Here is a 220000-nt window from a genome sequence, read left to right on the forward strand (position 1 = left end):
CGTGCGCCGTTCGGCCCTCTTAGTCGCAGCCGATCTAGCTTGAGGATGCGCTTGAGATGCGCGAACAGCATCTCAATCTTCTTGCGGAGCCGGCGTGAAGTGCGGCCTTCCCATGAGCTTGCGATCTCGCGTGCCATGTCGCGAGCGCCCTCGTAGATCGAGCGCGGCACTTTTCGAGCCGGGGTGTTGGGGCAACACCTGCTTCTTAGAGAGCATGCTTGACAATCGCGCTTGCTCGCACGGTAGAGGACCGTCGTGTCGTTGTTCACCAGCGTCCCTGTAGTGGTGAGGGGTTTGCCAGCGGGACAGCGATAGACGTCCCTGGTATGGTCGTAGGTGAAGGCCTCACGCGAGAAGGTCCCGTCGGTGCGGGCCGACTTGTCGAAAACGGTCACGTGCGGCTCGATCCCGTGCTCGTAGACCAGCCACCCGAGCATCTCAGCGGAGCCATAGGCTCTGTCGCCGAGAAGCCGGCTTGGATAAAGATCGAACCTTTCGATTGAACGCTCAATCATGCGCTTGGCGGCCAATACTTCTGCCTGGCGGATCGCCGTGGTCGCTTCGACATCGACGATGATCGCATTCTCGACGTCGACCAGATAGTTCGTCGAGTAGGCGAAGAAGGCTTGGCCGCCGTGCGCTCCCGTCCAGCGCGCCGCCGGGTCGGAGGGCGATATAAACTTGGGCGTGACCTCCGTCGCGGCACCGAACGCGGCATCATCAAGAACGGCAAGATACTCGTCGATCGCTCGACCCGCAGCCTCCGGCGGAAGCCTCTTATCGCCTTCGATTCCCTTCTGCCGATTGGCATCCGCCTTGATCAGGCTCGCGTCGACTGCGAACCCTTCGCCGCCGATCAGGCGCTCCCGGATGCAGCGGCGCAAGACGGTCTCGAACACGCGACGGAAGAGATCGCTCTCACGGAAGCGGCCGTGCCTGTTCTTCGAGAACGTCGAGTGATCGGGGACGCCTCCATCTAGACCCAGCCGGCAAAACCAGCGGTATGCCAGATTGAGATGGACTTCATCGCAGAGGCGCCGTTCCGATCGGATGCCGAAGCAATAGCCGATCAAGAGCATCCTGATCATCAGCTCCGGATCGATCGAGGGCCGCCCGATGTTGCTGTAGAACGGCGCCAGCTCCCGCCGTAAGTCCTCAAGGTCGACGAACCTATCGATCGACCGCACGAGGTGGTCGGCTGGGATGTGCCTTTCCAGCGAGAACTCATAGAACAACGCAGCCTGTTCGACTTGCCGATGCCCCATCATGACCTTCAGTCCTGCCCACTAGACAGACTGAATCACCGATATCTCTGCGTCGCAACTGCTGACTTTTTCAACAGAATCGGCCAGTTGCGGACATCGCAGATTCTGTCTGGTATGAAGGAGAGCGCCGAGTTAAAGGCCGTTAAGAGGTAGTCGTGACCCCGTACATTCGAGCTGAGATTACGCGTTGGGTGAGCGACGATTTTCCGGGATTTGTGGAATGCCGATTCACCGACAGGTTCGGCACCGAATGGGTGATGGTCGACAAAGCGCCAATTTTTACAAATCTATCGCTACGGTCCGATAGCCAATTTCCGCAGCCGGCCCTCATTGCGTGTGAGGTTTTAGCGAAGCGCCAAGATGACGCTGGGCGCGAAATTATTGAAATCACCATCAAGACCCCGTGGGGCTTAGAGACCACGGATGGAACGACAAGCTTCCAACTATACGCTGACCAGCTATAGTTTGATGCTACTAGCACTTAGTTGGGCTTGTCTGCTCAGGGTCTTGGTCGTGTAAAAACGGCCTTGCGGACGTCCGTCCTGACCACGAGGACGCGGGCGTTTCTCAGGCTGTGATTGCCGCGATCAACGGCTTGACCCCGACGATGTTCATGACCCGTGTGAGGTTGTAGGCCAGAACCGATAGGGCCATCTCGGCGGCTACTTTTGGGAGCGATTTAGTGAGGAAGTGCGTCGCTCCCATACGGGCCTTCATCGTGCCGAACGGATGTTCGACCGTCTCGCGCCGCTGGCGCATCGCTTCCGGGTTTGCGTCAAGGCGCTGCTGCACTGCCTCAAGCAGATGCTCGTGCTCCCACCGTGTAATCCGCCGCTCCGGCCCCGGCGTGCACTGGGATTTGAGCGAACAGGTTTGACAGGCTGTGGTCCAGTAGCGCCGCAACACCTTGCCGTCTTCTTCGTTTGTATAGCGATACGGTAATCGCTCTCCAGCTGGGCAGCGATAGGCATCCTGTTCTGGCAAATAGACAAAGTCCTGCTTACCGAAGCGTCCCTCCGACTTAGCATTTGACGTCTGCGGCTTGGGCAGCGTCACCGTGATTCCGGCCTCGTGGCACGCGAGGATCTCTGGGCTATTGAAGTAGCCGCGATCGGCTACAGCGTCGAGCGTCTCGCTCTTGAGAACGGCCTTTGCCTGTTTGGCCATGTTAGCAAGTTGGGCGCGATCTGAACCGCTGTTCGTGACCTCGTGCGTCACAATCAGATGGTGCTCGGTGTCCACGGCGACCTGTACATTGTAGCCGACAACGCCGGAGCCGCGGCCGCTCGTTGCCATCGAGCGGCTGTCGGGATCGGTCAGAGAGATTTGCTGATCGGACGACGCAAGCATCTGCTTCTCATACGCGGCAAGCTTGCCCATTTCCTCCTTCAGCTTCGTGAGCTTCTCGGCAAGTCTCGTCACCTTCGCAGCCAGCGCCTCTGTCGGCTCCTGGCGGTCGGCCGTGTCAAGTTGGCTCAGATAACGCGCGACGCTCTCCTCCAGCTGAGCTCGCCGCCGTTGGACCTTTGCCCGTGTGAAGTTCTTGTCTCGGTTGTTCACGGCTTTGAACTTGCTGCCATCGATGGCGACGCTCGCCGTCGCCAGAAGGCCCATCCCACGGCAGAGTTCGACAAAGCGCGCACAGACCATGCGAAGCGCCAGGCCGTTGTCTTTACGGAAGTCGGCGATGGTCTTGTGATCAGGCGCGAGCCGACCCAGCAGCCACATCACCTCGAGATTGCGGCCGGCCTCCCGTTCGAGCCGCCGGCTCGACTGCACCCGGTTCAGATAGCCGTAGATGTAAAGCTTCAGGAGAACCGAGGGGTGGTACGACGGCCGACCGGTGGCTGCCGGCTCCACCCCTTCAAAACCCATCTCAGACAAATCGAGCGCTTCGACAAATGCGTCGATCACGCGAACGGGGTTGCTCTCGTCAATGAAATCATCGAGGCATTCAGGCAACAGCGTCCATTGCCCACGATCCGCCTCTTCAACGAAGCGCCTCATCGATTCCCCCAAAAGAATCACTGGAGAATCATAACAGCCGCGCAGCGTTTTCACACAGCCAGGGTCACGAGCTGCCTTCCCGAACGAGCTAGCGTCACGGCCGGTGTACCTCGGATAGTTGCCGACTTGATGCAGCGCCGCAAGTCGGCAGGCTCAAGGCCATTCACGGCCCGGTCGCGCGGCCCTGTCACGTCCGCAATTCGCCCTTCTCGGACCTTCCGGCCGCCGCCAAAGACGTCGGCGTGCTGGGCTTGAGCGGATATGCTTCTCGAGACTCGTGCGGGCCCGGAGCCAGGCGCGCACGACCGACAAGTAGACCTCTGATGCGATGCGCCCAAAATCTGATTTTGCTCACCGCCTCAAGCACATCACCCTTGTCCAGTCCTCCCCACGGAAAATATTCTACTTTCGTTTTTCAGAAAAACATGATTGACTATGCGCATCCCGTCCCGCCATGAGGGGCGCTTCGCGATCGTCACGAGACGTGGGTGCGGGATGCGGTGGGTGCATTGGATCGCAGCGCGAGCAATCGTGCGGACGAACGAGCCCGATGCGCCGGCGAAATCGTAGGGTCCTGGCCTCCCGGTGCTGAGGCCAAGCGGACGGTGACGATGATCCGTTCGTGACGGGGGCAAGACAGCCGGTCCCCGGGGAGAGGACGTATAAGCCGCCCAACCATCGCGCGGGGAATGCCGGGATGTCTCGGCTGAACCTGTGGTACCTGCCGCCTGCATTTTTTTCGCAGGCGGGCCATGGGGGCGGCCAGCTCCCGGCATTCCCTGCGCCCTCTTCGTCGATGAGGGCGAAACGACCCGCACAACTCGGACGCACGGAGCGCCGCGAGGCCGAATGACTGCGTTCCAAGAAGCACTCATCGCAGATGTCGGCGCCCGCAGCGTCGAGGCGGCGGAGAGACGATGGACGTCCCGCATGACAGCGCGCACAAACGCTGGGACTGTCGATCATTGGCCCGGTGGATTTCGGCGCCGAGTTGCCTCAGGCGTTCAGCCTGTCGATGTGGACCTTGCCGGCCTTCATCACCAGCGGAATGTGATCGCCCTGGCCGAGCAGGCACGAGACGTCGCGCAGCGGATTGCCCTCGACCACGAGCAGGTCGGCGAAGGCGCCTGGCAATATCCGACCGAGCTTGCCCTGCATGCCCAGCACCTCGGCGCCGATCACGGTCGCGCTGGCGATGACCTCGCGGGGACCAAGGATCTCGGCGCGGATCCGGAATTCATCGCTCTGCAGGCGCTGGGACGGTCCCAGGAGATCGCTGCCGAAGCCCATCTTGACGCCGGCGTCGCGGTAGATGCCGAGCGAACGCAGGCCGGCATCGCGGACGTCGGCGATCTTGGCGACGCTCTCCGGCGGCAGGCCATACTGCGCGCCCTCATTGGCGAGTGCCTCATAGGTGACGAGCGTCGGGACGACATAGACGCCCTTCTCGGCCATCAGGCGCGCGGTCGGAAGGTCGACCAGGTTGCCATGCTCGATGGTGCGCACGCCGCAATGGACGGCGCGGGCGATCGCCTCTGCCGTGTAGGCATGCGCCAGGACGTAGGTCTGCCGCGCGCGGGCCTCGGCGACGATGGCGCGGATCTCGTCCTCCGAGTAGCCGAACGCGCCGACGGGATCGGTCGGCGAGGCCACGCCGCCGGACGCCATGATCTTGATCTGGTCGGCGCCCATCTGGAGCTCCTCGCGCACCGCCTTGCGCACGGCATCGACGCCGTCGGCCACGCGGGCCAGCGCGCCGACGCGCACGCAGCACGGACAAGGGGCGTTGTCGGAAAGGAAATCCGTCCGCGCCCGCATGTCGCCATGGCCGCCGGTCTGGCTGAGCGCACGGCCGGAGACGAACAGCCGCGGGCCCTCGGTGAGGCCGGTGTCGACGGCCTGCTTCAGCGGATAGCCGGCGCCGCCGGCGTCACGCACCGTCGTAAAGCCCCGCCGCAGCATGCCCTTGAGCAGCAGCGCCGAGCGCAGGGTCACCAGCACATTCGGCATCTGCACTTGCTGGGCAAGATTGAGCTCGACCGCGATCGCATGGACGTGCAGGTCGATCAGCCCCGGCCTCAGCGTCTTGCCTTGGAGATCGATGGTCTGGTCGACGCTGGTCTGCAACGGCTTGTCAGACACCTCCTTGATCAGATGGTCCTCGACCAGCACGTGATGGCCTTCGCGCAGCTCCGGCTGCAGCGGGTCGAGCAGAGCGGCATTCTTGAACAGGATGGTCGACATCAAGGTGTCCTCGATCTGTACGAAGCGTGCGTCAGCGGGCGGAGCGGGCCGACGATGACGGTGTTCTCCCCTATCCTGTCCAGCGGCCTCGAGCCAGCCCGGGACGGAATACCTGTCTTCTCAGCCGATCGACATCAGGCTGGCATTGCCGCCGGCGGCTGCGGTGTTGGTGGAGAGACTGACTTCGGTGACCAGCCGGTCGAGATCGTAGCAGCCGTCGCTGGCGCGCGGCGTGACGAGCGGGACGATCGGTCCGGGGCGCGTGGCGAGGTCGCGGCCGAGCGCGATCAATTCATCCGCCTCGCCGTCGGAAAGCACGGCCTGCAGATCGCGGAGAGCCCGCCAGCTGTCGACGATCCGCAGGCGGCCGCGCAGCCGGCTGGCGAGCGGTCCCAACACGGCACAAGCAGGGCTGGCGCGTTCGACGAACGCGTCGTTTCCGGTCATCAGAATGACGCCTATCTGGACCAGCAACGCCTGCTCGCTTCTCGCCAGTGCAGCGACGACGCCGCGCGCGGTGATGCGATAGATGTTCTGTTCGCCGACGGGTCCTGGCAACTCGATCTCGAGCCCGGCCCGCACCTGGGGCCCATGCGCCTCGCACGCCAGCGCCGCCTCGGCGTGTCCGCTGGCGCGCAACCCGTCGAGATAAGAGCGCAAGACCGCGTCAGACTGCGACGCCATGAGCCGCTGGCGCGGCGGCATCGCGAACAGCCGGCGCAGATACAGCGGACCGCCGGCCTTCGGCCCGGTCCCCGACAGGCCGGAGCCGCCGAATGGCTGCACGCCGACGACCGCGCCGATCACGTTGCGGTTGACGTAGATGTTGCCGGCGGCGCTGCGGCCCGACGCCCGCGCAATTGTCTCCGTGATCCGCGAGTGGATGCCGAAGGTCAGGCCATAGCCGGTGAGGTTGATCGCGTCGATGAGGTCAGCGAGCTGCTCGCGACGGTAGCGCAGGACGTGGAGGACGGGGCCGAACACCTCGCGCTCGACATCGAAGATGCTGGCGATCTCGATGATGGTCGGCGCAACGAAAGTCCCGTGCGCCGCCTGCGGCGGCAGCGGCAGCTCGTCCACCGCATGACCGCGGGCGCGCATCGACGCGACATGAGCGGAGATGGTGTCGCGTGCCTCGTCGGAAATCACCGGCCCGACGTCGACGGACAGCAGGCTCGGATCGCCGAGCTCGAGCTCGGCCATCGCGCCGCGCAGCATCGACAGGATGCGATCGGCGACATCGTCCTGCAGGCAGAGGATGCGCAGCGCCGAGCAGCGCTGGCCGGCGGAGTCGAAGGCGGAGGTGATGACATCGGCGACGACCTGCTCGGCGAGCGCGGAGGAATCCACGACCAGCGCGTTCTGGCCGCCGGTCTCCGCGATCAGCGGCACGGGCTGTCCATGGACGGTGAGGCGCTCGGCAAGCTGTTTCTGGATCAGCCGCGCGACGTCGGTCGATCCCGTGAACATCACGGCCTGGACGCGGGCGTCAGCAACCAGCGCCGCGCCGACGCGGCCGTCGCCCGGCAGCAATTGCAGGACATCCGCTGGAACGCCGGCCTCATGGATGATGCGAACCGCTTGGGCGGCGATCAGCGGCGTCTCCTCGGCAGGTTTCGCCAGCACCGGATTGCCGGCCGCGAGCGCCGCCGCGACCTGGCCGGTGAAGATCGCGAGCGGAAAATTCCACGGGCTGATGCACACCACGGGGCCGAGCGGGTCGGGACTATCGCCCTCGGAGAGACGTTCGATCTCGCCCGCATAATAGCGCAGGAAATCGACGGCTTCGCGCACCTCGCCGACGGCGTTCGCAAAGGTCTTGCCGGCCTCGCGGACGATCAAGCCGATGAGGACGAGGCGACGCGCCTCCATCGTCTCGGCCGCGGCGCGCAGGCATGCGGCGCGCGCGCGGGGGCTGGTCGCGGCCCAGGCCGGCGCGGCGTTCGCCGCACGCGACAGGGCCGCCTCGATCTCGGCAGGCGCGGCATCCCTGACCGCGCCGACGACGTCACGGCGGTCGGCGGGATTGCGAATGCGGCGCGCGCCTTCGCTGGTGGTCGCTCCCGGCGCCGCAGCCGTCCAATCGAGGCTCGCGCTCGTGACCAGGCCTTCGCCGAGACGCGCCAGCGCGCGCTGATCGGAGAGATCGAAGCCGGCCGAGTTCGCGCGGTCCGGGCCGAACAGCTCGGGCGGGCGCCTGATCTTGTCGTGCGGCGCGCCCGGGCGTTCCGACGCGCGAACGATGGCGACCGGGTCCGCGATCAGATCGTCGACGGAGACGGCGGGATCGGCGATGCGGTTGACGAAGGAGGTGTTGGCGCCGTTTTCCAACAGCCGCCGCACCAGATAGGCCAGCAGCGTCTCATGCGAACCGACCGGCGCGTAGATGCGGCACGGGCGGCCGAGCCGTGCGGGTCCGACAACTTCCTCGTAGAGCGGCTCGCCCATGCCGTGCAGGCACTGGAATTCATACTGGCCGCGCTCGTAGCTGGAGCCCGCCATCTCCACGATCGATGCCAGCGTCCCCGCATTATGCGTCGCGAACTGCGGGAACACGGCGTCGGGCGCGCCCAGCAGTTTGCGGGCGCAGGCGAGGTACGACACGTCGGTATGGCTCTTGCGCGTGAAGACCGGGAAGTCCTCCAAGCCATCGACCTGCGCGCGCTTGATCTCGCTGTCCCAATAGGCGCCCTTGACGAGGCGCACCATCAGCCGGCGCTGCGAGCGCCGCGCGAGGTCGATGAGCCAATCGACGACGAAGGCGCAGCGCTTCTGATAGGCCTGGATGACGAAGCCGATGCCGTTCCAGCCGGCGAGGTCCGGATCGCGGCAGAGCGCCTCGAGCAGATCGAGCGACAAATCGAGACGGTCGGCTTCCTCGGCGTCGATGTTGAGGCCGATGTCGTATCGCCGCGCGAGCAGAACCAGCTGCTTCAGTCGCGGCAGCAGCTCGCCCATGACGCGGCCGCGCTTGATGCTGACATAGCGCGGATGCAGCGCCGAGAGCTTGATCGAGATGCCCGGCCCTTCGTAGATGCCGGCACCGGCCGCATGCCGCCCGATCGCATGGATCGCCGCCTCGTAGGCGGCGAAGTAGCGCGCGGCGTCTTCCGCCGTCGTCGCCGCCTCCCCGAGCATGTCATAGGAGTAGCGGAAGCCCTGCGCTTCCCATGGACGGCCGTTCGACAGCGCCGCGTCGATGGTCTGACCGGCCACGAACTGCTCGCCCATCAGGCGCATGGCGAGCGTCACGCCCCTGCGGATGATCGGCTCGCCGCCGCGGGCGATGAGGCGCGTCAGCGCCGACACCAGGCTGTCCTCGCTGGCCGCGGCCGTCAGCGTGCCGGTGACGATGAGGCCCCAGGTCGCGGCGTTCACCAGCAGCGACGGGCTGTGCCCGATATGGGCGCGCCAATCGCCGGTCGCGATCTTGTCGCGGATCAGCGCATCGCGCGTCGCGGTGTCCGGAATCCGCAGCAGCGCCTCGGCCAGGCACATCAGGGCCACGCCCTCCTGGCTCGACAGCGAATATTCGTGGATCAGTCCCTCGACGCCGCCGGATTGCGCCTTGCCGCGCAGACGCAGGACGAGATCCCGCGCCAGACCGGCCGCTCGTGCCGACGATGCCTCCGGGAGCGCGGCGAGATCGAGCAGCGGCGCGATGCACTCCGGCTCGGCGCGGCGATAGGCCGAGGTGATCGCGGCGCGCAGCCCGCTCTGGCGCTGGACCTGGGTCGCGAACGCGGCGAACGGTCGTGGCGGCGACTGCGACATGACCCGTCTCCTCTGAAGCGATCCCCGTCACTCGCCATGGCTGCGCGGCGTTGGCGCACGTCGCGAGCGACGGATAGCGCTACCGCCCGATCAACTGATCGGCGTAGTAGCCGATGGTCTTGCGGTAGATCACCGCCCTGTTCCACTCGCGCATCGCCTCGAAATTGGCCGAGCCCTCGTCATAGGGCGCGCCCATCTTGAAGCCGTTGCTGTGCAGCAGGTTGGCGGTCGAGGCCAGCACGTCGGCGGTGGAGTGGCGCAGGTCGACGCGGCCGTCGCCGTCGAAGTCGACGCCGTATTTGATGTAGGACGACGGCAGGAACTGGGTCTGGCCGATCTCGCCGGCGAAGGCGCCGACGAGGTCGCGCAAGGTGAGATCGCCGCGCTGCACGATCTTCAGCGCCGCCAGCAGCTCGCCCTGGAACAGCTCGGTGCGGCGGCAGTCATGCGCCAAGGTCGCAAGCGTGCGGATCACCGGCAGCTTGCCCATGTCGCCCTTGCCGAAATCGGTCTCGAGTCCCCAGATCGCGACCAGGATCTGGCGCGGCACGCCATATTGCTGCTCGATGCGCGACAGCAGCGCGGCGTGCCGCTGCAGCATCGCGCGCCCGCCATTGATGCGGCCGGCGCCGACGCGGGTCGAGACGTACTGCTCGAAGCTCTTGTTGAAGGTGTAGCGCTGGCGGCGGTCGAAGGCGAGCACGGCCGGATCGAGCGTCACGCCCGACAGCGCCTGGCTGATCGTGCCGCCCGAGACGCCGGCGCTCTGCGCCTCCGCCGAGACGCCCGCGATGAAGGTATTGAAGTCGCCGCCGCAGCGCGCGGCCAAAGCGGGAGAGGCAAAGGAGAGGATCGCGACGGCAACAAGGAATCGGACAACGGACATGAGGAGAAAGGTCCCTGCATGAGAGCATGATGACGGCAGTCCGGCGGCGGACGCCGTCACAATGCCTGATTTGGCGGTACCAGGCCAGCCGGGGGGCGATAGCCACCGAACCGCATCCTATCGTCATCTTTTTTTGAACGGTCGGCGCTCTCGTCGCCACTCATGCAGGGCGTGCCTCGTCCGACGTCGCGTCGTTTCGCGCGCCGATCCAAGCGCGCGTTCTGAAAACCACGAGCGTTGGCGCCACTTTTCGGGAGAGGTCCCCATGACGATGATGTTCCGGCTCGGCACACTGGCACAGCTCACCTTGGTCGCGGCCCTGGTGTGTCGCGGCCTGGCGCCCGCGGCCGCTCAGCCGGGCGATGTGGCGGGCGCAAAGGATTACCCCGGGATCGGCCGCTTCGCCGGCAGCGTGATCACCGGCTATGTCACCAAGGATTTCGATGCGATGCGGCTGCAGGCGGCGCCGTTCAAGGCGGACAAGGCGACCGACGAGCGACGCCTGGAGGGGCGCGTCGTCAGAATCGCCTATCGCACCGCGCCGGGTCCCTCGATCCTCGAAGTGTCGCGCAATTTCGAAAACCAGCTCGCCAAGGCCGGCTTCGAGAAGCTCCTCGCCTGCGACACCGATGCCTGCGGCGGCATTCCCTTCACCGAGGCGATCGACCTGCTGCCGGTTCCACAGATGTGGGCCGATGGCTTCGACTACCGCTATTTTGCCGGCCGCAAGGAGGCCGGCGGCCGCGAGACCTTTGCCAGCGTGCTGGTCAGCCAGAACAACCAGCAGATCTACGCCCAGCTCACCATCGCCGAGCTCGGCGCGATGGAGAACAAGATGGTCAGCGCCGCCGAGATGGCGAAGGGCCTCGGCGACAAGGGCCACATCGCGCTCTACGGCATCTATTTCGACACCGACAAGGCGACGATGAAGCCGGAGAGCCGGCCGACACTGGAGCAGATCGCGCAGTTGCTCGCCGGCCAGCCGCAGCTCAGCGTCTTCATCGTCGGCCATACCGACAACCAGGGCAGCGACGACTACAATCTCGATCTGTCGCGGCGGCGCGCCGAGGCGGTCGCCGCGGAGCTGGCGCGGAGCTACCGCATTGCGCCGGCGCGGCTGCGCACCGCGGGCGTCGGCCTGCTCGCGCCGGTCGGCAGCAATGCCACCGATGCAGGTCGCGCCCTCAACCGCCGCGTCGAACTGGTGGCGCCCTGAGACGGTGCGCGCCGGCGCGGCCGCTTGATCCTCGTCAATACCGCGCCATCGTCGCTTTCTAAGCTGCGCGGCAAAAGGAGATGACGCCATGATCGGGATTACGCTGTCCACCGACCAGATCCGCTCGGCGCCGCCGGAGGTGCGACGCTGGATCGAGCATCAGGTGCTGTCGGGTCTGGGGCTCGGCCCGGAGACGCCGCCTGCGCCCGCGCTCCCGGTCCAGGGCGCGCATCTCGTTGCCTGCACGGCCGAGGATGCCGCCAAGGTGCTGGCGCAGATCCAGAGCGCGCTGCCGGCCGTCAATGTGTTCTTCGAGTTCGGTCGGCCGGGCATCGCGATGGGCCAGCCGCCGATCATGATGTTCCGCCTGATCGACATCCTGCATCACACGCGGCTGCAGAACATCGGCCAGGTGATGGCCTCGCTGGAGATGATCAACAAGGCGCTGGTCGAGGTGAGGCACGATCCCTCGGTGCGCTTCTGCGGCTTCGACAATGAAGGCCACTGCCTGATCGCGCCGGAGACGCAACGCGCGATCGCCAGCGTCTGGCAGAGCGTGATCGCCAGGCAGCACGGCGTCGCCGAGGGCGAGGCGGCGTGAGGCCGCGGCTCCGGTTTCAATGAGGCGTCATCCGGAGCGCGCGGGGGCCCGGAATGACGGAGCGAGATGTGCCGCGGGCGCCTTGTGCGCGCGAGGTCCGCGGACGAGAGAGGGCCGCCGGGACACTCCCGCCTCCTGTCCCAAATCGACGCGCCCGGCGCGGCGCAGCCATGCCCGCCCCGAGCGGCTCCGGCCTTGAGCCGGTCGCGGACGGTGCTACGATATCGTTGTCGTTCACGATCCCTCGGGAGATCGCCGATGCAACCCAGCCAGCAGCCGCGCAGACTGCTCCAGATGCCTCTGTTCCGCCTGCTCGCGATCAACCTCGCGCTCGGCCTCGGCATGGCCGTGGTGCTGGTCGGCGGATTGCTGCTGCTCGATCCCTGGGGCCTGCGTCACCTGATCTTCGCCGACCACTCGCCCGTCGTCGCCATCGGCCTCTTGCTTGGCTCGTTCTTCGTCACCTTCGGCTCGACCGCGATGGGCACCGCGATCATGGCGCTCGGCCGCGGTGATGATGACGACGGCCCGCACGGCGGCACGCGGGTGCACGCCCAGGTCAAGGTGCGGCGGCATTAGAGTCGAGCTGTTACCACGCGCTCGGTGCGCTCCCCTCCCCCTTGCGGGGAGGGGTCGGGGGTGGGGGTCTCCGGGCGCTGAACTCAGTGAGGCGCGCTCGACAATACGAGTCCGGAGGCGCTCAACTCGATTGGCGTCATCCGTGAAGATGCTCGGCGAGATCAGTGCGTCTCAGCTCAAGCGGGACTCGTGGACCCCCACCCCCGACCCCTCCCCGCAAGGGGGAGGGGAGTCGACCGCGCCAGCGGCCGAAGCCTTGGCTCAAGCGGCAGCTCTCGCTCACCAATGCCCCTTCCGCTTGTTCCAGGCGAACAGCACATCGGCAAACCGGTCATAGCCGAACCGCGTCAGCGGCCGCACCAGGCGGTTGCCGAACAGCGTCGCCAGCCAGCCCTCGCCCGGCGTCAGCGCCCACAGCAGGAGCGCCACGTCGGCGCCGGTGATCAGCTCGCCGTCCTCGTCGGTCGCGTGCAGGCGGCGGCGGACCGCGTCGACATCGGCGCCGAATGCGGCCAGCGCGTCGGGCTGCTCGTTGATGTCCTTGAACGCGACCCGCCCCGACTTGACCAGCGCCAGGAGCTTGTTGCGCTGCCAGTCGATGCCGGCGTCACAGACCGGGCAGCGTGTGTTGTACCAGATGGTGAGTTGGGGCATCGACATGGGCTGCATTCGCGGCGGGGTGAGACGTCCACGATGAACGCACTTTCATCCGGCAAAATCGAGGTGTTTCGGGACCCCGCCGACCGGTCCGTGATCGCTCTGGCCACCCTGCCGATTCGGCGAAAACCATATGACAAAAAAGTCAAATTCGGGCAGCGGATAAGCATTTTCTGGCATTGACCGGACCGGTCCCGCCGCCGTAAAGCGCCATCCATGGCGAAAAAACCCGGCTCCAATCCCAAAGGCGAATTCGCCTTCTTCAACGTGACCTACGAGGACGGCTCGCAGCGCTCCAACCGGCGCGTCCCGGCCGAGCTGCTCGGCGGCCTCGACGGCGACGAGCCCGCGCGCGGCTTCATCATGGAGCAGGACCGCGAGATCGCCGAAAAGTCCGGCCGCCCGCCGCTTCAGATCAAGTCGCTCGAGCGGGTTGGGGCGAAGAAGAAGTAGGCCGGCCGAGCCGCCCTAGGATGGGCAAAGCGACCGCCGCCAGGCAGCCGCGTGTCCACGATCAACTGCGTACCACGAACGACGTCATCATGGGTTACGCGTCATGGCCGGGCTTGTCCCGGCCATCCACGTCGTTGACGTCGCAATGACGTGGATGCGCGGGCCTTCGCCGCGACGAAGCGGCTTCGGCCGCGCAGGCGGGACAAGCCCGCGCATGACGCGGAGATATCTCGACTCACATCAGACCGTCACGCCGCCTCTCGCTCCGGCTCGACGGCGGCCGACCTCACCGCTCTGCCCTGCTCCATCGCCCTCGGCCGATTGATCAGGCTGACCAGCGTGTAGCTGATGATCAGCAGCAGAAACCACGAGCCGAGCTTGGCCGGCGACACCATGGTCCAGCCATGCGCCTGCTGCGGATAGAGCCAGATCCGGGTGAAGGTGCCGACGTTCTCCGACAGCCAGATGAACAGCGACACCAAGACGAGCCCGAGCAGCAGCGGCATCGACCGGTGCACGCGCCAGACCTTGAAGTGGACCGTGGCCGGGGCGAACAGCAGCGCGGCCCAGCCGAACAGCACGAGCCTGACATCGAGCCCATAGTGGTCGGTGAAGAAGTTGAGGTAGATGGCCGCGCTCAAGCCGATCAGCCCGCGCCGTGACGGATGGCCGGTGAAGCGGAAATCGAACAGCCGCCACACCCGGCACAGATAGCTGCCGATGCAGGAATACATGAAGCCCGAGAACAGCGGCACGCCGCCGAGCCGGATGAGGCTCGGCTCGGGATAGATCCAGGAGCCGGTCGCGGTCTTGAACAGCTCCATCGCCGTGCCGACGAGGTGATAGATCAGGATGATCTTCGCCTCCTCGAACGTCTCCAGACGGGCGGCGAGCAATGCGGCCTGGACGGCGAGCATGCAGAGGAAGAGGAAATCGTAGCGCGCGAGCGGCGCGTTCGCCGGATAGAACCGCCACGTCAGCAGCATCAGCACCACCGCGATGCCGCCAAACAAGCAGGCCCAGCCCTGCTTCACGCCGAAGCGGAGGAATTCGTAGAGGCCCCCAGTCCAGGGCTTCTGCGCCGCTGCCTGCGCCAGCCGCCCCTCGCCGGCGATGAAGGGCCGCAACGGCGCCCAGACCGCGGCGGCGCTGTCGTGCGCTGCGGCCGATGAAAACTCGTGGTCATGCATGGGAATAGGCGTCCGGTGAGACGCCAATTCCTAGCAGTCGACCGCCCAAAGCCGTCTGCGCAAAGTTCGGCCTCTTGCGGCAAGGACACGGACATTTGCGGACAAGACCTCCTGTCGGCCCAACCGTGACACCTCGACGCCGCCCTTCGTCATTGCGAGCGAAGCGAAGCAATCCAGAGACGTGCGCGCAGCCCTGGATTGCACTACGCGGGCGCCGCGTCCAGCGACCGTTGGATGCATGCTTACTCCGCTTGAGATTGCAGAAAGAGCATCAGCTCCTCGTTGCCACTTTCGACGCTCTCGTCACCGCGGAAACGGCAAAATTCAAGATGATCGTCTTCGAAGACGTCGATCTCGACCCTTTCTCCGACCAGTGTCACGGACAGCCGGATCGTATCGGGGCGAGTTCGTTCGATGAAGAAGTGAAGCCCGAGTTTCTCAAGCAGGCGCATTGTCGCGAAGAGAGTCGAGGACATGGGAAGCTCTTCTTTCGTCCGATGGAGGCCATGAGCAGAACAAACAAAAAGACGGGCCTTTCGGCCCGCCGTTGATGTCTCGATGGATTGCCGGGTCAAGCCGGGCAATGACGACAAAGATCGAACGTCAATCAGTTGTCCAAGAAGCTCCGCAGCTTCCGCGACCGGCTCGGATGCTTCAGCTTGCGCAGCGCCTTCGCCTCGATCTGGCGGATACGCTCTCTGGTCACCGAGAACTGCTGGCCGACTTCTTCCAGCGTGTGGTCGGTGTTCATGCCGATGCCGAAGCGCATGCGCAGCACACGCTCTTCGCGCGGGGTGAGCGAGGCGAGCACGCGGGTCGTCGTCTCGCGCAGGTTGGACTGGATGGCGGCGTCGATCGGCAGGATCGCGTTCTTGTCCTCGATGAAATCGCCGAGATGAGAGTCCTCCTCGTCACCCACGGGGGTTTCGAGCGAGAGCGGCTCCTTCGCGATCTTGAGGACCTTGCGCACCTTCTCCAGCGGCATGCCGAGCTTCTCGGCGAGCTCCTCGGGGGTCGGCTCGCGGCCGATCTCGTTCAGCATCTGGCGCGAGGTGCGGACGATCTTGTTGATCGTCTCGATCATGTGCACGGGGATGCGGATGGTGCGGGCCTGATCGGCGATCGAGCGGGTGATCGCCTGCCGGATCCACCAGGTGGCGTAGGTCGAGAACTTGTAGCCGCGGCGGTACTCGAACTTGTCGACCGCCTTCATCAGGCCGATATTGCCTTCCTGGATCAGGTCGAGGAACTGCAGGCCGCGGTTGGTGTACTTCTTGGCGATCGAGATCACGAGACGGAGGTTGGCTTCCACCATCTCCTTCTTGGCCTGACGGGCCTCGCGCTCGCCCTTCTGCACCGAGTGCACGATCTTGCGGAACTCGCCGATCTCGAGACCGGTGAGCGCGGCCATGGCCTGCACCTCCTGGCGCAGGTCCTTGATGCGGTCCTTCTCGTAATGGACGAAGTTCTTCCAGCCCTTGGCGGAGAGCTTGGAGACGCGGTTGAGCCAGCGCGGGTCGAGCTCCGAACCCTGGTAGTTGCGCAGGAAGTCCTCGCGCGCGACGCCGTGGGAGTCGGCCAGGCGCATCAGCCGGCTCTCGAACGAGACCAGCTTCTTGTTGATGTCGTAGAGCTGCTCGACCAGGGAGTCGATGCGGGCCTGGTTGAGGCGCAGCGACTTCACCTCGACGATGATCTCGTCCTTGAGCTTCTTGTACTTGCGCTCCTGCGAGGGCGACAGCGACTCGCTCTGCAGCTGGTTGGCGATGTCCTGCTCCTGCAGGCGTCGCAGCTTCTTGTACTCGGACGCGATCTTGTCGAAGGTCTCGACCACCTTCGGCTTCAGCTCGGCCTCGATGGCGGCGAGCGACATCTGGTTCTCGAACTCGTCGTCGTCCATGTCGGCTTCGGCCGCCGCCTCGCCGGGATCCTTCTCCTCGGCGGGCGCGCCGTTCGGCGCGGCGCGGAACGGCGTCGGCTGCTGCGGGGCGGCCGGCGGCGCGACCGCGGCCTGGACCTCGCCGCCCTCGGCCGCAGCGCCCTCGCCATTCGCCGGCGCGGCGATCTGCGGATTCATGCCGCCCTTGGCCTCAGGGCCGGCATAGGTGGCTTCGAGATCGATAATGTCGCGAAGGAAGATCTTGCCTTCGTTGAGCTCGTCGCGCCAGATGATGATGGCCTGAAACGTCAGCGGGCTTTCGCAGAGGCCCGCGATCATCGCCTCGCGGCCGGCCTCGATGCGCTTGGCGATGGCGATTTCACCCTCGCGCGACAGCAGCTCGACGGTGCCCATCTCGCGCAGATACATGCGCACGGGATCGTCGGTGCGCTCGCCGGGCTCCGACTTCTTGACCTCGGTGACGGCCTTCTGGGTGATCTCGACAAGCTCGTTGTCGGTCTCGTCCTCGCCGTCGTCCTTCTCGTCGGACTCGTCGGCCTCCTCGGCCTCGGTCACGTTGATGCCCATGTCGGAGAGCATCGACATGATGTCTTCGATCTGTTCCGGCGAGGTAGTGTCGGAAGGCAGGACCTCGTTGAGCTGATCAAAGGTCACGAAGCCGCGCTTCTTGGCCTGCTTGATCATCTTCTTGACGGCGGCGTCCGACAGGTCGAGCAACGGCGACGGCGCATCGGCGGCGTCCTTCTCGGGAGCGTCCGCGGCCTTGTCGTCCTTTTCCTTGTCCTTCACCTGCAGCGTCTTTGCCTTCGTGGCCATTCATTGCTCCCGAAACGCGCCCGCTCCGCCCGTGGCATCGTAGCCCTTGGCATCGCGGCGCCCGCCTGCTCTACTCAAACTGTTCTCGACGCGGAAAGGGCGGCGCACATTTAACGTCGCCACCCCCTGAAGCCCGTCGCTCGTTTCGTCCTACGCTGGTGTCGTCCCGTTTTCGGACCGGCGCGCGTTTCTTGCAAAAGCGATACCGGTTTTGCAATCGAATCCGGCGCCCGACATGCAGGCGCGGTGTCCGACAGCGAAACCAACCCATCTGCCGCAGAAAATGCCCCGGACCTCTTAAACTTCGATTAACCCTGTTTTTGCAGCCAAACCATGGATTTGGCGAGTCTTTTCGCGCGGACCTGATACCGCGCGGGCGGACCGGGCCGAAATGTGCTCAACTGGCGACAGGGCGCCGGGCGTCCCGTCTACACGTTGCGGTTGGTGCGTCCGGACAGTTCCCCGAAGCCTTCGATCAGCGCTTCGGTGCCGTCCATCTCGGCCATCCTGGCCTTCACGTCCCTCAACCAGCCCATGTTCGGCTCGCTCGGCTCCTCGCCCAGCGCCAGCTCGGCATCCTTCAATTCCCTAAGTAAGGAGTGCCATTGCCGATGCAAGGCAACCAGCTGATGCCAGGTCGCAAGAACGTCATCGCGCGCCGCGCCCGACTTGGTCGCCCACACTGCCGCCGTCGTGATCGCGCGCTCAACCCGTTGAAGAAGCTCGGAAAAGCCTGCCTTCTCCAGATCGACCCGCATCTTCTCGGCCTGCTCGTCCGGATCCGGCGAATGGTGGTGGTCGTGGGCGAAGGCGGCGATGATGGCGGCGCGGAGCTTGTGCGCCTCGGGATGGGCCAGCTCCAGCGCGGCGACCTCCTCCAGGTGGTCGTGCAGGAGCCAGGGGTGGTTGATCAGGCACTGCAGGATCAGGGCCTCCCGGCGCGAGATCGCCGAGCGCTGGCCGCGCATGATCGGGCTCATGGCGAGCTGGGGGCTCGCCGCCTGGTAGGGGCCGCGGGCCATGGCCTGGCCTGTGGATGGCGGTCCGCCGCGGCGGCCGCCTCCTGTGGATAACCGACCAGGCTGTCCGGAACCGGGACTGCGGGGAGCAAAACGCCGTCCTGATTCGGCACCGAAGCCGCGGCCAAACCCTCGGCCGCCGTCCGGGGCGAACGCCCGGTACAGCCGGTCGCCGAGATCCTGCTTGTAGTAGCGCCGTACCACCTCGTCGGTGATGCCGCCGGTGAGCTGGCCGATCCGCGCCTCCAGCGCGGCACGGCGCTCCGGGGTGTTGAAGCTGCCGCCCTCGATCTCGCGCGACCAGATCACCTCGGCGAGGGGTTTTGCGATTTTGAGCACCTCCTCGACCGCGCCGCGACCGCCGGAGCGGACGAGATCGTCGGGATCCTGTCCCTCGGGCAAGAGCGCGAAGCGCAGGCTCTTGCCAGGCTTGAGATGCGGCAAAGCAAGGTCTGCGGCACGATAGGCCGCCTTCTGGCCGGCGCGGTCGCCATCGAAGCAGAGGATCGGCTCGTCGACCATCTTCCAAATCAGCGAAAGCTGGCTCTCGGTCAGCGCGGTGCCGAGCGGCGCCACGGCGCCGGCAAAGCCGGCCGCGACCAGCGCAATGACGTCGACATAGCCCTCGACCACGATCATCGGCGCGCCGTTATGGGCGGCCTGACGGGCGCTGGCGAGATTGTAGAGGTTGTCGCCCTTGTGGAAGAGCGGCGTCTCCGGCGAGTTCAGGTATTTCGCCGGCACGTCCTTCTGCAGCGCGCGACCGCCGAAGGCGATGACGCGTCCGCGGAGATCGGTGATCGGGAACATCACGCGGTCGCGGAAGCGGTCATACGGCACGGGAATGTCGTCGCCGCCGACCAGCAATCCCGCCTCGACCATGTCGGCCACCGGCACGCCCTGGGCGCCGAGATATTCCTTCAAGCCGAACCGATCCGGCGGCGCGTAGCCAAGCCGGAATTGGAGCTGCGTCTGCGGCAGGATCGCGCGATCGGCAAGATAGCCGCGGGCGCGCGCGCCATGACGGGACGCCAGCGTGTCAGAAAAGAACTTCGCCGCCAGCTCCATCACGTCGTACAGCGTCTTGCGCTGCCGCTCCTGGCGCGCCGCGTCGGGCGTGACCGCGGGCAGCGCCAGGCCGGCGATTCCCGCGAGCCTCTCCACAGCCTCGGGGAAGCTGCAGCCCTCTGTCTCCATCACGAAGTCGAAGATGTTGCCGTGCTTGCCGGACGAGAAGTCGTGATAAAAACCCTTCTGGTCGTTGACGTAGAAGGACGGCGTCTTCTCCTGCTGGAACGGCGACAGCCCCTTCCACTCCCGCCCGGCCTTCTTGAGCTTCACGCGCTTGCCGACGACGTCCGAGACCGGAAGCCGGGCGCGCAGCTCATCGAGAAATTCCGGCGTGAAGCGGGCCATGAGCGGGGCGGTGGTCCTGTGGTGGTCAGCCTAGGCATATAGGGAGCGATTCACAAAATGTGAACTTCCGGACCCTTGTCCGGGCTATTCACAGGCACGGCCCTCTCCTCTCGTCATTCCGGGGCGCCCGCAGGGCGAGCCCGGAATCCATAACCACGACCAGTCGTGAGGCGGGACGGCCGCGCCACTGTCCTCGCACCGTTTGTGGTTATGGATTCCGGGCCCATCGCTGCGCGATGTCCCGGAATGACGGCGCGGAGAGACTTAGGGCGCCAAAAACCGTCCCGAGGCGATGCGGGCGACCTCGTCCACGGGCCAGTTGTACACGTAGGTCCAGGCCTCGCGGGCCGCGCCGTCGGCCAGCGTGACCGTGAGGCACCGGCGCAGATATTCGGTCGGCTGCGCAAAACCCTCGCCGCAGGCCTCGTACATGTCGAACTCGCGCAGCATCGGCTCGGGCTGGCGCAGCCGGAACAGCTCGCCATGGACCAGATCGGCCGCGTCATCGGACAGCACCAGGCCGGGATAATGCTGGATGCGGTACAACCGGCCGCGGCAGCTTGCCTCGGCGACGAAATCGGCATTGGCCGACAACAGCCGCGCCATCGGATGGTCGAAGCCGCGCATCAGCGTGCCGTAGACGAACAGCAGATCGGTGGTCATGGCCCGTCTATAGCGGCGATCGCGGCTGATGCGAAGCGGCCGGCCGCGCCCTTCTCCGCTCAGGCGGTCGCGATCTCATCGCTGACGACGTGGAATTTGGTCAGGGTCATCAGGCCGAACGAGGTCGACAGCGCGACGTCGGCGGCGTCCCGTCCGGTCGCCATCAGGATGCGACCGATGCGCGGCACGTTGTGGCGGGCATCGAACGTGTACCACCGGCCCGAGAGATAGACCTCGAACCAGCCCGAGAAATCCATCGGGACCGGGTCCGGCGGCACGCCGATGTCGCCGAGATAACCGGTGCAATAGCGTGCCGGAATGCCCATGCAGCGGCAGAAGGTCAGCGCGAGGTGAGCGAAGTCGCGGCAGACGCCGGCGCGCTGCTGATAGACGTCGTGCGCCGACTTCATGGCGTGGGCGTGCTCATAGCCGAACGTGACGTGGCCGTGCACGAAGTCGCAGATCGCCCGCACGCGCGCCCATCCCGCCGGCGCGCTGCCGAACAACGACCACGCGACCTCGGCCAGCTTGTCGGTCTCGCAATAGCGGCTCGGCATCAGATACAGCAGAAGCTCATCGGGCAGCTGCTCGATCGACAGTTGCTGGGCGCCGGGATCGATCGCGTCCGGCCGCCCGCTGTCGCGGACGATGGCGCTGCCGTGGAAGGTGACCCCGCCGGCCGGCGCCACCAGCCGTCCACAGAGATTGCCGAAGCTGTCGTTGTAGAATTTGATCGGCACCTTGGGCTCGGTCGTAATCGTCTCGGTGCCGACGATGTCGGGAAAGCGCGACGGATGGATCGACAGCATGATCACCATCGGCGTTGCCGCCGGAGCCGCATAGGCGATCTCAAATCCAACCTTGATCAGCATGAAGGCTCCTTCGCCCCGTTCGGGCGGCACGATGCGCCAGCCTCATCCAGCCCGGACCGTAGGCCCATTGCGAACTTCTGTCTTGTGAATGATCGCCAGAATCAGCATCGTTTGGGCGACCATCATGATGTCCGCCGGCCCAATCCTCATCTGTCTGCCCAATCCGAGATCGGTCTGCCGCTTCATGAAGCAACGAGAGGCAGCATGACCGTGTCCGGCACGAGCAACACTCATCGACTCCTTCAGCCAGACGAAGTTCCACCCGTGCTCGAGCGCAACGCCGATGGGGCGTCGGCCTTGTTCTTCACGTGCGATCACTATGGCCGCCTGCTGCCGCGCGCACTCGGCGATCTCGGCCTGCCCGAAGGCGAACTGGAGCGGCACATCGCCTGGGACATCGGCATCGCCGGCGTGGCGGAGGCCGTATCGCGCGCGCTCGATGCGCATCTGATCGCGCAGCGCTATTCGCGGCTGGTGATCGACTGCAACCGCTCGCCGAAGGCGCCGAACGCGATTCCGATGATCAGCGAGCGCACCACGATCCCCGGCAATGAGGGCCTGACGCATGAGGACGCCGAGCTCCGGCGCCGCGCGATCTTCGATCCCTATCACGACCGCATCACCGAAGTGCTCGATGCGCGCAAGGCCGCGGGGCGGCCGACCATCCTCGTCTCGCTGCACAGCTTCACGCCGATCTATGCGGGCATCGCGCGGCCCTGGCACATTGGCACGCTGTATCAGCACGACCGTGTGCTGCCGCCGCTGCTGTTGAGGGCGCTGCGGGCCGAGCCCGATCTCGTGGTGGGCGACAATCAGCCCTATGCGGTCGGCGACGGCACCGACTACACCATCCCCGTGCATGGCGAGGCGCGCGGGCTGATCAATTCCGGCATCGAGATTCGTCAGAACGAAATCGCCGAGCCCGAGGGCCAGCAGCGCTGGGCCGAGCGGCTGATCCGCATTCTCGGCGAGATCGAGGTCGAGCTGCGCAGCAAGGGTCTCGCTTAGCCCGCTACTCCGTCATGTCGGAGGCGTCGTGATGGGCGAGCAGGCCCGCGAGCCGCCACAGCGCCGTGCGCAGATCGTCATGGCTCGGCAGGCCGAGCGCGAGCCGCACCGCATTCGGTGAATGGCCATGCGCCACCGCAAACGCGCTCGCCGGCGTGATCGCGATGCCGGCGCGCGCGGCCGCGGCGGTCAAGGCTTCGGCGCGCCAGCCCTCCGGCAGATGCAGCCAGACATGGTAGGAGCGCGGATCGGCCTCGATGTGATGGCCGGCGAGGCACTCGGCGACGATCGCCTGCCGCACCAGCGCATCGGCCCGCTTGCGCCTGGTGATCTCGGCCGCCGTGCCGTCGGCGAGCAGCCCCATGCCGGCGGCCAGCGCCAGCGACGTCACCGACCAGGCCCCGGTGCGCACCGTGGCGGCGAATTTTTCGCGCATGCTTCCCGGCACGTAGAGAAAACCGACCGCAATCCCCGGCGCGAGCCGCTTGGCAAGGCTGTCGACCACGACGACACGCTCCTCGGCCTGCGTCGCCAGCGAGACCTGATCGCTGAGGAAGCCGTAGACGAGGTCCTCGATGATCATCAGTTCGTGCTTGCGCACCAGACGCACGATCTCCTCGCGCCTCGCCTCGCTCATCGTCAGGCCGAGCGGATTCTGCATCACCGGCTGGATGTAGATCGCGTTGAGCGCGCTCGCGCGGTGCGCCTTGGTCAGGGCATCCGGGCGGACGCCCTCGCCGTCCATCGCGAGCGGCACCAGGGTCACGCCCAGCCGCGCCGCGATGCCCTTGATCATCGGATAGGTGACGGCCTCGACGCCGAGCCGGCCACCGACCGGCACCAGCGCCGAGATCGCCGCAGCCAGCGACTGCCGACCACTGCCGGCGAAGACGAAGTTCTCCGCGCGCGGGCGCCAGCGCTCGCTGGCGAAGAAGGCCGCGGCGGTGCGCCCGGCCTCGGCCAGCCGCCGCTGCGTGATCGGCGCCAGCACCGGCGCCAGCTTCTCCGGCCGCTGCCATGCGGCAAGCGACTTCGCGATCAGGGCCGCCTGATCCGGCAGGGTCGGGAAATTGAACTCGAGATCGATGCGGCCATCGAACGGCTCCAGCCGCAGCGAGGGTGGTACCGGTACCGCCTCTCCCGCGACGAAGGTGCCGCGCCCGACCTCGCCCACGACCAGACCCCTGCGCAATAATTCGGCATAGACGCGCGCTGCCGTGGATGCGGCAATTCCCCGTTCATAAGCGAACTGACGCTGCGGCGGCAGCCGGTCGCCGGCCTTCAGCCTGCCGTTGGCGATGTCCTCGGCAATGTCGTCCACCAGGGCCGTATACGAAGCATTCATGCTATATTGCACCGAGAGCAATGTTTCGATTGCACCGAGATATGTACTGCGCGATTGCTCTTCGAACAACGCAATTGAAGAGCGATAGGTGACTCATGGCATATTCCCTGGCGCAGCGTTGGGCAACTCCGCAAGTTGCCCACGGAAAGAGCAATTTGCTCCAGGTCCCGCAACTCTGGCTGCGGCGCCTGTTCTGGCGGTCCGAACTGGCGATGCTCGATCGCGAGCAGATGCGCGACTGCGGCCTTGATCCCGTGGTCGTGCAGGAAGAGGCCAACAAGCCGTTCTGGCGCGACTGACGCCGACATCGAGGAGGGCACCGCAATGCTCGCGCTTCCGTTCCATCAAGTCGACGTGTTCTCCAAGGTCGCCTTCAAAGGCAACCCGCTCGCCGTGATCGCCGAGGCCGACGGCCTCGACGATGCCGCGATGCAGGCGATCGCCAACTGGACCAATCTGTCCGAGACGACCTTCCTGTCACGCGCTCAGAATCCGGGCGCTGATTATCGCGTGCGCATCTTCACCCCGCAGCGCGAACTGCCTTTTGCGGGCCATCCGACGCTCGGCTCATGCCACGTATGGCTCGCGCTCGGCGGCCGGCCGAAGGGCGAGCATGTGGTGCAGGAATGCGGCGCGGGCCTCGTGCGCATCAAGCGTGACGGAGACCGCCTCGCCTTCGCCGCCCCGCCCCTCCGCCGCTCCGGCACCGTCGATGCCGAGCTGACGAGCAAGATCGCGGCAGCGCTCGGCATCCCAACGAGCACGATGCGCGCCGTGCAGTGGATCGACAACGGCCCGGGCTGGATCGGCGTACTGATCGACTCGCGCCGCGCGCTGCTCGACATCCGCTACAATCCGGCGGCGCTGCCGCAACAGCCGATCGGCGTTGTTGCGCCATGGGATCGGGCGCAAGATGGCACAGATGCCGACTACGAGGTCCGCGGCTTCATGTGGGGCGGCGGCGAGGACCCGGTGACGGGCAGCCTCAATGCAAGTCTGGCGCAATGGCTGATCGGAGCCGGAATTGCTCCGAAGCAATATGTCGCCTCCCAGGGCACCGTGCTCGGCCGCGCCGGCCGCGTCCATGTCGCGCAGGACGGCGACACGATCTGGATCGGCGGCGACGTCGCGCCGGTGGTGAAGGGGACGATCAGCCTGTAGCGCGCGTCAGCAGACGGCGATGCGGCCGCGGGGCCGAACGCGTGCTCACCGTGCCCGGGTCAGCGCCAGCCACACGCCGCCGCCGATCATGAAGCCGCCGGAGATGCGCGACACCAGCCGCGTCCGCCTGGCCGAGAACAGCTTTCGCGCACGGCCCGCGAGCAGCGCATAGATCGCGTCGGTGAGACCCGCGATCACCATGAAGGTGACGCCGAGCAAACCGACCTGCGGCACGTGGTCCCGGCTCATGTCCATGAACTGCGGCAGGAACGCGCCGAAGAACACCATCACCTTCGGGTTTGAGAGCAGCACCAGCAGCCCCTGCAGGAAAAAGCCGCCGCGCGGCGGCGGTGGCGGCGCCTCGCCCGCGGAGATCCCCTCGATCGGCGAGCGGATGAGCTGAATGCCGAGCCACACCAGATAGGCCGCACCGATCAGCCGCACCCATTCGAACCAATAGCCCATCGTGGCCATCAGCGACGTCAGGCCGACGGCGACGATGCCGATCGCGATCGCCAGCCCGGTCTGCACGCCGGCGATATTGATGAGCGCGGCGCGGGTCCCGTGGCGCAGACCGTTGGCGATCAGCAGCGTCACGACGGGACCCGGCAGCAGCGCCAGCCCGATACAGGCGGCGACGAAGGCGAGATAGACTTGCAGGGACATGAGGCGCCTCGATGCGAATGAGGCGCTCACTAATGCACGACATGTCTGCAGAGGAAAGCCCGCTTGTCCTCGCGCGATCCACAACGCAGCGTTCTTGACACGCAACCATTTGGTTGCCTATTCTTTCTCACATGGATGATGTCTTCAAGGCGCTTGCGGACGGCTCACGACGCGCCCTGCTCGACAGGCTCCACGCGCGGAACGGGCAAACCCTGACCGAACTCTGCGACGGCCTCGCGATGACGCGACAGGCCGTGACCAAGCACCTTGCCATTCTGGAAGCGGCCAATCTGGTCGCGACGATCCGGCATGGCCGCGAGAAGCTGCACTATCTCAATCCGGTGCCGATCCATCACATCGGGGAGCGCTGGATCAGGAAATTCGAGCGCGGCAAGCTCGCCGCGCTCAGCGAGTTGAAGCGGCAATTGGAGGAGCGCGATGAGTAAGCCCGAATTCGTCTACGTCACGTATATCGCGACGACGCCCGAGAAATTGTGGGAAGCGCTGACATCAAACGAATTCGCGAAGCGCTACTGGTTCGGCACCGAACTGCATTCCGACTGGCGCGTCGGCTCGCCGTTCACGCTGGTGACCGACGGGATGACGACGGATGTCGGCCAGATTCTGGAGTTCGATCCGCCACGCCGGCTCTCCTACACCTTCCAGCACGTCCTGAAAGACGAGTTTCGCAACGAGCAGCCGACCAAGGTCGTGTTCGCGATCGAACAGCACGGCAACTCCGTCAAGCTGACCCTGACGCATGAAGGCTTCGAAGGGGCAGGGAGATTGCTCGATGCGGTTTCCAACGGCTGGCCCGCGATCATGTCCGGCCTAAAAAGTCTGCTTGAGACCGGAATGGCGCTGGCGATCCCGATGTCAGCGCTCGGCAAGGGAGTCTGAGCGATGGATCTTGCAAAGTTCAAGCCCGCCACCGTCTACACGATCTACATCGCCGCCAGCCCTGAGAAGGTGTGGCAGGCGCTGACCTCCGCCGAGTTCAGCCGGCAATATTTCTTCGGCTTTGCCGTTGAAGCCGAACTGAGGGCGGGCGGCGCCTTCATCGTGCGCGCGCCGGACGGCTCCGAACACATCAGCGGCCAGGTGATCGTCTGCGAGCCGCCGCACCGGCTGATCGTCACGTGGGACGTCAACTGGCCCGGCCTCGTCGAGGCACTGGGCCGCACGCTCGTGACCTATGAGATCGAACCGGCCGGCGACGCCATCCGTCTCACGATGACTGAAGCGCACGAGCGGCCGCTCTCCGACGACATCCTGTCCGGCGGACGCCAGGGCTGGCCGGCCATCCTGTCGAGCCTCAAGAGCGTGCTCGAGACGGGCAAGCCGCTCGCGGTGAAGATGACGCCGCCGACGCGCATGCTGGCGGCCCTGAAGGCAATGGGGATTGCAGTGCCTTAAACGACAAGGCCTGCTACGACACCGCGGCGATCTGTGGGATGCTGGCGAGGACGGCGCCGACCTGGACCGCATTGCTCAGCATGCCACCCCAATGCAGCCAGCGCAGCCGACGCACGGCCGTCGCATCGCCGGAATCCCTGTCGCGGATGCGCGCGTCCATCTGCCGCAGAAACCAGCGGCGCGAGACCAGCGCGAACGCCGCGATCAGGCCAATGCCCAGCCCCAGAACGGGGCGGCCGTCGGCCAGCACGGCGAGCGCGCCGATGCCGCCAGCGATCGAAAGCGCCACGAAGTAGGAGTCGAACATGCCGCGCAGGAGCCGGGTGACCGGCACGATGTCGAGCCGCACCAGCAGGAACGCCGGCGCGGCCAGCAGCAGATAGAACATCGGCAGCAATAGGACGATCGCGGCAAACAAGGCGACGTTATCCGGCATCATCCTTCTCCGACATTGGGACCGGCCGACCATTGGCGAGCCGCGGTTCGAACCAAACCTGTGCAATCGTCGCGGCAGTCCTGGCCTTACGCCGGAGCTACGATCCGGCGGTACAGATGCCAGGTCGCATGGCCCAGCACCGGCACAGTGACCAGCAGCCCAAGAAAGTACGGCAATGCCGAAATGATCAGCAGCACGGTGATGACGGCGGCCCAGCCGATCATCGGGCCGGGACTCGTCACGACCGCGCGCACGCTGGTGATCATCGCCGTCACGAAATCGACGTCGCGCTCCAGCAGCAGCGGAAACGACACGACCGTGAGCGAGAACAGCACCAGCGATAGAGCGGCGCCGTCGAGATTGCCGATCGCGAGGAAGAGCAGACCCTCGTTGGTCGTCAGCACCACGGTCATGAACTCCTTGATGCTGGAGAACGAGGCATTGAGCCCGAGCAGCAGCGCGATCAGGAGGCGCACCTGGTACATCCAGATGATGAAGAAAAATAGTGTCACGAACGCCATCCAGCCGATCTCGCCGCGCGAAGTGATCGTGCGCCAGATCCCGCCATAGGAAATCGGCTGGCCGAGTTCGCGGCGGCGGCTGACCTCGTAGAGACCGATCGCGACGAACGGGCCGATCAGCGCAAACCCCGCGGCCAGCGGATAGGCCAAGTAGACCATCCCGAAGGCGGTGACGCACAGCACGATGCTGATGCCGCCGAGTACATAGATCAGCCCGAAAGCAAGGCCGAACATGGGCTGAGCCTGAAAATCGCGGAGGCCTTGCGTCAAGGCTTCGGCAATATCGGCCGTGGTGATGCGGCGCACCACGGGATCGGATCGTCCCGAGACGGATGCGGTCATCGGCGGTCCCTCCTGAATGTTGTTGTTGCCGTGATGCTAACAGCGGGAGGGCGGGGATTTCAATTTCAACTTGTGGGCAGAGGGGCGGAGCGATCACATATGACGATGCAGTTTTGCACTCGTCTGTCGCCATCCGTCGTGCCGTGCGGGACTGCCAGCGAGGCGAGGGAGCCAGGCGCACCATTGGGCACCCACGAACGGGAGCCCCCCTACCCCCGCGCCCGCAACTCCCGCCTCAGCACCTTGCCGGTCGCCGTCATCGGCAGGGTGTCGGTGAATTCAACGTGGCGCGGGTATTCGTGCGCGGCAAGCTTCACTTTGACGAAGTCCTGGATCTCTCGCGACAGCGTGTCATTTGCAACGAAGCCAGGGCGCAGCACGATCCACGCCTTGATGGCCTCCGTGCGCACCGGGTCGGGAATGCCGACGACGGCCGCCAGCGCGACTGCCGGATGCTTGAGCAGCGTGTCCTCGATCTCCGCCGGGCCGATGCGATAGCCGGCCGACGTGATGACATCGTCCTCGCGGCTCGCATACCAGAAATAGCCGTCGTCATCCTGGGTGCCGAGATCGCCTGTCAGCAGCACGTCGCCCGCGAACTTCTTCTGCGTCGCCTCCGGATTGCGCCAATATTCGATCATGGTGCAGGGATTGGGCTGGCGCACGCCGATGATGCCCCTCTCTCCGCGCGGCAGCTCCTCGCCCTTGTCGTTGACGATCAGCACCTCGAAGCCCGGCGTCGCCTTGCCCATCGAGCCCGGCCGGATCGGAAACAGCCTCGCATTGTTGCCGACGACGAGATTGCATTCGGTCTGGCCGTAGATCTCGTGCGCATCGATGCCGAAGGTCGCGCGCACCCAGTCGAGCAGCTCGGCGCCGAGCGACTCGCCGCCGGTGAGGATGCTGCGCAGCTTGACGCCCTCGTGCTTGACATTGGCCTGGCGCATCAACTTCAGCGCGGTCGGGGGCAGGAACACGTTGCGGACGGCGTAGTCCGCCATCAGTTGCATTGCGGCCTGCGGCTCGAATTTCCTGGCGCGATAACCGATCATCGGGATCGCGTGATACCATGCAGGAAACAGCGCATCGAACAGGCCGCCGATCCATGCCCAATCCGCCGGCGTCCACATGACGTCGCCGGGCTTCGGCAGGAAGCCGTGCACCATCTCGACATTGGGCAGGTGGCCGAGCAGTACGCGATGGGCGTGCAGCGCGCCCTTGGGATTTCCGGTCGTACCCGAGGTATAGATGATGATGGCAGGGTCGTCGCTCGACGTGGCGACGGTCGGGAATTGATCGGAGGCGCGCTCCAGCGTCGGCCAGAAGGCTTGGGCGCCGAGGCCGTCGCCGTCAGTGACATAGATCGTCTTGAGCTCCGGCAGATGGTCGCGAATGCGCGCAAGCTTCGCAAGGCCCGTGGCGTCGGTGACGACGACCTTGGCGCCGGAGTTCTGCAGCCGGAATTGCAGCGCGTCCTCGCCGAACAGCGTGAACAGCGGCACCGAGACGAGACCGGCGCGGAACGCCGCCAGATGGACGATCGGCAGCTCCAGCGACTGCGACAGGAACACCGCGACGCGGTCGCCCTGCGCGAGACCATCGGCCTTCAATACGTTGGCGAAGCGGCAGGAGTAATCGCGCAGCTCATCGAATGAGACGCGCCGTGCGGCGCCGTCCTCTTCGACGACGATCAGCGCCAGGCGCCCCGAGCCGTCGGCGTGGCGATCGCAGGTCGCGACCGCGATGTTGAACTGCGCCGGGATGTCCCAGCGGAAGTCGCGAGTGAGCTGGTCGTAGTCGGACGTTTCCTTGAGCATCGTTCTCTCCGTCATGGCCAGGCGAAGACCCGCCTGCGGGGCCGAAGCCCCTTCGGCGCGGCGAAGGCCCGGCCATCCACGTCTTTCTTCTTGATGACAGTCTTAAAGACGTGGATGCCCGGGACAAGCCCGGGCATGACGATGTGGGGATGGCTCGGCGCTTCGTGTCGCGCGGCCTAGCCCGACAGCGCCGCCTTCACCAGCGCGCTCGCCTTGGCGAAATCCATCTGGCCGGTATACTTGGCCTTCAGCACGGCGATCACCTTGCCCATGTCCTTCATGCCGGCAGCGCCGGTCTCGGCGACTGCAGCGGAGATGGCGGTCTTCACCTCGTCGTCGCTCATCTGCTTCGGCAGATAGGCCGAGATGACCGCGATCTCCTCGCGCTCACCCGCGGCGAGCTCGGCGCGGCCGCCCTTTTCATACAGCTCGACCGACTCCTGACGCTGCTTGATCATCTTCTGCAGCACCGCGAGCACGTCGGCGTCGATCAAGGGCGGCTTGCCTTCGCCGCGCGCGGCGATGTCGGCGTTCTTCAAGGTCGAGTTCACCATGCGAAGGGTGGACAGCTTGCGCTCGTCCTTGGCCTTCATCGCCTCCTTGACCGCATTGTTGATGTCGTCGCGCAGCATGCTCTCGCCCTCTCAAAATCCATTGGCGCTGGTCTAGGCGGTTCGCCCACCCGAAACAACACGGTTCCGCATCCGTTCCAGTCGGTTGCCTCGAAACTCCGGCCGAATTGACCGAAATCGCATGTGAATCGGCCGCTTCCCGCTTTGACGCCGCGCGCCTGGGGCACTATGTAGGGGCCTCATGACACACATCGATACTGACGCCGCCTGGCCGGACCATAAACCGACCGCGCTCCTCGTGCTTGCCGACGGCACGGTGCTGGAAGGCTACGGCCTCGGCGCCGAAGGCCACGCCGTGGGCGAGGTCTGCTTCAACACCGCCATGACCGGCTATGAGGAGATCCTGACCGATCCGTCCTATGCCGGCCAGCTCATCACCTTCACCTTCCCGCATATCGGCAATGTCGGCACCAACGACGAGGATATCGAGACGGTGAACATGGCGGCGACGCCGGGCGCGCGCGGGGTGATCCTGCGCACCGCGATCACCGATCCGTCGAACTACCGCGCCACCCGCCATCTCGACCAGTGGCTGCGTGCGCGCGGGATCATCGGGCTGTCCGGCATCGACACCCGGGCGCTGACCGCGCTGATCCGCTCCAAGGGCATGCCGAACGCCGTGATCGCGCATGCCAAGGACGGCAATTTCGACCTCGACGCCCTGAAGAAGGAAGCGCGGGAATGGCCCGGCCTGGAGGGCATGGACCTCGTGCCGATGGTGACCTCCGCCCAGCGCTTCACCTGGGACGAGACCCCCTGGGTGTGGAACGAGGGCTTCGGCCAACAGGTCAATCCGGAGTTCAACGTCGTCGCGATCGACTACGGCATCAAGCGCAACATCCTGCGTCTGCTCGCCGGCGTCGGCTGCAAGGTGACGGTGGTGCCGGCGACGACGCCGGCCGAGGACATCCTGGCGATGAAGCCCGACGGCGTGTTCCTGTCGAACGGACCCGGCGATCCCGCGGCGACCGGCAAATATGCCGTGCCGGTCATTCAGCAGGTGATTTCGTCGGGCACGCCGACCTTCGGCATCTGCCTCGGCCATCAGATGCTCGGGCTTGCGGTCGGCGCCAAGACCAAGAAGATGCACCAGGGCCATCACGGCGCCAATCATCCGGTCAAGGACGAGACCACCGGCAAGGTCGAGATCACCTCGATGAACCATGGCTTCGCGGTCGACCAGGATACGTTGCCATCGGGCGCGACGCAGACCCACATCTCGCTGTTCGACGGCTCCAATTGCGGCATCCAGCTCGAGGGCAAGCCGGTGTTCTCGGTGCAGTACCACCCGGAAGCTTCGCCCGGCCCGCGCGACTCGCATTACCTCTTTCAGCGCTTCGCCGAGCTGATGCGCGAGAAGAAGCGTAGCGCGGCCTGAGGTCGGCAGCTGGACACGATTCGAAATGCCCGGGCTGGTCCCGGGCATTTTTCTGTCCGCAATCTTGTGATCGCCGGCATCTGTTTTACCCTCGATCTTTTCGCACCGCGTTCATATGATGAACATCATACATTGGATGATCGACGATATGAGCGAGACGGATTCGCGCGCTGAATTCGGCGAGGTGCCCCTGGCGGAACTGGCCTCGATGCCCGGGCTCGATTTCGTGCGCGGCATCTTCGCCGGGACCTTGCCGCAGCCGCCGATCATGCAGACCGTCGCGCCGTTCGACTGCAGTCGCCGAGCCCGGCCAGGTCGTCATGCACAGCGTGCCGGCCTTGCGGCGCTACAATCCGATCGGCGCGGTGCATGGCGGCTACACCGCGATCCTGCTGGATTCCGCGATGGGGCTCGCCGTCCACACGATGTGCCCGCAGGGCAGCGGTTACACCACGCTGGAATTCAAGGTCTCCTTCATCAAGGCAATGACCGAGACCACCGGCATCGTGAGAACGGAGGGCAGGAGGCTGTCGTTCGGACGCCGCGCCGCGCCGCGAGGCACGCATCGCCGATTCGCAAGGGCGCCTGCTGGCGCACGCCACCACGACTTGCCTGGTGTTCGAGCTGCCCAAGGCTGAGCCTGGAACGGCGGCCGCGCAGGCCGGTTGATAGGGTGAGGCCCCATCCTTTGTTCCGAGGTCGCCATGCCTGCCGCCCCCTCGCCCCGCGTCAAGTCGATCGAACCGCTCAGCATCGTGTTCGCGGATGACGGCCTGGTGCCCAATAATCCGATGCCGTTCCTGGTCTACAAGGCCGTCATCGATCTGGGTGGCGCCGATCCGGCGGCCGACATCGAGCGCGTGTTCGCCGCCAATGGCTGGGGCGACATGTGGCGCAACGGCGTCTACGACTATCTGCACTATCACGCGACCGTGCATGAGGCGCTGGGTGTCGCCGGCGGAACGGCGCGGGTCCGCTTCGGCGGCGATCAGGGCCGGGAGCTGGAGCTCAGGCCGGGCGACGTCGCCATCCTGCCGGCCGGCACTGGACATCAATGCATCGCTGCCAGCAGCGATTTCTGCATCGTCGGCGCCTATCCGCCCGGACCGAAGATGCAGATCACGCGGCCGACGCCGGAGAACCACGCCCGCGCATCGAAAACCATTCCGGAGGTGCCGCTGCCCGCGACCGATCCTGTGCTCGGCGCGGGCGGCCCGCTCACGCGCCTGTGGCACCAGGCGCGCTGATCAGGCGCAATACAGCCGATACAGCGTCTGCAGGATCTCGCGGACCTCCCGGCTCGCCAGCCGATAGTAGATGGTCTGGCCATCGCGCCGGGTGGCGACGAGATCGAGCCCGCGCATCTTCGCGAGATGCTGAGACAGCGCCGCCTGTCGCAACCCGACCTGTTCGGCGAGATCGCCGACCGCGCGCTCGCCGTCGATGAGGTTGCAGAGCACCATGAGGCGCTTCGAATTCGCCATGGCAGCGAGCAGGCCCGCCGCCTCCTCCGCCTTGTCGTCGAGCGCCGCCACCATGGCCTCACGGGTTTTGCGCCTGGCCTGTGTTGTCATGATTGTTACTTCTTCATTTTCGTATATATGCAATAATGCACATGATAGCCGATTGCAACATGCCCCCGACGAGGAATCAAGGACGATATGATCACGGAGTATACAGCGGTCACGGCGCTCGCAGGCGGCGCCCTCATCGGCGCTGCAGCCGTCATGCTGATGGGCCTGACCGGCCGTATTGCCGGCGTCAGCGGCATCGCCGCGCGGCTGTTGCCACCCTGGGACGGTGCGCTCGCTGGCCGGCTCGCCTTCATAGGAGGGCTGGTCGCCGCCGCCCTTGCAGTCCGCATCGTCAGCGGGAGCCTGCCGCCGCTGAAGCTGGAGGTCGGTCCGATCGATATGGTTGCAGCCGGGCTGCTGGTCGGCTTCGGGGCGGTCTGGGGCAACGGCTGCACCTCGGGTCATGGCGTCTGCGGCATCGCCAGCCTCTCGCCGCGCTCGATCGTCGCCACGCTGGTGTTCATGGCCACCGCGGTCGCGACCACCTTCCTCGTTCGCCACGTGCTGTGAGGCACCATGATCATTTTCGTCCAGTTCACCGTCGGCCTCATCTTCGGACTCGGGCTGCTGCTCTCGGGCATGTCCAATCCAGAGAAGGTGCTCAACTTCCTCGATTTCGCGGCGATCCGCTTCGGCGGCTGGGATCCGAGCCTGATCCTCGTGATGGCTGGAGCGGTGGGGGTCACCTTCGCCGGCTTCCGACTGGTTTTCCGGCGCCGGCGTCCCGTCCTCGGTGACCAATTCCACCTGCCATCCTTTCAGACGCTGGATTGGCGGATCGCAACCGGCCCTGCGATCTTCGGCATCGGCTGGGGCCTCGCCGGCATCTGCCCGGGCCCGGCCTTCGTGGCGCTCGGCTACGGCTCGCCTGCCATCGTCCTGTTCGTCACGGCCATGATGATCGGAATGGCCGCAGCCCGCATGCTCGCGAGCCGCCGGCCCTCGCTCGCCGCAGTCGCTTCAGAATGAGGGAGGCTTGAATGTCCGGCATTCCTCATCCGGTCGACCTGTCAGTGAAACCCGAGGTCACACCGTTCTTCGATCGCGCCACCAACACCGTCAGCTATGTGGTCAAGGACCCAGGCTCGCGGGCCTGCGCGGTGATCGATTCGGTCATGGACATCGACTATGCATCGGGGCGCATCGCACCGCATTCGGCCGACGAGATCATTCGCCTGATCGAGGATCGCGGCTGGCAACTGGACTGGCTGATCGAGACCCATGTCCATGCCGACCATCTGTCGGCGGCGCCCTACATCCAGTCAAGGCTGGGCGGCAGGATCGGCATCGGCGCCAACATCAGGATGGTGCAGGAGACGTTCGGCAAGATCTTCAACGAAGGCACCGAGTTTCAGCGCGACGGCAGCCAGTTCGACCGCCTGTTCCATGATGGCGACACCTACCGGATCGGCGCAATCACCGCCTTCGCCATGCATACGCCGGGGCACACGCCGGCCTGCATGACTCATGTGATCGGAGACGCCGCCTTCGTCGGCGACACGCTATTCATGCCGGACGGCGGCTCGGCACGCGCCGACTTTCCTGGCGGCGATGCCCGCACGCTGTATCGCTCGATCCGCCGGGTGCTGGAGTTGCCTGACGCGACGCGGCTGTTCATGTGCCACGACTACGGTCCAAACGGCCGCGACATCCGCTGGGAAACGACGGTGGCCGAGCAGCGCGCGCACAACATCCACGTCCGCGACGGCATCACCGAGGATCAGTTCGTCGCCGCCCGCGAGGCGCGCGACCGCACCTTGGACATGCCCAAGCTGATCATCCCCTCCCTGCAGGTGAACATGAAGGCGGGACGGCTGCCGACGCCCGATCAGGATGGCCGGCGCTTCCTGAAAGTCCCGCTCAACGCACTCTAGGACACCCCTCGCCCCACCGACCACGCGGCAGACGTCGCGGCTCGGCTTTCCCATTTGGCAACGGCCGGGCGCCGGCGCGGCACGCCACTCCGGAGCATCGCAGGATGACCTTGTCCGCTGCCCAGCTTGCGCTCGGCTCGCTGTCGGGCTCTTTCGTCGGATTCACGCTCGGCCTGATCGGCGGGGGCGGATCGGTGCTGGCCGTGCCGCTCATGGTGTATCTGGTAGGCGTCGGCAATCCCCACGTCGCGATCGGCACGAGCGCGGTCGCCGTAGCGATCAACGCGGCGGCCAATCTCGCCAATCATGCCCGCTCCGGGAACGTCAAATGGCCTTGCGCGCTGGTGTTTGCTGCAACGGGCGTGGTCGGCGCCTTCGCTGGCTCGACGCTCGGCAAGATGGTCGACGGTCAGAAGCTGCTGCTGCTGTTCGCCCTGGTCATGATCGTGATCGGCCTCTTGATGCTGCGCAGGCGCGGCACGAACAGCCAGCTGGACGTCAAGCTTTCGCGCGACAATCTGTTGCCGCTCTTGGCATTCGGTTTCGGCACGGGAACACTGTCCGGCTTCTTCGGCATCGGCGGCGGCTTCCTGATCGTTCCGGCTCTGATGTTTGCGACGGGCATGCCGATCCTCTACGCGATCGGCTCCTCGCTCGTGTCCGTCACGGCGTTCGGACTGACGACCGCAGCAAACTACGCGCTGTCGGGACTGGTCGACTGGGCGCTGGCGGCGACCTTTCTCGTCGCCGGCATCGCCGGTGGCCTGGTCGGTGCGAAGCTGGCGGCTCGCCTGTCCGGTACGCGCGGCACCCTGAACAAGGTGTTTGCCACGGTGGTATTCGTGGTGGCGGCTTACATGATCTATCGGAGCTGGTCGGCACTCGGCCACTCCGCATAGCCTGGCATGGTATGAGCCGGAGGCCGGCATCGAGGCCGGACCGGCGCGCCACGTCCTCGCAGCGCGCCCGGACCTCAACTCGACGCTGGCCCGCCTACGCCGCGTTGCTGCCTTCCTGGCGGCTGGCTTCGAACAAGAACCAAGTGCGGCGCTCGGTCTCGTCGATGAAGGTCTCCAGCAGTCCCGCGGTGGCGGGATCGTCATTGTCGTCGCACAGCCCGTGCGCTTTCCGCATCGCAGCCGCGACGTGCTTGTTGTCCTCCATCAACTCCCGCAACATCTCGCGCGGCGGCACATACTCCTCGTTGTTGTCCTTGATGGTCTGCAGCTTGCTGATCTGGCTGATCGATTTCAGCGTGGTGCCACCGAGCTTGCGCACGCGCTCGGCGAGCTGGTCCGTGGTGGCAAAGATCGCGTCCGACTGCTCGTCGAGCATTTCGTGGTAGTCATGGAAATGCCGTCCGCTGACGTGCCAGTGGAAGTTCTTGGTCTTCAGATAGAGCGCAAAGGCGTCCGCAAGCAGCGTGTTCAATGCCGTCGAGATCTTGTTCACGGCATCCGGGGACAGATCGGTCGGGGTATCGAGCTCGGGGGCGGTCTTGTCGGTCTTTGCTTTACTCACGGCTTGGCCTTCCTGTTAGAAGCAGCGATGGACACGGATGATCGGACCCGTTAACGCTCGCTGACCCCTCCAGTTCCGATCAAGGAACTGTGTTTGCCGGAACCCGCCATGGACGACTGGATCGATTATTACGATTCCACGCACACGATCTATGCGAGCAAGCTGCATCGCGACCTGCACTTCGAGGGGATCGCGCGCGACATCGTCGGCTATATTCCCTCGCCCGACGCAGTCGTTCTCGACTATTCCTGCGGAGAGGCCCTGTCGGCCGCCAAGGTCGCCGACGCCTGCATGACGCTCATCCTGGCCGAGCCGGCGCCGGGCGTGCGCGGCCGGCTGATCGCGCGCTTCGCCCCCAACACCAAGATCCGCGTGCGGTCGCTGGACGAGCTGCGCAACATGCAGGAAGGTTCGATCGACCTCGTGGTCATGAACTCCGTGGCCCAGTACATGAGCGAGGCGGAATTCGATGCAGCCCTGGCCGTGATCAGGCGGCTGCTGAAGCCGTCGGGAAAGTTCGTCCTCGGCGACGTCCTGCGTCCGGACGTCGGCATGGGCCGTGACGTGCTCGCGCTGCTGATGTTCGCGGCGCGGGACGGCTTCCTCAGGGATGCCCTGGTCGGGCTGGTCGCCACTGCCCTGTCCGATTACCGGCAGTTGCGGACCAAGGTCGGCCTGCAGCGCTACAGCGAGGCCGAGATCCTGGCACGGCTGAAGAAGGCCGGCCTCTCTGCCGTCCGGGCGCCGAAGAATATCGGCCACAATCCCTGGCGCATGACCTTCGTGGCGCAGCCGGCAATGGGAACCGTGTGACCGGCCGAGCCGACCAACCCCACGCCGTGGCCCAACATCGAGCAACCGGATTAGGGTTAACTGAAACACGGGCTGGCTCACGCGGCCGTGAGAGGTAAGATCACCCCCGGCCCGGTGGCGGAAGCTACGACGCGAAGAGCGGTGCAACGCTCTTGAACCTGGTTCAAGTCCAGGCCGGGCCTCCAGCCGTCGCTGCTGCGCAGCTTCGGCTCGGCGAGCCAGCGACGGCGCCGCGCCCCTCAGACCCTCTTCGGCCAAATTGGCCGTTGATTTCGGCCCAAAACCCTTTTCGCTCAGAGGAAACTGGTCTAAAGACCGCTCGCGCGCGAGCAATGGTCGCGCCTTGGCCTTCGGGGACGCGCGGCACGCGCGCCCTTTTTTTGTGCCCAATTCCTGCCCGTTTCTTGCCCGTGAGCTTGAATGCCGAAACGAACCGACATCTCGACCATCCTGATCATTGGCGCCGGTCCGATCGTGATCGGCCAGGCCTGCGAATTCGACTATTCCGGTACGCAGGCGGTGAAGGCGCTGAAGGAGGAGGGCTATCGCGTCGTCCTCGTCAATTCCAATCCGGCCACGATCATGACCGATCCGGAATTGGCCGATGCGACCTATATCGAGCCAATCACGCCGGAGATCGTCGCCAAGATCATCGAGAAGGAACGCCACGTCATCCCCGGCGGCTTCGCACTGCTGCCGACCATGGGCGGGCAGACCGCGCTGAACTGCGCGCTGTCGCTGCGCCGGCAGGGGACACTGGAGAAGTTCGACGTCGAAATGATCGGCGCGACGGCTGACGCGATCGACAAGGCCGAGGACCGCCAGCTGTTCCGCAATGCGATGGAGAAGATCGGGCTGCAGACCCCGAAGTCGCGGCTCGCCAATGCGTCGGCGCTGAAGAAGCAGTATCGCGACAAATACTTGGCGGAGCGCGAGACGCTGTCGGGCGCCGCGCGCGACGAGCTCGACCGGCAATGGACGCTCGGCGAGAACGAGCGCCGCAAGCGCTATCAGGAGCATGCGCTGGGACAGGCGCTGATGGCGCTGTCCGAGATCGGCCTGCCCGCGATCATCCGTCCCTCCTTCACCATGGGCGGCACCGGTGGCGGCATCGCCTACAACAAGGAAGAGTATCTCGACATCATCGAGCGCGGTCTCGATGCCTCCCCCACCAACGAAGTGCTGATCGAGGAATCGGTGCTCGGATGGAAGGAGTACGAGATGGAGGTCGTCCGCGACAAACACGACAACTGCATCATCGTCTGCTCGATCGAGAACCTCGATCCGATGGGCGTGCACACCGGCGACTCGATCACGGTGGCGCCGGCGTTGACGCTGACCGACAAGGAATATCAGATCATGCGCGACGCCTCGCTGGCGGTGCTGCGCGAGATCGGCGTCGAGACCGGCGGCTCCAACGTGCAGTTCGGCGTCAACCCGGCCGACGGCCGCATGGTCGTGATCGAGATGAATCCGCGCGTGTCGCGCTCCTCGGCCTTGGCCTCCAAGGCGACCGGCTTCCCGATCGCCAAGGTCGCGGCCAAGCTCGCGGTCGGCTACACGCTGGACGAGATCGCCAACGACATCACCGGCGGCGCGACCCCGGCCTCGTTCGAGCCGACGATCGACTACGTCGTCACCAAGATCCCCCGCTTTGCCTTCGAGAAATTCCCGGGCGCCTCGACCACCTTGACGACCTCGATGAAGTCGGTCGGCGAAGTCATGGCGATCGGTCGCACCTTCCAGGAAAGCCTGCAAAAGGCGCTGCGCGGCCTGGAGACGGGCCTCACCGGCCTCGACGAGATCGACATCGAGGGGCTCGGCCGCGGCGATGACAAGAATGCGATCCGCGCCGCCCTGGGCACGCCGACCCCGAACCGCCTGCTCCAGGTGGCGCAGGCGATGCGCCTCGGCTGGTCGGACGAGGACATCTTCAACTCCTGCAAGATCGATCCGTGGTTCCTGGCGCAGATGCGCGGCATCGTCGAGATGGAGGACAAGGTTCGCCGTCATGGCCTGCCGCCGAATGCCAGCGGCATGCGCACGCTGAAGGCGATGGGCTTCTCCGACGCGCGGCTCGCGGTGCTCGCCAACACCACCGAAGCCGAGGTCGCCGCCAAGCGGCAGGCGCTCGGCGTCCGTCCGGCGTTCAAGCGAATCGACACCTGCGCAGCGGAGTTCGCTTCGCCGACCGCCTACATGTATTCGAGCTATGAGACGCCGTTTGCCGGCGCTCTCGGCGACGAGAGCGCGCCGTCGGACAAGAAGAAAGTAATCATTCTCGGCGGCGGTCCGAACCGGATCGGCCAGGGCATCGAGTTCGACTATTGCTGCTGCCATGCCTGTTTCGCGCTGGCCGATGCCGGCTACGAGACCATCATGGTCAACTGCAATCCGGAGACGGTCTCGACTGACTATGACACCGCCGACCGGCTGTATTTCGAGCCGCTGACGGCCGAGGACGTGCTCGAGATCATCGCCACCGAGCGAAAGAACGGCGCCGTGCATGGCGTCATCGTGCAGTTCGGCGGCCAGACGCCGCTGAAGCTCGCGCGCGCGCTCGAAGCCGCCGAGGTACCGATCCTCGGCACCTCGCCGGAAGCCATCGACCTGGCCGAGGACCGCGACCGCTTCAAGCGCATCCTCGACAAGCTGCATCTGAAGCAGCCGAAGAACGGCATCGCCTATTCGGTCGAGCAGGCGCGCCTGGTGGCGGCCGATCTCGGCCTGCCGCTGGTGGTGCGCCCATCCTATGTGCTCGGCGGCCGCGCGATGCAGATCATCCGCGAGGACAACCAGCTCAGCGACTACCTGCTCGGCACCCTGCCGGAGCTGGTGCCGGCCGACGTCAAGGCGCGCTATCCCAACGACAAGACCGGCCAGATCAACACGGTGCTGGGCAAGAACCCGCTGCTGTTCGACCGCTACCTGTCGGACGCCACCGAGATCGATGTGGACTGCCTTTCCGACGGCAAGGACACCTTCATCGTCGGCATCATGGAGCACATCGAGGAGGCTGGCATCCATTCCGGCGATTCCGCCTGCTCGCTGCCGCCGCATTCGCTCGACGAGGCGACCATCGCCGAGCTGGAGCGGCAGACCCGCGAGCTGGCGCTCGGGCTCGACGTCGTCGGCCTGATGAACGTGCAATATGCGATCAAGGACGGCACGATCTACGTGCTCGAGGTCAATCCGCGCGCCTCGCGCACGGTGCCCTTCGTCGCCAAGGTGGTCGGCACGCCGGTCGCCAAGATTGCGGCCCGGATCATGGCGGGCGAGAAGCTCGCCGATTTCGGGTTGACCAAGCGCGCGCTCAAGCATGTCGGGGTGAAGGAATCAGTCTTCCCGTTCGCCCGCTTCCCCGGCGTCGACACCGTGCTCGGCCCGGAGATGCGCTCCACCGGCGAGGTGATGGGCATCGACCGCTCGTTCGCCGTGGCGTTCGCCAAGAGCCAGCTCGGGGGCGGCACACGCGTGCCGCGCAAAGGAACGGTGTTCGTGTCGGTGCGTGAAAGCGACAAGGCGCGCATCACCGAGGTGGTGCGGATGCTGCACGAACTCGGCTTCAAGGTGGTAGCGACTTCCGGGACCCAGCGCTTCCTGACCGACCAGGGCGTGCCGACCGAGAAGATCAACAAGGTGCTGGAAGGCCGGCCGCACATCGTGGACGCCATCACCAACGGCGACATCCAGCTGGTCTTCAACACCACCGAAGGCCCGCAGGCGCTGGCCGACAGCCGCTCGCTGCGGCGCGCTGCCCTCTTGCATAAAGTGCCGTATTACACCACTCTTTCGGGTGCCGTGGCGGCCGCGCAAGGCATCCGTGCCTATCTCGGGGGAGACCTTGAGGTCCGCACCCTGCAGAGTTACTTTTCCGAAAACTAATCGCAGCGTGCGGGCGAACGCCCGCTAAGCGGTTGGCAACAATCGGCAATAGAAGCTTTCAGGAACTCGCCGCCCCGTTCGATGTTGTACCGGCCTTTGACGGGACGGTCTTGCCGGGCCTTGAGGCTTTGCTTTGAGCCGCAAAGGCCTATTCTGAAGATGCTGATCGTGCGCGCCCCCGCCCGCACGACTGAAGGACGAGAAGAGATGGTGGAAAAGGTTCCCATGACTTCGATGGGCTACGCCGCGTTGGAGAACGAGCTCAAGCAGCGCCAATCGGTGGACCGTCCGCGCATCATCGAACATATCGCGGAAGCGCGTTCGCATGGCGACCTGTCCGAGAACGCGGAATATCACGCCGCCAAGGAAGAGCAGTCTCACAACGAGGGCCGCATCGCCGAGCTCGAGGACAAGCTCGCGCGCGCCGACATCATCGATGTAACCAAGCTCTCCGGCGACACGATCAAGTTCGGCGCGACGGTGACCCTGATCGACGAGGACACCGAGAAGAAGACGGTCTGGCAGATCGTCGGCGAGGTCGAGGCGGACGCCAAGAAGGGCAAGATCTCGATCACCTCGCCGCTGGCGCGCGCGCTGATCGGCAAGAAGATGGGCACCACCGTCGAGGTCATGGCGCCCGGCGGCGCCAAGTCCTACGAGATCGCCAAGGTCGAGTGGCGCTGAGGACCCGAGGCACCGGAGCGGTGCCTGTGACCGTTCGGACGAAACCAGGGCTGCGCGAAGGCGCGGCCCTTCGTCGTTTGGCCGGCCGCACTGCGGCACAATGGCGTTCGGCAGCACACGGTCAATTCATCTGGCTGCAGGCCACACGCCGGTGACGGGCTTTCGGGAATGAGCTAGTGCAGAACCGACGAGCCGTGCCGGGAGGATGGGTCCGGTCCGTCGCATCATGATGGCTTTGATTGGGGGATGATCGACATGGAGCAGATGTTCTCGAAATGGCAACCGGCTGTACTCAGCCTGTTTCGCTTCGTCACGGGCCTGTTGCTGTTTCAATACGGCGTGGCGAAGATCTTCAAGTTTCCAGTGATCCCGTATTTCGCAAACATTCCGCCGCTCATCTATACGGCCGGCCTGATCGAGCTCGTGCTGGGCGGATTGCTGATGGTGGGTCTGCTCACGCGGCCCGTCGCGTTCATTCTGTCGGGTCAGATGGCCTTCGCCTATTTCCTCGGTCACATGTTCAAGACAGGTGAACCGGTGTGGCTGCCGCTCCTGAACAACGGCACCGCGGCAATCGCATTCTGCTTCTCATGCCTTTATCTGGCGACGGCCGGCGGGGGTCCGATCAGCCTCGACGCGATGCTGCGTAAGAAGGCGTAGGCTTTCACTCACGGTCATTCCGGGGCGCCTCGAACGAGGCGAACCCGGAATGGCGGTGGGCCTAGCTGCGTCCCTTGACCTCGAGCGGCACCGCCGCCTCGTATTTCGAGTTGTGCAGCACCAGGGACGTTCGCACGTTGCGCACGTGAGGTGCCGCTGTCAGGTGGGTCACGAACTCCTGAAACGTTGCCATGTCCGGCGCCACGCATTTCAGGATGAAGTCCACCTCGCCGGACAGCATCCAACATTCCCGCACCAGCGGCTCGGACCGCACGAACTCTTCGAACGCCTTCAGGTCGGCGTCCGCCTGGCTCGACAGGTGGACCGAGGCGAACACGGTCACGTCGAAGCCGAGCTTGCGCGGGTCGAGCAGGCCCCGGTAGCCGGTGATGTAGCCTTCCTCCTCCAGGGTCCGCACGCGGCGCAAGCAAGGCGGCGGCGAGATGCCGACCCGCTTGGCGAGCTCGACATTGGTGATCCTGCCGTCGGCCTGAATTTCGCTCAGGATTTTGAGATCGATCTCATCAAGATTCTTGGACACGGGGATTGTGGGCTCTGGCGGAACAGGAGGAGGCGCAGGGGCGCCGGGCGACGATGGGCAACTCTCTTAGCGCAAGCCGGTCAATCCACGCAATTTTATTGCTTTAGATTTCCCCTGTTGACCGGCTCGTGAAGGGAAAATTCGCCGAGATGCGTTGCAATTCTTGCATAGCTTGCCAGATGGCTTAGACTTGGATTTGACATTTTCGATGGGGCTTCGGAGCGTTTCTTCCGCGCATTCCGCTCGCTGCGTCGGTAATCCTCCCTTTTCCAGCGAGTCTTCGGCCACATGCAAGCTCCGATCCATGCCAAAGTCGTCATCATCGGTTCCGGCCCTGCTGGCTATACGGCGGCGATCTACGCGGCACGAGCTATGCTGGAGCCGGTGCTGATTCAGGGCATCCAGCCAGGCGGCCAGCTCACCATCACCACCGACGTGGAGAACTATCCGGGATTTGCCGACGTCATCCAGGGTCCCTGGCTGATGGAGCAGATGGAAAAGCAGGCGACGCATGTCGGCGCCCAGATCAAGACGGACCTCGTGACCAAGCTGGAGCTGGGACAGCGTCCGTTCCGCCTGACCTGCGACTCCGGTGACGTCTACCTCGCCGAGACCATCATTCTGGCGACCGGCGCCCAGGCGCGCTGGCTCGGGCTGCCGTCGGAGGAGACGTTCAAGGGCTTCGGGGTCTCGGCCTGTGCGACCTGTGACGGCTTCTTCTATCGCGGAAAGGAGGTCGTCGTCGTCGGCGGCGGCAACACCGCGGTCGAGGAAGCGTTGTTCCTGACCAATTTCGCATCGACCGTCACCGTCGTACACCGGCGCGACCATTTCCGCGCCGAGCGCATCCTGCAGGAGCGGCTGTTCAAGCATCCCAAGATCAAGGTCGTCTGGGACAGCGCCCTCGATGAGATCTGCGGCGCCGGCTCGCCATCCAAGGTCACGCATGTCCGGCTCAAGAACGTCAAGACCGGCGCGCTCACCGAGCTGCCCGCCGATGGCGTGTTCGTTGCAATCGGCCACGCGCCGGCAACCGAGCTGGTCGCGGGGCAACTGAAACTGAAGCCTTCCGGTTACGTCGAGGTGGTGCCGGGCTCGACCGCGACCTCCGTTCCCGGCGTGTTTGCAGCCGGCGACGTCGCCGATGAAACCTATCGGCAGGCGATCACCGCAGCCGGCATGGGCTGCATGGCCGCCCTCGAGGCCGAACGCTTCCTCGCCCACGCCGCGAGCGAACGCGCCGCGGCGGAATGAACTGACGATGCCACGATCACGGGATGGATTTACGGATATGGATTGGGACAAGCTGAAGGTGTTTCACGCAGCGGCGGAAGCAGGCAGCTTCACGCATGCCGGGGAGCAGCTCGGGCTGTCGCAATCGGCGGTGTCGCGCCAGGTCAGCGCGCTCGAGCAGGAGCTCGCAGTCTCGCTGTTCCACCGCCATGCCCGCGGGCTGATCCTGACGGAGCAAGGCGACCTCCTGTTCCGAACCGCGCATGACGTCTTCATGCAGCTGCAGGCGGCGCGCGCCAAGCTGACCGACAGCCGCGAGCGCCCGAGCGGCGACCTGAAGATCACGACCACGCCGGGCGTCGGCATCAACTGGTTGATCCCGCGACTCGGAGAATTCACCGCGCTCTATCCGGAGATCCGGATCTCGCTGATCGTCACCGACGAGGAGCTTGATCTGTCGATGCGCGAGGCGGACGTGGCGATCCGCACCCGCAAGCCGACTCAGCCCGATCTGATCCAGCGCAAGCTGTTCGCGATCAGCTTCCACGCCTATTGTTCACCGGAATATGTCAAGCGCTTCGGCACGCCGCGCACGCTCGACGAGCTCGATGATCATCGCATCATCATGCTGGCCGACGGCCAAGTCGCGCCGCATCTCCAGAACCGCAGCTGGCTGGTCGATGCCGGCCGCAACGGCTCCGGTCCGCGCGAGGCCTATTTCAGGGTCAACAACATTCTCGGCCTGGTCCGCGCCTGCCAGCAAGGACTCGGCATCGCCGCGCTGCCGGACTACCTCGTCGAGGAAAACAGCCGTCTCGTGCAATTGTTCGGAGAGTCGGATTCGATCCAGCTCGACACCTACTTCGTCTATCCCGAGGAATTGAAAACGGTCGCTCGCGTTCAAGTGTTCCGTGACTTCGTCGTGAGCAAAGCGCAGCGCTGGCCGGCGTAAGATTGTGCATGTCTGACATGCGGCTTGCATGGTTGCTGCGACGCCATGCGAGAGCCCATACTGAGGATGTGCTGAGCGTTGGCGTTGCGCATTGTCCCCCTCCTCCAGTGGCGCGAGCGTTCAGAAATCCCTCTTGGAAGGTGATTGTGTCGGCCGCTTTGGCCAATACCTCCAGCCGGGCTCATTTGGGCCCGGCTATTTTTTTGCCGAATGTTTCCGTGTCGTGCCCGATGCGGCGTTGACAGCATCGCCCGCACCGCGCATCTAGATCTTATGTCCACGTCTTCGCACGCCAAGTTGTCGTCGAAAAAAGCTCCCCTCCCGGGGACATGTGGACGCGCGCGCTAGAACCTCTCGAATTCACCGCCGCATCACCAGCCCCGCCGCGAGGACGGGGCTTTTTTTGCGTGTCCCGTCTCCGGCTCCTGCCAACCCAAGGAGATGGACCATGACCGACGTTACGACCCGATTGCAGGGCCTCTGGCTGCCCCTGATCACGCCGTTCCGCGATGGCGCGCTCGACGAACCATCCTTACGCAGTCTGGTTCGGCACTACGCCGCCAAGCGGATCGATGGACTGGTGCTCGGTGCCACGTCAGGCGAAGGACTGGCGCTGTCATGGGACGAGCGCGCCCGTCTGATCAGCGTGGTCCGGGACGAGCTCGACACCACCGGCCGGTCGCTGCCGATCTGTCTTGGTGTCGGCGGCGTGGCGACGGCCGAGGTGATCGAAGCGCTCGACCGAACCGCGTCATGGCCGATCGACTTCTATCTGATCTCGAGTCCGCCTTACGTGCGTCCGTCGCAGCGCGGCCTGCTGGCGCATTTCACCGCGTTGGCTGACCGCACCGCCCATCCGATCGTGCTCTACAACATTCCCTATCGGTCGGCGGTCGGCCTCGACAACGAGACGTTGCTGCAGCTCGCCGAGCATCCCGCCATCGCTGGGCTCAAGGATTGCTGCGCCAACCGCACGCAGACGCGCGACCTGATCACGCGCCGGCGCGCTGGCTTTCATATCCTGACGGGCGAAGACGCCCAGAGCTTCGATGCGCTGCAGGCCGGTGCCGACGGCGCCATCCTGCTCTCGGCGCATCTGGAGACCGAGACGTTTGCCGCAATCCTGCAGCACGTAAAGGCCGGCCGTCACGACGCGGCAGCAGCGTGCTGGGCGCAGGTCGAGCATCTCACGCGGCTGCTGTTCACCGAGCCGAGCCCGGCCCCGGCCAAGTACTGGCTGGCGCGGACCGGCGTCATTGCGAGCCCCGAAGTGCGGCTGCCGATGGTGGAGGTTGGCGACGACCTCGCCGCACGGCTGGATCAGCAGATCGAGCGGCGCCAGCCGACGACCACGCAGAACCGCGTTGCCTGAGCACGCCCCAACCTATTCGCCGGCTCTGCCTTGCCGTCCCGATCGGGACGGCCAGGCAGAGCCGCGCCACCGCTGCGGAGCCGGAGCAGAATCTCCGTGGTTAATCCGAGCTAACAAACGCGATCAAAAGCGGCGCAGTCCGCAACCTCGTGTTTAAAGATGTTCCGCTATGGATGTTGAAAACATCAAAGAGCGCGAGGGCGTCGTGGCTTTGCAGGATCATCCATACCCTGAGCACCAGGGGTTCAGCGTCGAAGACATTCTCTGGGCGGTCGGGATCTGGTCCGTCATCCTGACCCTGACGCCGGCAATCGCCTTCTATTTCCTGATGGTTGCCTGACCTCGCCGCGCCCTCTCGCGCGGCGCGAGGTCGGCACTCACGCCAGATCGTGTGACCCGACGCAAAAAACGCGCGGAAGACCGCGCGTCGATGCCTCATCTGATGCCGCGATCAGGCCGCCTGCTTGTGCATGGCGCCGTTGGCCGACACAGTCCCGCGAATCGCCCGCACCGAACGCTCGATCGCAGCCCAGAGGCGTGCGATCTCGGCCGCAGCCCGGCCCTCCGCATAATATTCCCGCACGCCTTCACCCTGGCCCAGCGCCATCAGCAGATCGGCGCGGTTGGTGATCTGGCCGCCCCACACCGGGGCCTTGAACTTCGCCAGCGCCTCGCGGGCGATGGTGACGATCGGGCTTTCGGCATCGTCGCGGCGCGCCGGCGCGCCATTGAGAACGACCGCGTAGGGCTTGCGCGCGGCGCGGCAGGTCTGGATCGTCTCCTGTACCGCGTTGACGTCGAACACGCCGGGGCGGGCCGGGATGATCACCATGGTCGCGTTCTTGATCGCATCCTCGACGACGGCCGAGATGGTCGGCGGCGTATCGATCAGCACCCATTCGACGCCGTCGCGGCGGGCGGCGGACACGATCGCGCTCACCGAGTTCACGGCCGTCTTGATCGGCGGCTCGTTGGTGCCGCGCAGCTTGTGCCAAAGCGTCAGCGACCCCTGCGGGTCGGCATCGATGAGCAGACAAGACTTGCTCGACTTGATCTGCGCAGCGAGATGGGCGGCCAGGGTGCTCTTGCCTGAACCGCCCTTACGCGATGCGAAAACAATAACGTTCATACCTTGGCCTCCAGATTGACCCCGGCAGCGAAAATGAATCAGCGGACTGATTCGCGGAAGATAAATTTAGCGATCGATAAGACGTAACTCCTGATTGCCGAAACGCATTGGTTTTTGAGTCACACCAAAGCAGGCAAAACAGCAGATCAGGCCGCGATGTTCGACAACATCCGGTCATGCCCCATCGCATTTACATGTTGAGGCTGCGCGTCGAGAACCGCCGCCATTCCCGGTGCCGCCAAATGCGGCCATCGGCATCGCTCACGTCGCGTCCGGTCGCGTCGACTTCTTCGATTTGCCGGCGCGCGCAGTGATCGGCTTCCTGGTGACAAGACGAATGCTCATCGGCCGCTCCGCGCGGCCCGATGACGCTGTCTGGCGCTCTGGCGGCCCGAATTGGGCGCGGCATGGCGGCGACAGCTCGGCCTTGCGGCGGACCATGCAGGCGGTGACACGATCGACATCGGGAATGTCGGAACTACAAAGCCGGAACGCATCGCCTGTGCACGCCTGCTCCTGCTCGGCGGTATAGGCCCGTGCGGTTACGGGGACTAACAGCGCGGCTATAGCGATCAGTACGGCAGAGATGCATGGATCGAGATCAATCCCTCTCATCGCCCCCTCCCCCTCGTTGCCGCCAACTGTGATTGAAGGAGACCGGATTCGCAAGCAACGGCGCCACGCCGTGCTACCGATCCGGCGCAGCAAAACCGCAAGCGAGCGCACGATCCGGCGATATATCCGTCGAAATACGGAGACCGGGCTCGGGCTTCCGCGACCAAAGCTCTGCGCCCACGCCCCGGCCCTGCGCGAGAGGTCGCGACGGGGCTACAAATCACGGCGCAGGATCAATGGGGCGCGGAGCACGGATGGAGGTGAGCTTGCGAACGGCACAGCGATGGGCGTGGCCATGGTACAGTTGGGTGGGCTCGAACCACCGACCTCCTGTTCCACAGACAGGCGCTCTAACCAACTGAGCTACAACTGCATCCGCATGGGACGGCCCACGAGGGGCGTCCGAACGGGCCGGAAACTAGGTGCAACGGGCGAATTTGGCAAGGCCGAGAACGGATAAAGTCCCCTGCCGTGACGGCGTTTTTTGACGCCGCTTCGGCCCGAACGAGCCCCCGTGCAAACGGCGAGCCCCAGAAAGCAAACCCGGCCGCGAACGCGCCCGGGTCATGGATCTCCCGCCGTCCATGTCGGCACACGGCCGTACCGCGCACCCGGCGAGACTTGAGGCTGGCCCTCAGGCCGCCGTCTTGAACAGCTTGGTGGCGCTTTCCTTGATCGGCTCAACCGTCTCGGCCGCAACCTTCTGGCCGAGCTCGCCGAGCTCCTTGGCCTGGGCCGTGAAGGTCTCGAACTGCTTGCGCGCGAAGCCCGTCCAAAGCTCCATCGCCTCCGACGGCGACTTCACGCCGAACAGCTCCTGGGCGAAGTCGAGCGAAGCCGTGGTATTGGCCTTCGTGAATTCCATGACCTTGGACGAGTAGGCGCCGGCGCCCTTGCTGGCGTTGGCGAAGAAGGCCTCGATGGCCGAATTGTGGGTTTCCGCTGCGTCCTTGAACTTGGCGTAGTTCTCGCGGGCCTGGGACACGCCTTTTTCGGCGAACGCGCGCATCTGCTCGGGAACCTCGAACGGGATGATGGACGCGGAGAAAGGATCGGTGGCATTGGTCATGGCATGCATCCTTCGAAACATTGAGACTGGACCGTCCCGGCAATCGGGACGTCACTTCGGATCACGCAGAGGAACCGCCCCTGGGAGGTAACAACCTCGCGTAGAGCTATATCGTGGCGCTTTTGTGCAACGCAACGGAAATTCCACCATCAGGAACTGTTTGCCGCACCCGCTTCCAGATTTTTCGGGAGCGGAGAACGTTCCGTCAGGCCTTAGGCTTTGTGGCGTCGATCGCAACCTTGCCGATGGCCTGCCCCATTTCGCTTGCCTGCTCGGCGAGCGACCGCATCTGGCCCTGAACAAATTCGCCGTGCAGCCGCAGCACCTCGGGCAGGTCCTTGGCGTGCACCAGCGATTGGGCGTAGTCGAGCGACGACTGGACGTTCTTTTCAGCGTAGGACAAGACCTTGGCGCCGATGTCCTTGGCCCCGGCCCGCACCGTCGTGCTGCGGTGTTCGAGCGAGCCGGCCGTCGCCTCCGCTCCAGCCAAGAACTTCTCGAACGTCTGACGTGCCTGGTTGAAGCCTGCCTCCGCCATCGCCCGCATGTCTTTCGGAATCTCGAATCGTCGCCCGTCGTCGGTCATGGTTCCCTCCTTCTGACGTCACGATTGGCTGGCGCCCTTAGCGCCTCGTCCTCGCGGTGACCGTCCCGTTGCCCGCGCAGCTCTCGACCTGCCCAGGTATCATCGTGGTCCCCAACAGGAGGGTTCGCCGCGATTCCGCGCGCTGCGGCTCACGAGGAACACATTAAGGTTATCCAAGCTTTAGCAGGACAGGAGCGCGGCCCCGCCGTGGACCTCGGCCCTCAAAACGCGCGATAGTAACGAATTCTTAACGCGACCAGTTCCGACCGCCGATCCGTCGGCCGATCAACATCACAAGAGCCGTTTGCCGTCGTCGCCCATGACCTACGCCGATCTCGAATTGCAGGCCCTCAGCGACCCCCGGCTGGCCGTCCACGCCGCCGGCAGTCTGCCGGCCTGGCTATGGTCGGCCGATGGCAGCCGTGTGCTGTGGGCCAATGCGGCCGGTGCGCGCGCCCTCGGCGCGGCGAGCGCAGCGGCGCTGATTGCTAAGACGCTCGGCCCTGCCGACGCGCATCGTCGCCAGGTCGCTCAATTGGGACGGCGGCTGCCCGAGACCGGCGCCTTGCGGCTCGAACGCCTCCGTGGCTTCGGCGCGCCGCTCGGCACGCTCGCGACCTGCGGCTGCGCCCGGATCGATCTGCCGGATGGCACGCGCGCGGTGCTGATCACCGGCACCGACGGGGGTGGACGTAGCTTCCCCCTGGCGGATCGCCTGAAGCGGCTCGTGGAGACGAGTGAGCATGCGCTGATCGCATTCACCCAGGACGGTCAGTTCGCCGGCAGCAGTTCAGCCGGACGGCGCCTGTTTGGCATGCGCGACCTGAGCGAGCCGGATTTCGTCGGGATACGCAGGGCGGCGCTGGCCGATGGCATGGCCGAGGTGACGTTCGGCACGGAGCGCGCAGCGCTCTACCGCATCGGCAGCGGCAACCAGGTCGGGCTGGTGGCCGTCCCGATGCCGGCCCCTGCCGAGGAGATCGAGGCGCCGGGCACGGCGCCAATACCTGAGCCAACCGCGGATGCCGCCCCGGCATCACCAGCCCCCGTGGATGTTGCCGCTGGGCCCGCGGTCGTGACTTCGCCTCCTCTTCCGATGGATGCAATGACTGAACGCCAAACCGACGACGAATCCCCCGCGCTGTCGAACGAAGCGCCGGCCGAGTTCCTGCTGATCGACGATCCGGCCGAGGCCGACCTGTTCAAGGCGTCGGCGCCGCAAACGGAAGATCACGCGCATCCTGCCGATTCCGGCGCGGCGGACCCTTCAGTCGGCCGCCGCCATCCGCTCCGATTTTCCTGGCAGATGGATGCCGAGGGACGGTTCTCGATCGGCTCCGATGAATTCACCCGCCTGATCGGGCGGCACAGCGCCGCCAAGCTCGGCCATCCCTGGCATGAGCTCGCTGCATCGCTAGGCCTCGATCCCGAAGGGCGAATCAGTGCCGCGATCGAAACGAAAGAGACCTGGAGCGGGATCGTCGTCAGCTGGCCCGCGGAGGGCGAGCGGCTTGCGGTCGAATTGTCGGGACTGCCTGTCCTGACGGAGGACAGAACCCATGCCGGCTATCGCGGCTTCGGCGTCTGTCGCGACCTCGACGCCCTGGACCGGCTGGCCGCACTGCGTCGCCCCGCATCGACCGATGCAGCCGCGACTGATGCTCCGGACGCCGACGAAACCGAACCTGCCCAATCCGACCATGTGCAGGCCGCAGATGTGCAGCCGCAGCAGGACAACGTCACTGCGTCATCGCGTGAGGCTTCCATTGCGCCGGACGTACACCACATCGACGGCATCGGGCTCGAAACGACCGGGAACGTGGTCCCGTTCCGCGCTCCGGGCGAGTCCAAGCATCCGGTGCTCACGCCGGTGGAGAACAGTGCGTTCCATGAACTCGCGCGTCAGCTGTCGGCTCGGCTCGAAGGCGAGATCCGCAACTCAGCCGCGGGCGTCGCGAGTGCGGCGCTCGAGCCGGGATCGCGCGTGAGCGATCCGTCGGTCCCGCCGCAGCAGCAGGCTCCGTCGGCGACGGAAACGGCGACCGATCATGGCGCGGAGCTGCAGACCGAATGGCTCAGCCCCGAGGAGCCGCCGGCCCAGGGCGACAGTCAGCGTGACCGCATCCTGCTCGACCTGCTGCCGACGGGCATGCTGATCTACCGGCTCGATCGGCTGCTCTATGGCAATCCGGCCTTCTTCAGGCAGATGGGCTACGCCGATCTTGCGGCCCTGGAGCAGGCAGGCGGGCTCGATGCGCTCTATGTCGAGCCGGGCGTGTCGTCCGCGTCGAACAAGTCGGAGGCCGGCACCCCCGTCACGATCTCGGCCGCCGACGGCTCCTCCAGCGAGGAGGTGAAGGCGGAAGCCCGCCTGTTCACGATCACCTGGGACGGCGATACCGCCCATGCCCTGATCTTCGCTCCGGCGCCCGGCACCGCAGCCGCGGTTCCGACGGCGGCCGACGCCGCACCGATGTCGGCGCCGGCCTCGGCTGCACCGGCCCCCCTGGTCGTGGCCCCGCCTCCGGCCGCCGGCCACGCCGAAGCCGAAGATCTTGCGGCGATCCTCGACGTCACAGCCGAGGGCATCCTGATGTTCGACGCCGGCGGCAACATCCACGCCTGCAACCGCAGCGCCGAGGCGCTGTTCGGCTACGATGGCGCGGCGCTGGTGCGCCGTAACCTGATCGAGCTGTTCGCGCCGGAAAGCGCCCGCCTCGTGCTCGATGACCTCGACAGCGTGCAGCAGGACGGCGCGTCGAGCGGGCTCGATCAGGGCCGCGAGGTGCTCGGGAAGGTCGCTCAGGGCGGCGTCATTCCGTTGTCGATGGCAATTGGCCGGACCCGGCCCAACGGTCCGAATTTCTTTGCCGTGTTCCGCGACCTGTCGCAACTCCATCGCGGCGATAGCGAGTTGCTGCAGGCTCGTCGCGTGGCCGATCGGGCCGCCAACGCCAAGGCCGACATGCTGGCCCGGATCAGCCACGAGGTGCGCGCGCCGCTGAACGCGATCATCGGCTTTGCCGAGGTCATGATCGGCGAACGTTTCGGCACGATCGGCAACACGCGCTACGCCGAATACATGAAGGACATCCGCGCCTCGGGCGAGCGCGTCGTCTCCCTGATCGACGATCTCTTGGAGCTGTCGCGCATCGAGACCGGCAAGCTCGAGCTCACCTTCACCAGCCAGAACCTCAACGAGCTGGTGGAGAGCTGTGTCGCAGTGATGCAGCCGCAGGCTAACCGCGCCCGCATCATCATCCGCACCTCGCTGTCGCAACTGCTGCCGCCGGTCATCGCCGACACAAGGGCGCTGCGCCAGATCGCGATGAACCTGATCTCGGCCTCGATCTCGCTGGCAAATCCCGGCGGCCAGGTCATCGTCTCGACCGCGCTGACCGATTTCGGCGAGGTCGCGCTGCGCGTGCGCGACACCGGTCATGGCCTGAACGATCAGGAGGTGGCCGCCGCGCTCGAACCGTTCCGTGCGCCCTCGGCTTCCGAGCAAGGCCCCGATGGCGCCGGTCTCAGCCTGTCGCTCACCAAGGCGCTGGTCGAAGCCAACCGGGCGCAGTTTCATATCAAGGCGGCGCCGAAATCCGGCACGTTGATCGAGGTGGTGTTTCCCCGCGCCGTGGCGCGCAATCAGAGCACTGGTTGAGCCGATCCCGCCCGCCGCACGGCCAGTGACCGACGCTTGAGACCGAGCAGAAGCGGACCGAACACCAGGACGAAGCCGGCGAATGCGACGATCCAGGCCAACGCCGCGACGTGCAGCAGCACCTCGCCGTGCGCCGGCGCCACTGCGGCGCAGATCCGCGTCACCGCTGCGATGATGATCGCCAGATAGATCGCCTGGGTCGCGGGCGCGGCCGTCAGCGCCTGGCCGGTGTGGCCGAGCGTGGCCCGCGTCATCACGGAAAGCGTCGTGATGCCGGCGGCTCCGACCATCCAGGCATGCAGCCCGGCGCTTGGCAGAATCCATCCGAGGCTGGCGGCCGCCGTGAGCAGGAAGCCGAGCGGGACGAACATGTAACCGACATGCAGGATGACCAGCAGCCGTTCGCGCAAGGTGCGATCGCCGGCCCAGCGCGCGAGCCTCACCACATGCAACATGCCGGCCGCAGCCAGCGCGAGCGCGGTCGGCGCGCTCTCAGGAACCAGGATCCAGCCGAGCAGGCTCAGCGCGCTGAGCAGCACGACCGCGATGTCGAAGCGGCCGAACGGCGCCGGCAGCCGGCCGGGATTGTGCTTGACCAGCCAGTTGCGCGTGAAGCTCGGCGTGATGCGGCCGCCGATCAGCGCGAGCAGCAGCACGATCACGGCAACGCCGACGCGGATCGCGTAATCGGCCGAGCCACGCAGATGGGCCTCGACGTGGAAGGCGATGTTGCCGGCGCACAGCACCGTGACGATCGCGACCACCGGCAGATTGCGCCAATTGCGCCCGGCGACGATCTCGCGCGCCGCGGCCAGGACGACGAGCACGAGGAAGCTCGCATCGATCAGCAGCGCGGCCCACCAGGGACCCAGCGCCGACACCGTGACGGCCAGTCGTCCGGCCGTCCATACGAGCACCAGGGTGAGCAGCGGCAGGCCCCGGATCGGCAGCCGTCCGGTCCAGTTCGGAATCGCCGTGAACAGGAAGCCGGTGACGATGGCCGGCAGGTAGCCGTAGAGCATCTCGTGCACGTGCCAGTCTCGGGGGGCAAAGCCCGAGCTCAGCTTCAGCTCACCGTAAAAGGCCGGGAGCCAGATCAGGATCGCCAGCGCAGCCTGGAGCGCGCCGAGCAGGAAGAACGGCCTGAACCCGTTGGCGAGGACGGTCCAGCCCTGATAGTTGCGTGGAATGGCCATGTGCATGCTCGCTCGATGAAGGACGGGAACCGCACCGATCTCGGCGCTGTGCTTAACATGTAGTTGCGCGTCGCCCACTATGGCTTGCGCCAGCACAAACTTCCGACGGATCGCAAAAACGTGCTATTGAGCGCCGCAAAATTGAGCCGAATCCGGCCCCGGAGAACATCATGGCTTCCATCGACCGTTCGCTGGTCGCGCATCTGCCGCTGTTTGCAGGGCTGTCCGCTGAGGATCTCACGGACGTGCTGCGGGAGGCCCGCTCCCTTCGCGTCCCCCGCAACGGCGCGGTGTTCGAGCAGGGCGCCGATGCGACCTCGTTCTTCCTGCTGCTCCACGGTCATGTCCGCGCCAGCAAGACGACGCCCACCGGCGACCAGATCGTGGTGCGCTATGTCGTGCCAGGGGACACGTTCGGCGTCGCCCCCGCCATCGGACTCCAACATTATCCGGCGACAGCGACCGCCGTCGATGACAGCATCGTGCTGGCCTGGCCGTCCGCCTCATGGCCGCGGCTGGTCGCGAAGTTCCCATCGCTGGCGGCGAACACGCTGCAGACGGTCGGCCAGCGGCTGCAGGAAAGCCATGCGCGCGTGATCGAAATGTCGACGCAGCAGGTGGAGCAGCGCATCGCGCATGCGCTGCTTCGGCTCGCCAACCAGGCCGGCCGCAAGCTCGATCATGGCGTGCAGATCGATTTCCCGATCAGCCGGCAGGACATTGCGCAGATGACCGGGACGACGCTGCACACGGTGAGCCGCATCCTCTCCGGCTGGGAGCAGCTCGGCCTGGTCGAAAGCGGCCGTCAGAAGATCGTCCTGCGCGAGCCGCACAAGATAGTGCTGCTGGCGCAGCAGGGCGCCGGCGACGCGGCCGCATCCCGCACCTGATCACGTGCAGGCACACAGGGCCGCGAGGAACGCGTCGGGATCGACGCCATGCTCGTGGCAGGCATCCGCGACGTTGTGAAAACAGGCGATCGGGCAACCGACGCAACGCATCTGGAAAGCAAGAAAGACGCCGATCGTCTCCGGCCTTCGCCGCATGACATCGTCGACCAGTTCATCGAAGGAGATTGGCATGCGCGCCTCCATTCCAGCGCGAACGGTAGCGGGCATGCCCTTTGCGGTCTTTGTCGCGGCACAAGCACCGCGGCACCTCGACAGTCAGACCGCCCGGCTGTGCAGCTGCTTCGACGCGTCGAGATGCGCATCGAACGCCGCAGCGACGCTGCGCACCAGGAACCGGGAATGCTCGGTCACCGCGAGCGTACCGCCGTTGAGCTCCACCACACCGTCGGAGATCAGCGATTGCAGCCGCGGCGCCGATCTCAGCATGTCGTCGGCGTCCGTGCCATGGCGGGTGCAGATGACGTCGAGATCCACGCCGTAGTCGCACATGATGCGCTCGATGATGTCCGCCCGCAGGCGGTCGTCATCGGTCAGTCCATAGCCTTTCACGGTCGCGAGGCTGCCGGACGCGATCTTCTGCTCATAGGCCCGGACCTGCGGCGCGTTCTGGACATAGCCTTGCGGCAGCTGTCCGATCGCCGAGGCGCCGAAGCCGAGCAGCAGATCATTGGTATCGGTCGTGTAGCCCTGGAAATTACGATGCAGCCGGCCTTCGCGGAACGCGATGGTCATCGGGTCCGTGGGCAAGGCGAAATGATCGAGCCCGATCTGGACGTAGCCTGCGTCCTTCAGCGCGTCAGCGATCGCGCACGCCTGATCGTAGCGTTCCAGACTGTCCGGCAACGCCGAGTCCTGAATCTTGCGCTGGTGCGTCTTGAACGATGGCACATGAGCGTAGCCGAACACGGAGAGCCGGTCGGGGCGCAGGTCGATGGCGCGCCGGACGGTGTCGAGACAGGACTCGACGCTCTGATGCGGCAGTCCGTAGATCAGGTCGAAGTTGATGCCGGCAACGCCGGCCTGACGCAACCCGTTCGTGGCCGCCGCAGTCTGCTCGAAGCTCTGCACGCGGTTGATGGCCTGCTGCACCCGCGGATCGAAACTCTGCACGCCCAGGCTGGCGCGATTGACCCCGCTCACCCCCAGCGCCGCGATCATCTCCGCCGTCAGCGTGCGCGGATCAATCTCGATGGCGATCTCCGCCGATGGCAACACGAAAAAGGAATGGCGCAGCGATCCGACGAGATCGACGAAGGACTCCGGCGCCATGATGGTCGGCGTGCCGCCGCCGAAATGAATGTGCCCGACCTGCAGCCGCCGGCCGATCTGGCGCGCCACCATGTCGACCTCGCAACGTAGTGCCGATTCGTAGACCGCAATCGGCTCGTCGCGTTTGGCGACCATGGTGTTGCAGCCGCAATACCAGCACATCGAGCGACAGAAGGGCACGTGCAGGTACAACGATGCCGTCGCGCTTGCTGGTATCGCGCGCAGCCATTCTGCGTAGGTGGACGGGCCGACCGCGGTGGAGAAATGAGGCGCCGTGGGATAGCTGGTGTAGCGCGGGAGGCGCTCCTGTCCGTAGCATGCTGCAAGATCTGGTCTCATGTCCTGCCTGTCACCTGAGCGTGTCGACCTGGGGTTCGGAGGTTCTTGACACAAGGCAAGGGGGACGACCTTGAGCTTTCTCAAGGCGCGGCCGGCAGATGCCCTGTTGAAGCAGTAGAACGCCGGTGATCACCGCGGACTTTGCGCTTCCTCAAAGTGGCCGGCTCATTTCGCGTCATCATTGATTCACCGACGATTCGAGGAAACCGCAATGGAAGCTGTGCAACTGCTGATCCGTTCATTTGCTGTCCTCGCTGGCATCCGCGGCCATATCCCCCAGTCCGACGGCTTCGAATCGTTCCGCGACGAGTCGGGGCCCGCAGGCCTGCTCGGCAACATCGCCATGTTCATGACCACGGTGTTCTGCATCGCGGCGGCAGTGGCCTTCATCGTGTTGCTGGCGGTGCGCTGGCTGAGCTGACGAGTTCGGGAGCCCATCGTCGATCGGTCCAGAGCTGTGCTCGGAAGCGCGCATCATAGCGCCCGCGATTCTCGTGCCGTATGGGCAAACGGACAGATCCCATCTTATCGCGTCGTCGCGCGGGACAGTCCGACCCGCTTTGCTCCGCACCCTGTCCGGCCTCCCAAGAAACTGCGCGCCGATGCAACTCATTCGCGCGCTGCGCGGGCGCAGCCGCGCCAAATTCGCTCAAAATCCGCCGCCTGATTCCGCAATTGCGAAGTTGCTTGTTGCAGCACAAACAAGCCGAGTTCCAACGGGAGCATGGTGATTGCGGCACTACAACAGATCCAATGAAGGAGCGATCCATGTTGACCCGCCGCACCGCCATGTTCAGTGCAGCCATCGCCGCGATGATGCTTGCGGCTCCCGCGATGGCCGAGGACCTCAAGCTGCCGCGCCAGAAGGTCGATCTGGTGGCTCCGCCGTTCGTGCATGCGCACGAGCAGGCGACGAAGCAGGGGCCCAAGATCATGGAGTTCAAGCTCGTGGTCCAGGAAAAGAAGATGGTGATCGACGAGAAGGGCACCACCTTCCAGGCCATGACGTTCAACGGCTCGATGCCAGGCCCGCTGATGGTGGTCCATGAGGGCGACTATGTCGAGGTGACCCTGGTCAATCCCGCGACCAACAGCATGCCGCATAACATCGACTTCCACTCCGCGACCGGAGCGCTGGGCGGCGGCGCGCTGACCCTGGTCAATCCGGGCGAGCAGGTCGTGCTACGCTGGAAGGCGACGCGGACCGGCGTGTTCGTCTATCACTGCGCCCCCGGCGGACCGATGATCCCCTGGCATGTCGTCTCCGGCATGAACGGCGCCGTGATGGTGCTGCCGCGCGACGGTCTCAATGACGGCCGCGGACACGCGCTGCGCTACGATCGCATCTACTACATCGGCGAGCAGGACCTCTACGTCCCGCGCGACGAGAAGGGAAACTTCAAGTCCTACGACTCGCCCGGCGAAGCCTATAGCGACACCGAGGAGGTCATGCGCAAGCTCACGCCGACCCATGTGGTGTTCAACGGCAAGGCCGGCGCGCTCACCGGAAAGAATGCGCTCACGGCCAATGTCGGCGAGAACGTTCTGATCGTGCACTCGCAGGCGAACCGCGACAGTCGTCCGCATCTGATCGGCGGTCACGGCGACTATGTCTGGGAGACCGGCAAATTTTCCAACGCGCCGGAGACCGGGCTCGAGACCTGGTTCATCCGCGGCGGCTCGGCGGGCGCCGCGCTCTACAAATTCCTGCAGCCCGGCATCTACGCCTACGTCACCCACAACCTGATCGAGGCGGCCAATCTCGGCGCGACGGCCCATTTCAAGGTCGAAGGCAAGTGGAATGACGACCTGATGATGCAGGTCAAAGCCCCGGCGGAGATTCCGACCGGCACGACGAACTGATCGGCCCTGGGGGCCGGCGTATCCGGCCCCCACTCTCCTGAGTGTGCTGCCATGCTGCTCGCTTTCAAGCTCAAGCTCACCATCGCCTGCGTCGTCGGATTGGCTGGCCCGACCGCAATGGCACCGATCCTTGCCGATCTGCCAAACCGCGCTGCGGACCTCGACGGCCCCGCCCTCACCGAGATCGCACCTGGTACGATCAGCTACCGCGACTCCGGTGACCATCTCCGCGGCGGGCGGCAGGCCGAAGCGCCCATCACGACGGTCCGCATTGATCATCCGCTGACGATCATGACGAACCAGGTCAGTGCCGCGGACTACCACGCCTGCGTCGAAGCGCATGCGTGCCGCGCGCTCGATCGCAACGTTCCCATCGCCAGCGATCGCCCGGCCGTGCAGGTGAGTTGGCATGACGCGGTGGCCTACGCCGAATGGCTCTCACACCGGACCGGCCATAGCTATCGTCTGCCGACCGATACCGAGTGGGCCTATGCGGCGGGCAGCCGCTTCAAGGACGATGGCGTCTCGATCGACGACGCCGATCCCTCGCGACGCTGGATTGCCCGCTACGAACGGGAAGCCGCGCTGCAAGAGGACTCCGAGACGCGCGGCTTCGGCAGCTTCGGCATCAACGAGCACGGCATTGCCGACCTCGCGGGCAATGTCTGGGAGTGGACCTCGACCTGCTTCACACGCAAGATGCAGGATAGCGCAGGTCGCGTCACCAAGACCGTCAGCAATTGCGGCGTGCGGCTGGCCGAAGGCGCGCATCGAGCCTACGTGACCGACTTCATCCGCGACGCGCGCGCCGGCGGCTGCGCCTCCGGCACGCCACCTGCCAATCTCGGCTTCCGGCTGGTCCGCGAACAGCCCTCATGGAGCCGCAGCATGACGCGGCGTCTCAGCCGGCTCCTCGGCGCCATTCGCGCCTGACCCGGCGTGCTCAGCGTTAAGCACGCTCGACAGCAACCGACGCCGGTGCCGGATCGGCGGTGCCCTGACACTGGCACAAATGACAGTCACGCAAAATCAACTTTCGATTGCGAGATGCAAGCTACAAACGTTAGACAATTTTCGTTGAGAGACGCGATAAGCGGACCAGGAGGCGAGTGTGAATTCTCGACATCCGCCGGTCTTCTTCACGTCCGACCTGCACGGGTACGGAATTGGTAACACCAGCTGGTTCGACGACGATTCGCCCCGCGCACTGGCTGGACGCTGCCTCATCGACGCGCTCGAATATCTGCGGACGTCGCCCAAATTCGCCGCCAAGGACTGGCACGTGGTGAATGCGGGCGCGGCGCGTCTCGTGCACCAATGTCTCACGGACGGCGCGCTGGCGCGCAAGGATATTCTCGATCGTGTGGCTCCCGCCATCGAACAGGTTTGCGCACGGATCGTCGCGAGCCGCCAATATCGCATTCCGTTCTATGGCGACGACTTCTGGGACTGGGCCAGTGTGGTCGACGGTTTGTGCGAGGTGCAGCAGGTTTCGGTGACGGCGGGCCAGGTGGCAAGACGCGAGCTCGACCAGTTTCGCAGGACCGTCCACATCCGCATCCCGAGCGGTCTCTCGGTCGGGGACCCCGAGCACGAATGGTTCGGACCGGCGATCGCAACACGCGCCTATCGTCTGCTGGATTCCCGCGCATCGGGAATAGATCCCGACCTGCGCAACGAGTTGCAGGCGCAATCGCTCGAACGCATCGAGCGCGGCAGGTATCGCGGGAGGCAGGTGACCCCGTGGCAACTGAGCTGGCACTACGGTCAGGTCGTCGGCGAATTTCAGCGTGCCGCCAGCGAGCAGGCCGCCGAGCTGGCTGATTTTGCCTGGCTCGCCGTTCCACTCGAACTTGGCCAGCGCGCCCAGGTTCTCGCGCGCATCCTGCAAGGAGCCTACGCCGTCAAGGACCGCAGAACCGTCCTGCAGGCATTGGAGGAGCTCTACCGTTGCGAGACACCCGGCCGCCCGCTCGGCCAGGGCGTGATCGGCGCCGGCATCGAGGCCTCTCTGGACGTGCTCGAAGCGCTGTGGCAGCAGCTCGATGGTCGGGAGAAGGCCAGCATCAACGCGATGCTCGACGCGCTGCGATTTCTCCATGCCAAAGCCAACACGATCGGTTTCCTGGTCGAAACGCCGGAGGATATCGAAGCCCTGGTCCAGGCCATGGGCCCGGGCACACTGATTGAACAGCGCAACGCGGCGCGCGCCATCATCAGGCATTCCTGCTTCCATGCGGTCGTGTGCCTCGGGCGATCGATGGCCGAGGTGGCGAGCGCGGCCGCAGTGGCGATCGAAGAGCATGGGGCGCAGTGGCTGATCATGCCGGGACGGGCCGAAGCACTGGGCCCGAATCTCCCGCACGCGGCCCGCGGCCCGCGATTCGTCGGCGCCGGCCCCGGTGATCTCGTCATTGCCACCGCGGTCGCGCCATTCCGGATTCAGATCAAGCTGCGCGACGCGCTCAGCATTGCCGAGCCGCCCTTGGTCGATGACAGCGGAATGATCATTCCGGCCGATCCCGAGCTTTGCCGCCTCGCGCATGAGGCCGCGGATGGCATGCTGGATGACATCGGCGTGTTCTTCGAAGGAATGACGGTGACGTGCGATGGCGACGGCACGAATGCCGAGATCTCGGCAGCGTTTCCAGGCGCGCTTGCGACGGATAACATGGCCTATGCGATGGGGCTGATCTGCCTCAGCCGCAGTGTGCCGTGTCTCATCATTCAGGGGCTGGCGGAGACCGCCCAGTCCTCTGCTGCGAGCCCGCCGCGGCGAGCGGCATGCCGGCTCGCCGTCAAGGTCGCGGAGATGCTGTGCCGGCGCTGGTAGCCGCGCCCTCAGGCATTCTTCAGCGCGACCCGGAACTCGGCTTCGGTCTTGGCCTTGACCTCGTCGAGCGTCACGCCGTCGGCGAGCTCGATCAGGGCCATGCCGTCATTGCCGTGCTTGTCGATCGTGAACACCGCCAGATCGGTCACCACCATGTCCACCACGCGCTCGCCGGTCAGCGGCAAGGTGCACTGCTTGAGCAGCTTCGGGCCGTCCTTGGCGCTGTGCTCCATGACCACGACCACGCGCTTGACGCCGGCGACGAGATCCATCGCGCCGCCCATGCCCTTCACCATCTTGCCGGGGATCATCCAGTTGGCGAGATCGCCGTTCTGGGCGACCTGCATGGCGCCGAGGATCGACAGGTCGATGTGGCCGCCGCGGACCATGGCGAAGGATTCGGCTGACGAGAAATAGCTCGTGATCGGCAGCTCGGTAACGGTCTGCTTGCCGGCATTGATGAGGTCGGGATCCTCCTCGCCCTCATAGGGGAACGGACCCATGCCGAGCATGCCGTTCTCGCTCTGCAGCGCGACGTCGACGCCCGGCGGAATGAAGTTGGAGACCAGCGTCGGAATGCCGATGCCGAGATTGACGTAGTAGCCGTCCCGCAGCTCCTTGGCGGCGCGCGCCGCCATCTGCTCTCGCGTCCAGGCCATCAGACTTCCTCCCCGGCTGCGGCGGCGGCTTCACGTTTGCGCACGGTGCGCTGCTCGATGCGCTTGAGCGCAGTTCCGACCTGGATGATGCGCTTCACGAAGATGCCCGGCGTATGAATGTGGTCGGGATCGATCTGGCCGGCCGGCAGCAGATGCTCGACCTCCGCGACCGTCACCTTGGCCGCCGTGGCCATCATCGGATTGAAGTTGCGCGCGGTCTTGCGGTAGACGAGGTTGCCGGCGGTGTCGCCCTTCCAGGCGTGCACGATCGCCAGATCGGCAAACAGACCGCGCTCCATCAGATATTTCTCGCCGTCGAACTCCCGCACCTCCTTGCCCTCCGCGACCAGCGTGCCGACGCCGGTCTTGGTGAAGAAGGCCGGGATGCCGGCGCCGCCGGCGCGGATGCGCTCGGCCAGGGTGCCCTGCGGGCAAAATTCGAGCTCCAGCTCGCCGGCCAGATATTGCTGGGCAAACAGCTTGTTCTCGCCGACATAGGACGAGATCATCTTCTTGATCTGCCGCGTCTCCAGCAGCCGGCTCAGGCCGATGCCGTCCACCCCGGCATTGTTGGAGATGACGGTGAGGTCCTTCACCCCGGACTCGCGAATGGCGTCGGACAGGGTTTCTGCGATGCCACAAAGACCAAACCCACCCGACATGATGGTCATGCCGTCCTTGAGGAGGCCGGCAAGGGCGGATTTGGCGTCCGGATAGACCTTGTTCATACGGGAATGACCTGATGGAGAGCGGCGACCGCGCGGATATCGACCGGATTATTAGGCGAAATCTTCGCAATGCGTCAATGATGCCTTCCCAACGCGCACATCCTGCTTTAGCTGTCGCACCAGCCTGCGCCTCCGTGGCGATCCGGAGTCCGGAATATCAGGGCTCCGCCGCAATCCGGCCACACCGGCGGCGTGGCCTTGAAAGCGTCAAGAAAGCGCATCAAGTTGTTGATGTTGGCAGGGGTTTTCGGCGCACCCTGCCCATCCCGCGTAACCAGCGATCCGACGATCCCAGGACATGTCCGTGACCATGGCCCAAGGAATGAGGCGCCTCGGCACACCGATCGCGGTGCTGCTGGGCATCGCGTTCGTGGCCCTGCTGGCGAGCTCCTGGCTGGTCAATCGCGAGGCACTGCGGCAGGCGGTGGAGAGCCAGATCCGCGCCGTGACCGGGCTCGAGCTCGTCGTCAAGGGACATATCGACGTCTCCTTGTTTCCGGGCAGCTATGTCTCGTTCCACGATGTCGGCCTGAAGGGCAGCGGCACCGAGGATCCGGCCCTGCGCGTCGACGTGCTGACCGCCAATCTACAGTTGTTGCCGCTGCTGTTGCAGCGGTTCGAAATCGCCGATGTCATGATGCTGCGGCCGCAGATCAACGTCACCCGCGAGGCCGACGGCAACAGCAACTGGACTCCCTTCATCGAGACCATCGCGCGCACGATGCGTCCGGGGCCGGACAGCCAGATGTCGTTCTCCGAGATCCGCATCCAGGACGGCATCCTTGTCTACGAGGACACCGACCACCACGCGTCCGAGCGGCTCGACGATATCGACCTGTCGCTCGCCTGGCCGTCGATCTCGCGCTCGTTCGCGGCGACCGGGCAGTTCGATTGGCGCGGCCAGCGCATCGAGGGCTCCATCAGCGTCAGCGACTTCCTGGCTGCGCTGTCGGGGGACCGGTCCGGCTTGAAGATGCGGCTCGCCAGCGCGCCGCTGAAGGTCGCCTTCGACGGCACGGTCGCGAACCGCACCAGCGCGCTGATGGAAGGCACGCTGACGGTGGATAGCCCTTCGCTCCGCGATGCGCTGCGCTGGACGGGGCAGACGCCGCTCGGCGGCGGCGGCTTCGGGCGCTTCGCCTTGCGTGCCCGCGCCAACGTGGTCGGCGCCTCGATCGCCCTCACCAATGTCAACGTCGAACTCGACGGCAACACCGCCGAAGGCGTGATGACCTACGCCAATAACGGCCGGCAGACGCTGCAGGCGACGCTGGCGGCCGACGCGCTCGACTTCACCCCCTACATCTCGACGGTCCGGCTGCTGGCCAATGGGGCCCGCGACTGGAATCGGCAACTCTTCGACCTCAAGGCCTTGTCCACCACTGACCTCGACATGCGGCTATCGGCCGCAAAGGTCACGGTCGGCTCCTCGAAAATCGGACGCACGGCCTTCGGCGCCAACCTGCGCAACGGCGTGCTCGCCCTCTCGGTCGGCGAGGCTCAGATGTATGGCGGCATCGTGCGCGGCTCGTTCGGAATCGCCCGTGCCGACACCGTGGCCGACGTGAAGGCTGAGCTGCAATTCAACGATGTCGATCTGCAGGCCTGCGCGAACGAGATGTTCGGCGTGTCGTCGCTGTCGGGACGCGGCAATCTCAACGTCTCGCTGACGGCTTCGGGCTCGAGCCCGTTCGGGCTCGCCCAGTCGCTCGACGGCAGCGCCAACCTGCAGGGCCGCGATGGTGCGATCTCCGGCTTCAACGTCGAGCAGCTCCTGAAGCGCCTCGAGCGCAGCCCGCTGTCGCGCGGCGGCAATTTCCGCTCCGGTTCGACGCCTTACGATTCGCTGACGATCGCGGTCAAGTTCTCCGAGGGCATCGCGACCGCGGAGGACATCCGCGTCGAGAGCCCGACCGCGCGCATCACGATGACCGGTACGGCCTCGGTGCCGACACGGGAATACGATTTCAAGGGCGTCGCGAGCCTGCTGTCGTCCGGCAACGGCAGCAACGGCTTCGAACTGCCTTTCGTCGTCCAGGGCCCCTGGGAAGATCCACTGATCTTTCCCGATCCGGAAAGCCTGATCCGCCGCGCTCCGGCCGCCGCCCCTCTGCTCGATGCGGTCAAGGACCGCAAGACGAGGGATGCGGTGCGCTCGGTGTTGGAACGATTCACCGGCGGCGGATTGCGCCCGGCGCAGCCAGACACTGCGCCGCAGGCTGACGCCCCGACGGGCGACCCTCCCACCAAGCAGAACTGACCGACGCGGCTTGCTTCGCGTGCCGATACGCGCCGCCGTCACGACCTATGTCTGATATATTACTTCTGGATCACGTCGGGTCCCTGGGCTAGTGTCCGGCCGCAACCGATCAAGCAAGATCGGCGGATCAGGGAGAGACACGTGAAATCCAGGGGAATGGGTGCGCTTTCGATCGCAGTCGCAGCCGCCGGGCTTTTTTGCGCTGCAGCACCAGCCATCGCTCAGGACACCATCACGATCTGGTGGAGCAAGGGCTTCTACAAGTCCGAGGACGATGCGCTGCTCAACGTCGTCAAGAAGTTCGAGGCCAAGACCGGCATCAAGGTCGAGCTGTCGCAATACGCGATCCAGGACATGATTCCGAAGACGGTCGCCGCGCTCGATTCGGGCACCGTGCCCGACGTGGCCTACGCCGACACCTACGACGTTCAGGCCCAGGGCAAGTGGGCCTACGAAGGCAAGCTCGAGGATCTCACCGACATCCTGGAGCCGATGAAGTCGGCATTCGCTCCGAACACGCTCGAGACCGCCTACCTCTACAACAACGTCACCAAGAAGAAGGCCTATTACGGCTTCCCGCTGAAGCAGCAGAGCATGCACGTCCAGATCTGGGGCGACCTGCTGAGCAAGGCCGGCTTCAAGCAGAGCGACATCCCCACCAAGTGGGAAGACTACTGGACGTTCTGGTGCGACAAGGTGCAGCCGGCGGTCCGCAAGGCCACCGGCCAGCGCATGTATGGCGTCGGTCAGCCGATGGGCGTGGAATCCACCGACTCGTTCCAGTCGTTCTACACCTTCATGGACGCCTACAACGTCAAGCTGGTCGACGACGACGGCAAGCTGCTTGTCGACGACCCCAAGGTGCGCGACGGCCTCGTCAAGGCGATGAAGGATTATACCGACACCTACATCAAGGGCTGCACGCCGCCCTCGTCCACGACCTGGAAGGATCCGGACAACAACGTCGCGTTCCACAACAAGACGATCGTGATGACCCACAATTTCACGATCTCGATCGCGGCCAAATGGTTCGAGGACTCCACCAACCCCGCGCTGACGCCCGAGCAGCGCGCGGCCGGCAAGAAGGCCTATGAGGAGGACATCATCACCGCGTCCTTCCCCAACAAGCCGGACGGCACGCCGATCAAGTACCGCTCCGACGTCAAGACCGGACTGATCTTCGCCAATGCTCCTCACAAGGCGCAGGCCAAGGAATTCATCAAGTTCCTGATGCAGGAGGAGAACCTCGGCCCCTACATCGAGGGCGCGCTGGGCCGCTGGTTCCCGGTGACGACCGCAGGCCAGAAGAGCCCGTTCTGGCAGGCCGACCGCCATCGCAAGGCCGTTTACACCCAGTTCACCGGCGGCACGACGCCGTTCGACTTCACCAAGAACTACAAGTTCACGATCCTCAACAATGAGAACGTCTGGGCCAAGGCGATGAACCGCGTGGTCAGCGAGAAGGTGCCGGTCGAGAAGGCCGTCGACGAGCTGATCGCGCGGCTGAAGGAGGTCGCCGGCTAGTCTCTCGCCTCGCGAGGCGCTAGCTCGAGATCCTGACAACGACAACAAAACCCGGCCGCAGCGCATGCGGCCGGGATGGCTTATAGGCGGGAAGAGACGACCCGGGAAAAACGACCATGGCGATCACGCTCTCAGCTTCCGATTCCGCACTCGCGGAGGCGCCGCGCCCGGTGCTGCTCACACCGTCACAGGTGTGGGGCATCGTCATGCTTGCCCCCTATCTGCTCGTCTTCCTCGCCTTCGTCGTCTATCCCGTCGGCTACGGCCTGTGGCTCGCCCGGGAGCCGGCCAGCTATGTCGCGCTGTATAACGACCCCATCTTCGCGCGCGCCGCCGTCAACACGCTGATCTTCCTTGTGGTCGGCATCAATCTGAAGATGGTGATCGCACTGTTCCTGTCCGGCTTCTTCATTCAGCAGCGCGGCTGGATCAAATGGCTGTCGGTCATCTTCATCCTTCCCTGGGCGGTGCCTTCGATCCCGACCATCCTGTCGGTGCGCTTCATGCTCAATCCCGAATGGGGCGTCGTGAACCAGCTGATCTTCAAGTTCACCGGCGATGACGGCCCGAACTGGCTGAACGATCCGACGGTCGCGCTGTCGATGGCGATCGGCATGCACATCTGGAAATCGCTGCCGTTCTGGACCCTGATCCTGATGACCGGGCGGCTGGCGATCTCGCAGGACCTGTTCGAGGCCGCCGAGGTCGACGGCGCCACCTGGTGGCAGAAGTTCCGCTTCATCACCTGGCCGTCGATGCAGACGCTCTACATCACCTGCACGCTGCTCTCGATGATCTGGACGCTCGGCGACTTCAACAGCGTGTACCTCCTGACCGGCGGCGGTCCGGCCGATCTCACCCACGTGTTGGCGACACTCGGCATCCGCTATCTCCGGCTCGATCAGCTCAGCCTCGCGATGGCCTCGATCGTCTGCGCGATGCCGCTGGTGCTCCCCCTGGTCTATTTCATGATGAAGCGGTTGTCGCGATGAAGCTCCCCACCCTGCGCGAAGTCGGCACCGAGGCCCGGCTGCTGCTGATCGGCATCCCCGTCTTCATCTGGACGATGATCCCGATCTACCACATGTTCCTGTTCGCGATCTCGCCGAAGGAGGACGCGTTCTCGGGCAAGCTGTGGCCGGACCATCCGACGCTGCACAATTTCTCGATCGTGTTCCACCAGCAGCATTACTTCCTGCGCGATTTCTGGATCCAGTTCGGCAACTCCGTCATCATTGCCGCCGCCGTCGGCGCGCTGACCCTGGTGATCGCGACTTGCGCGGCTTACGCCATCTCGCGCCTGCGCGTGCCCGGCAGCCGGGTGGTGATGAACCTCGCGCTGTTCACCTATTTCATCCCGGCCGCGTTCCTCGCGGTGCCGATGTATCGCACCATGGGCAAATACGGCCTGCTCAACAACGACTGGTCGCTGATCCTGGCGATGGTGACGATTGCCTCGCCCTACGCGATCTGGGTGCTGAAACAGGCCTCCGACAAGCTGCCGGTCGAGCTGGACGAGGCCGCCGTCATGGATGGCGCCAGCCCGCTGCAGATCTTCCGGCTCGTCTATGTGCCGCTGATGATGCCCTCGCTGGTCGCGATCGGAACCTATGCGGTGCTGCTGGCCTGGAACGAGTACCTCTACGCGTTCCTGCTGCTGTCGAACGACAAGGATATCACGCTGCCCGTGGCGCTCGGCAACTTCCTGGCCGCCGATGACTCGCCGTGGGAGCTTCTGATGACCACCGGCTTCATCTACGCGCTGCCGCCCGCGGCGGTCTATTATGCCTTCAAGCGCTACATGGTGGGCGGCCTGACCGCCGGCGCCGTGAAGTCGTGACGGAGCGATGAGGGTCGGATTTCGTCAGGGACGGTTCGCCGACGCTTCGCGGCCGAACTGGGATGGCGACGGGCCGCGGCCCATCGACTGGTTCGCCTGGTATCCGGCCACGGATAGCGCGATCGAAGCAGCGCTTCCGGTCGCCCCATGGCCGCAAGGATGGTTCGAGGCGGGACCTGCGGCGCTGGATGCGCCGCTCGGTCCCAACGGGACTTGCCCGCTCGTAATGTATTCGCATGGTACCGGATGCAACGGCCTGCAGTTCGAATGGCTAGCGCGCGAGCTGGCGTCCCGCGGCTTTGTTGCGGTCGCCGTCAATCATCATGGCAACAGCAACGCTGAGCCCTACCGCGCAGAGGGCTTCCTCTGCTCATGGGAACGCCCGCGCGACGTGTCCTTGCTGATCGACCACATCGCCGCTCATCCCGATTTCGAAGGCCGTATCAACCCCGACCGCATCTACGCCGTCGGCTATTCGCTCGGCGGCGTCACCGCCACCGCCTTGCTCGGCGCCATCATGCTCCGCTCGCCGTTCGAGCCGGGCGCCAATCTGGGCCGCGGACCGCGCGAGTTTCCCGATCTCGTCGATCATCTGCCGCGGCTGATGGAGAAGAGCCAGATCTTCCGCGACTCCTGGGGGCGGATGTCGGCCTCCTATCGCGATCCCCGCATCAAGGCTGCGCTGCTGCTGGCGCCGGGCCGATCGGTGCAGGGCTTCTCCGACGAGAGCGTCGCCGCAATCAGCGTACCCGCACGCATCATGGTCGGCGGTGGGGACGCCCTGCTGCCATCCGCGCGCTGGCTGCATGAGCGGCTCAGCGGCAGCACCTTTGATGTCGTTGCCGACGAGGCCGGCCACTATGTGTTCCTGCCGAAGAGCACCGCGCTCGGACGCAGCGCCGACCCGGCGTGCTGCGTCGATCCGCCGTCGGTCGACCGCGGCGCGATCCACCGCACGGTTGTGGCCGCCGCGTTGCGGCTGTTCGAGGCCTGAGCGACGCTGCCGCAGCATTCTCCGTCATTTTGAGCGTAGCAAAGCAATCCAGAGTCCTGGCGCGGCCCGGATTGCTTCGCTACGCTCGCAATGACGACCTCTATAATGGCGCAGCGCTCTCGCCGCGATCACTCGACAGCTTTGAAGCTAACGACGCCACGACGATCACCACGGCAATCAGCCCGATCACCAGCGTGCAGATCGCGTTGATCTCCGGCTTCACCCCGAGCCGTACTTCCGAATAGATCCGGATCGGCAATGTCGCCGAGCCCGGGCCGGTGGTGAAGCTCGCGATCACGAGATCGTCGAGCGACAGCGTGAAGGCGAGCATCCAGCCGGCGACCACCGCCGGGGCGATCAATGGCAAGGTGACCATCACGAACGCGCGCAAGGGATCGCAGCCGAGGTCCATCGCGGCTTCCTCCAGGCTGCGGTCGAGCGAGACCAGCCGCGACTGTACGATCACCGCAACGAAGCACATCGTGAGGGTCGTGTGGGCGAGCGTCACCGTCCAGAAGCCGCGCTCGGCCTCCAGCGCCACGAACAGCAGCAGCAGCGACAGGCCGGTGATCACCTCGGGCATCACCAGCGGCGCATACAGCATGCCGGAGAACAGCATGCGGCCGCGAAATCCCTGGCCGCGCGACAGCGCCACCGCGGCAAGGGTGCCGAGCAAGGTCGCCACCGTCGCCGAGGTGGCGCCGACGCGCAGGCTCATCCAGGCTGCATCGATCATCGCGCGGTCGTTGAAGAACTCGTGATACCAGCGCAGCGACCAGCCGCCCCAGACCGTGACCAGCCGCGAGGCGTTGAACGAATAGATCACCAGGATCAGGATCGGGAGGTAAAGAAAGGCGAGCCCAAGCGTCAGCGAGGCGACGTTGAAGCGCGACAGGCGGGAGGGATTAGGCACGATCTCCTCCTCCCTCAATCCCAGTGAAACCCTCTCCGTTCCCTCCCCCCTTGTGGGGGAGGGTCAGGGAGAGGGGCACCCAGCAAAGATCGCCGATGCGGACCCCCACCCCCAACCCCTCTCCGCAAGGGGGAGGGGAGCGAGAGAACGTGCCTTGCTGTACGCCATCCATCACCTGCTCTCCTCCAACTGCCGGCGTTGCAGCCGGTCGTAGAGCAGAAGCGGGAGCAGCAGCACCGCGAGCAGCACGACGGCGATGCTCGAAGCCACCGGCCAATCCTTGTTGGTGAAGAATTCAAGCCACAGCGTCTGGCCGATCATCAGCGATTTCGAGCCGGCGAGCAGATCGGGAATGACGAACTCGCCGACGATCGGGATGAAGCACAGCAGCGCGCCGGCGCCGACACCCGGCAGCGACAGCGGAAACGTCACCAGCCAGAAGGTCTCGCGCGGCGAGGCGCCGAGATCGGCGGCGGCCTCTTCCAGGGCCGGCTCCAGCTTCGTCAGCGTCGCAAACAGCGGCAGGATCATGAAGGGCAGATAGGAATAGACGATCCCGACATACATCGCGCTGTCCGTCGACAGCCACACCACCGGCGCGGACACCAGATGCAGCGCGAGCAGGATCTGATTCAACAGGCCGTCATGCTGCAGGATGTTGACCCAGGCATAGATGCGAATCAGGAACGAGGTCCAGAACGGCACGATCACCAGCATCATCGCGATGCCCTGCCAACGCCTGGGCAGCCGCGCCATGCCATAGGCGATCGGGTAGCCGATCAGGAGCAGGATCGCGGTCGACGTCGCCGCGACGACGACGCTGCGCAGATAGGACGCGAGATACAGATCGTCCGACAGCAGCAGGCGGAAATTGTCCAGCGACAACGCCGCGAACGCATCCGAGAGCGACGACAAACCATCAGCCAGCGAGAACACCGGCGTATAGGGGGGCTGCGCGATCGCAGTCTGCGACAGGCTGATCTTGGCGACGAAGGCGAACGGCACCAGGAAGAACAGCACCATCCAGACGTAAGGCGCGATCGCCGCAAATCGCGCCGGACGCGAGAAGATGCGGCGCGCGCTCATCGCTCCAGCACCACGCAATCATCGGGCGTGAACCAGGCCACGACGCGCTGGTTCAGCCCATAGCCGTCGGCGTCGAGCCGGGCCGTGTTGGCTTGCGACGCGTGCAGGACAGCGCCGCCGTCGAGCTTGATCTTGTACACGGTCTTGCCGCCGAGATAGCTCGCATCGGAAATGGCGCCCTCGACACAGTTGATCGCTGCGGCATCAGCCGCCGGCCGGCGAAGCGCGAGGCGGATCTTCTCGGGACGGATCGCGACTGCGACCTTGCTCTCGCTGATCGGACTGACGGGTTGCGCCGCGGCGAGCTCGCCGGCAGCGGCGGTCGTGATCCGGAGCCGGTGCGACTCACGCGCGGTCACCTCGCCCTCGAACAGGTTGATGTCGCCGACGAACTCCGCGACCCACCGCGACACGGGCTCTTCATACAGGCGGCGCGGTGCAGCGACCTGCTCGAGCCTTCCCGCGTTCATTACCCCGATCCGGCTCGCCACCGTCATCGCCTCCTCCTGGTCGTGGGTGACGATGATGAAGGTCATGCCGAGCTTGCGCTGCAGCTCCATCAGCTCGAACTGCGTGCTCTCGCGCAGCTTCTTGTCGAGCGCCGCCATCGGCTCATCGAGCAGCAGCACCTTCGGCCGGCGCGCCAGCGAGCGTGCCAGGGCGACGCGCTGCTTCTGTCCCCCGGACAGTTGATCGGGCTTGCGCTTCTCCAGGCCTTCGAGCCGGACCAGCGCCACCATCTCCGCGACGCGGGTGGCGATCTCGGCGCGCGGCATGCCGGCGCGCTTCAGGCCGAAGGCGATGTTGTCGCGCACGTTCAGATGCGGGAACAGCGCGTAGTTCTGGAACATCATGTTGACGGGCCGCTGATGCGGCAGCACCTGCGCGATCTCCTCGCCCGACAGCAGGATGCGCCCTTCATCCGGCGTCTCGAAGCCGGCCAGCATGCGCAGCAAGGTCGTCTTGCCGCAGCCGCTGGGGCCGAGCAGCGCGAAGAACTCGCCGGCTCGGATGTCGAGCGAGACGCCGTCGACGGCGCGGAAGCTGCCGAAGGTCTTGACGACGTTCTCGATCCGCAGGATCGGCGGCTGAGGATCGGGGCGCGGTTCCGGCAGTGGTGATGCCGCCGGCTCCTCGGCGGGCGCTGGATTTGCGATGTCGTCAGCCATGTCCTGATCAAATCACCCCTGGCCGGCCATAACGCCCGGCCGGTCGGCAAGCTAGCCGCCCATGGATTGCAGCTCAACCGCACGGGCCCGACTATCCCCGCTCGCGTCAGCGGCCTGCGGCGAGCCCCGGCCACAGGCGACCGTCGCCATGAACGCGGCGAGCGCATCGCGTTCGGCAGCGGGAAGCGTCAGGCCCAGCTTGGTCCGCCGCCACAGCACGTCGTCGGGAAACCGCGCCCACTCGCGCGTCATGAGGTAGCGGACCTCTGCCTCGGTCAGCTTCGGCCCGAACGCCTGTCCGAGATCGGCCCGGCATCTCGCCCCGCCGAGGATCTCCGCCAGCCGGGTGCCATAGGCGCCGACCAGCCGCCGGGCCTCGGCTTCGCCGAGAAAGCGCCAGCGCTCCCGTGCGTCGTCGACGAGATCCTCGAACCGGTCCCAGGCGAAATCGCCACCCGGAAGCGGCGCGCTCGCAGTCCAGCGCGGCGACATCGGGTAGAAGCGCGCAAGCCGCGAGACCGCCCGCTCGGCCCGGTACCGGGCTGTCGTGACATCGCCGCCGCACATGGTCAGGAGCGGCGCCTTGGCGGGCTCCATGGCGCGGCCGGCATCAAGGCTCACGATCGTTTCCAATCCCCCGCTGTCGGCAGCACGCAGCACCATCATGTTGGCGCCGGACACGCTCCGGACCACATCCGCGGGCTGGACGTCCGAGCGGAAATAGCGGTTCGCCGCCTTGCAGAGATAGGCCACGTCTGCCGCCGGCACCGCCACCACGGCTGGGTCGCCCTTGAAGCCGTGGGCCACCGTGCCGATCAGGGTGAAATCTTGCTCGTAGGGCTGGGCAAAGATCAGCCTTCCATCCGAATTCTGAAACACGTAGACGGCTTCGACATCGAACAGCCGCGGCACGATGATCTGGCTGACCTGCCGCGCGGTGACCCGCGGCGGCGGCTGACGCAGCACGGTTTCCGCCGTCGAGACGCTCCACGCGCCGGTTGCGTTGGCGAGCGCGCGCGAGGTGACGATGCGGCGATGGCCGCGGTCGATGATGGCGAGCCGCCATAGATGGTCGCGGTCGGCTCGCACACAGCGGGCGCCGGTGCGGATCTCGGCGCCGCGCTCGGCGGCATCCATCGCGGTCAGGACCACCAGGCGGGAATCGTCGACCACGCAGTCGGAATAGTCGAACGCCGTCCCGATCGGACGCTTCAGGGCATCGCCGATCGGATGATGCGTGACGTCGAGCGTCGACGCGGCCGGCAGCCGGTTGCGCGCGGCGAGGCGGTCGTAGAGCCAGAGCCCTGCGCGCAACTGCCATGGCGGCCGCTCATTGGCGTGAGCCGGAATCGCAAAGCGGATCGGCCGCACCAGATGCGGCGCGACCGTGAGCCAGACGTCGCGCTCGGCGAGCGCGTGGCGCACGCGCAGAAAGCCGCGGCGCTCCAGCGCCGCGAGGTCCCCATGCACCAGCCGCGACGTGGCCGACGAGGCGGCGCCGCCGAGATCGCCCTGCTCGACCAGGATCACGCGCAAGCCGCGGCCGGCCGCATCGCGTGCCAGGCTGACGCCGTTCAGACCGCCGCCGATGATCGCAAGATCGTAGTCTGCCATACGCAAGGTCTTCGAGCGTGCCAGGGCGAACGATCGTAGACCGGCGGAAATGATTCTCGTAGCGGCCGAGCTGTCGCGCGCGCGGATAAATTCGCGCTGTTGCGCAACAGCCTCTGACCGGAGTGCCTGGTCAGCCCGTCTTGCGAACGGACGCGGCGTCGTCGTCGTGAGCGCGACCGACAATGCCGTCGTATTTGTTGATCGGCAGGGGCTTGCCGAGCAGATAGCCCTGAACCGAGTCGCAGCCCTGCTCGGCGAGGAAGCCGAGTTGCTCGGGCGTCTCGACGCCTTCCGCCACGATCGACATGTTCATGCCGTGACCCAGACCGATGACCGCACGAATGATCGCCGCCGATTGCGGATTGCGACCGATATTCATGACGAAGGCGCGGTCGATCTTGATCTTGTCGAACGGGAACGCCTGCAGGTAGCTCAGCGACGAGTAGCCGCTGCCGAAATCGTCCATTGAGACGCGAACGCCGAGCGCCTTCAGCCGGCGCAGCAGCGCGACACCGCGATCGAAATCCTCGATCAGCACACCCTCGGTGATCTCGAGCTCGAGCCTGCCGGGCGCGAGCCCCGTCTCGATCAGGATCGAGTGGACCAGCGCAACGAGGTCGCCATGGACGAACTGGGCCGGGGACAGGTTGACCGCGACCTGCAGCGGCTTCGGCCACGACGCCGCCTCGCGGCAGGCCTCGCGCAGGATCCACTCGCCCATCTCGACGATGAGGCCGCTCTCTTCCGCGAGCGGAATGAAGTCGCTCGGCGGCACGAAACCCCGGACCGGGTGCTGCCAGCGCGCCAGCGCCTCGAAGCCGATGATCTCGCTGGCGTCGACCGTGCGGCCCGAGACGGCCTGCGGCTGGAAGTACAGCGACAGTTCGCCATGCTTGATCGCGACAGACAGCTCCTGATGCAGAACGCGGCGGTCGCGAATCTGCTGATCCATTTCAGGCTCGTAGAAGGTGATGCTGCCGCGCGATTTGGCCTTGGCGCGGAACAGAGCGGCACCCGCATTGGCGAGCAGCGACGCCGGATCCGAACCATTGTGCGGGAACACCGAGATGCCCGTCGTCAGCGCGGTGCGGATCGATTTGCCGTCGATCTGGAAGTCCACCGCGATCGCTTTCGCCAATTGCTCGGCCAGCGCCCTGCCCGTTTCCGGCTGCTTGCCGTCGATGATCAGCCCGAACTCATCGCCGGAGAGACGCGCAACCACCCCGCCGCGGGCAACGGCGTGGACGCGGCGGGCGACCTCGATCAACAGCTTGTCGCCGATGGCGTGGCCGAAGACGTCGTTGACGTCCTTCAGGCCCTTGAGATCGACGTTCAGGACCGCGAACTCCTCGTCCGTATCCGCACAGGCCTCGATCATCTGGCTCAGGGCCTGCAGGAACGCGGCGCGGTTCGGCAGATCGGTCAGGCCGTCGTGATAGGCCATGTGCGCCATCCGCGATTCGGTCTGGCGCCGGTCGGTGACGTCCTCATAGGTCTTGATCAGATATTGCGGCTCGCCGGTCTCGCCCAGCACGGTTGCCCGCCGGGTCAGGAACAGCCGCAGGCCGTCCTTGGTCGAGATCGGATGTTCCTCGGTCAGAAGGCCGCGCTTCTTGATGGCGGCTTCGTCGCGCGCCGTGATCAGTCTGGCCTCGCGCGGATTGAAGATGTCGGCGGTGGTCAGGCCCGTGGCGTCCTCGCGCTTGCGGTTGAGGATGATCTCGGCGCTACGGTTGGCGAGCAGATAACGGCCGTCGCTGACGCTCTCGACGATGAGCGAAACCGGAATGTTGTCGACAACCAGTTCCAGGAACTTCTTGCTGTTCTCCAGCTCGCGGCTCAGCGATCGCCGCTCCGTGGCATCGTCGAACAGCGCGATGAGGAATTGCGGTTCGTTCTTGTCGTTGCGTGCAACGACCCGGTGGGCGTCCAGGATGCGCTTCTCGTCACCGCGTTGAACCACGAGTTCGCTGCAATAGGTGGTGCCGGGCGCCAGCATCGCTTCGCGATCGGCAGCCGCGATGGCGGCCGCGGTCTCCTCGCCGAACAGGTCGCTCGGGCACCGTCCGATGATCTGATCCCGCGGCACCTGCGCGAACTGCTCGAACGCCCGGTTGGCGAAGATGTAGCGACCGTCCTCGATGTTCTTGGCGGCGACGCAGACGGGAACCTGATCGACCACCGATTCCAGGAACTGCTTGGTCGAGGCGAGTTCGCGCTCCAGCCGGTGCTGCACCGTACAGTCTTCATGGATGCCGATCGATCCTCCGGTGGGAAGACGGAAAATCTGGGCACGCACCACACGTCCGTCGGGCAGTTCGGTCAGGCACCCATCCGGTGCCCGCGCCTGGCGAGCATAGTCCTCGACCGTCAGATTGAGCAGGCCACGCTGCCGCCGCAACTCGACCAGATCCCGGCCGGTGCAACCGGGCGGAATGTCGGCCCGGCTCATGCCGTAGATCTCGAGAAAGCGATGGTTGTAGAAGACGACGCGGTTGGCGGCGTCCGTCAGCATCAGCCCCTGGCTCAGATTGTTGAGCGCGGAGCTGATGAAAACATTGCGCCGCAGTTGTGCTCGCTTGGCGCGCCGCAAGGCCGAATGGATCCAGATCACGACCGACGCGAGGAAGGCGCAGACGACAACGCCGGCGATCAACACCTTCCAGAGCACGTCCGGCTCGATGGTGGCCAGGTAGCCGGAGGGCGAGAAATCGGAGGAAGCGGCCCAGGCTCGGGTCGGCGCAGCCGCCCACGCTGCCATGGCGGCCACCGAGGCCGCAACGACACGCGCAGAGAACGCGTTTCGGTCGCTCGCCTGCCAATTCTTGCCAGCCATCAATCACCCGCGGTATTCGGCGACAGTATCTGGCTTCACCTATTGGGATCGGGTAAACGGGTTCTGCAAACTTCGAAAAAGACGAAGCAAATTTGGTCAATGGCGCCTTATGATGAATGGTTTGCTAAGGGCCCTCGCACTCCGGACCGAGGTTCCGCCCACCAGGGATTGCAGCGAGGCATGACTTCTCCCAATCGTCTCAGGACTATGCATGGATAGAGTGGATTGCGTCGTCGTTGGCGCCGGCGTCGTCGGACTTGCCGTCGCACGTCAATTGGCGCGGGCCGGACGCGAGGTCATCGTTCTCGAGGCGGCCGAGGGCATCGGAACCGTCACTTCGTCTCGCAACAGCGAAGTGATCCACGCCGGCATCTACTACAAGGCCGGGAGCCTGATGGCCCGCTTCTGCGTGGCCGGCAAGCGCATACTTTACCGCTATTGCGACGACCATGGCGTGCCCTACCGCAATTGCGGGAAGCTGATCGTTGCGACCAATCCGGCCGAGACCGAGAAGCTGCAGGGCATCCGCGCGCACGCCGAAGCCAATGGTGTCGAAGGTATGCGGCTGCTATCCGGAACCGAAGCGCTGGCGCTGGAGCCGGCCCTGGCCTGTCAGGCTGCGCTGCTGTCGCCGTCCACCGGCATCCTCGACAGCCATGCCTTCATGCTGTCGCTGCGCGGCGAGATCGAGGACGCCGGCGGTGCCTTCGCCTTCCACACGCCGTTGCTGCGGGCCAAGGCGACCGGGGGATCGATCGAGGTCGATGCGGGCGGCGCGCAACCGATGACGCTGAGCTGCCGGCTGCTGGTGAACGCCGCCGGCCTCGACGCGCCCGAGCTGGCGCGGCTGATCGACGGCATGCCGTCGTCGCTGGTGCCGACGGCCTATCTCGCCAAGGGCAACTATTTCAGCTGCAGCGCCCGGGCACCGTTCAGCCGGCTCATCTACCCGGTGCCGGAACCAGGCGGCCTCGGCGTGCACCTCACGCTCGACATGGCAGGCCAGGCCAGATTCGGCCCCGACGTCGAGTGGATCGACCGGATCGACTATACGGTCGATCCGGCGCGCGCCGAGCGCTTCTACCCGGCGATCCGCAAGTACTGGCCGTCGCTGCCGGATGGGGCGCTGATGCCGAGCTATTCCGGTATCAGGCCGAAGATCGTACCGCCGGCCGTGGCGTCGCAGGATTTCGTCATTCAGGGGCCGCGCGATCACGGGGTGCACGGACTCATCAATCTGTTCGGAATTGAATCGCCTGGATTGACGTCATCGCTCGCGATTGCGGCTCACGTCTGCGATCTCGCCTCGAGCTGAAGACCCCAGATATCGCGATGAACGGCGTGTCGCGATAGATACGCCGGGAGACGACGCAGGCAGATGCGTCCGCCTCATCGAATATCGCAACTAATTTGATTGGAGTTGCGTCTGGGATGGACTCGTCACCATCCCAGGCGCACGGTCTTACGATCAGATGGTACGGCGGATGATGGTCACATGTCAGTGAAGTGTTTCGCTGGTTACCTGTCTCAAGCGCTCGATCTCATCCTTCACCATCAGTTTGCGTCGCTTCAGTTCGACAATTCGCAGGTCGTCCGTCGATGGATGCAGGAGAGCTTGATGCAATTCGTTTTCAAGAACTTTATGCTTACGCTCCAGTTCAACGAGATGCGCCTGAATGGCCATTCGAAACCTCCTCGGTAGGTGAACCTGAGATTCGACCAGGGCTAATGAGTGTACACAAGTCGCTTGACCTGTCGATGGGGCCAAAAGACCGCACATGCAAATTTGAGCGCCGTGTGTAACGAAGCGTGAGCAGATCCGGACGAATCTAAAGCCGGCGCCAACCCGAAATTCACGGGACAGCTGCACCGATCTCGAGGAGTGCGACTTGCTTATCAGCTTCGCAGGCGCAATATTTGCGCCCGCCTTCGCAAGGCTTTCCACTTCCTTCCGCTTTTTTGCTATCATAGATCATGGCTGACCAAGACGAGCGCGAACTGCAGGCCGAACTCGCGCGCCTGCAGCAGGAGCACCGCGATCTCGACGCGGCGATCGACGCTTTGCATCAATCGCCCGCCCCCGATTTGTTGCGGCTGCAACGACTGAAGAAGCGGAAGCTTCTGCTACGCGATCGGATCGCCTTCATCGAAGACCAGATCACGCCCGACATCATCGCCTGAGGCGAAGCGTCAGCACGGCTGACCGTATGCACACAAGCAATACGCAACAGCGGTGCAGGATTTGCCGAAGCGCCTTGACAATAAGAACAAAAAGAGAACAATCGGACCAGTCCCTCGTAACTCCTGACGACAACAAGGATGGTTGTGATGCCCGCCTCCTTCTCCCCACAGGATCGCCTCTATGAACAGGCCTGTGACCAAGCCATCGCGATGTGCGACGGCAATCTGCGCTCCACGATCAAGGCGCTGATCATGGCGAACGAGTATCTCGAGCTGGAGCTGCAGGAGCTGCGGGCGGCAATCTCCTGCGGCTGCATGCCCAACACCATTTCGGACGATGCGCAGAACAATGCGGCCTGAGCCCTAGGCCGTCGAGGCTCTCCGGACGATTGCCACCGCGCTCGCTCGCAGCTTCGACGAAGGCCGGGAGGTGCGTGCAATGCCTGACATCACCTATTACGTCGCCATGCCGTTCAGACGGGACGAGACTGGGATGCTGGTCGCAGGCGCGGCCGAGGAATGTCAGAGCTCGTCCGCAGCGCTGCGTCGTGCCGAAGCGATGTCGCGCTTGCCGGACAACATCGGCGCCATTGCCTTCAGCCGCAGCGGAGATCCCTTGCTGGGGGAATTCTGCGACGCCCGGCTGCTGCACAAGTTCGGCGAGTTGCCCGACGATCTCGGCGAGTTGTGAGCGCCGTGCACAGCTCTGTCATCGGAGCGGACGGCCCACGAGCGTCACCGCTGGTCGCCCGACAGGGCCGTGCCGTGCGCGGGGCTCTCGTACCTCCGCTGGGCCTTGCGCATATACATCGCACGGTCGGCTTCCTCCAACGCACGTACTGGGTTGACGCGCTTGTCGAGAAGGGCGATCCCGGCCGACGCGCCGGCACGCACGGTCTGATCGCCGAAGGTGAAGGTCAGGCTGTCGATGGCCTGTTCCAGCTCCGTCGCCTTGGCATGTGCGTCCGCCGCGCTGAGGTGCCAGAGCAGCACGCCGAACTCGTCGCCGCCGAGCCGACCGATCACGTCGGAGGATCGGACATGCTCGCCGAGGACACGCGCAACCGCCTTCAGGACCTCATCACCGGCGGCATGGCCGAACGTATCATTGATCGGTTTCAGCCGATCGACGTCGAGCACGATGAGAGCACCGGTCGCGTCGTAGCGCTTGATGAAGGCGATGGAACGATGGAGTTCGCGGGCGAAGCCGCGACGATTAAAGATGTCGAGCAGGAAATCGCGCTCAGCGGAGGCCGTCAGCTCGGCGATCCGGGCCTGTGCTGTCGCCAACTCCGCCTTGAGGCGTCGGATCGTGTGCCGCGCGCCTGCCGGTACGGAACCGGGTTCAGGAGCCCGCGCGCGCCGCGAAGGCCGATGACGGTAGCGGGTTCTTCGCTTCCCGGCTCGCCACGCGGCCGCCATGCGCTTCTTTTTCATCGGACACCTGCCGCGCCATCGTTTGGGCTTGCCGGGCTTGACCAAGACAGGATAGTCCATTCGGACCTCCATGCCATGGCTTGCCGCTGTCAGGACCGATCCTATACTCCGGCCCATGCTGATGGATTCCCGAGAAGAATTGAGGTCATGACCGCCCCGATCGCCATCATCATGGGAAGCCAGTCGGACTGGGATACCATGCGCCATACCGCCGAGACGCTTGACGCCCTGGGCGTGAGCTACGACGCCCGGATCGTCTCGGCGCACCGCACCCCGGACCGGCTGTATGCTTTCGCCAAGGGTGCCAAGGCGGCGGGCTACAAGGTCGTGATCGCCGGTGCCGGCGGCGCCGCCCATCTGCCGGGTATGACGGCCTCGCTCACGGAACTGCCCGTGTTCGGCGTTCCCGTCGAGTCGAAGGCGCTGTCGGGGGTCGATTCGCTGTATTCCATCGTCCAGATGCCGGCCGGAATTCCGGTCGGAACGCTCGCCATCGGCAAATCCGGCGCCATTAACGCAGCGCTGCTGGCGGCCAGCGTGCTCGCTCTCTCGGACTCCGCGCTTGCCAGCCGTCTGTCGGCTTGGCGCCAGGCGCAGACCAATGCGATCGCCGAACGTCCGGAGGGCACGGCGTGACCGACTCCAATCGGGTGAAGCTCAAGCCCGGCGACACCATCGGTATTCTCGGCGGCGGCCAGCTCGGCCGCATGCTGGCGCTTGCTGCGGCGCGGCTCGGGCTGCGCTGCCAAGTGTTCTCGCCGGACCCGGACTCCCCCGCCTTCGACGTCGTGCTGAACGCAACCTGCGCCGAATATGCCGACGTCGAGGCGCTCGAGCTGTTCGCCAATGATGTCGACGTCGTCACCTACGAGTTCGAAAACGTCCCCTCGGCTGCGGCCATGGTGCTGGCGGCCAGACGCCCGGTGCTGCCGCGGCGTTCGGCGCTCGAGACCACCCAGGATCGCCTCACCGAGAAGGATTTCGTCACCTCGCTGGGCATCGGCACCGCGCCCTATGCGGATGTGTCCTCGGTCGCCACCTTGCGCGAAGCTGCGTTCCGGATCGGCTTACCGGCCGTGCTGAAGACGCGGCGATTTGGCTATGACGGCAAGGGTCAGATCAAGATCCACCAGGGTGACGATCTCGAGCGGATCTGGGCCGAGCTCGGCACCAAATCGGCCATCCTCGAAGCGTTCGTTCCGTTCGAGCGCGAGATCTCGGTCGTGGCGGCCCGAGCGGCCGACGGTCAGGTCGAGTGCTTCGACGTGACCGAGAACGAGCATCGCGATCACATCCTGAAGGTGTCGCGGGCGCCGGCGCGTATCCCTGATGCGCTCGCCGACGAGGCCAGGGACATTGCCAGCCGGATCGCCACCGCCCTCGACTACGTCGGGGTGCTGGCCGTGGAGATGTTCGTGGTGTCGGACGGTCCCACTCAAGGCGTCCTGGTCAACGAAATTGCCCCGCGGGTGCATAATTCCGGCCACTGGACCCTCGATGGCGCCTCGATTTCCCAATTCGAACAGCACATCCGGGCGATCGCCGGTTGGCCACTCGGCAAGCCGCTGCGCCACGGTCACGTCACGATGACGAACCTGATCGGGGACGAGATCGACAGCTACGAGCAGTGGCTCACGGTTCCTGGCGCCACCGTGCATCTCTACGGCAAGGGCGCCGCTCGTCCGGGCCGCAAGATGGGGCATGTGACCCAGGTCTCGCCACTGCCGCCGAGGCAGGGCTGAAATAAACCGCTCCGGCGAGGTTAAACTTGCGGTCAAGAGCCCGTCAGCGGGTGGACAGCGAGGATGTCCTCTGATACACGGGCGCGCTCAAGGTCAAGGGCGCGGCCATCTGCCAGCCCTGGCTTCACCAGATTTCAAACCGATAGACTGAGAAAGAGGATGCCGCGTGCAGGTTCTCGTTCGCGATAACAATGTCGATCAAGCCCTCAAGGCGCTCAAGAAGAAGATGCAGCGTGAGGGCATTTTCCGCGAGATGAAGCTTCGCGGCCATTACGAGAAGCCGTCCGAGAAGAAAGCCCGCGAGAAGGCCGAAGCCGTGCGTCGCGCGCGCAAGCTGGCCCGCAAGAAGTTGCAGCGTGAAGGCCTGCTGCCGATGAAGCCGAAGCCGGTGTTCGGCGCTGGCCCCGGCGGCGACCGTGGTGCTGGTCGTGGTCCGGGTGCAGGTGCCCGTCCCAGCGCGCCGCGCTGATCTGGCCAGATTGATCTGACGTCGTCTGAAGCGCGGGCCTTTGGCTCGCGTTTTTGTTTTGGGCGCCTCTCTTTGATTTCACGCCTCCTGCCATCCGGCGACCGGGGTCAATCCGGGTTGCGCCGCCACTCCTGGCATCGCTGCATAGTTCGCCACTCCAAAGAAAAAGCGGCAGACCGCCCGGGCCCACCGCCTCGATCACGTCGGCGAACGATTCGGTCAGCTATTTCGGCAACACCGAGTGGAACACCGATTTGGCTGCGGACATCATGTCCTGCGCCACGTTGGACATCTGGTCCTTGATCGATGGATCAGTCTTGTCGGCGCGCAGGTCGAGCGGACGCAACTGCTGGACAGGGATCTCCGCCGGAGGCGTCGGGCGCCCGTCCGGCTGCAATGATCCCGTGTAGGGCGGGCTCGAGGCCGACGGCAAGGCAAAGCCCTGCTCGACCGGTGGCGCAGACACCGTCACGGGCGGCGGCAGCGGACGGACCGGCGACACCGGTGGCGCGACGGTCGCGATGCGCGGCGCCTCGCCAGCGCCCCGGGGTGCGTCGCTCGACGGCTTCTCGACAGCCGCCTTGCCGGTACCTTCGCTCGCGCGCAACCGCTCGATCGCCGCGCGGGCGAGATCAGCGGCATCCCGGCGATCTTCCTGCTGGGTCGCTGGGGCCTCGGCCGGAGTACCGCGCGCAATCAGCTTTTCCCGCGGCGACGCGGGATGGCGCGAGGCCTGCGGATCGGCCGGGAGGCTCGCCGTTTCGGCCGGCTTCACTTCGACCGCCTTCTCTGCAGCCTTGTCGGCCAGCGACTTCTCGGACACGCCCTTGGCCTTGATGCCGGGAGCGGGAATGCTCGAGACCTCGTTCGACGTTTCCGCCGGCTTGGCGTCAGACTTGGGATCGGCCTTCGCTTCCAGCTTGGCAGGGTCGGTCCCCTTGCCCGTGGATTTCGGAGCGTCGCTCTTTGAGCCGGTGAGCTTGGCGTAGGCAGCCGACGCCACCGACGCCACGGTCGATGGCGGCGAGTCCGGCTTGGTGTTGATGTAGTGATTGACGATGTAGGCCCCGATGATGGTGGCAACCACCGACGGGATGATCTCCATGGCGAACTTTGTGAGATATTTCAGCATGCTGACCACTCCCGCGCGGTATTTGCGGGAACTTTGAGGCACAATTAAGGGACCATCCCACACCTTCCGAAGCTCGCAGACTGCACTCCGCGCAGACGCGACCGCCGAAAAGTCGTTTCCTGAAATCCTTTGAAACCGGAGCCAGCAATCCGAGGGTGTTGCCACAGCTTCCGGATCGCCGGCTCAAGATACCACAATCAGCGGCATCCCGGTAAACAATTGGTTACGGCTTCAATTCAACTTCGAGGAAAACGATCTCGGAACCGGTCTCGTTCAGCACATCGTGTTCGACACCGGCCTTTCGGAAATAGGATTTGCCGACCGCGAGCTGCGCCTTCGAGCGCTCGCCGGACGGCGCCACGATCGTCATCTCGCCCGCTGTGACCGGCACGATCACGTAATCCATCTCATGAACGTGGCGCCCCGTGGCACTGCCGGGCAATAGCCGCCACTCCGTGACGCGGACTTCGGGCGTATCGACCTGGACGTCGGACTGAGCGCTGAGCATGGGGGGATCTCTTGAATCAGGGGACGAAGAGCAGGAACACGAATATCGCGAACACCACCATGTGCACCAGCCCGAACAGGATGTTCGTCCGTCCGGTGCCGAAGGTCAGCATGCTCAGGACGAAGGTCAGGACCAGCAGCACTGTTCCCTGCGGGTCCAGCCCGAGGACGAGCTGCCTGTCGAGCACATGGGCGGCGACCGCCACTGCCGGGATGGTCAGCCCTATGGTGGCGAGCGAGGAGCCAAGCGCGAGATTGATGCTCTTCTGAAGGTCGTTGGCGCGGGCGGCCGAGAGGGCGGCGACACTCTCCGGCAGCAGGATCAACAGCGCCACCAGCACGCCTGCGACCGCCTGCGGCGCCCCCGTTGCGGCAACGCCGGCGTCGACCACCAGCGAGAACTTCTTGGCAAGCAGGACCACAGCGAGCAGTGCGACCAGCAGCAGCCCGACACTGAGCAACAGCTTCGCACGCGGCAGCCGGACATCGTCATCGGCGAACCCAGCCGAGCCGCCGACGAAATAATCCCGATGGCGGGTGGTCTGCGTATACAGGAACACCGCGTAGAGCAGGATCGTCACGACGCTGACGAAGGCGATCTGCACGGCAGAATACACCGGACCAGGCGACGTCAAGGTATAATTCGGCAGCACCAGTGTGATGGTTGCCATCGTGAACAGTACGCTGAGATACAGATTGGCACCGGAGACCAGCACGTCCTGCTCGCGATAGCGCACGCCGCCGATGAAGATGCAGATGCCGGCCAGGCCGTTGCACACGATCATGACGACCGCGAACACGGTGTCGCGGGCCAGCGCGGGCGCAGCCTTGTCGCCGAGCATGATGGTGGCGATCAGCGCCACCTCGATCACCGTCACCGCCAGGGTCAGGAGCAGCGTGCCGAACGGCTCGCCGATCTCATGCGCGATCACCTCGGCATGGTGCACGGCCGCGAACACCGTGCCGAACAGGATCACCAGCAGCACCGCGGCGAAGACCACGCCGGCGGCCGAAGGCGTGAAGTCATAATGCGTCGCCGTGACGATCGCGACGAGCGCGACCGCCAGGCCGGGAAAGATCACCGATGATGCGGGCGTTGCGCCCTTCACGCTCATGATTCGCGTCCTTCGATCCGTTCTGTCCGACTATGCGCGACCGCGAGGCGATCGTCACGCGGTCCGGCCGTGACAGGGTCAACCAGGACGGTCTCTGAAAGTGCCGTCGATCAGGTCAATGCGGGCTGAGCAGCGGATGGATCGGAAGCACGGTCAGCAGCACGAACAGCGGAATGAGGACTGCACCTGCCCGCAACATGTAGCCGAAGAAACTCGGCATCTTGATGCCGCGCTCAGTGGCGATCGCTGCGACCATGAAGTTCGGCGCATTTCCGATATAGGTCAGCGCGCCCATGTAGACTGCGCCCATCGAAATCGCCGCCAGCGTTCCCGAGAGTTCGCCCATCAGCACCTTGGGATCGCCGCCCGCCAATTCGAAGAACAAGAGATAGGTCGGGGCATTGTCGAGGAAGGCCGACATCAGCCCGGTGAACCAGAAATAGGCGACCTCCCGCGGCGCGCCGGCGGGTGTCGTCACGGCGTCCAAGAGCCAGCCGAAAGAGCCACTGCGCCCCGCATTCAGCATGGCGATGACCGGGACGATCGCGGTGAAGATCGCCGCGAACAGTTTGGCGACCTCTCGAATCGGCTCCCAGTTGAACCCGTTCGCCTCGCGGTGCTCGTCCGGCGTCAGCCACAGCGACAGTCCGGCGATCGCCACGAGGACGGCATCGCGCACGAGGTTCTGAAGCTCGACATGCGTGCCGAAGACGTCGAAGGAGATGCCCGGCTTCCAGGTCGCCGATAGCAGCGTATTGGCAACGATCGCGGCGATCAAAACGACATTGATGAGGCCGCGAATGCGCACCGGCTCCCTTGTTACGGACGCTTGCGACGCAAGCTTCTCCGCGCGGAAGCGCCACCAGTCGGTAGCGGCAAAGACGATGAGCAGCAATCCGGCGACGATCGCGGTCTGCAGCCAGAGATGTTGCGTCGTCCAGAAGAAGTCGACACCACGCAGAAAACCGACGAACAGCGGTGGATCGCCGAGCGGGCTCAGTGCACCACCGACATTGGCGGCCAGAATGATGAAGAAGATCAGCACATGCACATTATGCGGCCGGCTCAGATTGGCGCGGATCAGGGGGCGCACCAGGATCATCGCGGCGCCCGTCGTGCCGACGACGCTCGCGATGATCGTGCCGAGTGCCAGGATGGCCGTATTTGTCGCAGGTGTACCTCTGATGTCGCCGGTCACCAGGATGCCGCCGGCCACCGTATAGAGGGCGAACAGCAGCACGATGAAGCTGAGATACTCGGCGAGCAGCGCGTGGACGAAGGCGTCGAGCGCCGTGCCGAGCCCTGCATTCCAGGTCAACGCCGCCAACGTCACCAAGGCCCATGCCGCGGCGATCTTTCCGTAGTGATGATGCCAGAACCTGGCAAACAGCAGCGGCCCGAGCGCAATCGACAACAGCAGTCCCGCGAACGGCAGCGCGAACGGCCAGGTCATCGCGGAGCCGTTCAGCCCGGCCGCATGCGCCTGCACCGGCAGGCTCCCAAAGACAAGGAGCAGGATGGTCCCGCGCAGGGCCAGCCACCGCGATCCACGGACGTTACGGATTGTCGATGAAGCTCTTTGCCGTCTCAGTCGCACCGAAAAGATCCAGGTCGTTATGTCCGCCGCCGGGAAACCGTACGAAGCGCTTGGGGTCATGCGCAAGTGCGAACAATCGTTCCCCGAAGCGGATCGAAATCGCCGGATCCCGTTCGCCATGCATGATCAGCAGCGGCACATGCACATTGGCGATGCGCTGGTCGGAATGGAAGCTGTCGCGCATCAGCAGGCTGACCGGGACGACCCTGAGCATCGCGGAGGCGACGTCCACGGTCGACGTATAAGGGGCTTCGAGGATCAACTTGGAGATCGGGTGCTCCGTCGCGATGGCGGTGGCGACACCGCTGCCGAGGGAAAAGCCCCAGGCGACGATCCGTCCCGCCTCGTAGCGCTCTGTCGTGAACGCATAGGCGACTGCGGCATCTTGCAGCAGCCCGGGCTCACTGGGACTGCCGCTGGACCCCGCATAGCCGCGATAGGAAAGCGCAACGAGACCGGTACCGTCGGCCGTGAGCGCCTTGAAGCGCGACGCCACGCCGGCAAGAAAATCGCCATTGCCCGGGAAGTACAGAACGACCTTGCGGCCCGGCTTCGCCGGCACATGCCAGACGATGACCCGCTCGCCATCGGCCGAGGTCAGCACATGCTCCTCAGCCTGAGGAAACCCGGCTGCAGCCGGTGCCGTGCGGCCGACCGGCGGAATGGGAAACAGCATCGCACGCTGGCGGACGAACAGGGCCGCAAGCACGATGCCGTAGACCGCCGCCAGGACGATCAGGAGCCATTTCAGAAACGTCATGGCTCCCGACGCCGTGGGCTACATGCCCTTGACGATGTTCTCGGTCATCTTCTTGGCGTCGCCGAGGAGCATCATCGTGTTGTCGCGGTAGAACAGCGGATTGTCGATGCCGGCATAGCCCGAGGCGAGCGAGCGCTTGATGAACATCACGGTGCCGGCCTTCCAGACTTGCAGCACGGGCATGCCGTAGATCGGCGAGGACTTGTCCTCCTCGGCCGCCGGATTGGTGACGTCGTTGGCGCCGATCACGAAGGCGACGTCGGCCTGGGCGAATTCCGAGTTGATGTCCTCGAGCTCGAACACCTCGTCGTAGGGAACGTTGGCTTCGGCGAGCAGCACGTTCATGTGGCCGGGCATGCGGCCCGCGACCGGATGAATCGCGTATTTCACCTCGACGCCTTCCTTCTTCAGCGTGTCGGCCATCTCGCGCAGCGCGTGCTGCGCCTGGGCGACCGCCATGCCGTAGCCGGGGACGATGATGACCTTGGAGGCGTTCTTCATGATGAAGGCGGCGTCGTCGGCCGAGCCGAGCTTGGCCGGCTTCTGCTCGCCTGTCGCCCCGCCGGCCGCTGCGGTCTCGCCACCGAAGCCGCCGAGGATGACCGAGATGAAGGACCGGTTCATCGCGTGGCACATGATGTAGGACAGGATCGCACCGGACGAGCCGACCAGCGCGCCGGTGATGATCAGCGCCGAATTGCCGAGCGTGAAGCCGATGCCGGCCGCGGCCCAGCCCGAATAGGAATTCAGCATCGAGATCACGACCGGCATGTCGGCGCCGCCGATCGGGATGATCATGAGCACGCCGAGCGCCAGCGCCAGCAGCGTCACCATCAGGAAGTCGAAGCCGCCGCCGGTCATCACCAGGCGGACCACGAAGAAGACGAGCGCGACCGCGAGCGCAATGTTGATGATGTGGCGCGCCGGCAGGATGATCGGTGCACCGCTCATCCGCGCGGACAGCTTGAGGAAGGCGATGACCGAGCCGGTGAAGGTCAGCGCGCCAATGGCGACGCCGAGCGACATTTCGACCAGGCTCTGCGGATGGATGTTGCCGGGCGTGCCGATGTCGAAGGCTTCCGGCGCGAAGAACGCGCCGGCGGCGACCAGCACCGCGGCCATGCCGACCAGCGAATGGAACGCCGCCACGAGCTCGGGCATCGACGTCATCGGCACCCGGCGCGCAATCACCGCACCGATACCGCCGCCGATCGCAACGCCGAGGATGACGAGCACCCAGGCGATCGCATCCGCCGGTGGATGCCCGGCCAGGGTGGTGGCGACCGCAATCGCCATGCCGGCCATGCCGAAGAAGTTGCCTTGCCGGCTCGAGGCCGGGCTCGACAGCCCGCGAAGAGACAGGATGAACAGCACACCTGCCACGAGATAAAGGAGTGCCGACAGATTGGCGTTCATTGCAGATGCCCCGTTGTGCCTGTCATCCCGCGTCGTGCGGCGTTGTTACCTGGACTTCTTCTTGTACATCGCCAGCATGCGCTGGGTGACGAGGAAGCCGCCGAAGATGTTCACGCAGGCGAAGATCAGCGCGACGAAGCCGAACGCTCGCGCCAGACCGCTGCCGCTCGAGAGCATGGGAACGCCGACCGCCAGCAGCGCGCCGACCACGATCACCGAGGAGATCGCATTGGTCACCGACATCAGCGGCGTGTGCAGGGCCGGCGTCACCGACCACACCACGAAGTAGCCGACGAACACAGCCAGCACGAAGATCGACAGCCGGAAGACGAAGGGGTCGACGGCTTGGACGACATGTTCCATGGCTCTGCTCCTTAGGCCTTCGGCTGGAAGTTCGGGTGGACGATGGCGCCATCCTTTGTCAAAGCCGTGGCCTTGACCAGCTCATCGTCCCAGTTGACCGCCAGTGTCTTTTCCTTCTTGTCGATCATCGTCTCGATGAAGGAAAACAGGTTGCGGGCGTACAGGCCGGAGGCGGACGCTGCGACCCGGCCGGCGAGATTGGGGTAGCCGATGATCTTGACGCCGTCGATCTCGACAGTCTCGCCGAGCTTGACGCCCTCGACATTGCCGCCACGCTCGACCGCGAGGTCGACCAGGACCGAGCCCGGGCGCATCGACTTCACCATCTCCATGGTGACGAGGCGCGGCGCCGGACGGCCGGGAATCAGCGCGGTTGTGATGATGACGTCCTGCTTCTTGATGTGTTCCGCCGTCAGCGCCGCCTGCTTGGCCTGGTACTCCTTGGACATCTCCTTGGCGTAGCCACCGGCCGTCTGCGCGTTCTTGAACTCCTCGTCCTCGACCGCCAGGAATTTGGCGCCGAGGCTCTCCACCTGCTCCTTGGTGGCGGGGCGCACGTCGGTGGCGGAGACCATGGCGCCGAGCCGGCGCGCGGTTGCGATTGCCTGCAGGCCGGCGACGCCGACGCCCATCACGAAGACCTTGGTCGCCGGCACGGTGCCGGCCGCGGTCATCATCATCGGGAAGGCGCGACCGAACGCCTCGGCGCCCTCGATCACGGCACGGTAGCCGGCGAGGTTCGCCTGGCTCGACAGCACGTCCATCACCTGGGCGCGGGTGATGCGCGGCATCAGTTCCATCGCGAACGAGGCAATGCCGGCATCGGCCATCGCCTTGAGCGCGGTATCGTTGCCGTAGGGATCCATGATCGCGAACACCAAGGCGCCACGCCGGTAGTTGGCAAGCTCGGAGGCTTCCGGCCGTTTCACCTTGATGATGATGTCGGCGTCCTTGAGCGCATCGGCGCTCACGGTTGCGCCCGCCGCCGTGAACTCCGAATCCGGCAGGCCGGATTTGATGCCGGCGCCGGGCTCGACCGCGATCTCGGCACCCAACGCCTTGAACTTCTTCACCGTGTCGGGAGAGGCGGCGACCCGCGGCTCCAACGGGTCGATTTCCTTGGCGACGGCAATCTTCATGAGGCCTCCGGCGCGAATGCGCGCGCGAGCTTTAAGAGGGCGGGACGTCCATGGGCTACAGCGTGACGCCTGGTCAGCAATCGGCTTCGGCAGTCAGCTGAAGGCCCGCCAGCGGGGATGCCGGCGGGCCGATCGCGACATTAAGCGAGGAAAATAGCCATCAAGATGACGATGAGAGCGACGCCGATCGTGCCGTACTTCACCAGCCTGATGAAGCCCTCGTAGGTGGCCTCATGCGCCAGATAGTCGTTGCCGTCAGCCGTCGAGTAGGCGATCTCGCCATGGTTTGCCATCGGGGTCCCCCAGAGAAAATATGCTTTGTTAAGGTCGCATACCCCAAAGCCGATGCAAGGGCAACGGCTGGCATGCAAGGCAGTTTTATCACCTTTTCCGATCGCCCTATTGGCAAGGCCAATTATCACGGATCCAGCGCGTCAGGCTGGCCTCGCTGACCTCGCCGGCGCGCCTCTTCGACCCGTTCAACACATGTTATACGCCCCTACCCCATCCGCTCCAGCTCGTCGATCATCCCGGCGATGACCGAGAGACCACCGTCCCAGAACCTGGGGTCCTTGGCGTCCAGCCCGAACGGGGCGAGCAGCTCCGAATAGTGCTTGGTGCCGCCGGCCGCGAGCATCGCCAGATAGCGCTCGGCGAACCCCTCGGCGGCATGCTCGTAGACGGCGTAGAGCGAGTTCACGAGGCAGTCCCCGAAGGCATAGGCGTAGACGTAGAACGGCGAATGGATGAAGTGCGGGATGTACATCCAGAAGTTCTCGTAGCCCGGCTTGATCTCGATCGCCTCGCCGAGGCTCTCGGTCTGCACCGACAGCCAGATCTGTCCCAGCCGCTCCGCGGTCAGTTCGCCGTTCTTGCGCTCGGTGTGGACAGCACGCTCGAACGAATAGAACGCGATCTGCCGCACCACCGTGTTGATCATGTCCTCGACCTTGCCGGCGAGCAGCGCCTGGCGCTGCCTCGCGTCCTTGGTCTCGGACAGCAGGCGCCTGAAGGTCAGCATCTCGCCGAACACGCTCGCGGTCTCGGCCAGCGTCAGCGGCGTCGGCGCCATCAGCGCACCGTTCTTCGCTGCCAGCACCTGGTGCACGCCATGACCGAGCTCATGCGCGAGCGTCATGACGTCGCGCGGCTTGCCCTGGTAGTTCATCAGCACATAGGGATGTGCCGAGGGCGTGGTCGGATGCGAGAACGCGCCCGGCGCCTTGCCCGGCCGCACCGGCGCATCGATCCAGCTCTGGTCGAAGAAGCGCTGGGCGATGTCGGCCATCTCGGGCGAGAAGCCGCGATACGCCGTCAGCACCATGTTCTTGGCCTCGGGCCAGGCGATGGTGGCATTGGCGGCGAAGGGCAGCGGCGCGTTGCGGTCCCAATGCGCGAGCTTCTTCTTTTTGAACCAGCGCGCCTTGAGCTGATAGTAGCGGTGCGACAGCTTCGGATAGGCCGCGCGCACCGAGGCCACCAGCGCATCGACCACCTCGCGCTCGACGCGATTGTTGAGATGGCGCGAATCCGCAACGTCCTGGAAGCCGCGCCAGCGGTCGGAGATGTCCTTGTCCTTGGCGAGCGTATTGGTGATCAGCGCGAAGGTTCGCTCATTGGCCTTGAAGGTCTTGGCCAGCGCCTCGGCGGCGGCCTTCCGCTTGGCGCCGTCACGGTCCTGCAGGAAATTCAGCGTCGGCTCGATCGCGAGCTCCTTGCCACCGACTTGAAACCGTAGACCGGCGATGGTCTGGTCGAACAGCCGGTTCCAAGCCGAATAGCCGGTCTGCGACTTCTCGTGGAACAGCTGCTCCACGCGATCCTCGAGCTGATACGGCTTGTCCTTGCGCAGATCCTCGATCCACGGCCGGTAGTGACCGAGCGCGGGCGTCTCCATCGCGCGCGCGATCACGGCGTCGTCGATGCGGTTGAGCTCGAGCGGAAAGAACAGCAGATGCGTCGACGCGGCCGTCAGGCGCTCCGAGATGTCGCCGTAGAATTTCGAGATCGCGGGATCGACGCTGTCGCCGGCATGCGCGAGACCCGCGAAGGAGCCGAGCCGTCCGGCGAGGTCGTCGATGGCCTCGTAGCGCCGCACGGCTTCTGCGAGCCATTCGCCACCGTCTTCGCGCGCCACATGCTCGGCAAGCTTGCCCTTGTAGTCGGTCTCAAACGCGACGCATTCGGCATCCATCTTCGCGAGATCGTGAGCGATCTCCGGCGCGTCGATGCCCATATAGAGATCGCCGAGATTCCATTCGGGTAGCGTCCCGATCCCCGTCTTGGCCGCGACCACCTTCTTCGCCGGCTTTGCAGACGATTTGGCCGTCGCGCCACGCTTGGTCTTGGCGGCTGCCTGCTTCGACGGAGTCTTGACAACGGACTTCTTGGCCGGCCTGGCCTTGGCAGTCTTTGACGCGGTTTTGGGCGGAGGAGCAGCTTTGGTCGGCTTGCGAAGGGCAGAAGAGGCGCGCGAGGTCATCGGATGGGTAACCTGTTGTTCGAACGTTTATCCCGATCAGCGAGGTTTAAGGTTGCGTTAATCGGCGTCGGCGAGAGTGCCCCGATTCGAGACAGATAGTCGTAGCGTGCAAGGAAAGCCATGGCTGCCAGCATTTTGATTGCCGATGATGATCCGGTCCAGCGCCGGCTGGTGGAGAACATGGTGCAGAAATGCGGCTACGAGGCGGTCGTCGTCGAGACCGGCGACGCCGTCATCGAGAAGCTGACGAATCCTGATGCCGGCCCCATCGACGCCATCGTGCTCGACCTCGTGATGCCCGGCCTCGACGGCATGGGCGTGCTCTCCAAGATGCGCGAGACGGGGATCTCGATACCCGTGATCGTGCAGACCGCGCATGGCGGCGTCGACAACGTGGTCTCCGCGATGCGCGCCGGCGCGCAGGACTTCGTCGTCAAGCCGGTCGGCATCGAGCGGCTCCAGGTCTCCCTGCGCAATGCGCTCAATACCTCGGCCCTGAAGGGCGAATTGCAGCGCATCCGGCACAGCCGCGAGGGGCGCCTGACCTTCGCGGACATCATCACCCGCGCCGAGGCGATGGCGCCGATCCTGCGCATCGCGGAGAAGGCCGCGGCTTCGTCGATTCCCGTGCTGATCGAAGGCGAATCGGGCGTCGGCAAGGAGCTGTTCGCCCGCGCGATCCACGGCACCAGCGAGCGCAAGACGAAGCCGTTCGTCGCCGTCAATTGCGGCGCGATCCCGGACAATCTGGTGGAATCGATCCTGTTCGGCCACGAGAAGGGCGCATTCACCGGCGCGACCGAGCGTCACATGGGCAAGTTCGTCGAAGCCCATGGCGGCACGCTGTTCCTCGACGAGGTCTCGGAGCTGCCGCTCACCGCCCAGGTCAAGCTGCTGCGCGCCCTGCAGGAGGGCGCCGTGGAAGCCGTCGGCGGCCGCAAGCCGGTCAAGGTCGACGTGCGCATCATCTCGGCGACCAATCGCAGGCTGCTCGACCGCGTCAAGGAAGGCCACTTCCGCGAGGATCTGTTCTACCGGCTGCATGTGCTGCCGCTCACCGTTCCGCCGCTGCGCAGCCGCCGCGAGGACATCCCGCATCTGTTGCGGCATTTCCTCGCGCGGTTTGCGGCTGAGGAGAACCGCGCCATTTCGGGCATCACCGGCGAGGCCGTCGCCTATCTGACCAAGCTCGACTGGCCCGGCAATATCCGCCAGCTGGAAAACGCGGTCTACCGCGCCGTCGTCATGGGCGAGAGCGACCAGCTCGGCGTGGCCGATTTTCCGCTGATTCCCACCCACGCGCCGCCGGTGGAGCCTGCGCCGGCCCTCACCGTGGAGCGGCCCGTTCCTCCCCTGCCTGCGATGGTGCCGGGTAGTGAAGTCCCCATTGCCCCCCTGCCCTCGCATGGGTTCCTGCCGCTGCTCACCGCAAGCGGCGAGGTGCGGCCGCTCGAGGAGATGGAGCATGAGATCATCCGTTTCGCCATCGCCCATTACCGCGGCCAGATGTCTGAGGTGGCACGCCGCCTCAAAATCGGACGTTCGACGCTCTACCGCAAGCTCGACGAGGCCAATGGCGAGACGCCCGCGACGGAAAGCCCGCCGCTTGGCTGAGCCGCTCGGATCCTCACCATGGTCGCGCTTGGCTGTCGTCCGAAAAAGGCCGCAAGTCTTGGCAACACTGGAACATCTGAACCGTTGCCTTGCGGTGACAGACAAAGGAAATAACGCGTGGCACAAGCGCACGATCGGTTTGGCCGGGGTTTCCCAAGAGTCAGTTTGTCGTGAGTTGTCCCGTGTGGCGCTGGCCGCAGAAGTGGGGCTTGAGTATCGTTTGGGCGTGAATCATTGCGTGCAGACGTGAACCATCCTCACCGGCGGTACCGACGCCGAAGCTGGCAGATCGACCTTGTTACACCTGTTCCAGCCGGGACAGATCATCCGAGGGATTGACGATGCGAGATTGTGTGACCACCCGTGGCGGATATGACCGCGTGCTCATGGCTGTCGCGGCGACCTTCCTCGCGGTGTCCTCGACCTCTGCTTTCGCCCAGAGCGATCCGCCCCGCAGCAGCGCGGCCGAGCTCGCCATCGATGCGGCGATCCCGTTCCCGGAGCCGGCCAACGTGCCGCCGCCGACCGCCAGCGACTTCAAACTCGACACCACCGCCACCGTGTCGCCCGACCCGGCCAAGGCGCCGGAGACGACGACCAAGCCGCTCGACTCTGCTGCGGCGCCTGCGGCCGATCCTGCCAAGACCATCGCCACACCGCCTGCAGCAGCCCCTGCGACCGCGACAGTCCCAGAGCCGGTCAAGGCCGCCAGCACCGTTCCCGCCGCCGATCAGCCGGTTGCCGACCGTCTGCGCGACCTGATGGCGACCAAGGCGACAAGGTATTTCGACCGCAAGGCCGAACGCGCCGCCGTCGAGAAATTCTACATCGGCCGCGACTACGCGCCGATCTGGACCCAGGGCGGCAACCTGACGGCCGCCGCGAAGGGCGTCATCGCCCGTCTCAAGGATGCAGCAGCCGATGGCCTCAATCCCGGCGACTATCCGGTGCCGGACTTCGCGGCCGCAGCCTCCGCACCGGACGCACTGGCGGAGGCCGATCTCAGGCTCACCGAGAGCATGATGGACTACGCCCGCCAGGCGCAGAGCGGCCGCATGCACTGGTCGCAGGTCTCGGCGGACATCCAGTATCCCGAGCACCCGATCGACCCGAACGAGGTGCTGGCCAACGTCACCGGCGCCAAGGACGCCTCCGCGGCGCTGGAGAGCTACAACCCGCCGCACCGGCTCTACAAGCTGTTGAAGGCCAAGCTTGCCGAGCTGCGCGGCGTCACCGACGGCGCGCCCGTCATCATCGACGAAGGCCAGCCGCTGAAATACACCCCGGCCCGCGGCAAGAATGCGCAGGAAGCCGAGGCGCAGATGTCCGACCCGCGCGTGCCCAAGCTGCGCGCCAAGCTCGGTCTCACCGAGAATGCCGACGACATCCGCTACGACGCCAAGGTCGCCGCCGCCGTCCGCAAGTTCCAGGAGAGTGTCGACCTCAAGCCGACCGGGGTGCTCGACGACCGCACCGTGAAGGCACTGAACACGCCCAAGCGTGACAAGCAGATCGATACGGTCCTCGTCAACATGGAGCGCTGGCGCTGGTTGCCGCGCGACCTCGGCGCGCCGGCGATCGGCGACGCCTATGTGATCCTCAACATCCCCGACTACACGCTGAAGGTGATGCAGCACGGCGCGCAGGTGTGGACCACCCGCGTGGTGACCGGCAAGCCCGGACAGCATGCGACGCCGCTGCTCAGCGAGACGATGAAGTTCATCACGGTCAATCCGACCTGGAACGTGCCGCCGTCGATCATCTACAACGAGTATCTGCCGGCGCTGCAGCAGGACCCGACCGTGCTGGACCGCATGGGCCTGCGGCTGGAGCGCGCGCGCGACGGCTCGATCCACATCTCGCAGCCGCCGGGCGAGGCCAACGCGCTCGGCCGCATCCGCTTCAACTTCCCGAACAAGTTCCTGGTCTATCAGCACGATACGCCTGACAAGAACCTGTTCGCCCGTGAAGAGCGCGCCTTCAGCCACGGCTGCATGCGCGTGCAGTATCCGGATCAGTACGCGTCGGTGCTGCTCAACATCACCATGCCGAACGAGCGCTACACGCCCGAGCGCATCCGCAGCATGTACGGCCGAAGCGAGATCGACCTGAAATTCCCGACGCCGATCCCGGTCAACATCACCTACCAGACCGCCTTCGTCGACGAAGCCGGCAAGCTGCAATTCCGCAAGGACATCTATGGCCGCGACGCCACCATGATCGCGATCCTGAAGAACAACCGCGGCAAGGATCTCGAGAACGTCGTCGCCCACGCCCAACCCAGCTACGCGCGTCCGAAGGGGGCGCTGCCGAACTCGGTCAGCCTCAGCGACAACAGCTTCTCCTCCGGCCCGAACTTCTTCGAGCGTCTGTTCGGTGGCGGTGGCCCGCCGACGCCGCCGGCGCCGGTCGGCCGCCCTGCCCGGCGTGTCTTCACCCGCTGATCGGGCCGCCGATCACGGTCACAATTTCCATTTGGAGATCAAAGGCCTCGCCGATCGGCGGGGCCTTTGCTTTAGGTTAACCACAAGGATCAACCAAGATTCGATGGCTCTTTTTCGCCACACTCAAGAGTATATGTTAAGGGTAATTGGGGGGCGGGCCGGTCAGTATCCCTTAACCATCCCGCCTTAGGTAAGCGTTTCCTCTCTCTTCCGCCGGACGGGCCGCAAGAGGGTAATCGAGTAAACGCTCGTCGACGGGGTGGGCTGCATCTTGCTGTCTGTTTTCGCGCGCCAATCTGTTTCGCTCACGAGGGCGGGTTGGAAGGCTGGATGCCAATGCGGGCTGGCGGCGCTGCTGCTGCTCATCGGCGCCGGCTCGGTGCATGACGCAGCGGCGCTGAATGAAACCCACACCCTCTCCTTCCACCACACCCATTCCGGCGAGGACCTGACGGTCACCTTCAAGCGCGAGGGCCGCTATGACGAAGACGCGCTGAAGAAGCTCAATCACTTCCTCCGCGACTGGCGTACCCAGGACGAGACGGTCATGGACCGCCGCCTGTTCGACATCCTCTGGGAAGTCTATCGCGACGTCGACGCCAAGCAGCCGATCCAGATCATCTCGTCGTACCGGTCGCCCGCCACCAATTCGATGCTGCGCCGTCGCTCGGCGCATTCCGGTGTGGCGCGGCATAGCCAGCACATGCTGGGCCACGCGATGGATTTCTACATTCCCAATGTGCCGCTGGAGCAGATCCGCTTCGCCGGCCTGCGCCTGCAGCGCGGCGGTGTCGGCTTCTATCCGACCTCCGGCTCGCCCTTCGTGCACCTCGACACCGGCAACATCCGGCACTGGCCGCGGATGACGGCCGACCAGCTCGCCCGCGTCTTCCCCGACGGAAAGACCGTTCACGTGCCGAGCAACGGCGTTCCGCTCAAGGGCTATGAGCTGGCGAAGGCCGAGATCGAGAAACGCGGCAATGGCGATGACGCGTCGTCCAGCCGCCCCAACCTGTTTGCACGGCTGTTCCGCGGTCGTCCGAGCGAGGATGACGACGAGTCTGGCGAGAGCGAGAGCAAGGCCGACGCCAAGCCGGTCCAAACCGCGGCACTCGCCGCCAAGCCGGCTGACAAGAGCTCCGACAAGGACAGCCGGACCGCCGAGCGAGCGGTGGACAGCAAAGCCGCCACCGCGCGTGGCAAGATCGCCAATGCGCTGCAGCTGGCCTCCGCGGATGCGCAATCTGCCGCTCAGCCCGTGGCGACCAAGCCCGAGACGAAGTCCGAAACGACGGGTGCTGTCGGCAGCAAATCCAGGGACGGCGCGCCGCAGAGCGTCGCCGACATCATCAATTCGCGCGGCTTCTGGGGTGACAATCCTGGGACGCCGAAGCAGGCAACCCCCGAGCAGGTTGCCGCGATCACGGCGCGCCGTGCGCTGTCGTCGATCGATCAGCAACAGACCGCGAGCCTGATGCAGGCCATGGCCTTCGCGCCCCCGGCCTCCTCTCCGCTCGATCGCGCCAATGCCGCCTCCACGACCGCCATCCCGGTGCGAAACTCCCGCCCGGCGACCCGCAGCGTCACGCCGGCGCCGGAGCCCGCCCCGGTGGCGGCGAAGAACGGGCAAGGTCAGGACGGCGCCATCACGATGGCGACGCGAATCTCGGCGGCCAAGGGCCCCGATTCGACCTGGATGCGGGCCATCATGCTGACGCCGAGCGCATCGTCATCGATGTCCGTGACGAAAATGGGCGACGTGGACCTCACCGCGATGCGCAGCTATTTCGTCAAGCCGCAGGTCGCGCTGGCGATGAGCTTCGCCGCCGAGCCGACGCCGGGACTGAGCTATGACCAGTTCACAGGGCCGGCGATCATCAAGCTCGAAACCAAATCCTTCGCCATGCGCGCGGCAGCCTTGCGCTAACGCCGCTGTGGCCGGCTCGTCGTTCTCCTCAGCATTGACGCGTTTGGAGTGCGGCGTCGATCGCCGCAGCACGCGCATGCCGCCGGCGCGCCGAGCCGAATCGCGAGAAAGCGAATGCCCCGTCAGGGGCCGGCGGAGGTCTCCTGCGGGTAAGCGAGGCCGGCTGCTCAGATCATTCCGAGCGCCTGCATATAGGTCTCGAGGATGCTTTCCTCTTCCTGCCGCTCGTTCGGGTCCTGCTTGCGCAGCCGGATGATCGTGCGCAGCGCCTTGACGTCGAAGCCATTGCCCTTGCTCTCGGCGTAGACGTCCTTGATGTCTTCGGAGATCGCCTTCTTCTCCTCCTCGAGACGCTCGATCCGCTCGATGATCGACTTGAGCTGGTCTACGGCAAAGCGGGTCGCGGGCGAGTCGTCGTCCTTCGCGGCGGCGGAGGTGGCCATCTGATACTCCTGAGTGGAACTCTGTGTCCAAGGAAGGCGCCAAAGGGCGCTGCGTGTTCGCCGCGAACCCTCAAATCTGGCGTGCCCTGCGTCAAGGCGACATCGACCTCATCCACAGAGCGCCCACATCTTGTTGGCCTGCGCAGCGTCAAGCCCGCGCAAGCCGCCCGCGCCACTTGTGTTTCGTCGCCATCGCGCGCAGCACCCGATTCGCCGTTCGAAGCCCCTGCCAAGTCTGGACTCGCGCGCGCAGGGCAACACAGCGCGTCTCCTGCGCGCTCGTTCCGGATTCAGTGGCCCGGATGCGCCTTCTTGAACGCTTCGTGCTGCTCGGCGCTCGCCTCGCGCTGGTACTTCGCCTTCCATTGCTCGTAGGGCATGCCATAGACCGCCTCGCGGCTCTCGTCCCTGGTCATTGGCGCCCCCTGGGCGTCGGCGGCGTCCTTCAGCCAGTTGGAGAGGCAGTTGCGGCAGAAGCCTGCCAGGTTCATCAGATCGATGTTCTGAACGTCGGTTCTGGTCCGCAGATGCTCGACGAGCCGGCGAAAGGCGGCGGCTTCGAGCTCGGTCCGGGTGGTGCTGTCCATCGTCATCTCTTTGTTCCCTGTTCCGCGCCGTGACGGATGTCTGCTATATAATGAGGCTTCGTCGCAGATTTGGCCATATCGCAGCACCGTCAGGAGGAGCGAGGCGCTGGATCGCAGCGGCTTCGCACGAGATCGTCATGGCGTTGATGGCCGCAGCCAAGCCCAGCGACATCGTTCAACGGTTGATATAGCGTCGCGCAATGATCCCGAAAATCTCCTCTCTCTTGCATCGCAATCCCTTCCGCCCCGGTTACGGACTGCTTTCGCTGCTTGGGTTGGCCGCGCTCTGTCTGTGGTCGTCCCCGGCGGCCGCCGATTTTCGGCTCTGCAACAACACCTCCAGCCGGGTCGGGATCGCCCTCGGCTACAAGGACGCCGAAGGCTGGACCACGGAAGGCTGGTGGAACGTGTCGTCACGCAGCTGCGAGACGCTGCTCAAGGGCACGCTGGTGGCGCGCTATTATTACATCTATGCGCTGGACTATGACCGCGGCGGTGAATGGTCGGGACAGGCCTTCATGTGCTCGCGTGACAAGGAATTCACCATCAAGGGCACCGACAATTGCCTGGCCCGAGGCTTCGACCGCACCGGCTTCTTCGAGGTCGACACCGGCGACCAGCGCGCCTGGACCGTGCAGCTCACGGAGGCCAATGAGCAGCCGGCGCAGCAGCGCGTTCCGGGTATCCCGGGCACGCTCGGGCCCGGAGGCAACGTCCCCGGTCTGCCGAATGGGCCGCAGGGCACGCCGCCGGCGGCCGCGCCGGCCCTGCCGCCAGGGCAAGCACCCAAGCCATGAGGCGGCTGCGACGCATCAAGATCCTCGCCACGCTCGGTCCCGCCTCCTCGGACAGCACGATGATTCGCAAGCTGTTCGAGGCCGGAGCCGACATCTTCAGGATCAACATGAGCCACACCTCGCACGACAAGTTGCGGGAGCTGGTGGCCACGATCCGCAGCGTGGAGGCGAGCTACGGCCGCCCGATCGGCATTCTGGTCGACCTCCAGGGCCCGAAGCTCAGGCTCGGCACCTTCGCCGAGGGCCCGGTTCAGCTCAACAACGGCCAGAGCTTCGTGCTCGATTCGGACAAGACGCCGGGCGATGTGACGCGGGTCCACCTGCCGCATCCGGAAATCCTGGCCGCCCTGCAGCCGGGACATGCGCTGCTGCTGGATGACGGCAAGGTGCGGCTGATCGCCGAGGAGACCTCGCCGACCCGCGCCGTCACCCGGGTCGTGATCGGCGGCAGGATGTCCGACCGCAAGGGCGTGAGCCTGCCGGACACCGACCTGCCGGTCTCGGCGATGACGCCGAAGGACCGCGCCGACCTCGATGCAGCCTTGAACGTCGGCATCGACTGGATCGCGCTGTCCTTCGTGCAGCGCGCGGACGACGTGCTGGAAGCCAAGAAGATCATCCGCGGCCGCGCCGCGGTGATGTCCAAGATCGAGAAGCCGCAGGCGATCGACCGGCTCAACGACATCATCGATGTCTCCGATGCCTTGATGGTGGCGCGCGGCGATCTCGGCGTCGAGCTGCCGCTGGAGCGCGTGCCCGGACTGCAGAAGCAGATGACCCGGCTGGCGCGCCGCGCCGGCAAGCCGGTGGTGGTGGCAACGCAGATGCTGGAATCGATGATCCAGTCGCCGGTGCCGACCCGCGCCGAGGTCTCCGACGTCGCCACCGCCGTCTATGAAGGCGCCGACGCCATCATGCTGTCGGCCGAGTCGGCCGCCGGCAAATACCCGGTCGAGGCGGTCTCGACCATGAACCGCATTGGCGAGGAGGTCGAGCGCGACGTGGTCTATCGCTCGGTGATCGCGGCGCAGCGTCCCGAGCCGGAATCGACCGCGGGCGATGCGATCGCCGAGGCCGCGCGGCGGATCGCGGAAAATCTCGATCTTCCTACGATCATCTGCTGGACCTCGTCCGGCTCCACCGCCATCCGTGTCGCGCGCGAGCGGCCGAAGCCGCCGGTGGTCGCGATCACGCCCAACCTGGCGACCGGGCGCCGCTTGTCGGTCGTCTGGGGCGTGCACTGCGTGGTGGCCGAGGACGCGCGCGACCAGGACGACATGGTCGAGCGCGCCGGCTCGATCGCGTTCCGCGACGGCTTCGTCCGCGCCGGACAGCGCGTCATCATCGTCGCCGGCGTGCCGCTCGGCACGCCCGGCACCACGAACATGGTGCGGATCGCCTATGTCGGGCCGTCGAGCGACGCCCATATCTGAGACGACCTATTGGGTCGTATCGATCGCACCCAATCCGGCCGTCGACGGGGGCTTGAGCCGCGCGATCACCGGACAGGCCTCGATGGCAATGCCGGCGGCGCCAGGAATGCGCTCGCAGCCACGCGACGCATCGATCTGGAGGTCGTAGTCGGCGAGCACCTCGAGCCGCGGCGGGTTGTCGGCCGGGCTTCTGGACAGATACAGCGCCCATACGCCTCCCGGCAGCGGGTTGGCCAGGCCGTTGCGAACCCGGCGGTCAAGCACGCCGCCAGGCACGATCGGCACCACGAGCTCGGACAACTGATAGACGCGCGAGCCCTGTGGCAGGAACGACGTGACGTAGCCGAGCGGCTTCTGCAGCAGCAGGAATGTCGCCGGACGCTGCAGGTTGGCCGCGAGCTGCGGCCGATAGGGGTCCGACCACGACCGCCGCATCCAGTCGGTCGGCTGCGACGCCAGCGCGATGCCGAGCGCGGCCATCACCGTGACGGCTTGCGTCATCCGCCGCGACGGTGACACGTCCAGGCCAGAGCCCGCCTGCCAGGAATCGATCAGGCGGATGAGCAGCAGGACGATCAGCGGCGCCGACAACAGCTCGAGCGGCATCAGATAGCGTTGGATCGAGAAGGCCAGCATCCACAGGACGTAGCTGAGCCAGAAGAAGATCAGGAGGCGACGCTCGCGCAGCGGCAGCACCTCGCGCCGCCGCCACAGGCCGGTGACGATCAGCGCGACGAGCAGCACGATGACGATGGCGAAGCGCGGATCGCGGAACGGCCATTCCGACGAGGGATGCTTGCCGATCACCCAATAGAATGGATAGGCGAGCGCATCGAGCAGTCCCTGCGGCATGAAGCGCGTATCGACGATCGAGGCCTGCGGCGCTTCGGGCGAACGGAAGATCGTGTTGTAGAACGGAAACAGCGGGCTGCCGTAGTCGCGCGCCATCTTCAGCGCCCACGGCCCCGCGGTCACGATCGCGCCGGCCGCACTGCCGGCCCCGAACGCGACGATCGCGCGCCACGGCCGCGCCACCAGCAGCAGCGACACGCCCGCTCCGACCAGAAACGTCGCATTGGTGAGCTTCAATCCCGTGGCCGCGCCGATCAGCAGGCCCGCGGCGACGAAACGGCGGCCGCGCGCGTCATCTTCCCCGAAGATCAGCGCGATGCCGGCGAGGATCGGAATGGTCGTCAGAATGTCGGCGAAGCTGGTGCCGACCTCGGACAGCGCCATCGGACTGAGGGCGGCGATGATGAGCGCGGCGCTGAGCGTGGACGCGTCAGCCGCGCGCCCGAGCAGCACGCGCGCGACCCAATAGACCAGCGCGAGATTGAGGCCGTGCAGCGCGCCCAGCGCGACGCCCCACCACGGCGCCTCGAGCCCGTGGCGGACCGCGTAAGGCAGCAGGTAGATCAGCGGATTGAGGAAGCTCTGAAAGCCGCCGGGCGCCACATCGACATCGAAGCGGCCGTGCAGCAGCGCGAAGCCGGCATAGTCGTGATAGTTCTGCCAGTCCCAGTTGATATCCTCACCGGCGAGATACGCATAGACGGCGCCGGCGGCGGCCGATCCGGCGATGACGAGGCGCGTCGCCAGAGGGTTGCGTGCAATCGACATCGTCCGAGGAGGCACCTGGAGTGAGGCAAGGGCGGCCTTCTCGCGGCGCGCCAGCCCCCACCATCGCCGCGACGGGTGAATCCTTGCTTAAGCGCGGCCTTGCCCGACAGGCATGGGTGACGCGGACTACGCGCCGACCAGGTTCCTGACCGGCAGCACGGCCTGCACGACGAGACCGCGCGCACGCGCATCCATGACGCCGACCGCGCGCAGCGCCAGTAGGGTGACCGCCTGAACGGTGTCGCGGAGTTTGGCAGGGTCGTCGGGATTCTCTGTCGCCAGCGGCCCCACCAGCGCCTCGTGCAGCGCGCCGAGCAGCGCGGTCGCGGCCAACTGGGTGTCCTGCGCCGGAAGGTGGCCGGCACGGACGGCCGCGTCGATCCGCGAGGCGATCTCGCCGACGATCTCGCGGCGGCTCGCGATCCGTGACGCCGTCACGTCGACGTCGACCGGCTCGGCCAGGATGCCCCAGGCGAGCTTGCGCTGCGACAGGATGTGCACTGCCACCGTGGATACCGCGGCAGCCAGGGCCGAGGACGGCCCAGGCGCCGCATCGGCGGCGCGCCGGACGGCAGCGAGCTCGTCGCGCGAGACTTCCGCGATCAGCTCCGAGATCAGATCGGCCTTGGAAGGAAAGTAGCGATAGACGGTGCCGGCTGCGACATTGGCCCGGATCGCCACCGGGGCGATCTGGACGGCCGACATGCCGCCTTCCGCGGCGGTTTCGCGCGCGGCTGCCAGAATCGCACTGCGGCGGGCCGCCAGCCGCTTCACGACCTGATGGGTTCGCCGATAGACCATGGCGTTTCTCGTCCCGGACGCGCTCGTCCAGGGCACCCGGCGAACGCTGGTTCAGTGTTTTTGGAGGATCGACCTCACAAATGGCTGGGAAGAACTGAACACTTGTTCACGCGATAAGACAAGAGAAATCATGACCCTGTGCCGCGTGATCGATACGTCAGGCGTGCGCGAGCGCCATGCCGGCGGGCGCCGGCTGCCGACGCCACCACGAGCCGGCGCGCGCCAGCACCAAGCCGGCCATGATCAGATTGGCGGCGAGCCCAAGCGGAATCCCGGACAGCATGAACGTGATCTGAAGCGCCGCGATGCCGCCGAGCGCGGGCAGCTCGTAGCGGCGAAAGCCCTCGGCGAGGCCGATCCGCATCAGCCACGCCACGGCGATGGCCTGAACCATCATGTCGTACATGAACAGATAAGGCGTCGTCAGCAGCAGTCCGACGGCCAGCGCGGCCGCCTTCAGAGCATAGCGCACGGGGCTGCGCCACAGCATCACCAGCACGACCGCAACGGCCGCGGTCAGCACCCATTGGAAGGTCCAGCCGAGCGCTTCCGAGCCGCCGAAATAGCGCACCAGCGAAAACAGGCTCTGCAGCTTCCACCAGGTCGCCTTGCCCTCGGTCAGGAACGCCTGCGAGAACATCGGCAGCCAATGGAAGAAGGCCTGCCAACTCTCCAGCCCGAAGGCGAGCCATGACAGCAGCGCCAGCACGATGGCGGTGACGCTCGCAGAGATGAAGGCTGTCCAGCGCTGGGTGGCGATCAGCACGATCGGGAAGAGCAGGCCATATTGCGGCTTGTAGGTCAGCAGGCCGAGACAGATCCCCGCCAGCACCGGCCGCACCGGCAGCAGATAGAGTGTGCCGCCGACGAGCGCGGCGGTGAGGCATCCGTTCTGCCCGACCAGCGCGTTCGAGAACAGGGCCGGAAAGCCGGCTGCGAGCAGCAAGCCGAAGCCGCGGCCGACGATCGCGCGCATGGCGAGCGCATAGGGAACGAAGCTGGCATAGACCCAGCCGACAAAGGCGAGCGTGTAGGGAAATTGCGCCAGGAACGCCGCGACGAACAGGAATGGCGGCGGGTAGTGCCAGGCGAAGTAGCCCGGAAAATCCTGCCGCAGCAGAGCGAGCTCGACCTGGCGCTGCACGTCCCAGTCCCAGGCCAGCGCCGGATGTCCCTGCAGCGCGAGCTTGCCGGCCGCCCAGACATTGACGAAGTCCGTGGGAATGCCGAGCCCGGCCTGGTCCCAGATCCAGGTGCCCGACCACAGTCCGGCCGGGAAGAACGAGGCGTTGATGCAGGCGAGCGCAAAGCAGGCCGCGAACAGGCCGAGCGGAACGTCACGACGCTGCGATGGGATCGCGGCGGCATCAGGATTGTCGGCCATCTGGACCTCGCCCCGCGCTGCATGGATGCATTCCCGATCGAGACATAGGCGCGGACGCTTGAAGAAGGCTTAAGCGCGGGCAGCGGCGCGCGACTGCCGGCGCCGCACCGATTGTTTACTCGCAAACTGTATCGCAGGGGTCCGAATGCAACCAACGGCGGCAGGCCGGGGAGATCCCATGTTCGTTCATCGCGCTCTCATCGCCCTGCTCGTCTGCGTCATTTGTCCGGCCGCAAGCCGCGCCCAGGACAAGGGGCCCGTGCGCGTCTCCTCCGACGTCAGCTATGAATATCTGGCCCGCTGGGACGTCGCCCGGCTGAACACCATCCTCACCGTCGACACGCCGAAATTCGCGGGCGTTTCGGTGACCTACACCCCGGCCCGCAACGCCGTCCGGCTCTATCGCGTCACCTATGCGTCCGTCATCCCCGAGCGCGGAAACAAGCCGATCACGGCGAGCGGCCTGCTCGCAGTGCCCGAGACCGGCGAGACCAGCCTGCCGATGGTGTCCTATCAGCACGGCACGGTGTACGGAAAGCAGGAGGTGCCGTCGTTTCCGGAGCAGTCGCCCGAGACCCAGCTGATGATCGCGCAGTTCGCGGGACAAGGCTATCTGCTGATCGGCGCCGATTATTTCGGGATGGGCATCTCGACCGAGCCAGAAGGCTACATGGTGAAGGCCAGCCATCAGCAGGCCACCTACGACATGCTGCGGGCGAGCCGCGCGGTGCTCGACCAGATGAAGCTGACGAGCGCCGGGCTCGACATCGCCGGCTGGTCGCAAGGCGGCTTCGTGACCATGGCCTTTCTCGAGAAGCTCGAAAGCGCCGGCCTGCCGGTGACGGCGGCGGCGACCGCGAGCGCTCCTGTCGACGTGTCCGTGGCGCTCAACGGCTTCCTCAGCTTCCCGCGCAAGAACGACGCCGCCTGGGTCAATTCGCTGTTCATCCTGTCGGCGTTCGCGTTCGAGAACTACTATGCGGTGCCGGGGCTGGCGCGCTCGGTGATCAGCGACAGCTACTACGATGTGGCGCGCAAGGCCTATGAGCGCGAGCCCTTCAACGTCGCCGACGTCCCGACCGATCTGCACAAGCTGCTCAAGCCCGACTATTTCGATGCGGAGTATTTCGCGGCGTCGGCCTACGGCCGCCTGGTCGCGCAGACGCAGGCCTATCGCTGGATCATCAAGACGCCGGTGCGCAACTATTACGGTGAGACCGACGAGGCGATCTCGACCGGTCTCGGCCGCCTGGCGATGACCTACCAGCAGGCGATCGGGGCCGGTAACAGCAAGGTCGAGGCGGTGTCGACCGGGCCGACCAGCCATCGCGGCACGTTCGCGACCGCCGTCCCGCAGTGGAAGGCCTGGTTCGACAAGCCGTGATGCGCGCGGCGCCGCTGGATGCGGTCCGCGGCAACCCCGTCAACACACGGACTTCTCCCACGCTCATAACCTGCGGTTCGGACCACCGCCGGCACCGATCTCCAAGCAAACAAAAGGCCCGGCTGCAAGCCGGGCCTGTCGTTTCTCTTAATCTTCCGGATCAGACGGGCTGACCGCCGGATGTCCGTTGCATATCAACCCTGGCTCACGCCTGAGGCTGCGGCTCCAGGCCCGGATCGGGTCGCGGCCGCGGCTTGCCGGCCGGCGGCACGGCCGACGCCCGCGGCGTCGACGGCTCGATCGCCGATTCGCGGTTCGGCTTCTTGCCCTTCAGGAGGTCGTTGATCTCCTCGCCGGTCAGCGTCTCGTATTCGAGCAGCGCCTGGGCGATCGCTTCCCAATCGTCGCGCTTCTCGGTGATGATGCGGCGCGCCTCCTGCTCGCCGGCCTCGATCAGGCCGCGAATTTCGGAGTCGATCAGGCGGGCGGTATCGTCGGAGATGTTGGTCGAGCGCGCCACCGAATGACCCAGGAAGACCTCCTGCTCGTTGCTCTGGTAGCGGACGCGGCCGAGCTTGTCGGACATGCCCCATTCCATCACCATCGCACGAGCGAGGTTGGTGGCCTGCTGGATGTCGCCGGTGGCGCCGTTGGTCACCTTCTCCGGACCGAACTTCTGCACCTCGGCCTCACGGCCGCCGAACATCATCGCAAGCTTCGAGACGCACCACTCACGGGTATGCGAGTGGCGGTCGGCCTCGGGCAGCGACTGCACCATGCCGAGCGCGCGGCCGCGCGGAATGATGGTCGCCTTGTGGATCGGGTCGTGGCTCGGGACGTTGAGGCCGACGATCGCATGTCCCGCCTCGTGATAGGCGGTCAGCATCTTCTCTTCCTCGGTCATGACCATCGAGCGGCGCTCAGCGCCCATCAGCACCTTGTCCTTGGCCTCCTCGAACTCGGACTGCGTTACCATCCGCTTGTTGCGGCGAGCGGCGGTCAGAGCGGCCTCGTTGACGAGGTTCATCAGGTCGGCGCCGGAGAAGCCGGGGGTGCCGCGGGCGATGGTCTTGAGATTGACGTCCGGCGCCAGCGGCACCTTGCGGACGTGAACCTTGAGGATCTGCTCGCGGCCGATGATGTCGGGGTTCGAGACCACGACCTGGCGGTCGAAGCGGCCGGGACGCATCAGCGCCGGATCGAGCACGTCGGGCCGGTTGGTGGCCGCGATCAGGATCACGCCCTCATTGGCCTCGAAGCCGTCCATCTCGACCAGCAGCTGGTTGAGGGTCTGCTCGCGCTCGTCATTGCCGCCGCCGAGACCGGCGCCGCGATGACGACCGACAGCGTCGATCTCGTCGATGAAGATGATGCAGGGCGCGTTCTTCTTGGCCTGCTCGAACATGTCGCGGACGCGGCTGGCGCCGACGCCGACGAACATCTCGACGAAGTCAGAACCCGAAATGGTGAAGAACGGCACGTTGGCTTCGCCGGCGACGGCGCGCGCGATCAGCGTCTTGCCGGTGCCGGGAGGGCCGACCAGCAGCACGCCGCGCGGGATGCGGCCGCCGAGCCGCTGGAATTTGCCGGGATCGCGCAGGAATTCGACGATCTCCTGCAGGTCCTGCTTGGCCTCGTCGACGCCCGCGACATCCTCGAACGTCACCCGGCCATGCGCCTCGGTCAGCATCTTGGCGCGCGACTTGCCGAAGCCCATCGCCTTGCCGGCGCCGCCCTGCATCTGCCGGGAGAGGAAGATCCAGACGCCGATCAGCGCGATGAAGGGCAGCCACGACACCAGCAGCGACACGAACCACGGCACGTTGTCGCCGGGCGGCTTGGCCTGGATGTTGACCTTGGCGTCGTACAGGCGCTTCACGAGGTTCGGATCGCTCGGCGCGTAGGTCTGGAACGACGAGCCGTTCTTGAAGGTGCCGTGAATCTCCGGCCCCTGGATCACGACGTCGCGCACATTGCCCTGATCGACCTCGGTCAACAGCTGCGAGAAGTTGATGTCGGTCGACGACGCGCGTTGCCCCGGGTTCTGGAAGAGTGTGAACAGCGCCAACAGCAACAGGACAATAATGACCCAAAGGGCGAAATTGCGCAGATTGGCGTTCATCGATTTTCCTTCGTGGTCGCGCGGATCGCGGCCGTTCGTCCTCGGACTCATCCCTGGGTAGCCACGAGGGAATCCCCCGGTCGACCATCTCGTAATCTAGGTACCACTCGCCGCAATGCCAAGGGAACTAGAAAGGACTATTTATCGCATCCTAGCCCGATTCCCGCTCAAAAAATGGCGCGGGAAAGCGCCGCCAAGGCAGGTGGTTAAGCGTCCGCGAAGGCGGTGAACCGCTTCAGACCCCGCGCGACCGCCGCGGCGGCGCGGGCGTGATGCGGATCGTCTCTCTCGTCATGCTTACCAGTGCACCAGCCAGGGTCTGTTTTAGCCTGCCCGGAGCAGACGTACCACCATCTGCGATCTCCGCAAGAGTCCGGTCCAGCCGCGCCAGCAGCGACTCTGCCTTGCCGAGTTCCACGGGACCTTCGGTTCCAACGCGGTTGATCGCGCGCATCAGCAGCCGCAGCCTGATTTCGGCTGGAAGTGCGACAAAGGCGCGCGCCTCGAAGGTCTCGCCGTGAATCGCGCCCACCGGCCTGCTCCCGGCCGCGCGCAGTGCAAGATAGCGTTCGGCGCCATCCACCATCAATTCGATCGCGGCATTGGCCCGTCCGAGCCGGTCGGCCAGCGTCGCCAGCGTCCGGGCATCGCCGCCCTCGGCGGCCAGAGCCGGCATCAGGGCGCGCAGCCGCGGCCGGGTGAAGGCGGGATCTTGATTGGTCGGATCATCTGCGAAAGGGATGCCGGCCGAGCGCAGCGTCGCCACCAGCCTGGCCTTGGCAACGTCGAGCAGAGGCCGCGCCAGCAACAGCCCTTCACGCTCGCTGAGCGGTGCCATCGCCGCGAGCCCCGCGATGCCGCTGCCGCGCAAGAGTCGCATCAGCACGGTCTCGGCCTGGTCGTCACGGGTGTGGGCGGTGACGACGTGTCCGGCGCCAGCCTGCCGCGCGGCGCGTGCCAGCAGGCGATATCTTGCCAGGCGCGCCGCTTCGGGAATCCCAGTGTCCGGCTTCTCATCGTTCCAGCGCAGGGTCCGGTGTGGAATTGCCAGCCTGCGCGCGGTCTCCTTCACCATGCGGGCTTCACGGGCGGACTCGCGCCGCAGCGCATGGTCGACCGTCACGGCCACAAGGCGCGGCCCCTCCGCGAGCCCCGCGCGCCACTGCGCCGCGAGCCACATCAGAGCCATCGAATCCGGACCGCCCGACACGGCGAGCACCAGCGCGGGCGCCCCCGAAAGCGGGGCGAACAGGCGCTCGGCTTCGGCTGCGGAGATCGCAGGATCGGCTTCGGAACGGGCCTTCGACATGGCGCCGCAGCCTACCCGCCCCGCCGATTATAGGCGAGAGGCTCCCCCTCGCCCGGGGACGTTCAGCACTTCACCCGCTTCTGCTCGCGATCGACGGTCGCCTTCACGCCCGCCGAGGCGCGCGGATATTTACGCGTCACTTCGCCGAACGCGGCGCAGGCGGCCTCCTTCTCCTTCAGCGCGGCCAGCGACTGGCCGAGCCGGAGCAGCGCATCCGCCGCCTTGCCCGACTTCTCATATTTCGTCGTCACGGCGAGGAAGACCTCGGCGGCATCGCGATATTGCTGACGCTGGTAGAAGCTCTCGCCGAGCCAGTATTGCGCGTCGCCGACCATCGGATCGTTCGGATATTTCTGGGTGAAGTTGCGCATCGTCTGCTCGGCCAGCGCGTAGTCGCGGCGCTGCATGTAGCCGATGCCGAGGTCGTATTCGTCGCGCGGCGTCTGCCGCGGCGGCGCGGTCTCCAGTCCGCCAGCGCCGGGAGCGGCGGCCGGCGGAGCACCCTGGGGATAGCGACCGCCCGTGTTGGCGAGAGTCGTGGGATCGCCGGCGGGACGGCCGGCGGGCTGGCCGCCACCCGGCTGGATCGGCAACTGGCCGCCGCCGAGCGCTTGCGGGGCGCCGGGAGCCGTCGGATTCTGGCTCGGATCGAACGCATCGCCGCGGCGGCCCCGGCCAGGGGCCGCGGGCTCCTGGACGATTTGCACCGGCGCGCCGGCCTGCGGCTGCGCGTAGCCCGGCTGCTGCTGGGGATAGGCCTGTTGCGGCTGGCCGTACGGCTGCTGGCCATATTGCTGCTGGCCGTTGGCCGGCTGAGCAGCCTGGCCGTAGGCGGGATTGGCCTGCGCCGGCGCGGCCGCGGTCGGCTGCGCCGCGGCGGCGCCCCCAGGTGCTGCGCCCTGCAGTTGTCGCAGCCGCTCCTCGAGCTGGCGATTGCGATATTGCAGCTCCTCGTTCTGACCGGTCAGTTGCCGGAGCTGATTTTCGAGCCGCTGAATCCGGATCTCGGGATCATCATCATCGGTCTGGGCGAGCGCCCGCGACGAAAATGCCTGGCACGAGAAAATGACGAGCGCGGCGAGGATCGCGGCGGCGCTCCGTGGAAGAAACATGAACGACATGCTGCCCTGACGACCAGATCGGCGAGACGTTGAAAACAGGCCTGTGAGCGTGGCTGTAAAGCAGAAATGCGACGGATACAAATGACGTTCAAGCGAAGAAAAAACCAAGTCCGGCCGAGACCCGCCGACAACAAACGATGAAGCCGGCGTCGATGGGCGACGCCGGCTTCATCAGCAACGGATTCGTTCAGCTTTATGAACTGGCGTTCAGGACCGTCACCGCACGGCGGTTCTGCGACCAGCACGAGATGTCGTTACAGACCGCCACCGGCCGCTCCTTGCCGTAGGAGATCGTGCGCATGCGGCCCTGGTCGATGCCGCGCGACGCCAGGAAGTTGCGGACCGACTGCGCGCGCCGCGCGCCCAGCGCAATGTTGTACTCGCGGGTGCCGCGCTCGTCGGCGTGGCCCTCGATCGTGAAGGAGTAGCGCGGATAGCTCTGCAGCCACTGCGCCTGCTTCTCCAAGGTCGCGATCGCCTGCGGCGTGAGATCGGTCTGATCGCTCTCGAAGAAGACGCGATCGCCGACATTCACGACGAAGTCCTGCTGGCTGCCTGGAGTCGCAGCGCTGGCCATCGCCCCGTCGGCCCCGGTGAGATTCTTGTTGGCGCAGGCGCCCATCGACAGCGCCACGGCCAGCACGGCGGCCAACTTCAATCCCTGGAGGATACGCATCTGATATTTCATTCCCGGAGCCTCCACGCTCACGTTCTTAGACTGCCATCCGGTCTACAGGGCGATGGTTAAGCGAACGTTCCGTCAACCTTGATGGGGTCTTGCCGAACCCCGTCAAATGCTAACGAAACCCGAAAAGCGACCGCGATGGTTAATGGGTTGTAAATGTGGCGCCAGGGTGAAGGCAAGCCGCTCAGCGCCTGCAGCAGGGCGCTTTTTCGCTGATTTTTGCATCGCTGCCACGGTGCGAACCGGCCGGACGGCCGAACTGGCCCCGATATCGGCCGACGATCAGCCAGCCCTCGCGACCGCGTGAATCCTGAACGAATCAGTGAAGGCGTCCGGCGCCGGACGATCGAACAGCATCCGTCGCTCGAACGCGCTCGATCGCATGAACGGAAAGCGCTGGAACACGCGATCGCGGATCGAAGGATAATGCGCCGCCACCAGGCCGACCGGCTTGGTGAGACCGGAGTAGAGCCGCGGTTCACCCCATGGTTCCTGCAGGAACACCTTCTTGTAGAACGCACGATGCTCGGGGCGCACGTTGGCGAGACCGATGTCCGCATTGAAATGGGCGCAGGCAACGTAGCCGAGCCGGACGGTCACATAGGGAAGCGCCGGAAACAGCCGCGCCTTCTCATGGTCGGCGACGAACCGAGTCGGGTCGATGATGACCTTGCCGCGATCGAGCTCGGGATGCAGCAGGTCGGCGAACATGTCCGAGGACAGCGATCGGCGCCATTGCGAGTTCAGCACGCTGATGCGGATCGAGCTGTAGAGCTCGCCATTGACGTAGACGCCGAAGATGAAGCTGTTGGGAAGATCGTCATATTCGTCGCTGACGCGTTCGCTGGGCGACGGCAGGATGGCGCCTTCACGCAGGTAGGCGCGGTAGCGCAGCCGATAGATCTCGTCCTTGTCTTCAGCAGTCAACGCCAGTCGATAGTCCACGTTCTCCAGCACATCCGACTTCTGCTCAGCAACGGCACTCACTCTAGCCGCCGACTTCATCCGCAACCCCTTTTCACACAACTCCTACGAGCAGTATGAGCTTAACAGCGGGTTAATGCCGACGCAAAGCTTTCGCCGGTACAAAGTTAACGGCACGTAGAATCCCGGAGGCGTAACCGTGACTTACGGGATTGGATGCTACGCTGGACGATTGCTTCGGATCACTTGCGTATCAAATCGAAACGGATTCGCTTGGCATGCACGTGCGATGTTTCCGAACGATGCGACGTGGGGTTGTTACATTGCCATTCCCATACGAGCCATGCTCGGACCGGCGGGATGCTGCGCACAGAGCCGCCTTCAGCACTGGTCGGTCTTTCCCGGCACCACCGCATCAAGGCGGAGGTCGGGCGATCAAGCGATCGAACGTGTCCCGCCGGCGGCCGCGATCGCCCCGTCGCTCGAACGGCGCCCATGCGATGCATTCAGGAGCTGCCGGATGCGGATGGCGGGGACGGGCCGGCTGAACAGATAGCCCTGCGCCTCGGTGACCGTACCGTCGGCGCTGACCAGTTCGAGCTGCTCGTTGGTCTCGATGCCCTCCACCACCACCGACATGCCGAGATCGGCGGACAATCTTGCGACACCGCGCAACAGGGTCAGCGGCCGATCGCTGTCGATTCCTTCGAGGAATGAGCGATCGATCTTGACCTTCTCCAACGGGAAGTTGTGCAGATAGCTGAGGCTCGAATAGCCGGTGCCGAAATCATCGAGCGAAATACGGACCCCGAGCATGTGCAGCTGCGACAGCACATCGTGGGTGAGCTGAGTGTTGCGCAACAGCGAGGATTCGGTGATCTCGATCTCGAGCCGATGCGGCGGCAGCCCGGACACTTCGAGCGCGTAGCGGACCTCACTGAGCACATCGCGCTGATGGAACTGCTGCGGCGAGAAGTTGACGGCGACGCTGACCGCATCCGGCCATTTCATGCATTCCAGGCAGGCCTTGCGCAGGATCCAGCGGCCGAGATCAACGATCAGGCCCATGTCCTCGGCGACGGGAATGATGTCGACCGGCGAGACCGTGCCGCGCACCGGGTGGTTCCAGCGCAGCAGCGCCTCGCAGGTCGAGATCTTGCCGGACTTCAGGTTGACCAGCGGCTGGTAGAACAGCTCGAACTCCTCGTTCGCCAGCGCCTTGCGCAGGTCGAGCTCGAGGATGCGGCGTGCTTCCACCGTCTGGGCGAGTTCATCGCGGAAGAAGCAGAAGGTGCCGCGTCCCTCCGCCTTGGCGCGATACAGCGCCATGTCGGCATTCTTCAGCAGGGTGTCGGCGCTGATCCCCGGCGCGGTCATGGCGATGCCGACACTGGCGCCGATCTCGACCAGGTGATTGTCGATCTTGTAGCGCTCGCTGAGCTGGTCGACGATCCGGCGCGCCAGCATCGCCGCGTCGTCGTTGGAGCGGATGTTGCGCTGGAACACCACGAACTCGTCGCCGCCGAAGCGCGCGACGAAGTCTTCAGGACGCAGCATGTCGCGCAGCCGCTCGGAGACCGCGCAGAGCAGTTGATCGCCGCAGGGGTGGCCGAGCGTGTCGTTGACCTGCTTGAAGCGGTCGAGATCGACGAACAGCAGCGCGGACAATTCGCCGTGCCGCTGCGGAATCCTGAGCAGCCGTTCGATCTCGTCGCGGAAGCTGACGCGGTTCGGCAAGGTCGTGAGCTCGTCGTAGCGCGCCAGATGCGAGATGCGCGCCTCGGCATGCCGGCGCTCGGTGATGTCCTCGAGCAGGACCACGGCGCCGCCGTCGGCCATCGGCTGGAAGGTCCAGGACAGCGACCGGTCGCGCGCGACGTCGGGATCGCTGGTAATGACATTATGGGTCTTGGTGTGCTCGATCTCGGCCAGGATCAGCCGGCCGCTCGAAGCGGAGATCGAGCCTGCAATCACGCAGGCGTTGATGATGTCGGCCGCCTTGCCGCCACGCTGCAGGATGTCATCCGGCAGGCTCATCATCTGGCCGAAGCGATGGTTCATCACGGCCAGACGCCCGTCGGAGCGGAACATGCACAGGCCGTGCGGCATGTTGTTCAGAGCCGTATCGAACTGCTTGGCCAGTGCGGCCTCGCTTTCGCGCGCCACGAAGGCCTGGACGAAGATCCGCTGCAGGTTGGTCGAGATGTGTTTCAGCGACACGAAGAACAGGACGCAGAACGCCGCCATGCCCAGGTAATAAGGGCTGCCGTGGATCGCGAGGGCCACTGCGAGCGGTCCGCAGGCGAGCAGGATCTGGACGTGGAAGATCCAGGGCCGCCCGTAGGTCCGGCCCGCGCCCGCCGACATGTAGCAGAGCGTCACCGTGATCGCGATCAGGTGCACCACCGGGTCGCTGTTGTCGACCAGGGCGACCACGCACCAGACGCCGAGCACCAGCGCATAGATCATGGCGCCGATCTGGTAGCGAACCTCCCAGCGCTCGACCGCCTCCTGCGTGAGGCGGCCGTTGTCGCACAGGCTTCGATAGTAGCGCATGTCGAGCGAACGGAACGCCCCTGCGATGATCAGCATCGCGGCACACGGCCACAGATTGACGTCGCCGCTCTTGATCGCGGTCATGACGGCGGCGACGGCGGCGCAGAGTGCGCCGGCGAACATCGGGCCGGGATCCTGGAAGAGGGAGTCGACGAGAGCCGCCTGGATCGCAGGCGACAACTTTCGATCGTCTTCTCCGTTCTGAGTGGCAAGCTGCATTCGTGCGCACGCGTCCTGTTCGGTGCACAAACATTACCGCTCGCAGGTGAAGTCTTTCTGAGGGAACATCGTTAGCGGAGCGTTTCCGCGTTCGCGAAGTGCACGAATTCGCTCGAAAATTCAGAGAACTAGGCAAACACTACCCGGCTACTACAACTAATAGTTCTGCCTTTCCATATAACACGCATCGCGCGACTGGAAAAATCGCGTCCACCACGACGTGAGCGGGCCCAGAGGCTCGCTCCATCACGACAGCAGCGGCGACCAGGCCGGATCCGAGGCGAAGCCCGGCGTCGGCACCTTCTGCTCGAAGCGGCCGGAGACGTCGATCGAATATAGCGACGGACCAGCGGTGCCGCCGGGGTCACGGAAGAACATCAGCACGCGGCCGTTGGGCGAGAAGGTCGGCCCTTCATTGTGGAAGCCGGCGGTGAGGATGCGCTCGCCCGAGCCGTCCGTCTTCATGATGCCGATCGCGAATTGACCGCCGCCCTGCTTGGTGAAGGCGATGAAGTCGCCACGCGGCGACCACACCGGCGTCGAGTAGCTGCCCTCGCCGAACGAGATGCGCTGCGCTGCGCCGCCACTGGAGGACATCACGTAGATCTGCGGTTTGCCGCCGCGATCGCTTTCAAAGCAGATCTGGCTGCCGTCCGGCGAGTAGCACGGCGAGGTGTCGATCGCCGGCGTGTCGGTGAGCCGCGTCGTCGTGCGCGAGCGCAGATCCATCACGAACAGGTTGGAGTTGCCGCCCTGCTGGAGGCTGAGGATGATGCGCTGGCCGTCCGGCGAGAACCGCGGCGAGAACGACATGCCGGGGAAGTTGCCGACGATCTCGCGCTGGCCGGTCTCGATGTTGAACAGATAGACCCTCGGGTCACCCTGCCCGAACTCCATGTAGGTGATTTCCTGGCTCGACGGCGAGAACCGCGGCGTCAGCACGAGGTCGGCGCCGCGGGTGAGGTAGCGGACGTTGGCGCCGTCCTGATCCATCAGCGCGAGCCGCTTGACGCGCCGCTCGGACGGGCCGCTCTCGTCGACGAACACGACGCGGCTGTCGAAATAGCCCTTCTCGCCGGTCATCTGGGTGTAGATCTGGTCCGAGATGATATGTGCGATGCGCCGCCAGTATTCCGGCGCCGTCACATATTGCTGGCCGGTGAGCTGCTGGCCTGAGTTCGGGTCCCACAGCCGAAACTCGGCCTTCAGCCGCCCGTCCGGCTGCCGCGTCGCGCGGCCGGTGACGAGCCCGCGCAGATCGAGCGGCTTCCAGCTCGCGAATTGCGGCGGGGCCTCGAAATTGCTGATGCGCTCGGGAAAGGCGGCCGGGTCCACCGGCGCGAACAACCCGCTGCGCTTGAAATTGTTGGTAATCACCTGTGCGATACCGTTGCCGACATCGGCGTCGCCGGCACCGCCGGGCACGAAGGGCGGAATCGCGATCGGGATCGGCTTGAACTCGCCGGGGCCGATAATCACACGTTGCGCGAACGCGGGCCCCGCGCCCAAGGCTGCCATGGCGGCTCCTCCGCCCAGCAGAACCTGGCGCCGCGTGGTGGATCCTGTCTTGCGCGTCGGAGGTGTCGTCAAGTTCGGCCTCGCATCGAATTCATCATTTTGAGGTTGAATGTCGCGGGTATCAACTTCCACTCATTGTACCGGTTCTTCGGCAGAAACGCGTAGGGCGCACAGTTCTCGACCGCACGCTTGGCATTTTCCGCCATGGCCAGGCTGACGGTACGGGACGGTCCGGTCATGCCGACGACGGCGGGAGCAGCAAAGAGCGATCCATCCGGCCGTAGCTGGATATCGAGATCAACGGAGATCTTGTCTTCATCCACGCCGCTATAGGGCGCATTGAAGCAGCGGGTGACCGCCTCCTGGAACGCGGCCTGCCAGCTCGCGACATTGGCCTCTGCCGTTCCTCGCACCGAGCCCAGCGCCGCATTCGCATTGATCTCGGATCCCGTGACCGCCTGCCGCGTCGGATCTTTCTGATTGATCAAGCTCGCCATCTTCTCGGCGTCGAACTTGCGCTCGCTCTTGTGCTTGGGCGGCTCCGGCGGCGCGGCGGCGGCCTGCGGCTTCGGCGGCTGCTTCGCCTTGTCCTTGTTGAGCACGCTGGCGATCTGGTCCGGATTGAACGGGTCCGGCTTCTTCTCCTCCGGCTTCGGCTTCTCGGCCGGCGCGGGCTTCGGCGGCTCCGGCTTCTTCTCGGCCACCGGCTTCGGCGTATCCGGCTGCTTCTCGACCGGCTTCGGCGGATCGGGCTTCTTCTCGACCGGCTTCTCCGGCTTGGGCTGCGGCTCAGGCGCGGCGTCGGTCTCGGTGACCTGCTTGGTATCGACCTTGCCGACGATGTCCTCGGTCGGCTTCTTCTCGCCGATCTTGTCGGCCAGCAGCTTCTGGGATTCCTTCTTGCCCGTCAGCGCGCCGGCCTTGGCCTTCGAGCTGTTGTCCTCCGAGATCACGTCGACCGGCACAAGGTCCTCCGGCGGCGCCACCATCGAGCGCGCGGAGAAGCTGAACAGGCCCCAGCACAGCACGAGCACGTGCAGGGCGACGGACAGCACTGTCCCCTTGCGCGTGCGCACGAACCGGATGAGGTCCTTCGACGTCATGAGCCCTGATCCGGCAGCACGACGATGCTGGCGCGATAGCCGGCATCGCGCGCCAGGCCCAGCACCTTCATCATGTCGGAGTAGCAGGCGTCGCGATCGCCGCGGATCTTGACGACGTTGTCGCCGCCGCCTGCGCCCGCCTCCTTCATCGCCTTGATCTTCGGCCCAAGCTCGTTGATCGCGATCGGCGAGTCACCGAGATACACGTCCACCTTCGACGCGCAGCCGCCGCCGGTCTTCTTCACGGTGACCTCGAGCGGCGGCTTGGCGTCGGCCGTCGAGGCCGAGCCGCCTTGCGCCTGGGGCAGGTCGACCTGGATGTTGACGGTGAGCAGCGGCGCCGCGACCATGAAGATGATCAGCAGCACCAGCATGACGTCGACCATCGGCGTGACGTTGATCTCCGCCATCACGGCCGCCTTGCGCCGACCGCGGCGACCACCGCCGCCGGACGCGCTGCCCATGCTCATGCCCATGCTGTGGTACTCACGATCCGGATGCCACTATACCTGCCCTCATCCCCGCTCGTCGATCTGACGGGACAAGATGGCCGAAAATTCATCTGCGAAGCCTTCCAACCGCTGCGCCTGCCGGTTCACCTCCGAAGAGAACTTGTTGTAGAAAATCGTCGCCGGGATGGCCGCGATCAGGCCGATGGCAGTGGCGAACAGCGCCTCCGCGATGCCCGGCGCGACCACCGCCAGCGAGGTGTTCTTGGAAGCCGCGATCGCCTGGAAGCTGGTCATGATGCCCCAGACCGTGCCGAACAGACCGACGAACGGGCCGGCGGAACCGACCGTGGCAAGCACCAGGAGACGGCGTTCCAGCCGCTCGACCTCGCGCGCGATCGACACGTTCATCACCTTCTCGATGCGCATCTGCAGGCCGGCGAAGGAGCGCGCGTGGCCCTCGAACGAGCGCTTCCACTCGCGCATCGCCGCCACGAAGCACGCCGCCATGGATTGCGTCGGCTTCGCCGATAGCACCCGGTACAGCTCCTCGATGGATTCTCCGGACCAGAAGGCCTGCTCGAACCGGTCCATCGAGCGACGGGTCCGCGAGAACAGGAACATCTTGTCGATCGCAATCGCCCAGACCCAGATCGAGCAGGAGATCAGGCCGAGCATGATGATCCGAACTACCCAGCCGGCATTGCCGAACAGATCGATCAGGGACAGGCCGCCGCTATCGACAGACATCTGCAGTATCCTCTCAACCAATCATCCCGGGATGCCCGGGACCATGCAGCCGCCGTTCCATGCCGGATGCCGTCGCGGCGGAAAGCGCCTGCGCGAGAAAACCCTGAACTGATCGCTTTAAGAGGCCCGCCGAAGCCATAAGCGGCCTGCTTCCTCTGCCAACGTGTCAAAACAAGGGCTCTTGGCGCGCGTAAGCGCCCCTTAACCAAACCCCCTCCGGGGTTAAGGCGGGGTTACCGCGGAGTATTGCCGAGGTCAAAGGTCCAGCCGGACCAGCCAGATAGAGCCTTTGTGATCAGCCGCTTGACCGTTTTGGCCGGCGGCGGACAGCGGCCAGCCGCCGCAGGCGGGCGGTATCGGAGAACGCAAAACGCCCGCAGGCGGGGGAACCGCAGGCGGGCGTCTTGTGCCGTCAGGGCGGGGGCTGAAAGCCCTGCGGCGTCAGGTGAGAGGCGATCAGCTCTGCGGCTGGTCGTTCGGCGGGGTCGGACGCGGCTTGTGCTGGGCCATGAACGCGTCGAACTCCTCCTTGTCCTTGGCGTGGCGCAGCCGGGTCAGGAAGTCACGGAACTCCTGCTGCTCCTCTTCGAGCCGCCGCAGGGTCTCCATGCGGTACTCGTCGAAGGCGCGGTTGCCGCTCGAAGCCGGCTGCGAGAAACCGAAGCCGAAGCCGCGGCGCTCCATCTTGTCGCGCATGCGGTCCATCTTCCACTGCATCCGTTCCATCTTGTTCGACCAGCGATCGCCGCCGTTCCAGCACGACATCTTTCTGCTCCCGAGTGTGAAAAAGAGAAGGGCAAGTCCGATCGGCCACCAGATGATGAAGCCGAGCACGGTCACGGCGATCCAGCCGGGATGCCAGGGCGACTCCATCATGCGGGGCCGGTACCTCTGCTCCTCCTCCGAACCGCGCCAACGATTGACATCTGCGGTGTAGGCCATCTCCCTCTCCATTCGCGGCGCCATGCCGTGTGAATGTAAATAACATTTACATAGCTAGCTCAACCCGGGATTTTGTCAAGGCGACCGCCTGACGCGTCGCTCGAATTATTTTTCGGCGTTCTTTGAACCTTATTTCGGGCGGCCCCAGGGCCCTGCCGGCTTGTCATCGTCCGGCAGCGGCGGCGGCTCGGCAGCGGAGGACGGCGCAGGCCGGCGGTCGGTCGGGAAGCCGAGCCCGCGCAGATAGATCAGCAGCTCGGCCTCCAGCAGCTCCTCGGGCGACATCGGCAGCTTGCGCCGGGCGGCATCGCCGCGCGCGAACAGCGAGGCGATGCCATGCGTCATCGACCAGATGTGCAGCGCCATCATCAGGGCCGGCGGCCGCGGCATCCCGGGCGGCGCCAGCGCCGCCAGCCGCTCCGCCGCGGCCCGAATGACGCCGAAAGCGCGCTCACCCGCCGCCAACAGGCCCGCGGTGGAGTCCGCCGGCACGCCGGATTCGAACATCGCCGAATAGAACGCAGGCTCCGAACGGGCAAATGCGAGATACGCCTTGCCGACGCGCTCGAACGCCGTGACGGTGTCGGGCCGGCCGTCGTCCCACGCCGCCGAGAGCTGCGCCTCGAACTGCTCGAAGCCGCGCTGGGCGATGCTCGACAGCAGTTCGTCGCGGTCGCGGAAGTGGCGATAGGGCGCGGCCGGACTGACGCCGGCCATGCGGGCCGCATCGGCAAAGGTGAAGCCGGCAGCCCCCTTCTGCGCGATCAGGTCGAGCGCCGCCTGCAGCAGCGCCTCCTTGAGGTTACCGTGATGATAGCCGCGCTCGGCGCGGCGCTCTTCCTTGCGCCAGCTCATGTAAATGGCTTTTACATGAGCCGGGTCGAAGGAAGCCAGCGACTTTTGGGCGGGGTCAGCCGCCGACTTCCGGGACGCTCTATCGCGCCGTTCGGTTAAGCCCCCGCGAACAGGTGCCACCCTCGCCCCTTGAGGGCCCCCGCAAGGGGCAGGGTGGCACCGAAGTCGCCGCGGGATCAGCGCGCCCGGCACAAGCGCCGGGCGCCCGCAGCAAGCGGGACGTTCACCTCAGCCGACGTGCTCCGCCCTGCAGGCCGCTCAACTAGCCGCCCGGAATCGGCAGCACCGGCATGATCTCGACCCGCTCGCCCGGGAAGATCGCAAAATGCGGATGGTTGACGAACATCTTCGCGGCATCCTCGTGCGACGCGGCGCGGACCACGGTAAACGCGCCCATCTCGTTGGCGATGTCGTTGACGCCGCCCTTGTCGACCCGCTTGGTCTTGCCGAGCGGCCCGCCCATCGCGACGATCGCGTCCTTGTGTTGGTCCACCCAGGCATGCCAGGCCGCCATGCCCTGCTGTCCCCTGGCATTGCGCTCCGTCTCGGACAGCGCCTCCCAGTCTTTCCAGACCGGACTGGTCTTGCTGCCGAGAAAGACGGCGAGATAGGTGTTGCTGTTGTCACTCATTGCACTTCCCTCTCCTGCTGTGAAACGGATCGATCAGACACGGCCGGCATGCGGCAGCTCGGCGAAGCCCGCCGCCGCCTGCTGCACCTCCTCGGAAAAGTCGGCCATCTCCTGGACCTGGCGAATCTCGATGATCTCGTTGTCCGAGGCCGGGCACTGCCTGGCCCAGGCGATCGCCTCGTCGCGCGAGGCGACCTCGATCATCCAATAGCCGCCGAGCACCTCCTTGGCCTCCGCGAACGGGCCGTCGGTCACCACAGGCTTGCCGCCCGCGAACGAGACCCGCGCCCCCATCGACAGCGGATGCAGGCCCTCCAGCGTGATCAGCACGCCGGCGTCCTTCAGGGCCTCGTTGTAGCGCATCATCGCCTTGACACGCTCGGGATCGAGCTGCACGTCCGGCGGCGCACTCTCATAGCCGAGCGGGATCATCAGCATCATGAATCGCATCGCGTTTATCCTCCTCTCCTGATCAGGGTCGGTTCAGTTCCTGGCGGCCTGCGCACGCAGCCGTTCGACCCGCTCACGCAATTCGGGCGTGAACGTCTCGCCGAAATCCTCCGCGGCATAGACCTGGCGGATCTCGATCTCGCCGCTCGGGAACGGCGCCCGCTTCATGTGCTCGATCACCTCCTCGAGCGAGCCGGCCTTGAGCATCCAGAAGCCCGCCGCGAGATCGCGGGAGAGATCGAACGGACCGCGCGCGACGCTCGGCGTCCCGTTCGAGAAGTCGATGCGCGCCCCCTTCGCGGTCGGATGCAGGCCCTCGCCGGCCTCCATCATGCCGGCCTTCACCAAGCCCTCGTTGAACCGGCCCATCGCCGCGAACTCCTCGGTGGTCGGCAGGATTCCGGCTTCCGTGTCCCTGGTCGCCTTCACGATCACCATGAACCGCATGGCTGCTCTCCCCTGATGCTGTCCGGCAGGACTGCCCTGCCCTCATCAGTAGGACGATCCGGCCCCGGCACGGCCGACACGCTCCCGCAATTATTTTGGCCGGGTTCCCGGTTCAGCCCGGCTCTTGCGGGAACATGTGGAAATAAGGCTGGGCCTCGGCGAGCACCCGCGCGACGGAGGGCCGCGCCTTGAGCCGGTCGAGATAGGCTGTGACCCCAGGCAGCCCATCACCCAGCGGCTCCACTCTGTCGGCGTAGAACAGCGCCGGCAAGGCCGCGCAATCCGCCAGGGTGAAAGGGTCGCCCATCGCCCAGCCACGCGGCGGCAGCTCGGCCTCGAGCATGGCGTAGGACGTGCGGAGCCGGCTTCGGGCGTCGGCGACGCCGAGCGGATCGCGGGCATCGGCCGGCCGCAGCCGGTCGAACACGACGGTCTGCGTCGGCATGTGCACATAGAGGTCGAGAAAGCGATCGCGCAGACGTGTCCGCAAAGCGAGATCGGGATCATCGGGAATGAAGCGCGTCCTGCCCGCATAGTGCTGGTCGAGATACTCGATGATGATGCTCGATTCCGGAATCGTGCGCTGCTCGTCGCGCAGCACGGGAAATTTACCGATCAGCCACAGCTTCAAGAACGCCGCGCGCTCATCCGCGTCACCGAGATTGATCAGCTTCGGCGTGAACGAAACGTCGTTCTCATACAGCGCGATCAGCACCTTCCAGCAGAACGACGACAGCGGATGATAGTAAAGGGTCAGGGACATCGTACGCTCCTGCTGAGTTGAGTGAGAACAAGTCGTTTGGTCCCGAACGCGCGGCCGCAGGACGGTGCGCTCCCGCGGCCCGCTGTTCACGGGGAGAGGGTTGAGGTGAGGCCCTTGACGCACGGATGATGTGAGTGGAAAGACCTGCGCTGCCCCGGAACCCGGAGCGCGCCGCGAGATATGGGCTCACACGCCCCGAACGGGGGCATAGCGCGCGATGACAACGCCGTTGGTCAGCGCCCGGCTGTCGATCAGGCTGAGCTTCAAGGCCTGCCCCGGCTTGAACAGCGGCCGTCCGGCGCCAAGCACGCGCGGATTGATCGCGATTCGAAGCTCATCGATCAGGTCGTGTGCCACAAGCGTCGAGCCGAGGTCGGCGCTGCCGAACAGGAACAGGTCCTTGGCATTCTCCTGCTTGAGCTTGTCGACCTCGGCCGCGAGCTCCGGACCCAGCAGATGCGCGTTTGACCATGCCAGGCGAGACAGCGTGCGGGAGGCGACATATTTGGGGATGCTGTTCATGACGTCGGCGATCACGCCCTTCTCCGTCGGCCAATAGCCGGCCATCAGATCGTAGGTCACCCGGCCGAACAGCAATCCGCCCGCCTCGTGCAGCTGCGTCTCGGAGATCTGCTCCAGCTCCGGGCCCCACACATCCTCGTGCCAGGAGATGTCGCCGTTCGGGCCCGCAACCATGCCGTCCAGCGTCATCATGTTCCACATCACCAGTCTCGCCATCGACTGCCTCTCCCTGACTGCTTTCATTTTGCAAGCAGTTGGAGAATGCCCAGACCGGTGCAATATTGCAAGCGGTTTATGCGCGATCCCTGCTCACGAGACTTCGATGTCCGACCCTCAGCGCTCCGGCTGCCCGATCAACCTGTCGCTCGAAGTGGTGGGGGATAAATGGAGCCTCTTGATCATCCGCGACATGATGTTCGGAAATCGCCGGCACTATCGCGAGCTGCTCGGCGGCTCGGAGGAGGGCATCTCCTCGAACATTCTCGCCGACCGGCTGAAGACGCTGCTCGCGGCCGGCATCATCAGCCGTGAGGACGATCCGAGCCACAAGCAAAAGGGCATCTATTCCCTGACCGAGCAGGGCATCGAGCTGTTGCCGATCCTCGCGCAGATGGCGGGCTGGGGTTACAAGTATCTGCCCGTCTCGGAGGAGCTCGGCATCCGCGCCAAGCTATTGATGGAAGGCGGCCCGAAGATGTGGGCCGAATTCATGGACGAGCTGCGCGAAACCCATCTCGGCGCGAAACGGCGCAGGAGGGCTGGACCGAGCGTCGGCGAGCGGCTGCAGGCAGCTTACCAGAAGGTCGTCGCTGCCAAGAAGGCCGAGGCAGGCGGCCGATGATCGCACGCCTCGCGACGCGCACGGATCGTGCGCGCCGCTTCCCGCATCAGAACCGCGTGTTGTCGGCCCTGTAGCGCGATGATTTGCGCGGGGCGCGTTCGGGGGCCTGCTCGAGCTGCGCGATCGGACGGCGATAGGTCTCGGCGCGACGCAGCCAGCCCGCCTCCCACACGCGGTTCGAGGGCAGATTGCGAACCCGCTGTTGCAGCACGACCTGCACCGCGTCGGAATATTCGGCGAGCACGGCCTTGGACTCGGTGGTGGTGCCGTTCATCTTGAGCAGCACCTGCTTGAGACCCCAGCCCTGGCGCTGGCCCGTCTCCTTGTCCACGGCCGTCTCGGACGGATTGGTGCCCTCGCCCTTGAAGTTGATGTAGTCGATCAGCGGGTAGAGATCGTTGGAGGCGCGCACGACTCGCGAATATTGCGCGACGATGTGCTCGCGTTCGGCGCTGTCCGGCGTGTTGGCGAGGATCTTGTCCATCGCGCCTTGCGCACGCGCCACCAGGAACTGCGTCTGCTCCGCAATCGTGTCGAGCAGGAACTGCCGCAATTGCCGCATTTGCGGCGAGTTGAAATTCCGCTTGAAGTCGGCCCGGCTGGTCCACGGGCATGCCGGAATCGGCGTCTTGTCGAGCCATGCAGGCAACGGCGTCTTGCCCTTGCGCAGAAATGCGATCAGCCCCGGAAAACCCTCTTCATAAGGCGGCTTCGCGGTGGACGGGTACCAGATGAAATGCCCGATTCCCAGCGAGGCGAATTCTTCACCCGCATTCCACGACGTGATCGCGTCGCGCCGTCCCCCGGCCTCGTTGAGCCAGATCCTGCGGCCGATCATCTGCGCGACGTCGGCCGGCAGCGCGCGCTGAGGCACCGACAGATTCTTCGTGGTCTTGGCGTCGCTCCGCGGGTCGCCCTTGCGCTCGGCCGCGATCGGCTTCGCAGGCTCGGTCGGTGGAACGACCACTTTCAGAGCCGGCATCTGCACGTCCGACGGCCGCCCCACCGTCTCGGGCTCCGCCGTCTGCGGCTGCTGCGGCGGCGCGACATCGTGCGCAGCCTGCTCGGTCTCTGCCGGTTTCGCAGCAACGCTGCCATCCGCTCCGGCGGCGCCGGACGCCGCGAGCCCGAGGACAATGCACGACAACAGCAGCGCGCCGCACCCGCGCCACAGACCATTCGACCCGTGCGACGAAGCGTGCAGCTCCGTGGTTCTGACGAGGGTGATTCGCCGGCTGATGAATAGATCGCCCATGTCGATTCTACCGAGACTCTTAAACTCTACGCCACCGGTTCAGATTCGTCCCGGACACGTCCGAGAGCCACCGACGACGAGCAAATCAGCCGACGGCGGGACTGTCCAATTCCACGGGGGAACGCGCCTGGAGAGGCGGCTCTTTTCCTGAAGACTTTCAAGTCGATCACCCTTGTCCAGTGCTTCCCGTAAGAAAGTCCCTCTTTCGCCTTTCCAGAATTCATACTCCTTTAGCCACGTCCTGTTCCCGATCGAGAGGGATGTTTCGCGGTCGTCACGAACGTGGGGGGCAGGATGCGGTGGACGCGTCGATGTTGCAGCGTGGAGCATGATTCGGAACCGGAGGCCGTTGACGGCTATTGCGCCACAGCTTTCCGACAAGATCATGCTCATATGAGGACACGCAGACGAACAACGCGGCGCGTACGGCGAAATCATGTGGTCCCTGGCATCCCGATGCTGATGCCGTGTCCGATGCGGGAGCGTATTGTGGCGGAAACGGGGGCAAAACAGCCGGTCCCCGGGCATCGCGCAGGGAGGGCCGGGATGTCTCAGCCGAATCTGTGGTTCCTGCCCCGTGCATTTTTCCCGCGGGGGCCATGGGGCGGGCAAGCTCCCGGTCTTCCCTGCGCCCTCCGACCCGAGAGGGAGGCCAGGGCGAGCATGACTCGGGTGCTTCGACACCGCGAGAACGCGAATTGACGTCGTCGTTACCACCCCTGGCTGTTTGACAACGCCCACGAACTTCGCTGGCTATACGCATCGCGCGGAGCTGGATTGAACGTACTCTGACAGATGTGACGGCCTTCACAGGCGATCCGGGCAGCGCATGTTAGGACTCAACGACGAGAAGAGCCGGGCTGCCGGCCCGAGGAGTCGACCCCCGTGACGGAAACATCGACGACGACGCTGACTGACAAGGTCGCCCTGATCACCGGGGCGGCACGCGGCATCGGGCTGGCGACGGCAAAGAGATTTCTGCACGAAGGCTGGCGCGTGGCGCTTCTCGACATCGAGAAGACGCTGCTCGACGACGCCACATCGGCACTCAAATCCCCCGATCGAACGCTCGCGCTGCATTGCGACGTCGCGGACGCGGCGATGGTCGCCGATGCGTTGGCGCGCATTGCCGGCCGTTTCGGTCGTCTCGATGCACTGGTCAACAATGCCGGCGTGGCGCGTTTCGCCCCGATCATGGAAACCAGCGAAGCCGACTGGCAACGCATCCTCGACGTCAACCTGACCGGGCCGTTTCTGTGCACGCGCGCCGCGGTGCCGCTGATGCGCGAGCACGGCGGCACCATCGTCAACATCACCTCGATTTCAGCCGTCCGCGCCTCGACGCTGCGCTCCGCCTACGGCACCAGCAAGGCGGCGCTGGCGCATCTGACCAAGCAGCTCGCGGTCGAGCTCGCTTCCACCGGCATCCGCGTCAACGCGGTGGCGCCGGGCCCGGTGGAGACCGCGATGGCCAAGGACGTGCACACGCCGGAGATCCGCGCCGACTATCACGACGCCATTCCACTCAACCGTTACGGCCTCGAGGACGAGCTCGCCGAGGCGATCTTGTTTCTCAGCTCCGAACGCTCCAGCTATATCACCGGACAGATCCTGGCCGTCGATGGCGGCTTCGATGCCGCGGGAATCGGATTGCCGACCTTGCGCGGCCAACGCAGGAACACATGAAACGATGCCGAGCCGGACGCGCATCATCCTGACCTTGCTGCTCGCCGTCCTCTTGTGGGGGATCGCGACGATGCTGGCGCGCGCCGACGTCCGCATCATCTCCTCGCCCGGCGGCGAGGTGGGACCGTTCCTCGATCTGTTCGAGAAGGTGCGCGCCTCCGGGGAGCGTGTCATCATCGACGGTCCCTGCCTGTCGGCCTGCACGCTGGTGCTCAGCGTCGTGCCCGAGGACCGCATCTGCGTGACGCAGCGAGCCTCCCTCGGCTTCCACGCCGCACGCTCGGTCGACCGGCGCGGCCGCGTTTATGCGGAACCCGAAGCCTCCAAGCTGGTGCTGCAGACCTATCCCACGCCGGTGCGCGGCTGGATCGAGCGCCGCGGCGGCCTGACGTCGCGGCTTCTGTTGTTGCGCGGGCGCGAGCTCAAGGCGATGTACCCCTCGTGCCGCTAGCGGCGTCACGCCGCGTAGCCTTCGGCCGGGGAATTGATCATCCACGGAATGCCGAAGCGATCGACGCCCATGCCGAAGCCCTTCGACCAGAAGGTCTTGCCAAACGGCATGGTGACGGCACCGCCTTCGAGGAGCGCGTTGAACTTGCGCTCGGCCTCGGCCGGATCCGCGATCTGGAGCGAGACCGAGATTCCGTGCGGCTTGCCTTGATAATATTCGGGCGGCGAATCCGAGGCCATCAGGACGCCTCCGCCGATCGAGAAGCGGACATGCATGATCCTGTCCTTGTGCTCCGGCGCACACGGCATCTCCGGCGGCGCCTCGCCGTTGCGCATCATCATCTCGATCTTGGCGCCGAGCACCTCGCGGTAGTGCTTGAGCGCCTGCTCGCAATCGCCGTTGAACGTCAGATAGGGACAGATCATCGTCATCCTCCTTGGTTGAAAGATCATTCGTCAGCGCGGCAGCGGCAGCGGCAGCAGCGCGCGCAGCCGGCGATCGCGCAGCCACAAGCCGCCCCACAGCATCAGCCCGAGATAGAGGCCGAACAGGACGTGGCTGAACAGCGGACTGCCGATGCGGACATGAGAAGCGATGGCGCCGCCGAGATAGCCTGTCAGCAGGATCGCCCCGACGAACGACGTCGCCGGCAACGCATAGAGCACGGTGCAGACGATCGTGATCAGACCGAGCGCGCGGGCCGTGCCGTCACTCGCGCCATAGCCCATCTGATCCAGCGTCTGGGTGACGACGGACAGAGGGACGAGCTTGATCGCGCCGTCGAACAGCAGGAACAGGGTCACCAGCCCACTCAGGATGCGGCCGCTCCACAATTCGGCGCGCGAGACCGGTTCTTCCAAGGTGATCGTCGTCATCTGCAGCTCCTCCCCGTAATGCTGCTCCAAGGACGAATGAAGGAGCGTGCCGCCGACAGCCCGGTTCAAGATTTTGGATCGAATCTCAGCGGAATGTCACTGGCCGACCTGGACCTGAGCCGTTGCGCTGTCGCGCATCAGGCGATCGAGCTGCATGCGGATATGCGCGGCCTCCGCCGAGCTGTGCGCCAGCGCGATGGCGCGGTCGAAGGCGGTCCGTGCCTCGTCGGCGCGTCCGAGCTGCATCAGCAGCGCGCCGCGCACGCCGAAGAAATAGAAATAGTTGGCGAGCCGCCCTTCGAGCGGCCCGATCAGGTCGAGCGCCGCCCCGGCGCCGCGGACCTTGGACACCGCAACGGCGCGGTTGAGCGTCACCACCGGCGAGGGCTGCACCACTTCCAGCGCGCCATAGAGCAGGTCGATCTGCGTCCAGTCGGTGTCCTCCGGACGCGCGGCGCGTGAATGCAGCGCCGCGATCGCCGCCTGGATCTGGTACGGACCGCTGCGGCGATGGCGCATCGCCTTGTCGATCAGGGCTGTGCCTTCCGCGATCATCGGCTGGTTCCACAGCGAGCGATCCTGATCCTCCAGAAGAATCGGCAATCCCTCGGCGTCGAAGCGGGCGGCGGAGCGGGCGTGCTGCAACAGCAGCAGCGCCGTCAGCCCCATGATTTCGGGCTCGCTCGGAAACAGCCGCAGCAGCAACCGCGCCAGCCGGATCGCCTCCTCGGACAGCGGCTGGCGCTGCGCGGCGGTCTCGCCGCTGGCCGAATAGCCCTCGTTGAAGATCAGGTAGACCATGGCGGCGACCGCGGTCAGGCGCTCCGACCGCTCGACCGCGCCAGGGGTCTCGAACGGCACGTTCGCCTGCGCGACGCGCGCCTTGGCGCGGGTGATGCGCTGCTCCATGGCGGCCTCGCTGACCAGGAAGGCCCGGGCGATCTGCTTCACCGTCAGTCCGGACACCACGCGCAGCGCCAGCGCGATCTGCTGCGTCGCGGGCAGATCCTTGTGGCAGCAGATGAACAGCAGGCGGAGGATGTCGTCGCGATAATGCGAGCCGTCGAGCCGGTCGGCCAGCGCGCTCTCGGCGTCGTCGAGATCCGAGATCGCCTCGTCCTCCGGCAGCGGCTGCTCGCGGCGGACACGGCGGACGTCATCGATGGCCGCGTTGCGTCCGACCATGATCAGCCACGCCGCGGGATCGCGCGGCGGCCCATTCTGGGGCCAGCTCTTCAGCGCGCGCAGGCAGGCGTTCTGGAATGCCTCCTCCGCCGTGTCGAGGTCGCGGAAATAGCGCAGCAGCGCGCCGACGGCCTGGGGACGTGCTGATGTCAGGGCTGCATCGATCCAGGCCGTATCGGTCATGCCAGCGCTCCACCCGGCCTGAACGTGCCGACGGGACGGATCTCGTAGGAGCCGCCTGGATTGGCCTCACCGAGCTCGCGCGCGACCTCGAGCGCCTCGTCGAGATTGGCACAGTCGACGAGATAGAAGCCGAGCAGTTGCTCCTTGGTCTCGGCATAGGGGCCGTCGATGACGAGCGGCGGATCCTCCTTCCGGAGCGTCGTCGCGGCCGTGGTCGGCAGCAGCCGCGCCACCGGCCCGAGCCGCCCCTGCTTGGCGAGCTTCTCCTGGATGACCGCAAGCTTGGCCATGACCGCGGCATCCTGGTCCTTGCTCCAGGCGCAGACGACATCCTCGTCATGATAGCAGAGCAGCGCATACAGCATCGGAAGTCATCTCCATTCGTCTTCAAGACGGCGGAGTATGCCTCCGGCCGACAGACCCACGAAGTATTTTCGCGGGTTCCGCCTGCAGGAACAAGCCGCCTACCAAGAGATGCCGTACTTGGCCGCGATGTTGCGCGCCCGCGTCTCCTGCGCGCTCTCGCGCGGCTGCCTGGCTCGGCCCGTCTGGCGCTGCGACTGGCCTTGGCCCTGCCCCTGACCTTGCCCTGCGGCACCTTGGCCGCCCGCACCTTGCGCCATGCCGTCCGCGGCGCCCTGTTGACTGGCGGCCTGCGGCTGACCGCCGCCCTTGCCAATGGAAATGCCGTTGGCCGACAGGATCGACCCGACATCGATGGTCTGAGCCTGGACCGAGGCGGATGCGATGACGAAAGCGGCGGCGAGAAGCAATTTGCGCATGACGATGTCTCCGTGTTGATGGCTGGAGATTGGCCTGCGCGCGCGATCTGGTATGTGGAACACGTCACATAAGCTCGAGGACCCCCCGATGACCAAAGGCGCGCTGGCGCTCCTGATCCATGGCGGCACCGATAACTGGTCGCCGCAGCGCTGGAAGGCGCGTTTCGACGACGTCTGCGGCGACCGCCCGGTGGTGCTGCTGCCGGATGCGAGCCTCGATCCGGCGGAGGTGCACTACGCCGCGGTGTGGAAGCCGGTCCCCGGCGAGCTCGCCGGCTTCCCGAACCTGCGCGTGATCTTCAATCTCGGCGCGGGCGTCGACGCACTGATGGCCGACAAGACGCTGCCGAGCGTGCCGCTGGTCCGGGTCGCGGTCGATGATCTTACGGCGCGGATGACCGAATATGTCGTGCTGCACGTGCTGATGCATCATCGGCAGGAGCTGTATCTGCGCGAGTCGCAGCGCGTGAAGCGCTGGGCGCCCAAGTATCAATGGCCGGCGGCCGAGATCGGAGTCGGTATTCTCGGACTGGGTACGCTCGGCATCGATGCGGCCGAAGTGCTCAAGCGGCTCGGCTTCCAGGTCGCCGGCTGGAGCCGCAGCGAAAAGCAGGCGGACGGCATCGAGTGCTTCCACGGTGCGGCGCAGCTGGATGCGTTCCTGGCGCGGACCGACATTTTGGTGTCGCTGCTACCGCTGACGCCCGACACGCGCGGCATTCTCGATCGCAAGATGTTCGCGAGGCTTCGGCGCAGCTCGCCGCTCGGCGCCCCCGTCATGATCAATGCCGGGCGCGGCGGCCTGCAGAACGAGGCCGACATCCTCGCCTGCCTCGACGACGGCACACTTGGTTCGGTCTCGCTCGACGTGTTCGGCCAGGAGCCGCTGCCGGTCGACAGCCCGTTCTGGAGCCACCCGAAGGTGGTGCTGACGCCGCACAATGCGGCCGACACCGACGCCGACGCGATCTCGCGCTACGTCGCCGAGCAGATCGCGACCTTCGAGGCCGGCGGGGCGCTGCGCAATCTGGTCGATCGCGTCAGGGGATATTGAACCGCTATTTGTTGCCGACCATCACATCGATCGCGCCGGCGACGATCGCCTCCAGCTCCTGACGCGGCGCCCGCGCGCGCGCCCGGACAGCGATCGAGTGGATCGTCGCCGACGCCAGACGCGCCAACACGACGGGATCGGCGTCGGCCGGCAGCTCGCCTTTTTCCTTGGCGCGGCGGAAGCAATGCGCAAACGCCTTGTCGAGCTCGGTCAGCGCGTTCTGCACCATGGCGCGGATGTCGGGGTCGGCGACCGCCTCCGAGCCCGCCGTCATCACCGTGAAGCAGCCGCGCGGTCCCTCCTCGCCCGACAGATAGATGTCGAGCGCCGTGGCGAAGATCTGCTCGAGCTGCCGTCGCACCGGCCAATCGTTGCTGAAGACGTCGCCCATGAGGGCGCGGGCATTGTCGCGATAGCGCTGATAGCTCTTGATGTAGAGCTCGCGCTTGTCGCCGAACGCGCCATAGAGGCTCGGCCGGTTCATGCCGGTGGCGGCGCTGAGATCGTCGAGCGAGGTCGCCGCAAAGCCGGTCGACCGGAACAGGTCGAGCGCCTTACCGAGCGCGACATCCGGCTCATACGCCCGCGGCCTGCCGCGCCGCTTCGGCTGGTCGGGGGCACCCGCCTTTTCTATCGGACGGTCGCCCTGCGGCGGCCCTTTCTTTTTTTGTACCATTTCGCACTAAATTCCTTGACCGAGCTCATATTATGCGAGACAGTATAAAAATCAACCAATGCTCCGGTCCGGAGCCCGAGGGAGACGTCCATGGACCTGTATTTCTCGCCGCTCGCCTGCTCGCTCGCCACCCGCATCGCGCTCTACGAAGCCGACGCCGCGGCGAACTATCTCGAGGTCGATCCCAAGACCAAGATCGTCCTCAACGACGGCTCCGATTTCCGCGCCGTCAACCCGCTCGGGCTCGTCCCGACGCTCCGCACCGATGACGGCGACCTGCTGACCGAGAACGCCGCGATCCTGCAATATGTCGCCGATCGCTTCCCCGAGGCCAAGCTCGGCACCGGCCCCGGCATGGACCGCAGCCGGCTGCATCAATGGCTCTGCTTCATCGGCACCGAGCTGCACAAGGGCCTGTTCATTCCGATCCTCGACAAGACCGCGCCCGAGGAAATGAAGGCTCATGTCCTGAAAAAGAACCTGTCGCGGCTCGATCATCTCGAGAACCATCTGCGGGATCGCGACTATCTGCTCGATCATTTCACGGTCGCCGACGCGTATCTCGTCACCGTGATCAACTGGACCATGGCAACGCCGCCGGTCCAGCTCGCGAAATGGCCGGCCGTGAAGGCGTACTACGAGCGCCTGCGCGCGCGGCCGTCGATCGCCCGTGCCATCGCCGAGGAGTTCGAGCTCTACAAGGCGGAACTGGCGCGGCATAAGGCAGCGGCCTAGGAACAGGCGGCCTGGGAACATACGAGTCTCGTCTCCCTCGATTGGGAGATGAGACCTCTTCACGGGGAAGATGAACCATCGCTCATTGACCCCTTCTCCACCGCGCCGGATGCTTGACCGCGATCATTCCGGGTTGCAATCCTCGAATCGCAGGAGGATTGCACGTGGCGACCACATCCGTACGAGACCGATTGCTGGCGGACCGGCGCGCGCTGCTCGATCTGGGCACGCGCAACCGGCTCGTGCACATCCCGCTCAAGACCAAGACCATCCGCACCATCGACATCGTCGGCGCGCGCTCTGCTGCGCTCTTCGAGCTTCTCGGCGAAGGCAAGCGCTTCACGTTCCTTCCGACGAAGGCAGAGACGGCGGAGGCGGAAGGCACCCTGCCCTTGAGCGTGCCGGCACCTCGATCCGACACGCCGACCACCAAGGTGGACCAGGAAGGTGATGATTCGGAGTCGCAGACGCGGCAGCCGGACACCCGGCTCAGGACCCGGCTGTCATCGGAGGCGCTGCAGAAGCGCCTGCTGGATATCTGGTACGACGCACGAACGCTCGAGGAAGAACAGGGCGTCAATATCCTCTATCTCGCCTTCGGGCTACTGAAATGGTTCGAGGACGACAAATCCGATGTCGAGCGCTTCGCGCCGCTCGTCCTGCTGCCCGTCCGTCTGGAACGCAGCAGCGCCGCCGATCGGTTTCACCTGGTCTCGCGCGCTGAGCCGCCGTCGCCGAACCTCTCGCTCCAGGCCAAGCTCGACGCCGAGTTCGGACTCAAGATCGAGGATTTTGGCGACGAGGACGATGTCGACATCGCGGCCTATCTCGCCGGCGTCGCGGAGACGGTCGCCAACAAACAGCGGTGGGAGGTCAGGACGGACGCGATCGTCCTCGGCTTCTTCTCGTTCTCCAAGTTCCTGATGTATCGCGATCTGGATCCAGAGAATTGGCCCGCAGATGGCGGCCTTGATCGTCACCCCCTCATCGCAGCGCTGCTTCAGGACGGTTTCGAGGGCGCGGAGCCGATCGTGGCCGACGACGGAAAGATCGATTCCGTCATCCAGCCAGTGGCGATGAACCACGTCGTCGATGCCGATTCGTCGCAGGCGGTGGTGATCGAGGAAGTGGTCCGCGGACGCGACCTCGTCGTCAAGGGACCGCCTGGAACCGGCAAATCGCAGACCATCACCAACATCATCGCGTCGGCTGCCGCCGAGGGGAAAACGGTGCTGTTCGTCGCCGAGAAGATGGCGGCGCTCGAGGTCGTGCACCGGCGTTTGAAGCATGTCGGTCTCGGCGCGCTCGCGCTGGAGCTGCACTCCAACAAGGCCAACAAGCGCGTTCTGCTCGAAGAGCTGAGGCGCTGCAAATCGGCCGAGGTCGCGGTCCCGCGCGGCGAAGCCACGCTGGTGCAGCGCCTGACCGACAGCCGTGACGGCCTCAACCGGCATGCGGAGATGATGCACCAGCCGCATCAGCCGAGCGAGCTGACACCGTTCAGGCTGCTGGGTCATCTCGTGCGCTGCGGGGACAACTCCGCGCAGCCTCCCTATCCGTTGCAGGGCGCCCCCTCCTGGTCTCCTCTGGATCTGGAGCGGCGGCGTGAGCTGATCGCCGAACTCGCCGGACGAATTGCGGCCGACGGCGCGCCTCACCTGCATCCCTGGCGCGGTGTCGGCCGCGACGCGCTTGATCCCGCCGAAATGACCGAGCTGCGCAGCTCGCTGGGCGACATTTCGAGCGGTGTCGGCAGCGTATCCACAGGCGCGGCCCGCCTCGGCACGCTGCTCGATCTCCCGCCGCCGGCCACCTTGGCCGATGCCGCGGGGATACTCGCCTTCGCCGAGGCCGCGGCCGCGATGCCGGAGTGCGATCGGACGTCCTTCCGCGACGGCGTCTGGAGCCAGACCGGACTCATCACGGACATCATCGACAAGGGGCTGCGTTACGCGAAATTGAGGACGGCCTTCGAGAGCGCCTTCGTCGAGGCCGCCTGGGATGCACCGATCGCCGAGTGCCGCAAGGTCATCGCCGAGAAGGGCCGCTCCTGGCTGCGCCTGCTCAGCCCGCGCTATCGCGAGCAGGTGGCGCTGCTGGCCTCGTACCTGAAGGTGCCGATGCCGAAAACGCTCGAGCAGCGGCTTCTGCTGCTCGACGGCCTCATCGCGGCGCAAGCCGCACGCCGGTCCTTCGCGGAGGTCGAAGCTGCCGGCAGCACCGCATTCGGAACGGCGTGGCAGAAGGAACGGTCGGACTGGGATGCGCTTTCCAGATTGGCGAGCTGGTGGAGTGCATTCCCCAAGCCGTTCGCAAACGACGAAACGCGCCAGCGGCTGACGCAGCTGGCCTTGTCGGCCGATGATCGGCAATCGATCGAACAGCTCAACCACGACCTCGCAAGTCTGAGGTCCGGCCTCGGCAGGCTGATCGACTTTCTCCAGCTGGAGCCTGCCCGCATCCCGCTCGACGCCGGCGACCAGATCCGGTTGGACGGCCTGTCGCAGACCTTGTCGGAGTGGCAGAGCGCGACCGAGCGCCTCACCCGCTGGATCGCGTTCATGGACCGGGTCCGCCTTGCGCGCGCGCAAGGCCTCGCCGCGCTGGTCGACCGCACGCTCGACGGCTCCTTGCCGGGCGACGCGCTCGAAGCCGCCTTCGACCGGTCCTATTACGACGCCATGCGCAGCGTGATCTTCGCCGATCATCCTGAACTGAAACGTTTCGACGGCGAATCGCACGATCGGCTGGTCGATGGCTTCCGCAAGCTCGACGTCGCACGGATGCAACTGGCCCGCGATCAGATCGCCCACGAGCATGCCGCGGCCCTGCCGCGCAACGCCGGCGGCATCGGGCCGCTCGGTGTGCTGAACGGCGAGCTTGCCAAGAAGCGCAATCATCTGCCCATCCGCCAGCTCCTGGAACGGGCAGGTCCGGTCATTCAGCAGATCAAGCCGATCTTCCTGATGAGCCCTCTGTCGGTGGCACAGTTCCTCAAGCCTGGCGCGATCGCCTTCGATCTTCTGGTGGTCGACGAGGCCTCGCAGATCGAGCCGGTCGACGCGCTCGGCGCGGTCGCGCGCTGCCGGCAGATCGTGGTCGTCGGTGACGAGCGGCAGCTGCCGCCGACGCGCTTCTTCGCGAAGCTGACAGGTAACGACGACGAGGACAATGACGACGAGGATCAGCCGACCTTCCAGGTCAAGGACGCCGAGAGCATTCTCGACCTCTGCCTTGCCAAGGGCCTGTCGCATCGGATGCTGAACTGGCACTATCGCAGCAAACACCAGTCGCTGATCGCCGTTTCCAACAAGCAGTTCTACGACAACCGGCTGTTCATCGTGCCGAGCCCGTACGACGCCGTCGCGGGAATGGGATTGAAGTTCAACTACAACCCCGATGCGCACTACGAACGCGGCAGCAGCCGGACCAACCCCAGGGAAGCGCGGCTCGTCGCCGAGGCCGTCATGCGCCATGCGCGCGAGACCCCGGACCGAAGCCTTGGCGTCGCGACCTTCTCGGTGGCGCAGCGCCAGGCGATCCAGGATCAGCTCGAAATCCTTCGTAAGGAAAACCCGGCAACGGAGAGCTTCTTCGTCCGCGGGGCCAGCGAACCGTTCTTCGTGAAGAACCTCGAGAACATCCAGGGCGACGAACGCGACGTCATCTTCATCTCCATCGGCTATGGGAGAACGAAGGAAGGTTTCGTCTCGATGAGCTTCGGCCCCCTCAACTCCGACGGAGGCGAGCGCCGGCTGAACGTGCTGATCTCGCGCGCCAAGCTCCGATGCGAGGTGTTCTCGTCGATCACCGGCGACGACATCGACCTGTCGCGCGCCAAGGGCCGCGGCATCGCGGCCCTGAAGACGTTCCTGACCTTCGCGCAGATGGGGCAGCTCGGCATCGCGCAGGAGACCGGGCGCGATCCCGACTCGGTGTTCGAGGAGCAGGTCGCCGCAAGGCTGCGGGCGCTCGGCCACGACGTGAAGACCCAGATCGGCACCGCCGGATTCTTCGTCGACCTCGCCGTCGTCGATCCCGACAAGCCGGGCCGCTTCCTGCTCGGAATCGAATGCGACGGCGCCCAGTACCATGCGTCTCGTTCGGCGCGAGACCGCGACCGCCTTCGGCAGAATGTGCTGGAAGCGCATGGCTGGGTGCTGCATCGTATCTGGTCGACCGACTGGTTTCTCCGTCCCAAGGAGGAAACCGAGAAAGTCCTCCGCGCGATCGATGCTGCGAAGGCGCATTGGCGGGACATCGACCAAGGGACTGCGCGAGCTCAACCCGAGCCTCCGGCAACCTCCGATGTGCCGGCGCCGGAGCAGACCGAGCAGCGCCCTCAGGAGATCCTCGCACAGGCACCGACGGTGGCCCCCTATGAAGAGGCGAAGCTGCGCGTCCGTCGGGAGATCGAGCCGCACGAGACGCCGCTTGCCGACATGACGCGGCATGTCGTCGAGATCGTCGCCATCGAGGGGCCGGTGCATGAATCGGAAATCATCGTCCGGATCAGATCGGCCTGGGGCCTTGCCCGCGCCGGCAATCGCATCCGCGATGCCGTGAGAGCGGCGCTGGGATCGGCAGTTGCGAAGGGACAGATCGCCGGGGGTCCGTTCTACGCCGTGCCGGGACAGGCGATCGTCGTCCGAACGCGCGAGGACGTGCAATCGCAGTCCTTGCGGAAGCCCGAGATGCTGCCGCCGGAGGAGATCAAGGCGGCCATCATGCAGATTGTCGAGCAGAACTTCGGTGCCGAGGAGGACCAGTTGATCCAGGCGGTGGCCCGCTTGTTTGGCTTCGGGTCGACCAGCGCCCAGCTGCGGGAGACCGTGCAGGGCAGTCTCAGAAGTCTTCTCGACGCAGGACACCTGCGCCGCGAAGGAGCGCTGCTGACCAGGCCGCAGGAGGCTTCGCCGGCGGCGCAGGACTGACCGGCTGAATGCGTGCCGGGAATCACGGCCCGAACGCCGCGTCACAGCCGCCCCGCGGAGCGCACGTCGCACCGCGTTGCGCAGAGTCGCTGGCAACGACGATCTCGCGATCCATCCGCGTCCTGCAATGGCGGTGGAGCGCCGACGATGTCGGAGCTGACGCCCCGCAGGGCGGAATGTCGCCCCTCCGGCTGTCCCCGCAACCGCGCGGAATCGCTGAAGGAACGGAACAGGCGAGGTCAGAATTCGTTCAGCACGGACGCTCGTCCCGGCCAATGCATCGGACCAGGATTGCACGGGTCCGTCCCGGCCACTATCCTTGAGGTGAGACACGCGCTGGCCCGCATCCCACAGGAGCGCCCCATGCCGACCGCGACCCCGGCTCAGACCCTGGCTCCCCTGGACGAGACCATCACCATCGCGGAGCTGACGCGCGATCCCTATCCGATCTACCGGCGCCTGCGCCGCGAAGCGCCGGTGTTGCGGGTCAAGTCGGTGGGCCGGACGTTCCTCACCAAGGCGGCCGACACCAAATATGTGAAGGACAATGCGGCGCTGTTCTCGTCCAACGATCCGAACACGCCGATGAAGCGCGCCTTCCTCGCGCATACCCTGATGCGCAAGGATCACGATGAGCACCGCGCCGAACGCATGGCGATGATGCCGGCTCTGATGCCGAAGACGATCGAAGCCGTCTGGGAGCCGCTCTACACCAAATTCGCCACTGATTATCTCGACCGGCTGCCGCGCGGCGAGATCGTCGATCTCTTCCCCGCCCTCGCAGGCCCCTTGGCCGCGCGCATCCTCGCTGAAGTGATGGGCATCCCGGACGCCAGCGACGCGGACATGCAGCGCTGGTCGCAGGCCCTGATCGACGGCGCCGGCAATTTCGGCTGGACGCCGGGGCCGTTCGACGCGTCCGATATCGCCAACGCCGAGATGGACCGCTGCATCCGCGCCAACATGGCGCGCGTCCGTGCCGCGCCGGATTCGTCCGCGCTCTCCTTCATGGTCAACGCGAAGAATCCGATTGCCGAAAGCCAGATCATCGCCAACATCAAGATCGCGATCGGCGGCGGCATCAACGAGCCGCGCGACGCGCTGCTGACGATCCTCTACGGCCTGCTCACCAATCCGGAGCAGCTCGCCGCGGTGCGCGCGCAGGACAAATGGCGCTCCGCCTTCGAGGAAGGCGTGCGCTGGGTGGCGCCGATCCAGGCGAGCTCACGCCTGGTGATGGAGGACACCGAGATCCGCGGCTGCCTGATCCCGAAGGGCGACACCGTGATGACCATCCAGGCCTCCGCCAACCGCGACGAGGAGCTGTTCACCGACGGCGAGCACTACAACGCCCTGCGCGACCCCAACCCCCACCAGGCCTTCGGCAACGGCCCCCACCACTGCGCCGGCGCCCACCTCTCCCGCCGCACCGTCGGCGCGATTTTGCTGCCAATGCTGTTCGAGCGGTTTCCGGGGATGGAGCTGATGGATGCGGCCAGTGTGCGGTGGCACGGATTTGGGTTTCGGGGGCCGCTGGGTTTGGTGGTGCGGGTGCAGTAGGGCGGGGCGGGGGGGGTCTTCGTGCCGCTTCGGTGCAATTCATCCGGCAGCGGGTTGGTTAGAGTCATCGTCCCTGAGGCGACGCATGACGCGCTGGTGTTAAGTGGTCGTCTCATGTCGAACGGGAGCAGATCCGAAGCTAGCACAGTCCACTAAGTATCTTTGACCAATTCAATCAGCGGGCAGTCTTTTCGTCGTCATCGGCCCGCGCCACACGATCCTCCTTTTCATCCGAAGGGTTGGGCGCTCCATAAGGCAATGAAAAACGAAATTCCACCCTATTGGGATCTTGCGAGCTAATTCCATGGATGCTCAAGGTGGCCGACTTGTTAGGTAGGTCGCCACCCGACAGTTTGTAGCCAACAACCACAAAAACAATTTGCGCGCCGAGAGCAATAGCATATCGGCGCCCCTGCATCCCCGCAGCCCGAGCAACATTCTGCGGTGATCGCGTTCCACCATGAAACTTGTTTTCGATAAGTATAGCATCTTCAACGTACAGGTCGAGCTTACCGCCGCCGGCTTTCGATCCTTCCTCGACCGTTATCCCTTGAGATCGAAGACTGTCGCGCAGCAAGACTTGAAGGGCTTCTTCATCTCGCAATGCTTCTCCAATATAGTTAAGAAACCAAACGTCGATGAAAGCATACATTCCCTTCAGAACCCGCGTCAGCTTTTTCAAGTCTTCCGCAGTTAGTCCGGCGCGGAGAAAGCGTCCGATTTCCATCGTTAATTTGTCGGGAATATCGGGATCTTCCTTGACCCAACGTTCCGGCAACTCGAGATCACTGGCGGTGACTGCGAGCAAACTTTGCCTGCGCGTTACTAGACGATCTGCAGCGGCATCGTCGAGCCGCTTCGCTCTGCGAAGCGCGTCAATCCAAGTTGAAGGGATGTTTGAAGGGGCTTTTATATACCCATCAGCGTCGTTGCCCATGATTACGCCGAAATGCTTCAAGAACACGATCTTTGACGCAAGGCCGACAATCTCAACAACACTGCGAGGACAAAAGACGTATCCTGTCCGCTTTTGAAGCTCGTAAACGTCAGACCACTTCTGCGGATTGAATGAAAACTCAGGAATCTTAAGCGCACCGTTCGGATACCTCGCCAGCGTACTAATTCGCTGCGTTTTGCTTTTTGGAAGGTCGACGATGATCTGCTCGGGGCCCAAGCGCTTCAATTGCTCGACCGTCCATTTCATCTTTTCGACGTCCACGCCTTCGGAAAGGACCGCCTGCGCGCAATCAAGCGCCGCCTCAAATATCTGCGCGCCAAGCAGGAATCGCTGCGGCAAGGTTTCTAGCTCACCCTCGATCCTTCGCCAAAGGGTGCGCCTGTTTTGCTCCAAGGCTTCCTTTGGGAGGCCATGCGTTTCCGCAATAAATCTGCTCCTGAAGGCAAATGCACGATGAAACAGGTTACGATCGAGAATTCCACGCGCGAGCTCAGTTGCCTTGCCATCACTCACATCAAAGGCGGGGTGCGTAACCTCCTTGGCGAGGATACGAAGCATTGTATCGTCACCCACTCCAAGGAAGATGTCTTTCAAAGTAAAGCGCCGACCTCGATCGCGTTCGGCAATCAAAAGCAAGCGCTGAGCCATGGCTTCGGCCGAACGAACCTTATGGTGATGATATAATCGGTCGTAGAGGAAGGTTCGGCCGATCAGCATCTGCTCGAACGAACCAAAACCGGATGCAGCTATGCCGATTTGCAAAAACATCCTGTCCTTTGAAGAACTCGCTCGAGCGAATAGTTCTTTCAACGAACGATCAACATTATCTGGCGTAATCCTTAGAATTTCTAGACGCGATAAAAGCCGATCGGTATCAAACCCGATATCGAGTCCCGCGTGGTACGCGTCACGGGGAAGGTAGTCGAGCTTATCGGCATCGATTTGGCTGCTGATCAAGCTTGATAGGTGCGTTGCACCCGGACCTTCCACTGCGCCAATGATTGAAGAGACAATAAACTCTTGGAGTTCTCTACCGCTTCGGCCCTTCGCAGTGAAAAGGCTGTCGTGCGCAAGGACTTTCGTCATTGCTTCCGAAAGCACGAGCATGGCCGCGATGACCTCAGATGCGGACGGCACCGAGTTCAACGTGTAGATTCTCTGCAGCGCTTTTTGAAGTTTACCGATTTCGGCCCGCCACCCGGAGGAGCTCTCGTCAGTTCCGAGAAGCGTCGTTGTCTCGAGAACCGGCTCTATCGCATGACTGAATGGGCCGTGTCCTATATCATGTAGGAGCGCAGCGAGACGCAGAGCATATCGATCGTTGTTGTCGATCAACGGCAAAGTGAGCGTTGTATTGTCACGATTCCAGCGATCGATCTGTCTGGACAGCGATTGAACGCATTGTTCGACAGCGCCAACGACGCCGAGGATGTGTTCCAGCCGATCGTGCCCTGCTCCAGGGAATACGAGTTGAGCAAGGCCCAACTGCCTTACCCCCCGCATCCTTTGCAACAGGGCTGTGTCCAGCAGGGCCACTTCCCACGGAGCTAGATCGATCGTCCCCCAGATGGGATCGTTAATTTGTTTCGGACGAAACTCCCATCTGTTGGAATCGTCCAACAGATGAAGCAGCGAAGCAAGCCAGTCTTGAGCAAGTCCGTCGGCTTCGCCGGTCAGTTCGGGCGCCAGTCCTCGAAGTTCGTTGCGTACTGGCGGTTGCAAGCGGGTCCTTAGGACTTATGCTGCGGCTGGCCGATCGGGATCTATAGCGAACTGCGTTTCAATCTCAGCTGCTGCGGCGACGAGCTTTTGGCCGATCGCTTTGGCATCAGCCGTCGAAATTCCATGGGACAATACTATCTGCCTAGCCTCGCCATCGCCAAGCGTAACATCCGTAGATAGATAAGTCGGGTTAGGCTCGCTTGTAATGAGAGCTTCCTGGGCGGCCAGAAGGATGTCGGGCAGCTCGTAGCATCGTAACCCTACCGACGTGTTTCCGAAACTCAGACTAGTCGTCAGAGCGGCCGGCAAAACGGGAACACATTCATTCAGCGCCCGATCCAGAATGCCGTGGGACGTTGGCATCTTTTTACCGCCTGACCCCAACCGCCAGAGGGCTGCCAAGAGCGCTGCTGATTCAAATCGGCTAGCCATGGTAATCTCCCCTCGCAGCTATGTACTTGATTCGACATCTAAATGGGGTTAGCCCCATTTGTAAACGTGGGAGGCCCCATTTGGGTTAACGTCATATGCGTTTTTTTACTTCCCAGGTACTGGCGAGCGTAAACATCTCAACAGAAACGTTGAGGCATTGGAAGCGGGCGCTACCGCCGATCCGAGCTCGTCACGGCCGATCGGAGGGCTACACTTTTCGTGAGGTTGCTGCATTGGCGCTAATTGCGCGGGCGGTCCATGACCTTTCCGTTCCGATTTCTCGCTTTACGCCATTTGCCACCGAGCTATTCGAGAGCTTCGACCCATTGGGGTCCGCCGAAAGCGGCATTCTGTGCATCACGCCCAACGAGATGGTCATTACAGACATCGCGAACATGCCCGATTGCACTTCAATCGCAATCGTACGCATTGCTCCTGTGATCACCGAGCTTCGGGCTGCGCTCGCAATGGACTCTGGCCTCGACCAATTGCAGCTGCCGCTAGGCGCCCATGTAGTTCCATTCTCGCGGTAATGTTCACTATATGTTCTTATTCGTGATAAGTCAATGGCTGAGCTTGCCCTGCTAGGGGGTATTGCGGCGACAATGTACCTAGTCGCTCACACGACACCAGGATTGTTTAAATGAGCGCCAACCGCGCCCGCAATTCATCCGGTGATTTTGAATCCGAACAGGTCAGGCTGCTCCTGCTCATCCAGGCGAAGCACTCCGAGGAGCTGCCAAATTTGCGGACGCTTCGCTATGTTGCCAAGCGCAAACGCTACTCCCCGTGCCGGATACTCTTCATTGAACGTCTTTTCCATACGCAGCAAGGTCTCGGCTTCCCCATAGTCTTTCTGCCAGCGCCAAAACATTGCATGCGTCTCCCAGTCGCCGTTCTGGTAATTGTGGGTACCGTCCTCGTCTTGGAAGTGGAACCGGAAGTCGAAGGGCGATGGCTCCAACTCGGCCAGCTCCTTATCAAAAAACGAGACCTGCTTTGCAGCCGCCCTGTAAGCTTCACGCTCGTCGGCTATCTCGCTCGCGGATTTGCGCTTAGCGACGAAATTAACGTTGCTGGGCCTGATGAGCGTCAGAGAATGTCCCTTGCTCATTGCCTCCACAGCCGACCCCGTGACAAGCGGATTGAGCAAGCGTACGCGCTCAGCTTGCGCCATGGACTTGCCGACTTTTATGCTGTCCTCGAATACGTGACAGCTCTCCGGACGCTTGTCACGCGTCGGCAATCGATAGCGAAACTCCACCCAGTCCCAACGCTTGAAGGTAGTTCCTCGAAGGTGCCGAAAGCGCACCGGGAAGAGACGCTTCCAGTGACCGTCCGCGGTCACGCCAGCACAGCAGACCGTCTCACCGTAGCTCTTGCTGGGCTGCGGCAGCGCCTTGACTAGCACGGCGACTCGGGAGGTTTGCAGCATTCCGGACATAGCGCTCGGGCTCATCACCGTAGAGATGGAACACGCTAAGTTCTTTAGGTAGCCGGGACGCAACTATTAGTCGATGACATTCTTTCGGCTCGCGCTCGAAGCACATCAGACACGTAACCTCGCCGACCGCTAATTCCGATAGTTCCTTCAGTGATTGCTGGGGCTGGGCCTGCGAAAGGTGTTTGCCATAGATGCGCTTGAAGTCGTCGTAGCGGCCCGCCCGTGCCGCGTCGCGACCTTCTTTCGGATCTCCCAAGGCGCCTAAGTGAATATAGCGCATGCCTTCCGCCTCGATCCGATCTCTCAAGCGGCTTTTCGAGAATCCCTTCTTCCGCGAGAGAGGAAGCGCTCTCACGTCGGCCAAGAGGCTCACTCCGACCGCTTTGAGCGTCGCGATGAACTTGTCAACGTCCGTACCCTGGTAGCCAATTGTGTAGATTGTCGCCATGCAAATCACCCCGCCGTCAAATGTCGCTGTGCACACTTACGAATTCGTATGCAAGCCCTAGCGGCATAGCGACTGCGCTGGCGGACGGCTAAAATCAGCCGTAGCGCAGAATTGGGCACGTTATTGCTCCGAGACTTTCGGCAATCCAATCCCACCGCATCGCACCCATGCCCAACTGCCCGTCGTGCCAGTTTGCCGCATTCCGTCGGGCAACTCCGGCCTTGTGTCGTCGGGCAAATCAGATCGATGCTCTTCGCCGTCTCCTGCTCGGCTAGAAGGGGCGTTTCGCGATCGTCACGGACCGTGGAGCGGGAGATGCGGTGGCCGCCTGGGGTCGCAGTGCGCGTTTCGCGTGCGGACGAACGAACCCCGAGCGGACGGTCAAGCCGTGTGGTCCCGACACCCCGACGCTGGTGTCTTGATCGGCGACATCCCGATGACGGGGGCAAGCAAGCCCGGTCCCCTGGGAGAGCACGGAGCAGCCGTTCAACCCATCGCGCAGGGAAGGCCGGTTGTTCGGCCAATCCTGTGGTGACTGCCGCCTGCTTTTCTTTCTGCAGGCGGGCCATGGGTGCGGCCTGCACCCGGCCTTCCCTGCGCCCTTCTCTTGGAAGGGTGCCCCGATGAGCAAAGCTCGGACGCGAAAATGCGCCGCGAGGCTGAGGAGCCGCGTTTGCAGGTCGGAGATGAAGGGTTGAGCGCCGGGAAATGGCGCTCCCTAGGGGAATCGAACCCCTGTTTCAGCCTTGAGAGTTGAAGTTTTTCCTGCTCGACCAGTTCGCATCCATTCGCCGCAATCCAATATTATCATATACTTAGATGATCGAGGTCCGCGATCGACCGCCTCCGTACGCCCTCGCTTATTCGACGGATATTCGACGGTTTCGAGAAGGTTGGCATGGCGAAAACACTCTTAGAAGAACAGATCACGACGGCCAGGGCGCGCTGCAGGTTGGATCTAGGCGTACATTGGCGGCGCCTCGACGCCGAGGCGCATCTTGGCTATCGCAGAGGCAAACGAAGTGGGAAATGGCTGGTACGCTGGCGCAATCACCATGACGGAGCCAATTACAAGCAGGCGCCGATCGGGGTTGCCAACGACGTCAACGATAAACCAGCCGAAGGCACGCTGACCTTTGAACAGGCCGTGACACAAGCGCGAGAGCACGTCACCCGGTCAAGGGCAGAAGCGGCAGCGCTAGCTGCCGGACCGCCGCCCACAGTGCAAGCGGCAATTGAGATATACGTTCGCGAGCGCAACACCCGTGACAGCCGGAGGGCCGGTCGCGAAATTCGCTCCGATGCTGGCCACCGACTACGGCGCTACCTTCTTGGTCAAGAGCGCCGTGGTCGTCAGGAAGCCATCAAGGCTGCTCCCCTTGTCGCTGTCCGCCTGTACGCGTTGACCGAAAATCACCTTCTAACTTGGCGTGAGAGCCTGCCGGCAAAATTGAAGGCCACCACGAGGCGCCGGCTCGCAGCTGACCTGAAGGCTGCCCTGAATGCAGCATGGCTCCGCCTCCCCTCGGAACAGAAGAAGCTGAACCCGACATTCCCTTCCATTGTGAAAGACGGGCTCAAGGCTGAGCGAATCGACGATGACGACGAGACATCCGTCGCTCGAGACAACCAAATTCTCACGGATACACAGGTCAGTACCCTCCTCCGAGCAGCGCGCAAGATCGACGAGGAGCAAGGGTTTGAAGGCGACCTATATCGCATCGTCGTGTGCCTTGCGGCAACGGGTGCGCGATTTGCGCAACTGAGGCGGATGCGCGTGAGTGATGCGCAGCCGATAGAGCGACGCCTGATGGTGCCAGGGTCATACAAAGGGCGCGGCGGCAACGGCGGCTATGTGCCGGTACCCGTCGGTGAAGATGTCATTGACGTTCTGATGCCGGCAATTTCAGGCCGCCCGAAAGAGGTGCCATTGTTTGAGCGCTGGAGGTACGAACAGGCTGGTAGCTTCGGGTGGAAGAAGTCGGAGCGCGGTCCGTGGAGGACAGCCGAACTCACTCGCCCGTGGCAAGACATCCGCGAGCGCGCGGGGCTCCCGAAGGTCATCCCTTATGCGTTGCGGCATTCCAGCATCGTACGCGGCCTTCGCAATCTGCTGCCCATTCAGCACGTTGCAAAACTGCACAATACTTCAGTGCAGATGATCGAACGCCACTATGCGAAGTACATCGCAACAGCCCTGGAAGATCTCGCCAGGGCGGCTGTCATACCCCTTATTGATCCGGCGAAGCCAGCCCCGCATTCCGCCGATCGCGGGGTCCAACCAGAAGCTCTTCTTGCCGATCCAGAATGCCTTAGATCGAATCGCTCTGCTGGGCCTGTTTAGTAACGCTGCAGACCGTCAAGCATTAACTACTTTATGGCTACTCTTGAGACAGCGAATTTATCTGCTGTTGGCGGGTACCGCATTGATGCCAACCAGAGACAGCAGAGATTGCACAACGACCAGCCTACGACGACCGATCGTCGTGGTCGCAACTCGACCATTCCCGATGAGTTCATAGATCTTTGTTCGCCCAAGACCAGTCGCTTCACACGCTTCCGCCACGGTACAAGTTAGCCGCTGCGCAAATGGGATGCAATCCGACGGATGACGCTTCGGCTCCTCTGGAGCCACAATAGGCGCCGTTTGGGTAGTCCATTCGATGTCTCGGGCACGCCGCGTCAAGGATGTGCTTCCTCCATAATCGAAGAATGCAACGTGAGGCCGCCCGCATGCGACGTCAACAGAGTCGAAGGAGCAGAGCGTCCTAGCGTACATCAGAAGGCTGCGGAGGGATCAGCATCTAAAACGCGAGCCACAATTTTCGAACCGCATGGTCTCGTTCGACTCGCCCTTCGATCGTCTGCGTGACGCATCCGCTTCCACACGGTTTTCACAATTCGTAAGATCATTGGTTGGAGAGAGCGCCGCCTTGATGAAGAAGGAAGGCGGCAGACGGTTGATCCTGTGGGATCGAGCGGCCGCTCGGTCGGCTTGGTAGCCAAGAAACGTTGGGCGAGCAACGCTGGGCTGAGCCGGAGCCGACGGCAGCGACGCGGCGCCCCATTACGCAGGTGGCCCTGCCGCCAGCAGATCGTGCGGCGGAGGTGGCCGGGCTGCAGCGGGAGATCGAACGACTGCGCATGGAGCGCGCCATTCTAAGAAAGTTGATCGCGATCTTTTGCTGGGGTCCGGACACGAGATTCCGCCTCATAAAATCACCGCACGAATACCCGGTCACCGTCATGTGCCGCGTGCTCGAGTTCTCGCCGGCAGGCTATACACTCGGCGCGCGTCCGGAGAGCCGCCGATAAATCCCCAATGGCATCCACGGCGCAAGTATGTTTTAATCGCCACGCGTGCTAATTTCCGCGGCCAACTCCACGGCTGCTCTCCACTCGCCTTGAGCCCGGATGCACAAGCAATAACCCTGAAGGTATGTAATCGCGGAAGTGCCCTTCGCTCCATCTCTCGCTCACGAAACTAATAGGCAGGCTCATGCGCAGCATGCCGCGTCTGCTACAACCACTTCACGCGCTTTTGGGAGACTTTCGTCACATGTTGTCACGCGCAAACTGCAACTTCTGCTACATTCCAGCATCGCTTAAACTCTTCCGATTTTGAAAGCCTTGATGGTGTCAAACCTGAGTCTTCCTAAGCCCAAGGACTGGCAAGACTTTGAACGAAAAACATGTGCGCTTTTCGCACGTATACTTGGCGATCCCAATACTCAGATGCACGGGCGCACGGGCCAGTCGCAGCGAGGCGTAGACATTTGGGGCTATCGAAATCAAGATTCGCGACGGCTCGTGGGTGTACAGTGCAAACTGTCTGCCGATCCGATCACCGTAACTGAACTTGAAGCCGAACTCGAAAAGGCGAAGACCTTTAGACCTCCCATTTCGGAATTTTTTCTGGTGTCGACCGCCCCTCGAGACGTGAAGCTGCAACAACGAACTCGCGAGCTCACCTCAGACCTTGCGGCCACCGATCACCCCATCGTGGTCTGCATATGGGGCTGGGAGGATGTCGAAGAAAGCGCCTCCCGGTACGGCGACGCTTGGACACTCTTTGATCCTACATACAATCCGTTCGCCGTTGAGGCGCACCGCGAAACGCTACGAAAGCTCAATACTATTGATGCTGAGCTTCGGCGCAGCCAAGCCACGTCAACGCACTTCGGAAACACTCACCTTCTTCTACCCGTGCCATCGTCCTTCGATGGAAAGGTCAAAGAATTCAACGACGAATATCTAGCAACAGATGCTGAACAGGCAGCTATACCATTCGGCGGGCGAGACAGAGATCTTCGCATGCTCGATGAATGGCTGGGCGACAACGAATCGGCGCCGCGATTCCTCCTTGTCGGGCCAGCCGGTCGCGGCAAAAGCGCACTTCTAGTTCACTGGATTGCTCACCTGCGAGCAACCAAACGTATAGAATGTGGCGAGAATCGCCTCCAGCTGGTCTTCTTCCCGATCAGTATGCGATTTGCGACGCACTTGCCTAACGTTTTCTACCAAGCACTCGCGGTGCGCCTCAACGACATCGTCCGGGGTAAGCTGCGCACCCCTGCAGAAGGCACTGACGCCGCCTCCTACTACCAAGATCAGTGCCGAGAGCTCCTCGGCTTGGCTATCAAACAAGGGATCCGGATCCTCGTAATTGTTGACGGAGTAGACGAGGCACTAGGTGGTCGCTTTGACGCAAATTGGTTCCCTCGCGCAACTGGTACATGCGTGCGCATTCTCGTTTCTGCGCGATTGCAAATCGGCGACCACGACGCCATTGGGTGGCTTGAGCGTCTCAATTGGATTGGTCGTGTTCGTGCGGAGACGCACTTGCTGCCTACTCTAAAACGGGAAGATCTGCTGGACCTAGCGCTTCACGGTGGCGAGGCCTTAAAGCGACTGGCAATGCGGCGAGAATTCGTCGACCGCCTCGTCAATCTGACAAAAGGCGAGCCTCTGCTCGTAAGGCTCTACGTTGAGGACTTGAGCAAGCGAAGTAGCGAGAAGGACCGGCTCACGGTTGACGATCTGGCCAGTATTGAACCCGGGTTCGGGCCATATTTCCGTGATTGGCTAGAACGGCAGCACGAAGCTTGGCAGCAAGAATATCATGGGCACAGTTACGACCAGAACACGCTCCAAGCCTACCTGTGCGTGCTGGCTTGTGCCTATGGACCACTGCCTTCGCACGAGCTGAACGAGGTTGCGAAGTCGATTTATCCGATTGCTCGCGCCTTTAGCGTTCAGACTGCACTTCGCCCATTGCGCCGCTTCATCATCGGCAGCGACAAGCACTCTCCAATCGGGGGACCTGGATACACTTTGAGCCACCCTAAACTTGGCGAATTTCTACGAGACGAATATTTTGATCAAGAGCGCGTCAGAGAAACACGAGAAGCCTTCGTTGCCTGGGGACGATCGATCTTAGATCGCACGAAGGTCGCTACGTTCTCGCATGATGTTCCACAATATGTGCTGCAGTACCTCGGCCAACACTTTGAAGATACGAACTTTGCTGCTGATGACTACATGAATTTCGTTGAAGAGAACTGGATGCGCGCATGGGAACATTTTGAGGGTGGGTATCACGGGTTTTCGCAGGACGTTTACAGAGCAGATCGAATTGTGATGAAATCCGACAGTTCACGATTCAAGTGGGCGCGACGTGTGCGCTGCCAACTCGTCTTGAGCTCCATCGGGACGGCCGGGTCAAGGATCCCCTCTACGTTGATCATCGCCCTTTTCAAATCGCACGCGATCACTGAAGTACAAGCATTGCGCCTTGTAAACTCTCAGGCGGAATACCGTAGACTCGAAACGATTGTTGGTCTTGCACCGCTATTGTCACCAACGTCATGCGAAGAAGCACTTCAAATTGCGGGCAGAATTGGAAGCGGGACGATTCGAGCCCGGGCATTGGCCATCTTAGCCAGCCGAGTCTCAGAACCTGAGCGAGAGCGTGCATTTGAACAATCGCTAGAGGCGATCGAACGCATTACGCCTGAGTGGGAGCTCAGCGAGACGTTTTCGACAATCGTTCCCCATTTGCCAGCCTCATTGCTCAGCCGAGCATTCACCCTTGCGCGCTCGATTGTGGGAGCCGAGGATAGAGCCGCTGCTATTCTTTCGCTGGTGCCCCATTTGGCACCGCAAGACCAGGTCGCTTTGATCAACGAGATCAAAGCTACCGTTTGCTCTGCAACTTGGGGATACTCCCGACATCGCGGCCTTCTGCCTTACGTAGTGCCTCAAATGTCAAGTGCCGCGCGCTCGGCGTTGATCGGTGAGTGGATTTTACGCAGCATATTGCCAGATCCCACAACACTGTCTGCTTCTGCTCCGTTCCTTGAACAGGACGAACTGAAGGCTTTAACGAAGATCGCCAACAGACTTAAAGACGCCGCAAAGCGGGCCATATCCCTAGCTGCGCTCTCCGGCGCGCTGCCTGAAGCGACCCGTATCGATACGTTACGAGAATCGCTCTGCTTGATTCGGAAGCTTCAACCTGTCCCTCCAGTTTTTGACATGTTCGGCGGGAATCCGGGTTGTGACGGCCGAGCTGACGCGCTGTGCGCGGTCGCACCATTCCTAGCTGACGAGCTCCACGAAGAAGCTCTTTCAATCGCTTGCAGCATTCCCACGGAGAGTGCACGAATCAACGACAACAGAATTGATGCGTTGTTGGGTCTCATCCCAGTCTTAACGGGCAACCCTCGAATGGAGGCGACCGCTCACGCATTGGAACTCGCGCGCTCCGGGAGACATAGGTCGGGCTTGAACATTGCAAGACTGATATCATGGTCCGCCATCGATCAACGCCAAGAACTTGTTCAGGAGGTGCTTGCGTTGATGGGGAACCGTCATGATTGGTTTGGCGGCGAGCGGGTTAAGGCGATCAGACTCATATCCTCACATTTGTCGGCTAGTTTAGTAGATCTTGTGCTTAGTGCATGCCGAGCCATCGAACATTCGGACGAGCGAACGGAAGCTCTTGCTGCCGTCTTGCCGTATCTGCCTCCGTCCAGACTTGCATTCGCCTCGCGAGAGGCACTCTCCAATGCTCGCTTGATCGACGACAAACAAGTAGAGGGGGAGATCCTTGCAGCTATATCTGCTCTCCTGACGCAGGCGACAGCTGAGAGTACTATCGACAAGAAGATGATGATGGTCGATTATCGATCAAGTTCGGCTTTGTCCGCCGGAGTTGGACTTGCGGAGGACGCGATGACTGCCGCAAGGGCCATCGCAATGTTTAATTCTGCACCGGAACACTTCTCGTCCCTTGTTCCTCTCTTGCCCGCCGAAAAACGAGTCGTGGTAGTGAAGGAGGCGCTGGCTGCGGTTGGAAAGGGCGTGAGGGGTCATCAAGCCAATGCGATGCGAGCTATTGCGCCGCACTTACCTCCCACGCTTGTAGAAAATGCATTATCAGTCCTCGATGAATTTTTCGATTCGGACGAGCGTGGCATTGCCATGGCTTGGCTACTGCCGCATTTGCCAGAACCCTTGCAGATTGAAGCGTTATCTTCTTTTATTTCGCAAGCTTCTCAAATGACTCGCCCCCAACTGTTGCGGGCGCTCAAGCCTGTCTGCCCACTGATAGCGCAGATCGGTGGTCGCGAAAGCTTACTAGAGGTTCGCCGTGCGATTTGCGACGTTCGGGATTGGTTTCCATGATCGAGAGCTACGTAGCCGTTCTTGCAGATGAGCTCTTTGAACACCGAGACCCCGACTCTGCTGTCTGAAGATGGATTTTGCGGAATCAGTCGGCCAGTGTCCTGAATTACCCAGCGAAGCACGTTCCTTCGTTGCGAAGCTCATCGAACGGCCGGCCCGCCTGGCTCTACCCCTGCTAATTTCGGCGGCACCAAGGCGATCGCCAGTCGAGCGATTAGCTTTCGGCGAACTGATAAGCTTTACGATCAAACCCTGTCGGTGTCAGTTGGATCGATGATCAGTAGCGGGAAAAAGCGCGATAGGTGCCTCTGAATCGGCAAATTCCCCGCAATACAAGTCAAAACATTAAATGCGCCGCTTCGAGTTCGACAAGTGCGGCGTACTCGAAAGAACTGATTGGAAATAGTCCTCATCTAAGAAGCGAAGGATTTTTTTCAACTCCGCTTTCTTTTCAGGAAGCACTAGAGCGATTTTGTCTCCATTTGATTCAGTCTGGATATTTATGCCGAAGACCAGGGCCGCGGCCTTCGTGGCCTCCAAATCAATTCTCTCAAGAATGCCACTCTGCATTACAAGGGCCACTTTTCTCCTGACCCAGCTGTCGGAGTTCGTTACAAAGGTGGCAAGGTCGGGAATCTTAAGCATCTCATTGGCGGCGAACTCTTTAAGGTCGTCGTCCGTTGCTTCTCTATAATACTGACTGAGATCAAAAATCTGACGCGCCGAATGAAAGCTGAAAAACGAAAGCGTATTATCTTCCAAAATCGCAGAGAGATTCGGGCCTATTGTTAGGCCGACGCCCTCGACCTTCTTGAACACGTTGGCGGAGTGAAAGATAGATAACCCCTTGTTCGAGATTATCTTGCGCTTATCAAAGCTCTGAATTAGAGCGACCCTAAGTCCGCCATCGTTTTTACCCATGAATAGCGCCTTGATGGCTTCGAGTTCGATAGGATCCGGCGCTATTTCAGGTATACCTAAGGGGTTTGCGATAGCCCCGTGAAGGTCATCGATGTCGTCGTAATCATCTATATACAGACACTCCCCCGTGTCCGGCTTGTACTTTCCATCAAAGGCAACTCGCTCTTCGCTGGACGCTCTGAACTTCCCTTCTTGGACTTTGAAGGTTTCGTCCATCTCACGCTGGACTTCGGCCGAAAGCGGAATACGAACAATTCGGCGCGCGGGATCGCCTGTTAGTGCAAACAAGTTCACGGAATGATCTCCAAGAGCATCGATCCCGATATTCTTTTCACGGTCTTAACGTCCCGAGGATCAAGAATTTCCCGCGAAGTAATCAACGTGTACACCATACCGCTCGCAGCCTCGGCCTTGTAGAACCGATACCCAAAGATGCGCAGCAACGGACTAGGCACTGTCGCGTCTGTGAACCAAAAAATACCCCAGACCAAAAAGCCAAAAACAAGAATAATGCCGACTGTGATATCGGAGGCCCTTATGAGGAACGGAAGAATGTACGTAACAACGACTCCGAGCAAAAGAACATCGTTAGGCTCGATCTTTCTTGCGCTGAAGGGAAACGCCTCTCCCCTCCAGTTCAGCGCCGACAGGATATAGACAACCGTGAGGCTTCCGACGCCTCCTGCGACCACATAATAGATCGCATCCCAAAATGCGCTGCCAGCGAAGAGACGGGCAGCGCCGACGCTGATCAGTGCCGGGGAAAACGCCGAGACAAATAGAATGGCCTTAAGAAAATTCCTCATCAGTCACGAACCGTACAGAACAAAACGTGAATATACGCTATCCGGTTGCGATTGCAAGCCGCAAGGTATCACCAAACATCACAGGATAGTTCGGGCTAGAGCCAATAACATCGTCGCCGTCACGATCATGCGGCTTGCCGGCGGATCAGCCAAGCCATTCTTGCGGCGCACAAGAGAACCCGCCGAAGACGACCGTGCGTTCTCAAAAGAAGAGGCATCATCAGGAGCGTCGTAAGCCCCGGTGACGGCCGCCTTGCGCCGGCGGTGCAGCTTGGAGAAGCCATAGAACTACTCCTGTTGGAACGTAGTTGGCTAACCTTACGAGCCCCGAAGGCATTCGACGCCAAACGGCAGTCGGGCTTTGCTTTATGAGCGCACTGGAAATCTGAATCAGCGATAACGCGGTCGCGTGACCTCGGTCAGCTCCGCATGGCTGCGACCTGCAAGCAGCACCTCGAAATTGTGATGGGTCCAAGCCGCGTCCCTGAAGGAACTCAGACGAGCGTCTCTCAGTCAGATCGATTGACTTGCTTTGCTGCTGCTGAAGTCAAACGCACGCCGGGCTGGTCGCCATTAGTGAACTCTATCCCTGCGATTTCCAACGCACGACGCAGCTTATCCACCGTGCCAGTGTAAGCCGATATTCGTCCTGGAGTTCGTTCAATCCTTTTGATGGTTTCCAGCGAGACGCCAGATTTCTCTGCAAGGTCGCGCTGTTCGATGCGCAGCATTGCGCGAGCTGCCCGGATCTGTTCGCTAGTCAACATTACGCCTCGAGGGTAAAATTTTGCACCTGAGGTGTTGACACTTCAGGAGTTCTGGATTACTCTAGTAGCGTAACATCGAGCCCCTTGCGGGCAAACCTTGGCGCGCGCCTCTCCCACAGATATCGGCGTCGGCCGGAAGCCTGCTGCCATGCGGTTCACAAGCCTGACTGGTCGTGCGACCAAGTGCGTGCGGAGTGGCCAATGATCAACCACTCCTGCAAGACCAGCGCTGACGGGTTGTCGACTTGCCCTCTGGCACCTCAATCAGAGGACGCCCCGCTCCTCGTGCTTGAACAGCAATTCACCGCGATATGCGCGGAGCTGGAGTGGTTGCGTCGCACTCCGGTTCAGGTTGGTAGAGAGGCACCTAAACAGTCCGAGGGGGAGCTCTCCTTCCGGGAAAGCCCCGCTGACGAAGTCGCGACAGGCCAAATAGAAGCAGTACTTCTCCGTCTGTACCCGATCGAGCACGAGATCATACAAACTCCAGCGTCGACGATTGTAGGACTGGGCGTAAAGGCGCGGCACGCCGCCTATGTTACGTCCCAGTATTGGGAAGAGGACCTTGGCCAACTTGATTGGGAGGCGAAGGCGGTTCGCGGCTTAATAGAAGCGGTCTGCGCGGTAGCAGGCGTGGCGCTGCCTTTTCGTCATTCAGAAGTAGACGAGTGAGTGCGCATTCGTGTCGCACTTCTACGGTCCACATACGATGGAGCGAAGCGAATGAGTGTCGTAAGGATCATGGCCGCAATACTTGAAGATGAATTGGTAGCGTACGGCGTACTTGGATTGGCCCAAGATGATTGCAAAGCCATCGTTCAACGCCTGATCGACCGTACGGTTGAACTCGAGGCGGTCAGAAGGAGCCGAAGTCGGTCCGGGCCCCATTTGGGTGAACAGAATTGAAGGTTCGGTAACTGGACTTCCCCAAAAACTAGAATTGAATTTATCACGCCCGTCGCGCAAATGATCCGCGCAAAAGATCGTACAACACCTGCCATGTGTCGCTTCCAAGCGCAGTGGCCGCCACTGCCCGACGATCATCGGAACAGAGAAAATTTCGAAGAGCCTCCCTTTTATATCCTATTGTTCGATGTGCCTTTTCATTGGTTGAAGTGCGCCTGAACATTTGAGCGAGATGGCTAAGAGGCGACAATCGGGTGCATCGATGGGCTCCGCTCCCTTCTTGCGTTTGCCGGCATTCGGGTGAGCGTTGGCCTTGAAGTCTCCTGGACGCTCTAAACAGGGCAGCGGGCTTATCCGCATTCAAAAACGATCGCCTCGGCAACTCTGTTGAGGCAATCTCATGACAGTCAAGACAAGACCGATCTCCATCCGTCTCGCAGCGAGCGAGATAGAACAGATTCGTGCACGCGCTCACAGGCTTTCAGCAAACATCACTGGCGTAGCCCGCGACCTAATCCGTACCGGACTTGCCGGCGGGGACAACAAGGCGCTCGCCGATCGCTTGATGCAGATCGAGCGTCGGATTGCCGCGCTAGAACAGCAAGGCCAGCAAACGTACGTGCAGACTCAATCGGCCGACAAAGCAGCGCGTGATTTGCTTGCGATGTTCGAGGCGCTGCTGAAGGCCCTGACCGGCGAAAGCTCTGGGAGGGCAGCATGACCTGGCGTTTGCGGATCATTAGCTTTCTCGCTGCAATGGGTTGCTTTGCGGTCGCGGCGAGCATCTCGTATCTCGGATTCGAGGTCTGGCCGCCGAGCGCCACGCTGGCAGACGGAAGGAGCGCCGAATTCCAGCCAGCAGACATTCAAGCCTGCATCAGAGGGCGTGGCCTGGCCTGGCTGGCAGACCGCTCCGGCGAGGCCTATTGGCAGGCTTGCCGAGCCTGGCTCGCGCGATACCAAGCTCTGAGCGGCTTCGAGCTTCGTTTCTGGAGCGTGATCGGCGCCAGTCTTGCGGGCCTGATAGCGCTGTTTGGCTTCGCGCTAAGTCTTCGGTTAGACTCGATCTCGCTCAAGGTCCTTCGCGGAGCACGGCTGCAAACCGGTCGTCAAGGCCTGAAGGCGTTCGCCCGGGCGGCCGCCGCAGAGTGCCAGGTCCATGGCAAGGGTGTTGAGTTGATGCCATCGGTGCCCCTTGGGCGCGAGCGGGAGGCGCGGCATTTCTTGATCGTTGGCAGCGTCGGCGGAGGCAAGACGCAGACCATGCTTCACCTGATCGATGAAGCACTCTTTCGCGGAGATGGCCTCCTGGTTCTCGACACGAAAGGCGACATGATGGGCGGGCTCCCAGCCGATGGGGACCCCCTCCTGGTCGCGCCCCATGATCAGCGATCTCTGGTCTGGGACGTGGCAGCCGACTGCAGCATCAAGCAGGACGCCCGCGAGCTCGCCGCCCGCTTCATCCCGCCAAGTTCCGATCCGATGTGGTCCCAGGCGGCACAGGAGATCCTGGTCGCCTGTATCGTCTATCTCCAGGCGACCAGGGGCAAGGAGTGGGGGTGGGGTGATCTGCAACGAGTCGTAACCGCTGATGTCGGCACGCTCGCAGCGTACGCCAAAGATCACAATCCCAATGCGCTGCGACTGCTCGACCAGCCGGAAAGCAAGACCACGCTCAGCATCCTGACCACCTTCCAGACCCACATGCAGATCGTCTCGGTCCTGGCGGAGGCTTGGTCCGACCCATCGGCGCGGCGGTTCTCGATTCGCAACTGGCTGCATCACCCAACGCGTTATCGCCCCCTGATCCTTCAGCACGACCCGGGGTATCCCGAGCTGTCCCGGATCTGGATCGGCAGCATGCTCGGCCTGCTCGCCTCGGCCGTAGGCAGCCCGACCCTTGCCGAAAGCCGCGAGCGGCGGGTGTGGTTGTTCCTGGACGAATTCCCACAGCTGCCGCCGATCAAGCAGTTTCCGACATTCCTTGAGCTCGGCCGGTCCAAGGGCATCGCGGTCGTGATCGGCGCCCAGGACACAGCCCAGATCCGCGCCGTCTATGGACAGGATCAAGCTAAGTCATGGTTCGGCATGACGGGCACCAAGATCATCACCCGGATCAACGCCAGCGAAGCGGCCGAGGATATCAGCCGCCTCATCGGCGAGCAGGAGGTCGAACGGCGAACGAAGAGCTCAACTCATTCCGGTGGCAAGTCCAGCATCACGGAGAGCATCCATCGCGAGATGCGCCGCGTGATCACGGCATCCGAGCTTGGCTCCCGCCTTGGACCGACCAAGGACGGCGTCCGGGTCCTGCTCATCGGTCTCGGCGAAGACGTCTACGAGTTGGAGCTGCCTTATCTCAAGCTGCGTCAACTGCGCGAGCCGATCATGCCGGCGGGTTGGACTCGACCCTTGTCCCGAGTGAGGCTGTCGGACGGCGCCGACGATAACACCCATCCAACTCCACTCCCTTCCCCTGCCCGCCTGTCCAAGGAGTTAGCGAAGCAGATCCTCAAACGGCGAGAGTGAGCCATGGTAGCCTCGATCTCCGCTCGCGGGAACGCCGCTTCGGCTTCGCGCTACTACGGTCATCTGCAGCACGACGACTACTACAGCCGGGATGGCGATCCGCCGGGCCGCTGGGCCGGCAGAGGGGCCGAGCGGCTCAGCCTTGACGGACCCGTGACGCGCACCGAGTTCGATGCTGCGCTGCGTGGGATCGATCCCAAGACCGGTGAGCGGCTGGCGCAGCTTGGCGGCCGCGGCCGCGAGCATGCGGCCGGCTGGGACATGACCTTCAGCGCACCTAAATCGGTCTCAGTGCTCTGGGCGCTCTCCGATGTTCCAGAGCGCCAGATCATTGCGCAGGCGCACCGTTCGGCGGTCCTCTCGGCCACCGCTCAGCTGGAAGCAACCGCCGGCTGGGCCAGGCGTGGCCGGGCCGGAGCCACCCGAGAGCAGACCGCAGGGCTGCTGATGGCGCAGTTTGATCATCACACCAGTCGCGAATCCGACCCGCAGTTGCACACCCACACCTTTGTTTTCAACCTGGCCCCGCGTCGCGATGGCAGCTGGGGCGCGATCGTCAGCCGTGAGCTCTACAAGGCCCAGAAGCAGGCAGGGACCACCTACCGCCAAGCGCTTGCCTCGGAACTGGAACGGCAAGGTGTTCGGCTGGAGCGGCAGAAGGACACGTTTCGGGTGGCGGCAATCCCGCGCCACATCGAGCGCGCTTTCTCCAAGCGGCGCCAGGCGATCGAGGAAGCCGCGAAAGCCCACGGCTACAGCACGCCGAAGGGCATGGAGCTCGCGACGCTACGCACGCGCCGACCCAAGCAGGATGGCAAGCTCAGCGAACTCACCAGCCATTGGCAAGCCGAGGCCAAGGCGCTGGGCTTTGATCTCGGCAGGAGCCGTGATCACATACATACCACGACCAGCGGCCGTTCTGACGTGGAGCTACCTGGAGGGCGGGGCCAAACCCGCTCGCCGGTCGGCCAACCAGCACCGGCGGCAGCCCGGGGCGCTGCGAGGCCAACCCAGCATCAAAGCGCCGCCCAGCTCGGCTCTCGCCTCGGCCACGTGCTCCGCACGATGGACCAGTCGGCCGGCATGTCTGGGGTCAGGATCGAGCTACGCCACCGTGAGCATGAGCGGGATTGACCGAGGGTCGGGAAGACGATTGGACCTCTCGGGCCGGCGACGGCCTCTGGATCGCTGCAAGCGGAGTAGCCGGCCGGAGCAGCCTCGCCCGTCCGCAATCGATCCGCGGCCGCTGAGAAACAATTTGCGAGCTTCGACTTCAGATCGCGACAGCTGACACTTTGGGACAGCTAGACTGAACAAACTCACCCCAGCTTGAGAATGAGACCGGAATTTCGTTCGTATACGCGTCCAAGGGCACGCAAGGTATTGACCACCTTGATCGATCGATCCTTAGAGAACGCAGCTGTATTCGCTCGATCCTTCTCTTGTAAACACCGCAGAGCAGGATCTTTTGTTTAACCCCAATGAGATAGCCGCATGCGGCTCGCGAAGCGTCAGCACCACAGGTGCATAGGGTGTGAAAAACTTCTTCCTTCTCTTCCCTAAGACTCATCTCTGCTCTTGATTGCCGTTGCCCGCTTGTGGAGAAGCCCAATCCCAGCCGCCAGAACGCACAACTGTTGCAATGGACGCGTTGATGAGGCCGCGATCATGCTGCAACCAACTGGCTTTCCGAGTGAGTAATTCTTGATGCCTCCTTGCAGAGAATTGGCGAGAGCGCCGGTGCCGCCGCTGTACGAGAAATGATAATATCCTGGCGGTCCTGCAGCAAACCGACTGCCGCTCAGGGCGCCCTCGATGCTGAGAATCGTCATCCGAGAACGTTGGGCTAAAACGAGGCAGTACCGCTAAAGGCCATGGCTGAAGCTGCTTCTAGCGCCTGGCGACCGCGGCCCTGCTAAGGACTTTTTGCCCGGCCGCTACAAATCAGATGTCGGTTGTCAGTAGGTCTTCGACAAAAAAGTCAGAACCAGCCTCGTCACTATGCACCGATGTCGTAGATGATATCGTGCTGCGCAGAATGCGCACCAAGCCGACGATCTTGGCAGATCGACAAACCAGCGCAAACCAAAAACGCCGGACGAATTCGTCCGTCCGATTGGCTGTCGTATCGGTCGTTGATTGTCAAACTGTGCTCTATCGCGAGCCGGGCCGAAGGCCCGGCGAGCACCGGACGCGTGCGCGCGTCAGCGTCGCCGATCTGGCTAGCGGAGTCAGCGACGCTGAACCTTTTTGAGAGTGGCCACGCAACCGGTGTCACCCGGTTGCGCGGTTTGTGGTCAGCTGACACGCTCCATCAGGCGCCTGGCCTTGCCTTCCACCTCGAGCCTCGCGTCCTGATGCGCCTTGCTTCGGGCCACGGCCGTGATGCCCTGCACAAAGTCGAAAATGCTCTCCGGCTTGCGATTCTCCTCGCCAAGAACGACCTCAATGACCTTCGATGTCTCGGATTTGGAGAAACCATTCTTGCGCAGAAAGCCCTCGCGATCCTCGTCCGTGCGGGCGACGATGCGCTGCCGCGCGGCCGCAATGCCAGCAACAAACGGCGCGGGCGAGGAATTGGCAAAGTTCGACAATGCCGGTGCAGCCTCATGCGCAAACCGTTGCGCGGCAAACTTCGAATGCCGGATTGTTATCTGCTCGAAATTTTCCACGCCCCAGAGGTTCCGGTTCATGCAGACGGCGCGCAGATAGAAGCTGGCAATACCCAGCGTCTTGCTGCCGACCTCACTGTTCCAGCAGTAGAAGCCCCGGAAATACACATCCGGCGAGCCGTCCGGAAGCCGTCCCGCCTCGATCGGGTTGGTGTCGTCGACCAGAAACAGAAACACGTCGCGATCGCTGGCGTAGAGCGTGGTGGTGTCCTTGGTGACATCCACAAAAGGATTGTGGTTCATGGTCGACCAGTCGAGCACACCCGGCACTTTCCATCGGGTGTCGCCGGTGCCATTGCCGGCAATCTGCATGACCGCGGCAACCAGTTCCTGATCCCAGATGCGGCCGTAGTCCGGCCCGGTGACGGCACGAAGCTCAACTCGGCCATTATCGGCCTCCAGGGTCTTCACCAGTTCGGCGGGGTGTGACAGCAGGCCATGCTGCAGATTGATGGCTGACAAAGCTGCGGGCAGTTGCCGCAGATAGGCGCCCGGGGCACCCACCAGCGTGCAGAGCTGGCCAAAACTCCAATGCGTCGGCGTCACCGCCTCAGACTGTCCGGGAACGATTAGGGCCAACCGCTCGGCGTTCTCGCGGGTAGCCTCCACGCGGATGGTCCGACTTTCGACGGTGCGCACATCGGCGCATTCGGCCCGGCTGCGCACGGCGTCATAGAGGTCCGGCAAATTGAGATAGCGTTCGTCATCTGGACGCGCAAACCACTCCGACGATACCCGGCCGATCCGCTGGCCGCGCGAGATATCCACCCGGAAACCGCTGGAAACCGATTGTTCGCCGTGCTGTGACATCGTTACGTTCATTGTCACTCTCCTGTTCAGGTTGAAGCGCAGCGCTGCGCTGCAACCCTGCCCGTCGGCGAGACCTGGGGTAGCAAGGGCAAGGGCGGCCGGAGCGGAGGGGGATCACCCGCCTGACAAGGGCGCGCGGGATCCGCGCGCGTCTGCACGCGCCGTTCAATGCGAGACTCTTGTGATCGATCGAGGCGCGGAAGACCGGGGAAACCGCACCGGCCGGCACGTTGTCGTGCTTCACCCTTGCCCGCGCGAGGGCGGAGCCCATAGCAATCGCTTGTCAGAAACAGAGCCTTGGCCTTCCTTTTAGACGGCGATGAGCATGCAAAAAGCCCCGCCTCCGAAGAGGCGGGGCCGATGATCCCAGGGGATCAGTCGCCGCTGCGGCGCGACCAGATCAAAGCGAAACCGTCGACGCCCTCGACCTTGACCAGAGAGGCGTAGATCGGCGCCGGGAAGCCCGGATCGTCGAGCTTGACCGAGAGATATTCCCGGTCGCTCTCGCGGGCGGTCTTCTTCCAGGCTGCCGCGCGCCTAGACGGGATCGCCTTGCGCAAACATGATCGAGAAACGCTTGGTCACTTCTGCCGGAAACTGAGCATCTGCCGTATCCGAGATTGCCTGCCGCACACGGCGATCGGCAGTCAGAGAAATCGCCCCGGGATTGACCCTCACGACTTCCACGCAGGACGGCTCTGCTAGAGCGCACGCACCGCCGCAGTTCCCACCTGCTCCGGTATTGCATCATCGAGAATTGACAGGCCCTAGGCTGACTTCCGCTGCGGTTTGGCCGCCAGCTTCTTCGCCGCAGGCTCCTTGGCGGGTTTCTTGCCGGCAATCGGCATTAGCAGTTTCTGACTGGCGAGTTGGACGCCGACGAGCGACTGGTGGCTTCCCGCGCGGAAGAGTTGCTCGCCCAGTTGCTAACGGACGTGGACCAGCAGGAAACCGGTCCTGATCCGACCGAAATGGCGAGATGCGCATTACGGGCCCTTGCCCTCCCTGAGATCATCGAGGTGCGCCCCTTCCTGTTGCCTGAAGTGGCAATCTGGGGTTCAGGAGATGGCGTTCTTGTAGCAGGCCGGGCGGATGCACTCGCGATCACAGAGGGCCGCGTGGAGGCGGCCATTGATTGGAAGTCGGATATCGACCCGAATCCTGCAGTCCGAAATCGCTACGCCGCGCAGCTCAGCGATTATCTGGAGGCGGCAGGCGCCAAGCGCGGAATGCTAATATTTCTTAGCCTTGGCGAGATATCATGGGTCGAGAATCCCGCCTCTTTGTTGGCTCCCAACTCCAAACAGGGCGAGGTAATGCACGAAGCGAGGTCCTCATCATCACTATCAGTTGCGACTGATGGGAAAATCTTGCGCCGAACGGGCCCGAACGATGGCAATTCAACGCCGCGACGAAGGTGGAACGTTAGCTGCTTGTTCGGGGAGTATGCCGGGAAAGCAAAAGACTTTCACGAACCTTGCCGAAAATCGCTTCACGGATGGTCCGGACGGATGGCTTGCTCTTCGGAAAGCTGACGCCAACCTCGCGGGCGATCGCCAGCAGGTCAGCAGTCGACTTCTCGCTAAGTACACGCTCAGCATCTGTGATACTGCCAGCGGAAGCAAGTCGAACCACGTTTTCAAATTCAGCAATCGCCTGTTCTTGCGAGAGCGACGAGCCTGTTCGAACTCTAGCTGCCGCGCTTCTCTGTCTTACTTTTTCGGCTGCTTCGGGGAACGCCTTCTTTACCCTCGCCTCCATTCTATTCACTTGCGCAGCGATTAGCTGCAAGGCTCGCTTGATATCACCGCAGTCTTCCAGCAGCTTTATGACTTCTTGCTCTGGAGTCCGAAATTGTCCCTCGTCGCCGCTCACTTTAGAACTCCCATGCAAGCCTTCCAGAGGCCTTGAAAATCGCCAACAAGATCGAGGGGCACGCCTCCACCCGTGATCGCCCGCTTAATGCCGACCCGTTCTCGCACCCAAGCATCACTGAAGAACATCGCGCGGATACCGTGATCCTTTCTGGCCCGATTGCAGATCTGCTCGATTTCCCTCATGTAGAACGCGGTCTCTTTCGTTGGCAAGTTGCCGTAGGTCTTTGTCTTATTCATAAAGACCGCGATCTGTGGTGTGGGGTGTGGCTCTATCCGCATTTTAAGCGAATTCAAGAGCAAGCTCACGCCGCGCGACGCGAAAAAATCTGGGTTAACCGGGATCAGCACCAAGTCGCAACAAGACAGCACGCTGTAGGAAAGTAGGGTGAAGGATGGTGGACAGTCGAATAGAACATAGTCGTAGTTCTCTACCTTTCCAGAATGCATGATCTTGCCGAGGAGTCGGCGCATGAAGTCCTTCATCTGGTCGCGGTCAAACACCTCGAGCTCCAGCCAGTAAAGATCTTCCACAGATGGTACGAAGTGAAGACTCTTCGTGATCTGGTAGATGAAATCATAGGCAATCGGAAAATCAAAGTGCGCTGCCGGCTTCGTATATTGGTCGATCGCATCAAAGATCGTTCTCTTGGTACTGAGGCTCTTGTCGTACCAAGTTGCAAACGCCGGGTACAAGCTGCCATTGTCCTCGTTGAGGCCCACCGCCTGGGTCAGCGACATCTGGGCATCGAGGTCGAACATCAATACGCTCGCGTTGGAATACATCGCCAGCGTATCAGCGAGGCACCAAGTCACGGTTGTCTTTCCGACCCCGCCCTTGAAATTTATCGTCGCAATAGTCTTCGGACTGTTGTTTCCAGTCACCTGCCCCTCCCTATTCACGAGTGATCGGGCCGCGCGGACCCGTTGCTGCAAATTCGAAGCCTGGAGAAGCTCGGGCCAGGATTAGCCCTCGGCTCACTTCTGCGTTGTTTGGCATCTCCAGTCCGCATCGCGTGGGACTGCCCACGAGAATTATCATCTACCGACGGCCTGCGTCATTTCGGAGCGCTGGCGAGGCTTGGTCGTTAGCCGTGCCGCCCCCCTATCTGGCGCATTGCACTCGACAGGTACACTCGTACGACTGTCAGAAATGAAATTCGCGCTTGAGTATTGCGTAGAGCGCCTCGGCTCCTTGGCGGTCAAGTTGGATAGTTTGGCTCTGCTTGCCTGGGACTTGGCGCGTGTTTCGCCCATACGTATCAATTTGCAAGATGAAGCGACCGTCGCACTCGAAGCTTGCATAACTCGCTTCGATTTCGTCGTGCACAGAAAGCCGGCCTCGGTCCTTCCTTGAGAATTCTCGGATCAGAGCCACTTCTTCTCCCCCGTTTTGTCGCGGTCCATTCCTAAGGCTGCCCACGTGGTGCTGAATCGGGCATTTGCAGGTTGTTCTCGGCTAACGTTGGATAGTCAAGGTCGTACAGGTGGAAGCCTCCGCATAGGAAACGCGTCTTTAACTGGAATCGTGGAGAATTCCGGCCGAGGGCTTGACTCGGAGGCGGCCGCATGTTCATGTTTTGTTCCGTTGTTCGCGGCTCGAGAATGCCGGCCCTTGGCGCTGGTGCCCGGCATCTTCGAAGACCGCAGTACATGGTCATCCCAATGTCGCGCTGGAGTGGCCGCGGGCGCGCCCCGACTTGCTGACCGAGAACTTCTGCTGCCTACCCACGAGAGTTGAGAGTACCGCTCGAGCTGGCGGGGCCGTACAGCAAAAAGCCTGGCGGTCTGCCTCGAGTTGATTCACATTGGGCCTGTCCGACGCACAGCTGATTAGGAAGAGAATGCAAGTTGAGAATGAAAAAGCGCGAGCCGAAGGTCGTGCCTTCACCTTTGTTGATGCGTTCGCAGGCTGCGGAGGCCTTAGCCTTGGGTTGATGCGTGCTGGTTGGATCGGTCACTTTGCAATCGAGAAAGATCGCTTCGCTTTTGAGACTTTGCGCGAGAATTTTCTTGGACCCCGTGCACGGTACTCTTATCGTTGGCCAGATTGGCTTGAGCAACGCCCCTGGGCGGTCGAAGATTTGCTCAGCAACCACCTGCACGACCTCAAGGAGCTCCGGGGAAAAGTCGACCTGCTGGCTGGAGGTCCTCCCTGCCAAGGATTTTCGAGCGCCGGGCGACGCCGCGCTGTCGATCCTCGCAATGAACTCGTCGAACGCTACTTAGAGCTCGTCGACATTATCCGTCCAAAGATTGTTTTGATGGAGAATGTCCTGGGGATCACATACGACTTCAAGGTAAACGGGAAAAGAGGAAAACCGGTTCCGAATTTTGCCAACAAGCTGAAGGAACGGCTTTCCTCAGAGTATCACGTTGTTTGCTCCACCCTCAGGGCCTGCGAATTCGGGGTCCCACAACAACGACCGAGGTTTTTCCTAGTCGCTATTTCAAAGACGCAGAACCTCGACTCCTTGCTGAATACTTTTTTCGACGAGCTGCGGAAGGCATCTCCCAGCTTCCTGTCCAAGCGTAACATACCAAGGAGGGTCGCGGCGCGCACTGCTATATCTGACCTCGAGGTCGGCAGAAATGGAACGGTACCGTGCCCTGATAGCAACGGCTACGTTTCGATCGCCTATGGACAGCCGAGAAGCAACTTTCAGCGAGCCATGCGGGACGGGCACGAGGGGCCGCCCTCCGACACCCGTCTTGCGAAACATCGTCCCGAGATCGAGCACCGTTTCAAGAGAATCATTTCGCTGTGCCACGCTAAGGGAAGATTGAACGTGCAGCTCTCTCGGGAGATGAGGCAGAAGTTCGGCCTGAAGAAGATGGCCACGCGGGTGCTCGACCCCGAACAGCCTGCCCCGACGATCACCAGCATGCCGGATGATCTTCTCCACTATAGCGAGCCACGAACGCTTACCGTTCGGGAGAACGCACGTCTTCAGACGTTTCCAGACTGGTTCGTCTTCAAAGGAAAGTACACGACGGGCGGCGAAATGAGACGCCGGGAGGTTCCGAGATTTACGCAAGTAGCGAATGCAGTTCCACCATTGCTGGCGGAACTTATTGGAGAAGTCCTATGCGCCAACATGAGGGAAGCAGCACGTCCTGAAGAGCGCAGCAGGCAAGCTGCATAGGAGCTCGTCTAGACATCGCGAGCGCGCGCATAGTTGCATTTTCCGTGCAACGGGCAACTAGGGCAAACCGGCTTGGCGCGGCGGCAGAAGAGCGCCGCCACGTCGAGAGCGGCCCAATTCAGCTCAATCGACGAACGGGATCGAAAGAACTCGTGAGCTAGGTCCTGGAGCGCAGGATCGTACCTAATATCCACGAGCTTCCGAGGCTCGAACACGCGCTCGAGCAGCCGCGCCATGCCTGCGTCGAGCAACGGGCTAGGGCGATTATGAGCAAACAACAAGACGGCACTTGCAACATATTGGCCAACTGCCGGCAACGTCTCCAGCTCTTCTCTACGAGCCGGGAATTTACCCTTCCGTCGCACCATCTCTGCGGCCAAGGCCTTTAACCCCGCGGCTCTCCGGCGCCAAAGGCCAATTTCCTTCAGGTGGCCACCAATGAAGTTCGGGTCCGCGGAGTGAATGTCCTGCCAATCGCCAAACTGTTTGAAAAATGGCGCAAAGAAGCGGTTCACCGTCTCGGCTTGTGTCCGTTGAAGCAGGATCTCGGCGACGATCCTTTGAAACGCGCTTGCACTAGGCTCTCGCCAAGCGAACTCGCGGCCATTTTTCCGGTACCATCGAAGAAGTGCTCGACGGCACCATCGAACCTTGCTCTTTCTCTCGGAAAGACTTGTCCTTGCAAGTCGCCTGGGCGAGCTCCTTGGGGGCGGTCGGCACCGCTTGGCCGTTGACCCAGTCACCTGCGTCCCGCGCCATGAAGGCGGTGTGATAGCAGGTACTCTCTTCCCTCGGGCGTCAATTCGCGTCCGCGGGGGCCATGACGGATAAACTCAACGCGTACCAAGAACGGTTCGATCTCGTTCAGTACGCGGTCCTTGTCGACCGTGCGCAGAAGGTTGAGGAGGTTTTGTTCTCCGACTGGGCCGCCAGCACGCTCAAGAATACCGAGATATTCGAAATCCATGCGCGTTAGGCCCTTCTCATCGATTTCCCGCGCACGACGAACGTCCTCTAGGTGCGACAGCACCGGCTTGTCTTGCTCTGAAACCAGCACCGCGGTCTCGAGCGCACCGGCCAGCTGGATCGAGATGCGCGGAACACACCGGCCGATGACGGCCAATGCCTGGTAAACTTCGCCTGTCCAGTCATCGTGCGGAAGCTTTGTCCGAAGAATGCGAGCCACTTCTTCCTCGGTGTATTCCCGAAGTTGAATCTCATCGCAGCGACTAATGAACGCAGCATCGACGTCGGAAGCCCTGGTTGTTGCGAACAGGAACGTGGCGCGGTGCATGTGAGCGACTTGGTCGGACAGGACCACGGTCCGATCGGCCGCCTCGAGCATCGTCAATAGCGCTTCTTGTAATGCACGGGGTACGAGATGAACCTCGTCAATAAATACTATGAGGGGCGGGTACTCCAGCACTGGCAAGCCGAGCTGCTGGCCAACCTGTGACGGGGCAACACCAGCCGAGTTGAGCTCACCATTAATTAAGTCAAATAACTTGTCCCGGCTCCCTACGCTACGTCCATCAAGCTTCACGAATGGCAGGTCAAGCGCCCGGGCGATGCGTCGGGCGAGCTCGGTTTTGCCCGTGCTGGGCATGCCTGTGAATAAGTAGTTCTTCGCCAAGTGCGGCGGCCTTTCGATGAGTGCCCTCAGCAGGTCATTCGACAGTCTGGCCACGGCAGGTTCGTTCCCGATGAAACCTCCGAAAGCATCTTGAACCTGGCGCCGAATCTCCGGTGTGACCGGGGATGCGACGGGTGACCTGGTCGCCGGGGCTTGAGAGGCTTCAGCATGGTGAGTGGAATTGGTGTGGGCGCGCTCGCCTGCGGCATTTGCGGCCGGGGTAGCAGTTTCGACCGAAGGCCCAGCCTGGACGAAGCTGGAAGGAGGAGCACTCGGCGTTACGTCGACAGGCGCGTGTCTGGCACAGCCAGGGAACGAAAAGTCTAGCTGCTGGACCGCCCCATCGGCCACGGCGGAAAGACGCGCACTGGCCTCTAGTATGGATCGCGCATCCTCGGTGGATATGTGGACGGTATCCTGCCGTCCGTCACCGTCCAGATCTGCCACTGCTGTGGGGGCCGTCCCACCGAATACCAAGAGGCGACCAGCAATGTTCACCGTAATGCGGGCTCTCAATCCCAAGATGTCTTGGATGACGCGCTGGTGTGCACTTGCCCACTCGGATTGTGGCCGCTGATGCAGCCAATCTGCCGCGTATATTCGGAAGCCAAAATCTAGAAATTGCGCTAGTAGTGCGGCGCCACAAACCTTCCATAGCTCGCTCGGCGCGCTCGCAACCCAGAGCTCCGATAGCAGGCGACCGAGATTATGCGCCTGCTCCAATGCGTCCTTCATGTCCGCAGCAGACATTCCGCCCGCGCGGTATTTTACTTCGACCGGTGTAAGCTTGATCAAAACGGGCTGGTCTCCGTCTTGAAGCTGGATTGCCGCGACGATCAAATCTGGGCGTTGCTCACCTGGCGCTCCTGACAGCAAGCTGCGCCTTAGGCGGATAAACAGTTCTTCATAAGGATCCACCGGCAGCACGAAGTGGATGCAGCTTCCAGTATGCACAGGCAATCTGGGCGCGGCGGCCGCCTGCCGGAAACTATCTTGAAGAAGACGCGTCGCAAGGAGGAGACCGAGCTCGCCTCGTGATTGGCTACCCCCGCTGGCCAACCGTTTCAAGATCGGTATGCCACGGCGAGAGACTTCGTCCAACAATCCCGGGACGTTGGGAGGTGAGCTTGCGAGAAGAAGGGCTGCGTTCTCGACAGCCTTGGACATCGCGGAAGTTGGCTGGGCAACCAGATAATAGCCAAGGCTTGTTTCACTGCCCCCTAGAATCCCGGGCAGTTCGTAGTCCCAGAGATATCCTCCCTGCCCAACGGTACCGCGCACAATGCAAGCCGGGTCAACTTGGCTCGAAGTGACCGAGAGGAAGATCGATTTTTGTAGCCGCGTTCCGACCGCATCCTGATTGGGGGTGAAGCGAAAGTGCGTGCGATTACCGTCGTTCGTCGACAGCGCCTCGTATGTACCAAAGGCCTCGGTAACAAGGTCAGTTAGCCGAGTGCCCGTGGCCTGGCCCGACAGCACCCGCGATTCCAGTATAGCCCGGGCATTCTGGAAATCTTCGCGAACCCGCGTCCGAAAAAGACAGGCCGGCGCCACGGCGGAGCGTGTCGAGCCGCTAGCGGCTTCAGGCGAGCGCATACCAAGCTGGTCGATGATCGTCAGGTCAAGCCGAGGTAGGCTTGCCGATTGCTGAAGCTTAAACCACCGGACGTGTTCCGACGTGCGTTCCGACAGGTCGGCGAGCTCCTCCGGGGCAGGATCGCTGGCATCCCGAGCATCGAACACCTCGACTTCGCGCGGACCCGAGATACTGTCGGAATCTTCCGTGTATAGCCTCTCTGTCCACCGAAACACGCCGTTTCCGCACTCGCTGGATGTCTCTGGGTCGCCAACGATGCCTATGCGGAGCGTGCTTCGCGCTGGCAATAACCTCGTTACCTCGTTTAGGCTATCCTGGGTCTGTTGGGCCGTGAACCCACCGGTGATCCCTTCAACCATCAACCCAAGTTCCGATAGGCGCTGCAACACCGAGGACCGGACAGTCGACTTGTCAAGGTAGGTGACATTCGCCATCACCGCCCAATGCGGATGCTGGCAAGGAAGCGCAAAGAGCGCTCTTGGCTTAAGTGATTGGCCGTCCTGGAGATAAACCAAGCCTGCGTCGGGACAGCACGACGGGCTTAACAAGCCTGCTGCCGGACACGGCTTTTGCAGGCCTTCGGATAGATACTTCTGCGCTACCGCATGCCACCCTAGGCGAAGCGGGTGCAGGGCCGACAGTAAGACTACGACTGGCTCGTCTGTCGCAACATGCCGCCCAGCTTGAGAATTCCATTCGGCCGCGTGAATCGCGAACGTATCTAGCCAGGATGCAGACCCCGGATCCGCCTGGAGCCATTGAAGGTACTTTGAAACATATTCTTCAACAGCGGAATCGATCGGCGAGCTGTCGATTTCAATTTCGGCAACACTACGCTGTGCCTGCTCGAAGAGCACCCGGACCGTCTCGCGTGCTCGAAGTAATTCTGCCGGTGGCGAAATAGGCGGCCGCGGATCGATTTGGGGGACTAAGTCGCCCAGCGTCGCATTACTGCTCCAATCGATTGCCAGGCGGGCCGGAATCCTGGAAGTCCAGCAGGCAAGGACGGGCTTCCAGCTATCCGCACAGGACAGGTACGAACCGAGCTCAAGGCGATGTAGCGGGATGTCAGCGGCATGCGGGATGCTCTTTCGTCCAGTACGGTGCCGCGCGATAAGCGATTCGTAGCGCGAATTGGTCGTCTCCACGGAGCTCTCGATCGCGACTTGAAGAGTCCAGGTGCCAACAGTGGCTCCTGCAGCATCCCTTAGCTCGATCGCCAGGCTATCGTTGTCTTCAAGGTCTTCCGTAAATGAGACAAAATGGCTGCCCGCTTGCGTATTCTTGGAAGTTGGCTGCTCGCCTTGGCGCATCAAGGAAACTTCCACAACAGCTGAACTGTGAAAAACCTGTAGGTCGGTCGCTCCGCCACGCGAAAGGGCAAGCTCCTGCGTCCAACTGCTGGCCCGGCTTGCAAAAACCGGGACGCCGTTAGCATTTGCATCCCGCACTACGGCGAGTCCACCACAGGCGAACGAGTCCAAGCTAATTACATCAACCGTGCCCGAACGAAATTGTGGCGCGTCGGCCTTGTACTTCATCGGCTTGCGATGGATCACGGCCGTGGCATCAATGCATTGCATGGGATTAGCTTGTGAAGCCGTGACGGCCGCGGGGACAGCCCTATCGATTTTCTTTGAAAAAACCACGCCTCCCGGCATGGACCCTGACGACGTGGTAACTTCCAGTTCCACGGTATTGATTACGACGAACGGCCCGCCGGGTAGCGGCCGCGCGCTTGGCAAAGCGTTTGTGCAAGATAACGTGAGGCGATCCCGCGGCTGTCTCCGGTTCAGCTCGCTAAGAATATCTTCAAGGGCCTCCGCATCCAGCTCGCCGTACCAAGTCGGCGCAGGAACTCCAACGCGAAATTGGCGCAACGGTGCAGTCTCGAACGTAGTCGGCGATATAAGCTGGGCTGCCAGGTATAGATGCATCGCGTCCAGGCTAGTCGATAGCGCTCGCGTCTGCGCCGCGTTCGTGCCCTTCATCTGGTCGACGGCTTCGCTTAGCCCAACGCTGCTTACGAATTTCGCCAACGTAACAAGAATGTCATACGATTCCTTGAAGGCCTTACCGCTCGTCCCAATAACTGGAACACCTGTCGCGAAACAAGCCGCGTCGGCGGGATTCGTCGTGGCGGGGCTGGCGAGGAGATTGTCAAAGATCTCCCAAGAAAACGAGTCGCGGATGGCAAGCTCTAGCTTGGCAGACTCGGCGCGGACGAGACGAAGAAGCTCGCGCACCTGCCGTTCTGGGATGCCTAGCTGCGACGATATTTGCGAACAAAGGTATTGGTGAAGCTCGCCATCCTTCGGCGAAACAGCACCTAGTGTCTCGGTGGTGTTGGCAAGCGACTCCGGCCGGTTGTCCCATGACGACCGCGCCGCCAAGATTAGAACACAAGGCCGGCTATTGCGAATTGTGACAGCGTAATCCCAGTGGCAGCCTCGAGAAAGGCTAACTCCCGTTGGCGGCGCGGCCTCGTCAACCAGCAGAACGACGATTTCATGGTTTGTATTGCCAACCGATAATGTCCAATCTCGTTGACCGCTTGCGGTTAATATGGCGAATACATTTCGCAGGGCCTCGACGGGAGGCCCGACGAGAACGGGACGGACAGGGCTGCCCGGGTCACGCGTCAAGGCGGCAGTAAAATGCTCCTCGACGTACTTCGCTAGGGTTCGGGCGAGAGATTGCATCTATTCACATTCCACTTTTAAGAGAACGGTGGGACCAGCAATCTCCCACCGGCAGCATCTGGGCTATCGACGACCAGTCCCAGCATCTCCAGATCGCGCCCCGTCCTCCCGTCGATCAGCTCGCCCGCGGGTACGTGGAGCCCGTATTGACCAAGATGCCCACGGAAATCGTCGAGGCTCACGGGTATGAATGGATTGGCTGCGCAACACACGTGCACGAGCATAACAAGCATGTCCTGGCCCGGCAGAACCGGTAGTGGCTTTCTTTCTCCAGAATACGCGAGGAGATACGCAAGGTCGTAGCAACGTTCCGCAGGATCCTTCGCCTGGATCTGCCCAAGGCTATGTCGCGCAAATTCAAACAAGTTCTTGGTATAGCCAGCTTTGCACCTTGCAAGCGCGCGCAGCTCCTCGTTATCGTCAAACAATTTCCCAACCTCCTCGCGCAACCACTTGCCAGCATCGGGAGCGTGTATGGCGAGACGGTTCGCGCTCACGTGGGCAAGAAAGCCAGCAATCGCGGCGGGCGCTTGCTGCCCTGAAGAAGGCGAGAATCCAATGCGCAGTCCGGCAGGCCACGATGCTCCGCAATCGTCGAGCCTGCACAGCAGGAGGTTGAGGCCAGTCCTGGCGAAGGCGTACCGCTCGATGTGCCGTTGTATCACGGGTTCAGCGTTCGCTCCGATCTCCAGGAGCATCGAGGACTCGTGCTGTTGCTCCCATATTTTGGCCTCGACCTCGCTTGCACTTGGAGGGGCCATACCCGAGGCCGCGGTCAGCGCGAGCTCCCAGGCAATGTTGTTGGCCTTGCAAATCCAGAGTGCATGCATTCCAAGACCAAGCCGAAGGATTGCTTCGACCAGCACCGTCCATTGACGCCTCGTCAAGCTTGGCTTTAGGCCAACCACGGCTCGCAAATCCGTGCAGAACCGTTCAGAAGGACACAGCTGTCGATTGTTCGACGCAGCGCGAAAGGCACGGCAATCATCTTCACCAAGCTGGAGGCTGAGGTATGGAAAATCTTGCCCCGGCTCTGGTTGGATGCCCTGCAGGCCTGAGCGCAGTGACGCCTCCGTGAACCTTGCAAACACGTCATCGTCGTCGGCTATGGCAAGGGCTGCACCTAGCTCTCGAATAAGAGCTTCTCCCGCTGCGCGATCCAGCGCACTGCCAATGATCTCTTGAAGCAAGTTGGAGGGGTTCCAGCGGCTTCGTGGGCGCTTGCCGAGCACCCCCGCAATTCGCGCGACGGATGGAACGAGGGGCATCAGCTGCTGCGATGAAAGCGGGCTGTACTGTCCATGGCGGAATGGGCTTCTTATTCCTCCGCGGCTGGAGAACAACCGCGACCATAGTTCGGGTCCGCCAACGGCACCCGGCATGAGCTCATGGGCGCGCTTAATATTTTCGAGATCTACGCTACTCTCGCTAACGCCAAGCAAGAGCGAACGGTAGGCCGAGGAGAGCAGTACTTCCCCGGTGGACCATTCCGGTGCAGTGCCTGATAGCATGGACGCGGCGTATGCTGGATGACGCTTGTTGGTCGGCGCAGTCTGAAATTCTGAAACGTTCATGATATTGCATGCTCAGGCGCTGATTAGCCCGGGGGGCGATCCCGGCGCAGGAATCCCAATTTTTTGATCCTCGCCAACCACGACGAACGTTCGACCGTCTATGAATCGGTCCACGTTCCGGCACAAGTCCCCTGCGTAGCGATGCCTAACCCGGTCCAAGGCGGCTCGAACGCTCGCCGGCAGGCTGCTTCCGGCACAGCCCTCCTTGCGGAGTTGCAATGCCATGTAGAAGTCGAATGTCAGGGGAATCCTGTAGTCCAGGTCAGCTATTTCAACGCAAGGCATGTCATGTCCAGGCGTGGTGCTCGTCGACCTCGGTGCCGGGAGCGTCCTTATCCCAGGCGGCAACCCCCTGAGGCTAACCAGGGGCTGGGACCGAGCCTCGGCGGTCGGTTGACCAATTATCTCCACAAGGTTGAAAGAAAACCCGGCATCTCCAAGCAATGGAGAGAGTACCTCTCGGACTTTTGCGAGACGACCGCCATCACGCAGGGTCGCTTCGTAGTCAGCGAGCAAGTGATCAAGGGCATGATACCCGAGACGAATACCTAGAGATCGCTTTGCAAGCAATCCTGCCAGCCTTCGCAAGAAGGCGACCGCCGCGATTGCAATTGTAGAGTTCCTGGCAAGCAAGTCCCACTCGCGTTCGGCTTTGTCAAAAGCTTCAAGCAGCAAGTTTTCTGCCGGCGATAGCGCGAGCGCCTGGTTGGTAGCAGTTAGTCCCTGGTCGATCGATTGGCAAAAGGCATCTTCCACGGACCGAAGCGGGTGTGCTGAATCGGCAGGTGTTGTGCTCGCTGGGTCCAGGCGGGCGTATTCGTTTTCCAGCGTCTCGCGAATCGATTTCGTCGATCCGCCACCGGCAACCGTGGACAGGGCGGTGATAAGCTCAGCACTAATCGGATGAGTAAGACTGTCAACTGGGCGCTTCTCATTAAAGGAGCTGGCCGACCGAGCCATTTCCGCGCCACGAAACATGGCATTGCCATATAAGCGCATTACAAGGGCCAGCGCGCTGCTCGCCGCTCCCGCAGCTGCCTGGAGCCCCGAAGCGGCTTCATGCACCCAATCGCAAGGGTGCGACGCGCCTGCAAAGTCACTCCACTGCCCAACTAGCAACTCGGCAACGAGGGAGAAACTATCCCGAAAGTTCCAGCGTTGGCCACGCGCGAGCTCGCCGTGACGCAAGATCAAGAGTAGGTTGCTACTTGCGCGCTCATCGCGCAACCATTCGGCATTCTGTCGAAATGGACAGACCGTGCGCGAACTGCAGTCAAGGCATCGACCTGCTACCTCCCATTGCGCATCATCAATTGCCTTGTTCAGTATGCGCTCAAGCGGCTTACCGGTCGCGTCGGCGAGCAAGAGACTCTCGATATCAAGCGGCCAGCAAGCAAAGCGATTGTCATCCTCAAGCGGCCAGGATTGCTTTCTCGATCCTAGCGTATCGCGCCCCAGGCCCGATGCCTGGATTACTTTTGTCAGAAGCGATGTAACCGGGTTGTCTCCGTAAGCGCGGAATGCCTCGTTCATGGCCCTGGCAAGCAGGCCCCGATTAGCGCACGCAATAAAGACAGGGAGCGGCTGATCGGGACAGGTGAGAAGATCAGCCAAGTCGTGCGCGAGTTCACTTGCGGCATTTCCCAGCGCGGTTTCGGTAGCCGTCGCATCCTGGACAACTATGACCCGGCTCACTCGGGCGGAAAACGACGAAGCAGCCAGGCCAAGATCCGCGGGGACAATATCGATCTTTCTAGGTAACACGCCGCCTGCTGCAAAGCGCTGCCGAAGTACGGCACAGAGGGCGCCATTCAATCCAAGTTCTTGGTCAAGCGACCTGAGAAAGTCCTCGACTGTCTCGGATTTTCCGTTTCCGGGTCCCCCAACCAGAAATATCCAACGAGGGGTAGATCTTTCGTCGGCTGCAATCGCGGCGGCCAACGAGCGCAGACGTTGCACCAGGGGCGTTTCGATGACTTCCCCAATCGGGTTGACCCGCGCCTGGAAGGGCACGTGAACACCGCCGCCGGATTGACCATGCCATGAAAGTAGCTGCGGCACGTGCGGATTTCGGTTTTCTGGCAACGTCCAACCTCCCCAGGGAGCCTGATCGAGTTCCCAAAAGCTCTGTAGTCCCGAACGGCCTGTCGATCAGTCTCGACTCGTGCGCGAATTATTGCATCGATGCCACGTGGAGACCGCCTCAAGCAAGGAGGCGCACAACGTTCTCAATTACAAGCTGGGAAGGTTTCCCCCGCATCGAGGCCGGAACTCTCGATCCAATGTATGTTCTCTGTTTGTTTTAGTTGATCTAGCGCCCCTCACAATGGACCCGCCCAAGTTCAAGTCCTGGCGATGAGATGTGAGCGAAGCATCGTGCGCGAGGCCGCGGTGCACTTGAAGCGGAGAGAAAGATACTGACGTTGCGAGCCCCAATTCTTGAAAATTGCCATCCATGGAGCCCTAGTTTGGTGCGTGCCGACTCAATGGTGGTCCCGAATAATATCGCGCATTCAACGCATGGAGCGCGCAACCAAATGTGAGCCTTCGCGTGCTTGGAGGCGGATTGAAGATCGTTGTCGCTGACACTGCCGCTCGAATTACCAGCAGAGCTGTCGGATATATGCGCGCGAACCTAGTGGGTCGGATCACTAAATGAGTACGTCGGGATTCGCCAACGTTCGCCGACGCTTATTCAACGGATATTCGACGACTTCTCTACCGCGGCTCTAAGTTGTTGAATTGTCTGGCGCTCCCTAGGGGAATCGAACCCCTGTTTCAGCCTTGAGAGGGCCGCGTCCTAACCGCTAGACGAAGGGAGCGTGAGGTGAACCGCATAGCCTTGAACGCGCCGCGCCGCAAGACGGCAGAGGCAAATTTCGCGGATGATGTTGCGGACGGGTTGTCGGCGCCGGCCTCACGGCGCCTGGAGCTGGGCCATCAGCGCGGCGCCCGGGCCGGGGTCCATGCGATACAGCACGGTGCCGGACATCGCGCCGGACAGACCCGACCTAGGGGGCATCAAAGTGCCGCTGCCGCCGGCATAGGCTTGGTTCAGCAGCACCTGGCCGGGCGGGCCATAGGGCGTCGCGCCGAGGCACAGATAGTAGACCTGCCCGGCCTCGACCTGGATCTCGGTCTCATAGGGCAGCGAAATGCCGGAATTGACCGACAGCTCGTAGGTGCCGGCCGGACGATCGACGAACAGATAATAGCCGTTGCGCAGCGCGCCGACGGTCTTGCCGGCGACCTTGACGTCGGCGGTGCCCGCCGTGGTGCCCATGGCGCCGACGAGGCCCTTCTCGCGCAGGAAATAGATCCGCGCCATCCGGCCGTCGCGCTGCTTGGTCTGCGATTCCAGCGCCGTCGTGGCGGCGCAGGCGGTCAGCAGCAGCGCCGCCGCCAGCAGGCTCAGCGCGCGCGAAAGATGTCCGGTCATTCCACCCCACTCCAGAGTTCCCCGGGGGTCTTTAGAGCAGACATGGAACCGGCGGACAACGATACCGGGAGTGGCAGATGGGCCGGCTTTCGCGGGTTTGGCGATGGTTCCCGGGACGAAGCCGAGCTGTCAGCCGCACCGACGGTGCGCCCCCTCTCCCGCTTGCGGGGGAGGGTTGGGGTGGGGGCGGCCGCGGGCACCGGTGCCAGTGGAGAGAGTTCCCCCACCCGCATCGCATCTTTCGATGCGATGCGACCTCCCCCGCAGGCGGGGGAGGCGCTGACCGCCCGCGGTGTGAAAGCCGGGACTAAAAGAAAGATGGGCCAGAATGATCAGGCGAAACCGCCCTGCCCCTACGGCTCCACCGCGAAGCGGAGGCGGCCGGTGGGTTTGAGGGTCTTGGCGTCGAAGGTGCGGATCTCGGTGGTGCCGCCGACATCCAGCGTCACCGCCAGCCGGTCGCCGGCGGTGCCGGTGGCGACGATGCGGGCGCCCTTCGGGAACATGGCGGTGAGGTCGGGGCCCGAAGCTGTGCTTCCATCGCCGCGGAAAAGGCGGTAGCCGATGGCGACCAGAAGCACTGCGATCGCGATCGAGGTGGTCACGCCCGCGATCATCATCATGCGCCGCAGCCGCGCCATCAGCTGGGCCTGCTCGGGCGAGGACGGCTCGGGCGCAACGGTAGAATTCATGGACATCTCGACTTCACAATCCCACGGTCTGATGACGGTCACGGTCGCCGGCGACGAAGGCTCGCCGCGGCTCGATCGCGTGCTGGCAGCCAAGCTGCCGGAGCTGTCGCGGTCGCGGCTGAAGGCGCTGATCCTGGCCGGACAGGTGTCGCTCCGCGCGGAGGCGGTGCGGGACCCCGCTTATCACGTCATAGCCGGCGACACGATCACAATCGACGTGCCGGAGGCCGTCCCGGCCGAGCCCGCGGCCGAGGCGATCCCGCTGAAAATCATCTACGAGGACGACGACATCATCGTCATCGACAAGCCGGCCGGCCTCGTCGTGCACCCCGCGGCCGGGCACGAGACGGGAACGCTGGTCAACGCGCTGATCGCGCATTGCGGCGCCAGTCTGTCCGGGATCGGCGGGGTCAAGCGGCCGGGCATCGTGCACCGGCTGGACAAGGACACCACCGGCCTGATGGTGGTGGCGAAGAACGATCAGGCGCACGCCTCGCTCAGCGCGCAGTTCGCCGATCACGGCCGCACCGGCGCGATGGAGCGCGGCTATCTGGCGTTCGCGTGGGGGGTGCCGCACCGGCCGCACGGCACCATCAACGCGGCCATCGACCGCCATCCGCATGCCCGCGACAAGATGGCGGTGCGCGCAAAAGGCCGCGAGGCCATCACCCATTACGAGGTGCAGGAGAGTTTTACCGGCCGCGACGGCAAGCCGGTGGCGTCGCTGATGGCCTGCCATCTCGAGACCGGGCGCACCCACCAGATCCGGGTGCATCTCGCCCATCTCGGCCATCCGTTGCTCGGCGATGCCGTCTATGGCCCGCACTTCAAGACCAAGGCGAACCAGCTTGCGCCGGGCGCGCGGGCGGCGCTCGAGGCGCTCGGGCGGCAGGCGCTGCACGCCTATCTGCTGGTGATCGAGCACCCCCGGACGGGAGAAATAATGCGCTGGGAATCGGAGCTTCCGGAGGATCTTTCTCTTTTGGGGCGCGCCTTGCGAGCGGCGCTATGACGCAGGACCTTCAGAAAAACGCAAGCATGTCAAAAACTTAATGGAGCCACACGGGGTCGTGACCCCCGGAATCCTTCCACCGGGGGGCGAAAATGGTGTATGTTGCGCCTGCGTCGAATGGTCGACGCATGGAACGTCGCAAACCGGCCGGCTTTAACCAAGCGACCGCTTTGCCTGGCCCGCCGCTATCGGGGGCCTGAACCAACTGGAGGGCGCTCAATGGCCCGTACAGCTACACTGCCGGTTCTCAACGGAGAATCGGGACTTTCACGCTACCTCGCCGAGATCCGCAAGTTCCCGATGCTGGAACCGCAGGAGGAGTACATGCTCGCCAAGCGTTGGCGCGAGCATGACGACAGCGACGCAGCGCATAAACTCGTGACCAGCCACCTCAGGCTCGTGGCCAAGATCGCCATGGGCTATCGCGGCTACGGCCTGCCGATATCCGAAGTCGTGTCGGAAGGCAATGTCGGCCTGATGCAGGCGGTGAAAAGGTTCGAGCCCGAGAAGGGCTTTCGCCTCGCCACCTACGCCATGTGGTGGATCAAGGCGTCGATACAAGAGTACATTCTGCGATCGTGGTCGCTCGTGAAGATGGGCACCACCGCGAACCAGAAGAAGCTGTTCTTCAACCTGCGCAAGGCCAAGAGCCGCATCAACGCGCTGGATGAAGGCGATCTGCATCCGGATCAGGTCAAGCTGATCGCGAAGCGCCTCGGCGTGACCGATCAGGACGTGGTCGACATGAACCGCCGCCTCGGCGGCGACGCCTCGCTGAACGCGCCGATCCGCGACGACGGCGAAGCGGGCGAATGGCAGGACTGGCTGGTCGACAATACGCCCAACCAGGAAGCCATCATGGCCGAGCACGAGGAATACGACCACCGGCGGCAGGCGCTGAACGGCGCGATCGGCGTGCTCAACGCGCGCGAGCGCCGCATCTTCGAGGCGCGGCGCCTGGCCGACGAGCCGATGACGCTCGAGGACCTGGCGGCCGAGTTCGGCGTGTCGCGCGAGCGGGTGCGCCAGATCGAAGTGCGCGCGTTCGAGAAGGTGCAGTCCGCCGTCAAGGGCGCCATCGCCAGGCAGGAGGCGGCGGCCCTGGAGGCCGCGCACTAGACGCGCGGCTTGCTTGAAGGTGGTTTTTGGATGCGATCGGAGCCGGCGGAGACGCCGGCTTCTTGTTAGGTGCAGTTAGTCGGGCGCGGCGCGGGCGAGCTCGGCAAGCGCACAGCCCTCGCAGTAGCGGGCGTCCTTGTAGTCGATCCAGTTGTGCGCATAGATCCGCTCCCGCGGAATCTGATAGCGCAGCCGGAGCAGCTTCGAGAGCACGCGCCAGGCGGCGACCTGGGCGTCCGTAGGAGGCGTGGTGACGTCGGGATAGTTGCCAGCGAACTCCACGCCAATGGAATTGTCGCGCACGACCTTGCGATAGGTGGGGCCGTTGTCGATATAGCGGCTGTCGTTGCGGTTGGCGCCGTCGCCATGCAAGGTCACCAGGGTTTCCGGCACCGCCCAATACACCGTGCCGTCGGTTTCCACCCAGATGGTGACGCCGCGCCGTTTCGGGTTCTTGGCTTGCGCCAGCGCCCCCGCCCGCGCCGACCCCGCCGGGCCCTCGGTCTGGTGGACGATGATGTTGGTCCAAGGATGGGCGAGGTGCGGATCGCCCCACGGCGCCAGCCAGACCATCTTCAGTCCCGGGATGTCCGGCGTGCCGGACGAACGGGCGAGCGACGTGAGATCCTCAGCCGCAACAGGCAGAGGCAGCGCGACGAGAAGCAGCGCGAGCGCTGCGCGGTGGGAGAACAGGACCGGCCTCATGGTCGGCAACGATAGCACCGGCTACCCGGCGGCGGCATCCTGCCGGCGCGGCGGCGCCATCATCGGCTCGATCTGGTCCGGCGCCAGTGTCGGCGTCTCGTGGTCGGCGGCGAAGACGGCATAGCGGTTCTTGCCCTCCTTCTTGGCGGCATAGAGCGCCTGGTCCGCCCGCGCCATCAGCCGGTCGGGGAAGGCGCCGACATCCTCGGTCCATTCGGCGATGCCGATCGAGACCTCGATCGGCACCTCGGCGCCGGCACAGGCCTCCGCATCGTCGCGGCAGACCTGCAGGATGCGCCGCGCGATCATCGCGCCTTCGCGCAAGGCGGACGCCGGCAGCACGATGCAGAATTCGTCGCCGCCGGTGCGGGCCAGCATGTCGCCGGGGCGCAGCCGGGTCTGGGCCATCAGCGTGAAGTGCTGCAGGCAGGCGTCGCCGGCGGCATGGCCATGGGTGTCGTTGATGATCTTGAAGCCGTCGAGATCGATCACCAATAGCGCGAACGGCCGCCGCGAGCGCTCGGCGCGCGCGCATTCCTCGCTCAGGCGCTGCATCAGGTGACGGCGGTTGGCGACGCCGGTGAGATCGTCGAGCAGCGCGAGGTCGGCGACCTCGTTGCGCAGCCGGTCCACCGCCATCAGCAGGAAGCCGAAATTGAGCGACATCGACAGGAAGATCAGCAGCAGGACCGCGGCGGCCTGACCACTGGTGGAGCGGCTGAAATTGAAATCGGCGCCGATGAACGCCCCGATCGAGCGCACGGCAAACACCGCGATGATCAGAACGGACAGCAGGCCGGCCAGCCGCGCTCCCGGATTGACGGGCCCGCGCCTCGCATCCAGCACCAGCCGCGCGATGATCGCCATGGGGACCGCCTGCCCGATCGAGTAGCACAGGATCCTCAACGGGCCGTGGTCGTATCCGTATTGGAAAAATGCGATCGACGAGCAGGTCATCGCGACGACGGTCAAGCTCAGTCGCCACGACGCCCTGGAGCCATAGAAGCGCTCGACGCCCATCGCCGCGAGGCAGATCGCGAAGGTCATCAGCGAGCCGCCGACCAGCAGCGGAACGAACGAGCCGAAATAGAACCGCGTCAGCGCGAACGCCGCCGCCGGCGCGCACATGAACGCAGATGCCGTCCAGTACCGCGCCGAATCCAGATTGGGATAGCTGCGCATCACGTAGGCCCAGATCAGGCCCAACGCGAGGAAATTGACCACGAAGGCGGTCCACAGCGTCGGAACGTTCAGCATCCCGACAGCAGGACGCCGCAGGTCCTGTCCTCGATGTTCAATAACGCCGCGCTCATGAGCTACCCTGTTGCTCGAGGCAACATGGGCGCGGCGCAGTTAACGGTTCCTCAAGGGCCCAACCAAGGTTGCGCCTTGGTTTTGAATCAATGAAGACACCTTTTACGATCCGCTAACCTTGTCACGCCCCCAGCGCCAGTGGCGCAACTGGCCGGCGAATGCATCGAGCTGTGGATAAGCGCAACCACGCTGGTGACAGCGTGAGGCAGAGCTTCGCGAATCTGCTGGGATCGACACCCGAGGCTGATGCATGGCTGGCGTGCGCCAGCGAAGCCTCGAAGTCGCGTTGCAATCCATCAACTCCTGACGAGGATTCCATGGCGAAGAAGGCGAAGAAGGCCGCAAAGGCCACCAAGAAAGCTGCGAAGAAGACCAAGAAGGCTGCCAAGAAGAAGTAGTTGCACTTCCCGGGTGGGAGCGCGGCTTCCACCCGGCTCTCAGTCAGCTCGACCCGCTAGCCGATCCTACGTCTCCACCGGTCGGCGGTTGCCACGCAACACGCCTCACCTGATATCGGGCGTGCGCTCGAGCGTCACCTCGGCTTCGCGCAGCACGTCCAGCGGCGCCCACGGCTTGCTCCAGAACTTCGTGCCGCCCGGCAGCGGCTGCGACAACGGCCGGCCAGAAGTGACGACCACATTGATGTGGGGGTGACGCGCCTTGGCGAGATGGGCAAGCTCGACCCCGTTCATGCGGCCCGCCAGATTGACGTCGGTCATCAGCAGCACGATGCGATGACCCGGCTTGTTCAGGACGAGTTCGGCGGCCTCCGCGCTCTCACACGCGATCACGTCGTACTCGCTCTCTTCGAGCAGCAGCGTGATCATCTCGCGCTGCGCCAGATCGTCTTCCACGATCAGTGCGGTGGCGCGAAAAGGTTGCGACTGTCCCATGCAGGTCCTCCACGAATGTGTGCTCGCAAAGTAATGTGAGTTAAAAGCTGAACGGCCGGATGGTTCGGTTCCAATCAGAAAAAGTGGCCGAAAACCCAGCTGCAATTGGAACAGGCACGTAGAACCGGTCGATCAGGGGAGTGAAGCGACAATGACGATCATTCGAGGCGCATCTGCCGCCGTGACAGGCGCAGCCAGCGGCATTGGCCGTGCGCTGGCGCAGGAGCTGGCGGCCCGCGGTTGCGATCTCGCGCTCGCCGACCGCGACGAGGCGGGCCTCGCAAGCCTCGCCGCCGAGCTCACCGCAACCGGCCGCAAGGTGACCACGCACCGGCTGGACGTCAGCGATGTGGCTGCAGTCACCCAGTTCGCAGTAGACGCGACCCGCGCGCATCCCGGCCTCAACATCGTCGTCAACAATGCTGGCGTGGCACTGTTCGGCAGCTTCGCCGAGATCGATCAGGCGGAGATGGAGTGGCTGTTCAACATCAATTTCTGGGGCGTCGTGCACGGCACGCGCGCGTTCCTGCCGCATCTTTCGCGCCAGCGCGAAGCGCACGTCGTCAACCTGTCCTCGATCTTCGGCATCATCGCTCCGCCCGGTCAATCGGCCTACGCCGCGGCAAAGTTCGCGGTAAGGGGATTTTCCGAGAGCCTGCGTCACGAGCTCACAGCCGCCGGCAGTCCCGTGCGGCTGTCCGTCGTGCATCCCGGCGGCATCGCCACGGCGATTGCGCGCAATGCCCGCGCCGGCCAGGGCATGACCGACAATGCGCGCCGCGTGCAGGCCATCGAGCGGTTCGAGCGGCTTGCCAGGACCAGCCCGCGCGACGCCGCGTTGCGGATCATCGAGGGCATCGAGCGCAATGAGCCCCGCATCCTGATTGGCGGCGATGCGCGCTTCATGGATCTCCTGCAGCGCTTCATGCCGGGCACCTATTGGCGCGTGATGGCGAAGCGGCTCGAGAAGGCGGCCGCGAAGCAGGGATGAGCCACGGGACAGGAGCCCCCACCCCAGCTCGCGCCCGTGGCTACGCCGGAGCGATCGGCGTGTCGGCGAGCTTGATACTTCAGCCACCCAACGACCGGTCAGGCCGCCCTGATATGGGCTAGGAACTGGTTGACCTCGCTACGCAGCCGGGTCGACTGCTGCGCGAGCTCGCCGGCCGCCGACAGCACCTCGTTGGCGGCGTGGCCGGTCTGCACGACCCCGGACGTGACGCCCGCGATGTTGCGCGTGACGTCCTGGGTCTTGCCGGCGACGACGTTCACATTGCCGGCGATCTCGCGGGTCGCGGCGTCCTGTTGCGCGATCGATGAGGCGATGATGGTCGAGATCTCGTCGACCTCCTGGATCGTGGTGCAGATCATACCGATGCTCTGGACCGCGGCGGCGGTTTCGGCCTGAACCGCGGCGATCTGAGCACCAATCTCTTCGGTCGCCTTGGCCGTTTGGGTCGCCAGCGTCTTCACCTCGCTAGCGACGACGGCGAATCCCCTGCCCGACTCGCCGGCGCGCGCGGCCTCGATCGTCGCATTCAGCGCCAGCAGATTGGTCTGGCTGGCGATCTGGGTGATGAGTGCGACGACCTCGCCGATCTTGCTGGCCGCAATGTTGAGCCGCTGCACCTTGTCGTTGGATTGCTGCCCTTCGTCCGCGGCCTTGCGAACCACGGACGACGCACGCTCGAGCGTCTTGCTGATCTCGTTCATCGAGGATGACAGCTCCTCGGCCGCCGAGGCAACGGTGTTGACATTGTCCGACGCGGAGCCGCACGCCTGCGATACCGTCAGGGCCTGCTGCTTCGACTGATCGATCGTCACCGACATCGAACGGGCGGTCGCCTCCATTTCGATGGCCGCAGCCGACACGGCGTCGACGACGCCGCGGACGCTGGCCTCGAAGCCATCGGCCACCTCCATCAGCATGCGGCGCCGGTCCTCCTCGGCACGAGCCTGGGCCTTCTCCTGCTCCGCCTGCAGATCCCTCATCCGGACGGCGTTGTCCCTGAAGATCGAAACGGCGCGTGCCATCTGTCCGACCTCGTCCTTGCGCCAGTCGGCCGGGACGCGAACGTCCAAGTTGCCGTCGGCGAGCTCGCGCATCGCGCTCGTCATCTGGACGATCGGGCGGGAGATGCCGCGCGCGATCAACAGCCCGGCGAGCGCGATCAGCACGAGGCCGGCCAGCGTCATCCCGATCGCCAACGCCCCGGCGCGATTGCGAGCCTGGATGAACTCGCTGTTGTCCATGATGATCTCGACGGCCCCGATCGGCTTGCCGGAGAAATCCTTGATCGGGCCCAGCAGCGCGACGACCGGAACACCCTTGAGCTGTCCTTGGCGCGACAGGAAGCTGCCGGCCGATGCCTCCCGATAGTCGCCGCTTGCGAAGAAGGAGGTCTCCCCGATCGTCGTCGCGAACAGCTTGAAGCCGGTGTCGCCAGCCAGGCGGAACGCGACCTCGACATTCCGGCTGCGCTTGAACTCGTCGAAGAAGTTCTGGCCAAAGGTCAGGCCGAACTCGACCGAGCCCAGATGCCTGCCGGCGGAAACGATCGGTACGACGCCGCGGAGGCCGAGGCCGGCAACGCCGCCCTCCAGCCCGACGATCGGCTTGCGGTCGGTGTTGGCGGCCACCACCGTCTTGCGGAATCCAGACAGATCGTCGCCGAACTTGGCCGGCTGGTGCACCCGCAGGAAGGACATCGCTGGCGGCGTGTGAAACTGAAACTGGTCGACGCCATAATCGGATTTCAGGCTGGCCATGCCCGCGCCGAACAGCCGCATCAAGGCGTCGCGGTCGTTCTGCGCCATGGCGTCCTGGACCGCGGGGATGTTGGCGACCACCGCGCTCATCGCTTCCGCGCGGGTCGACTCCAGCTGCAGGCGCGAATTGAAGGCGTCATATTGGGCGTGGAGCTCGCGCTCATTGGCGCGGTCGATGATGCCGCCGATGATCCACATGGCGACCAGCAGCACGAAGAGGGCCGTCGCTGCCGCACCGATCACCAGAGAAAGGGTGATCCGGGTTCTCAAGCCAACAAACTTCAACATGCGATCCTCGAACGTCGACCGGTGTTCGAGTATTGCAGCGTTGCAACTAATTATTCCTGAACGAGTCAACCAATGGACTGGACCAACAACAAATTAGCTGCTGCGGGGCGGGAACGGCTATCGCAGCCTTCCGCCGCACACTCTGCTCTTAACCTGCCGCAATCCATGCTGGTTGCAGATCATTTCACCTCAACCCTTCACAAGTCCCGTCGGAACATCCTGACAGAGCAGAACGTCCGACCTGTCCGGCAGGGCGCGTTCAGGCGACAGGACCGCCGCGCGCCCGCCAGCCGCTCATGCCGCCAGCATAGTGGCGGATATCCTGCCGCCCGGCCGACAGCGCCCGCCGCAGGGCGGTGGCCGAGCGACCGCCGGCCTGGCAGATCAGAACCACCGGCTTGTCGTGCACGAGGCTGCCCGGGTCGAAACGCGACAGCGGGTGATTGACGGCGCCGGGGATGTGGCCGCCCTTGAACTCATGCGGCTCGCGCACGTCGACGATGACGCAGCTCCGCTGCTGATGCGCCCGCACCAGCTCATCATGCTCGATCGCCGGCACGCTGGTCGACCCGGTCAACCTGCTGAACAGTCCTGATAGCATGGGAGGAACCTCTCACTGTTTGACATAGGGGCACTCGGGCGACTCAGCCTAGCCCTGTGTCCGCTTCGCCTTGGCCGCGGACGCTTCGACCCAGAAGAAGAACGCACCTGCACCGATCGCGAGCGCGGCGAACCAGACGCCATCCGGCACGCCGGTGATGTCGGGCAGCCGCACCTTGCCGAGCGCCCAAACATTCAGGACATGGGCCTTCACCCAGTCGAAGCTCAGCGCATAGAGGATCGCCCCGACGATCATGCCGAAAGCGCCCACTGCAGCATGAACGCTGCCGCTGGCAATGGCGCCGAGCGCAGTGCCCGGGCAGTAGCCGTAAACCACCATGCCGACGCCGAACAGCGCCGCGCCGAGCGCGACCGCAAGCATGTTGGCGTCCTTGACGTAATACTTGGTGTTGCCGGTATCGACCAGCAGCAGAACGCCGATGCCGCCGACCACGATCGCCGTGCCCATCACCTTCAGCACGGTGAAGTCGCGCAGCCGGAACTGGTTCTCGATCACGTTGCAGCTCGTGACCTTGCCCTGCTGCAGGAGATAGCCGAACACGGCGCCCATCAACAGCGGACCGGCGATGCTCATCAATGACGTCATGGCCCTCCTCCTATGCTTTGCGGAACATGACGCGCGACACAACCAGGCCGGTCGCGAACATCACGGCGAGGAACAGCCAGCTCGACAGCGCCAGTTGCAGACCGCCTGAAATGCCGTGGCCGCTGGTGCAGCCGCCGGCCAGACGCGCGCCATACATGATGACGATGCCGCCGAGAAACGCAGCGACGAAGCGCTTGAACACCGACGGACCAAAGCGCTCCCTCCAGACCTCCGGCACCAGTTCGAGCCGCCACGTGCCGGAGATGACCGCCGACAAGAATGCGCCGAGCGGAATGCCGACCAGAAACCAGACGCCATAATCCCATTTCAGCGGCATCGACTTCCAATAACTGTTGGCGGCGACGGCGTCGGATCCGATCACCGGCACGGCGAACAGCGACGCGATGCGCGAGAACGCCGTCGTCACGCCGAGTGGGTCGCCGAACCCGGCAAAGGCCACCCAGCTGAGGATGCCGATGCCGGCGCCGACCAGATAAGGCGACCAGTCGATGCGCCCGGACCCGCCCAGATCCTTGACCATGACGTCGTTCATCATTGCCACGACGGGTCCTCCCTGCTGACGCGGCCCAGCGCCGCGACCGACGCCACTATATGCATATATTCGAATTTATGCAATTAAAATTCAGCCAATGCCGATAGGTCACGGTGCCGATAGGTGAAAAGGCAGGGCCCTCCGGCAGCCTGACGGCGAGGAATCAGCGGCACGGGCGACCTCGGGGACGGCAGCCCCGAGCAAACCGCAGCGGAGCATGATCCGCCGCAGACCCACGCTCTGTTCATGTCGGCGCGGCCTCTCGCAGGTCCATCGTCACCACGCGACTCGGTCGCGCCGCTTGCCGCGGCCGCGGGAGAAGTCCTCGAGATGAGGCTCGCAGGCCAATGCAGAAGCGATGCCCGGCGCGTGGTGGCCGGGCCTGCGCACCTGTCCAGCACTCCCGACGCGGGCCGGCGAATGGCGGCGAGATCGGATCTGCGCGGCTCTCAGTCGCTGCGAGTTCCTAGGCGGCTCTCACGCCGGCGATGAACTTCTTCACTTCCATGCTCAGTCTGGCACTGTCGTCGGCCAGCGATTTCGCGGCGGACAGCACCTGGGATGCGGCGGTTCCGGTATCGACGGCACCGCGCTGCACATCCGCAACGTTGGCTGAGACCTGCTGCGTTCCCGCCGCCGCGTGCTGGACGTTGCGCGAGATCTCCTGCGTGGCAGCGCCCTGCTGCTCCACGGCTGATGCGATCGTCGACGAAATCTCCTGCAATTTCTCGATGGTGATGCTGATGTCGCGGATGGCACCGACCGATTGCTGGGTGGCGGACTGGATGCCGGAGATCTGCTGGCCGATCTCGCCCGTGGCCTTCGCCGTCTGCTCGGCCAGCGCCTTGACCTCGGATGCGACCACCGCAAATCCACGGCCGGCCTCGCCGGCGCGTGCGGCCTCGATCGTTGCATTCAGCGCGAGCAGATTGGTCTGTCCGGCAATCGTATTGATCAGCTCGACGACGTCGCCGATGCGGGCAGCGGACTTCGAGAGCTCGCCGACCTGTTCATTGGTCCTGCGTGCCTGTGCCACCGCCTCATTGGCCATCCGGGCCGAATCCTGGACTTGCCTGCTGATCTCGTTGACGGACGCCGAGAGCTCCTCGGTCGCAGATGCCACCGACTGCACATTGGTGCAGGCTTCCTCGGAAGCCGCGGTGACGGATGTGGCCAGGTTCTGTGCGCGGCTCGCCGTGTTGCTGAGCCCGCCGGCGTGACCTTCCAAAGTGCTCGATGCCGTGGACACGGTGTCAACGATCTCGCCGACCGCGGCCTCGAAGCGGCCAGTGATCTCGTCGAGCCGCCGGCCGCGTTCCAGTTTCACCTCTGCCTCTCTCGAAGCGATATCGTCGGCCTGCTTCTTCGCAATCAAGGCGGTCTTGAAGACGTCCAGGGCGTCGGCCATCATGCCTACTTCGGTCTTCTGGCCGCGATAGGGGATCTCAATCGCCAGGTTACCCTCACCGAGCGCCTGCATCGGCCTGATGATGGAAGCGATGCACCGGGAAATGTCGCGAACGAACCAGCTTCCGACGCCGATGCCGGTGAGAACGGCAAGGACGATGACCGTCGACATCAATGCAAATGCCTCGGCATAGCCATCCGCGGCGATCTTGGTTTCGGCGTCGGCGCCACGATTGTTGAGGTCAATCAGCTTTCGAAGAAATTCGTCCGACTGATTGGCGACGCTCCGGACCGTCTTGTTGAACAGATCGCTCGCCTGCTTGGTCGCGTTGCCGTTCCCTGCGCGCAGCACCTCGAGCACACCATCGGCAGCCTTGACATATTGCTCCCAGCCCCGCGACCAGCTCTCGAACAGGCTGCGCTCCTCGGCCGACGAGATCATCGCCTCATAGGAGCGGCGCGCCGTCGCGATGACGGCGAGCGTTGCCTTCATGTTGCGGTCGAGATTGTCCTTCTCCTCAGTCGTATCAGCCGTCATGTAGGCTCGCAGCTGCGCCCGATTGAGATTGATCGCCGAACGCAACTCGCCGAGCACGCGCACGCTCGGCAGCCAGTTCTTGGCGATCTGTTCGGTATGCGTATTGATTGTCTGCATGCCGCGGACGGCCAGCAACCCGACGATGGTCATCGCCACCAGCAGCAGCGCAATGACGGCCGCCATTTTTGCTCGAATGGAGAGTTGCGACATCACGCGTGCCTTTCGTAGTCCCGGCGATTCGTATCGGTGCGCCGCATGATTGCGTCGTCCCCTCGCGACGGTATCACCCGACCTTCGCAAATTGGTTAACGGGCGGGATCTCCAGACTGGAATCTACCAACGTCATGATCGGGCGCGATGGTCCGAATGCCGTGGTCGGCACGCATCTCCTGTGGCCGATCCGCGGACTACGCGATCTGCGCTCCGGCGTGACGACGCAAAGACGCGTGTCTTCGGGCTCGATCCGATCTGATCGGACAATGTTCTTCGTCGGAGGCTTGAAGTGCGCCGACACGCCACGCGTCGACGAGCCTGTGACAGACAGGTCCCGGAGATTCATGGATGCTGCGCCTTGACGCTGCATGTCCAATGCCGCTCAGCAGAAGCAGGCTCGCTTCCGCAGGATGCCTCAAGAAGGCATGACGGAGGGCGGCTGAACCGGGCTCTGCGCCGGCTTGGTGGCGAACAGCCAGCGGTCGACGACAAAATCGGTGACGGCCGCACCCAACCACATGCCACCGAGCACGATCCACGCTGTGAGCGCAAACACCGATGCCCCGGTTACGCCGGCGCCAACGGCGCAGCCGCCCGCCAGCATCGCACCGAATCCCATCAGGACGGCGCCGATCATGTAACGGCGCATGCCGCGCCCATCCGAGAAGCCTTCGAGATTGAGTTCACGCGCCAGCGCGGCCGCAACGAACGAGCCGATGAACACACCCGGAATGATGCCGAGATCGAAGCCCGGCTTCAGTTGCGGGCTGGCGAGCACCTGCATCAGCAGCTCCGCCGAAGGACCGCTGAATGTCAGGCTCTTCAGCGGCACCGGCGAGAACGAGGCCTGGCCGAGCTGATAAGTGAGGAGCCAGCCCCCGGCGACCGCCGCGCCCGCGGCCACCGCCGAGCGCAGGATCTTCGGGCCAACCTGAAACTTCGACACGGCGGCGAGCCCGGCCAGGAACCACAGCATGCCGAAGCCGAGCTTCTCGGGCGTACCCCCGCCGAACAGGCTCATGATGTCGCGCGACGGTCCGCCGTCGACGAGCCAAAGATTGGTGAGCCACTCGCGTGCCGGCGCGAGTAGGCCGCGATAGGCCGACTGCGCCGTCACCGCGAAGACGAGGCCGGACAGCAGCGCCCGCAGATTGCCGTTGGCCGAGAGCACCAGCAGACGGCTGGCACAGCCTCTCGCCAGGATCATGCCGCAGCCGAACAGCGTGCCGCCGATCATCGCGCCGGAAATGCTGCCCTGCTGCGCCAGCTGGCGCACTTCGGAGACGTCGAGCAGGCCCATCGCCACCAGCGCCTGGGTGCCCAGCAGCGCCGAGGCGAAGGTGAGAAGCCACACCGCCAGCCGCGGACCGCCCTGCCCGCGCGCGAACTCGATCGTGGCCGCCCGGAGGCAGAAGCGGCTGCGCTGGGCGAAGAAGCCGAACGCGCCGCCGGCCGCGAGCCCGCACAGCAGCGACACCAGCTCCTCACCCAGAAGGTCGATCAATGCGGTGAGCACAGGCGCTCCCGTCGTTCAGGCCTGCCGCTCAACATACCGGGCGGCATCGGCAAAGACGCATGCGTCCGTCACGGGCGCAGGTAGGCGTATCCACTCTGCTGCAACTCGGTGAGGCGCACGACGCCGCCCTTCTCCGCCACCGCGAAGCCTGGCAAGAGATCGTCGAGCTTCACGCCTTGCGCCTTCATGGTGTTCGCACAGGCCTCGAAGCCGACGCCGGCCTTCATGAGGCGCTCGGCCAGAGCCGAGATGGTCTGGTCGGCCGAAATCGCATGAAAGGCCCGCAAGCCCGGACCGTGGATCACCAGGCGAATGTCTGCGCGTCCAGGTCCTCCGGTCCCGTCGACGTGGTTCTGGAGGTTGCCGAGAACGAACAGGGCGCGGTCCTGATCGGCGAGATGATAGGCGACGCGCTGGCGCGGCGATTCCGTCGCCGCGCGTGCGCTGCTGACACCGAAGATTCCAAACAGGCCGGCAAGACCGGCTTGCATCAAAGATCGACGTTCCATGGTGGCTCCTAACGCGCGGCTGCAATGAATCCTGCGATGCGATCAGCGGCATCCTCGGCGGCGAGATCGCGAAAGAAGTGATCTGCGTCGTCAATCGTCTCCAGTCGGACACGGCTGCCGGCGCGTGACGCCAGCGGCGCGAACGACGCTGCCACGTCCGGTACCGTCTTGTCTTGCGCTGCCGCAAGCACCAGAACCGGCAGGCTCACATCGGCGACCAGCGCCGCCGTATCCTGACGCCGGTCGGCGCGATAGAATGCTGCGAATGCGCGCGCCGTCACCTTGGCATCGCGGCAATAGATGAAGCCCGGCACCGACATCCAATCACCGCCGCGCCCGGCGGCGATCGCTGCCTCAGCCTTGTCGAGCAGCGGCGCCAATCGCTGGCCGTAGCTCTCCGCATAGGCGTCTCTCAAACCGGCCTCGATGCTCGCCGTCGCGGGCGCCAGCAGGATCGCACCGTCGACCGCCGCTCTGGGATTGGCGGCCAGATAGCGCGCGACCTGATTGGCGCCGCGCGAATGACCGAGGACGAAGACGTGCGACGACGTCTTGCGCGCTTCACTCAGCCAGGCGGCGATCTCCACGACAGCATCGTCCGTCACATAGTCATGGGGTTTGGCACAATCGTACATGCCGGTGCGGCGATCGAGACCGAGCACGAGATTGTGCGCGAGCGAGGCGATCCCCCGCTCGGCCAACGCCTTGGACAGGCCCTGGATGGTCTCCATGTCCTTGTGCGCGAGCGTGCCGTGCGTCATCAGCACCAGCGGCACATCCGGTCCAGACTGCGCCGGCAGTCGGAGCGTGCCGAGCGCCGTACGCCCGCCGATCGTGAGCTCGCGCGGCTCCTCGGCCGCGAAGGCGATCGACGCAATGAACGAGACGACAAGAGCGAGCCACCACCGCATCGCAAATTCCTCAGGGACGCACGATCGTCCAGTTCTTCTCGGACAGCTCCAGCAGGGTCGCGACCCCGGTCTTGACGACCGTGACACCGTCGAGCAGAGGCGGCTGCCGTCCCTCCTTGCTCGCGAGCGTCTCCAAGGTATTGCCGCAGGCGATGAAGCTCACATTGGGCATCGACTTGGCGAAGCCGAGCACCCGCTCCTTCACCGGCGAGCGGTCGGCCAGCAGCATGTCGAGGCCGCCATTGAACGCAACGATCACGATCTCGACCTCCGCGCCCTCGCCCGAATAGTGGCGGGAGACATTCGCGGCCACGTCGAGCACCGCGCGCATCTTGGCCGGATCCTCGTCGCTGATCTGCAGCGCGAGCCTATGTGGCTCGGCTGCAGTGGCGATGGACGCAACCCCGCTTCCGGCCAGGGCGACGGATGCGGCCGCCAATAGCATCTGGCGGCGGCTGCATCCGGCAATCCTCACTCGACGCCTCGCGGCTTGCCGTCCTTGTCTTCCGGCGTGACGTCGACCGCTGTCGCGCGTCCGGTGATCTTGACCGGCGCGATGCAGTTCTTCATGCAAGGATCCTTCTGCCAGAACGCCTTCTCGCTCGTGCTCCGGTCATCCATGATGAACCCGCCCTCGTTCGGCATCTTGATCGTGGCGAGATTGCTGTTGCTCAGCTCGAAGTTCTGATCGGTGATCACGTCGTTCAGATACAGCACATAGGCGACCAGCGCGTAGTACTCGTCGACCTTCAGCGACTGCGGGCTGCCGAACGGCATCGCGTGGCGGACGTAGTCGAACAGCGTCGAGGCGTAGGGCCAGTAGGAACCGACCGTCTTGACCGGATTGTCTGATGTCAGCGATCCCTTGCCGCCGGCGAGCACCGGCCAGCGGCCGGCACCCTCGCCGAATTCGCCATGGCAACTGGCGCAATTGTCCATGAACAGCTTCTCGCCCTGGGCGACGGTGCCCTTGCCGACTGGCAGCCCCTGCCCGTCCGGACGCACGTCGATGTCCCAGCCGCGGATCTCCTCCGCGCTCGGCGCGCGGCCGATGTTGAAGCGCTGCGGCGCCTTGGCATCGGACTTGGCCTCGGTCTTCTCGCTCGGACCGCCGGCGAACGCCACCGAGCCCGCAAGCGCTGCCAGCGCTGCGGCGGCAATGATGAGCTTAGGCGACCTCGACATTCTCGACCTCACCGTTTGCCTGCACATGCCAGGTCTGGATGCCATTGTTGTGATAGATGGAGTTGTAGCCGCGGACCTTGCGCAGCTCGGCCTTGGACGGCTGGACGTAGCCGGTCTCGTCCTGGACGCGCGACTGCAGCAGCAGCGGCTCGCCGTTCCAGTCGAACTCGTAGTAGAAACGGGTCAGCGCCTTGTCGAGCACCGGGCCGTCGATCCGCGCCGGCCACCAGTTGCGGCCGCCATCGAGCGACACGTCGACGCGCTTGACCTTGCCGTTGCCCGACCACGCCAGTCCCGAGACGATCGTGAAGCCCTTGCCATGCTTGATCGGAGCCTGCGGGCTCGGGCTCGTGATCACCGACTTGGCATCCATCGCCCAGGTGAAGCGCCGCGCCTTTCCGTTCGGCAAGAGATCGGTGTATTTCGAGGTTTCCTCGCGGGTGTGCCAGGGCTGGTCGCCGACCTTGATACGGCGCAGCCACTTGACCCAGAGATTGCCCTGCCAGCCCGGCACGACCAGGCGCATCGGATAGCCCTGCTCGGGATACAGCGCCTCGCCGTTCATCTTGTAGGCGATGATGCAGTCGTCGAGCGCCTTCTCGATCGGCAGGCTGCGATCCATCGACGCGGAGTCGGCGCCCTCGACCAGCAGCCATTTGCCGTTGGTCTTGACGCCGGCCTCTTCGAGCAGGGTGCGCAGCGAGACGCCGGTATATTGCACGCAGTGGATCATGCCATGCGTGAACTGGCAGCCGTTGAGCTGGGCGCCGCGCCACTCCATGCCGGAGTTGGCCGCGCATTCCATGAAGTGGATGCGGTTGACGCGCGGGTAGCGCTTGAGCTCGTCGAGCGTCAGCAGCAGCGGCCGCTCGACCAGGCCATGGATCATCAGCCGGTGATCGGCCGGATCGACGTCGGCCACGCCGCCGTGATGGCGCTCGAAGCACAGCCCGTTCGGCGTGATGATGCCTTCGAGCTCATGCAGCGGCGTGAAGCTGACCGAGGATTCGCGCGAAGCCGTCAGCCATTCGACGTCGCGGCGGACAACGTCCTTCTCGAACTTCGACGGCTTGCCGTAGGGGCGCACAGCGACGCCCTCGCCAAGGGTCCGCGTCCATTCCGGCACGTTCGGCGGCTGGTTGGCGGGATTGCCGACGCCGGCACGCGCCTGCGAGGCCAGCGCCGTGGCGGCAAGACCTCCGGCTGCAGTCAGGAAACCACGGCGCGACGCGCGTGGGGCTGAGGGAAGTAGTTTGTCCTTGGACATCGTCGTCACACTCCGGAGACTTTGACGGCCCGGTTGGGCTCGAGACGAACGGTTTTCTGGCGCTGCAGATAGCTCGATACGACCTCCCAGATCGGCGGTCCCTGCGTGCCTTCGTTGACGCTGGCCCAGCCCGCGACCTGATACTCGCGCGTCGGATCGATCGCGGCCCCGGTCTTGATCAGGCGCATGTCGGAGATGCGCTGCCCCTGCGGCTTGTTGACGTCGATGGCGTAGGACATGCCGCCGATGCGGACCATGTCGCCGCCCTGCTGGTAGTAGGGATCGACGTTGAACAGGTTGTCGGCGACGTCCTCGATGATCTCCTTCAGCCGCGTTCCGGTCATGCCCATGCGATAGACGGCCGGATAGGTGATCGCGGTGGCGTTGGTGACGTCCTCGAAGGTGATATCCTGGCCCGGCATCACGCTGGTGCCCCAGCGGAAGCCCGGCGACAGCGCGATCTCCGCATCGCGCTCCTGCAGCAGCGCCTGGCAGATGAGGTCATCGAACGTGCCGTTGAAATTGCCGCGGCGATACAGCAGCGTCTCGGTCCGTCCCAGCGGGCGGGCGAGATCGGCGGCAAACGGCTTGCGCACCTCGGCGATCTTGGCCGCCATCGCCGGATCCGGCGTGATCACGTCGGAGAACAGCGGAATCAGCTTGTAACGATAGCCCTTCACCTCGCCGTCCTTGACGTCGAGATCGAGCCGCGAGACGAACTTGCCGGAGGAGCCCGACGCGATCAGCAGCGTCTTGCCGACCTTGACCGCTTCAGGCAATGCATCATGGGTATGACCCGTGAGAATGACGTCGAGACCCTTGATGCGGCTGGCCAGCTTGCGGTCGACGTCGAAGCCATTGTGTGACAGCAGCACCACGAGGCCGGCGCCGTCCTTGCGTGCCTTGTCGACCTGGGTCTGAACATCCTCCTCGCGCACGCCGAACGACCAGTTCGGAATCATCCAGCGGGGATTGGCGACCGGCGTGTACGGGAAGGCCTGGCCGAGCACCGCGATCTTGACGCCGCCGCGCTCGATCATCGTCGAGGCTTCGAACGCCGGCTCGTTCCATTCGGTGTCGCGGATGTTGAGGCCGAGGAAGGGGAAGCCCAGACCATCGACCGCCTGCTTGACGCGCTCGGTGCCGTAGGTGAACTCCCAATGCCCCGTCATCGCATCCGGCTTCAGCAGCGCCATGCAGTCGATCATGTCCTGGCCGCGGGTCTTCAGCGACGACCATGAGCCCTGCCAGGTGTCACCGCCATCGAGCAGCACGACCTTGTCGCCGCGCTCGGCGCGGATGGCCTTGATGACGGTGGCGGCGCGGTCGAGCCCGCCGATCCGCCCGTAGGTCTTGGCGAGCGCCTCGAAATCCTCCGAGGTCAGCGCATAGGCCGACGACGAGCCCGGCGCGATGCCGAAGCGGGTGAGGAAATCCTTGCCGGTGACATGCGGCGGCTGGCCCTTGGCGTCACCGACGCCGAGATTGGTCGACGGCTCACGGAAATACAGCGGCATCAGCTGGCCGTGGATGTCGGTGACATGCACCAAGGTGACGTTGCCGACCGGATCGAACGCCAGCAGCTCCTTCTCGGTCAGCTTCTGCTGAGCAAAGGCGCGGGTCGCACCCGCAAGACCGGAGCCACCCGCCAGGGCAGCCGCCGCCAATGCGACCTGAACGAATTCGCGACGCGATATCATGATGTATCTTCCTTGTGTCCGCGGCTAGTTGCGGACCGACGGTGTCTCGACGGGCAGCCCGATGCCGCGCCAGGCGACGTAGACTTCGAGCGCGAGGAACTCGTCCGACAGCGGCTTGTAGGGCACGCCGCGAACGTCGAACATGCAGCCCTCGAAGCGTTCGTGCAGCGGGATCAGGCGCTGATCGCGCAGCCGGTAGGTCGGAAAGCCGTTGGTCTGGCCTTGGCTCAGAAAATCGGCGCGCATGAATTTGCCGTTGTTCTTCTCGTGGCAGGACGCGCAGGCGAGATCGAGCTGCCCGACCCGCGTATAGTAGATCTCCTTGCCCTTCTCGAACCATGGCGACATCGGACCGTCGGTCTTCACCGCCACCGGCATGCCGCGCGACTGGTAGCGGACGAACGCCGTCATGTCCGTCAGTTCCTTCGACTTGAAGGCCCAGGGCTGCGCCTTCATGTGCTCGGTGCGACAGATGTTGATCTGCTGCTCGAGATTGACCGGCTTGTTGAGCTTATCGCTCCATTTGGGCATGGCGGCGCCGACGCCCTTCATGGTCTTTTCCGCCTCGCCGTGGCAGCTCATGCACGACTTGCCTTCGCTGCCGTCGACCGTCTTCCAGACGTCGGCGGCCCGCTCCACCGCGAGGAAGCCGGGATTCTCCAGGTCGTCATCCTGGAGCGCGCGCGTTTCCTTGGTGCGGAACTGATAGCCCGAGATGATGGTCTTGAAGACGTGACCGGGAGGCGCCGGAATGCCCTTCCGTTCGGCCTCCTGGCCGAACGTCGCGACTGCGGACAGGGCCAGCGCGGCCGAAGCCAGGACGGCGAGAGAACCGTAGCGAATGGACATCCGTCACTCCTCCTAGCGATCACACGCTGCCGATCAGGCCTTCAACGCGATCTTCTCTTCGGCCGTCACCACGGAGCCATCATCATCCGTCCATGCGAACTTGAACGTGCCTTCCTCGTCGATCCTTGCGTCGAACTGGATGTACGGGTTGGCGGAGATCGCCGGCTCCAGCGCGCAGGAGAACACCGGCTTGCCGTTGAACTCGCAGGTGAACTTGTTGATGATCTTGCGCGGGATCGGCTTGCCCTGCGCATCCTTGCGCTGACCCGATTCCATCAGATGCGAGACCAGCGTCTTGATCTGGATGATCTCGCCCTTCTTGGCTTCCTTCGGAAGCTTGATGCGCGGCTTGTCTGCCATGTTCGTCTCTCCCCTGTCTCAGCCGCCGCAGCCGCCGATGGTGACCTTGACGGTCTTGCGCTCCGTGAAGAGCGAGCCGTCACTCATCTTCGCGACCGCGATCACGTTCTGGGTCTGCGCCAGACGGATGCGGATCGATGCCTCGGCCTTGCCGGACATCGGCGTGAACATCAGCGTGGCGACGCCGGCATTCGGATTGCCGTCGGCCACGAACAGCACTTCCTTGACGTAGTTCTCGGCGGTCATCGGGCTTTCGACCGAGAGCGCGAGCGGCACGGTGTTGCCGTTCTCGGCGATCTCAGGCAGATCGAGCGTGATCTTGCCCTTGGCCGCTTCCTTGCCGCCGGTGAACTTCTTGATCATCTCGGCCGCGTCGTTGCTCGGCTCGGCGTTGGCGGCCATCGGCAGCACCGTCAGGGCGACGAAACCGCCGCCGAGAAGGAACGCCTGTCGTCTGTTGATTGCGCCCATGCATCATCCTCCAGAGGCGGTTACTTCAATGTTTCGAGAAAGGCGACGACGTCCTCGACCTGCGCGGCGGTGAGGACGGGTTTGCCGACGAACTCCGACCTGACGCGATTGAGTCCGTCGTTCTTGTAGAAGGCGGGCATCACCGTATCGGTGAAGATGCGCTTGGGATCGGCGACGATCAGGCGCAATTGCGCCATGTTGTAGCGGGTCGCGACGCCGTCGAGCGACGGACCGAACTCGCCGTGAAACTCTTCCGACTTCAGCGACGACACCTGATGGCAGGCGAGGCAATTGCCCAGCGTCCGCGTCAAGAACACCTTCTTGCCGGCATCGGCATTGCCGGGCGCGCCCGTCAGCGATTTCGGAATGGCATAGTCGACGACATCGAGCCTGATCGGCTCGTCACCCCGCGCGGCTGCCGACAGCAACACGCAGAGCAAGGCGGCCGGAATCAAACGGCGCATGTTTCCACCCTGACCGGCGAGGCGTCCCCTCGCCTTACGATGACACGACGGACTTACGATCCATCATATTCAAGAATTATGATTTGATAATGTGATTGGTGTCAAGCGCATTTCGATGCCGCACTGCACTCAACCCCTGGTCGAAGCGAGATAGTCGCGGAATGTGCCGCGCTCATAGGCCCTCTCGCGCACGAAGCGGAACATTGCGAGGAAATGCGGCGGCTTGAGATAGCCCGGCGCGCGCGCCACCTCGCGCGCGAGCGGCTCCTTCGCAGAGACCCCCTCGGCCGATGGCGGAAAGAACTGGAACGTCGGCGTGAAGCGGATCGCGTAGCGCTCGGCGAGCTCCTTCTCGGCAAGCTCCTTGCCATCGAAGTCGATCACCTTGCGCGCGCCGAGCAGGTTGAGCTGCAGCACTTCGAAATTGGCGCGGATGTAGTCCGTGATCTCTTGATCGGCAAAGTTCACCAGATGCGTCTCGCGGCAATACGGGCAGCCGCGCAGCTCCCACATGATCGCAAGCCGCTTGCCTTCCGACGCCGCGCTTTCGAGATCCTCGCGCAGGTCCAGGAAGCTGTTGAGAAACCAGGACTGGTGATAGAGCCCGTCGTCGCCGAGCGCCGCGTCGGCCTGCGCCGGCGCTGACGCCAGGCCGACGGCCGCCGCGGCAGGCAGCAGCGCAACCAGATCGCGCCGTGTCATCGTCCGGTTCGTCGTCATCAGCCTGCTCACGCGCTTTGCCAAGTCCACTTTGCCAAGTCCACGGAATTTCGATACATGATATTCGAATAACAGAATGTGAAAAGGACATTCGATGCTGCGCCGCGTCATCATGCTGTCGCTCGTGCTGTCATGCCTCACGCATGGCGTCCGTGGGCACGCCGAAGAGAACGCGGACGTTGCTGCCTTCATGCGCTCGGCGATGGCCAGCCTGCGCACCGCCGCGAGCTATGGCCGCACCGGCAATGTGGGCCTGGCGCAGATCGAGCTCGACGACGCCCGGATCGCCTGGGGCAGGCTCAGCCGGCTCGCCGAACGCTCCAATGCGCCCTATTCGGCCAAATCCTTTGCAGAGCTGATCGCCACCGGAAACGATCGCCTGAAGCAGGCGGACGAAGCGCTGACCGCAGGTGACGGGGCACGCGCTGCGGCGGCCATTGCCGCGTTGCGCCGGTCGCTTCACGCCCTGAGGCAGGACGCCGGCGTGGTCGAACTCAGCGATTGCGTGTTCGACCTGTCACCCGTCATGGACGCGTTGCGCAACGCAGCTGCGCGGTTCGCTGCGGGCAAGGCCGAGCCTGGCGAGGTCGTCCAGGCCGGCACAGCGCTGCGCGACCGGCTGCAACGCTGCAACGGCCTCGCCGCGCCCGACGTGGCGAGCCAGGCCGAGTTCCGCCGCCTGATCGACGGCGCCACGACGAGTGCCGGCGAGATCGGCCGCGCGGCGCGCGAGAGCGACGCCGGCCTGGTGCATCGCTATGAGATCGAACTGCAGTCCTTCGTCAATCTATTGGACTTCCGCTTCGGCTGATCAGCCGATGGTGGCGAGCGACGGAAAGCGCTCGAAGATCCATTCCGACATCCGCGGGATCACGCCGGCGAGAAAGGCCGCGCCGGTCAGGACGAGAAAGCCGCCCATCGTCTTCTCGACCAGGGGGAGATGCGGCTTGATGCCCTTGAGCATGGTCATGAACTGTCCCGTGAAGGCAGCGGCGATCAGGAACGGGATGCCGGTCCCGACCGAATAGGCGGCGAGCAGCAGCGCGCCCTTCCCCACCGTCGCCTCCGCGCCGGCCATCATCAGGACGGCGGCAAGGACCGGCCCCGCACACGGCGTCCAGCCGAAGGCGAAGGCAAGTCCCATCACGAACGCACCGAGCAGGCCGGCCGGCTTGCTTCCGACGTCGATCGTGGCGCTCCGGTACAGCAGCGGGATCCGGAGCACCCCGAGGAAATGCAGCCCCATCGTGATGATGACGAGGCCAGCGAGGATGCCGAGCTGGCTGAGATGGCCGGCAATGAACCTTCCGAACACCGAGGCGGTGGCGCCGAGACCGACGAACACCAGCGAAAAACCGCCGACGAAGCACAGCGCCGTCAGCACCGTCCGCCGCCGCTGGGCCATGCTGGTTTCGCCGATCGCGTCGGCCGCCGAGACGCCGGCCATGTAGCACAGGAACGGCGGGACCAGCGGCAGAATGCACGGTGACAGAAACGACAACAGACCCGCGGCCAGCGCGGCGCCCAGCGTGACGTCGAGATCCATCTTTCCCCCCGTTCGGCCAGCGCTACGTGCCCGGCCTGCCGGGCAGGATTCGGAAATCGCGCACTAGTACATATTCGAATTTAATGATAGATTGGCCGCCAAGTCCAGAGAGGATCTCGGCATGACCAGCAGACGTGCATCGCGCGGATTCGCAACGCTCGCAGGAGCCGTAGTGACCGGCATTTGCCTCTCGTCCCCGGCGTTCGCCTCCGAGCTCGTGATGTTCGAACGTCCGGGCTGCGGCTGGTGCGCCCGCTTCAACGCGGAAATCGGTCCGATCTATGACAAGACCGACGAGGGGCGCGCGCTGCCGCTGCGACGGGTCGACCTTGCCAAGCCGCTGCCGACGGACCTTTCCGGTATCGATCCGGGAGCGTTCACCCCGACCTTCGTGGTGGTCGATCAGGGCCGCGAGATCGGACGCATCCGCGGTTATCCCGGCGATGCGTTCTTCTTTGGGCTGCTCGGCCGCATAATGAATGCTACAAGCGGGGCTCCGGCCCGCTCCTGACGCCAACCGAGGGATTCAGAATTCATGCCGCTGCCGAAGTTGAAGGACATCGAAACCTCTGCCGAGCTCGAGCAGATGATCGAGAAGGCGCGGGAAGCCAGCGAGATGCTGAAGGCACTGTCCCACGAGTCCCGGCTTTTGCTGCTCTGCATCCTCGCCGAAGGCGAAAAATCCGTCACCGAGCTCGAGCAGTTCCTGGGCGAGCGGCAGTCGACCGTCTCGCAGCAGCTCGCCCGTCTCAGGCTCGACCGGCTGGTCACGACGCGGCGCGAGGGCAAGACGATCTACTACAGCCTTGCGAGCGAAGATGTCCGCAAGATCCTGACGGCGATCTACGACGTCTATTGCGAGCCGGTCCGCAAGCGCCGCCGCTGACCGGTTGGCCCTCGCGGTCTCGGGCTTCGCATCGGCGCGCCCCGTAGCGGCGCAAGAGGTCTGGCGTCCCCGCCGCTCCTGGCGCACAATGCCAGGAAACCAACGAGGATGTCGGAGAGGAATGCTCAGCCCATCAGCACTGACGTTCATGTGTGGGCTGCTCGCGGGCGCCGTTCTCGGCGTCGCCGGTCGCGCCGGCCGCTTCTGTACGCTCGCGATGCTGGAGGACGCGTTCTTCGGCGCCGATACCCGGCGACTCAAATCCTTCGCTCTGGCGGCCGCGGTCGCGCTGGTCGCAACCCAGCTGCTCGCCAGCTTCGGCCTGATCGACCTGTCGCGCTCGATCTACTTGACGTCGTCCATTCCGCTCGGCGGCGCCATCCTCGGCGGCTTGTCGTTCGGAATCGGGATGGCCCTGGTCGGCACCTGCGGCTTCGGGACACTGGTCCGTATCGGCGGCGGTGATCTGCGCGCCATCGTCGTGTTTCTGGTGCTGGGCGTGTCAGCCCTGGCCGCGATGCGCGGGCTCACGGGATTCCTGCGCATCTCGCTGATCGAGCCGCTCTCCATACGCCTGCCCGAAACGATGACCCAGGGCATGGATATGCTGCTGTCGCCCGCACTTGGCTCATATGCGCGGCCGGCAACCGTTTCCGTCGCAGCGGTCGCGCTCGCGGCCTGGGCATTGGCCGACGGGCGCCTCGTGAGATCGCCGCGCCTGCTGCTCTCCGGCCTCGCCGTAGGCTGCGCGGTGGCGTTCGGCTGGTTCGCCACCAGCTGGCTCGGCAATGACGATTTCGATCCGGCGCGCGTGGCATCCCTGACCTTCGTTGCCCCGCTCGGCAATACCGTGCTCTACATCGCCACGCTTTCGGGCAGCCGGGCCGACTTTGCGATCGGCTCCGTCGCCGGCGTGATCCTGGGCTCGTTCGTCGCGGCAATGTTTTCGCGCGTCTTCCGCTGGGAAGCCTGCGATGACGCGCGTGAGCTGAAGCGTCACATGACCGGCGCGCTGCTGATGGGCACCGGCGGCATCATGTCGATGGGCTGCACGATCGGACAGGGCCTGTCGGCTTTCTCGACGCTGGCGATCTCGGCGCCGCTGACGATGCTGGCGATCACCTGCGGCGCACGTCTCGGCCTCGAATACACCATGACCGGCGAATGGCGCCCTGCCGTGCGCAACCTGCTGCGTCTGACATCGTGACGGCGGCTGCGCTCGCGCAATGTGCAAGCTCGCTCCCACGCCAGGGCAATGGGGTTGTACCGCAGGCAGACGGATTGTGAATTTCGCCGATGCCTCAATACTTCAGTTCACGCGCTTCGCAGATTGTCTGCCGGCTCGCATGGTCGCCTGAGCGCCGTCCTGGTGATAATTCCCGGATCTTCCGATGCCACGCTTCAGGGGGAGACGGCACTGTCCTCAGCTGCACAGCAGCTCACAAACCAAAACTCCCGCAGCCTCGTCGGCTACGGGAGTGTCGGTCTCAATGGTTGCGGGGATAGGATTTGAACCTATGACCTTCAGGTTATGAGCCTGACGAGCTACCGGGCTGCTCCACCCCGCGTTAACTTGTGCGTCACCTTCAGAGAAGCGCCGGGCGGTCCTGGCAGACACCGAGGCGCTGCCGATCCATCCCAAAGGCTTCCTGAGAAGGCTTGAGCCCGTTGGCCTAGCCGGCCGTCGGGTGCGGGCGGTATGTACCAATGCGAGGCCGGTTTGGAAAGGCCTTTCGGGAAGTTTTTTTGCCGGATTGTGACACCGCCTGTCGCACGACTCACAGCAGAAATTACCTCAACATTACAAATACATATGAGAGCGACCTATTTGCCGGCCGGGACCACGGCACGGCCCGGGCTGGGGACAAGGACAAGTTCTTCGGGGGGCAGCGGCAGGGACCGACGACACACACACCCCAAATGGATTGGCTCCACGCTCGCGCCCAGGCGGCGCAAAACCGACGCCGCGCTTGCCAAGGGTCCCGCAACGCGGCAGCTTTAAGCCAACCAGAATGACGGCCCTGCACGCGGCCGCGGTACACGCGAGGAGACGTCCATGGACCAGTCCCTGAAGAGCCCAGCCCTCTCGGCGCTCGACGACGCGTTCCACGCCCAGGTCGAGGCCTCCCGCAATGCGCCCCCGCCCGCTCTCGCGGCACGGCTGGACGGCCTGAAGCGGCTGCGAGCGATGCTGTCGGACAACGAGAAGCGCCTGGAGCAGGCGATCTCGGCCGATTTCGGCCACCGCTGCGCCGTCGAGACGACGATTGCCGAAACGCTGTTCCTGCAGGCCGAGATCAGGCACACGCTCAAGGTGCTGCCGCGCTGGATGGCGCCGCGGCGCATCGCCACCGCGCTGCAGTTCTGGCCGGCGCGCAACCGCCTGATCCCGCAGCCGCTCGGCGTGGTCGGCATCATCGCGCCGTGGAATTACCCGTTGCAGCTGACGCTGGCGCCAGCAATCGGCGCGCTCGCCGCCGGCAACCGGGTCATGATCAAGCCGAGCGAGCTGACGCCGCACTTCTCCGCGCTGCTCAAGGAGCTCATCGCGGCGAATTTCGACCCGACTGAGCTCATCGTCACCGGCATCGAGGACGGCGTCGCGGAGACCTTTGCCGCGCTGCCGTTCGATCATCTGGTCTTCACCGGCTCGACCCGCGTCGGCCGCATCGTCGCTGAGGCCGCCGGGCGCAACCTGACCCCGGTGACGCTCGAGCTCGGCGGCAAGTCACCGACCATCGTCGACGTCTCCGCCGACATCGACGAAGCCGCGGAGCGCATCGCCTATGCCAAGCTGCTCAACGCCGGCCAGACCTGCATCGCGCCGGACTACGTGTTCGTGCCCGAACAGCATGGGGACGCATTCGCGAGCAAGCTGCACCGGCACATGCTGCAGATGTTCGGCACCAACCCGGCCAATGGCGACTACACGTCGATCATCTCCGAGCGGCACTATGCCAGGCTGGAAGGATTGCTGCGCGATGCGATCGCGCGCGGCGCCAGGACGCTGAGCACGACCAGCCCGGAAGATCCGGCCTGGAAGAAGCTGCGGAAATTTCCGCCGACGATCGTGGTCGGTGCGAGCGCGGACATGGCGATCATGCAGGAGGAGATCTTCGGTCCCCTGCTGCCGATCATGACCTATCGGCAATCCGACGACGTCATCCGCCACATCAACGCCCACGACCGGCCGCTCGCGCTGTACTGGTTCGGCACTGACGCTGCGGCCCGTGACACGGTGCTGGCGCGCACCGTCTCCGGCGGCGTCACCATCAACGACTGCCTTCTGCATTTTGCGCAGATGAACCAGCCGATGGGCGGCGTCGGCGCCTCCGGCATCGGCCATTATCACGGCGAATGGGGCTTCAACAGCTTCAGCAAGTTGAAGCCGGTGTTCTACCGCTCTCCCTTCAACCGCATGAAGGATCTCTATCCACCCTACGGCGCCAGCATCGCGCGGATCGAAAAGCTTCTGCGATTCCTGTCCTAGCCAATCGTCGTTCCCGGGGCGCAGAGCGCGCCCCCAGGAATCCCGAGACGATCGGGTGCAGATCAAACTCTCGATTCCGAGTTCGACGCTCAGCGCAAATGACTTCGCCACCTGCCGCGCGCCGCCGGAACGACATTCGAACAACAAGCAAAACAAACATCAGGGAGAGATGCGTGACGGACGAGGTCGATTTCATCGTCGTGGGCGGCGGCAGCGGCGGCGCAACGGTTGCCGGCCGCCTGTCGGAAGATCCGGCGACATCCGTCGCGCTGCTCGACGCCGGGGGACGCAACGACAACTGGATCGTGACCACGCCCTACATGCTGTTCCTGATGGTCGCGGGGCCCGTCAACAACTGGTCCTTCACCACCGTGCCGCAAGAGGGCCTGGACGGGCGCAGCGGCTATCAGCCGCGCGGCCGCGGGCTCGGCGGCTCCTCCGCGATCAACGCCATGGTCTACATCCGCGGCCACCGCGCCGACTACGATCATTGGGCTTCCCTCGGCAACACCGGATGGTCGTATGACGACGTGCTGCCCTACTTCAAGCGCGCCGAGAACAACGCCGAGTTCAACGGCGCGTATCACGGCCAATCGGGACCACTGCCGGTCAGCCGGCTGCGCACCGACAATCCCGTGCACGACATCTTTCTCCAGGCGGCGCGCGAAGCGCAGTTTCCGGTCCGCGACGATTTCAATGCCGACACGCAGGAAGGGCTCGGGCTCTATCAGGTCACGCAGAAGAATGGCGAGCGCTGGAGCGCGGCACGGGCCTACATCCAGCCGCATCTCGGCAGCCGCAGCAACCTGCGGGTCGAGACCTCGGCGCATGCGTCGATGATCCTGTTCGAGGGCAAGCGCGCGGTCGGCGTCAAGTATCGCCAGGGCAAGGAGGTCAAGGAGATCCGCTGCCGGCGCGAAGTGATCCTCGCCTCCGGCGCGTTCCAGACCCCACAATTGCTGATGCTGTCGGGCATCGGCGACGCGAGCGCCCTGGCGCGGCTCGGCATCGCCGGCGTCCACCATTTGCCAGGTGTCGGACAGAACCTGCAGGACCATCCGGATTTCATCTTCGCCTACACCTCCGACAACCCCAACTTTTCTTCGCTGTCGCCGAAGGGCCTGCGCCGGCTGCTGGCGGGCATCGGCCAATATCGCCGCGAGCGCCGCGGCGTCCTGACCTCGAACTTCGCCGAATGCGGCGGCTTCCTGAAGACGCGGCCTGATCTCGACGTGCCCGACATCCAGTTGCATTTCGGCATGGCCGTCACCGACGATCACGGCCGCAAGCGCCACGGCAATGGCTTCTCCTGCCATTTCTGCCTGCTCAGGCCGAAGAGCCGCGGCATGGTCGGCTTGAAGAATGCCGATCCGCTCGCCGCGCCGCTGATCGATCCCAACTTCCTGGGCGAGGCCGACGATCTCGAAACCATGGTGGCCGGCTACAAGACCACGCTGCGGCTGATGCAGACGCCGGCGATGCGCAGCCTCGGCAAGCGCGACCTGTTCACGTCGGATGTCAGGACCGACGACGACATCCGCGCCATCCTGCGCGCCCGCGTCGATACGGTCTACCATCCTGTCGGCACCTGCAAGATGGGCGTCGACGATCCGCTCGCCGTGGTCGATCCCGAATTGAAGGTGCGCGGAATGTCCGGCCTGCGCGTGGTCGACGCCTCGATCATGCCGACCCTGATCGGCGGCAACACCAATGCGCCGACCATCATGATCGGCGAGAAGGCCGCCGACATGATCAAGCGCGAGCTGAAAGGCTGAGACCGCTCGCCATCGAGGGAAATCAACCTGCCGATCAGCAGGGCCTCACGTCAGCAGGAAGCCGCCGTCCACCGTGACGACGCTGCCGGTCATGTAGCGCGAGGCGTTGGACGCCAACAGCAGGATCGCGCCGTCGAGGTCGCTCTCGTGGCCGACGCGCCGCTGCGGGATCCGCTTGACCAGCTTCTCGCCTGCCGGCGTCTCCCAGACCTCGTGATTGATGTCGGTGTCGATGTAGCCGGGCGCCAGTGCGTTGACGCGGATGCCGCTCGCCGCGAGCTCCAGCGCCAGCGCCTTGGTCGCCTGCACCACGCCGGCCTTGGAGATCGCATAGGGCGAGATGAACTTGACGACGCTGAAGCCGAGCACCGAGGCGATGTTGATGATGTTGCCGCCGGTCTTGCGCGCGGCCATGCGCCGAGCTGCTTCGGTTGCGGCAAAATAGGCGCCCTTCAGATTGGCGCCGATCACGGCGTCCCAATCCGCCTCGCTCTGCTCGACCGCGAGCTTCTCTACCGCAATGCCGGCATTGTTGATCAGCACCGTCACGGGTCCGAGCGCGGCCTCGGCCGCATCCATGCCCCTGACGATCGATGCCATGCTCGTCACGTCCATCTCGACCGCGGCGGCGCGACCACCCCTTGCCTTGAGCTCCGCCTCCAACGCCTTGAGCTTGCCGGTCTGGCGTGCCGCGAGCGCGACGGCGGCGCCACGTGCCGATAGAACCCGGGCGAACTGCCGGCCGAGCCCCTGGCTCGCGCCGGTGATCAGGATCACCTCGCGGCTGACGTCGAACAGCTCGGACATGGTTCCTCCCACGATTGCTCATTTGTTGCGGCGCATTGATACAGACGATTTGAAGTAGCGCAAACCGGAATCGTTTACCGGGCCCGGCCTACAACCGCGGCGGAGCAACCATGAACGCTTTCGACCTCGCCGCTTGTGCCGCACTGATGGTTGCCGTCTACAGCGGCTTCTCGACCGGGCTGTTGCGCAGCGCCATCACGATTCTGGCCTACCTGCTCGCGATGCCGCTGGCGATGGGCGCGGTTGCGGCGATGAGCCCGCAACTGCGCGACGTGCACGGCACTCCGCTGGCACAGAACTGGCTGCAGTTCTTCGCCGCCTTCGTCGTCATCGGCATGGCGCTGGGCAAGATCGGCCGCATCCTGCTCGACGAAGCGATCGGTTCCGAGGCCGGTTTTGGCGACCGGCTCGGCGGCGCTCTGCTGGGCGCCGTGCGCACCGGCATGGTCGCGACCACGCTGGTGCTGGTGTTCGACAGGATCGTTCCCCCCGAGCGTCAGCCGCGCTTCCTCGAGGGATCACGCCTGCGGCCGATGCTCTCGCTCGCAGGCGCAAAAGGCTTCCGCTCGCTGCCTCCGGAGCTCGCAAGCCTGATCGACCGGCTGAAGCAGGAACGGCGCATCTGACGGACACGGCGGCGCCGCCTCTCCCGTCATAGCGAGCCATGCAATTCGGCACAGGCCGGCTGCTCTTATCAGCGGCAATTCGGTTGGCTAGAATGCACCCATCTTTCTTCCAGCCTCACTGACATATCGGAGTGATCAATCGTGGATCTCGGGATCAAGGGCCGCCGCGCCATCGTCTGCGCCTCCAGCAAGGGCCTGGGCCGCGCCTGCGCCATCGCGCTGGCCAATGAAGGCGTACATGTCACGATCACGGCGCGCGGCGCCGAAGTGCTGGCGAAGACCGCGGCCGAGATCCGCGCGGCCAATCCTGGCGTCACCGTCACGGAAGTGGCGGGCGACATCACCACGCCCGAGGGCCGCGCCGCCGTGCTGAAGGCCTGCCCGGATCCGGACATCCTGATCAACAACGCCGGCGGCCCGCCGCCCGGCGATTTCCGCAACTGGACCCGCGACGACTGGATCAAGGCGCTCGACGCCAACATGCTGACGCCGATCGAACTGATCAAGGCGACCGTCGACGGCATGATGGCGCGCAAGTTCGGCCGCATCGTCAACATCACCTCGGCCGCGGTGAAGGCGCCGATCGACATTCTCGGCCTCTCCAACGGCGCCCGCGCCGGCCTCACCGGCTTCGTCGCCGGCCTGTCGCGCAAGACCGTGATCAACAACGTCACGATCAATGCGCTGCTGCCGGGGCCGTTCGAGACCGACCGCCTGCTCTCGACGGCAAAGGGCGAGGCCGAGAAGCGCGGTGTCACGCCGGAGCAGATCCTCGCCGACCGCGCCAAGACGAACCCTGCAGGTCGCTTCGGCGATCCCGAGGAATTTGGACTCGCCTGCGCCTTCCTGTGCGGCGCCAAGGCCGGCTACATCACCGGCCAGAACATCCTGCTCGACGGCGGCGCCTTCCCAGGCACGCTGTAAGACAGACTTCCTTGGGCGGTCTGGCGCGGAAACCTGCTACGCCGATCCCGGGCTTTCACCTCGCCCCGCTTGCGGGGAGAGGTCGGATTGCATCGCGAGATGCAATCGGGGTGAGGGGGGCTCTCCGCGAACGCGGTGTCTGTAGAGAGTCCCTCTCACCCCAACCCTCTCCCCGCAAGCGGGGCGAGGGAGCGCAGTGCCGGCGCAATAGGAATTCGAATCCAACTAATAAAGCTGTGAGTTCTGTTTGCCATCCGCGCTATGAATACAGCGACTCTGCCTTTCCGAACGACCTACCGCTTCTCGTCCTCGTCGCGCTGGCTTGGGCTCGACGAATCCGCCGTGGTGCGGCCTTCGGTCCAATCGATGCCGAACGCATCGAGGCCCTCCGCCAGCAGGTCGCCGAGCATCGGCTCGCCCAGCAGATAACGCGCGGTGTGGCGGTCGCGCTGGCCGGCGGCCTCGCGGCGCAGATCGTCCCACTCGTCGATATCGCCGTCGCCGCGGCCGAGCCGCATCAAGGCGACGAGATCGGTCTGCTCGTCCTCGGTCATCGCGTTGATGAAGCCGGTGATCTCGCGCACCACGGGATCATCGCCGCTATCCTGGAGCACGTCGACCATGTCGTCATCGACGGCATTCGAGCCGGATTCCTCATCGGTCGCCTGCTCCTTGACGTCGAACTCGCGCGCCTTTTCGATCAGGAAGGCGACCTTCTCGGGCGATATCGTCAGCTCTGGCATGGCGTTCTCCTCATGGACGGACTGCAGCAACGCCTGTTCCGGGCAGTTGATCCATTGCGCCGGAACAAGCCGCGCGGCATCGTGACCGGCATCAAGAATAGGACGAGGAAGCGCGCATGTCTTGGACGATCGGCCGGGTCAGGGTCACCAAATTCGTCGAGCTGGAGACCGTCGGCGGCACCCGCTTCATCCTGCCGCAGGCAACACCCGAGACGATCCGCGAGCTGTCCTGGCTCACGCCCGATTTTGCGACCGATGAAGGTCGGCTGAAGATGTCGATCCACACCCTGGTGCTGGAAACACCGACGATGCGGATCGTGGTCGACACCGGGCTCGGCAACGACAAGCAGGGCCGCAGCGTGCCAATGTGGAACAACCGCGCGACACCGTTCCTGGAAACGATGAGCGCTGCCGGCCTCCCGCCTGAGAGCATCGACATGGTGATCTGCACCCACCTCCATGTCGACCATGTCGGCTGGAATACGCGGCTGGTCGACGGCCGCTGGGTCCCGACTTTCTCCAATGCGCGCTACGTTTTCGGCCGCACCGAATATGAGCATTGGCGCGATCACAGCGAGGCCGCCGACGAGACGGCGACCTTCGCCGATTCCGTGCAGCCGATCGTCGCCGCCGGACGCGCGGAGTTCGTCGGAAGCGAAGCGGTGATCACCGACGAGATCACCCTGATCCCGACGCCGGGGCACAGCCCGGGTCATGTCAGCCTGCACATCCGCTCGGATGGCGCGCAGGCCGTGCTCACCGGGGACGTCGCCCACCATCCCTGCCAGATGGCGCGTCTCGATTGGAGCTCGACGGTCGATTCCGATCCGGCGCAGGCGATCGCGACCCGGCGGGCGCTGTTCTCGCGTTTTGCCGACACCGAGACGCTGGTGATCGGCGGCCATTTCCATGCCGGCCATATCCGGCGGGACGGCGCCGCCTTCCGCTTCGAGGCATTACAGGGCAGCGGCGACGCATAGCCCGCAAGGTTGAATTTCCTCCCGCCATGCTCCATGACAGGGCTCTGGAATACCAGGGAATTGAGGGAGAGAAACCAATGAAGCTTGTTCGCTACGGCGAGAAGGGCACGGAAAAGCCGGGCCTGATCGACGCATCCGGCCAGTTGCGCGACCTGTCGGCGCATGTGAAGGACCTCGATGGCGCGGCCTATGCGCCGGAGTCGCTGAAGAAGCTCGCCGCGCTCGATCCGGCCTCCCTGCCCGCCGTTGCCGGCAAGCCGCGGCTCGGCGCCCCTGTCACCGGCATCTCGAAATTCGTGGCGATCGGCCTCAACTACTCCGACCATGCCAAGGAGACCGGCAACCCGATCCCGGCCGAGCCGATCTTCTTCCTGAAAGCCAACACCGCGCTGTGCGGTCCCTATGATCAGGTCGAGAAGCCGCGCGGCTCGACCAAGCTCGACTGGGAAGTCGAGATCGCCGCCATCATCGGCACTCGCGCCAAATACGTCTCAGAGGCCGAGGCGTTGAACCACATCGCGGGCTACACGATCTGCAACGACGTCTCCGAGCGCAACTTCCAGATCGAGCGCCTGGGCCAGTGGACCAAGGGCAAGTCGCACGACACGTTCGGTCCCGTAGGTCCGTGGCTCGTCACCAAGGACGAGATTCCAGACGTGCAGAACCTGTCGATGTGGCTCGACGTCAACGGCCAGCGCCGCCAGACCGGCACCACCGCGACGATGATCTTCTCGATGGCGAAGTGCATCTCCTACGTCTCGCAGTTCATGACGCTCCTGCCCGGCGACATCGTCACCACCGGCACGCCTCCCGGCGTCGGCATGGGCATGAAGCCGCCGACCTTCCTCAATGTCGGAGACGTCGTCACGCTCGGCATCGAGCGCCTCGGCGAGCAGCGCCAGGAGATCATCGAGGCGTAAGGCGCGATATCGACTTGTGAGTCATTCCGGGATGGCGCGTAGCGCCAGACCCGGAATCTCGAGATTCCGGGTTCGATGCTTCGCATCGCCCCGGAATGACCAGCCAGAGGACACTTCCGATGAAACTCACCTTCTCGCCCGCCTCGCCATTCGCCCGCAAGGTGCGCATCGCTGCCATCGAACTCGGGCTGATCGACCGGCTCGAATTCGTGCCTGCAGCCGTGGTGCCGGGCCAGGCCAATGAGGAGTATTCGAAGATCACGCCGCTGAAGAAGCTGCCGGTGCTGATCCTCGACAATGGCGACGTGATCCTGGATTCCTACGTGATCGTCGAATATCTCGACGAGCTCGCCGGCGGCAACGAGCTGATCCCCGCTTCCGGCCCGTCGCGCTGGAAGGTCAAGAGCGAGCATTCCATGCTGCAAGGCATGCTCGATTCCATGCTGCTATGCCGCTACGAGGCGATGGTGCGGCCCGAGGGCCTCCGCTGGCAGGCCTGGTCCGACGATCATTGGAACAGGGCCTGGATGGGCATGGCGCGCTTCAATGCGCAGCCCGACTTGATGACACGCCCGTTCGACATCGTCGCGATCGGACTCGTCTGCGTACTCGGCTATGCCGATTTCCGCTTCGCCGATTGCGGCTGGCGCAAGGCATTTCCGGCACTCGACGCGTTCCACAACAAGATGCTCGAACGCGAATCGGTGAAGATCTCGGTGCCGCCGGCGGCTTGATCCCTGAACAGGAGCTGCCGTGACGCTGACGTTCTCGGTTGCAGACACGACCATTCATCGCATCATCGAGCAGGAAACCACGTTCCTGCCGGCGCGTGAGATGTTTCCCGAGCTGACATCGGAGATGCTGGCGGCAGAGCGCAGCGCGCTGCAGGCGGCCGGTGCCCTCGATGCGCAGGACACGCTGATCCTGTGCTTTCAGTCCTACGTGGTGAGGACGCCTCACCACACCATCCTGATCGACAGCTGCATCGGCAACGACAAGCCGCGCGCGCGGCCGGTCTGGAACATGAAGACCGACGACAGCTACATGCTTGCGCTTGCGGCCGCGGGCGTATCGGTCGACGACATCGACGTCGTGATGTGCACGCATCTGCACACCGATCATGTCGGCTGGAATACGCGGCTCGACAACGGCCGCTGGGTGCCGACCTTCCCGAATGCGCGCTACGTGTTCGCGCAGCGCGAATATGACTACTGGGTGGCGCAGAATGCCAAGGCCGAGGTGCCTCCATTCGCCGACAGCGTGCTGCCGGTGGTCGAGGCCAAGCGCGCCGACATCGTCGGCGACGCATTCGCGATCGGTGATCATGTCCGGCTGCTGCCGACGCCGGGCCACACGCCCGGCCATATCGCAGTCGCCGTCGGCAGGGGCAGAGACGATGCGGTGTTCGCCGGCGACCTGATCCACACGCCGCTGCAGCTCAGCTTTCCCGAGCTGTCACCGAGATTCGACGTCGACCCGGCTCAGGCCGGGGTGACGCGCCGCGCCTTTCTCGAGCGCTATTGCGACACGTCGACGCTGTGCTGCACGGCGCACTTCCCGTCGCCCTCGGTCGGCCGCATTACCCGCAAGGGCAACGGCTTCGCCTGCGAGGCGGTCTGAGACACGGGCGCGGCGCCGGTCACCGCGCCCGTCAATCGAACAGGCTCGGCGTATGGTTCACCGCGGCGCCTTCGATCGCCAGCATCTTCAGCTTGGTCTCGACACCGCCATTGGCGGAGAAGCCGCCGGGCTTGTTGCCCGCCGCCAGCACGCGATGGCAGGGTACGACGATCGGGCACGGGTTGCGCCCGAGCGCCTGGCCGACCTCGCGTGACAGCTCGACTCCCCCGAGCTGCTTGGCGATATCGCCATAGGTCAGGGTTCGGCCCGGCGGGATCCGGCGCGCGATCTCGTAGACGCCGCGCTGGAACGCGCTGACGCCGTCGAGATCGAGGTCGACATCGCTGAGATCATCCGGCTCTCCGGCAAGCAGCGCCGTGATCCGCGTGATGGTGCGCCGCACATGCGGCGGCGGCTCGGCTTCGCCGATGCCTTCGTAACGCTGCTGCATCCGGATGCGGATCTGCGCGACGCCGCCCATCGGCAGTTGCACCGCATTGATGCCGCGCGCTCCCCATGCGATGGCGCAAGGGCCGATCGCGGTCTCGAAAATTGCAAAGCTTTGCTCTGACATGACGGACTCCATCGCCGCTCTGCCCCGTATCATCTGCCAGTCAAATTAGGCTTGGAGAATGTTGCGATCCACCCGGATTCTGCCAATGTCGACAGCGGAAGCACCGTGATGCCCATCGGCAGGCCGAAAGGATGGGAGCACGGCGCAGGGGCAGCCCGGCGCAAAGAGCGGGCGCCTCATCCGAGGAAACCAAGGCGAGGGAGACGGCCATGAAGCTGACGCCGGAGCAGATCGCATTCTTCAACCGCGAGGGCTGGCTGTTCCTGCCCGAGCTGTTCAGCCCCGAGGAGACCGCCTTTCTCGCCCGCGAGGCCGAGGCGATCTATGCGGCTAACCGTCCCGAGGTCTGGCGCGAGAAGAGCGGCGCGCCGCGCACGGCGTTTGCCGCCCACCTCTACAACGACGCCTTCCGCGTGCTCGCGGCGCATCCGCGCATGATCGAACCGATCGAGCAGATCTTCGGCGAGAAGGTCTACATGCATCAGTTCAAGATCAACGCCAAATCGGCCTTCACCGGTGATGTCTGGCAATGGCACCAGGACTACGGCACCTGGAAGCGCGACGACGGCATGCCGGAGCCGCGCGCGATGAACATCGCGATCTTTCTCGACGAGGTGATGCCGATCAACGGCCCCTTGATGCTGGTGCCGCGCAGCCAGCATGCCGGCGACCTCGAGGCGTCGCATGATCTCGCGACAACGTCCTATCCGTTGTGGACCTTGGACGAGGCGACGGTGACGCGGCTGGTCGCGGAAGGCGGCATCGTCGCGCCGACCGGAAAGCCCGGCGGCATGCTGATGTTCCACGGCAATCTTGTGCACGGCTCCGCCGGCAACATCACGCCTTACCCGCGCAAGATCGTGTACCTCACGCTCAACGCCGTCTCGAACCATATCCGCACCCCGACGCGGCCGGAGTACATCGCGCATCGCGACTTCACGCCGATCGCGATGCTTCCGGATGACGCGCTGCTGCAGCTCGCTCGCGCCCATCGCGAGGCGGCGGAGTGAGGCTCGCACTCCATCATCTAACAGGTCGTCATGCCCGGGCTTGACGCGTGAGTATTGGCCGCATCGACCTGCGTCGAAGAAACACTGGATCTTTCAATGAACCTCCACGCCCTCCTCCAAGCCCGCGCCGCCGCCGGCAAGCCTGTGCGCGTCGCACTGATCGGCGCCGGAAAGTTCGGCTCGATGTTCCTGGCGCAGGTGCCGCACGTCGCGGGCCTCGAGGTCCCCGTCATCATCGACCTCGATCCCGACCGCGCCCGCGACGCTTGCCGGACGGTCGGCTGGAGCGCCGAGCTGATCGCGCGCACGAATTTCAGCCCCGACGGTTCGAAGGCGACGGGTGACGGCATTGACGTCGTTGTCGAAGCGACCGGCAACCCTGCTGCCGGCATCCGCCACGCGCGCGCCGCGATCAAGGCTGGCAAGCACATCGTGATGGTCAATGTCGAGGCCGACGTGCTGGCCGGGCCGCTTCTCGCGGAAGAGGCGCGCAAGGCGGGCGTTGTCTATTCACTGGCCTATGGCGAC

198 protein-coding genes, 5 tRNA genes and 2 pseudogenes (1 of these 205 cut by a window edge) are annotated in these 220000 nt (G+C 64.1%); 83 read left to right on the forward strand and 122 right to left on the reverse strand.

What is annotated here, in order from left to right; all coding sequences use genetic code 11:
• Nucleotides 1–1268 (reverse strand): transposase (locus ACQR03_RS26145; protein WP_434925367.1); only part of this gene is annotated, 1268 nt, incomplete at its 3' end.
• A 152-nt stretch (nucleotides 1269–1420) separates the two neighbouring features.
• On the opposite strand from ACQR03_RS26145, the gene ACQR03_RS26150 reads away from it, so the two are divergent.
• On the forward strand, nucleotides 1421–1729 hold the full coding sequence (locus ACQR03_RS26150) for a hypothetical protein (protein ID WP_316172815.1): 309 nt from the start codon (nucleotides 1421–1423) through the stop codon (nucleotides 1727–1729).
• A gap of 103 nt (nucleotides 1730–1832) precedes the next feature.
• Here the strand turns inward: ACQR03_RS26150 and ACQR03_RS26155 are convergent, their stop codons facing one another.
• The 4 genes from ACQR03_RS26155 to ACQR03_RS26170 form a co-directional block, all read right to left on the reverse strand.
• On the reverse strand, nucleotides 1833–3272 hold the full coding sequence (locus ACQR03_RS26155; RefSeq protein WP_315716201.1) for an IS1182 family transposase: 1440 nt from the start codon (nucleotides 3270–3272) through the stop codon (nucleotides 1833–1835).
• Between the two features lie 996 nt (nucleotides 3273–4268).
• Nucleotides 4269–5516, reverse strand: coding sequence for an amidohydrolase family protein (locus tag ACQR03_RS26160; RefSeq protein WP_434841635.1), 1248 nt, complete (start codon nucleotides 5514–5516; stop codon nucleotides 4269–4271).
• Between the two features lie 120 nt (nucleotides 5517–5636).
• Nucleotides 5637–9290: a trifunctional transcriptional regulator/proline dehydrogenase/L-glutamate gamma-semialdehyde dehydrogenase gene (gene putA, locus ACQR03_RS26165; protein WP_434841634.1), complete on the reverse strand. Its 3654-nt coding sequence runs from the start codon at nucleotides 9288–9290 to the stop codon at nucleotides 5637–5639.
• Nucleotides 9291–9369: 79 nt separating this feature from the next.
• Nucleotides 9370–10176 carry a lytic murein transglycosylase gene (locus ACQR03_RS26170; protein ID WP_315716478.1) on the reverse strand — a complete coding sequence of 269 codons (807 nt, stop codon included), beginning with the start codon at nucleotides 10174–10176 and terminating at the stop codon, nucleotides 9370–9372.
• Between the two features lie 271 nt (nucleotides 10177–10447).
• On the opposite strand from ACQR03_RS26170, the gene ACQR03_RS26175 reads away from it, so the two are divergent.
• The 3 genes from ACQR03_RS26175 to ACQR03_RS26185 all read left to right on the forward strand — a co-directional run bounded on the left by ACQR03_RS26175 (nucleotide 10448) and on the right by ACQR03_RS26185 (nucleotide 12572).
• Nucleotides 10448–11392 (forward strand): OmpA family protein, encoded by a 945-nt coding sequence (locus ACQR03_RS26175; RefSeq protein WP_434841687.1) that lies wholly within the window; start codon nucleotides 10448–10450, stop codon nucleotides 11390–11392.
• Nucleotides 11393–11480: 88 nt separating this feature from the next.
• Entirely contained in the window at nucleotides 11481–11993 is a 513-nt protein-coding gene (locus ACQR03_RS26180; RefSeq protein WP_315810609.1) for a hypothetical protein, read from the forward strand.
• A 258-nt stretch (nucleotides 11994–12251) separates the two neighbouring features.
• On the forward strand, nucleotides 12252–12572 hold the full coding sequence (locus ACQR03_RS26185; protein WP_434841633.1) for a hypothetical protein: 321 nt from the start codon (nucleotides 12252–12254) through the stop codon (nucleotides 12570–12572).
• Between the two features lie 279 nt (nucleotides 12573–12851).
• Here ACQR03_RS26185 and ACQR03_RS26190 read toward each other — a convergent pair whose 3' ends face one another.
• A complete protein-coding gene (locus ACQR03_RS26190; protein ID WP_316171546.1) occupies nucleotides 12852–13226 on the reverse strand; it encodes a thiol-disulfide oxidoreductase DCC family protein in 375 nt (124 codons plus the stop codon).
• A gap of 219 nt (nucleotides 13227–13445) precedes the next feature.
• Between ACQR03_RS26190 and ACQR03_RS26195 the strand changes: the two genes are divergently transcribed.
• Nucleotides 13446–13682: a hypothetical protein gene (locus ACQR03_RS26195; protein WP_315716474.1), complete on the forward strand. Its 237-nt coding sequence runs from the start codon at nucleotides 13446–13448 to the stop codon at nucleotides 13680–13682.
• Between the two features lie 248 nt (nucleotides 13683–13930).
• Here the strand turns inward: ACQR03_RS26195 and ACQR03_RS26200 are convergent, their stop codons facing one another.
• The 6 genes from ACQR03_RS26200 to ACQR03_RS26225 all read right to left on the reverse strand — a co-directional run bounded on the left by ACQR03_RS26200 (nucleotide 13931) and on the right by ACQR03_RS26225 (nucleotide 21558).
• Nucleotides 13931–14872, reverse strand: coding sequence for a DUF817 domain-containing protein (locus ACQR03_RS26200; RefSeq protein ID WP_434841632.1), 942 nt, complete (start codon nucleotides 14870–14872; stop codon nucleotides 13931–13933).
• A gap of 242 nt (nucleotides 14873–15114) precedes the next feature.
• Nucleotides 15115–15348, reverse strand: a complete 234-nt coding sequence (locus ACQR03_RS26205) for a hypothetical protein (protein ID WP_434841631.1) — start codon at nucleotides 15346–15348, stop codon at nucleotides 15115–15117.
• 131 nt (nucleotides 15349–15479) lie between these two features.
• Entirely contained in the window at nucleotides 15480–17588 is a 2109-nt protein-coding gene (gene rpoD / locus ACQR03_RS26210) for an RNA polymerase sigma factor RpoD (protein ID WP_434841630.1), read from the reverse strand.
• Nucleotides 17589–18016: 428 nt separating this feature from the next.
• A complete protein-coding gene (gene dnaG / locus ACQR03_RS26215; protein WP_434841629.1) occupies nucleotides 18017–20023 on the reverse strand; it encodes a DNA primase in 2007 nt (668 codons plus the stop codon).
• 264 nt (nucleotides 20024–20287) lie between these two features.
• Entirely contained in the window at nucleotides 20288–20686 is a 399-nt protein-coding gene (locus ACQR03_RS26220; protein WP_434841628.1) for a gamma-glutamylcyclotransferase family protein, read from the reverse strand.
• A 59-nt stretch (nucleotides 20687–20745) separates the two neighbouring features.
• Entirely contained in the window at nucleotides 20746–21558 is an 813-nt protein-coding gene (locus ACQR03_RS26225; protein WP_434841627.1) for a transglutaminase-like domain-containing protein, read from the reverse strand.
• Between the two features lie 204 nt (nucleotides 21559–21762).
• Between ACQR03_RS26225 and ACQR03_RS26230 the strand changes: the two genes are divergently transcribed.
• Nucleotides 21763–22566 (forward strand): N-formylglutamate amidohydrolase, encoded by an 804-nt coding sequence (locus tag ACQR03_RS26230; RefSeq protein ID WP_434841626.1) that lies wholly within the window; start codon nucleotides 21763–21765, stop codon nucleotides 22564–22566.
• A 4-nt stretch (nucleotides 22567–22570) separates the two neighbouring features.
• Here the strand turns inward: ACQR03_RS26230 and ACQR03_RS26235 are convergent, their stop codons facing one another.
• On the reverse strand, nucleotides 22571–23980 hold the full coding sequence (locus ACQR03_RS26235) for a PLP-dependent aminotransferase family protein (protein ID WP_315754592.1): 1410 nt from the start codon (nucleotides 23978–23980) through the stop codon (nucleotides 22571–22573).
• Between the two features lie 86 nt (nucleotides 23981–24066).
• Here ACQR03_RS26235 and ACQR03_RS26240 point away from each other — a divergent pair, with 86 nt between their 5' ends.
• The gene (locus tag ACQR03_RS26240) at nucleotides 24067–24210 is read left to right on the forward strand and encodes a hypothetical protein (RefSeq protein ID WP_315717499.1); all 144 of its coding nucleotides are present in this window, start codon (nucleotides 24067–24069) and stop codon (nucleotides 24208–24210) included.
• A 25-nt stretch (nucleotides 24211–24235) separates the two neighbouring features.
• A complete protein-coding gene (locus tag ACQR03_RS26245) occupies nucleotides 24236–25072 on the forward strand; it encodes a PhzF family phenazine biosynthesis protein (protein ID WP_315754594.1) in 837 nt (278 codons plus the stop codon).
• 45 nt (nucleotides 25073–25117) lie between these two features.
• On the opposite strand, the gene ACQR03_RS26250 is transcribed toward ACQR03_RS26245, so the two are convergent.
• Entirely contained in the window at nucleotides 25118–25738 is a 621-nt protein-coding gene (locus tag ACQR03_RS26250; protein WP_315754596.1) for a LysE family translocator, read from the reverse strand.
• A 131-nt stretch (nucleotides 25739–25869) separates the two neighbouring features.
• Between ACQR03_RS26250 and ACQR03_RS26255 the strand changes: the two genes are divergently transcribed.
• From ACQR03_RS26255 to ACQR03_RS26265, 3 genes are read left to right on the forward strand one after another with little or no spacing between them, the layout of a single operon-like run.
• Nucleotides 25870–26184: an ArsR/SmtB family transcription factor gene (locus ACQR03_RS26255; protein WP_315754598.1), complete on the forward strand. Its 315-nt coding sequence runs from the start codon at nucleotides 25870–25872 to the stop codon at nucleotides 26182–26184.
• The gene (locus tag ACQR03_RS26260) at nucleotides 26177–26638 is read left to right on the forward strand and encodes an SRPBCC family protein (RefSeq protein WP_315754601.1); all 462 of its coding nucleotides are present in this window, start codon (nucleotides 26177–26179) and stop codon (nucleotides 26636–26638) included. The genes ACQR03_RS26255 and ACQR03_RS26260 overlap by 8 nt, the downstream gene beginning before the upstream one ends.
• A gap of 3 nt (nucleotides 26639–26641) precedes the next feature.
• On the forward strand, nucleotides 26642–27154 hold the full coding sequence (locus ACQR03_RS26265; protein WP_315754603.1) for an SRPBCC family protein: 513 nt from the start codon (nucleotides 26642–26644) through the stop codon (nucleotides 27152–27154).
• A gap of 13 nt (nucleotides 27155–27167) precedes the next feature.
• Here the strand turns inward: ACQR03_RS26265 and ACQR03_RS26270 are convergent, their stop codons facing one another.
• The 4 genes from ACQR03_RS26270 to ACQR03_RS26285 all read right to left on the reverse strand — a co-directional run bounded on the left by ACQR03_RS26270 (nucleotide 27168) and on the right by ACQR03_RS26285 (nucleotide 30902).
• Entirely contained in the window at nucleotides 27168–27590 is a 423-nt protein-coding gene (locus ACQR03_RS26270) for a hypothetical protein (protein WP_315754605.1), read from the reverse strand.
• A gap of 86 nt (nucleotides 27591–27676) precedes the next feature.
• Nucleotides 27677–28453, reverse strand: a complete 777-nt coding sequence (locus tag ACQR03_RS26275; RefSeq protein WP_315717506.1) for a DUF2189 domain-containing protein — start codon at nucleotides 28451–28453, stop codon at nucleotides 27677–27679.
• Nucleotides 28454–28662: 209 nt separating this feature from the next.
• The gene (locus tag ACQR03_RS26280) at nucleotides 28663–30270 is read right to left on the reverse strand and encodes an acyl-CoA synthetase (RefSeq protein ID WP_315754607.1); all 1608 of its coding nucleotides are present in this window, start codon (nucleotides 30268–30270) and stop codon (nucleotides 28663–28665) included.
• 176 nt (nucleotides 30271–30446) lie between these two features.
• Complete coding sequence (locus ACQR03_RS26285; RefSeq protein ID WP_315754610.1) at nucleotides 30447–30902, reverse strand: GatB/YqeY domain-containing protein; 456 nt, start codon at nucleotides 30900–30902, stop codon at nucleotides 30447–30449.
• Nucleotides 30903–31083: 181 nt separating this feature from the next.
• On the opposite strand from ACQR03_RS26285, the gene carA reads away from it, so the two are divergent.
• The 3 genes and pseudogenes from carA to ACQR03_RS26300 all read left to right on the forward strand — a co-directional run bounded on the left by carA (nucleotide 31084) and on the right by ACQR03_RS26300 (nucleotide 33527).
• The gene (gene carA, locus ACQR03_RS26290; RefSeq protein ID WP_315810595.1) at nucleotides 31084–32280 is read left to right on the forward strand and encodes a glutamine-hydrolyzing carbamoyl-phosphate synthase small subunit; all 1197 of its coding nucleotides are present in this window, start codon (nucleotides 31084–31086) and stop codon (nucleotides 32278–32280) included.
• A 148-nt stretch (nucleotides 32281–32428) separates the two neighbouring features.
• Nucleotides 32429–32949 (forward strand): annotated as a pseudogene (locus ACQR03_RS26295) (PaaI family thioesterase).
• Nucleotides 32950–32984: 35 nt separating this feature from the next.
• A complete protein-coding gene (locus ACQR03_RS26300; protein WP_315826723.1) occupies nucleotides 32985–33527 on the forward strand; it encodes a cupin domain-containing protein in 543 nt (180 codons plus the stop codon).
• Here ACQR03_RS26300 and ACQR03_RS26305 read toward each other — a convergent pair whose 3' ends face one another.
• Nucleotides 33528–33854 carry an ArsR/SmtB family transcription factor gene (locus ACQR03_RS26305; protein WP_434841625.1) on the reverse strand — a complete coding sequence of 109 codons (327 nt, stop codon included), beginning with the start codon at nucleotides 33852–33854 and terminating at the stop codon, nucleotides 33528–33530.
• A gap of 87 nt (nucleotides 33855–33941) precedes the next feature.
• Between ACQR03_RS26305 and ACQR03_RS26310 the strand changes: the two genes are divergently transcribed.
• The 4 genes from ACQR03_RS26310 to ACQR03_RS26325 all read left to right on the forward strand — a co-directional run bounded on the left by ACQR03_RS26310 (nucleotide 33942) and on the right by ACQR03_RS26325 (nucleotide 36627).
• Complete coding sequence (locus tag ACQR03_RS26310; RefSeq protein ID WP_315717512.1) at nucleotides 33942–34364, forward strand: YeeE/YedE family protein; 423 nt, start codon at nucleotides 33942–33944, stop codon at nucleotides 34362–34364.
• A gap of 6 nt (nucleotides 34365–34370) precedes the next feature.
• Nucleotides 34371–34823, forward strand: coding sequence for a DUF6691 family protein (locus ACQR03_RS26315; protein ID WP_315717513.1), 453 nt, complete (start codon nucleotides 34371–34373; stop codon nucleotides 34821–34823).
• A gap of 11 nt (nucleotides 34824–34834) precedes the next feature.
• Complete coding sequence (locus ACQR03_RS26320) at nucleotides 34835–35728, forward strand: MBL fold metallo-hydrolase (RefSeq protein ID WP_315717514.1); 894 nt, start codon at nucleotides 34835–34837, stop codon at nucleotides 35726–35728.
• A 104-nt stretch (nucleotides 35729–35832) separates the two neighbouring features.
• The gene (locus ACQR03_RS26325) at nucleotides 35833–36627 is read left to right on the forward strand and encodes a sulfite exporter TauE/SafE family protein (RefSeq protein ID WP_315717515.1); all 795 of its coding nucleotides are present in this window, start codon (nucleotides 35833–35835) and stop codon (nucleotides 36625–36627) included.
• A gap of 94 nt (nucleotides 36628–36721) precedes the next feature.
• On the opposite strand, the gene ACQR03_RS26330 is transcribed toward ACQR03_RS26325, so the two are convergent.
• Nucleotides 36722–37249 carry a Dps family protein gene (locus tag ACQR03_RS26330; protein WP_315717516.1) on the reverse strand — a complete coding sequence of 176 codons (528 nt, stop codon included), beginning with the start codon at nucleotides 37247–37249 and terminating at the stop codon, nucleotides 36722–36724.
• Nucleotides 37250–37357: 108 nt separating this feature from the next.
• Here ACQR03_RS26330 and ACQR03_RS26335 point away from each other — a divergent pair, with 108 nt between their 5' ends.
• From ACQR03_RS26335 to ACQR03_RS26355, 5 genes are all read left to right on the forward strand, one after another.
• Nucleotides 37358–38062 carry a class I SAM-dependent methyltransferase gene (locus ACQR03_RS26335; RefSeq protein ID WP_316166902.1) on the forward strand — a complete coding sequence of 235 codons (705 nt, stop codon included), beginning with the start codon at nucleotides 37358–37360 and terminating at the stop codon, nucleotides 38060–38062.
• A gap of 108 nt (nucleotides 38063–38170) precedes the next feature.
• Nucleotides 38171–38247: transfer RNA gene (locus ACQR03_RS26340), tRNA-OTHER, on the forward strand.
• Nucleotides 38248–38482: 235 nt separating this feature from the next.
• Nucleotides 38483–41947 (forward strand): carbamoyl-phosphate synthase large subunit, encoded by a 3465-nt coding sequence (gene carB, locus ACQR03_RS26345; protein WP_434841624.1) that lies wholly within the window; start codon nucleotides 38483–38485, stop codon nucleotides 41945–41947.
• Between the two features lie 207 nt (nucleotides 41948–42154).
• Nucleotides 42155–42631, forward strand: coding sequence for a transcription elongation factor GreA (gene greA, locus ACQR03_RS26350; RefSeq protein ID WP_315717519.1), 477 nt, complete (start codon nucleotides 42155–42157; stop codon nucleotides 42629–42631).
• Nucleotides 42632–42886: 255 nt separating this feature from the next.
• Nucleotides 42887–43291, forward strand: a complete 405-nt coding sequence (locus tag ACQR03_RS26355; protein WP_316171512.1) for a DoxX family protein — start codon at nucleotides 42887–42889, stop codon at nucleotides 43289–43291.
• 61 nt (nucleotides 43292–43352) lie between these two features.
• Here the strand turns inward: ACQR03_RS26355 and ACQR03_RS26360 are convergent, their stop codons facing one another.
• Nucleotides 43353–43832, reverse strand: coding sequence for an Lrp/AsnC family transcriptional regulator (locus ACQR03_RS26360; RefSeq protein ID WP_015664493.1), 480 nt, complete (start codon nucleotides 43830–43832; stop codon nucleotides 43353–43355).
• 288 nt (nucleotides 43833–44120) lie between these two features.
• Here ACQR03_RS26360 and trxB point away from each other — a divergent pair, with 288 nt between their 5' ends.
• The 4 genes from trxB to ACQR03_RS26380 all read left to right on the forward strand — a co-directional run bounded on the left by trxB (nucleotide 44121) and on the right by ACQR03_RS26380 (nucleotide 47729).
• On the forward strand, nucleotides 44121–45086 hold the full coding sequence (trxB, locus tag ACQR03_RS26365; RefSeq protein ID WP_316171510.1) for a thioredoxin-disulfide reductase: 966 nt from the start codon (nucleotides 44121–44123) through the stop codon (nucleotides 45084–45086).
• Nucleotides 45087–45093: 7 nt separating this feature from the next.
• Nucleotides 45094–46017 carry a LysR family transcriptional regulator gene (locus tag ACQR03_RS26370; RefSeq protein ID WP_315717522.1) on the forward strand — a complete coding sequence of 308 codons (924 nt, stop codon included), beginning with the start codon at nucleotides 45094–45096 and terminating at the stop codon, nucleotides 46015–46017.
• A 448-nt stretch (nucleotides 46018–46465) separates the two neighbouring features.
• A complete protein-coding gene (gene dapA / locus ACQR03_RS26375; RefSeq protein ID WP_315810592.1) occupies nucleotides 46466–47389 on the forward strand; it encodes a 4-hydroxy-tetrahydrodipicolinate synthase in 924 nt (307 codons plus the stop codon).
• A 169-nt stretch (nucleotides 47390–47558) separates the two neighbouring features.
• On the forward strand, nucleotides 47559–47729 hold the full coding sequence (locus ACQR03_RS26380; protein ID WP_315717524.1) for a hypothetical protein: 171 nt from the start codon (nucleotides 47559–47561) through the stop codon (nucleotides 47727–47729).
• A gap of 111 nt (nucleotides 47730–47840) precedes the next feature.
• Here the strand turns inward: ACQR03_RS26380 and ACQR03_RS26385 are convergent, their stop codons facing one another.
• The 5 genes from ACQR03_RS26385 to ACQR03_RS26405 form a co-directional block, all read right to left on the reverse strand.
• Nucleotides 47841–48518 carry a ParA family protein gene (locus ACQR03_RS26385; RefSeq protein ID WP_231327589.1) on the reverse strand — a complete coding sequence of 226 codons (678 nt, stop codon included), beginning with the start codon at nucleotides 48516–48518 and terminating at the stop codon, nucleotides 47841–47843.
• A 261-nt stretch (nucleotides 48519–48779) separates the two neighbouring features.
• Complete coding sequence (locus tag ACQR03_RS26390; RefSeq protein WP_316186056.1) at nucleotides 48780–49133, reverse strand: hypothetical protein; 354 nt, start codon at nucleotides 49131–49133, stop codon at nucleotides 48780–48782.
• A 296-nt stretch (nucleotides 49134–49429) separates the two neighbouring features.
• Nucleotides 49430–49506, reverse strand: a tRNA-His gene (locus ACQR03_RS26395).
• Nucleotides 49507–49767: 261 nt separating this feature from the next.
• Complete coding sequence (locus ACQR03_RS26400) at nucleotides 49768–50202, reverse strand: phasin (protein ID WP_315755004.1); 435 nt, start codon at nucleotides 50200–50202, stop codon at nucleotides 49768–49770.
• A gap of 205 nt (nucleotides 50203–50407) precedes the next feature.
• Nucleotides 50408–50788 (reverse strand): phasin family protein, encoded by a 381-nt coding sequence (locus tag ACQR03_RS26405; RefSeq protein WP_315755002.1) that lies wholly within the window; start codon nucleotides 50786–50788, stop codon nucleotides 50408–50410.
• A 319-nt stretch (nucleotides 50789–51107) separates the two neighbouring features.
• Here ACQR03_RS26405 and ACQR03_RS26410 point away from each other — a divergent pair, with 319 nt between their 5' ends.
• Nucleotides 51108–54449 carry a sensor histidine kinase gene (locus ACQR03_RS26410; protein WP_316193567.1) on the forward strand — a complete coding sequence of 1114 codons (3342 nt, stop codon included), beginning with the start codon at nucleotides 51108–51110 and terminating at the stop codon, nucleotides 54447–54449.
• Here ACQR03_RS26410 and ACQR03_RS26415 read toward each other — a convergent pair.
• Nucleotides 54434–55645 (reverse strand): NnrS family protein, encoded by a 1212-nt coding sequence (locus ACQR03_RS26415; RefSeq protein WP_434841623.1) that lies wholly within the window; start codon nucleotides 55643–55645, stop codon nucleotides 54434–54436. The genes ACQR03_RS26410 and ACQR03_RS26415 overlap by 16 nt on opposite strands.
• Before the next feature lie 170 nt (nucleotides 55646–55815).
• On the opposite strand from ACQR03_RS26415, the gene ACQR03_RS26420 reads away from it, so the two are divergent.
• Complete coding sequence (locus ACQR03_RS26420; RefSeq protein ID WP_316186052.1) at nucleotides 55816–56535, forward strand: Crp/Fnr family transcriptional regulator; 720 nt, start codon at nucleotides 55816–55818, stop codon at nucleotides 56533–56535.
• On the opposite strand, the gene ACQR03_RS26425 is transcribed toward ACQR03_RS26420, so the two are convergent.
• Nucleotides 56536–56727, reverse strand: a complete 192-nt coding sequence (locus tag ACQR03_RS26425; protein ID WP_315717532.1) for a DUF1858 domain-containing protein — start codon at nucleotides 56725–56727, stop codon at nucleotides 56536–56538.
• Between the two features lie 84 nt (nucleotides 56728–56811).
• Nucleotides 56812–58164: an oxygen-independent coproporphyrinogen III oxidase gene (hemN, locus tag ACQR03_RS26430; protein ID WP_434841622.1), complete on the reverse strand. Its 1353-nt coding sequence runs from the start codon at nucleotides 58162–58164 to the stop codon at nucleotides 56812–56814.
• Between the two features lie 211 nt (nucleotides 58165–58375).
• Between hemN and ACQR03_RS26435 the strand changes: the two genes are divergently transcribed.
• The 4 genes from ACQR03_RS26435 (at nucleotide 58376) to ACQR03_RS26450 (ending at nucleotide 62860) form a co-directional block, all read left to right on the forward strand.
• A complete protein-coding gene (locus ACQR03_RS26435; RefSeq protein ID WP_316195337.1) occupies nucleotides 58376–58585 on the forward strand; it encodes a hypothetical protein in 210 nt (69 codons plus the stop codon).
• A gap of 347 nt (nucleotides 58586–58932) precedes the next feature.
• Nucleotides 58933–60027 carry a copper-containing nitrite reductase gene (gene nirK, locus ACQR03_RS26440; protein ID WP_316195338.1) on the forward strand — a complete coding sequence of 365 codons (1095 nt, stop codon included), beginning with the start codon at nucleotides 58933–58935 and terminating at the stop codon, nucleotides 60025–60027.
• Between the two features lie 51 nt (nucleotides 60028–60078).
• Entirely contained in the window at nucleotides 60079–60960 is an 882-nt protein-coding gene (locus ACQR03_RS26445; RefSeq protein WP_434841621.1) for a formylglycine-generating enzyme family protein, read from the forward strand.
• 178 nt (nucleotides 60961–61138) lie between these two features.
• Nucleotides 61139–62860 (forward strand): hypothetical protein, encoded by a 1722-nt coding sequence (locus tag ACQR03_RS26450; protein ID WP_434841620.1) that lies wholly within the window; start codon nucleotides 61139–61141, stop codon nucleotides 62858–62860.
• 8 nt (nucleotides 62861–62868) lie between these two features.
• Here ACQR03_RS26450 and ACQR03_RS26455 read toward each other — a convergent pair whose 3' ends face one another.
• Entirely contained in the window at nucleotides 62869–63519 is a 651-nt protein-coding gene (locus ACQR03_RS26455; RefSeq protein WP_315717539.1) for a 3-oxoacid CoA-transferase subunit B, read from the reverse strand.
• A complete protein-coding gene (locus ACQR03_RS26460) occupies nucleotides 63519–64247 on the reverse strand; it encodes a CoA transferase subunit A (RefSeq protein ID WP_315717540.1) in 729 nt (242 codons plus the stop codon). The genes ACQR03_RS26455 and ACQR03_RS26460 overlap by 1 nt, the downstream gene beginning before the upstream one ends.
• A 310-nt stretch (nucleotides 64248–64557) precedes the next feature.
• Between ACQR03_RS26460 and ACQR03_RS26465 the strand changes: the two genes are divergently transcribed.
• The 5 genes from ACQR03_RS26465 to ACQR03_RS26485 all read left to right on the forward strand — a co-directional run bounded on the left by ACQR03_RS26465 (nucleotide 64558) and on the right by ACQR03_RS26485 (nucleotide 70865).
• Complete coding sequence (locus ACQR03_RS26465) at nucleotides 64558–66507, forward strand: AsmA family protein (RefSeq protein WP_434841686.1); 1950 nt, start codon at nucleotides 64558–64560, stop codon at nucleotides 66505–66507.
• A gap of 141 nt (nucleotides 66508–66648) precedes the next feature.
• Nucleotides 66649–68031 carry an ABC transporter substrate-binding protein gene (locus ACQR03_RS26470; protein WP_315717541.1) on the forward strand — a complete coding sequence of 461 codons (1383 nt, stop codon included), beginning with the start codon at nucleotides 66649–66651 and terminating at the stop codon, nucleotides 68029–68031.
• Between the two features lie 116 nt (nucleotides 68032–68147).
• Nucleotides 68148–69023 carry a carbohydrate ABC transporter permease gene (locus ACQR03_RS26475; RefSeq protein WP_315754983.1) on the forward strand — a complete coding sequence of 292 codons (876 nt, stop codon included), beginning with the start codon at nucleotides 68148–68150 and terminating at the stop codon, nucleotides 69021–69023.
• On the forward strand, nucleotides 69020–69871 hold the full coding sequence (locus ACQR03_RS26480) for a carbohydrate ABC transporter permease (RefSeq protein ID WP_315717543.1): 852 nt from the start codon (nucleotides 69020–69022) through the stop codon (nucleotides 69869–69871). The genes ACQR03_RS26475 and ACQR03_RS26480 overlap by 4 nt, the downstream gene beginning before the upstream one ends.
• A 7-nt stretch (nucleotides 69872–69878) precedes the next feature.
• Nucleotides 69879–70865: an alpha/beta hydrolase family protein gene (locus ACQR03_RS26485; protein WP_434841619.1), complete on the forward strand. Its 987-nt coding sequence runs from the start codon at nucleotides 69879–69881 to the stop codon at nucleotides 70863–70865.
• Nucleotides 70866–70965: 100 nt separating this feature from the next.
• On the opposite strand, the gene ACQR03_RS26490 is transcribed toward ACQR03_RS26485, so the two are convergent.
• From ACQR03_RS26490 to ACQR03_RS26510, 5 genes are all read right to left on the reverse strand, one after another.
• Nucleotides 70966–71778 (reverse strand): ABC transporter permease, encoded by an 813-nt coding sequence (locus tag ACQR03_RS26490; protein WP_315753898.1) that lies wholly within the window; start codon nucleotides 71776–71778, stop codon nucleotides 70966–70968.
• A gap of 171 nt (nucleotides 71779–71949) precedes the next feature.
• Complete coding sequence (locus ACQR03_RS26495; protein WP_434841618.1) at nucleotides 71950–72864, reverse strand: ABC transporter permease; 915 nt, start codon at nucleotides 72862–72864, stop codon at nucleotides 71950–71952.
• Nucleotides 72861–74033 carry an ABC transporter ATP-binding protein gene (locus tag ACQR03_RS26500; RefSeq protein WP_434841617.1) on the reverse strand — a complete coding sequence of 391 codons (1173 nt, stop codon included), beginning with the start codon at nucleotides 74031–74033 and terminating at the stop codon, nucleotides 72861–72863. The genes ACQR03_RS26495 and ACQR03_RS26500 overlap by 4 nt, the downstream gene beginning before the upstream one ends.
• 51 nt (nucleotides 74034–74084) lie before the next feature.
• Nucleotides 74085–75647 carry a glycerol-3-phosphate dehydrogenase gene (locus ACQR03_RS26505; protein ID WP_434841616.1) on the reverse strand — a complete coding sequence of 521 codons (1563 nt, stop codon included), beginning with the start codon at nucleotides 75645–75647 and terminating at the stop codon, nucleotides 74085–74087.
• 130 nt (nucleotides 75648–75777) lie between these two features.
• On the reverse strand, nucleotides 75778–78483 hold the full coding sequence (locus tag ACQR03_RS26510; protein ID WP_316202639.1) for a sensor domain-containing protein: 2706 nt from the start codon (nucleotides 78481–78483) through the stop codon (nucleotides 75778–75780).
• Nucleotides 78484–78694: 211 nt separating this feature from the next.
• Here ACQR03_RS26510 and ACQR03_RS26515 point away from each other — a divergent pair, with 211 nt between their 5' ends.
• On the forward strand, nucleotides 78695–79798 hold the full coding sequence (locus ACQR03_RS26515; protein ID WP_434841615.1) for an NAD(P)/FAD-dependent oxidoreductase: 1104 nt from the start codon (nucleotides 78695–78697) through the stop codon (nucleotides 79796–79798).
• A gap of 183 nt (nucleotides 79799–79981) precedes the next feature.
• On the opposite strand, the gene ACQR03_RS26520 is transcribed toward ACQR03_RS26515, so the two are convergent.
• The gene (locus tag ACQR03_RS26520; protein WP_315717551.1) at nucleotides 79982–80167 is read right to left on the reverse strand and encodes a YdcH family protein; all 186 of its coding nucleotides are present in this window, start codon (nucleotides 80165–80167) and stop codon (nucleotides 79982–79984) included.
• Nucleotides 80168–80457: 290 nt separating this feature from the next.
• On the opposite strand from ACQR03_RS26520, the gene ACQR03_RS26525 reads away from it, so the two are divergent.
• From ACQR03_RS26525 to ACQR03_RS26535, 3 genes are all read left to right on the forward strand, one after another.
• Nucleotides 80458–80664 (forward strand): YdcH family protein, encoded by a 207-nt coding sequence (locus tag ACQR03_RS26525; protein ID WP_009028242.1) that lies wholly within the window; start codon nucleotides 80458–80460, stop codon nucleotides 80662–80664.
• A 147-nt stretch (nucleotides 80665–80811) separates the two neighbouring features.
• Complete coding sequence (locus ACQR03_RS26530) at nucleotides 80812–81024, forward strand: hypothetical protein (protein WP_315717552.1); 213 nt, start codon at nucleotides 80812–80814, stop codon at nucleotides 81022–81024.
• A 79-nt stretch (nucleotides 81025–81103) separates the two neighbouring features.
• On the forward strand, nucleotides 81104–81355 hold the full coding sequence (locus ACQR03_RS26535) for a hypothetical protein (protein ID WP_315717553.1): 252 nt from the start codon (nucleotides 81104–81106) through the stop codon (nucleotides 81353–81355).
• Between the two features lie 44 nt (nucleotides 81356–81399).
• Here ACQR03_RS26535 and ACQR03_RS26540 read toward each other — a convergent pair whose 3' ends face one another.
• Complete coding sequence (locus ACQR03_RS26540) at nucleotides 81400–82161, reverse strand: GGDEF domain-containing protein (RefSeq protein ID WP_315753908.1); 762 nt, start codon at nucleotides 82159–82161, stop codon at nucleotides 81400–81402.
• A gap of 87 nt (nucleotides 82162–82248) precedes the next feature.
• On the opposite strand from ACQR03_RS26540, the gene purE reads away from it, so the two are divergent.
• From purE to rpsU, 3 genes are all read left to right on the forward strand, one after another.
• The gene (gene purE, locus ACQR03_RS26545; protein ID WP_315717555.1) at nucleotides 82249–82737 is read left to right on the forward strand and encodes a 5-(carboxyamino)imidazole ribonucleotide mutase; all 489 of its coding nucleotides are present in this window, start codon (nucleotides 82249–82251) and stop codon (nucleotides 82735–82737) included.
• The gene (locus tag ACQR03_RS26550; protein WP_434841614.1) at nucleotides 82734–83843 is read left to right on the forward strand and encodes a 5-(carboxyamino)imidazole ribonucleotide synthase; all 1110 of its coding nucleotides are present in this window, start codon (nucleotides 82734–82736) and stop codon (nucleotides 83841–83843) included. The genes purE and ACQR03_RS26550 overlap by 4 nt, the downstream gene beginning before the upstream one ends.
• A 166-nt stretch (nucleotides 83844–84009) precedes the next feature.
• A complete protein-coding gene (rpsU, locus tag ACQR03_RS26555) occupies nucleotides 84010–84312 on the forward strand; it encodes a 30S ribosomal protein S21 (RefSeq protein ID WP_315717557.1) in 303 nt (100 codons plus the stop codon).
• A gap of 223 nt (nucleotides 84313–84535) precedes the next feature.
• On the opposite strand, the gene ACQR03_RS26560 is transcribed toward rpsU, so the two are convergent.
• From ACQR03_RS26560 to ACQR03_RS26605, 10 genes are all read right to left on the reverse strand, one after another.
• Nucleotides 84536–85444, reverse strand: a complete 909-nt coding sequence (locus tag ACQR03_RS26560) for a hypothetical protein (RefSeq protein ID WP_316175048.1) — start codon at nucleotides 85442–85444, stop codon at nucleotides 84536–84538.
• 223 nt (nucleotides 85445–85667) lie between these two features.
• Complete coding sequence (locus tag ACQR03_RS26565; RefSeq protein ID WP_315717559.1) at nucleotides 85668–85952, reverse strand: cupin domain-containing protein; 285 nt, start codon at nucleotides 85950–85952, stop codon at nucleotides 85668–85670.
• Between the two features lie 16 nt (nucleotides 85953–85968).
• Nucleotides 85969–87066: a calcium:proton antiporter gene (locus ACQR03_RS26570; RefSeq protein WP_316175049.1), complete on the reverse strand. Its 1098-nt coding sequence runs from the start codon at nucleotides 87064–87066 to the stop codon at nucleotides 85969–85971.
• 115 nt (nucleotides 87067–87181) lie between these two features.
• Nucleotides 87182–88519 carry a sodium:proton antiporter gene (locus ACQR03_RS26575; RefSeq protein WP_316202675.1) on the reverse strand — a complete coding sequence of 446 codons (1338 nt, stop codon included), beginning with the start codon at nucleotides 88517–88519 and terminating at the stop codon, nucleotides 87182–87184.
• Between the two features lie 103 nt (nucleotides 88520–88622).
• Nucleotides 88623–89423, reverse strand: a complete 801-nt coding sequence (locus ACQR03_RS26580) for an alpha/beta hydrolase (protein WP_315753918.1) — start codon at nucleotides 89421–89423, stop codon at nucleotides 88623–88625.
• Nucleotides 89424–89441: 18 nt separating this feature from the next.
• Nucleotides 89442–90839, reverse strand: a complete 1398-nt coding sequence (locus tag ACQR03_RS26585; protein WP_315717562.1) for an NAD(P)(+) transhydrogenase (Re/Si-specific) subunit beta — start codon at nucleotides 90837–90839, stop codon at nucleotides 89442–89444.
• 45 nt (nucleotides 90840–90884) lie between these two features.
• Nucleotides 90885–91202: a proton-translocating transhydrogenase family protein gene (locus ACQR03_RS26590; RefSeq protein WP_315717563.1), complete on the reverse strand. Its 318-nt coding sequence runs from the start codon at nucleotides 91200–91202 to the stop codon at nucleotides 90885–90887.
• Nucleotides 91203–91213: 11 nt separating this feature from the next.
• Nucleotides 91214–92341 (reverse strand): Re/Si-specific NAD(P)(+) transhydrogenase subunit alpha, encoded by a 1128-nt coding sequence (locus ACQR03_RS26595; RefSeq protein WP_315717564.1) that lies wholly within the window; start codon nucleotides 92339–92341, stop codon nucleotides 91214–91216.
• Nucleotides 92342–92481: 140 nt separating this feature from the next.
• Nucleotides 92482–92634 (reverse strand): aa3-type cytochrome c oxidase subunit IV, encoded by a 153-nt coding sequence (locus tag ACQR03_RS26600; protein ID WP_315717565.1) that lies wholly within the window; start codon nucleotides 92632–92634, stop codon nucleotides 92482–92484.
• A gap of 206 nt (nucleotides 92635–92840) precedes the next feature.
• Complete coding sequence (locus tag ACQR03_RS26605) at nucleotides 92841–94823, reverse strand: M3 family oligoendopeptidase (protein WP_315753921.1); 1983 nt, start codon at nucleotides 94821–94823, stop codon at nucleotides 92841–92843.
• 120 nt (nucleotides 94824–94943) lie between these two features.
• Between ACQR03_RS26605 and ACQR03_RS26610 the strand changes: the two genes are divergently transcribed.
• The 3 genes from ACQR03_RS26610 (at nucleotide 94944) to ACQR03_RS26620 (ending at nucleotide 100808) form a co-directional block, all read left to right on the forward strand.
• Nucleotides 94944–96437, forward strand: coding sequence for a sigma-54-dependent transcriptional regulator (locus ACQR03_RS26610; RefSeq protein WP_434841613.1), 1494 nt, complete (start codon nucleotides 94944–94946; stop codon nucleotides 96435–96437).
• A gap of 386 nt (nucleotides 96438–96823) precedes the next feature.
• On the forward strand, nucleotides 96824–98881 hold the full coding sequence (locus tag ACQR03_RS26615; protein ID WP_315754013.1) for a L,D-transpeptidase family protein: 2058 nt from the start codon (nucleotides 96824–96826) through the stop codon (nucleotides 98879–98881).
• A gap of 271 nt (nucleotides 98882–99152) precedes the next feature.
• A complete protein-coding gene (locus ACQR03_RS26620; protein WP_315753925.1) occupies nucleotides 99153–100808 on the forward strand; it encodes a DUF882 domain-containing protein in 1656 nt (551 codons plus the stop codon).
• A gap of 167 nt (nucleotides 100809–100975) precedes the next feature.
• On the opposite strand, the gene ACQR03_RS26625 is transcribed toward ACQR03_RS26620, so the two are convergent.
• Together ACQR03_RS26625 and ACQR03_RS26630 are read right to left on the reverse strand one after the other, a co-directional pair.
• Nucleotides 100976–101251, reverse strand: a complete 276-nt coding sequence (locus ACQR03_RS26625; protein WP_008961835.1) for a DUF2312 domain-containing protein — start codon at nucleotides 101249–101251, stop codon at nucleotides 100976–100978.
• A 290-nt stretch (nucleotides 101252–101541) separates the two neighbouring features.
• The gene (locus ACQR03_RS26630) at nucleotides 101542–101844 is read right to left on the reverse strand and encodes a DUF1244 domain-containing protein (protein ID WP_315717569.1); all 303 of its coding nucleotides are present in this window, start codon (nucleotides 101842–101844) and stop codon (nucleotides 101542–101544) included.
• 194 nt (nucleotides 101845–102038) lie between these two features.
• Here ACQR03_RS26630 and ACQR03_RS26635 point away from each other — a divergent pair, with 194 nt between their 5' ends.
• Nucleotides 102039–102635, forward strand: coding sequence for a DUF1036 domain-containing protein (locus tag ACQR03_RS26635; protein ID WP_315717570.1), 597 nt, complete (start codon nucleotides 102039–102041; stop codon nucleotides 102633–102635).
• Complete coding sequence (gene pyk / locus ACQR03_RS26640; protein WP_315753929.1) at nucleotides 102632–104068, forward strand: pyruvate kinase; 1437 nt, start codon at nucleotides 102632–102634, stop codon at nucleotides 104066–104068. Before ACQR03_RS26635 ends, pyk begins: the two co-directional genes overlap by 4 nt.
• Before the next feature lie 6 nt (nucleotides 104069–104074).
• On the opposite strand, the gene ACQR03_RS26645 is transcribed toward pyk, so the two are convergent.
• The 3 genes from ACQR03_RS26645 to ACQR03_RS26655 form a co-directional block, all read right to left on the reverse strand.
• Complete coding sequence (locus ACQR03_RS26645) at nucleotides 104075–105688, reverse strand: glycosyltransferase family 87 protein (RefSeq protein ID WP_315753931.1); 1614 nt, start codon at nucleotides 105686–105688, stop codon at nucleotides 104075–104077.
• A gap of 126 nt (nucleotides 105689–105814) precedes the next feature.
• Nucleotides 105815–106489, reverse strand: a complete 675-nt coding sequence (locus tag ACQR03_RS26650) for a TetR/AcrR family transcriptional regulator (RefSeq protein ID WP_315753933.1) — start codon at nucleotides 106487–106489, stop codon at nucleotides 105815–105817.
• A 157-nt stretch (nucleotides 106490–106646) separates the two neighbouring features.
• Nucleotides 106647–107873, reverse strand: coding sequence for a glycosyltransferase family 87 protein (locus ACQR03_RS26655; protein ID WP_315753935.1), 1227 nt, complete (start codon nucleotides 107871–107873; stop codon nucleotides 106647–106649).
• 178 nt (nucleotides 107874–108051) lie between these two features.
• Between ACQR03_RS26655 and ACQR03_RS26660 the strand changes: the two genes are divergently transcribed.
• Nucleotides 108052–109257: an alpha/beta hydrolase family protein gene (locus tag ACQR03_RS26660; protein WP_316193972.1), complete on the forward strand. Its 1206-nt coding sequence runs from the start codon at nucleotides 108052–108054 to the stop codon at nucleotides 109255–109257.
• A gap of 205 nt (nucleotides 109258–109462) precedes the next feature.
• Here ACQR03_RS26660 and ftsH read toward each other — a convergent pair whose 3' ends face one another.
• From ftsH to ACQR03_RS26745, 17 genes are all read right to left on the reverse strand, one after another.
• Nucleotides 109463–111379, reverse strand: coding sequence for an ATP-dependent zinc metalloprotease FtsH (ftsH, locus tag ACQR03_RS26665; RefSeq protein ID WP_315717576.1), 1917 nt, complete (start codon nucleotides 111377–111379; stop codon nucleotides 109463–109465).
• Nucleotides 111380–111614: 235 nt separating this feature from the next.
• Nucleotides 111615–112688: a tRNA lysidine(34) synthetase TilS gene (gene tilS, locus ACQR03_RS26670; RefSeq protein ID WP_316166872.1), complete on the reverse strand. Its 1074-nt coding sequence runs from the start codon at nucleotides 112686–112688 to the stop codon at nucleotides 111615–111617.
• A gap of 62 nt (nucleotides 112689–112750) precedes the next feature.
• Entirely contained in the window at nucleotides 112751–113800 is a 1050-nt protein-coding gene (gene ybgF, locus ACQR03_RS26675; RefSeq protein WP_315826697.1) for a tol-pal system protein YbgF, read from the reverse strand.
• A 202-nt stretch (nucleotides 113801–114002) separates the two neighbouring features.
• Nucleotides 114003–114497 carry a peptidoglycan-associated lipoprotein Pal gene (gene pal, locus ACQR03_RS26680; RefSeq protein ID WP_172133860.1) on the reverse strand — a complete coding sequence of 165 codons (495 nt, stop codon included), beginning with the start codon at nucleotides 114495–114497 and terminating at the stop codon, nucleotides 114003–114005.
• Nucleotides 114498–114776: 279 nt separating this feature from the next.
• The gene (locus ACQR03_RS26685; protein ID WP_315717579.1) at nucleotides 114777–115499 is read right to left on the reverse strand and encodes an N-acyl amino acid synthase FeeM domain-containing protein; all 723 of its coding nucleotides are present in this window, start codon (nucleotides 115497–115499) and stop codon (nucleotides 114777–114779) included.
• Nucleotides 115500–115853: 354 nt separating this feature from the next.
• A complete protein-coding gene (locus ACQR03_RS26690; RefSeq protein ID WP_315826695.1) occupies nucleotides 115854–118193 on the reverse strand; it encodes a putative bifunctional diguanylate cyclase/phosphodiesterase in 2340 nt (779 codons plus the stop codon).
• 246 nt (nucleotides 118194–118439) lie between these two features.
• Nucleotides 118440–119711, reverse strand: a complete 1272-nt coding sequence (tolB, locus tag ACQR03_RS26695) for a Tol-Pal system beta propeller repeat protein TolB (protein WP_315717581.1) — start codon at nucleotides 119709–119711, stop codon at nucleotides 118440–118442.
• 68 nt (nucleotides 119712–119779) lie between these two features.
• A complete protein-coding gene (locus ACQR03_RS26700; RefSeq protein WP_315717582.1) occupies nucleotides 119780–120814 on the reverse strand; it encodes a protein TolA in 1035 nt (344 codons plus the stop codon).
• Entirely contained in the window at nucleotides 120811–121290 is a 480-nt protein-coding gene (locus tag ACQR03_RS26705) for an ExbD/TolR family protein (RefSeq protein WP_315717583.1), read from the reverse strand. Before ACQR03_RS26705 ends, ACQR03_RS26700 begins: the two co-directional genes overlap by 4 nt.
• Nucleotides 121291–121329: 39 nt before the next feature.
• Nucleotides 121330–122013, reverse strand: coding sequence for a protein TolQ (gene tolQ, locus ACQR03_RS26710; RefSeq protein ID WP_315717584.1), 684 nt, complete (start codon nucleotides 122011–122013; stop codon nucleotides 121330–121332).
• A 456-nt stretch (nucleotides 122014–122469) separates the two neighbouring features.
• Entirely contained in the window at nucleotides 122470–122955 is a 486-nt protein-coding gene (locus tag ACQR03_RS26715; RefSeq protein WP_315717585.1) for a DUF2852 domain-containing protein, read from the reverse strand.
• Between the two features lie 129 nt (nucleotides 122956–123084).
• Nucleotides 123085–123810 (reverse strand): TetR/AcrR family transcriptional regulator, encoded by a 726-nt coding sequence (locus tag ACQR03_RS26720; protein ID WP_434841612.1) that lies wholly within the window; start codon nucleotides 123808–123810, stop codon nucleotides 123085–123087.
• Nucleotides 123811–124072: 262 nt separating this feature from the next.
• Nucleotides 124073–124441, reverse strand: coding sequence for a hypothetical protein (locus tag ACQR03_RS26725; protein WP_315826694.1), 369 nt, complete (start codon nucleotides 124439–124441; stop codon nucleotides 124073–124075).
• Between the two features lie 33 nt (nucleotides 124442–124474).
• Nucleotides 124475–124891: a YciI family protein gene (locus ACQR03_RS26730; protein WP_315717588.1), complete on the reverse strand. Its 417-nt coding sequence runs from the start codon at nucleotides 124889–124891 to the stop codon at nucleotides 124475–124477.
• 33 nt (nucleotides 124892–124924) lie between these two features.
• Nucleotides 124925–125338, reverse strand: a complete 414-nt coding sequence (locus tag ACQR03_RS26735; RefSeq protein ID WP_315826693.1) for a YciI family protein — start codon at nucleotides 125336–125338, stop codon at nucleotides 124925–124927.
• A 112-nt stretch (nucleotides 125339–125450) separates the two neighbouring features.
• Nucleotides 125451–126101: a glutathione S-transferase family protein gene (locus ACQR03_RS26740; RefSeq protein ID WP_316193971.1), complete on the reverse strand. Its 651-nt coding sequence runs from the start codon at nucleotides 126099–126101 to the stop codon at nucleotides 125451–125453.
• A gap of 186 nt (nucleotides 126102–126287) precedes the next feature.
• Complete coding sequence (locus tag ACQR03_RS26745) at nucleotides 126288–126839, reverse strand: dihydrofolate reductase family protein (RefSeq protein ID WP_315826691.1); 552 nt, start codon at nucleotides 126837–126839, stop codon at nucleotides 126288–126290.
• Nucleotides 126840–126945: 106 nt separating this feature from the next.
• On the opposite strand from ACQR03_RS26745, the gene ACQR03_RS26750 reads away from it, so the two are divergent.
• Complete coding sequence (locus tag ACQR03_RS26750) at nucleotides 126946–127464, forward strand: winged helix-turn-helix transcriptional regulator (RefSeq protein ID WP_315753948.1); 519 nt, start codon at nucleotides 126946–126948, stop codon at nucleotides 127462–127464.
• Nucleotides 127465–127510: 46 nt separating this feature from the next.
• Here the strand turns inward: ACQR03_RS26750 and ACQR03_RS26755 are convergent, their stop codons facing one another.
• Nucleotides 127511–128719, reverse strand: coding sequence for a hypothetical protein (locus ACQR03_RS26755; protein WP_315753950.1), 1209 nt, complete (start codon nucleotides 128717–128719; stop codon nucleotides 127511–127513).
• 885 nt (nucleotides 128720–129604) lie between these two features.
• On the opposite strand from ACQR03_RS26755, the gene ACQR03_RS26760 reads away from it, so the two are divergent.
• Both ACQR03_RS26760 and ACQR03_RS26765 read left to right on the forward strand, forming a co-directional pair.
• On the forward strand, nucleotides 129605–130405 hold the full coding sequence (locus ACQR03_RS26760) for an SDR family NAD(P)-dependent oxidoreductase (RefSeq protein WP_315753952.1): 801 nt from the start codon (nucleotides 129605–129607) through the stop codon (nucleotides 130403–130405).
• 4 nt (nucleotides 130406–130409) lie between these two features.
• Complete coding sequence (locus tag ACQR03_RS26765; RefSeq protein ID WP_315753955.1) at nucleotides 130410–130856, forward strand: hypothetical protein; 447 nt, start codon at nucleotides 130410–130412, stop codon at nucleotides 130854–130856.
• Between the two features lie 5 nt (nucleotides 130857–130861).
• Here the strand turns inward: ACQR03_RS26765 and ACQR03_RS26770 are convergent, their stop codons facing one another.
• The 5 genes from ACQR03_RS26770 to ACQR03_RS26790 form a co-directional block, all read right to left on the reverse strand.
• The gene (locus tag ACQR03_RS26770; RefSeq protein ID WP_315753957.1) at nucleotides 130862–131281 is read right to left on the reverse strand and encodes a VOC family protein; all 420 of its coding nucleotides are present in this window, start codon (nucleotides 131279–131281) and stop codon (nucleotides 130862–130864) included.
• Between the two features lie 30 nt (nucleotides 131282–131311).
• Nucleotides 131312–131731: a DoxX family protein gene (locus ACQR03_RS26775; protein WP_315753959.1), complete on the reverse strand. Its 420-nt coding sequence runs from the start codon at nucleotides 131729–131731 to the stop codon at nucleotides 131312–131314.
• 96 nt (nucleotides 131732–131827) lie between these two features.
• Nucleotides 131828–133099 carry an RNA polymerase sigma factor gene (locus ACQR03_RS26780; RefSeq protein ID WP_315717599.1) on the reverse strand — a complete coding sequence of 424 codons (1272 nt, stop codon included), beginning with the start codon at nucleotides 133097–133099 and terminating at the stop codon, nucleotides 131828–131830.
• A complete protein-coding gene (locus tag ACQR03_RS26785; RefSeq protein WP_315717600.1) occupies nucleotides 133096–133464 on the reverse strand; it encodes a YciI family protein in 369 nt (122 codons plus the stop codon). Before ACQR03_RS26785 ends, ACQR03_RS26780 begins: the two co-directional genes overlap by 4 nt.
• A 99-nt stretch (nucleotides 133465–133563) precedes the next feature.
• Entirely contained in the window at nucleotides 133564–133881 is a 318-nt protein-coding gene (locus ACQR03_RS26790) for a hypothetical protein (protein ID WP_315717601.1), read from the reverse strand.
• A gap of 88 nt (nucleotides 133882–133969) precedes the next feature.
• Here ACQR03_RS26790 and ACQR03_RS26795 point away from each other — a divergent pair, with 88 nt between their 5' ends.
• Nucleotides 133970–134935, forward strand: coding sequence for a 2-hydroxyacid dehydrogenase (locus ACQR03_RS26795; RefSeq protein WP_315753961.1), 966 nt, complete (start codon nucleotides 133970–133972; stop codon nucleotides 134933–134935).
• Nucleotides 134936–134939: 4 nt separating this feature from the next.
• Here the strand turns inward: ACQR03_RS26795 and ACQR03_RS26800 are convergent, their stop codons facing one another.
• Nucleotides 134940–135611 carry a TetR/AcrR family transcriptional regulator gene (locus tag ACQR03_RS26800; protein WP_315717603.1) on the reverse strand — a complete coding sequence of 224 codons (672 nt, stop codon included), beginning with the start codon at nucleotides 135609–135611 and terminating at the stop codon, nucleotides 134940–134942.
• Between the two features lie 90 nt (nucleotides 135612–135701).
• Between ACQR03_RS26800 and ACQR03_RS26805 the strand changes: the two genes are divergently transcribed.
• From ACQR03_RS26805 to ACQR03_RS26815, 3 genes are all read left to right on the forward strand, one after another.
• Nucleotides 135702–136346, forward strand: coding sequence for a glutathione binding-like protein (locus ACQR03_RS26805; RefSeq protein WP_315753963.1), 645 nt, complete (start codon nucleotides 135702–135704; stop codon nucleotides 136344–136346).
• A gap of 164 nt (nucleotides 136347–136510) precedes the next feature.
• Nucleotides 136511–141280, forward strand: a complete 4770-nt coding sequence (locus ACQR03_RS26810) for a DUF3320 domain-containing protein (protein WP_315753965.1) — start codon at nucleotides 136511–136513, stop codon at nucleotides 141278–141280.
• 363 nt (nucleotides 141281–141643) lie between these two features.
• The gene (locus ACQR03_RS26815; RefSeq protein WP_434841611.1) at nucleotides 141644–142840 is read left to right on the forward strand and encodes a cytochrome P450; all 1197 of its coding nucleotides are present in this window, start codon (nucleotides 141644–141646) and stop codon (nucleotides 142838–142840) included.
• Nucleotides 142841–143015: 175 nt separating this feature from the next.
• Here the strand turns inward: ACQR03_RS26815 and ACQR03_RS26820 are convergent, their stop codons facing one another.
• The 5 genes from ACQR03_RS26820 to ACQR03_RS26840 form a co-directional block, all read right to left on the reverse strand.
• Nucleotides 143016–145520, reverse strand: coding sequence for an HD domain-containing protein (locus ACQR03_RS26820; RefSeq protein ID WP_434841610.1), 2505 nt, complete (start codon nucleotides 145518–145520; stop codon nucleotides 143016–143018).
• A gap of 15 nt (nucleotides 145521–145535) precedes the next feature.
• The gene (locus ACQR03_RS26825) at nucleotides 145536–145952 is read right to left on the reverse strand and encodes a hypothetical protein (RefSeq protein ID WP_434841609.1); all 417 of its coding nucleotides are present in this window, start codon (nucleotides 145950–145952) and stop codon (nucleotides 145536–145538) included.
• Nucleotides 145953–146619: 667 nt separating this feature from the next.
• The gene (locus tag ACQR03_RS26830) at nucleotides 146620–147363 is read right to left on the reverse strand and encodes a hypothetical protein (protein ID WP_434841608.1); all 744 of its coding nucleotides are present in this window, start codon (nucleotides 147361–147363) and stop codon (nucleotides 146620–146622) included.
• The gene (locus ACQR03_RS26835) at nucleotides 147320–147844 is read right to left on the reverse strand and encodes a DUF488 domain-containing protein (protein ID WP_434841607.1); all 525 of its coding nucleotides are present in this window, start codon (nucleotides 147842–147844) and stop codon (nucleotides 147320–147322) included. The genes ACQR03_RS26830 and ACQR03_RS26835 overlap by 44 nt, the downstream gene beginning before the upstream one ends.
• 709 nt (nucleotides 147845–148553) lie before the next feature.
• Nucleotides 148554–148619: transfer RNA gene (locus tag ACQR03_RS26840), tRNA-OTHER, on the reverse strand.
• A gap of 123 nt (nucleotides 148620–148742) precedes the next feature.
• Between ACQR03_RS26840 and ACQR03_RS26845 the strand changes: the two genes are divergently transcribed.
• Nucleotides 148743–150188: a tyrosine-type recombinase/integrase gene (locus ACQR03_RS26845; RefSeq protein ID WP_434841606.1), complete on the forward strand. Its 1446-nt coding sequence runs from the start codon at nucleotides 148743–148745 to the stop codon at nucleotides 150186–150188.
• A gap of 57 nt (nucleotides 150189–150245) precedes the next feature.
• Here the strand turns inward: ACQR03_RS26845 and ACQR03_RS26850 are convergent, their stop codons facing one another.
• Nucleotides 150246–150623: an excisionase family DNA-binding protein gene (locus tag ACQR03_RS26850; RefSeq protein WP_434841605.1), complete on the reverse strand. Its 378-nt coding sequence runs from the start codon at nucleotides 150621–150623 to the stop codon at nucleotides 150246–150248.
• A gap of 854 nt (nucleotides 150624–151477) precedes the next feature.
• Between ACQR03_RS26850 and ACQR03_RS26855 the strand changes: the two genes are divergently transcribed.
• Nucleotides 151478–155533, forward strand: coding sequence for a hypothetical protein (locus tag ACQR03_RS26855; RefSeq protein ID WP_434841604.1), 4056 nt, complete (start codon nucleotides 151478–151480; stop codon nucleotides 155531–155533).
• 345 nt (nucleotides 155534–155878) lie between these two features.
• On the opposite strand, the gene ACQR03_RS26860 is transcribed toward ACQR03_RS26855, so the two are convergent.
• From ACQR03_RS26860 to ACQR03_RS26870, 3 genes are all read right to left on the reverse strand, one after another.
• Nucleotides 155879–156748 carry a Kiwa anti-phage protein KwaB-like domain-containing protein gene (locus ACQR03_RS26860; RefSeq protein ID WP_434841603.1) on the reverse strand — a complete coding sequence of 290 codons (870 nt, stop codon included), beginning with the start codon at nucleotides 156746–156748 and terminating at the stop codon, nucleotides 155879–155881.
• A complete protein-coding gene (locus ACQR03_RS26865; RefSeq protein WP_434841602.1) occupies nucleotides 156745–157260 on the reverse strand; it encodes a hypothetical protein in 516 nt (171 codons plus the stop codon). The genes ACQR03_RS26860 and ACQR03_RS26865 overlap by 4 nt, the downstream gene beginning before the upstream one ends.
• A 509-nt stretch (nucleotides 157261–157769) precedes the next feature.
• On the reverse strand, nucleotides 157770–158027 hold the full coding sequence (locus tag ACQR03_RS26870; protein WP_316213944.1) for a helix-turn-helix domain-containing protein: 258 nt from the start codon (nucleotides 158025–158027) through the stop codon (nucleotides 157770–157772).
• Nucleotides 158028–158228: 201 nt separating this feature from the next.
• Between ACQR03_RS26870 and ACQR03_RS26875 the strand changes: the two genes are divergently transcribed.
• The 4 genes from ACQR03_RS26875 (at nucleotide 158229) to mobF (ending at nucleotide 162596) form a co-directional block, all read left to right on the forward strand.
• The gene (locus tag ACQR03_RS26875; RefSeq protein WP_434841601.1) at nucleotides 158229–158699 is read left to right on the forward strand and encodes a hypothetical protein; all 471 of its coding nucleotides are present in this window, start codon (nucleotides 158229–158231) and stop codon (nucleotides 158697–158699) included.
• Between the two features lie 634 nt (nucleotides 158700–159333).
• Nucleotides 159334–159654: a hypothetical protein gene (locus ACQR03_RS26880; protein ID WP_434841600.1), complete on the forward strand. Its 321-nt coding sequence runs from the start codon at nucleotides 159334–159336 to the stop codon at nucleotides 159652–159654.
• On the forward strand, nucleotides 159651–161462 hold the full coding sequence (locus ACQR03_RS26885) for a type IV secretion system DNA-binding domain-containing protein (RefSeq protein ID WP_434841599.1): 1812 nt from the start codon (nucleotides 159651–159653) through the stop codon (nucleotides 161460–161462). The genes ACQR03_RS26880 and ACQR03_RS26885 overlap by 4 nt, the downstream gene beginning before the upstream one ends.
• Nucleotides 161463–161465: 3 nt before the next feature.
• Nucleotides 161466–162596: a MobF family relaxase gene (gene mobF / locus ACQR03_RS26890; protein ID WP_434841598.1), complete on the forward strand. Its 1131-nt coding sequence runs from the start codon at nucleotides 161466–161468 to the stop codon at nucleotides 162594–162596.
• A gap of 1163 nt (nucleotides 162597–163759) precedes the next feature.
• Here mobF and ACQR03_RS26895 read toward each other — a convergent pair.
• From ACQR03_RS26895 to ACQR03_RS26910, 4 genes and pseudogenes are all read right to left on the reverse strand, one after another.
• Complete coding sequence (locus ACQR03_RS26895; RefSeq protein ID WP_434841597.1) at nucleotides 163760–164956, reverse strand: DUF932 domain-containing protein; 1197 nt, start codon at nucleotides 164954–164956, stop codon at nucleotides 163760–163762.
• Between the two features lie 362 nt (nucleotides 164957–165318).
• Nucleotides 165319–165474: pseudogene (locus ACQR03_RS26900) on the reverse strand (DUF736 family protein); the annotation flags it as partial.
• Nucleotides 165475–166369: 895 nt separating this feature from the next.
• Nucleotides 166370–166819: a hypothetical protein gene (locus ACQR03_RS26905; protein ID WP_434841596.1), complete on the reverse strand. Its 450-nt coding sequence runs from the start codon at nucleotides 166817–166819 to the stop codon at nucleotides 166370–166372.
• Nucleotides 166816–167703 carry a ParA family protein gene (locus tag ACQR03_RS26910; protein WP_434841595.1) on the reverse strand — a complete coding sequence of 296 codons (888 nt, stop codon included), beginning with the start codon at nucleotides 167701–167703 and terminating at the stop codon, nucleotides 166816–166818. Before ACQR03_RS26910 ends, ACQR03_RS26905 begins: the two co-directional genes overlap by 4 nt.
• A gap of 959 nt (nucleotides 167704–168662) precedes the next feature.
• Between ACQR03_RS26910 and ACQR03_RS26915 the strand changes: the two genes are divergently transcribed.
• The gene (locus ACQR03_RS26915; protein WP_434841594.1) at nucleotides 168663–169964 is read left to right on the forward strand and encodes a DNA cytosine methyltransferase; all 1302 of its coding nucleotides are present in this window, start codon (nucleotides 168663–168665) and stop codon (nucleotides 169962–169964) included.
• 8 nt (nucleotides 169965–169972) lie between these two features.
• On the opposite strand, the gene ACQR03_RS26920 is transcribed toward ACQR03_RS26915, so the two are convergent.
• The 7 genes from ACQR03_RS26920 to ACQR03_RS26950 all read right to left on the reverse strand — a co-directional run bounded on the left by ACQR03_RS26920 (nucleotide 169973) and on the right by ACQR03_RS26950 (nucleotide 181601).
• Complete coding sequence (locus tag ACQR03_RS26920) at nucleotides 169973–170707, reverse strand: hypothetical protein (RefSeq protein WP_434841593.1); 735 nt, start codon at nucleotides 170705–170707, stop codon at nucleotides 169973–169975.
• On the reverse strand, nucleotides 170704–175440 hold the full coding sequence (locus ACQR03_RS26925; protein WP_434841592.1) for a Holliday junction DNA helicase RuvB C-terminal domain-containing protein: 4737 nt from the start codon (nucleotides 175438–175440) through the stop codon (nucleotides 170704–170706). Before ACQR03_RS26925 ends, ACQR03_RS26920 begins: the two co-directional genes overlap by 4 nt.
• Before the next feature lie 473 nt (nucleotides 175441–175913).
• A complete protein-coding gene (locus tag ACQR03_RS26930; RefSeq protein ID WP_434841591.1) occupies nucleotides 175914–177470 on the reverse strand; it encodes a hypothetical protein in 1557 nt (518 codons plus the stop codon).
• 12 nt (nucleotides 177471–177482) lie between these two features.
• Nucleotides 177483–179555 (reverse strand): hypothetical protein, encoded by a 2073-nt coding sequence (locus ACQR03_RS26935; RefSeq protein WP_434841590.1) that lies wholly within the window; start codon nucleotides 179553–179555, stop codon nucleotides 177483–177485.
• Between the two features lie 662 nt (nucleotides 179556–180217).
• A tRNA-Glu gene (locus ACQR03_RS26940) sits at nucleotides 180218–180292 on the reverse strand.
• A 95-nt stretch (nucleotides 180293–180387) separates the two neighbouring features.
• Nucleotides 180388–180909: a DUF2846 domain-containing protein gene (locus ACQR03_RS26945; protein ID WP_316171751.1), complete on the reverse strand. Its 522-nt coding sequence runs from the start codon at nucleotides 180907–180909 to the stop codon at nucleotides 180388–180390.
• Nucleotides 180910–181262: 353 nt separating this feature from the next.
• The gene (locus tag ACQR03_RS26950) at nucleotides 181263–181601 is read right to left on the reverse strand and encodes a hypothetical protein (RefSeq protein ID WP_434841589.1); all 339 of its coding nucleotides are present in this window, start codon (nucleotides 181599–181601) and stop codon (nucleotides 181263–181265) included.
• Between the two features lie 31 nt (nucleotides 181602–181632).
• On the opposite strand from ACQR03_RS26950, the gene ACQR03_RS26955 reads away from it, so the two are divergent.
• The gene (locus ACQR03_RS26955) at nucleotides 181633–182613 is read left to right on the forward strand and encodes an RluA family pseudouridine synthase (protein ID WP_434841685.1); all 981 of its coding nucleotides are present in this window, start codon (nucleotides 181633–181635) and stop codon (nucleotides 182611–182613) included.
• A gap of 219 nt (nucleotides 182614–182832) precedes the next feature.
• The gene (rpoH, locus tag ACQR03_RS26960; RefSeq protein WP_315754871.1) at nucleotides 182833–183732 is read left to right on the forward strand and encodes an RNA polymerase sigma factor RpoH; all 900 of its coding nucleotides are present in this window, start codon (nucleotides 182833–182835) and stop codon (nucleotides 183730–183732) included.
• A gap of 75 nt (nucleotides 183733–183807) precedes the next feature.
• Here rpoH and ACQR03_RS26965 read toward each other — a convergent pair whose 3' ends face one another.
• Both ACQR03_RS26965 and ACQR03_RS26970 read right to left on the reverse strand, forming a co-directional pair.
• Entirely contained in the window at nucleotides 183808–184437 is a 630-nt protein-coding gene (locus ACQR03_RS26965) for a peptidoglycan recognition protein family protein (RefSeq protein WP_434841684.1), read from the reverse strand.
• 21 nt (nucleotides 184438–184458) lie between these two features.
• Nucleotides 184459–185694, reverse strand: a complete 1236-nt coding sequence (locus ACQR03_RS26970; RefSeq protein ID WP_315754826.1) for a GGDEF domain-containing protein — start codon at nucleotides 185692–185694, stop codon at nucleotides 184459–184461.
• A 257-nt stretch (nucleotides 185695–185951) separates the two neighbouring features.
• Here ACQR03_RS26970 and ACQR03_RS26975 point away from each other — a divergent pair, with 257 nt between their 5' ends.
• Nucleotides 185952–186149, forward strand: coding sequence for a hypothetical protein (locus ACQR03_RS26975; protein WP_315813825.1), 198 nt, complete (start codon nucleotides 185952–185954; stop codon nucleotides 186147–186149).
• Between the two features lie 105 nt (nucleotides 186150–186254).
• On the opposite strand, the gene ACQR03_RS26980 is transcribed toward ACQR03_RS26975, so the two are convergent.
• Nucleotides 186255–186644, reverse strand: a complete 390-nt coding sequence (locus ACQR03_RS26980) for a response regulator (protein WP_315718298.1) — start codon at nucleotides 186642–186644, stop codon at nucleotides 186255–186257.
• 151 nt (nucleotides 186645–186795) lie between these two features.
• Between ACQR03_RS26980 and ACQR03_RS26985 the strand changes: the two genes are divergently transcribed.
• A complete protein-coding gene (locus ACQR03_RS26985; protein ID WP_315754829.1) occupies nucleotides 186796–187635 on the forward strand; it encodes an SDR family NAD(P)-dependent oxidoreductase in 840 nt (279 codons plus the stop codon).
• Between the two features lie 98 nt (nucleotides 187636–187733).
• Here ACQR03_RS26985 and ACQR03_RS26990 read toward each other — a convergent pair whose 3' ends face one another.
• The 17 genes from ACQR03_RS26990 to ACQR03_RS27070 form a co-directional block, all read right to left on the reverse strand.
• Nucleotides 187734–189701: a methyl-accepting chemotaxis protein gene (locus tag ACQR03_RS26990; RefSeq protein ID WP_434841588.1), complete on the reverse strand. Its 1968-nt coding sequence runs from the start codon at nucleotides 189699–189701 to the stop codon at nucleotides 187734–187736.
• Between the two features lie 259 nt (nucleotides 189702–189960).
• Nucleotides 189961–190302, reverse strand: a complete 342-nt coding sequence (locus ACQR03_RS26995; protein ID WP_315718300.1) for a rhodanese-like domain-containing protein — start codon at nucleotides 190300–190302, stop codon at nucleotides 189961–189963.
• Between the two features lie 48 nt (nucleotides 190303–190350).
• Nucleotides 190351–190908, reverse strand: a complete 558-nt coding sequence (locus ACQR03_RS27000) for a YeeE/YedE thiosulfate transporter family protein (RefSeq protein WP_315718301.1) — start codon at nucleotides 190906–190908, stop codon at nucleotides 190351–190353.
• A gap of 10 nt (nucleotides 190909–190918) precedes the next feature.
• Nucleotides 190919–191461 (reverse strand): YeeE/YedE thiosulfate transporter family protein, encoded by a 543-nt coding sequence (locus ACQR03_RS27005; protein ID WP_434841683.1) that lies wholly within the window; start codon nucleotides 191459–191461, stop codon nucleotides 190919–190921.
• A 466-nt stretch (nucleotides 191462–191927) separates the two neighbouring features.
• Nucleotides 191928–193616 carry a methyl-accepting chemotaxis protein gene (locus tag ACQR03_RS27010; protein WP_434841587.1) on the reverse strand — a complete coding sequence of 563 codons (1689 nt, stop codon included), beginning with the start codon at nucleotides 193614–193616 and terminating at the stop codon, nucleotides 191928–191930.
• A gap of 418 nt (nucleotides 193617–194034) precedes the next feature.
• Complete coding sequence (locus tag ACQR03_RS27015; protein WP_434841586.1) at nucleotides 194035–195135, reverse strand: YeeE/YedE family protein; 1101 nt, start codon at nucleotides 195133–195135, stop codon at nucleotides 194035–194037.
• A 68-nt stretch (nucleotides 195136–195203) separates the two neighbouring features.
• The gene (locus ACQR03_RS27020; protein WP_409978004.1) at nucleotides 195204–195644 is read right to left on the reverse strand and encodes a DsrE family protein; all 441 of its coding nucleotides are present in this window, start codon (nucleotides 195642–195644) and stop codon (nucleotides 195204–195206) included.
• A gap of 8 nt (nucleotides 195645–195652) precedes the next feature.
• A complete protein-coding gene (locus ACQR03_RS27025; protein WP_315826665.1) occupies nucleotides 195653–196555 on the reverse strand; it encodes an alpha/beta hydrolase in 903 nt (300 codons plus the stop codon).
• 10 nt (nucleotides 196556–196565) lie between these two features.
• Nucleotides 196566–197000 carry a DsrE family protein gene (locus tag ACQR03_RS27030; protein ID WP_315718331.1) on the reverse strand — a complete coding sequence of 145 codons (435 nt, stop codon included), beginning with the start codon at nucleotides 196998–197000 and terminating at the stop codon, nucleotides 196566–196568.
• A 26-nt stretch (nucleotides 197001–197026) separates the two neighbouring features.
• A complete protein-coding gene (locus ACQR03_RS27035; RefSeq protein ID WP_315826664.1) occupies nucleotides 197027–197785 on the reverse strand; it encodes a c-type cytochrome in 759 nt (252 codons plus the stop codon).
• Entirely contained in the window at nucleotides 197724–199007 is a 1284-nt protein-coding gene (gene soxC / locus ACQR03_RS27040; protein ID WP_315826663.1) for a sulfite dehydrogenase, read from the reverse strand. Before soxC ends, ACQR03_RS27035 begins: the two co-directional genes overlap by 62 nt.
• Before the next feature lie 5 nt (nucleotides 199008–199012).
• A complete protein-coding gene (soxB, locus tag ACQR03_RS27045) occupies nucleotides 199013–200707 on the reverse strand; it encodes a thiosulfohydrolase SoxB (protein ID WP_315826662.1) in 1695 nt (564 codons plus the stop codon).
• 24 nt (nucleotides 200708–200731) lie between these two features.
• The gene (gene soxA / locus ACQR03_RS27050) at nucleotides 200732–201556 is read right to left on the reverse strand and encodes a sulfur oxidation c-type cytochrome SoxA (RefSeq protein WP_315772267.1); all 825 of its coding nucleotides are present in this window, start codon (nucleotides 201554–201556) and stop codon (nucleotides 200732–200734) included.
• A gap of 33 nt (nucleotides 201557–201589) precedes the next feature.
• The gene (soxZ, locus tag ACQR03_RS27055; RefSeq protein WP_315718309.1) at nucleotides 201590–201916 is read right to left on the reverse strand and encodes a thiosulfate oxidation carrier complex protein SoxZ; all 327 of its coding nucleotides are present in this window, start codon (nucleotides 201914–201916) and stop codon (nucleotides 201590–201592) included.
• 18 nt (nucleotides 201917–201934) lie between these two features.
• Nucleotides 201935–202387 carry a thiosulfate oxidation carrier protein SoxY gene (gene soxY, locus ACQR03_RS27060; protein ID WP_315718310.1) on the reverse strand — a complete coding sequence of 151 codons (453 nt, stop codon included), beginning with the start codon at nucleotides 202385–202387 and terminating at the stop codon, nucleotides 201935–201937.
• 20 nt (nucleotides 202388–202407) lie between these two features.
• Nucleotides 202408–202851, reverse strand: a complete 444-nt coding sequence (gene soxX, locus ACQR03_RS27065) for a sulfur oxidation c-type cytochrome SoxX (RefSeq protein ID WP_315718311.1) — start codon at nucleotides 202849–202851, stop codon at nucleotides 202408–202410.
• 129 nt (nucleotides 202852–202980) lie between these two features.
• Complete coding sequence (locus ACQR03_RS27070) at nucleotides 202981–203571, reverse strand: thioredoxin family protein (protein WP_315718312.1); 591 nt, start codon at nucleotides 203569–203571, stop codon at nucleotides 202981–202983.
• 94 nt (nucleotides 203572–203665) lie between these two features.
• Here ACQR03_RS27070 and ACQR03_RS27075 point away from each other — a divergent pair, with 94 nt between their 5' ends.
• The gene (locus tag ACQR03_RS27075; protein WP_315718313.1) at nucleotides 203666–204382 is read left to right on the forward strand and encodes a hypothetical protein; all 717 of its coding nucleotides are present in this window, start codon (nucleotides 203666–203668) and stop codon (nucleotides 204380–204382) included.
• Here the strand turns inward: ACQR03_RS27075 and ACQR03_RS27080 are convergent, their stop codons facing one another.
• Nucleotides 204383–205117 carry a cytochrome c biogenesis CcdA family protein gene (locus ACQR03_RS27080; protein WP_315778323.1) on the reverse strand — a complete coding sequence of 245 codons (735 nt, stop codon included), beginning with the start codon at nucleotides 205115–205117 and terminating at the stop codon, nucleotides 204383–204385.
• Nucleotides 205118–205238: 121 nt separating this feature from the next.
• On the opposite strand from ACQR03_RS27080, the gene ACQR03_RS27085 reads away from it, so the two are divergent.
• From ACQR03_RS27085 to ACQR03_RS27095, 3 genes are all read left to right on the forward strand, one after another.
• The gene (locus ACQR03_RS27085) at nucleotides 205239–205628 is read left to right on the forward strand and encodes a thioredoxin (RefSeq protein WP_315754880.1); all 390 of its coding nucleotides are present in this window, start codon (nucleotides 205239–205241) and stop codon (nucleotides 205626–205628) included.
• Nucleotides 205629–205652: 24 nt separating this feature from the next.
• The gene (locus tag ACQR03_RS27090) at nucleotides 205653–206003 is read left to right on the forward strand and encodes an ArsR/SmtB family transcription factor (RefSeq protein ID WP_315718315.1); all 351 of its coding nucleotides are present in this window, start codon (nucleotides 205653–205655) and stop codon (nucleotides 206001–206003) included.
• A 121-nt stretch (nucleotides 206004–206124) separates the two neighbouring features.
• Entirely contained in the window at nucleotides 206125–207210 is a 1086-nt protein-coding gene (locus ACQR03_RS27095) for a YeeE/YedE family protein (protein WP_315718316.1), read from the forward strand.
• A gap of 284 nt (nucleotides 207211–207494) precedes the next feature.
• Here ACQR03_RS27095 and ACQR03_RS27100 read toward each other — a convergent pair.
• Nucleotides 207495–207571: transfer RNA gene (locus ACQR03_RS27100), tRNA-Met, on the reverse strand.
• Nucleotides 207572–208059: 488 nt separating this feature from the next.
• Here ACQR03_RS27100 and ACQR03_RS27105 point away from each other — a divergent pair.
• Entirely contained in the window at nucleotides 208060–209493 is a 1434-nt protein-coding gene (locus ACQR03_RS27105; protein WP_316227080.1) for a coniferyl aldehyde dehydrogenase, read from the forward strand.
• A gap of 173 nt (nucleotides 209494–209666) precedes the next feature.
• A complete protein-coding gene (locus ACQR03_RS27110; RefSeq protein ID WP_316193871.1) occupies nucleotides 209667–211268 on the forward strand; it encodes a GMC family oxidoreductase in 1602 nt (533 codons plus the stop codon).
• 45 nt (nucleotides 211269–211313) lie between these two features.
• On the opposite strand, the gene ACQR03_RS27115 is transcribed toward ACQR03_RS27110, so the two are convergent.
• A complete protein-coding gene (locus tag ACQR03_RS27115) occupies nucleotides 211314–212075 on the reverse strand; it encodes an SDR family NAD(P)-dependent oxidoreductase (RefSeq protein ID WP_315718074.1) in 762 nt (253 codons plus the stop codon).
• Between the two features lie 110 nt (nucleotides 212076–212185).
• On the opposite strand from ACQR03_RS27115, the gene ACQR03_RS27120 reads away from it, so the two are divergent.
• Nucleotides 212186–212701 (forward strand): CvpA family protein, encoded by a 516-nt coding sequence (locus ACQR03_RS27120; protein WP_315718075.1) that lies wholly within the window; start codon nucleotides 212186–212188, stop codon nucleotides 212699–212701.
• A gap of 141 nt (nucleotides 212702–212842) precedes the next feature.
• Nucleotides 212843–213625, forward strand: a complete 783-nt coding sequence (locus ACQR03_RS27125) for an SDR family oxidoreductase (protein ID WP_315753786.1) — start codon at nucleotides 212843–212845, stop codon at nucleotides 213623–213625.
• A gap of 293 nt (nucleotides 213626–213918) precedes the next feature.
• Here the strand turns inward: ACQR03_RS27125 and ACQR03_RS27130 are convergent, their stop codons facing one another.
• Complete coding sequence (locus ACQR03_RS27130; protein WP_315718078.1) at nucleotides 213919–214368, reverse strand: DUF3775 domain-containing protein; 450 nt, start codon at nucleotides 214366–214368, stop codon at nucleotides 213919–213921.
• A 116-nt stretch (nucleotides 214369–214484) separates the two neighbouring features.
• Between ACQR03_RS27130 and ACQR03_RS27135 the strand changes: the two genes are divergently transcribed.
• The 4 genes from ACQR03_RS27135 (at nucleotide 214485) to ACQR03_RS27150 (ending at nucleotide 217888) form a co-directional block, all read left to right on the forward strand.
• The gene (locus tag ACQR03_RS27135) at nucleotides 214485–215348 is read left to right on the forward strand and encodes an MBL fold metallo-hydrolase (protein ID WP_315753788.1); all 864 of its coding nucleotides are present in this window, start codon (nucleotides 214485–214487) and stop codon (nucleotides 215346–215348) included.
• A 77-nt stretch (nucleotides 215349–215425) separates the two neighbouring features.
• Nucleotides 215426–216268 (forward strand): fumarylacetoacetate hydrolase family protein, encoded by an 843-nt coding sequence (locus ACQR03_RS27140; RefSeq protein ID WP_434841585.1) that lies wholly within the window; start codon nucleotides 215426–215428, stop codon nucleotides 216266–216268.
• A 119-nt stretch (nucleotides 216269–216387) separates the two neighbouring features.
• A complete protein-coding gene (locus ACQR03_RS27145) occupies nucleotides 216388–217002 on the forward strand; it encodes a glutathione S-transferase family protein (protein ID WP_316202593.1) in 615 nt (204 codons plus the stop codon).
• Nucleotides 217003–217021: 19 nt separating this feature from the next.
• The gene (locus ACQR03_RS27150) at nucleotides 217022–217888 is read left to right on the forward strand and encodes an MBL fold metallo-hydrolase (protein WP_315753791.1); all 867 of its coding nucleotides are present in this window, start codon (nucleotides 217022–217024) and stop codon (nucleotides 217886–217888) included.
• Nucleotides 217889–217919: 31 nt separating this feature from the next.
• On the opposite strand, the gene ACQR03_RS27155 is transcribed toward ACQR03_RS27150, so the two are convergent.
• The gene (locus ACQR03_RS27155; protein ID WP_315753793.1) at nucleotides 217920–218462 is read right to left on the reverse strand and encodes a methylated-DNA--[protein]-cysteine S-methyltransferase; all 543 of its coding nucleotides are present in this window, start codon (nucleotides 218460–218462) and stop codon (nucleotides 217920–217922) included.
• Nucleotides 218463–218671: 209 nt separating this feature from the next.
• Here ACQR03_RS27155 and ACQR03_RS27160 point away from each other — a divergent pair, with 209 nt between their 5' ends.
• Together ACQR03_RS27160 and ACQR03_RS27165 are read left to right on the forward strand one after the other, a co-directional pair.
• The gene (locus tag ACQR03_RS27160; protein WP_315753795.1) at nucleotides 218672–219472 is read left to right on the forward strand and encodes a phytanoyl-CoA dioxygenase family protein; all 801 of its coding nucleotides are present in this window, start codon (nucleotides 218672–218674) and stop codon (nucleotides 219470–219472) included.
• A 96-nt stretch (nucleotides 219473–219568) separates the two neighbouring features.
• Nucleotides 219569–220000, forward strand: the 5' end (the start) of a protein-coding gene (locus ACQR03_RS27165; protein ID WP_434841584.1) for an NAD(P)H-dependent oxidoreductase. Its footprint extends 876 nt past the window's final position; only the first 432 of its 1308 coding nucleotides appear in the window; its start codon is at nucleotides 219569–219571; its stop codon lies beyond the right edge, outside the window.

The organism is Bradyrhizobium sp. HKCCYLS3070 (assembly GCF_051167575.1).
Taxonomy (GTDB): Bacteria; Pseudomonadota; Alphaproteobacteria; order Rhizobiales; family Xanthobacteraceae; genus Bradyrhizobium.

Excerpts from the sequence above, each read along its gene's own strand:
- ACQR03_RS26310 (WP_315717512.1), top strand. The coding sequence starts at position 33,942 with ATGATCACGGAGTATACAGCGGTCACGGCGCTCGCAGGCGGCGCCCTC.
- dapA (WP_315810592.1), top strand. The coding sequence starts at position 46,466 with ATGACCGACGTTACGACCCGATTGCAGGGCCTCTGGCTGCCCCTGATC.
- ACQR03_RS26740 (WP_316193971.1), bottom strand. The coding sequence starts at position 126,101 with ATGTCCCTGACCCTTTACTATCATCCGCTGTCGTCGTTCTGCTGGAAG.
- ACQR03_RS27080 (WP_315778323.1), bottom strand. The coding sequence starts at position 205,117 with ATGGATCTCGACGTCACGCTGGGCGCCGCGCTGGCCGCGGGTCTGTTG.
- ACQR03_RS26420 (WP_316186052.1), top strand. The coding sequence starts at position 55,816 with ATGGCTTCCATCGACCGTTCGCTGGTCGCGCATCTGCCGCTGTTTGCA.
- ACQR03_RS26190 (WP_316171546.1), bottom strand. The coding sequence starts at position 13,226 with ATGCCCCAACTCACCATCTGGTACAACACACGCTGCCCGGTCTGTGAC.
- ACQR03_RS26880 (WP_434841600.1), top strand. The coding sequence starts at position 159,334 with ATGACAGTCAAGACAAGACCGATCTCCATCCGTCTCGCAGCGAGCGAG.
- ACQR03_RS26485 (WP_434841619.1), top strand. The coding sequence starts at position 69,879 with ATGAGGGTCGGATTTCGTCAGGGACGGTTCGCCGACGCTTCGCGGCCG.
- ACQR03_RS26595 (WP_315717564.1), bottom strand. The coding sequence starts at position 92,341 with ATGAAGATTGCCGTCGCCAAGGAAATCGACCCGTTGGAGCCGCGGGTC.
- ACQR03_RS26195 (WP_315716474.1), top strand. The coding sequence starts at position 13,446 with ATGGCGAAAAAACCCGGCTCCAATCCCAAAGGCGAATTCGCCTTCTTC.
- ACQR03_RS26245 (WP_315754594.1), top strand. The coding sequence starts at position 24,236 with ATGCTCGCGCTTCCGTTCCATCAAGTCGACGTGTTCTCCAAGGTCGCC.
- ACQR03_RS26885 (WP_434841599.1), top strand. The coding sequence starts at position 159,651 with ATGACCTGGCGTTTGCGGATCATTAGCTTTCTCGCTGCAATGGGTTGC.
- ACQR03_RS26185 (WP_434841633.1), top strand. The coding sequence starts at position 12,252 with ATGCAACCCAGCCAGCAGCCGCGCAGACTGCTCCAGATGCCTCTGTTC.
- ACQR03_RS27010 (WP_434841587.1), bottom strand. The coding sequence starts at position 193,616 with ATGTCGCAACTCTCCATTCGAGCAAAAATGGCGGCCGTCATTGCGCTG.
- ACQR03_RS26800 (WP_315717603.1), bottom strand. The coding sequence starts at position 135,611 with ATGGTACAAAAAAAGAAAGGGCCGCCGCAGGGCGACCGTCCGATAGAA.
- ACQR03_RS26175 (WP_434841687.1), top strand. The coding sequence starts at position 10,448 with ATGATGTTCCGGCTCGGCACACTGGCACAGCTCACCTTGGTCGCGGCC.
- ACQR03_RS26370 (WP_315717522.1), top strand. The coding sequence starts at position 45,094 with ATGCCACGATCACGGGATGGATTTACGGATATGGATTGGGACAAGCTG.
- ACQR03_RS26790 (WP_315717601.1), bottom strand. The coding sequence starts at position 133,881 with ATGCGCAAATTGCTTCTCGCCGCCGCTTTCGTCATCGCATCCGCCTCG.
- ACQR03_RS26815 (WP_434841611.1), top strand. The coding sequence starts at position 141,644 with ATGCCGACCGCGACCCCGGCTCAGACCCTGGCTCCCCTGGACGAGACC.
- ACQR03_RS26250 (WP_315754596.1), bottom strand. The coding sequence starts at position 25,738 with ATGTCCCTGCAAGTCTATCTCGCCTTCGTCGCCGCCTGTATCGGGCTG.
- ACQR03_RS26455 (WP_315717539.1), bottom strand. The coding sequence starts at position 63,519 with ATGGCCTGGACGCGAGAGCAGATGGCGGCGCGCGCCGCCAAGGAGCTG.
- greA (WP_315717519.1), top strand. The coding sequence starts at position 42,155 with ATGGTGGAAAAGGTTCCCATGACTTCGATGGGCTACGCCGCGTTGGAG.
- soxC (WP_315826663.1), bottom strand. The coding sequence starts at position 199,007 with ATGTCCAAGGACAAACTACTTCCCTCAGCCCCACGCGCGTCGCGCCGT.
- ACQR03_RS26170 (WP_315716478.1), bottom strand. The coding sequence starts at position 10,176 with ATGTCCGTTGTCCGATTCCTTGTTGCCGTCGCGATCCTCTCCTTTGCC.
- ACQR03_RS26570 (WP_316175049.1), bottom strand. The coding sequence starts at position 87,066 with ATGAGCGTGAAGGGCGCAACGCCCGCATCATCGGTGATCTTTCCCGGC.
- hemN (WP_434841622.1), bottom strand. The coding sequence starts at position 58,164 with ATGAGACCAGATCTTGCAGCATGCTACGGACAGGAGCGCCTCCCGCGC.
- ACQR03_RS26410 (WP_316193567.1), top strand. The coding sequence starts at position 51,108 with ATGACCTACGCCGATCTCGAATTGCAGGCCCTCAGCGACCCCCGGCTG.
- ACQR03_RS26515 (WP_434841615.1), top strand. The coding sequence starts at position 78,695 with ATGGATAGAGTGGATTGCGTCGTCGTTGGCGCCGGCGTCGTCGGACTT.
- ACQR03_RS26735 (WP_315826693.1), bottom strand. The coding sequence starts at position 125,338 with ATGCGGTTCATGGTGATCGTGAAGGCGACCAGGGACACGGAAGCCGGA.
- ACQR03_RS26970 (WP_315754826.1), bottom strand. The coding sequence starts at position 185,694 with ATGCTGAACGTTCCGACGCTGTGGACCGCCTTCGTGGTCAATTTCCTC.
- ACQR03_RS26415 (WP_434841623.1), bottom strand. The coding sequence starts at position 55,645 with ATGGCCATTCCACGCAACTATCAGGGCTGGACCGTCCTCGCCAACGGG.
- tolB (WP_315717581.1), bottom strand. The coding sequence starts at position 119,711 with ATGGCAGCCTTGGGCGCGGGGCCCGCGTTCGCGCAACGTGTGATTATC.
- pal (WP_172133860.1), bottom strand. The coding sequence starts at position 114,497 with ATGAAATATCAGATGCGTATCCTCCAGGGATTGAAGTTGGCCGCCGTG.
- ACQR03_RS26590 (WP_315717563.1), bottom strand. The coding sequence starts at position 91,202 with ATGGAACATGTCGTCCAAGCCGTCGACCCCTTCGTCTTCCGGCTGTCG.
- ACQR03_RS26575 (WP_316202675.1), bottom strand. The coding sequence starts at position 88,519 with ATGACCTGGCCGTTCGCGCTGCCGTTCGCGGGACTGCTGTTGTCGATT.
- trxB (WP_316171510.1), top strand. The coding sequence starts at position 44,121 with ATGCAAGCTCCGATCCATGCCAAAGTCGTCATCATCGGTTCCGGCCCT.
- ACQR03_RS26505 (WP_434841616.1), bottom strand. The coding sequence starts at position 75,647 with ATGGCAGACTACGATCTTGCGATCATCGGCGGCGGTCTGAACGGCGTC.
- ACQR03_RS26965 (WP_434841684.1), bottom strand. The coding sequence starts at position 184,437 with ATGAGGCCGGTCCTGTTCTCCCACCGCGCAGCGCTCGCGCTGCTTCTC.
- tolQ (WP_315717584.1), bottom strand. The coding sequence starts at position 122,013 with ATGTCTGTCGATAGCGGCGGCCTGTCCCTGATCGATCTGTTCGGCAAT.
- nirK (WP_316195338.1), top strand. The coding sequence starts at position 58,933 with ATGTTGACCCGCCGCACCGCCATGTTCAGTGCAGCCATCGCCGCGATG.
- ACQR03_RS26980 (WP_315718298.1), bottom strand. The coding sequence starts at position 186,644 with ATGGGACAGTCGCAACCTTTTCGCGCCACCGCACTGATCGTGGAAGAC.
- ACQR03_RS27020 (WP_409978004.1), bottom strand. The coding sequence starts at position 195,644 with ATGGAACGTCGATCTTTGATGCAAGCCGGTCTTGCCGGCCTGTTTGGA.
- ACQR03_RS26535 (WP_315717553.1), top strand. The coding sequence starts at position 81,104 with ATGCCTGACATCACCTATTACGTCGCCATGCCGTTCAGACGGGACGAG.
- ACQR03_RS26320 (WP_315717514.1), top strand. The coding sequence starts at position 34,835 with ATGTCCGGCATTCCTCATCCGGTCGACCTGTCAGTGAAACCCGAGGTC.
- ACQR03_RS26875 (WP_434841601.1), top strand. The coding sequence starts at position 158,229 with ATGATCAACCACTCCTGCAAGACCAGCGCTGACGGGTTGTCGACTTGC.
- dnaG (WP_434841629.1), bottom strand. The coding sequence starts at position 20,023 with ATGGCCCGCTTCACGCCGGAATTTCTCGATGAGCTGCGCGCCCGGCTT.
- ACQR03_RS26260 (WP_315754601.1), top strand. The coding sequence starts at position 26,177 with ATGAGTAAGCCCGAATTCGTCTACGTCACGTATATCGCGACGACGCCC.
- ACQR03_RS26785 (WP_315717600.1), bottom strand. The coding sequence starts at position 133,464 with ATGCTGTATGCGCTGCTCTGCTATCATGACGAGGATGTCGTCTGCGCC.
- ACQR03_RS27075 (WP_315718313.1), top strand. The coding sequence starts at position 203,666 with ATGCTGCGCCGCGTCATCATGCTGTCGCTCGTGCTGTCATGCCTCACG.
- soxY (WP_315718310.1), bottom strand. The coding sequence starts at position 202,387 with ATGGGCGCAATCAACAGACGACAGGCGTTCCTTCTCGGCGGCGGTTTC.
- ACQR03_RS26770 (WP_315753957.1), bottom strand. The coding sequence starts at position 131,281 with ATGATCTGTCCCTATCTGACGTTCAACGGCGATTGCGAGCAGGCGCTC.
- ACQR03_RS26630 (WP_315717569.1), bottom strand. The coding sequence starts at position 101,844 with ATGACGATGGACAGCACCACCCGGACCGAGCTCGAAGCCGCCGCCTTT.
- rpoD (WP_434841630.1), bottom strand. The coding sequence starts at position 17,588 with ATGGCCACGAAGGCAAAGACGCTGCAGGTGAAGGACAAGGAAAAGGAC.
- ACQR03_RS26280 (WP_315754607.1), bottom strand. The coding sequence starts at position 30,270 with ATGCTCAAGGAAACGTCCGACTACGACCAGCTCACTCGCGACTTCCGC.
- ACQR03_RS26650 (WP_315753933.1), bottom strand. The coding sequence starts at position 106,489 with ATGGTCTATCGGCGAACCCATCAGGTCGTGAAGCGGCTGGCGGCCCGC.
- ACQR03_RS26520 (WP_315717551.1), bottom strand. The coding sequence starts at position 80,167 with ATGGCCATTCAGGCGCATCTCGTTGAACTGGAGCGTAAGCATAAAGTT.
- ACQR03_RS26390 (WP_316186056.1), bottom strand. The coding sequence starts at position 49,133 with ATGAGAGGGATTGATCTCGATCCATGCATCTCTGCCGTACTGATCGCT.
- ACQR03_RS26265 (WP_315754603.1), top strand. The coding sequence starts at position 26,642 with ATGGATCTTGCAAAGTTCAAGCCCGCCACCGTCTACACGATCTACATC.
- ACQR03_RS26600 (WP_315717565.1), bottom strand. The coding sequence starts at position 92,634 with ATGGCAAACCATGGCGAGATCGCCTACTCGACGGCTGACGGCAACGAC.
- ACQR03_RS26765 (WP_315753955.1), top strand. The coding sequence starts at position 130,410 with ATGCCGAGCCGGACGCGCATCATCCTGACCTTGCTGCTCGCCGTCCTC.
- ACQR03_RS27090 (WP_315718315.1), top strand. The coding sequence starts at position 205,653 with ATGCCGCTGCCGAAGTTGAAGGACATCGAAACCTCTGCCGAGCTCGAG.
- ACQR03_RS26715 (WP_315717585.1), bottom strand. The coding sequence starts at position 122,955 with ATGGCCTACACCGCAGATGTCAATCGTTGGCGCGGTTCGGAGGAGGAG.
- ACQR03_RS27140 (WP_434841585.1), top strand. The coding sequence starts at position 215,426 with ATGAAGCTTGTTCGCTACGGCGAGAAGGGCACGGAAAAGCCGGGCCTG.
- ACQR03_RS26950 (WP_434841589.1), bottom strand. The coding sequence starts at position 181,601 with ATGAATTCTACCGTTGCGCCCGAGCCGTCCTCGCCCGAGCAGGCCCAG.
- ACQR03_RS27005 (WP_434841683.1), bottom strand. The coding sequence starts at position 191,461 with ATGAACGACGTCATGGTCAAGGATCTGGGCGGGTCCGGGCGCATCGAC.
- ACQR03_RS27070 (WP_315718312.1), bottom strand. The coding sequence starts at position 203,571 with ATGACGACGAACCGGACGATGACACGGCGCGATCTGGTTGCGCTGCTG.
- ACQR03_RS26445 (WP_434841621.1), top strand. The coding sequence starts at position 60,079 with ATGCTGCTCGCTTTCAAGCTCAAGCTCACCATCGCCTGCGTCGTCGGA.
- ACQR03_RS26270 (WP_315754605.1), bottom strand. The coding sequence starts at position 27,590 with ATGCCGGATAACGTCGCCTTGTTTGCCGCGATCGTCCTATTGCTGCCG.
- ACQR03_RS26475 (WP_315754983.1), top strand. The coding sequence starts at position 68,148 with ATGGCGATCACGCTCTCAGCTTCCGATTCCGCACTCGCGGAGGCGCCG.
- ACQR03_RS26230 (WP_434841626.1), top strand. The coding sequence starts at position 21,763 with ATGACCGTGTCCGGCACGAGCAACACTCATCGACTCCTTCAGCCAGAC.
- ACQR03_RS26895 (WP_434841597.1), bottom strand. The coding sequence starts at position 164,956 with ATGAACGTAACGATGTCACAGCACGGCGAACAATCGGTTTCCAGCGGT.
- ACQR03_RS26780 (WP_315717599.1), bottom strand. The coding sequence starts at position 133,099 with ATGACCGATACGGCCTGGATCGATGCAGCCCTGACATCAGCACGTCCC.
- ACQR03_RS26725 (WP_315826694.1), bottom strand. The coding sequence starts at position 124,441 with ATGAGTGACAACAGCAACACCTATCTCGCCGTCTTTCTCGGCAGCAAG.
- ACQR03_RS26990 (WP_434841588.1), bottom strand. The coding sequence starts at position 189,701 with ATGTTGAAGTTTGTTGGCTTGAGAACCCGGATCACCCTTTCTCTGGTG.
- putA (WP_434841634.1), bottom strand. The coding sequence starts at position 9,290 with ATGTCGCAGTCGCCGCCACGACCGTTCGCCGCGTTCGCGACCCAGGTC.
- ACQR03_RS26775 (WP_315753959.1), bottom strand. The coding sequence starts at position 131,731 with ATGACGACGATCACCTTGGAAGAACCGGTCTCGCGCGCCGAATTGTGG.
- ACQR03_RS26865 (WP_434841602.1), bottom strand. The coding sequence starts at position 157,260 with ATGAGGAATTTTCTTAAGGCCATTCTATTTGTCTCGGCGTTTTCCCCG.
- ACQR03_RS27145 (WP_316202593.1), top strand. The coding sequence starts at position 216,388 with ATGAAACTCACCTTCTCGCCCGCCTCGCCATTCGCCCGCAAGGTGCGC.
- ACQR03_RS27120 (WP_315718075.1), top strand. The coding sequence starts at position 212,186 with ATGAACGCTTTCGACCTCGCCGCTTGTGCCGCACTGATGGTTGCCGTC.
- ACQR03_RS26745 (WP_315826691.1), bottom strand. The coding sequence starts at position 126,839 with ATGGCGAGACTGGTGATGTGGAACATGATGACGCTGGACGGCATGGTT.
- ACQR03_RS26585 (WP_315717562.1), bottom strand. The coding sequence starts at position 90,839 with ATGAACGCCAATCTGTCGGCACTCCTTTATCTCGTGGCAGGTGTGCTG.
- ACQR03_RS26460 (WP_315717540.1), bottom strand. The coding sequence starts at position 64,247 with ATGAACAAGGTCTATCCGGACGCCAAATCCGCCCTTGCCGGCCTCCTC.
- ACQR03_RS26275 (WP_315717506.1), bottom strand. The coding sequence starts at position 28,453 with ATGACCGCATCCGTCTCGGGACGATCCGATCCCGTGGTGCGCCGCATC.
- ACQR03_RS26580 (WP_315753918.1), bottom strand. The coding sequence starts at position 89,423 with ATGACGTTTCTGAAATGGCTCCTGATCGTCCTGGCGGCGGTCTACGGC.
- ACQR03_RS26635 (WP_315717570.1), top strand. The coding sequence starts at position 102,039 with ATGATCCCGAAAATCTCCTCTCTCTTGCATCGCAATCCCTTCCGCCCC.
- ACQR03_RS26480 (WP_315717543.1), top strand. The coding sequence starts at position 69,020 with ATGAAGCTCCCCACCCTGCGCGAAGTCGGCACCGAGGCCCGGCTGCTG.
- ACQR03_RS26720 (WP_434841612.1), bottom strand. The coding sequence starts at position 123,810 with ATGAGCTGGCGCAAGGAAGAGCGCCGCGCCGAGCGCGGCTATCATCAC.
- ACQR03_RS26495 (WP_434841618.1), bottom strand. The coding sequence starts at position 72,864 with ATGAGCGCGCGCCGCATCTTCTCGCGTCCGGCGCGATTTGCGGCGATC.
- ACQR03_RS26945 (WP_316171751.1), bottom strand. The coding sequence starts at position 180,909 with ATGACCGGACATCTTTCGCGCGCGCTGAGCCTGCTGGCGGCGGCGCTG.
- ACQR03_RS26160 (WP_434841635.1), bottom strand. The coding sequence starts at position 5,516 with ATGTCGACCATCCTGTTCAAGAATGCCGCTCTGCTCGACCCGCTGCAG.
- ACQR03_RS26870 (WP_316213944.1), bottom strand. The coding sequence starts at position 158,027 with ATGTTGACTAGCGAACAGATCCGGGCAGCTCGCGCAATGCTGCGCATC.
- ACQR03_RS26540 (WP_315753908.1), bottom strand. The coding sequence starts at position 82,161 with ATGGACTATCCTGTCTTGGTCAAGCCCGGCAAGCCCAAACGATGGCGC.
- ACQR03_RS26930 (WP_434841591.1), bottom strand. The coding sequence starts at position 177,470 with ATGAACGTTTCAGAATTTCAGACTGCGCCGACCAACAAGCGTCATCCA.
- rpoH (WP_315754871.1), top strand. The coding sequence starts at position 182,833 with ATGGCCCGTACAGCTACACTGCCGGTTCTCAACGGAGAATCGGGACTT.
- ACQR03_RS26755 (WP_315753950.1), bottom strand. The coding sequence starts at position 128,719 with ATGGGCGATCTATTCATCAGCCGGCGAATCACCCTCGTCAGAACCACG.
- ACQR03_RS26850 (WP_434841605.1), bottom strand. The coding sequence starts at position 150,623 with ATGTACGCTAGGACGCTCTGCTCCTTCGACTCTGTTGACGTCGCATGC.
- mobF (WP_434841598.1), top strand. The coding sequence starts at position 161,466 with ATGGTAGCCTCGATCTCCGCTCGCGGGAACGCCGCTTCGGCTTCGCGC.
- ACQR03_RS26355 (WP_316171512.1), top strand. The coding sequence starts at position 42,887 with ATGGAGCAGATGTTCTCGAAATGGCAACCGGCTGTACTCAGCCTGTTT.
- ACQR03_RS26610 (WP_434841613.1), top strand. The coding sequence starts at position 94,944 with ATGGCTGCCAGCATTTTGATTGCCGATGATGATCCGGTCCAGCGCCGG.
- ACQR03_RS26835 (WP_434841607.1), bottom strand. The coding sequence starts at position 147,844 with ATGGCGACAATCTACACAATTGGCTACCAGGGTACGGACGTTGACAAG.
- ACQR03_RS26705 (WP_315717583.1), bottom strand. The coding sequence starts at position 121,290 with ATGGGCATGAGCATGGGCAGCGCGTCCGGCGGCGGTGGTCGCCGCGGT.
- ACQR03_RS26380 (WP_315717524.1), top strand. The coding sequence starts at position 47,559 with ATGGATGTTGAAAACATCAAAGAGCGCGAGGGCGTCGTGGCTTTGCAG.
- soxB (WP_315826662.1), bottom strand. The coding sequence starts at position 200,707 with ATGATATCGCGTCGCGAATTCGTTCAGGTCGCATTGGCGGCGGCTGCC.
- ACQR03_RS26300 (WP_315826723.1), top strand. The coding sequence starts at position 32,985 with ATGCCTGCCGCCCCCTCGCCCCGCGTCAAGTCGATCGAACCGCTCAGC.
- ACQR03_RS26845 (WP_434841606.1), top strand. The coding sequence starts at position 148,743 with ATGGCGAAAACACTCTTAGAAGAACAGATCACGACGGCCAGGGCGCGC.
- ACQR03_RS26690 (WP_315826695.1), bottom strand. The coding sequence starts at position 118,193 with ATGCAGCTTGCCACTCAGAACGGAGAAGACGATCGAAAGTTGTCGCCT.
- ACQR03_RS27035 (WP_315826664.1), bottom strand. The coding sequence starts at position 197,785 with ATGGCATCCAGACCTGGCATGTGCAGGCAAACGGTGAGGTCGAGAATG.
- ACQR03_RS26500 (WP_434841617.1), bottom strand. The coding sequence starts at position 74,033 with ATGGCTGACGACATCGCAAATCCAGCGCCCGCCGAGGAGCCGGCGGCA.
- ACQR03_RS26385 (WP_231327589.1), bottom strand. The coding sequence starts at position 48,518 with ATGAACGTTATTGTTTTCGCATCGCGTAAGGGCGGTTCAGGCAAGAGC.
- ACQR03_RS27105 (WP_316227080.1), top strand. The coding sequence starts at position 208,060 with ATGGACCAGTCCCTGAAGAGCCCAGCCCTCTCGGCGCTCGACGACGCG.
- ACQR03_RS26405 (WP_315755002.1), bottom strand. The coding sequence starts at position 50,788 with ATGACCGACGACGGGCGACGATTCGAGATTCCGAAAGACATGCGGGCG.
- ybgF (WP_315826697.1), bottom strand. The coding sequence starts at position 113,800 with ATGTTTCTTCCACGGAGCGCCGCCGCGATCCTCGCCGCGCTCGTCATT.
- ACQR03_RS27085 (WP_315754880.1), top strand. The coding sequence starts at position 205,239 with ATGACCAGCAGACGTGCATCGCGCGGATTCGCAACGCTCGCAGGAGCC.
- ACQR03_RS27030 (WP_315718331.1), bottom strand. The coding sequence starts at position 197,000 with ATGCTATTGGCGGCCGCATCCGTCGCCCTGGCCGGAAGCGGGGTTGCG.
- ACQR03_RS27155 (WP_315753793.1), bottom strand. The coding sequence starts at position 218,462 with ATGTCAGAGCAAAGCTTTGCAATTTTCGAGACCGCGATCGGCCCTTGC.
- carB (WP_434841624.1), top strand. The coding sequence starts at position 38,483 with ATGCCGAAACGAACCGACATCTCGACCATCCTGATCATTGGCGCCGGT.
- ACQR03_RS26915 (WP_434841594.1), top strand. The coding sequence starts at position 168,663 with ATGCAAGTTGAGAATGAAAAAGCGCGAGCCGAAGGTCGTGCCTTCACC.
- purE (WP_315717555.1), top strand. The coding sequence starts at position 82,249 with ATGACCGCCCCGATCGCCATCATCATGGGAAGCCAGTCGGACTGGGAT.
- ACQR03_RS27025 (WP_315826665.1), bottom strand. The coding sequence starts at position 196,555 with ATGCGGTGGTGGCTCGCTCTTGTCGTCTCGTTCATTGCGTCGATCGCC.
- ACQR03_RS27095 (WP_315718316.1), top strand. The coding sequence starts at position 206,125 with ATGCTCAGCCCATCAGCACTGACGTTCATGTGTGGGCTGCTCGCGGGC.
- pyk (WP_315753929.1), top strand. The coding sequence starts at position 102,632 with ATGAGGCGGCTGCGACGCATCAAGATCCTCGCCACGCTCGGTCCCGCC.
- ACQR03_RS26335 (WP_316166902.1), top strand. The coding sequence starts at position 37,358 with ATGGACGACTGGATCGATTATTACGATTCCACGCACACGATCTATGCG.
- ACQR03_RS26560 (WP_316175048.1), bottom strand. The coding sequence starts at position 85,444 with ATGCTGAAATATCTCACAAAGTTCGCCATGGAGATCATCCCGTCGGTG.
- ACQR03_RS26605 (WP_315753921.1), bottom strand. The coding sequence starts at position 94,823 with ATGACCTCGCGCGCCTCTTCTGCCCTTCGCAAGCCGACCAAAGCTGCT.
- tilS (WP_316166872.1), bottom strand. The coding sequence starts at position 112,688 with ATGTCGAAGGCCCGTTCCGAAGCCGATCCTGCGATCTCCGCAGCCGAA.
- ACQR03_RS26955 (WP_434841685.1), top strand. The coding sequence starts at position 181,633 with ATGACGGTCACGGTCGCCGGCGACGAAGGCTCGCCGCGGCTCGATCGC.
- ACQR03_RS26285 (WP_315754610.1), bottom strand. The coding sequence starts at position 30,902 with ATGCTGCGCGACGACATCAACAATGCGGTCAAGGAGGCGATGAAGGCC.
- ACQR03_RS26225 (WP_434841627.1), bottom strand. The coding sequence starts at position 21,558 with ATGCTGATCAAGGTTGGATTTGAGATCGCCTATGCGGCTCCGGCGGCA.
- ACQR03_RS26795 (WP_315753961.1), top strand. The coding sequence starts at position 133,970 with ATGACCAAAGGCGCGCTGGCGCTCCTGATCCATGGCGGCACCGATAAC.
- ACQR03_RS27115 (WP_315718074.1), bottom strand. The coding sequence starts at position 212,075 with ATGTCCGAGCTGTTCGACGTCAGCCGCGAGGTGATCCTGATCACCGGC.
- ACQR03_RS27160 (WP_315753795.1), top strand. The coding sequence starts at position 218,672 with ATGAAGCTGACGCCGGAGCAGATCGCATTCTTCAACCGCGAGGGCTGG.
- ACQR03_RS26400 (WP_315755004.1), bottom strand. The coding sequence starts at position 50,202 with ATGACCAATGCCACCGATCCTTTCTCCGCGTCCATCATCCCGTTCGAG.
- ACQR03_RS26730 (WP_315717588.1), bottom strand. The coding sequence starts at position 124,891 with ATGCGATTCATGATGCTGATGATCCCGCTCGGCTATGAGAGTGCGCCG.
- ACQR03_RS26435 (WP_316195337.1), top strand. The coding sequence starts at position 58,376 with ATGGAAGCTGTGCAACTGCTGATCCGTTCATTTGCTGTCCTCGCTGGC.
- ACQR03_RS26205 (WP_434841631.1), bottom strand. The coding sequence starts at position 15,348 with ATGTCCTCGACTCTCTTCGCGACAATGCGCCTGCTTGAGAAACTCGGG.
- ACQR03_RS26855 (WP_434841604.1), top strand. The coding sequence starts at position 151,478 with ATGGTGTCAAACCTGAGTCTTCCTAAGCCCAAGGACTGGCAAGACTTT.
- ACQR03_RS26305 (WP_434841625.1), bottom strand. The coding sequence starts at position 33,854 with ATGACAACACAGGCCAGGCGCAAAACCCGTGAGGCCATGGTGGCGGCG.
- ftsH (WP_315717576.1), bottom strand. The coding sequence starts at position 111,379 with ATGAACGCCAATCTGCGCAATTTCGCCCTTTGGGTCATTATTGTCCTG.
- carA (WP_315810595.1), top strand. The coding sequence starts at position 31,084 with ATGACACACATCGATACTGACGCCGCCTGGCCGGACCATAAACCGACC.
- ACQR03_RS26625 (WP_008961835.1), bottom strand. The coding sequence starts at position 101,251 with ATGGCCACCTCCGCCGCCGCGAAGGACGACGACTCGCCCGCGACCCGC.
- ACQR03_RS26525 (WP_009028242.1), top strand. The coding sequence starts at position 80,458 with ATGGCTGACCAAGACGAGCGCGAACTGCAGGCCGAACTCGCGCGCCTG.
- soxA (WP_315772267.1), bottom strand. The coding sequence starts at position 201,556 with ATGTCCATTCGCTACGGTTCTCTCGCCGTCCTGGCTTCGGCCGCGCTG.
- ACQR03_RS26510 (WP_316202639.1), bottom strand. The coding sequence starts at position 78,483 with ATGGCTGGCAAGAATTGGCAGGCGAGCGACCGAAACGCGTTCTCTGCG.
- ACQR03_RS27000 (WP_315718301.1), bottom strand. The coding sequence starts at position 190,908 with ATGACGTCATTGATGAGCATCGCCGGTCCGCTGTTGATGGGCGCCGTG.
- soxZ (WP_315718309.1), bottom strand. The coding sequence starts at position 201,916 with ATGGCAGACAAGCCGCGCATCAAGCTTCCGAAGGAAGCCAAGAAGGGC.
- ACQR03_RS26685 (WP_315717579.1), bottom strand. The coding sequence starts at position 115,499 with ATGAAGTCGGCGGCTAGAGTGAGTGCCGTTGCTGAGCAGAAGTCGGAT.
- ACQR03_RS26425 (WP_315717532.1), bottom strand. The coding sequence starts at position 56,727 with ATGCCAATCTCCTTCGATGAACTGGTCGACGATGTCATGCGGCGAAGG.
- ACQR03_RS26700 (WP_315717582.1), bottom strand. The coding sequence starts at position 120,814 with ATGACGTCGAAGGACCTCATCCGGTTCGTGCGCACGCGCAAGGGGACA.
- ACQR03_RS26615 (WP_315754013.1), top strand. The coding sequence starts at position 96,824 with ATGGCTGTCGCGGCGACCTTCCTCGCGGTGTCCTCGACCTCTGCTTTC.
- ACQR03_RS26985 (WP_315754829.1), top strand. The coding sequence starts at position 186,796 with ATGACGATCATTCGAGGCGCATCTGCCGCCGTGACAGGCGCAGCCAGC.
- ACQR03_RS26255 (WP_315754598.1), top strand. The coding sequence starts at position 25,870 with ATGGATGATGTCTTCAAGGCGCTTGCGGACGGCTCACGACGCGCCCTG.
- soxX (WP_315718311.1), bottom strand. The coding sequence starts at position 202,851 with ATGCGCCGTTTGATTCCGGCCGCCTTGCTCTGCGTGTTGCTGTCGGCA.
- ACQR03_RS26220 (WP_434841628.1), bottom strand. The coding sequence starts at position 20,686 with ATGACCACCGATCTGCTGTTCGTCTACGGCACGCTGATGCGCGGCTTC.
- ACQR03_RS26645 (WP_315753931.1), bottom strand. The coding sequence starts at position 105,688 with ATGTCGATTGCACGCAACCCTCTGGCGACGCGCCTCGTCATCGCCGGA.
- ACQR03_RS26565 (WP_315717559.1), bottom strand. The coding sequence starts at position 85,952 with ATGCTCAGCGCTCAGTCCGACGTCCAGGTCGATACGCCCGAAGTCCGC.
- ACQR03_RS26315 (WP_315717513.1), top strand. The coding sequence starts at position 34,371 with ATGATCATTTTCGTCCAGTTCACCGTCGGCCTCATCTTCGGACTCGGG.
- ACQR03_RS26530 (WP_315717552.1), top strand. The coding sequence starts at position 80,812 with ATGCCCGCCTCCTTCTCCCCACAGGATCGCCTCTATGAACAGGCCTGT.
- ACQR03_RS26655 (WP_315753935.1), bottom strand. The coding sequence starts at position 107,873 with ATGGCCGACAATCCTGATGCCGCCGCGATCCCATCGCAGCGTCGTGAC.
- ACQR03_RS26660 (WP_316193972.1), top strand. The coding sequence starts at position 108,052 with ATGTTCGTTCATCGCGCTCTCATCGCCCTGCTCGTCTGCGTCATTTGT.
- ACQR03_RS26465 (WP_434841686.1), top strand. The coding sequence starts at position 64,558 with ATGGCCCAAGGAATGAGGCGCCTCGGCACACCGATCGCGGTGCTGCTG.
- ACQR03_RS26805 (WP_315753963.1), top strand. The coding sequence starts at position 135,702 with ATGGACCTGTATTTCTCGCCGCTCGCCTGCTCGCTCGCCACCCGCATC.
- ACQR03_RS26825 (WP_434841609.1), bottom strand. The coding sequence starts at position 145,952 with ATGGCTAGCCGATTTGAATCAGCAGCGCTCTTGGCAGCCCTCTGGCGG.
- ACQR03_RS26995 (WP_315718300.1), bottom strand. The coding sequence starts at position 190,302 with ATGCTATCAGGACTGTTCAGCAGGTTGACCGGGTCGACCAGCGTGCCG.
- ACQR03_RS27130 (WP_315718078.1), bottom strand. The coding sequence starts at position 214,368 with ATGCCAGAGCTGACGATATCGCCCGAGAAGGTCGCCTTCCTGATCGAA.
- ACQR03_RS27135 (WP_315753788.1), top strand. The coding sequence starts at position 214,485 with ATGTCTTGGACGATCGGCCGGGTCAGGGTCACCAAATTCGTCGAGCTG.
- ACQR03_RS26155 (WP_315716201.1), bottom strand. The coding sequence starts at position 3,272 with ATGAGGCGCTTCGTTGAAGAGGCGGATCGTGGGCAATGGACGCTGTTG.
- ACQR03_RS26750 (WP_315753948.1), top strand. The coding sequence starts at position 126,946 with ATGTCCGACCCTCAGCGCTCCGGCTGCCCGATCAACCTGTCGCTCGAA.
- ACQR03_RS26325 (WP_315717515.1), top strand. The coding sequence starts at position 35,833 with ATGACCTTGTCCGCTGCCCAGCTTGCGCTCGGCTCGCTGTCGGGCTCT.
- ACQR03_RS26200 (WP_434841632.1), bottom strand. The coding sequence starts at position 14,872 with ATGCATGACCACGAGTTTTCATCGGCCGCAGCGCACGACAGCGCCGCC.
- ACQR03_RS26180 (WP_315810609.1), top strand. The coding sequence starts at position 11,481 with ATGATCGGGATTACGCTGTCCACCGACCAGATCCGCTCGGCGCCGCCG.